Here is a 219552-nt window from a genome sequence, read left to right on the forward strand (position 1 = left end):
CCCCGGGGGGGGGGGGGGGGGCGCCCCCCCCCACACCAACGCGCCCCCCGGGCCGCCCCCCCCCCCCCCCCCCCCCCGGGCCCGACCCCGAGGACGACCTCGAAGCCGAACTCGCCTACCTCCGCAGCATCGCCCCGCCCGTCGCGCTCAACCCCACCGCCCCGTCCTGGGCTCGCCACCCCGACCCCCTGGTCCGCGGCGGCCAGTCCGACCTCCACGGCTGGGACCCCGCATGGGAGCGCCCGGGGTGATGGGCAAAACGAAAGGCCGCCCCCCTCAACACCTTCCCGCCCGCAGCGCAGCGGAGCGCCGGACCCAGGGGCCGCCCGGAAAACCTCTCCGCACGCAGCGCCCCCCCTGGTCCCGGACGCGGCGCTGGCGCGCCGCGTCCGGGAAAGTGCGGAAGGAGACGGCCCACACATTCGATCGAGAAAGGAGCCACCCCCCGCGGCCAAGCGCGCGCTGGACAGGCCCCGCGGTTCCGGCTTCATTGCCCTCGGCACCGGGCGGCCTCCCAGGCTCCCGGCCGAAGCAAGAACACGGAACCGAGGAGCAGACCCGCCATGACCGACGCCTATATCTGCGATTTCGCGCGCACGCCGATCGGCCGCTATGCGGGCGCCCTGAAGGACGTGCGGGCCGACGACCTGGCCGCCCACCCGCTGCGCGTGCTGCGCGAGCGCAACACCCAGGTCGACTGGGCCGCGCTGGACGACTGCTACATGGGCTGCGCCAACCAGGCGGGCGAGGACAACCGCAACGTGGCGCGCATGGCGACCCTGCTGGCCGGCTTTCCGGTCGAGGTGCCGGGGGCAACGGTCAACCGGCTCTGCGGCTCGGGCCTCGACGCGGTCGGCACCGCGGCGCGGGCGATCAGGACCGGCGAGGCCGACCTGATGCTGGCCGGCGGCGTGGAGAGCATGACGCGGGCCCCCTTCGTGATGGGCAAGGCGGACCAGGCCTTCGCGCGCCAGGCCGACATCTACGACACGACGATCGGCTGGCGCTTCGTCAACGGCCTGATGAAGGCGCAGTACGGCACGGACTCGATGCCGGAGACCGGCGAGAACGTCGCCGAGGCCTTCCAGGTGTCGCGCGCCGACCAGGACGCCTTCGCCTACCGCAGCCAGATGCGGGCCAAGGCGGCGCAGGAGAGCGGCTTCTTCGCCAAGGAGATCGCGCCGGTCACCATCAAGGGCCGCAAGGGCGACACGGTGGTCGACACCGACGAGCATCCGCGCGGCGACACGACGATGGAGATGCTGGCCAAGCTGAAGACGCCGTTCCGCAACCCGGGCACCGTGACCGCCGGCAACGCGTCGGGCGTCAACGACGGGGCCGCCGCCCTGCTGCTGGCGAGCGAGGCCGGCCTGAAGCGCCACGGGCTGACGCCGCGGGCGCGGGTCGTCGCGATGGCCACCGCCGGCGTCGAGCCGCGGCTGATGGGCATCGGCCCAGCCCCGGCGGTCCAGAAGCTGCTGGCCAAGACCGGCCTGACGCTGAAGGACGTCGACATCATCGAGCTGAACGAGGCCTTCGCCGCCCAGGGCATCGCGGTGCTCCGCCAGCTCGGCCTGCCCGAGGACGCCGATCACGTGAACCCGCACGGCGGCGCCATCGCCCTCGGCCACCCGCTCGGCGCCTCGGGCGCGCGGCTGGCACTCACGGCGGTCAGCGCGCTGGAGACGCACGGCGGCAAGCGCGCCATCGCCACCATGTGCATCGGCGTCGGCCAGGGCATCGCGGCCTTGATCGAACTGGTGTGAGACGGGGCGGGAGCCGGCGGGTCAGCCCGCCGGTTCTCCGCGCAGGAATTCCGCCGGCCGCGCCGCCAGCGCCCGGCGCGGCAGCCACAGGCCCGCGAGCGCCATGCCGGCGGTCGCCACGGCCGCCACCGTCAGCGGCACCGCCGGCCGGAACAGCCAGCCGTCCGGCGCGATGCGGACGACCACCGCATGCGCCGCCAGGGTGCCGAGCAGCGTTGCGACGGCGGCCGTGACCAGCCCGAGCAGCGCCAGCTCGAGCATGCCGGCGAGCATGAGCTGGCGCGGCCGGGCGCCGACGACCTTGAGCAGGACGAGCTCGCGCAGCCGCCGCCGGTGGGTCGCGGCGAGGCTGCCGGCGATCACCGCGACGGCGGCGGCGACCGCCGCACCGGCGATCAGCGCCAGCGGCCGCGAGGCGGCCAGCAGCGCGCCGCGCAGCCGCTCCAGCACGGGGCCGACGCGCACCGTCGCGACCGCGGGGAACGCCGCGCCGACCGCGGCCTCGAGCGCCGCGGTCTCCGCCGGGCCGCTGGTCCAGGCAGCGGCGATCTCGCGATGGTCGGGCGGCGCGGCCGGCGGCGAGAGCAGGAAGGGGAAATCGAGGCGCAGCCGCGACCAGTCGATGCGCCGCAGGTTGGCCACGGTGGCCGTCAGGCGCCGGCCGCGATGGTTCAGCGCGATCGTGTCGCCGACCGCGATGCCCAGCCGCCGCGCCACCGCCGCGTCGACCGAGACCAGCTGCGGCCCGGCATGGTCGGCCGGCCACCAGCCGCCCTCGACGATCGCGGCGCCCGGCGGCGGCGCGGCCGCCCAGGACACGCCGCGGTCGCCGCGCACCGCCCAGGCGACGTCGCGCGGCACCGCCTCGCGCAGCAGCGGCCGGGCACCGAGATGCGTGAGCCGGGCGTGCAGGAACGGCCGCCGCTCGACGCGGCTCCCCGGTGCGACCCGCCGCACCAGGGCCGCGAACGCCGGGCCTTCGTGCGGCGACAGGTTCAGGAAGGCGAGGTCGGGCGCGTCCTGCGGCACCGTCTCGTCCAGGTGGTGCAGCGCGTTGTCCTCGATGGTCTTCACCGCGACCAGGAGCGTGAGGCACAGGCCCAGCACGGTCACCACGGGCACCGTCACGGCCCCCGGCCGCGACAGGCCGTTCAGCGCCAGCCGCATCAGCGGCGGCCCCCGGCGCGCGCACCGCCCTGCCGCCCAGGCCACCAGCCGGCCGAGCAGCAGGAAGGCCGCCACCGCGAGGCCGGCCGCGGCGGCGAAGAGCGACGCGAGGAGCGGCATCGCGGTCGTCGCGAACAGCAGGCCGACGAGCAGGAGCGCCGCGGCCGCGACGAGGGCCGCCCGGCGCAGGCGCCCGCCCCGGACGGGCGCCGCCAGGTCGCGGAAGAGCCGCTGCGGCCCGATCCCGCGAACGCGGCCGAGCGAGCAGAGCGCGAACGCGGCGGCGGTGACGAGCCCGAACGCCGCCGCGGTCGCGAGCGCCGCGGGCTGCACCGAGGCACCGGCGACGAAGGGCAGCGCCGCCGGCCACAGCCGGCCGAGGACCGCGGGCGCCGCAGCGCCGACGACCAGTCCCACCGCCACGCCGAGGGCCGCTGCGAGCATCACCTGCGCGAAGTAGACGCCGGCGACCAGCCCCTCCGTGGCGCCGAGGCATTTGAGAACGGCCACCGTCTCGGTCCGGCGCGCCAGATGCGCGGTGACCGCCGCCGCCACGCCGGCGCCGCCGATCAGCAGCACCGACACGCCGCCGAGCAGCAGCAGCACCCGCCCGATCTGGACGACCCGCTCCAGGCCGGGCGGGCCGTCGGCCGCCTCGACGATCCGCCAGCCCGCGTCGGGGAAGCGCCGCTCGGCCTCCACGACCCAGGCGCCCGAATCGGCCCCGGGTGCCAGCCGGACGAGATTGTACCAGTAGACCGGCGACCCCGGTGCGGCGAGGTCGGTCCCGTCCAACGCCGCCCGCGCGACCAGCACCCGCGGACCGAGGGCGAAGCCCTGCACGCCCCGTCCCGGCTCGGCCACCAGCCGCGCCCGGACCGCCACCTTCAGCGGCCCGATCTGCAGCGGATCTCCCGGCGCCAGCCCGAGCGCCTCCAGCAGCGCCGGATCCGCCGCCGCCCCCCAGACGCCGCCGCGGCGCCCCAGGGCGGCATCGAGCGGCTGCGGCGGCTCCAGCACCACCGTACCGTACAGCGGATAGCGCTCGTCGACCGCTTTCAGTTCGACGAGCGTCGCGGCATTGCCGTCCACGCGGCGCGCCGGAACCCGCAGCTCCGCGACCTCGCTGTACGCCGCCGCCGTTTCGAGGAAGGCGCGCTGTTCGATGTCCGCCGGCTCGTGGAAGAGGCGGAGCGAGACGTCGCCACCGACCGCGGCGCGCGCCCCGTCGCGCACATCGTCGGATACTATCCCGGCCAGCGACCCGAACGCCGCGATGACCGCGACGCCCACGGCGATGCCCGCGACCAGCGTATACAGGCTGCCGGCGGCGCCGCGCAGATCGCGCAGCGCGACGGTGATGGCCAGACGAATGGACCTCGTGAGAATGCCGTCACTCCCTCGGCCGAACGCCGTCCGCCGTTACGGCGGTTGGCAACGCCGTCGCCGCAAGGGATAACACTGCGCGGCCGTCCCGTATCGGATCGGCTCGCCAATTTCCGTCAGCATCCACAGAAGCCACCGGAGAAGACGCCATGGCCCCGCGCATCGGTTACCTGCTGCCGACCCGCGAGAGCGTTATGGAGGGCCATCCGGCGGCGGCGCCGCTGCTGGCGCTGGCCGAGCGCGCCGAGACGCTCGGCTACGATTCGGTCTGGGTGGGCGACTCCCTCCTCGCCCGGCCACGGCACGAGCCGATCACCCTGCTCGCAGGCGTCGCCGGCCGAACGAAGCGGGTCGAGCTCGGCACGGCGGTGCTCCTCCCGGCGCTGCGCAACCCAGTGGTGTTGGCGCACCAGGTCGCAACCCTGGACCAGGTGGCCGAGGGCCGCGTCATCCTCGGCGTCGGCATCGCCACAGACGTGCCGAACATCCGCGACGAGTTCGAAGCCGCGGGCGTGCCGTTCGAGAAGCGCGTCGGCCGCATGCTGGAAGGCCTGCGCCTCTGTCGAGCCCTCTGGACCGGCGAGCCGGTCGATTGGCAGGGCCGCTGGACGGTCAAGCACGGCACCCTCGGGCCCGTCCCCCATCGGCCAGGTGGGCCGCCCATCTGGATCGGCGGTGCCGCAGAAGCCTCGGTCGAGCGGGTCGGCAAGCATTTCGACGGCTGGTTCCCGAACGGACCGGATCCGGCAAGGGTCGCCGACATGTGGCAGCGCATGCAGGCGGTCGCGCGCGAAAACGGCCGGGACCCGTCGGCCATGACCGCAGCCACCTATCTCACCATCGCCATCGACGACGATGCCGAGCGTGCGACTCGCCGGATCGACGCCTTCCTGGAAAGCTACTACGGCCAGCCCGCTGCCCTCATGCGCAAGCGCCAGCCGAGCTATGGCGGTCCGCTCGAAGGCGCGAGGCAGTGGCTCGCCGACTATGCCGCCGTCGGTGTCAGCCATTTCGTGCTGCGCTTCGCAGGCGATCATGAACGCCACCTCGAACTGCTCGCCGGCATCGGCGCGGATCTCGGCCGCTGAGCCGGGTTGGAGAAGGACACCCATGCGCATCGAGATCCTCTGCACCGGCGACGAGATCCTGACCGGCAAGACCATCAACACCAACTACAGCCACATCGCCCGGCGGCTGGTCGAGGTCGGGCTGAACGTCACCTGGGGTACCACCGTCGGCGACGACCGCGAGAGCCTGCTGACCGCCTTCCGTCAGGCGGCCGAACGGGCCGACGCCGTCATCGTCAACGGCGGCCTCGGCCCGACCGTCGACGACCTGTCGCAGGAAGTGGCGGCCCAGGCGGCCGGGGTCGAGCTGGTGCTGAACGAAGCCTGGTTCGCCCGGATGGAGGAGCGCTATCGCCAGCGCGGCCGCGTCATGCCGCCCAACAACGTGAAGCAGGCGATGCTGCCGGCGGGGGCCGAGTTGATCGACAACCCCATCGGCACGGCCTGCGGCTTCGCCGTCACGCTCGGCAAGGCACGCTTCATGTTCACGCCAGGCGTCCCGCGCGAGATGCGCCGCATGATCGATGAACAGGTGCTGCCGCGCCTGCTGAAGATGAGCGGCCTGCAGAGCGTGACGCGCCTGAAGCGCTTCCACTCCTTCGGCATCGGCGAGTCGCGGGCCGACGAGATGCTCAGCGGCATCCCAGCCTTCGCCGACGGCTCGGTGAAGCTCGGGTTCCAGTCGCATTATCCGCAGCTCGAGACGAAGCTCGCGGCGCGTGCCGCGACCGCCGCCGAACTCGACCGGATCCTCGCACCGGTCGAGGCGGAGGTGCGTAGCCGGCTCGGCGCCTTCATCCTGTGCGAGGACAACGAGACGCTGGAGGGCGTCGTCCTGGCGGCGCTGGCCGAGCGCGGCGGTTCGCTGGCGCTGGCCGAGACGTTCACCAGCGGCAATATCGCCTCGCGCCTCGCACCGCTGCCGGCCGCCGAAGGCGTCTTCCGCCGCGGCATCGTCTCGCGCGACACGCGCGAGATCGCCGCCGCCCTCGGCCTTGCCGGAGAGGCGGCCGTCTCTGTCGAGACGGCCGCAGCGGTTGCCCGCGCGCTCTGCGAAACGAGCGGCGCCAGCCACGGTCTCGCCGTCCTGATCACGGTCGATTCCGGCGATGACCGTACCGAACTCGGCGGCGACATCTGCATCGGCATCGCCGATGCCGATGGCACGGTCACGCGCCGGGCACGGCTGCTCGGCGGCCGCGACTGGGTGCGCATGGGAGCGGGCGAGATGGGCCTCGACTGCCTGCGCCGCCACCTGCTCGGCCTGCCGGTCGACGAGCGGATCGACTTTGAGAAGCGCTGACGGAAGATCGGCGGCGCTCCACCTTCGGCGCACCGGCGTTGAACAGGCGCGATGTCTCAGGCACATACCGCCGGAGCCGACGTGACGGTTCGGCACCCGAAGCAGTATTGCCGCATGGACGTCTGTACCCGTGACCGCAGCCGCCGCATCGAAGGCTACGTCTGTCTGGTCGGTTTCGGCCTCTGCGTACCGCTCGCCAACTGGCTGATCCAGAGCATCGGGACGGTCTGCGTGCCGCAGGGTCCCTGCCTGGTACCGGTTGCGCCAGGCGTCATGGCGCCCAGCGGGGTACTGGCCATCGGCCTCGCCCTCGTCCTGCGCGACCTCGTACAACGACGCCTCGGCGTCGCCTGGGCACTCGGAGCCATCGGCGCCGGCGCCGCGCTTTCCGCCGCCTTTGCGCCTGCCGCACTGGTCGTGGCGTCGACGGCCGCATTCCTGCTGTCGGAGATCGCCGATCTCGCCGTGTTCACACCGCTGCAGCGGCGCGGCCTCGTAAGAGCCGTGGCCGTCAGCAGCTTCGTCGGCCTCGTCGTCGACAGCCTCGTCTTCCTCTGGCTCGCCTTTGGCAGCCTCGCCTATCTGCCCGGCCAGGTGATCGGCAAGGCGTGGATGGTCGTGCTCGCGCTCCCGGTGATCTGGCTGCTTCGCCAGCGCGACGCCCGCGCTTCCTGAGAAGCGTCGGCTCCCATCGGCCTGATCCGTTCAGGGCGCGAAGCGCCCGCGCAACGGCGTGCCGGTAACGAGCGACACCAGGTGCGCGATCGCGACCAGCGCCACCAATGCCGCGACGAACATGATCGCCAGCCAGGGCGGTCCCCATCGCGCGCCCGGTTCCCACGGCTTCTCGTGAAAGTGCCGCGCCACCATGAATACCGTGGCGGCGGCGGCGAACAGGACGAGCGTCGGGACGAGGGTCATGAGGCCGTCTTCTAAGGCCGGACGCCGGGTAGCGGAAGTGACGATGCGATAGTGCGCGGTCCAGCGATGCGAATAGCTGTAGACGGTCGTCGTCCACGGCGCTTACACTTTCCTCCATAACGGCAAAAGCCGAATAAAGACGACCGTTTGCTCAGGCTGCCGACTGGCAGGAAGAGCTAAATTGACGCGGTTGCGGAGGAGGAAACGATCATGACTGGCCAGACAGGCGTATCCCGTCGTCGCTTCATCGCAAACACCGCCGCCCTGTCGGCGGTGGCGATTGCTGCACCTTACGTGCGCAGTGCAAGGGCTGCCGGTTCACTGTCGATCGGCTTCTGGGATCATTGGGTCCCAGGCGCCAACGACGCGACGCGTAAGATCGTCGAGGAATGGGCAGCGAAGGAGAAAGTCGACGTCACGATCGACTTCATCACCTCCCAGGGCCGCAAGATCCTCCTGACGACCGCCGCCGAGGCACAGGCGCGTTCCGGCCACGACATCCTCGCCTTCTCCACTTGGCTTCCGGCGGAGCACGCCGAACTGCTCGAGCCGGTCGACGACATCATGAAGCCGCTGATCGAGCAGAACGGCGCCGTCAACGCCACCGTCGAATATCTCGGCAAGATCGACGGCCGCTGGGTCGTCGTCCCCGCGACCGTCGGCAGCCAAGCCAAGGGGCCGTGCTCGCGGATTGACCTGCTGAAGCAGCATGCCGGTATCGACATTCAGGCCATGTATCCGGCCGGCGAGGCGCCGAAGGCCGACGACTGGAACCTGGAAACCTACCTCAAGGCCGCCGAAGCCTGCCACAAGGCGGGCTTCCCGTTCGGGATCGGCCTCGGCGGAACGTCGGACTCCGTCGATTCGGTCGGTGCCTTCTTCCATTCCTTCGGCGCCCAGCTCGTCGACGCAAAGGGCGACATCACCGTCAAGTCGGACCCGGTGCGGCAGGCGCTCGATTACATGAAGCGCCTCGGCCAGTTCCTGCCGCCCGACGCCCCGGCATGGGACGATGCGTCCAACAACAAGTGGCTCGTCAGCGGCAAGGGCGCGACGATCATGAACCCACCGAGCGCCTGGGCGGTGGCCAAGCGCGATGCGCCCGAGATCGCCAACCAGCTCTGGACACACGGGATGCCCAAGGGGCCGAACGGGCGCTTCGGGCCGTTCCTCCCCTACTTCTGGGGCATCTGGGAGTTCGGCAAGAACAAGTCCGCGGCCAAGAGTCTCCTCACCCACCTGTCCCAGCCGGAAGCCGTGAAGCGGATGGTCGAAGGCAGTTCCGGCTACGACATCCCCGCCTTCGCCAACCTAGCGAGCCTGGATGTCTGGGCGAACGCGGAGCCGCCGAAGGGAACGCTCTACCACTACCCCAATCCGCACAACCACCAGACACTGTCGATCGCCGCGGCACCGGCGCCGCACAAGATCGCCGTGCAGATCTACGTTCAGGCGATCCAGACCAAGATGGTCGTTCGTCACCTGCAGGGCGAGGACATGGAGAAGACGCTCGCCTGGGCCGAGAGCGAGGTCGAAGGCTTCATGCGCATCTGAGTTGAGGCTGTGGCGGCACCGTCCCGCTCGCGTGGTGAGCGGGACGGCGCCGGCTGATTTCGGTGCCCCTCCCATGCGACACGGATCCTGACATGGCCGAAGTGACGACATCTCCTGCTGTGGGGGGTACGCACCTCGCCTCCCCGACCCGCAAGACCGGCCGGCTGCGCGTCGTGATGCAGCGCAAGTCGACGGTCGCCTTCCTGATGACGCTACCGCTCATCCTGTTGATCGTCCTGCTGGTCCTCTACCCGGCTCTCTACGCCGTCCACCTCGCGACGCTGAACAAGTCGATGACCCGTTTCGTCGGCTTTGGGAACTTCCTGTTCCTGTTCAAGCGCGAGACCTTCTGGATGGTCGTCCAGCAGTCCTGCATCTTCGCGATCACCGCCGTGATCTTCAAAGCGATCATCGGCTTCATCGTCGCGCACTTCGTGCACAACGTACCGGCCAAGGGCCAGCGCAAGTGGCGCGGCATGCTGCTCGTGCCGTGGGTGATCCCGCCGGCGATGAGCACGCTGGCGTGGCTGTGGCTGTTCGATCCGTCCTACAGCGCATTCAACTGGGTGCTGGCGCTGTTCGACATCGGCCCGATCCCGTGGACGGGCGACGCGACCTGGGCACGCTTCTCGGTCATCCTGGTCAACGTCTGGATCGGCGCGCCGTTCTTCATGATCATGTATCTCGCGTCGCTGAAGTCGGTCCCGGACCAGCTCTACGAGGCCGCCGCCATCGACGGCGCCAACTGGTGGCAGCGGATCTGGTACGTCACGCTGCCGATGATGCGCAACATCATCGCGATCACTGCACTGTTCTCTCTGATCGTGACCTTCGCCAACTTCGATATCGTCCGCATCCTCACCGCCGGCGGTCCGCTCGACCAGACCCACATCTTCGGCACCTGGGCCTTCCTGGTCGGAATCGAGAGTGGCGACATCCCGCTCGGCGCCAGCGTCTCGCTCTTCATGGTCCCGATCCTGGCTGTCGCCGCCGTGTTCATCCTGCGCGACATCACAAAGCGGGGGAGTGAAGTCTGATGGCCACCGTATCTACCACGGCCAGTGGCACGCGGGCCCCCGCAGCCAAGCCCCGTTACGGCAGCATGAGCCGGGACAGGCGCTGGGCGCTGCGCTGGTCCTACTTCTTCCTCACGCTGTTCGCGATCTTCTTTTTGATCCCGCCCATCTACATGCTGATCACGTCGTTGAAGACCAGCGCGGAGATATCGGCGGCGTCCAACCCCTGGTGGGTCTTCTACCCGACGCTGGAGAACTACGCGGCGCTGCTGGGCTCCAGCGAGTATCTCGTCTTCTTCCGCAATTCGGCGGTCGTTTCGATCTTCGTCGTGACGATCACCATGCTGATCAGCGTCCCCGCCGCCTTCGCCCTCTCGCGGATGCGTTTCTGGGGCTCGGCGACGCTCGCGACCGGCGTCTTCCTGACCTACCTCATCCCGGAAACGCTGCTGTTCATCCCGCTGTTCAAGATATTCGCGATGGTGAACGAGTACACGGGCATACAGCTCATCAACAACTGGTGGGTGCTGCTGGTCCTCTATCCGACCCTGACCGTTCCCTTCTGCACCTGGATCATGATCGGCTACTTCGCCTCGATCCCGAAGGAGCTCGACGAGGCGGCGCTGATCGACGGCGCCACCTGGATGCAGACGCTGACCCGGATATTCATCCCGGTCGCACTGCCGGGCCTCATCGCGGCGACGATCTTCGCCTTCACCGTCTCCTGGGCGCAGTTTCTCTACCCGCTCGCCTTCACGACCTCGACGGATCAGCTCGTCCTGCCCGTCGGCATCGTCACGACGCTGATCAAGGGCGACGTCTTCAACTGGGGCCAGATCATGACGGGCGCGCTTCTGGGTGCCGCGCCGCCGCTGATCATCTACGCCTTCCTGATGGACTACTACATCGCCGGCCTGACCGCCGGAGCCACGAAGGGCTAGCGCCCGACAAGAACAAGAACCCGGGCGCCGATGTCCGGCGTCCCGCGACGAGATCGAACAGGGAGCGAAGTACCCGATGTCCGAGGTGACGCTGCGCAAGGTGGTCAAGCGCTACGATGAAGTCGAGGCCGTGCGCGGCATCGATCTCGAGATCGCCGACCAGGAATTCGTCGTCCTGGTCGGCCCGTCCGGCTGCGGCAAGTCCACGACGCTCCGCATGATCGCCGGCCTGGAGGAGATCAGCGGCGGCGACATCCTGATTGGCGACACCGTCGTCAACGACGTGCCGCCGAAGGACCGCGACATCGCGATGGTGTTCCAGAACTACGCGCTCTACCCGCATATGACGGTGCACGAGAACATGTCGTTCGGGCTGCGCCTGAAGCGCTTCCCGAAGGACGAGATCAAGCGCCGGGTCGATGAGGCCGCCCGCATCCTGAACATATCCGAATTGCTCGACCGCAAGCCGAAGCAGTTGTCCGGGGGCCAGCGCCAGCGCGTCGCCATGGGCCGCGCCATCGTGCGCAACCCGAAGGTCTTCCTCTTCGACGAGCCGCTGTCGAACCTCGACGCGAAGCTGCGCGTGCAGATGCGCACTGAGATCAAGCGGGTGCACCAGAAAGTGCCGGTGACGACGGTCTACGTTACCCACGACCAGATCGAGGCCATGACGCTGGCCGACCGGGTCGTGGTCATGAACCACGGCATCATCGAGCAGGTCGGCACGCCGAACGACCTGTACCACACGCCGCGCACCCGGTTCGTCGCCGGCTTCATCGGCTCTCCAGCGATGAACTTCGTTCCCTGCCGGCTGGAAACCCATGGCGATGCCCTGACGGTCCGGCTCTCGGCGGACATCCTCCTGCCCGTGCCGGCGGAGCGTACGGCGTGCTACCGGCCATACGCGGGCAAGTCGCTGCTGTTCGGCATCCGTCCCGAACATCTGACAGAGGTGCGCACGCTCGCCAACGATGCCTATGGCGCCAAGTTCAGCGCGCTGGCCGACGTGGTCGAGCCGATGGGCATGGAAACGCTGGTCTATTTTACAATCGACGGAACCGAGGTGTGCGCGCGCCTGGATCCGGCCATGGCGCCGGAAGCCGGGCAGCCCGTGACGCTCATGGCGGCGATGTCCCACATGCACCTACTCGATGCAGAGACCGACAAGGTACTGTAGCGGCTCTGCGGTCCTGGGCAGCAAGCCGGCCTCCCTCCTCTCGCAGCCGCGGCCGGCGGGCGCATCGTTGCCGCAGTATGTTACCGCGTAGAACTTCCTGCTGTTCGCCCTTAGCATAGCCGCGCGGCTCCGGCGGCCCGGCGGCGTGGGGGAGAACGGCGGCGCGATGGTACGCAGAAAGGCGCGGGTCACGAGGGACGGCACTCGGCGCATTGTCGGAATACCCCTTCGCCTCCAGATCGGGGCGTTGATCGTCGTCCTGTTCGGGGCGGTCGCCCTGGCGCTGGGCCTCACCGCGGACCGTGCCGCGCGAACGCTCGTCGAGGACAGCATCGCATCGGACTTCGCCGGCAGTGCGGATCTCTCACTGCAGGAACTGCGGCGACTTGAGGAGCACGCCCGGGCTGCCGCGGGCGCGCTGGCCCACGATCCGATCATGACCGCCCGAACCCGGGCGGAGCGGGTGGCGCGGATCCCTCTCCTGGCCACGGTACTGCGTGCGGCGCCCGAACTCTCCGCGGCCTATGTGGGCTGGGAAGACGGTGACTTCGTTCTGCTACGGCCCCTCGGCAGGCAGAGTGAGCGCCTCGCCGCGCCCGCACAGGCACGCTGGCTGGTGCAATGGGCGGGGCGCGACGGCGCACGCTTTGAATTTCTCGACCACTCGCTGGCGGTGATCGAACGGCGCACATCGGCGACCTTCGACTTCGATCCCCGCACGCGGCCCTGGTTCCGGGATGCCTGGGACTCCGACACCACGGTGATCACGGCTCCCTACATATTTTTTACCACGCGTGAACCCGGCATTACGGCTGCGCGCCGCGCCGCGCACGGCGGCGTAGCGGGCGTCGACCTGTCGCTCTGGGCCTTGTCGAGCGGCCTGCCTTTCGGGCGGCCAACCCCTTCGACCGAAGCAGCCCTGTTCGACGCACGGGGCGGCGTCGTCGGCTATTCGGACGTCGCCCGGCTCGCCGCCGCCGCCGCGACGGTCGCCGAGCACCAGGGCGCAGAGCAAGGGGATGCAGAAGACCGGGCCCCCGAGCCGATGACGGGCATCGCAACGCCCGAACCACCGCTGCCGGATATCAGTCTCATCGATTCGCCGGTGCTTTCCGCGCTGGCGGCGCGCTGGCGCGTGTCTCCGGTCGCCTTCTCCGGCACCATCGATGCCGAGGGTGGTGCATGGCGCGCGATGATCATGCCGCTCGCGGCCAGCGGCATGGCCTTCGCGATGGCGGCGCCGGTGCACGAACTGGCGGCGGGTCCGGACGCCGTTCGGGCCCGCATCCTGCAGATCCTCGGTTTCGCCATCCTGCTGGGTGTACCGATCGCCTGGGCCGCAGGAAATCTGATCGCGAGGCCGGTCGAACGCTTCGTGCAGGAGGTCGAGGCAATGGCGGAACTCGATTTCAGCGCCCCTCCGCCGAGTGTCACGCGCGTGGCGGAACTCGCAAAGCTCGACCGTGCCATCGTGGGCATGCGCACCTCGCTCGCCAGCTTCGCCGGCCTGTCGCGCGCCTGCATGGAAGAGGAGAAGCCAGAGCACATCCTCAGCGCAGCACTGGACGCGCTGATGACGGTGGCCGGCGCCGACCATGGCGCAGCTTGGCTGGTCGACGAACCTGACGGATTGCGGTGCGTCGCGCTGCGAGGAGACATGCAGGATTCGCGATCCGGCTCCGTTACCTTGAGGTCGGTGTTGACCGAACCCACTCTGGCGGCCCGGATCGCCGGCTCGCCCGACCCGCACATGCTCTCGATCACGCTCGACGCAGCCGGCAGCAGGCTGCTGGGCGTCGGCCTTCGCGCACCCGACGACACCTGCGTCGGTGCGCTCGCGGTCGGCCGGAAGGCAGGCACAGCGGACATGTTGTCGGCCTCGGTTGCCGCGTTTGCACAGAGCATCGCGCGGCCGGCCGCCATCGCCATCGATCGCCGGCGCCTGCTCGGGGCGGAGAAGACCGCACTCGAGCGGTTCCGGCTCCTGGCGCGCGCCACCAGCGATCTCGTGTGGGACTGGAACATTGATGCCGATACCGTCTGGTGGAACGACCGGCTCGCAGCCGACTACGGCCACGACCCCTCCGCGCTTCCACCCGGCTCGGCGGCACTGACGACGCTGATACACCCCGAGGATCGGGCGCGCGTAGCGGCGCGGCTGGAGGCGGCCCGTGCGCGAGGCGACGGCAGTTCATGGCTCGACGAATACCGACTGCGCCGGGCGGACGGCTCCTACGCGACCGTCGTCGGCCAGGGCTTCGTCATTCACGAAGAGACCTCACGCGCCACGCAGATGGTCGGCAACGCCACGGACGTGACGGCGTTACGCGACCTGGACGACCGCCTGCGCCAGGCGCAGAAGCTCGAGGCGATCGGCCAGCTGACCGGTGGCGTCGCGCATGATTTCAACAACCTTCTGACGGTGATCCTGGGAAGCGCTGAACTGCTGGAGGAACAACTGCCGCCCACTGGCGACGCCCACGATCTCGCAACCGCGATCCGGAGGTCGGCAGAGCGAGGCGCAGCCCTGACTCACCGGCTGCTCGCCTTCGCGCGGCGGCAGAGGCTCGATGCCAGGCCGATCGATGCGAACGCCCTGATTGCCGGCATGGGGGATCTGCTGCGACGCTCGCTCGGCGAGCATGTCGAAGTCGAGATCCACCTCGCCCCCGGCCTCCGGCTCGCGATGGTCGACCCCAGCCAGTTGGAGAATGCGGTCCTGAACCTCTGCCTCAATGCACGCGACGCCATGGCGTCCGGCGGCCGCCTCGTCATAGAGACCGCGAATGCCGATCCGGAGGATGTGATCGCCGCGCCGCAGGACGATCGCGTATCCGAAGGCTACATCGTCGTTACGGTATCGGACACCGGGATCGGCATGAACGCAGAGACCGTGGCGCGGGCCTTCGAGCCGTTCTTCACCACGAAGGACGTCGGCAAGGGAAGCGGCCTCGGCCTGAGCATGGTCTACGGCTTCGTCAAACAATCGGGCGGGCATGTGCACATTCGTTCCGAACCGGGTTCGGGAACGGCCGTGCTGCTCTATTTGCCGCAAGCGCCGGCGGCGGCGGAGAAGGACCAGCCGCAACGTCATGTCGTCCCGATCCACGGTTCGGCCGAGCGGATCCTGCTGGTGGAGGACGACGAACTCGTCCGAGCCCACGCGATGCGGCAGTTGCGCGACCTGGGCTACGTCGTGACGGCGGTGGAGAACGGCCGGCTCGCTCTCGCGCTGGTCGAGCGGGGTGAGGCCTTCGATCTGCTCTTGACCGATGTGGTGATGCCCGGCGGCCTCGACGGGCGGGCGTTGGCCGAGCAGGTGCGGGCGCTGCGGCCACAGCTTCCAGTCCTGTTCGCTTCCGGCTACGCCGAGGCCGCCTTCGCCGCAGCCGACGGCTCTGGACTGCCGGGACCGCTGCTCCCGAAGCCTTACCGCCGGCAGGATCTCGCTGCCAAGGTGCGCGAACTGCTCGCGCGGTCCAGTTCCAGCCCCCAGGCTGCGGCGGATTGAGCCCGGTCCCGAGGCGATAGAACACGCCGGACAGGGGCGGCCGCCGACAGAGCGACCCACACGTTTTGCGATCGCGAGGAAACCGGATGGGTTTCCCGCGTTTACATCCACGCGGGTAGCCTCAGCGGGAGAAGCGAAGTGCCAGATGGTAAAAGGTCGTGGCTACTCTTCACGATCGGCGGCCTGCTGATTGCCGCAGCGGTGGCGCTGGTCGGCGGTGGCGCGTGGCTGATCGCGCTCGGCGGGTCATGGTACTATGCGGCGGCCGGTGCGGGCCTTCTCCTGACGGGCATCCTGCTGCTGGCACGGCGCCCTTCGGCCCTCGGCGTCTACGCCCTGGTCGTCTTCGGGACGCTCGCCTGGGCGCTATGGGAAGCGGGCCTCGACTGGTGGCCTCTGGCGGCGCGGGGCGGCATCGTCTTCGTCATCGGTATCCTCCTCCTCTTGCCATGGGTTACGCGCGGCCTGACCGCCGGCGGCAATGTGCCGGCACGTCACCCGGCCTCGGCGTTGCGCGGAGGCGGGCTGCCGCTCGCAGCGGTATTGGCGCTCGCACTCGTGGTCGCCGTCTCCTCCTGGTTCACCGATCGGCATCGTGTCGCGGGTATGGTCGCCGCGCTCGGTCCCGATGCGCCACAGCCGGTGCTCGGGGCTCGCCCCGTCCCCGACGGCGAGTGGCACGCCTACGGTCGCACCGGATACGGTCAGCGCTATTCGCCCCTCGACCAGATCACGCCCCGCAACGTGGGGGACCTCGAGGTCGCCTGGACCTATCGGACGGGCGATATGCGCGGCCAGCCGGGCGACCCGGTGGAGACCACGTTCCAGGTCACGCCGCTGAAGATCGGCGACCGGTTGTTCCTGTGCACGCCGCACCAGTTCGTGATCGCGCTCGACGCAACAAACGGCGAGGAGATCTGGCGCTACAACCCCGAAATCCGCGGCGAACTGGCGCTCCAGCACCTCACCTGCCGCGGCCTGTCCTATCACGCGCCGGCCACCGCCGCGGCGACCGCTGCACCCACTGTCGCCGCGCCGGCTTCCCCCGGAGCATCGCCGGATGATGAGATTCGCACTTCCTCGATCACCCTGCCCGTCGCCGCGGACGGCCCGTCCGTGGTCGAAGACTGTCCGGCGAAGCTGTTCATGCCCACTGCCGACGGCCGCCTTATCGCCCTGGATCCGGAGAGCGGCGCTGTCTGCCGCAGTTTCGGCGGCGGGCGCGGCCAGATCGACCTCTGGGCGAACATGCCCCACGCCGACCCGGGCGGCTACTACTCCACCTCCCCGGTGGTCGTCACCGACCGGCTGATCATCGTCGGCGGCACCGTGCTGGACAATGTCTCCACGACCGAGCCGTCGGGGGTGATCCGGGCATTCGACGTCGACACAGGCGCGCTGGTCTGGAACTGGGATCCTGCCAAGCCGGAGGAAACGGCGCCCATCGATCCCGGCGAAACCTATACGGCCAATTCGCCGAACAGCTGGTCGATATCGAGCGTCGACGAAGATCTCGGACTGGTCTATGTGCCGCTCGGCAACCAGCCGCCGGATCAGTGGGGCGGCAATCGCGGCGAGGCGGTGGAGCGCTTCTCCTCGTCCGTGGTGGCCCTGGATCTCGAGACAGGGGCGGTGCGGTGGGTGTTCCAGACGGTGCACCACGACCTCTGGGACTATGACGTACCGTCGCAGCCGAGTCTTGTCGACCTGACGATGAACGGCGAGACGGTGCCGGCACTGGTCCAGCCGACCAAGCAGGGCGAGATCTACGTGCTCGACCGGCGTACCGGCGAGCCGATCCTGCCGGTAACGGAGGTGCCAGCGCCGCAGGGGGCGGCTGCGGGCGATTGGACGGCCGCCACGCAGCCCGTGTCCGAGCTGTCCTACAATCCGCCGCCGCTGCAGGGCAGCGACATGTGGGGCGCGACGCTGTTCGACCAACTCGCCTGCCGGATCGCCTTCCATCGCCTGCGGTATGATGGGCGGTACACGCCGCCCTCAACACAAGGGAGCTTGATCCACCCCGGAAATTTCGGCGTCTTCAACTGGGGTAGCGTCGCCGTCGATCCCGTCCGCCAGATCGCCTTCACGACGCCCGCCTATCTCGCCTTCGTCTCGCGTCTGGTGCCCCGCCAGGACGACACCACCCTCTATGTGCAGGGCGACGACCGTCCGGAGAACAGCCTTCCGGCACTGAACGAGAATTTTGGCGCGCCCTTCGCCGTTCAACTCAGCGCGTTCACCTCCGTCCTCGGACTTCCCTGCACGGCACCCCCTTGGGGCTACGTTTCGGCAGCGGACCTGACCACCGGCGAGATCGTCTGGCAGCACAAGAACGGCACGGTGCGCGACGCCGCGCCCATCCCGCTGCCCCTCCGCATGGGCGTGCCCAGCCTCGGCGGCCCCATCATGACCGCAGGCGGTGTCGCCTTCCTCTCCGGGACGATCGACTATTATGTCAGGGCGTACGACGTGACCGACGGCGAGCAGCTGTGGGAGGCACGGCTTCCGGCCGGCGGACAAGCCACGCCGATGACCTATCTCGGCGCCGACGGCCGCCAATACGTTCTGGTCGTCGCGGGTGGGCACGGGTCGCTCGGCACGAAGGCCGGGGACTATGTGATCGCCTACGCCCTGCCAGCCTCGTAGCGGCAGCGGAGCGCGAGGCTCGGCGGGTTGGGCAACCACCGGGGAGCCCGCTGGAGCCACGCTCCCTCCTTCATCAAAAGCCGCTAGCCCCGGAAACGCTCTCCTCCGGCGGCGCGCCGGTACGCCGCCCCTGCCGGCGCCGGTAGCCGTCCTGGACCGATCGAACGTAGCGGATCGTCTCCGCGTAAGGGGGGATTCCACCGTATTTCTTCACGGCGCCCTCGCCCGCGTTGTATCCGGCGAGCGCCAGTGACAGGTCGCCGCCGAAGTGATCGAGCAGCCATGCGAGATAGCGGGTACCGCCGGCCACGTTCTCTGCTGCGTCGAACACGTCGCGTACGCCGAACCGCCGCGCCGTGTCGGGCATGAGTTGCATCAGTCCGGCGGCCATTCGTGGCGAAACGGCTCTGGGACGAAAGCCGCTCTCCGCCGAAATGACCGCAAGGATCAGCTCCGGGTCGAGCCCATGACGGTCCGCTTGGTCGACGACGAGCCCGCGAATGGCCGCCGGCGCCGCACGAGTCTCAGCGTCCGGCTGGTCCTCGTCTTCCTCATGGCACAGCGGCGCGGCGCTCGGCTGCGGCAGTCGCCGGAGAATCGCAGCGGCCCCCATGTGGCCCAGGTCCGCCGCCGCCTGCATGATCGAAGCGGCTGCCGCGATCTGCCCGCCGTTGAGGAGCGTCCATCCGAGTTCGTAGGCGGCGTCGGCGTCTCGTCGGGCGCTGGTGCAGTATGTCTCCACGACGGCGCCGACCTCGGCAGAAGCGCCCAATGTCCCTTGGACCGGCGTCTCGGCGGCAACGGACGCAGCGGATGGCGTCGGAGACGCCGCTAAGAACGCAGCGAGAAGGGCTGCCGTCGGCTCGCGCGAAATCCGTCCCAAGGACATCAGCAGTCTGGCCTCGACATCGCCCGCCCGTTTGACGAGGTGCCACAGAATCAGCGGCGCCAGGAGAGCCGACTAGCCGACGGAAAGACTGAGTGAGAGCCGATCATCATGCGCCCGACATAGCGCGCATAAGCCATTTGTTGGTCCAACGTCGGAATGCGCAGAACATTACCAACAAAGGCCGAATGTCTCCGAGCTGCAATGGATGAGAGCGTATCGCCTCTATTTCGTTCGGGAGGACACGATGCGAAAGCTCGCCACCATGTTCGCCGTCGCGATGTTGGGCGCCGCCGCAGCGCCACCAGTGCTCGCCCAGTCGGTCTCGCTTCCGTCCGTGGCGAACGCGAATGCTCTCAGCGCAGTCTCGAGGCCGCGTCCGGAGAGGCCGAGGCCGAAGCCGAAGCCCATGCCGGGGCCGATAGCCGGGGCCGGACTCCCGCTCCTGCTGATCGGCGGGGCATACCTCCTGCTGCGCCGCCGGCGCCGCAATGCCACCGAGAGCCATGCCGAGGCTTCAGCGGAGTAGCGCGCCCGGAGCCCCGGGCACCGGGGCAACTGCCTATCACCACGAGGTTGTGGGAACCGGCGCAAATGGCCATTGGTCACTTGCGCCGGTTCCCGTTGCCAGGCAAGGGACGATGCATGCCACGACGCTTCCGCCGCGGGGCAAGCTGCTCGGCGGCCTCGCCGCCGCCGGTATCACGAACGGGCTACTGAACCGGGTGGTAGACACGGTGGCAACCGACGGCCTCGCCGGCGGGATAGCCGGAACCTTCGGAATCAGTGCACTCGTCTGGATCGCAGCCTGCATGTGCGTCACGCAGGCATGGACGGCGCAGCGGGAGCCCGCAGGGGCGTGGGACATCGCTTGCGGTTGGATCGCGGCCGCGATGCTGTGCATTCCTTCGGACGTCGTGAGCTGGGTGACGGTCAGCGGCGTCGCACTCTACTTCATCAAGCGGACAGCACCCTCGTCAGCACTACGGCGTGCCGCGGTCATTCTCTTCGCGATTACGATCCCATGCTTCTGGAGCAGGATCCTCTTCGCCCTGTTGAGCGATTCCATCCTCTCGGCGGACGCGTTTCTCGTCAGCGCCGTGATAGGGACAGAGCGAAACGGGAACGTCTTCGAGACCGCCGACGGGACCGGTGCGATCTGGATCGCGCCCGGCTGTTCCTCCCTCGCCAACGTATCCCTGGCCATCCTGTGCTGGACGCTCTTCGTGAACGTGGGGGCTGGCAACCAAGCCAACGCGACCAAAGCGCTGTTCTGGTGCAGCCTCTCCGCCGCCGCCGTCATAGCCATAAACGTCGGGCGCATGGCGCTCGTCGGGCTCGAACCGCAATTCTACGACGCGGTCCACGGTCGGGTCGGCAGCGCGATCGCGGGCTGGCTCACGCTCGGTGCAATGGTCGCGATCTCTTTCCAGGGTATTCGCCATGACCGCCGCGCGCATTCATGAAGCCGCGTTGCTGCTGCTTCTCTGCATCGGCTTGTCGTTGAAAATCCTGTTGCCGAGCAAGCCGCCCCCCTATCCCGTGCCGATCGTCTCGGAGACCTTCGCGGCATTCCTACAGTCCAGGGGCTTCACGGTCATTCCGTCGGCCTCACTGGCCGACCTCGGTGCCGTTCGTGCCATTTCCGGGCCGTGCGAACTACTGGCCCTGAACGTGGTGCCGCAAGGCTGGCAGCGGGACGTCGTTCGCAGCCAAGCGGAGCCGGAGGACACGATCCTCTTCATCTTCGACGGCACCGCCTATGCGGAACAGCCGGTCCTTCTGACATGGGTCGCCCATTATCATGCGCGGTTGACCCACTCGCTGCACATGAACGGCGTCCTGCGCCCCGTGATTGCGATCGTCGCATCGCCCGGTTGCGACCTTACCGGAATGAATTGGCCGAAGATGACGATCGCCAATTAACAGCACATCCGATCCGCCGAAAGACTGTATCCAATAGGCCGAAACGACGAAATCCCGCGCGCGTGTTAGCCAATTCCGACTGAATAGACAGTTGGTGGGGTCATATGCGAAGCGGATCGGTTTTGATCGTCGGCGGCGCTGGATATATCGGATCGCATGTTGCGAAAGCTGCGGCGATGTCCGGGTACGAGCCGGTGGTCCTGGACAATCTTTCCGCGGGGCATCGCTGGGCCGTCCGGTGGGGGCCCCTCGTTCAGGCGGACTGCCGCGACGAGGACGCGCTGGCCCGCACGATCCGCGTCCACCGACCGCACACCGTGGTCCACTTGGCCGGCCGCACGTCCGTTGCGGAATCGATGCAATCCCCTGATCGCTACTATGAAGAAAACCTCTGCGGGTCGCTCGCACTGCTGCGGGCCATGATCGAGAGCGACTGCCGCAACATCGTCTTCTCCTCGACGGCAGCGGTCTATGGCGAGCCTCTTGAACTGCCGGTCGCCGAAAGCCATCCGCTGCAGCCCTGCAACCCCTACGGCGAGACCAAACTGGCGGTCGAGCGCGCCATCGCCTGGCATGCACGGGCATACGGTATCCGCTATGCCATCCTGCGCTATTTCAATGCGGCTGGAGCGGATCCAGACGGCGAGATCGGCGAGGAGCATATGCCGGAAACACATCTGGTGCCGCTGGCTATCCTGGCGGCACTAGGCCGGGGCGACCGGCTGCGCATCTTCGGCCGCCACTATCCGACCGCCGACGGCACCGCAATCAGGGATTTCGTCCACGTCACCGACCTTGCCGCGGCGCATGTCGCCGGCATCCGCCACCTGCTCGCGGGCGGTTCCGACGTCTCCCTCAATGTCGGAACCGGCAGGGGAGCGTCGATCATGGATGTCCTCGGGGCCGTGCGTGATGTCGTGGGCAAGCCTGTGCCGTACGAGACTGCCGAGCCGCGCCGCGGCGACCCGGCCATCCTGATCGCGGGCGGCGACCTCATCAGGTCGCGCTTCGCATGGGTACCGCAGTTCTCCGGACTCTCGGAGATCGTCCAATCCGCCGCGGCGTGGCATAGTAGTCGCCTAGCGCAAGTCTTCACGCCATTGTGAAGCAGAATGGCGTGAAGCGTCGCACGCGGTAACGCGTGATAATCGGAAGCTGACGCATGACGAGGAGGCTATCTAGGGCGAAGATTCTCTTGGCTAAAGAGCTTTTTCGGCCTCTGCATGTGGCACCGCCGGGGAGCTATTTGCACCGTACGATGTTACGTCCGACCTGTGATCTCTATCACGATGGCTATTGCGTACGCCTATAAGATAATAGCGTTTAAATTCGCTCTAGTATTAATCTGTTATTAACAAATAGGCGTTTGAGGGAGTGAGGATCGCCTGGGGAAGCAAGGCAAGGTCGTCGGTACGGGAGTAAACGGAGGGGCGGCTAACATGTTGGATTCTCACAACACCAAGGGTGCATCGCCCGGGCCGGCCGCAGTGGTCGGGCTCGGTACACCGAACATGAACGGTACGGGCATGGGGGGCGAAGACGCGGCGCGAGCCACCTTCTCGGTGGTTCTGATCGACAACAACGCATTCAGCCGCGAATGCACTATCGGCGCACTGGGAACCGTCTACGGTGGGGCTTCCATCATCGGATGCGCCAGCGTCGCCGACCTACCGCGGCACGACTTGCGAAACGGAACCGTTCATATCGCGTTGCTCAACGCCCACGGAAAGCGGGCGAGCGATCCCGCCATCGAGGGCGCCCTGACCGAGTTGCGCGAGCGGCTCGGTTCCGTCGCCGTCGTGCTGATCGCGGACCAAGACAGCGGAGACCGGGTGATCGAGGCGCTGGGTCACGGCATCCGGGGCTACATCCCCGCCACGGCCAGCCTGAAGGTGGCAGTCGAGGCGATGCGGCTCGTGGAGGCCGGCGGAACCTACATCCCTGCTGACAGCCTGCTGAACTATTCGCTCACGCGGTCCAGCAATGGCACGGCGCTGAACGGCCACCAGTTTACCCCGCGACAGATGGCCGTGCTCCAGCGGATCCAGCAGGGCAAGGCGAACAAGATCATCGCGCACGAACTGTCGATGAGCGAAAGCACCGTCAAAGTTCATATCCGCAACATCATGCAGAAGCTGAAGGCGACCAATCGGACCGAGGTCGCCTTCAGGACACGCAATCTGTTCCGGCCGGAAGAATAGACCCACCCGCTGGAGTCCAGATCCATGATTTCGAGCGATGTCGGGGATGGCAACCCGCATGGGGGCACCGTCGGGGCATGGCTGAGGGTGGCCGCAAGACGCAAGCTTTCTCTTTTCCTGCCACTGGTGGTGGGGGCGGGGATCGCGGGCATCGTCGCGACCACCTCCCCGCCCGTCTTTCACGCGGAAGCCGTCGTCGCGCTGGATGCGCGAAAGATCCAGTTCGTCGACATCGGATCGGTAGTCTCACGCCTTCCGGACGAGAGTTCGGCGCTTAGGACCGAGTTGGATGCGATCGCGTCGCGATCGATGGCGGCGCTGGTCGCACGCCGGCTCGACTTCGGAAATCGGCCCGATCTTCTGGCCGCGATGCGCGAGCCTCGTCCGAAGGGATTGACGGACTGGTTCGACCTGCTTCAGAGCAGCGTCCGTCAACTCGCCGAATGGACCCGGGAAAGCGGAAACCCTCAAGTGGAAGTGGTCATGGATGCGGTCCGGCCTTCCTGGGTGGCTGGCCGTGACGCGATCACCCGGGCGCTCGTCTCGACCGCAGCCGGGGAACAGGACGGTGACAGCGGCGCCAGCGTGCGGCCGCCCCCCGAGGGGGATATTGTCGACTGGCTGCTCGGCGGGCTCCGCGTCAGCAACGACGGGCGATCCTTCACGATCTACGTGGCGTTCGCCGACCACGATCCGTTGATTGCAGCTGAGATCGCGAACGCCTACGCCACCACCTACCTCGACGATATGGTGGGCATGAAGGTCCGCGCCGCTCGCGACGCGAGTACATGGCTCAAGGGCCGCCTCGACGAGTTGCGGGCGGAACTCGAGGCGGCGGAGACGGCGGTGCTGCGCTTCCGGCGCGAAGCCGGCCTAACCGAATTTCGCGGCGACACCATCGGTGGGCAGCAGATCACCGAGCTCAATTCCCAGTTAGGTCTGGTCCGGGCGGAGCGCGCGCGGACCGATGCCAGAATCCAGGCTGCACGCGCTTCGAGCAGGCAGGACGCCGCAGCCAGCGGCCTCGGCGACATCGCTTCGTCGCCGCTCATCGACACCCTCCGCCGGGAGATTGCGGACATCGATGCGCGCCTCGCGGATCTGCGCGATCAGGGCGCGTTCCGGCACCCGGACACCCTGGCGCTGGACGCGCGGCGCGGCGCTCTCGCAAGGCGGCTGGACGCCGAGATCAAGCGAGCGATCGGCGTTCTCGAAACCGAGGGGGCAGCGCTGCACCGGCACGAGACCGAGATCGTGAACACGCTGCAGTCGATGACTTCCCGCTACGGCGAGGCAGGTGAAGCTTCCATTCGGCTGAACCAGCTCAAGCGCGAGGCAGACGCGAACCGCGCGATCTATGAGAGCTTTCTCACGCGCTACAAGGAGACGATCGAACAGGCTGGGCTGGCGACTCCGGAAGCACGGATTCTTTCTGCGGCGGAACCGCCGAGCCGGCCCTCCGGCTCTGGGCCGCTGCCGATGGTCGCACTCGGCGCCTTCGGCGGGTTGATGGCGGGCGCGGCGTTCGCTGGTCTGCGCGAGCGCTTCGATCAGAGGCTTCATGATGTTGCCGACGTGGAAGAACTCGTTGCCGCGCCGGTCGTCGGGCTCTTGCCGGCAGTCTCGCGCCTGCGCCTGGCGCCTCCGCTGCTCGTCGCGCGACGGCCGCATGCTCCCTACAGCCGGGCATTGAAGCGGACGCATGCGGCGCTCCGGCTGCGCCAGAAGGCGGCGCGCGCGAAAGTGGTGATGGTCACCTCGGCCACGGCCGGTGAGGGGAAGACGTCCTTCTGCGCCGCCCTGGCCCGCACCCTGGCGCTCTCGGACCTGAGGGTTCTGCTCGTCGATGCGGATATCCACCGGCCGTGCATCGCCCGTGCACTCGGCGTGGAGGGCAGGCCGGACATGCAGCAGGTCGTCCGGGGGGAGGCGACGCTGGAGCGGCGGCTTCAGGTCGATCCCGAGTCCGGTGCGCACGTGCTGACGGCAACCGTCGAGGACGGCTCGAATCTGATCGTCTCCAGTGCGGGCTGGGGAGTTCTGATGGACGCCGCGCGTGAGCAGTATGATGTCGTGATCGTCGACACGCCGCCGGTCACCGCGGTCCCGGATTCGGCGGCCGTCGGATCGCACGCCGACCTGAACCTCTTCCTCGTTCAGTGGGACGGTCCGTCCCGCCGGACGATAGCTGGCGCGGTTCGATTCCTGCGCCTGTGTGCCGTGCGTCTCGACGGTGTCGTGATCACCGGGGTCCGCTCCGGCTTCGCGCCCCGCTACAGCGACCCGTACGAACTCGCCATTCGGACCAATGCGCGCCTTCTCGAACAGTTGCGCGCTCTTCCCCCCTATCCGCGTCCCGGCCCGACAGGGCCGGTCGACGGCACCGTCTAGGGATGAGTCAGAGTTTGAAGCGCAACGCCACGGAGGTCGTGAAGCGATCATACTCGTCCGCTGCAATGTCGGCGGTGCGCTCGGTATAGCCGGCACTAAAGACGGCCGAGACATTGCGGTTGATGAGGTACTCCGCCGTTACCTGCCCGGAAACGGCGGAGAGCTGCCGGTCCCGCTCTTGGTAATCGTCCCGCAGGTAACCGACCTCCGCCGACGCGATCAGATTGTGGCGAATCTCCTGCTCCAGCCGAAGCGTCACGCGGCTCTCGATCAGGCCGGACGCGCCGGGAGTGACGGTGGGCATGTCCTCTCGCGCGAAGCCTGCGGTCACCGCGGTACGCGGCGTAATGCTCCAGGTGAGAGAGCCTCGCGTGCCGATGCCGGTGAAGTCCGGCAGCGCATCATCGTCGTTGTACGTCCTGAAGAGGCCGACCCCGACCTCGCCCGACCATTTGGACGCAATTGCAATCACGGTACCCAGGTAAAAGCCGGCCAGCACGGCATCCCGATCCAGCCCGCTCCTGTCGACGGCGTCGACGAAATCCCGTCGCTCGGCATACGCCTCGACGTAAGCATCGAACCGGGGCGTGATCGTGAGGGTCCCCCTCACGCTGCCGCTATAGTCGTAACGGTCCCGGTCGCTCTCGTCGTCGGACGCATAGTCGACCTGGCCCGCAGCGGCGCCGATGGAAACGCCGAGCCGGTTGCGCCTGTACGCGTAGGAGACCGAACTGCTCATGGTCTCGTACGTCGCCGGGCTTTCGTCCTGGCTGCGGGTCGATTCCGGATCGGCCCGGCTCTCGGTCAGGCGGGCATAGCTGATCGAGGCGCCGACCTGGCTGGCACGGTCGAGGGCGTAACGTGCATCCGCGTTCCCGGCGAACGTCGTACTTCCTTCTTGCTCATGGTCGGCAAACTCGGTGACCGTCGCCGACAGCCTGCCGCTCAGATCCAGCTTCCCGCGCCCGGCGCTCAAGTTCACCGTCGGCGACACGCTCGTGACGAAGTCGTCCTCCTTGCTCCGGGCCGTGGCGAAGACATTGTCGTCGTAAGACTCCGTCACGACCAGTTCGGGCTGAATGCTCACGGGCCCCAGCTGAAGGGGATGGGACTCGTAGCCCGGCCGCGGCAGCTGCAACGGAGAGAGCGATCGGATCTCCTGGGCCGACGCATGGTGCGTGACGCCGATGATGGCGCTCCCGACCGCGGCCGACTGGAGCGCGGTGCGGAATGCCAAGCGAGCCATCATTGGCGACGACACCTGCTGTACCTATGGAGTGGCTCGGGTCATCAGAACCAGCTCTCGTAGATATAGATGGTGTCGCCGGGAAGAATCGCCGTGGTGGGAAGGGCCCGTCCCTCGATCACACGGTCATCGACGCTTCGGGTTACGGCCGCATAATTTTCCTCGGCGCGGAAGGTATAGCCGCCGGCTATAGCGACAGCAGTCTTCAGGCTCATTCCCGGAACGTAGGGATACTGCCCGGGCCTCTGCACCTCGCCCAGCACGAAGAAAGGCCGATACTGCTCGATCTGCACGTTCGTGCTGGGATCGCGGCGCAGCTGTTCCCGGACGATCTGCGCGGAGATCCGTTCCTCGAGTTCCGACGCCGTCAGGCCACCCGCCTGAATTGCACCCAGTAGGGGCATCGATATGGCACCGGTGTCGCCGACGGAATAGACGTTCGAGATCGCGTCCATCCCGAAGACGATGACGCGGACCCGATCCCCCGGGCCGAGGTGGTACGACGGTGTCGTGGATATGTCGTCGATCGGTCGAAGGCCAGCCCCTGGAGACCCGCAGGCGGCCAGGGCAAGCGATAAGAAAAGAATCGATGCACGCCACCGCGACATACGCCACTCCCCCCGATCAGCGTGTGAATCATTGGCACCAATTCGGGAACGGCGCAAGGTAGAGAAGATGGGCCTGCAGGTTGCCTTTGGACCGCGGTGCCCTTGGTCAACAATCCATTTTGAAGTTCAGGGAACCTGTCCACTGTAAACTGACGTGAACCGTTCGCAGCAAGAATCAACGAACCTAGAGAGCTTTTGGCGGCATGGCGGACCGGCGGCCCTTTTCTCGGTGCCCCGGCGTAGCCGGTAGGCTCTGGGGGCCGCTGTGAGGGCGATGACGGATCGGTGTCGGAGAACAGACGGCGGGGAAGCTCGATCTCCAGGAACTCCGGTTCGATGCGGTACTTTGTTCGGGTGGGCGGCAGGCCTGAGGGGACGTCGAGCCCGAGCAGGGAGGCGTCGAGCACGATCTGCCCACTCGGATTCTTCCTCGCTTGCTGGCCGGCAATGCGGAAGCCTTCGCGGTCGCCGGCACTGCAGAGCCGGATCTTCCCGCTGTCTTCCGCCTCGCCCCTCAGCAGTTCGACTGAGATCCCCGGGCGAAGGCCGGCCTCGCGCATGACCACGGGATCGAGCTTGATCCGAAGCACGCTGAGCATTCGACCGTTGCGGAGCTTCTGCGTCGTAATGGACAAGAGGATGCCGTTGACGATCGCGCTCGGCTTATTTCTCCTGACGGCTACCCATGACATTCGCTTCTCCCACTACACCTTCCGAAGGCTGCGATGCTTGATCGGGGCACCGGCATGCGCCTCGTCAGCGCGAACGATCAGATCCCAGAACACGTAGGGGATAGTGAAAGCGGCCGCCGGTGTGGCGAGGTGCGAACCGAACCCACGACAAGCTCGTCAAGCCGGGCGGCGGGAGGCCGCCGCTTCGTCGAACCCCGGCGCCGGTAGGCGATGGGCTCGATCCTGCCCACCAAGCGCCTCGGCGTGCAGTGACGACGCTGTGCCGTCGGCCCCTTCCGACCGGTCTCGGAACCAGCGATATACAGTCCTGATCCCGTCTTGCAGCGACGTTCTGGGCGACCAGCCGAGACGTCTCATCCGGGAGCAATCGAGCAACTTGCGCGGCGCTCCGTCACCTCTGCTGATATCGAAGATCAGGTCGCCGCGATACTCGACGGCATTGGCGATCATTCGCGCCAGCGCAGCGATACTGATCTCCTGGCCGGAGCCGATGTTGATGGTGTCCTCTTCCGAATAATGCTTCAGGAGGAAGACGCAGGCATCCGCCAGGTCGTCCGCATGCAGGAACTCCCGCAGCGCCCGTCCGGTGCCGAGGACGACCAGCGCCGGCGCCCCGGCGATCTTCGCCGCATGCGCCTTCGCCATCAGGGCGGGCAGGACGTGCGCCTGCGCCGGATCGAAGCAATCGTCAGGCCCGTAGAGATTTGTCGGCTGTGCCGAGATGAAGTCGTCGCCCCACTGCCGCCGATAGGCAGCACATAGCTTGATCCCGGCGATCTTCGCCACTGCGTACCATTGATTGGACGGCTCGAGCGGGCCGTCCAACAGCGACGATTCCCGAATGGGCTGCGGCGCGTCGCGCGGGTAGATGCAGGAGGAGCCGAGATAGAGAAGCTTGCCGACCCGCGCGACATGCGCCGCTTCTATGACGTTGGCGGCGATCATCAGGTTGTCGTACAGGAAGTCCGCGGGCCGCTCGCTGTTCGCGAACATGCCGCCGACCGTGCCGGCGGCAACGATGACGACATCCGGTCGGTTCGAAGCGAACCAGCGCTCGGTGTCGTCCTGGCGCCGAAGGTCCACCTCCTGGCGCGGCGCGGTCAGGATGGTGCAGTCCTCCTGTTGCAGCCGCCGCAGCAGCGCCGAGCCGACCAGGCCGCGGTGACCCGCGATGAAGACGCGCTTTCCGTCCAGGGAGAAGTGCGCGGATCGATTGGACATTTGGGAAGCCTTCCTCGCCTCAGCTGGCCAGCGCCGCGCCGCGCGCGGCTATGAAGAAACCTGCGCCCTGCAGCGCGCGCTCCTGGCGCGCCAGGTCGAGATCGTGGCCGACCATCTGCGTCACCAGCGCATCGAAGCCGACCCGCGGCCGCCAGCCCAGCCGGTCCCGCGCCTTCGATGCATCGCCCAGCAGGTGATCGACTTCCGTCGGGCGCAGGTAGCGCTGGTCGAAGGCGACATGGTCGCGCCAGTCCAGCCCGACCTCGGCGAAAGCCGCCTCGCAGAAATCGCGGACGGAGTAGGATTCGCCCGTGGCGACCACATAGTCGTCCGGGGCGTCCTGCTGCAGCATCAGCCACATCGCCTCGACATAGTCGCCGGCGAAGCCCCAGTCGCGCCGGGCATCGAGGTTGCCGAGATAGAGTTTGCCCTGCAGCCCCTCGCTGATCCGGCCCACGGCCCGGGTGATCTTGCGCGTGACGAACGTCTCGCCCCGACGCGGGCTCTCGTGGTTGAAGAGAATTCCGTTGCAGATGAACATGCCGTAGGCCTCGCGGTAATTCACCGCGTACCAGTGGGCGGCAACCTTGCTGACGGCGTAGGGGCTGCGCGGGTAGAACGGCGTCGTTTCCGACTGCGGCGCCGGGGCGGCTCCGAACATCTCCGATGAGCCCGCCTGATAGTAGCGGACATGGCGGACGCTTCCCGCCCGATCGTAGTCGCGGAGCGCTTCCAGGAGGCGCAGCGTCCCCACCGCCACGACGTCGGCGGTGTACTCCGGGATGTCGAACGAGACCTTCACGTGGCTCTGGGCGGCGAGGTTGTACACCTCGTGCGGACGGACCTTCTCGATCGTTCGTCGCAGGGCCGTCCCGTCGGTCAGGTCGCCATAGTGCAGCGTGAGCGCCGGTCCAGTCTCGTGCGGATCTCGATAGACGTGGTCGAGGCGGTCGGTGTTGAACAGGCTCGACCGTCTCATCAGGCCGTGCACCTCGTAGCCCTTCGCGAGAAGGAACTCGGTCAGATACGCGCCGTCCTGCCCGGTGATGCCGGCGATCAGGGCCCTACGCATGCACCACTCCCTGGCTGGCAAGGCTCGCCGCGCGGCGGGCCGGGACGGTGATCGCTTCCGCGAGGCTCGCCACGACATGCTCCTGCTCCGCATCGGTCATCTGCGGGAAGAGGGGAAGAAGAAGGCAGCCGTCGCGGGCGCTTTCGGAATGCGGAAGCGCAAAGCGCCGCGGCTTCTCCGCATACGCCGCTTCCATGTGCGCGCACATGATGCCGCGGCGCGTGGCGATTCCGTCGTCGAGCATTGACTGCATCACCGCGACCTGATCGACCTCCGCCGGCAGCCGGACGCAGTAGCTCTGCCAGTTGGAGCGCGCCCAGGGCGGTTCGCGCGGCACGACCAGTCGCCCCAGACCCTTGAGCAGCGTGTCATATCGGTCGGCCAGTGTGCGGCGTCGCGCGACGATGGTCGGCAGCCGCTTGAGCTGCTCCCGCCCCACGGCAGCCTGTATGTCCGTCATGCGATAGTTGAAGCCCGCGATCGGATACCGCTCGAACATCACGACCGCCGACCCGTGCCGAACGGTGTCGGGGACGTCCATGCCATGCTGGCGCCAGAGCCGGAACAGCCTGTCCCATTCCCGATCGCCGGTCGTGATCATCCCTCCGTCGCCGGTGGTGATGACCTTGCGCGGGTGGAACGAGAAGCAGGCGATGTCGCCGCGCGGCCCGCCGATCTGCTCCCAACCCTGGTCGAGCATGATCTCCGACCCCAGGCCGCAGGCGGCATCCTCGATCAGCGGCACGCCGTGCGCCTGCGCGATCGCGCAGAGTGCACGAAGGTCGCAGGGCATGCCCATCTGGTGGACGCAGAGTATCGCCCGCGTCCGCGGCGTGATCGCCGCCTCCACCAGCTGCGGATCGATGTTGAAGCTCTGCGGGTCGATGTCGACGAAGACGGGGGTGGCACCGCACTGCGCGATGGCGTTCGCCGCCGCTATGAACGAGTGACTCACGGTGACGACCTCGTCGCCGGGTCCGGCACCGACCGCGAGCAGCGCGAGGTGAAGCGCGGCGGTACAGTTCGAGACGGCGCAGGCGTGCCGTGCGCCGACGAAGGCCGCGAACTCGGCTTCGAATGCGGCGACCTGGCTGCCCTGCGTCAGCCAGCCCGATAGCACGACCGCACGCGCGGCCTCGGCCTCGGGATCGCCGACGAGCGGCTTGGTGATCGGGATCATGCGTGAACGCTCCGTGTGGGGAGGACCGATCCGTCGTCCGAGCGCTTCTGGCGCCACCAGGAGACGAGACCCTGCAGGCCGAGGGCGAGCGGTACGCCAGCCTCGAAGCCGAGCAGGCGTTTCGCTTTGGTCGTATCCGCCAGCCGCCGCGGAACCGGGTTAATGGAGCGCTCTTCCGCATGCTGCGGCACCAGATCCGGCCGCCCCATGATCCGCGCCAAGAGGACCGCGAGTTCCGCCAGGCTGGTCTCCGTACCGGTCCCGACATTCAGCGCCACGTCGGTGACGGGCGCTTCCGCGGCCAGCAGATTGGCCCAGGCGATGTCGTTCACATGGACGAAGTCCATGGTCTGGCTGCCGTCGCCGAAGATGATCGGCGGCCGCCCTTCCTCGATCCGCTCCATCCAGCGAATCAGCACCTCCGTATATTTTCCGTAGATGTCCATCCGCGGGCCATAGGCGTTGAAGTAGCGGAGGGCGACATAGTCGAGGCCGTACTGATCGTTGAAAGAGCGCAACAGCCCCTCGCCAAAAGCCTTGGCCGCGCCGTAGAGCGTGCGGTTGGGCTGGCTCGAGCAGGTTTCCGGCGTCGGAAACACGTCGGCCATGCCGTAGACCGACGCGGACGACGCCACGACGACCTTCCGGACCCGCTCGTGCACGCAGTCCTCGAGCAGATCGAACGTGGCGCCGACCATGATCTCCATGGCCGCACGCGGCTCGTTGGCGCACTGCGTGATGCGGAGCGCCGCCTGGTGGAAGACCGTGTCGGCCCCGTCGATCAGTCCGCGCATCAGGCGTCGGTCGCGGATGTCGCCCTTCACCAGACGCACCGTGCCGCCCGCTATCGCGTCCGACAGGTTCTCCTCGGAACCGCGGATCAGGTTGTCGACCACGACGATCTCGGCACAGCCGGTCGCCGTCAGCAGGTCGACCAGGGCCGAGCCGACGAACCCGGCACCGCCGGTCACGAGAACCTTCCTGCCGGTGAGCCGCTCGGACTGCAAACCGTTCATTCTGCGCCCCCCGCTGAAGTGAAATGATGTGCGGTCGCGCTTCCGCCCGCCGCACCATGGGCCGCCGCGCCTTCGGCGTGGCGCCACCCGACGATCCGTGCCGGAGTCCCGGCAACCTTCGCGAAGGCGGGAACATCGCGTGTGACCACCGCGCCGGCGCCGACGATGGCGCCGCGTCCGACCGTGATCCCGGGCAGCAGGACGGCGTTCACGCCGATATCCGCCCAGGCCTCGACGCGTACGGGCGCGATCCGCAGGTCCGTCGCGATGATCGGCACGTCCAGCGGCTCGCCCGTATGCTCCGACCCGAGCACCTTCGCCCCGGGCCCCCACCCGACATGGTCGCCGAGGACAAGGTCGCGGGCGTCGAGAAAGGAATGCGCCCCGATCCAGACCTTGTCGCCGATGACGCAGCGTCCGTCGTACCGGCCGTGGATCACGACGCCCTCGCCGAAACAGACGCCGGCGCCGATCTCGAAGGTCTCCGGATGGCGCAGCGAGATGCCGGTGCCGAGCCGCAGACCGTCCCCGCAGGACCTCGCCATCGCCTGCAATGCCGCGGTGCGCATGATCCCGTCGACGAAGCCGTCGTCCGCGCCGAAGCGTCGGAACAACGACATGAGTTCCCCTGGGCTGCAGCGCTGCTTCAGTTCCAGAGCGAGTTCGCGCAGATAGTTCGGATCTGCCGGCGTGGCACTTCGGCCGAAGACGGCCGGCACCACCCGTGCCCCGTCGATCCGTCCTTCAGGCGACATCGGCAGGCTCTCCGACCACGGCATCTTCCAGCGCATCGCAGACGTACGCGATCTGCTCGGACCCGAGTTCCGGGTAGATCGGCAGAGAGAGGAACTCGCGCGCGAGACGCTCCGAAACCGGAAGATCTCCGGGTCCGTATCCGAGGTCCGAATAGGCGGGCTGAAGATGCACCGGCACCGGATAGTGGATGCCGGTGGCGACGCCCGCGTCGGCGAGTTTGCGACGGACGGCGTCCCGCTCCGCGGCCCGCACGGCATAGACGTGCCAGACATGCTCGCTGCCGGCCGCACGCGCCCGGACGATTCCGCGCACCGCCAGCCTCCGGTCGTAGGCTGCCGCGACCGCCCGCCGGCCGGCCGTCCAACCGTCGAGGTGGCGGAGCTTCACATCCAGAACCGCCGCCTGGACGGCGTCCATACGGTAGTTGAAGCCCCTGACGACGTGCCGGTAACGTTCCGACTGCCCCCAGTCGCGCAGCATGCGAAGCTTGGCGGCCAGTTCGTCGACGTCGGTGACGACGGCACCGCCTTCCCCGCAGGCGCCCAGATTCTTGCCGGGATAGAAGCTGAAGCAGCCCAAGTCTCCGAGCGACCCCGCGCGCTGGCCGCGATCGGAGGCGCCGTGCGCCTGCGCCGCGTCTTCGATGAGGACGGCGCCGCAGCGGCGGGCGATCTCGCGGATGGGCGCCATGTTCGCCAGGCGTCCATGCAGATGCACCGGAATGATCGCCTTGGTCCGCGGCGTGACGGCTGCCTCGAGTGCGACCGGATCCATGGTCCAGGTCACCGGGTCGACATCGACGAAGCGCGGCGTCGCCCCCGCATAGAGGATCGCGGCAGCCGTGGCGACGAACGTCATCGCGACCGTGACGACTTCGTCCCCCGGACCGACGCCCGCGGCGAGCAGGGCCAGATGCAGGGCCGACGTGCCCGTGTTGACCGCGACGGCGTGGCGCGTCCCGCAGTGAGCGGCGAAGCTGCGCTCGAAGGCGTCGACCGTCTCGCCCAGCACATACTGTCCGCTGTCGAGGACGTCCGTTACCGCCGCATGGAGCTCCGGCCGGATGCTGCGCTGCTGCGCGACCAGATCGAGGAAGGGGATCGAACTTCTCATGAGGCCCTCAGCACCTGCGCGAGTTGTACGGGATGGCCGCGGCGGCTCATCGACTGCGTGGCGCCTTCGAGCGCCTCCACGACGCGCAGCCCGACGCGCCCGCTGGTGATCGGCTCGCCGCCGCCGCGAATGCAGTCGAGGAAGTGCTCGGCCTCCGATGCCAGCGCCTCCTTGACCCCGATCTGCGGCGCCCACATGTCGCCGGTCCGGTAGGCGACACGCATGCGCTGTATGGCGTCGCTGGATTCCTCGGCCTGGATGCCGCGGTCGTAGACCTTGACCTTCTCGCTCGGCTCCAGGTCGTCGTAGACGATCATCTTCTTGCTGCCGCCGATCAGTGTCCGGCGCACCTTCACGGGCGCCAGCCAGTTGACGCTCAGATGCGCGACGGTGCCTCTGCCGAAGTACAGCGTGACATGCGCCATGTTCTCGGGGCTGCCGGCGAGATGCCGCGCGCCGTTGGCGGAGACGGCGATCGGCTCGTCGTCGAGGAGGAACTGCAGGATGGCCAGATCGTGCACCGCCAGGTCCCAGACGACGTTCACGTCGCTCTGGAAGATGCCGAGGTTCACCCGTGTGGAGTCGTAGTAATAGATGTCGCCGATTTCGCCGCGCTGGATCAGTTCGCGGATCTTCCGCACCGCCGGCGTATAGACGAAGGTGTGGTCCACCATCAGCGTGACGTTCCGCCGGGCTGCCATCTCGTTGAGGGTCTCGGCCTGGGTGACCGTCTCCGTCATCGGTTTCTCGACGAGGACGTGGCGCCCCGACAGGATGCCGGCGTGCGCGATCTCGTAGTGCGTGCGCACCGGCGTCGCGATGACGACGGCATCGACGTCCGGGTTCGCGAGCAGCAGCTTCCAGCTGTCGACGAGATCGGCGCCGGGGTGCCGCTTCGCCGCCCGCGCGAGCGCTGCCGGATTGGCGTCCGCGATCGCGACGAGGCGGCAGCCGTCCGTTTCGGAGAAGCACCGCGCCAGATTGGGGCCCCAGTAGCCGTAGCCGACGACGCCGATGCCGATCATCGTGCGGCTCCGATCCGGAGGCCCGCCTGCGGCGCATCGGGTACGCGCGACAGGACCCGGGCCGGGACCCCGGCGACGACGGCATGGTCGGGAACGTCGCGCGTGACGACGGCGCCAGCGCCGACCACCGCCCCCTCCCCGATCACGACTCCCGCGACGATGGTCGCATTCGAGCCGATGGACGCCCGGCGCTTGACCAGGGTCGGGACCAGGCACCAGTCCGCCGCCGTCTGCGGCTCTCCCGCCGTCGTGGTCGCACGTGGGAAGAGGTCGTTCGTGAACATGACGCCGTGCCCGACGAAGACCTCGTCCTCCAGCACCACGCCCTCACAGACGAAGCTGTGGGAGGAGATCTTGCAGCGCGCGCCGACGGTGACGCCCTTCTGGATCTCGACGAATGGTCCGACGGCAGTATGATCGCCGATCGTACAGCCGTAGAGATTCGTCAGTGCCGGCTGGTGGATCCGCACTCCACATCCGAGGCGGACATCGTCGGTGATCGGCATGCTTGCTCCCGTCTTTCATGCCGACTTGCGTCGACCTGCGATTGACCGAGAAAACGCTATTGCCGAATCGCCGCCGCGTGACGCTGGCAGTGTGAACGACTGCGGCAGGCTTAAAGCGGATAAGTCCAACGGCCGAAGCAGGAACACACCGCTTCCCGCGACACCGTCCCTTGTTCATAAGCCGGCATCGGGCTGACTTTCGGTCGATGCCTAGATCGCGCGAGGCACCGGTCTACGGAATTTGGTGAACTTGTGCGCTGCGCCGCCCGGTGTCCGAATCCGCCGGAGACTGCGGGGGCGGGCGATGAAGATCATTATTGCGAACCGATTCTATTTCCCGGACGAGTCCGCCACGAGCCGGATGGTGACGAGCCTCGCGCGTTCGCTCGTTCGCCAGGGCGCATGCGTGCACATCGTCGCCAGCGACGCGCACCACGACAGCCCGCGGCGAGAACCCACCGAAGCCGTCCAGGACGGTGTCGCCGTGCATCGCGTCCGGTCGACCGCGCTGGGCCGCCACCGGATCTGGCGTCGCGCGCTCGACTACCTCACCTTTCATTTCGGCGCCGCCCGGCGCGTGCGGGCGCTCGCCGAGCCCGGCGACGTCGTCATCGTCTGTACCGATCCGCCACTATTGTCCGTCAGCCTCCTTGGAGCGCTCTGGCACAGGGACGCGGTGATGGTGAACTGGCTCCACGACCTGTTTCCCGAAGCGGCGATCCAGCTCGGCGTCCTGCGGCGCGGGATCGCAGCCAAGCTGCTGGTGCGGCTGCGCAACCTGTCGCTTCGCGCCGCCCGGACGAGCGTCGCGCCGATGCCGCGCATGGCGGAATTCCTGGCCCAAAGCGGCATTCCCGGCGACCGCCTCGAGGTGATCCGGCACTGGTCGGACGGGCGCGAGATTCATCCCGTCGCCCGCGAGACGAACGCGCTGCGCCGCGACTGGGGTCTCGAGGGCAAGTTCGTGGTGGGCTATTCGGGAAACTTCGGGCGCGTCCACGAGTTCGGCACGATCCTCGATGCGGCGGAACGCCTGCGCGCCGATCCCAGGATCACGTTCCTGTTCATTGGCAGCGGTCACCGCCGCGCCTGGTTCGAGAGCGAGGTGAGCCGCCGCGGCTTGTCCAACGTGATCATGAAGCCTTTGCAGCCGCGCGACCGTCTCGCCGAATCCCTCGGCGCCGCAGACGTGCATCTCATCTCGCTGCTTCCCGATCTCGAGACGTGCAGTGTCCCCAGCAAGCTCTACGGCATCCTGGCCGCGGGCCGCCCGGTCCTGTTCGTGGGAGACCGTGACGGCGAGGTCGCCACCGTCGTGGGCAACGGCGGGTGCGGCGCCTCGGTAGCCGTCGGCGACCCGGCCGCACTCGCCGAGCGGATCCTCGCACTGGCCGGGGACGAGACGGTGCGACGCACGATGGGCGACGCCGCCCGCCACCTCTTCGAGACCGACTATGTCGAGGCTGCAGGCGTCGCCAACTGGCACCGGCTTCTGCGCCGGTTGGGCGTGACGGAAGCTGCAGCGGCAAGCCGGGCGGAAGGTGCGGATGCGCGTGTGTAAGGGCGGGCCGGCGGGTCCGATGCAGCCGAGCGCCATGAGCAGCGTCGTCGCCAGCCAGCTCGGCGCGCGGATGCACTATGCCGTGCCGCGTTTCCTGGAGCGGAGCGGCAGGCTCGAACGGTTCTACACCGACATCTGTGCCGGCGACGCCGTCGCGGACGTCCTGCGCCTGTGCCCGAAGTCGCTCCGGCCGCTCCCGCTGCGCCGCCTGATCGCCCGGACCCCGCACGGTGTCTCCCGGGACAGGATCACGACCTTTCCGGGCTTCGGCCTTCATCATGCCCTACGCCGCCTCCGGGCGCGCACTGCCGAAGATGTGGCCGAAATCGCCCTCTGGGCCGGTGCTCGGCTGTCCGCACGCGTCGCGGCGCGCGGCTTCGGCCGCGCAGGAGTGGTCTTCGGATACAATGGCGAATGCCTCGAACTGCTCCGTGCAGCGAGGTCCGCCGGCCTGGTCACGGTGATGGAACAGACGGTCGCCGCGCGGGACCTGCTGGAGCGCCTCCTCGATCAGGAACTCTCCGCCTTTCCGAATTGGCAGGTCAGGCCGGCGACCAATCGCTTCACACGGGCCACGGCAGAGCGCGAGAAAGCGGAATGGCAGTCGGCCGACCTGATCCTGTGCGGTTCGGACTTCGTCCGCGAGAGCATCGCCGGAAGCGGAGGGCCGCATGACCGGTGTGTCGTCGTTCCCTATGGCGTGGATGCTCGCTTCGCCATGCCGGCCAGGGCGCCGCACGACGGACCGCTGCGCGTTCTCACGGTCGGCGAGGTCGGGCTGCGCAAGGGATCGCCCTACGTGCTCGCGGCGGCGCGGCGGCTGGGCCGTCGCGCAACGTTTCGGATGGTAGGGACGCTGGGTATTCTGCCGGCACAGCGGAATGCCCTTGCCGAGCATGTGGAACTCACCGGACCTGTTCCTCGCAGCGAAATGGCCGCGCACTTCGCCTGGGCCGACGTCATGCTGCTTCCATCTATCTGCGAGGGTTCGGCGACCGCCGTATACGAGGCGCTGGCCGCCCGGCTGCCCGTCATCTGCACGCCGAACACGGGCAGCGTCGTCCGCGACGGAATCGAGGGGTTCATCGTGCCCATCCGCGACCCGGAGGCGATCGCCGACGGCATCGACGCGCTCGCCGCCAATCCGCAGCGTCGACGGGACATGGGTGAGAACGCGGGGGCGCGTGCCGCCGCCTTCACGGTCGATGCCTATGGCGCACGCTTCATGGCCGCGCTCGACGCGGCGCCCGCCGGTGGACGCCGCCCCGCACCGGCGGAGACGCAGCGATCATGAAAGTCTGCCACGTGACGGGCGTGCTGTCGTCGAACGGCGGCGGGGTCGTGGAGGCCGTGGCCGGGCTTTCCGAGGCCCTGCAGCGCGGGCAGCGCTGCGAGACCCGGCTTATCGGTATCGAGGATAAGAGGGGCGGAACGCCGCGCCCGGTACCCGGAGTCCGCACCGATGTCCTTCCCGTACGCGGACCGACAGCGTTCAGCTACGCTCCCGCGATGGCGGCCGTCCTGGACGAGGCCGACCTGGTCCACCTCCACGGCTTGTGGCTCTACGCCTCGCTCGCGGCGACACGGTGGACCCGCCGCACCGGGCGCCCCCGGATCATCAGCCCGCATGGCATGCTGGACGCATGGGCGATGCGTCGCGCCTTCTGGAAGAAGCGGCTGGCGCTGTTCTGCTACGAGAGCGCGAACCTGCGCGGGGCGACTTGCCTGCACGCGCTCTCCCGCGGGGAACGGGACGCGATACGCGCTTTCGGCCTGACAAATCCCGTCTGCGTCATTCCGAACGGTGTGCATGTTCCCGCACCCTGGACGGGGGCGCCGCCCGCATGGCGCACCGCGCTCCCGACGGATGCCAAAGTCCTCCTCTATCTCGGACGTCTGCACCCGAAGAAGGGTCTGCTCGATCTCCTGCAGGCATTTGCGATGACCGAGCGGGATCATGCGAAGCACGACGGATGGTACGTGGCGATCGCCGGATGGGACCAGGAAGGGCATCGCGCCGAGCTGGAGAGTTGCGCCGGCGCCTTCGGGATCACGCACCGGGTCCGCTTCATCGGCCCGCAGTTCGGCGCCGACAAGGAAGCGACCCTGAACGCTGCCGATGCCTTCGTACTGCCCTCGATGAGCGAAGGTCTGCCGATCGCCGTACTGGAAGCCTGGGCGAGCGGGCTCCCGGCGCTGATCACGCCGCAGTGCAACCTCCCCGAAGGCGAGGCTGCGGGCGCCGCCATCCCCATCGTCGTGGGCCCCGAAGGCGTCGCCGCCGGGCTGCGCCGCCTGTTCACCCTGTCCGACGACGAACGCAGGCAGGTCGGGGCACGCGGCCGAACGCTCGTCGCGGACCGCTTCACATGGGACAGCGTCGCCGAGCGAATGGCGTCCGTCTACGCCTGGATGCTGGGCGAAGCGCCCGCCCCCTCGGCCGTCGAAATGACCTGACGCCCAGCCGCCGGCTTTGCTGTCACGGCGCCGGCAGCGGTGACGCCGCCTGCCCGTGGCGCTCGATTTATGGTGCGGCCGCGGCGGCCTGCGCCACCGGGACGCACGCACGCCGCTTCGCCACCCGCGCGAGGAGCAGCCCGGGCAGGAGCAGGATCGCCAGATGGACCCAACCCGCAACGACCAGCTGGGTATAATGGGTGATCGCGGTCATGCCGGGCATGACGCCAAAGATGTAAAGAAGCTGCGGCAGGTACCATCCCAGGTTCGCGGTCGCGTAGAGGCGTCCCAGCACGTATGCGACGAGGAAGAACTTGATCGCGCCGAGGTACCAGAACGAGGCGAAGGCATCCGACATGCCCGTCTCTGTACTGCCCTGGACCGGGGCGTATTGCCGGTCGACCTGCCCTTCGACAATGATGTAGAGGCTATCCTTCAGGCCGCGCCCGACCAGCTGGCCCGGAACGAAGTCGTGTATGAGCAAATTCCAGTGGAAGATGCCGAAATCGAACACGCCGCCGATGCTGATATAGTGCATCCGCAAGGCCGCGTTTCGCACCTCCGGCCCACCCTCCTTGACCAGCGTCTCGAAGTTCTCGATGACGTCGATCTCCTTTACGCGCGACAGATCCATGCCGGCTGTGGATTTGGAGATGTTGCGATACTGCTCGGCGCTGTTGAGGCCTACCGTCGCCACCAGAACGCCGGCGAGCAGCAACACCCGGGGCAGGGTGAAGCGGCACTGGAACCAGAGTGCCAACAGGATCCCCAGCACCACCTCGGTGAGTTCACCGCGCTTTCCCGTGACCATGATCCGGTCGGCCACCAGCAGCATGTCGAACAGAACGATTGCACCGGCCATCCGCGACGGGCGCCGCACGAAACAGACGAGGGCGACCATCAGTCCGAAGGTCAGCATCTTCTGAAAGAAGATGTAGATGACCGAAATGCCGCTGTGCATGCTCGCGAGCCTCACCTCGTCCGGCAGTCGGCTGTACTTCCAAAAGAAGAAGGCGCCGGCGAGGGAAAGACCTGCCGCCAGCCACAGGAGCCGCTTCTCGTCGAAGGTCCAGCGCAGACCCTGCAGGGGCTTGCTGCCGGCCAGCCATCCAAACAGGCAGGCGCCGGCACAGAGCGTGGTGAACGCGACGGTCCGGTCGACCGCACCCGCCGGGAGGTACCTGTCCGCCATCAGCGCCGGCAGTTGCGGTGCCACGAAGCCCAGGAACGTGGCGCCCGCGAGAAACGGATAGGTCAGCGGGCGCTCGCGACTGCTCAGGCCGTAGGCGAGCAGTGTAAGGCACACCAGGCAGAACAGGATGATCAAAGACCAAGCCACCGGGATCTCCAGTCTGCCAGCAGCGCCCCCGTCCAATGGCGGGGCGCATACCAGGCGATCTTGAAATACTCCTTCAGGATCTGCCGGCCCTCGACGTCATGCATCAGCCGCGAAAGCGGTATGTCGCGCTCGGCCGGAGCGGTCATCCAGTCAATGGCTGGTGCGAGCAGATCGAAGCAGTAGAAGGCGCGCAGCGTGTGGAACCAGCTCGTCACGAGCACCGCCCGGCGCACGCCGCGCACCTCGAGAATGGGCTTGGAATACTCGGCGTTTTCCCAGGTCGTCCGCGAACCGCACTCGACGGCGATCGCCGATGGCGGCACCCCGTCGATGACGAGCAGCCGCTCGATGTCGCGGCAGTCGCCGTCTCCCGATACGAGGATGAACGGGGCGATGCCGGTCCGGTAGAGCGAAGCCGCCTGCGCCGCCCGGCGCGGTCCGTCGCCGCCCAGGACCACGATGGCGTCCGCGCGCGCGACGCCTGTCCGCAGCGCCAGCATCTTATCGGCGCCGGCGATCAGCAGAAAAGGCGCCAGCGCCCCGACGGCCAGCACGCCCAGGAACAGGCGGCGGATCCCCATCATCAGATCGGCAGGCCGCGGTCGCGCCGGCGGATCTCAGCCATCTTGATCACGATCATGTACTCGTACGCGGTGAGAAGCCGGCAGTAGACGTATCCGGGCCAGCCGTCGAGAAAGCCCCGCCGCAGGATGTACATGTAGAGGAACCGCAGCGCCGGCCTGAACGGCAGGTGGAACGACAGGTCCTTCAGTGCGGCGCGACGGCGCACCGGATCGCGGGCGAAGATGCCGCCGATGTCGATCCTGCCCCCGTCCAGGGTCTTCAGCGACTCGCGCGCTTCCTTCCAGGAATATTCGTTGTGCTTCTCGTACCAGGCGTTCAGCCCCTTGTTGAAGCTGAAGTGCAGGAAGTGACTGTGGAGCCTGCCCTCGGGTCCGGACAGGTTGCAGCGCAGATTGATGTCGCGCTCGAACTGCACGTATTCGGGCCGCACGAGCCGGACGACCCACGTCGGATAGAGGCTGCTGTGACGGATCCACTTGCCCATGAAAAGGACCTTGAAGCGCACCCTGAACGCCACCTCCGGCCGGCTGGGGTCGGCGGCGATCGCCAGCATCTCGTCGCGCAGTTCGCCGGGCGTCACCTCGTCGGCGTCGGGCAGGTATACCCAGGGGTGCTTGAAGGGGATCTCCTTGAGCCCGTACGATCGCTGACTCCGCTCGCCGTCGAAGCGCCGCTGGTAGACTCTCGCACCCCGCGCCTTCGCGATCTCGACGGTTCGGTCGGTGCTGAAGGAGTCGAGGACGACGATGTCGTCGCACCATGTCAACGAGTCGAGGCAGGCCGGGAGGTTCTGCTCTTCGTTCAGCGTCAGGATGAGGACGGAGATGCTCATGGATTCTCTCCTCGCAGGGCCGACGCCGCGGCGACCGCCCGCGAGCGCTGACGCAATGGGCGTGCGGGGTTGCCGACGACGATCAACCAGGGCGGCACGTCCCTGAAGACGCTGGCGCGCGTGCCCACCACGGCTCCCTCGCCGATGCACACGCCCGGTCCGACGAAGGCGTCCGCCGCCACCCATGCGTGATCTCCGATCGTGATGGGTGCGGTGATGAGGGTCATGTCGGCGGAGTCGGGATCGTGGCTCGCCGTGCAGAGAAAGCTGTACTGGCTGACGGTGGCGCGGGCGCCGATCATGACCTTGTCGACGGCGTAACAGTCGACGCCGGGGCTGAGGCAGCTGTGGTCGCCCATCTGGAGGTTCCACGGCGCCCAGACGCGGACGGAGGCGTGTACCGTCGCATGGCGTCCGAGCCGCGCCCCGAACGCCCGGAGCAGCAGCCGGCGCCACGCGTGCAGCGGCTTCGGGCTCGGCCGGAACAGCACGAGCCACGTGACGCCCCAGGCCGCCCGGCCCAGCTTGTTGCGGAAGCTGTGCGGGCTCGGGCGGTATCGCGCACGGTGCGCAGTCACATCGGGCAGTACGGCCGGCGCCCCCCTGTTCGCCGAGGAAGTCATGCCACGCGCTCCCGAACGACCCGCAGGGCGTTCTTCAACGAGGTTGGCAATGCCTGCCGGATCAGCGACTTCGGCATCGCCGCGAGCGGCGACGACGCAATGGCGGGCGGCGCCCGCAGCACGTCCTGCAGTACCGCACGATATCCGTCTGTCATCCTGTCGAGGCTGAAGCTCTCGACGGCGTGCGCCCGCGCCGCCCTGGACATCGCCCCCTTGAGCGCCGGGTCGCACAGGCGACGAAGCGCCGCCACGGCCGCGGCGACGTCGCCCACCGGAAACAGGATCCCGTCCCGACCGTGCCGGATCAGCGCATCGGTGACGCCGGCGATGTGCGAGGCTACCGGAATGCACCCCGCGGCCATGGCCTCGGCGATCGTCAGGCAGAAGCCTTCATATCGGGACGGCACGAGCAGGACATCGTGCGCCGCGTACAATGCAGGCACGTCGTCGGGGGCGACCATGCCGAGGAATGCGACACGGTCGGTCAGGTCGGCGGCCGCGCTGCGCAGCCGCGCCAGGTCTGGGCCGTCGCCCGCAACCGTAAGACTGTGCCCCTCCCCGAGACGCCGCATGATGCGGGGCAGCCACAGCACGCCCTTGGCCGCTTCGTCGATGCGTCCCAGGGACAGGATCCGCAGGTCCCGCGAGGCCGCTCGCGGCCGAGGCGGCGCACCGAGCGCAACCCCGTGTCCGATGACGACGCAGCGATCGCGCCGGAAGCCGTGCCGGCCGACGAGGTCCCGCTCGATCCGCGGCGATATGGCGACGGTGGCATGTACCGCATCGCGCAGCGCGCGGGCGGCTGCATAGGTGCCCGGCGTGATGTTGTGGACGATCATGATGCGCGCGACATGCGGCGGCAGCCGCGTTACCGCCAGCATCTCGGCCTCCCGCGTCAGCACACCGACGAGCACCCCGTCATAGTCGCCAGCGACAATGGCACTGGCGATATGGCCGGCGAGCTCGCCTTCCGCGACGGCGCCTCGCGGGCCAACCGGCGCGCCATATCGACAGTCGGCCTGCCAATGCGGATCCGTCCAGGCGTTCCACGCCCCCTCGCCGACGCCGATCCAGCGCAGATCCACCCCCAGCTCCACCAGACCCGCGCGCAGCGACCTGAAGAGCATGTACGTCCCGCCGTGATGCGGATGCGCGAGGTACGCCAGCGACAACCGCCGCGCGTCGTCGCGGCGGAGAGGTTGTGTCTGCGCCGTCGAATCCGGGGTCATGCGGCTCGGTCCTGCACCGCGGGATACGTATCCCCCCCGAACTGCGCCATGACCACCGGTGCGGCCTCGGGCAGCAGCAGCCGCTGCAGGTGTCTCCAGCCTCGGCAGACGAAGTAGCCGTGCAGCATCAGCGGTACGATCAGGGCCGCGGCCAAGGCTTCTCCCGGCAGGCCCAACTGCCACCCGGCGAAACCCACGCCGCCGAGGAACCCGTTCGCCGCAATTACGCCGGCCGTCGCCCGCTCCGGCGGGAGACCGGCCTCGAGCAGGAGGTGATGAAGATGCCGTCGGTCACCGACCAGCGGATTCTTGCCGTCCGCTAGGCGCCGCGCGATCAGGAGCAGGGTGTCGAAGGCCGGCAGGGCGAAGAACCAGAGGACGGCCGGCAGCGGGGCCACCGCCGGCGACGGCTGCGCTTCCGCGACCGGCAGCGCCAGGCGGATCGCGAAGAAGGCGATCGCGCCGCCGAGCATCATGCTGCCGGCATCGCCCATGAAGACCGAGGCTCGCGAGCGCCAGCGGTGGCGCAGGTTGAAAATCAGGAAGCCGAGGACGGCGAAGAGGATCAGCATGGGCTCCGCCGCGGCGTTGGGCGCGCCCGACAGCCAGGCTGCGAACACGATCCACGCCAGCGCAGTCGCCGCCGCACCGCCCGCCAGCCCGTCCAGTCCGTCGATCATGTTGAACGCGTTGATGATGCCGACGATGAAGAAGATCGTCAGTGGCAGCGCGAAAAGCGTCGGAGTTACGGCTTCAGAGCCGACCAGTTGACCCAGCTGCAGGAAGTTCGAATGAGGCACCACCATGATCGCCGCGGCAGCTGCTTGGCCGCAGAGCTTCATCCAGGGATTGATGTCGAACGCATCGTCGGCGACCCCGAGCGCAACCAGCAGACCCAGCCCCGCGATGAGCTCCCAACCCGCACCGAGCACGAGTTGCAGGTTCATTGCAGGCACGAGAAACGCAGCGAACATCGCGATCCCGCCCGTGAGGGGGATCGCGCCGTCGTGCATCTTGCGACCCTTCGGGAGGTCGACGAGCCCAAGGCGTGCAGCATTTCGCTGCAGCAGGGGGATGACAACGACGACGATCAGGAAGGCATTGAGCAGATACATCGCTAGCGGCGGCATGTTCATCCGTGCCTCCAACTCGCTGTTTCTCTGGTTTCGCCGGATCGCCGATTCCGGATATGCGCTTATCGTGTTCGAGAGACTGCAGGCTAAGCCGGGGGTGGAAGCGCCTCAACTCGACCCTTAGGCGGAGCGATGCGACTAGTACCTTAGGGAGAAGGTCGTCCTCGGTACGTCTTTTTCCTGTGGCGGCGTAGCTTTTCAGCGAGATCGCGTGCGCGACCAGGATCTGGCTGGATACGGCTAAGTAACACTGCTGCAACCACCGGCAGATTGGTGCGTTGCCAAATGTCCGGGTGCGGTCGAGGATGCAGATACGCCGATCTATGCTGCTGTCTGCCCTGGATCGCTACGCGGTCATGGCACTCAGCCTGACGACGACGGCCGTCGCCGCTCGGCTCCTCGCGCCCGCGGACATCGGAACGTTCGTCGTCGGCGGTGCGCTGTTCGTGATCGCCGACGGGCTGCGCGATTTCGGCGTCGGCGTCTATCTGATCCAGGAACGTGATCTGACGCCGATCAAGGTGCGTGCGGCGTTCACCGTGACCTTCGTCTCGTCCTGCGTCCTCGCCTGCCTCTTCTATGTCACCGCACCGACAATCGCGGCATTTTACGACGAGGCGAGACTGGTCAACGTGGTCTACATCGCCGCCGCGGGCCTTCTGATCGTGCCGTTCGGCGGCACGCTCGTCGTGCTGATGCGGCGCGACATGGCATTCGGCCGCGTCGCCCTGGTCAACGTGGCCGGTGCCGCATCCAATCTCGTGGCGGTCTCCCTCCTCGCGGTGCTCGGCTTCGGGTATCTCAGCCTCGTATGGGGCATGCTGGCCGCCAGCGTCGTCAGTTCGCTCGCCGCCTGTCTCCTGCGCCCGAGTTTCTGGGCGTTCCGACCGGCCTTTACCAACTGGGCGGCGATTCTGCGCTTCGGTGGCTATTCGAGCGCCACGACCCTGATCAACACCGCCTACCAACTCCTGCCGCAGATGGCGCTGGGACGCATTCTGGGCTTCGACGCCGTCGCCTTCTTCAGCCGGGCCGCGATGCTCTGTCAGCTTCCCGAGCGCGGCGTCGTCTCCGCCATACAGCCGGTCGTCCTGCCCGCCCTATCGACGCGCGCGCGCGCCGGCGCCGACATGCGGAAGCCGTATCTGCATGGCATCGCTCTGATGACGGTGGCGCACTGGCCGTTCCTGGGCGGACTGGCCGTCATGGCCGAGCCCGCCGTCCGCATACTGCTCGGCGACCAATGGCTGGCGGCGGTTCCGCTGGTGCAGATCCTGTCGATCGCCTATCTGGCGCTCGCGCCGGCGTTCCTAACGTATCCGCTGCTCGTATCGCTCGGCCGCGTTCGCGACACGCTCTGCCTCACCCTCGTCAGCGTACCGCTGTCGATGGTCGTCGTCATCGGCTCCGCCCAGTTCGGCCTGACCGCCATGTCCGCCAGCTTCCTCGTTCTGGCGCCGCTGCAGATGTACCTGGCCTTCCGGTTCATCAGACGCCAGGTGCCGTTCTCGTGGCCCGACCTCGCCCGCGCGATATGGCGCAGCGCGGTCGTGACCCTGGGCTCGACGTGCGCGTGCGCCTTCGGGGTGGCACTCGCAGGCGATGCGGCGCATCGTCCCGCGCTGACGCTCCTCGTCGGCAGCATCGCGGCCGCAGCCGGATGGGCGGGCTCCCTGGTGATCGTCCGCCATCCGATGCGAGAGGAGATCGGCGTCGTGTGGTCCGCCGCACGGGCGCTGCGCTTCGCAACAGGACGTGCCCCCGCATCCCGACTTCGAGTGGAGCCGGCGCCATGAACAGCACACGCCTGTCGGTGGTCATCCCGGCGTTCAATGCGGCACGCTTCGTCGCCATGGCGATCGAATCCGTCCTCGACCAGCACTATCCGGGAGAGCACGAGATCATCGTCGTCAACGACGGCTCGACGGACGGTACCGGCGAGATCGTCGAACGGTACGGCGGACGCGTCCGTCACATACGCCAGTCGAACCAGGGTCCCGCGACGGCCCGCAATACGGGCGTGATCGCCGCCCGCCATCCGCTCGTCCTGCTGCTGGATGCCGACGACATCGCCCTTCCCGGTCGCCTCGAACGTCAGGCCGCGTTCATGGGGAACCGGCCCGAGATCGACATCTGCTTCGGCAACTGGATCGTCGAGGGGGAAGAAGACGATTATCTCGCACGCTTCGGCCTGAGCGCTCCGATCGACGAGTTCGTCGAAGTCGAGGATCCGCTTTCGCGCCTTCTGGCCCGAGGAAGCTTCGTGCCCACCTCCACCGTGGCGATCCGACGAAGGACCTATCTCGAAAGCGGCATGCAGCCGAAAGGCGCCTTCTACGCCGAAGACTACGCCCTCTGGTGCGAGGTCGCCGGCAGGGGCGGCCGCTTCGCCTGCTGCGGCGCCCCGCTCGCCTGGTACCGGACCGCCTCGGACACGCGGCTCACGCGGTCTGGCCACACCTATTCCGGCTTGGTCGAGGTCCTGGGCAAGGCGCTGGTGAAACATGGGCACCGGCTCGATCCCGAATCGCATCGGGCAGCCTTGACCCGCTTCCACCGTGCGTCGGAGATCTTGCTGCGCCACGACTGGTGGACCGGAGGGCGGAAGCGCGTCCGACATCGCATGGCCAGCCTGGATCCGCCCCTGCCTGCCGCCATGCGGCGACGGTGGACTCTCGTTTCACTCGTCCCGGCCGTCATTCCGCGGATCGCCCGGCAGCTTCTGCGCGGCACGCCGCCGACGGCCGGACATGGCCGGATCGCGCTTCGGCGATCCGTGTAGGAGCGTGCGGATGGATCCGACGACCGACGCCCAGCGGCTCGAGGGGATACGCGCGATCGAACGCAACTTCGCATCGTTTCGCACCTTGACCGCCACCGCGCAACGGCACTTCGCCACGGGCCGGTTCGGCGCGGCCGCCGCCTATGTCGAGATGGCTGCGCTGTTCGCGCTGAGCAACCATTGCGGGCTCTTCGCCAGCGCCGACCTGGAGAATCTCGCGCTGCGGATCGGCCGCGCCACGGTGCCTGGACAGGACGAGCCACGCCGCACGGGTGCCTCACCGGCTCGGATTCTGCACGTCGCCACGGCCGTGACGTCGATCGGCGGACTGTCCCGAATGATCTGGCGATGGATCCGCCAGGACGCCACACGCTCCCACTCCGTCGCGCTCACCCGCCAGCGGCACCCCGTTCCCGCGGAGTTGCAGCAGGCGGTCGACGCCAGCGGCGGTCGGATACACCGCGTCAATGCGACCATCGGCAGCGTGATTGCGTGGGCGCGGCGGCTACGCGACCTAGCGGCCGACGCGGACATGGTCGTGCTGCACGTCGGCAACCGGGACGTCGTTCCCGTGCTCGCCTTCGCCGATCCGGTCGGACGCCCGAAGACCATCTACATCGATCATGCCGACCACCTCTTCTGGCTCGGCGTCGGAATTGCAGACATCGTCGCCGGTCTCCGCGGATCAGGCGCGCTTCTCGCCCGCCGGCGCCGCGGGATCGAGCCGGACCGGCAGGCACTGCTGCCCATCATCCTCGCGCCGCCGGCGCGGACGACCGGCCGCGCCGAGGCCAAGCGCCGGCTCGGCCTCGATCCGAGTGCCACGATGCTGCTGTCCGTGGCGCGGGCGGTGAAGTTCAGGACCATCGGCGGCACCAACTACGCCGAAGCGCATCTGCCGTTCCTGCGGCAGCGGCCCGACGCCTCGCTCGTGATCGTCGGCGCGGGACCGCGGCCCGACTGGGCCGACGCGATCGAAGCCGCCGGCGGCCGCATCGTCCTGCACGGCGAGCGGTCAGAGACGGCGCTGTTCTATCAGGCGGCCGACATCTATGTGGACTCCTTCCCCTTCGTGTCCACCACGTCGCTTCTGGAAGCCGGGAGCTACGAGACGCCCCTGGTCACCCGCTTCCCATATGGCGAGGCGAGCGGCATCCTCGGCGCCGACATGCCCGGCCTCGCAGGCACACTGATCCAGACGCGCAGCATCGAGGACTATACGGCGGCACTCCTGCGACTGGCCGAGGACCCCGCGCTGCGGCACGACCTCGGCGCGGCGACCCGCGCCGGCATCATTCGCCAGCACACCGGAGCGGGCTGGCAGGCCGAGGTCGAGCGGCTTTACGCCCAGGCCCTCGCACCGCGCGATCCGCCGCGCTGCACCGCCGCCGATCGCCCGGCTTACGGCGAACCCGACATCCTGATGCATCTCGTGCACGATCATCCGATCCCGGAGGATGCGCTGGTGCTGTCGCAGCTCTCTCTCATGCCGCCGGACCTGCGGCTGCGGCTTTGGCTGCGATTGCTCGGTCTGGGTGGGGGAACGGCCAATCGCATGCGCGATGCCGTGCGCTGCTGGCTCCCCGAGTGGCTTCTCGTCCACCTCAGATAGCTCGCCGAGCGGCCCGAGCGACGGCACCGTCACGGCTCGCGAATGCTCTCGTCGAAGCCACGGATCAGGGGATAGAGGAAGTAAGAGGCGACGCTGCGCCGCCCCGACATGATCTCGGCCGTCACGTTCATCCCGGGGATCAGGCGGATCGGCGCCGGGAGCTGCTTCAGGTCGACCGCGTCCAGGCTGACACGCGCGCGATAGAAGCTCGACGGCCGTTCGGCCTGCAATGGGCTATCCGGCCGGTCGCGCGCGAATGCGTCCTCGCTGATCGTCCGCAGCGAGCCGGACGCCGTGCCGTGCTTCTGAAACGGGTAGGCGTCGAACTTGATCCTGACCGACTGCCCCGCGTGGATGCGGCCGATATCGCGCGCGTCGATCGAGATCTCGCCCTCGAGCGGAACGTCGAGCGGTGTGAGTGAGAGCAGCGGTTCCGCCTCGCGCACCACCGATCCGACGGACCGATCCGCCAATTCCAGCACGACCGCATCGGACGGCGCGGTGAGCACGACGAGATCCCGCCGTCTCTCCATCTTCTTCAGTTCTTCGGCCGCAGCGGCCCGCTGCCGCTCGGCCTCGACCAGTTCCTCCATCGCGGCGCGTCGGAAGTCCTGGATGAACGCTTCCTGTTCCGCCTGCGCCTTGGCTACGCTCTGCTCGGCCGCGACCTTCGCGCCACGCACCTTGACGAGGTCGGCCTCGACGTTCAGCCGCGTGTCCTGGGCGAGCAGGTATCGCAGCCGCGACCCCGTCTGACGTTCCACCAGGGTCGCATGCATCGTCACGATCTCGCCGAGGTTTGCCGAACGCTTGACCAGCGCCCGCTCCTCGGCGCGTGTCTTCGCCACCTCCGCCTTGCCCATGTCCATCAGGCGGGCATAGTGCGCGAGCTGCGACGCCAGATAGGCGCGGCGCTGCAGCAGCAGGCGCGCCTGCAGCGATCCTTCCTCGCCGCGTTCCGCGAGGCCCGGCGCGTCGCGGTCGTTGAGTTCGGCGGTCAGCCGTCTGACCTGGGCATCGTAGGTGGCGTGGCGGGCACGGAGCTGATCGGCATCGGATTGGGCAAAGGTCGCGTCCAGCCGCGCCAGCGTCTGCCCGGCCCGGACCACTTCGCCCACCGTGACGTCGATCGACCGGATCACCGAGGTTTCCAGGGGCTGCACAACGATGGACGGCCGCGTCGTTATCAGCCGGCCTGGCGCCACGACCACCTCGTCGACCTGGGAGACCGTCGCCCACGTCACCGCGCCGACGATCAGCGCCGCGACCAGGTACAGCGTCACCCGCGCGACCCGGGGCGGCTCGCTCGCCTCCAGTTCCATCGCATCGGGCTGGAACGCCGCAATGAAGGAGCGTGTAGCCGATGCGGGCGCCGACTGGCTCCTGATCACGAGGGCGCGCGTCTGCGGGGCCTGGTCGCCGGTCATGCCGCATGCCTCGTCTGCTGCGTCCAGAGCTGGCGATAGACAGGATTCCGCGACAGCAGCTGATCGTGCCGGCCCAGGTCGGCGACCCGCCCGCGATCGATCACCAGGATCGCGTTCGCGTCGACCAGCGTCGACAGCCGGTGCGACACGATCACGACGGTCCGGCCGCTCGAGATCCGGCGAAGATTGTCGCGAACCAGCGCCTCGCTCTCCGGATCGAGGGCACTGGTGGCCTCGTCGAAGATGAGGATCCGCGGATCGGCCACCAGCGCACGGGCGATCGCCAGTCGCTGCTTCTGGCCGCCGGACAGGTTCTCCGCATTCTCCTCGAGAACGGTCTCGAAGCCGCGCGGCAGGCGTTCGATGAATTCGGTCGCCCCGGCCATCTCGGCGGCACGGGCGACTTCGTCGGGGGTAGCGTTCGGCTTTCCGGCGAGGATGTTGTCCCGCACCGTGCCCCGGAAGAGAAAGCTGTCCTGCAGCACCACGCCGATGCTGTTCCGCAGATGCACCAGGTCGATCTCGCGAATGTCGAAGCCGTCCAGACGGAGCAGCCCCTGCTGGATCGGGTAGAGACCCTGGATCAGTCGCGTGATCGTGGTCTTTCCGGACCCGCTCTTGCCCACGACGCCGAACAGGCTGCCGGCGGGGATCTTGAAGGAGATATCGTCCAGCGCCGGCCGTCCGTCCGCGCCATAGCGGAACGTGACGCCTTCGAACTCCAGCGCTCCGCCGAGGTCGGGGCGGAGGCCCGCCCCCTGCACCGCCTGCTCGGGGCGCTGGTTCATCAGCTGGCCCAGCATGCGCACCGAGAGCGCGACGTCCTGATACTCGTGAACCATGGTGACGATCTGCACCAGCGGCCCGGAGACCCGGTTGGCCAGCATGTTGAACGCGACCAGCGCACCGATCGTCATCGAACCGTCGAAGACCGCCATCGCGCCGAAGCCGATGATGGCCACCATCATCATCTTCTCGACCATCCCGGTGAGGGACTGGGCGGTGGTCGACACCGTCTCCACCCGCGCCCGGACCGCCACGGTCTGCGCCGAGCGATCGTCCCACAGCCGCCGCTGCCGCGGCTCCATCGCGAGCGATTTCACCGTCCGGATCCCGTGGACCGTTTCCACGAGAAGCGCCTGACGCTCGGCCTCCGCCTCGTACAGGTTCGCCAGCCGCCGCCGGAACGGCCCGACCAGCAGCGCCACGATACCGCCCACCAGCGCCGTGAAGGCCAGCACCACGCAGGTCAGCTCGACGCTGTACATCAGGAGGACGGGAATGAAGACGAACAGCGAGAGGCCGTCGAGCAGCGTCAGGAACAGGCGGCCGGTCAGAAACTCGCGTATCCGCCCGGTCTGCTGCATGTGTTTGACGAGCACGCCCGCCGAGGCGCGCTCGAAGAGGCTGATCGGCAGGCTGAGAAGGTGGCCGAATGTGCGCGTCGCCACACGGATGTCGATGCGATTGGACGCGAACAGCAGCAGATAGCGGCGCAGGAAGGAGAACGCGGCGTCGAAGGCCAGCGCGACCAGCACGCCTGCTGTCAGCACGTAGAGGGTCTGGTAGCTCTCGTGCACCAGGACCTTGTCGATCACCAGCTGGAAGAAGATCGGCGTGACCAGACCCAGCGCGTACAGAAGGACGGCTGCGACGGCGACATCCGCGAACAGCCGGCGCTGCCGGAGGATCTCCGGAACGAACCAGCGGAATCCGAAGGGCTGATCGGGATCCGCCAGCCGGTAGCTGCGCTTCAGCAGCAGGATGTCGCCGCTCCACCGTTCCCGGAAGCGGGCCTCTGTGACGTCCATCAACTCCGGACGCACCGCCAGCGGATCCAGCACGCGGACGACCCCCTCGCCCTGCGCGTCGCCGTCTGCTTCCGCCGCGATGATCCTTCCGATGCCGGCGACGAGGATCCAGTTGCCGTTCGTAAGGCGCGCCATCGCCGGATAGGCCTGGCCGAGTTCGGTCAGCTCGTTCCAGCCGACGCTGCGGGCCCGCGCCTTCAGGCCGAGGTCCCGGGCCATGCGCACCAGCATGGTGTCGTCCACGGCCTCCTCGCCGATCGCATAGTCGTGCACGAGGCGGTGGACGCTGACGTCGAGCCCGTGATGCCGCGCGACGAGTGCGAGGCAGTGGAGCCCCGTATCGCCGGAGATGGGAGCTGAACCGGGTGCCGGTGCCGGTGCCTCGCTCATCGTCACGCCCCGTCGCGGCGGCTGCGCCGGCGGCTCAGTTGAAGTTCGGCGAGGCGTTCCGGCCCACGGGCTCGGCTGCCGGCGATGCCGTGTCGCGTATCGGAAGGACGATCCGCCGATCGACCGGCTTGGTTTCGGCCAGTCCCGCCACCGCCTTCTGCATCAGCTTGACCGCCTCGGCGAACGCATCGCCCGGCATGATGACGCGCTGCCGGACCACGGGCTTCGGGTTGTTGTGGGCGTCGCGCTGGTCGTGCGACAGGCTGACGAAGTCGATCCGGACGATCGACCCGGTGACGGTGATCTCGCCGACGCCGTCGGCATACAGTTCTTCGCGCATGGCTCATGTCCTTTCGGTGATGCGGGTTAGGCGGAGCGTGCCGCCGCGGCGTGGCCGTGCGGGTGGTGGTGTGCGAGCGACGTCCAAAGCGAAAGCGAGTCCCGCAGGCCCTCGAAATGCCGCGGATCGAAACGGTCGGCCGGGCCGGTGAGGCAGGCGTCGAGGGCCGAGCGGATCGCGGCTTCGTCGATGCCCGTTCCGATGAAAACGAGTTCCTGCCGCCGGTCGCCCCAGACGGGCGACCAGTGCCGCCGCATCATCTCGTGGAACACACGATGGTTCGGCCAGAGAACGCGCGGCACGGTCGTCCACCACTGTCCGCGCGCCTCCATCCGGCGCTGCCGCCCCGTCCAGGACAGATGGCAGAGCTGGTCCGGACGCGTCGCCAGCCAGAAATGGCCTTTCGCGCGCAGGACGCCGTGCCATCGCCGCTGCGCGAACGCTGCCAGGGCAGCGGGGGCGAACGGCCGGCGGGCCCGATAGACGAAGCTCGATATCCCGTATTCCTCGGTTTCCGGGACATGGTCTTCCGGGGCGTGCAGCGCCTTGTGCCAGAGCGGCCGCCGCGCCGCGCGGCGCTCGTCGAACAGGCCGGTGCCCATCGCCTCGACGGCCGGCACGACGCCGTACGAGGTCTCGATCACACGCGCCTCGGGGTTGAGCGCTCTCAGGATCGCGCGTACGCGGCGGAGATGATCCGGCGTCACGTCGCGCGCCTTGTTCACGATCAGCACATCCGCGAACTCGATCTGGTCGGCCAGCAGATCGGCCAGTGTCCGGCCGTCGTCGGTGCCGGCGGCCAGCCCTCTGTCGCAAAGCGTATCGAGGCTGCCGTACAGGTCCGGGAGGTCGATCGCGTCGACCACGGCGACCACCGTATCGAGGCGGGCGATATCGGCCAGCGAGCGGCCCGCCTCGTCCCGGAACGAGAAGGAGGCGGCGATCGGCAGCGGTTCCGCGATGCCGGTACTTTCGATCACGAGATAATCGAAGCGCCCGGTGCCGGCCAGGCGCCGCACCTCCGTCAGCAGGTCGTCCCGTAGCGTGCAGCAGATGCACCCGTTGCTCAGCTCGACGAGCTGCTCCTCGGTGCGCGCGAAGCCCGGCGTTCCGCCGCGGATCAGGTCGGCGTCGATGTTGACTTCGCTCATGTCGTTCACGATCACCGCGATCCGGCGGCTCTCGCGGCTGTTCAGGATGTGGTTCAGGACGCTGGTCTTGCCTGCGCCCAGGAAACCGGTGAGCAGTGTCGCGGGCAGGCGCTCGGGGCGCGCCGTCATCGCCGGCTACGCCGTGAGGTGGGTGTCGAAGACGACATCCACCCAATAGTTGGTCTGGTTGTAGCTCTCGGTCGGAAACACCCCCGACGGCCCGTAGGCGTACACCCCGTTGCCGCCCGCCGTGGATGAGGCCAATGCGCGGAGCGGCCCATTGGAGAGTTCACCGCCGAAGAAGGCCGGCGTCGCGGAGTAGAAGCCGTTGGTGTGGTAGGAGGCGACGTAAGTGGTGTCCGCCGCGATCGCGACCGGGCTGGCGAAGCTCGCCGTCTGCCAGCCGCTCGCGGTCTCGGCGGTGAAGGTGGCGGTCGCGAGCAGCGACCCCGCCGCGGTCCAGATATGCGCTTCATGCGTCCCGACGTTTTCCGCAGCCTTGTAGAACCGCACGCCGGTGATGCTTCCGGCGACGTCGGCCTGGAACTTGATGCCCAGTTCCACGGGATCGGGATCGTTGGCGGCCAGGACCGCCGGCACGTCTCCGGACGAGAACAGGCTGAGGCCGATGCCCGGTTCGTTCACCGTCAGGCCGACCGTCGCCGACGCGCTGCCGCCGCGTCCGTCCGAGATCGTATAGTCGAAGCCGGCGGCGCCGCTGTAGCCGGCGTCTGGCGTGAAGGTGACGGTCTGCGCCACCGGGTCCAGGACGACGCTGCCGTTCGTCGCACTGCCGACCGCCGTGATCGTCAGCGGGTCGCCATTGCCGTCGGTGTCGTTCCCGGTCAGCGCCGCCGCCGCCAGGACCAGCGGCGTCTCGTGCGCGGTGCTGAAGCCCGCGTCCGCCACCGCCACCGGCGCCTGATTCTCCTCGACCGTCTCGTTATAGACGACGTCGACCCAATAGTTCGAGCCGTTGTAGCTGCCGGTCGGGAAGCTGCCCGGCGCGCCATAGGCGTAGACGCCGTTGCCGCCTCCCGCCGCCGAGGACGGCGCGCGCAGGGGCCCGTTCACCGTTTCGGCAGCGAAGTAGTTCGCGTCGACCGCATAATTGCCGTTGGTGTGATAGGAGGCGACGTAGGTGGTGTTCGCCGCGATCGCGACCGGGCTGGCGAAGCTCACCGTCTGCCAGCCGCTCGCCGTCTCGTTGGTGAAGGTGGCGGTCGCGAGGACGGTGCCGGAGGCCGTCCACAGCCGCCCCGTGTGCACGCCGGTATTCTCCGGCCCCTTGTAGAAGCGGATGCCGGAGATCGTGCCCGCACTGTCCGCGCGGAACTTGACGCCCAGTTCTACGGGATTGGGATCGCCGGAAGAGATCGTCCCGGGCACGTCTCCGGACGAGAACAGGCTGAGGCCGATGCCCGGTTCGTTCACCGTCAGGCCGACCGTCGCCGACGCGTTGCCGCCGCGTCCGTCCGAGATCGTATAGTCGAAGCCGGCGGCACCGCTGTAGCCGGCGTCCGGCGTGAAGGTGACGGTCTGCGCCACCGGGTCCAGGACGACGCTGCCGTTCGTCGCACTGCCGACCGCCGTGATCGTCAGCGGGTCGCCATTGCCGTCGGTGTCGTTCCCGGTCAGCGCTGCCGCCGCCAGGACCAGCGGCGTCTCATGCGCGGTCGTAAAGCCCGCGTCCGCCACAGCCACCGGCGGCTGGTTCTCCTCGACCGTCTCGTTGTAGACGACGTCGACCCAGTAGTTCGAGCTGTTGTAGCTGTTGTTCGGGAAGCTGCCGGGCGCGCCGTAGGCGAAGACGCCATTGCCCCCGACAGCAGCTGAAGATGGCGCGCGCAGCGGGCCGTTCACCGTCTCGGCGGTGAAAAAGTTCACATCCAGCGCGTAGTTGCCGTTGGTGTGGTAGGACGCGACATAGGTCGTGTTGGCAACGATCGCGACCGGGCTGGCGAAGCTCACCGTCTGCCAGCCGCTGGCCGTCTCGTTGGTGAAGGTGGCGGTCGCGAGGACGGTGCCGGAGGCGGTCCACAGCCGCCCCGTATGCACGCCGGTATTCTCCGGCCCCTTGTAGAAGCGGATGCCGGAGATCGTGCCGGCGCTGTCCGCCCGGAACTTGACACCCAACTCCACGGGATCTGGATCGCCGGAGGACAGGATCGCCGGAACGGCGGCGGGCGAGAACAGGCTGAGGCCGATCCCGGGCTCGGTCACCGTCAGGCCGACCGACGCCGATGCGCTGCCGCCGCGTCCGTCCGAGATCGTATAGTCGAAGCCGGCGGCACCGCTGTAGCCGGCGTCCGGCGTGAAGGTGACGGTCTGCGCCGCTTGGTTCAGCACGACGCTCCCGTTCGTGGCACTTCCGACCGCCGTGATCGTGAGGGGGTCGCCGTTGGCGTCCGTGTCGTTCGCCGTCAGCGCCGCCGCCGCGAGAACCAGAGGCGTCTCGTGCGCCGTCGTGAAGCCCGCGTCGGCCACTGCCACCGGCGGCTGGTTCGGCTCCTCCTGGAAGACGACGTCTACCCAATAGTTCTGATCGAGATAGGTCCCGTCCGGGAATGTGCCGACATCGCCGTAGCCGTACACGCCCGCACCGTTGGATGCGGTGAGCGGGCCGCTCTGGCGGGGCGCATCGAAGTAGCCGGTATCGACGGAATAGCGCCCCGCACTGTGGTAGGAGGCGACATAGGTGGTGCCGGCCGCAATGGCGACCGGCTGTGCGAAGCTCACCGACTGCCACCCGCTGGTCGTCTCGTTGGTGAACGGCGCCGCGGCGAGCAGCGTCCCGGAGGCGGTCCACAGGTGGGCCGTATGCTGGCCCTGGTTGAGAAAGCTCTTGTAGAAGCGGACGCCGGTAATGCTGCCGTTCGTCTGAGCCGTGAACCGCAGGCCGAGTTCGATCGGCATGTTGTCGTCGACATAGAGGTCGGCCGGCACGTCCGCATAAGTCCAGAAGCTCGACGTCTCGGGCAATGTCACGGTGACCGCCCGTCCCGGCCCCGGTGTCTCCAGGTTCAGGCTGTCGTCGACCGCGCGCGACAGGATCGGATAGCTGCCGACCGGCCCCACCTGCCCGGTGTAGCTCCACGTCTCACGACCGGTCGCCTTCCGCCACGAGTTGCCGCCGTCCAGCGACACCTCGATGCCCGCCACCTTTCCGCCGCCGCCGTCCGCAGCCGTCCCGGTTATGGTGACCGTCTGGCCGTCGACGAACGTCGCCCCTTCGAAAACCGCCGATATCTGCGAGGACGGCGCCAGTGCATCGGACGATGGTGCGGCGAGAACCAGGCTGGCTTCGAGCGTGTCCGGCTGGATGCCCATGTCCGCGAACAGGTTGACCATCGCCTGCTGCACGTTGGGATCGGTCGGGGTCGGCTCGTTGTCGTGGTTGTCGTCCAGTCCCCACGACCAGTAGACGGTGCCCGCCCCGAACACGATGGCGCCGCTCTCGGCGCGATACATCGTCAGGCTGTGCGTCGCCTCGCCCGGACCGACGGTCGACCCGAAGTCCATCAGGAACGTGTCGACTTCCACCGTCGTCAGCGACAGGTTGATCAGGCCGGCCGGCCGGAAGCCGTTGTCGACGTCGGAATCCCACTCGTAACCCAGCAGATTGCCGACCAGCGCGCCGGTCTCGCCGACCTGCAATGTCGACATCCCCGTGTTGCGCCAGAACCGGAACTGGGAGAAGTCGTAGGGTACGCTGATCGTGTCGAGCCGGTACGCGTCGACCTGGAACATTGTGCCGGTCAGGGAGTTCTCCGGCTCCTGCCCCTCGTCCCAGAAGCGTTCGTCGCGCCAGGTGCCCGTGCTGGTGCCACTGGGGTCGATGCTTGTTCCGGCCCAGGTCTCCTTGTAGCAGACGAGGGTGCGATAGGGCATGCCGTCGCCGTCTATGCTCGTCTCCCAGCGGGCCTTCCAGTAGACCTCGTTGCCGCTGAAGAAGGAGAGATTGACCCCGGCGTCGCGCGCCGCCTCCACGTTCGCACGCTGTTCGGCGGTCCAGTATTCGTCGTGGCCCACCGACAGGAACATCTGATGGTCCAGCAACTGCGCCCCGGCGCGCGCGGTATCGGCCCCGCCGATATAGGAGACGTCGTAGCCGTTCTGCTCGATCCAGCGGATCGCCGAATATTCGACGCCGAACAGATAGTTCTGCGGCCCCCAGGCGTAGATCTCGGAATGCAGGAACGGCCGGTTGTAGCTGACGGCGTAGGCGCGGCCGATCGCGTTCAGCCCGCAGCTGCAGTTGGGCGGGTTGTAGGAGATGATCTCCTCGGGATCGACCGGCACGTCGCCGCCATAGAAGTTGGCGCCGCCCCAGGGATTGTAGGCCTGCCAAGTCGTGTCCGACGTCTGGAAGACGATGTCGCTCGCGGTGCCGTCGCCGCGGACGACGAACGGAATCTCGTTGGCACCCTCGGTTCCATCCTGCCGGCGCATGACGGCCAGATAGACGCCCGAGACGGCATCCTCCGGGACCTCCCATTCGGCGGAGACACCCCAGTTGCCGCAGTCGATGAGGCCCCGCTCCATGTCCACGATCGGATGCGGCTGTACCTGCGGCGTCTCGCTCTGGCGCTCGATGGTCGCGACCTTCCGAGCGCCCATCCCGCCATAGTAACCGAGCCGGTAGATGTCGATGCGGTAGTCGGTGGAATCCGTGGCGATCTTGAAGCTGACCGTCTCGCCCTGGTCGACGCTGAATTCCGTCGCGAAGCCTTCGATGCTGCGGTCACGCTCCGTCAGGCGCCACTCGCTTTCCGGCGAACCCGGCAGGGCGTTTTCCAGCGCGATCCGTCCCAAGGTGGTAGGCGGCGCGATTTCATCGCTCGCGGCGGGATTGACCGACACCCGGACGAATTCCGACGGGGGCGGCAGCACCTCCTCGATCCCCGGCACGGCCCAACCCGGGAGCTTTTCGACGGCCGTGTTGGCCGGCTGGACACGCAACCCCTCGGAAGAGGGCTGGAGCGGCGCCGGCGCATCCGGGACGGTGGACGCGCCCGATCCATCAGCCGATGCCACGTCCCCGACGGCGGCGGCGACGTTCGCCTGCTCGTCGTCGGCGACCAATGCCGAACCGGCGGTCCTCGGCGCACCGGGCATGCCCTGCGGCCCGGCGGTCTCGTCCATCGCGGCGCCGCCTGCCTCGCTGCCGACCAAAGCCGTGGTGTCCGCCTCCGGCGCGCCGGCGGCGGTATCGGCCTGCAGCGGTTCACCGGTGACCGCCGACAGGGCGAGGAAGCCTCGGGCGTCCGGCGAGCCGGCGGCGATTGCAGTATGGTCGCGGAGCATCGGCGATTCCCGTTGCGATCTCCGCACACCCTCCCCGGAATGCAGCGTGCCGGGGTAGTCGGTTTTTCGGATTACCTCCCTTTCAACCACCCCCCGCAAGCTGGCGGAGACGGGTTGTTCACGACATGACGGCGCCGCGGGGCTTGGGGGAGCGAGATGACGGCGGAGAGCGTTACCGTGGACACTCGGTCGAGGCCGTTCCGCAGTCGGAACGTGCCGAGGGAGCCTATCTCGGCAGAATAGCGATTGCCGCCGGAACGTGCGCCGCAGGATACGCAGGAGCGGCTTTCGGCTAGACAGGGTGCGGGAGAGGAGAACCGCGATCCTGCAGCAGACGTCCACGTACGCAGACGCCGCGCGGCTCGCTCCCTCTCCCGGAACTCGATGACCGCTCGGAAATTTTCCAGGAGGATCAACCGACGCGCGCGCGGAGAGCTAGCCCCCTGCACCAGGACACTGTACTAGAAATTGGGCAACCCGCCCTTTAAGGGCTGAAACCGTTCGCTTTTTGAGTTTGGCTGGGGGACCTGGATTCGAACCAGGGCTGCTCGGGTCAGAGCCGAGAGTTCTACCGCTAAACTATCCCCCAAGCGGGCGAGGCCGACGGGCGGGTCGGGCAAGCGCCGCTGAACTTAATGATCGGGCGGCGCTATGGCAACCCGTCTCGCGCGGGGTTAGCATGTTCGCAACGATACGGGGCCGCGCGGCCTGGGGAGGCGGGCGCGAGCACCCGGGGAGACGTGAGGTGGCGACGTACGAGGAGTGGCGCTGCAGGCGCCGATGGCGAGGACGTGCCCGCGGGTCGGGACCGCCGGGGGACCCGGCCGAGCCGGTCTACGGCGCGCTCGATCTGGGCACCAACAACTGCCGCCTGCTCGTCGCCACACCCAACCGCTACGGCTTCGACGTCGTCGACTCCTTTTCCCGCATCGTGCGGCTCGGCGAAGGGCTGCAGGCCAGCGGCGAGCTCTCCGAGGCGGCCATCGAGCGCACCATCTCCGCCCTGAAGGTCTGCGCCGCGAAGCTGGAGCGGACCGGCACCAACCGCCTGCGCAGCGTCGCGACCGAGGCCTGCCGCCGGGCGCGCAACTGCGGGACCTTCGTCGAGCGGGTCGCCGAGGAGACCGGGGTCGAGCTGGAGATCATCGACACCGCCGAGGAGGCGCGCCTCGCCGCCGGCGGCTGCGCGCCGCTGCTCGACCAGCGCCGGGCGCGCGCGCTGATGTTCGACATCGGCGGCGGCTCGACCGAGGTGATGTGGGTCGCCGTGCCGGCGCGCGGCCAGCCGCAGGTCATCGACTGCATCTCCGTGCCGCTCGGCGTCGTCAACATGGCGGAGCGCTGGGGCGGCCACGAGGTTTCGGCCGGGGCGTACGAAGCGATGATCGCCGAAGTGCGCGCCGGACTGGAGCCGTTCGAGGCGCGTCACCATATCGCCGAGGAAGCCCGGGCGGGCCGGGTGCAGATGCTGGGATCGTCCGGCACCGTCACCACGGTCGTCGGCATCCGCCTCGACCTGCCGAAATACCAGCGGCGCGCCGTGGACGGCCAGTTTCTCGAGCGCACCGACATCGACAGGATCAGCGAGCAGTTGCGGACCATGACCTATGCCGAGCGCGCCGCGCACCCCTGCATCGGCGCCGACCGCGCCGACCTGGTGGTGGTCGGCTGCGCCATCCTGGCCGCCATCTGCCGGCTCTGGCCGGCGGAGCGGCTGCGCGTCGGCGACCGCGGCGTGCGCGAGGGCATCCTGCTGTCGCTGATGGCGGCGGACCGCGGCGCGACGCATGTCCGCGGCGCCGGCGCGTCGGGCGGATATTCCGCGTGACCGCCGGCCGCGGTTCCGGCTCGCGCGAGGTCACCGTCCGCCTGCGCACCGCGCGCAAGCGCAGCAACTCGTCGGCGCGCTGGCTCGAGCGCCAGCTGAACGACCCCTACGTCACCGAGGCGAAGCGCCTGGGCTGGCGCTCGCGCGCCGCCTTCAAGCTGATCGAGCTCGACGACCGCTTCCACATCCTCACCCCCGGCAAGCGCGTGCTCGACCTGGGCGCCGCCCCCGGCGGCTGGACCCAGGTCGCGGTCGCACGCTGCGGCGCGAGGAGCCGCGTCGTCGCCGTCGACATCCAGGCGATGGACGCGGTCGACGGTGCGGCGGTGCTGCAGCTCGACGCCACCCTGCCGGCCGCCGAGCCGGTCATCGCCGACGCGCTCGGTGGTGCCGCCGACATCGTGCTCAGCGACATGGCGCCCTCGACCATCGGCCATGCCGCGACCGACAAGATCCGCATCCTCGGCATGGCGGAGGCGGCCTACGACCTCGGCCGGGTCTTCCTGGCCCCAGGCGGCACCTTCGTCTGCAAGCTGTTCCAGGGCGGCGCGCACGCCTCGCTGCTGAACATGCTGAAGCGCGATTTCGCCCAGGTGCGCCACGCCAAGCCGCCGGCGAGCCGCAAGGACTCGTCCGAGATCTACCTGGTCGCGACCGGCTTCCGCGGCGAGCCGCAGTAACGACTCGGAGGAGGCGATGCGCGTCCTGATTACCGGCGGCGCCGGCTTCCTTGGGCGCAAGCTGACCCGGGCCCTGCTCGACCGCGGCAGCCTCGACGGCCGCACGATCGAGCGCATCGACGTCTTCGACGCGGTACCAGTGGAGACCGCCGACCCGCGCGTCCGCGCCACCACCGGCGACGTCGGCGATCCGGCCGTCGCAGCGGGGCTCGTGACACCCGAGACCGGCTTCGTCTTCCACCTCGCCGCCGTGGTCAGCGCCGGGGCGGAGGCCGACTTCGACCTCGGCATGCGGGTCAACCTGGACGGCACGCGCGCCCTGCTGGAGGCGGCGCGTGCCGCCGGTGGCCAAGCAGCGGGTGGCCAAGCAGCGGGTGGCCGGCCACGATTCCTCTTCGCCAGTTCCGTCGCCGTGTTCGGCGGGCCGATGCCCGACGTGATCGCCGACGGCACGATCACCACGCCGCAGAGTTCCTACGGCACGCAGAAGGCGATCGGCGAACTGCTGGTCGCCGACTATGGCCGCAAGGGCTTCGTCGACGGCCGCACCCTGCGCCTGCCGACCGTCGTCGTCCGCCCCGGCCGGCCGAACAAGGCGGCCTCGACCTTCGCCAGCTCGATCATCCGCGAGCCGCTGAACGGCGAGGAAGCCGTCTGCCCGGTGGCCCCCGAACAGCCGATGTGGCTGATCTCGCCGCGCCGCGTGATCGAGGGCCTGCTGCATGCGGCCGAGGTGCCCGCCGCCGACTGGGGCATCGGCGCCGCCGTCTCGCTGCCCGGCATCACCTGCACCGTCGGCGGGATGGTCGCCGCCATGACCGCCGTCGCCGGCCCCGCGCCCGCCGCCCGCATCCGCTGGCAGCCCGACCCGGCCATCCGCGCCATCGTCGCCTCCTGGCCCGCCCGCTTCGCCCCCGCCCGCGGCCTCGCCCTCGGCTTCCGCGCCGACGAGAGCATGGAGGCGATCGTGCGCGCCTTCATCGAGGACGAGATGGGCGGCGGTCCGGCCGGATAGCCCGCGGCCGGTAACACCCGGAGCGTCCGAACCCGATCGTGCCCGCCGCGTTGGCGAGGGGTCGGCCCGCCTATGGCGGGCATCGGAGCGACGACGAAAGGGCGGGGCGATGTGGGGCAGCCTCCCGACGGCGGCACTCGTCGCGGGATTCCTGGCGGCGGGCGGCGTCATCTTCATCTGCGGCCTGCGGATGACCGGGCTGGCGGACAAGCTGGCGGACCGGACGGGCCTCGGCGAGGCGATCGCCGGTGCCGTCCTCCTCGGTGCGGCGACGTCTCTCGGCGGAACCGTCGTGTCGATCACCGCGGCCCTCGACGGGCGCGCCTCGCTCGCCTTCTCCAACAGCGTCGGCGGGATTGCGGCGCAGACGGTGTTCCTGGCCGTGGCCGACATGTTCTACCGCAGGATCAACCTGGAGCATGCGGGCGCCGACCTGGGGAACGTGTTCCAAGGGCTCGTCCTCATCGTGCTGCTGACCCTGCCCTTCGTCGCCATGACGACGCCGGAGGTGACGATGTGGGCCATCCACCCGGTCTCGTTCGCGATCCTGCTGGTCTACGGCTCCGGCCTGCTCGCCGGCCGCACGGTCCGGAAAGCGCCGATGTGGACTCCCACCCGGACGAAGGAGACGCGGCCGGATCGGCCCGACGACGAAGATGCGGAAAGCCGCGCGGACAGCACCGGCCGGCTGTTCCTGACCTTCGGGCTGCTGATGCTGCTCATGGGAACGTCCGGCTACGCGATCGCGAAGATCGCATCGGAACTGTCCGACCGCATGCAGATCTCGGAAACCGTGGTCGGGGCGCTGGCAACGGCGGTGGTCACGTCCCTGCCGGAACTGGTGACCACGGTCGCGGCCGTGCGCCGCGGCGCCCTGCAACTGGCGATCGGCGGCATCATCGGCGGCAACACCTTCGACACGCTCTTCCTGGTGGCGTCGGACGTTGCCTATCGCGACGGCTCGCTCTACCACGCCGTCGGCGACCAGGACTATTTCTGGATCGTCGCGGCCCTGCTGATGACGGGCATCCTGACCGCCGGGCTGATCCTGCGGCAGCGCGAGGGGCCGGGTAAGATCGGGATCGAAAGCATCCTCCTCCTGCTCGTCTACGCCGGCGCCGTCGCGACCCAGTTCATCGTCGGCGGCGTGTAGGGGAAGAGGCGGCGCACGCGCGGCGGCGCCGGCACTTGCAATCTGAAATAGGAATACCATCTCCATCTCCAGCACGACCCGGACTCCGTCCCGAGGCCGCCTTCTCCCTGGAAGGCGGCCTTTTTCGTGCGCTCCTTCCCGATCGGAGATGAAGCCATGCCCTCCCCTCGTCCGGCGCGCCGCGGTACGCCGTATCCGTCGAGTCTCGATCTCGCCGATCTCATCCCCGGCGCTCCCCAGGCGCCGCTCACCGTGGAAGACCTCGAGGAACTCATGGGCGATCCGCGCTACTGGCGCGAGAACGATCCGGCGGTCCGCGAGGCGGTGGAGCGGGGCTTTGCGCTGCTCTTCCCGGGCGACGAGCGCTTCGACGCCGCCGGCCGCCGCGAGATCGCCGACAGTCCGGAGATCGTGCCGCGCAGCCGCTGGCTCGGCGCCCCGGTCGATACCGGCACCGCCCGCCCCTCCCTGCTCGAACGCGCCGCCCTGCCGGCCGTCGAGCGCGCGGCGGCCGATCCGCGAACCGACAGTGCCGTCACGCCGGCGATGGCCCCGGCCGGTGCCGTAGCGGCGCATGTCGCCCGGCAAGCCGCTGGCGCGCTGCCCGCTGCCGCCGCAGCGTCCTCCGCCGCCGGGACCACGGCGGCACACTTCGCACGGCAGGCGGCCGCCGCGGCCGCCAGAGCAGCAGCCGGTGCGGCAGCCGGTGCAGCCGCCGCAGCGCCGATCCTGCTGACGCCGGGCAACGGCCCCCTGCGCAGGGAACTGCCCGACGGCGGCGAGGTGATCTGGGCACCGGGCGACCTGGACGCCACGGTGCGCCGCCGCGGCGCCGACGGGTCGATGATGACGGAGCGCATGCCGCTGGTTCGGATGGTGCCGGGGGCCGACGGCTATCCCCGCGCCGAACCCACCGACATCGGCGCCATCTTCTTCCCCGGCCCGCCGGCCGAGCCCGTACCGCCGGCCCAGAACCCCGGCTTTCCCGCCGACCCGGCCCTCGACCCGCGCGCGCAGCAGGAAGGCTTCCCCGCCGAAGAGGCCGCCCCCGGGATCCACGTCCGCCTGCGCGACGACGAAGCCGGCCGCCCCGTCATCGAGATCTTCCCCGACCTGTCCGAAGAGAATGCCGGCCCGAACTGGCGCGAAAGCCGCGGCAGCGAGGACGGCCAGCAGAGGGATGTAGACTACGTAAGACGGCGCTTCTTCGAAAAACTGTATGAGGGGCGGATTCCCAACGAACACACCCATGGCGGCCGCAAGGACAACGGCGATGACGTAATCGAGCGCCACTTCAGGCCAGAGCACGGTGGCAGAACAGGATCGCGACGCTCCGACCTTACGATCAAAGTATATGGAGTGAACCACGACTTCAATGTATATACCGCAAACAAGGACGGCACGCCGATACGGCGCGAACGAAACGCGCTCGATAGTATCGAGAACGTACACAAGCCTTATTACAACTCGTATATTTCAAAAGAAGGCCGGATCATAGGCATTCCGAAATCCAAGGGATGGGACATCGAGCAGTGGAAAGCGATGGTCGACAAGAAGCTTGACGACCTGATCGCCGAGATCGAAAAACTTCACCGCTGATACATAATGCCAATGGCCCTCGCATAAGATGAGAAAGAAATCCCGATCCACCCAACTCCTGGTCACCGCAGAAGATGTTTTGCAAATATACAACTCTCTTCTGCGCGCCTTTCCCGCCTTACGATCTTATCGCAGCGTACAGGATATTCCTGGCAAGCGACGCCTTGAAGAAGAAGTTCGAAGAGAGGATATACCTGGATCGCTTCTTTCTTGCGGAGTGGTCGCACATTACGTACCCCCTGAGAACTGGTCTCCCCAGTTCGAACGTGACCATGACGGCGCGCCGCTGCGCCTGGTCAACGCACCCGATCGACGATTCGCCACATTGCTCGATCCGGAGCATCGTTTGGACCTGTCTCGAATACCGGAGCATTTAGCCTTACAGACGCGCCGGGATCCGGTCAGGCAGAGCGAACTCCGAGAGATGTACCGGCACGACCGTCTAATCGGTTTTCCAAGCCAGGAAGGACTGATCTACGGCTATTATCCGGTCGGTGACGAGCAGCAGAGGCTGTTCGTTTCGCGCATCACCGCCGTCGTCCGCCGCCCCATGACCAACCGCTACCGACAGCAGGACATGATCACCGGCGAGATCCTCGACGAGCGGACCGGAACAGACTACTGGGCCGGCGCGGACGTGCAGCGCCGGTGCAGGGAGGAGCGCGATTTCTATGCCCTGATCGGATGGTCGACGGAGCAGCGGCGCTGGATCGGCTGGAAGACGATGCCGCGCGAGCCCCGGCGGAAGGAGCGCAGCCGGTGATTTCCGCCCGTCCTCGTTCGCTGCCCCCGCCTCCTGCGATGTCGTCCTCGTGACCTCACGGTACGATCAGGAAGGGGAGAAAATCTCCGCCCGCTCGACCCATCTCGTCGTCACTGGGGTCGATGCCCACGCCCTTTACAGGCGCCTCGAAGACGTCTGGCCCGCTCTCCGCGCGTTCGAATGGACGTGGGACGAAGAACGTCGACGGACCGCGTTCCGTGAGGTGAGACCGACGTCGCTCCCGCCCGAGACCGGATCGCTCAGGACCATCGATCACTATCTGCCCGACCCCGGCAGCGCATTCGAGCCCGGTATCTGCGGGTGGCGCAACGCAGATCTTCCGAGCAGGCGTTTCCGCACGATGCTCGCCGCCGGCGGGGTCCTCGATCTCTCCCATCTGCCGGAAAACCAGCGCATCGTGGCATCGAAGAACCCGGAACTCCAGGCGCTGCTCGCGGAAGTGTACGGTCACGATCTCCGCATCCCCGTGGCCGGCAGCGGCGGCCAGGTCGACGCCTACTTCAAGGTCGGCGACGAAGATACGCGCCGCTTCGTACAGGAGGTCATGTCAACCGCCCGGCGCGGCATGTCCAATCGGTATCGGTGGCAGGATCTTCTCACCGGCGCCCTGCTCCAGGAAAGCGGCGGTGACGTACGCTGGGCGGGCGAAGACACGGTGCGCCAGTGCCTGGAACGGGACGATTTCTTCGCCTGGATCTTCTACGACCCCGACCGCAAACGCTGGACCGGGGTGAAGGCGCTGCCGCGCGAGCCACGGCGCAGGCGGAGCGCCCGCGCCGCATTGGGTCCGGCTTGACGGCGGTAGCTTTTTAACGGGCAGGTGCCGGCCGAACGCCCGACGACGCCGCGCCTACAGAATTTCCCTTTTTAAAACAATTACTTGCGCCGTTCCGCCGGCCCGGAAAACGGCATCGTCCGCGGCGGAATAGGCGCCGGGCGGCCGAAACTGTCCCCACTTGGCTCGAATAGGCCCGAATTGGCTCGAATAGGCCTGAATTCGCCGGAACGGACGCGGTCGCCACGCGCCGAGGCGAAGCCGTTCACACCGCCCCCGCCGCGCGCAGCGCCGCGATCTCCGCCGCGTCGTAGCCCGCCTCGCCCAGCACCTCGTCCGTGTGCTCGCCGAGGCGCGGCGGCGCGCGGTCGAGCCTGGGGCCGTCCGTGTCGGCGCCGAAGCCGGCGGTGACGATCGGCAGGTCGCCGTCGACCCCGGCCGCGGCACCCGGCACCGTCTGCATCAGCGTGCGGTGTGCCAGCTGCGGATGGTCAAGCACCTGCGGGATCGTGTTGATCGCCGACGCCGGCACGCCGTTGCGGCCCAGCCGCCCGGCCCACTCCGTGGCGGAGGCATCGGCCAGCGCCGCCTCGATCTCGGCCTTCAGCGCGGCGGCGTTCGCCTGGCGCGCGGCCGTGTCGGCGAAGCGCGGATCGGCGGCCAGCTCCTCACGGCCGATGGTGCGGCAGATGCCGGCGAACTGCGCCTGGGTCAGGGCGGTGATCAGCAGCCAGCCGTCGCCGGTGCGGAAACTGTCCGCCGTCGGCAACTTCGCCGGCCCCATGTTGCCGAGCAGTTCCGGCATCTGTCCGCCGATCTGCCACCCGGCGATCAGCGGCGTCAGCATGGTCAGCGCCGTGTCCAGCATCGAGGTGTCGATGCGCTGGCCCTCGCCGGTCACCTGGCGCCGGAACAGTGCCGAGGCCACGGCGAAGGCGGCCGTCACGCCGGTGCTCAGGTCGACCGCGGTGAAGCCGGCGCGCGTCGGCCCCGTCGCCTCGTGGCCGGTCACCGACATCATGCCCGAGGCCGCCTGGATCGCTCCGTCATAGGCCGCCGTGCCGGCATAGGGCCCCGCCTGGCCGTAGCCGGATATCGAGCAGTAGACCAGCTTCGGATTGACCGCCCGCAGTTCCTCCCAGCCCAGACCGGCGCGGTCCATGGTACCCGCCTTGAAGTTCTCCAGCACGACGTCGGCACCCGCCACCAGCCGGCGCACCACTTCGCCCGCCCGCGGATGCTTCAGGTCGAGCGTGATCGACCGCTTGCCGGCGTTCATCGCACAGAAGGCCGGGGCCATGCCGATGTCGGCAAAGCGCGCGTCGGTCATCATGCGCCGCATCTGGTCGCCGCCCTGCGGGTTCTCGACCTTGATCACGGTCGCCCCCAGCAGCCCGAGCTGGAACGCGCAGAACGGCCCCGCCAGCACCTGCGAAAAGTCGATCACGCGCACGCCGTCGAACGCCCTGGCCATTGCTCACCGTCTCCCGTGTCGTCCGCTGCGGACCCGAATGTCCAGGCATATTAGCGACAGGCGAAGGGGATGCCACCCTCGCCCGCCATCCGCCAGGAGGCTCCACAGGTTGCAGAGCCGGGCCGCCGACAACGTTTGCGTCTTGCATACTGTGTTACGGCGGCGCAAGATCGCGGCACAGCAGGAAGCTGGAGGAACGCCACGATGCCTCTCCACCGCTTGTGCACCGCACGCGCGCCGCTGCCCGCCCTCGTTGTCATCCCTGTGTTCTCTGCCCTGCTGCTGGCCGCCTGCAGCACGCCGGCGCCGCTGGCGGAGGGTCCCGCACAAACGACCCCGGACGTCCTGAAGGCGGACTACGATCGCTCGATCCGCAGCGCGGCCGTGAAGGAACCGGGCTTCTCCGTACCGCTGCGGGCGATCCCCGCCGGCCAGAAGATGGTCACGGTGGGGACGTTCACAGAGTGGGGCGCCCCGCCGAATCCGCTTAAGCGAGATGTCTGGGTGTCGTTGCCGGACCAGCTGCGCGAACTGTGCCGCGGCAAGCCGGACGCGGTGCTCGCCCTGCAACAGATCCTCGGGCTGCCGCCGCAGCCCGCTCCTTCGAAGCCGGAGAACCGGTTCGCCGTCGTCACCTTCGAGGTGCCGCGGGACGCCATGTTCCGGCCCTGTCCAGGCGGTACGGATGTCGGCGCTGCCCAGTGCACTGCCGGTGATCTGAGCGCGAAACTCGACCACGAGACGACGACCTTCCTGCTGAACCAGATCTGGACCTCCTACCGCACCGGCTTCACGCAAGCGGGCGGCGACGGCGAACTGCAGCCGCGATGGGGCTACCCTTTCACTGGCATGGGCTGGTCCTACAACTGGGATCCGGCCGCGTCGTCGCGGGTCGGCATCTCCGAATACGTGGTACGGAAGGGTGCGCCGGCGACCGTCCTGGAGATCAGCACCCCCGAGGCCTTCTGCGGCGCCGCCTGAACGCCCCCGCTCTACCGCCGCCGTTCCGCTCCCTCGAACAGCACTTGCTCGCGGCGCGCGCCGTCGGCGGCGACCGCCTCGAAATCGGCTGGGTCGAGGCGCGCGGTCGGCGGCGGCACCACGCGGAAATGGCCGAAGCGGTCCTCGCCCGCGACCAGCGCCACCTCGGTGTCGGGGCCGGATCGGCCCCGCATCGACGGCGCGATGTAGCGGATGGCCGCCCCGATGCGGCGGTCGCCCGTCTGGTTCGGGCCGGAGGCGTGGAACAGGTGGCCGTGGTGCAGCGACGCCTGCCCCGGCTTCAGCACCACGTCGACCGCGTCCCGCTCGTCGACCTCGACCGCGATCTCCTGGCCGCGCGTCAGCAGGTTGTCGGCGGCGAAGCTGTCCGCGTGCGGCACGATGTTCCGCCGGTGGCTGCCGGCGACGAAGCGCATGCAGCCGCTCTCCGGCGTCGCCGGCGACAGCGCCACCCACAGCGTGACCTCGTCCGCCTGGTCCAGGCCCCAATAGGTCAGGTCCTGGTGCCAGCTCACATAGTTCGGCGTGTTCGCCTCCTTGATGAACAGGCCGGAGCCCCAGACCATCAGGTCCGGCCCCAGCACGGCCGACGCCGCCGCCACCATCCTCGGATGCCGGATCAGCGCGTCGAAGGACGGCAGCAGCCGGGCGGGGTAGCCCCGGACCATTCCGAGCTTGCGCTTGTCGGCCCGTACCGCATCCTCGGCGGCCTCCAGGTCGGCGCGCAGGCCTGCCGCCTCGTCCGCGGACAGGATATCGAGCGGGAAGACGAAGCCGTCGCGCGCATAGGCCGCGCCGATGGTCGAAGCGGGTGTCGCAGCGGATGTCGGGGCGATCTTGTTCATCCTGGGTTCTCCCTCCGCACAGGGCGGGCCGATCGGCGGTTCGTGGCGGTTCTCGTGGCGACCGCGCTTGGCTCGGATGGTGCATCGGGCGCGCCTGATCGGCAACGGGCTCGGCAACCGGGGCTGCATCCGCCGGCGGCCTCGCTTCTTCGCGTCCGCCTGCGCCAGGGCGTTTCGTTGACACTCCCTTGCCTGCGGCTTATCTGTCCGGAGCGTCGCCCGAGGCCGGCTCGACGCGCCGGCCGACGCGTCCCAGCGCCTTTCCACCAGAGGAAAACTGCATGCTCGGCGCCCTCGCCAAGCGCATCTTCGGTTCATCGAACGACCGGTTCGTGAAACGACTGCAGCCGAACGTTGCAGCGATCAATGCGCTCGAGCCGGAAATCGCGGGCCTGACCGACGAGGAGCTGCGCGCGCGCACCCTCTGGTTCCGCGAGCGCCTCTCCAAGGGAGAGACGCTGGACGACCTGATGATCGAGGCCTTCGCCACCGTGCGCGAGGCCGCCAAGCGCGTCCTCGGCCAGAGGCATTTCGACGTGCAGCTGATGGGCGGCATGGTGCTGCACCAGGGCATGATCGCCGAGATGCGCACCGGCGAGGGCAAGACGCTGGTCGGCACGCTGCCGGTCTATCTCAACGCCCTGTCGGGCAAGGGCGTGCACGTCGTCACCGTGAACGACTATCTCGCCCGTCGCGACGCCGAGTGGATGGGCCAGATCTACGCCTTCCTCGGCCTCTCGGTCGGCTGCATCCTGCACGGCCTCTCCGACGAGCAGCGCCGCGCCCAGTACGCCGCCGACATCACCTACGGCACCAACAACGAGTTCGGCTTCGACTATCTGCGCGACAACATGAAGTTCCGCCTGGAGGATATGTGCCAGCGGCCCTTCAATTTCGCGATCGTCGACGAGGTCGACTCCATCCTGATCGACGAGGCGCGCACGCCGCTGATCATCTCCGGCGCCGCCGAGGCCTCGTCCGAGCTCTACAAGATCGTCGACGGCCTCGTCCGCCACCTCCAGCCGGAGCACTTCGAGAAGGACGAGAAGATCCGCGCCGTCACCCTCACGGACGCCGGCCAGGAGCGCGTCGAAGAGATGCTGCGCGAGCGCGGCCTGCTGCAGGGCGCCCTCTACGACGTGCACAACATCAGCCTCGTCCACCACGCCAACCAGGCGCTGCGCGCGAACGTCCTGTTCCACCGCGACACCGACTACATGCTGAAGGACGGCAAGGTCGTCATCATCGACGAGTTCACCGGCCGCGCGATGGAGGGTCGGCGCTATTCCGACGGCCTGCACCAGGCGCTGGAGGCGAAGGAAGGCGTCGAGGTCCAGACCGAGAATCAGACGCTCGCGTCGATCACCTTCCAGAACTACTTCCGGATGTACCCGAAGCTGGCCGGCATGACCGGCACGGCGATGACCGAGGCGAACGAGTTCGCCGAGATCTACAAGCTCGAGGTCATCGACATCCCGACCAACGTCCCGGTCATCCGCATCGACCATGACGACGAGGTCTACCGGACGACGGCGGAGAAGAACGAGGCGATCCTCGACCAGATCGAGGAGTGCTACAAACGCGGCCAGCCGATCCTGGTCGGCACCGTGTCGATCGACAAGTCGGAGCGGCTGTCCGAGCTGCTGAAGGCGCGCGGGATCCCCCATCACGTCCTGAACGCCCGCTATCACGAGCAGGAGGCGTTCATCGTCTCCCAGGCGGGGCGGCCCGGCGCGGTGACGATCGCCACCAACATGGCCGGCCGCGGCACCGACATCCAGCTCGGCGGCAACGCCGACATGCTGATCCGCCAGCAGCTCGCCGATGTCACGGACGAGGCCGAGTACTGGCGCCGCGCCGAGGAGATCCGCGCCGAGGTGGCCGAGGCGAAAAAGGCGGCGCTCGCCGCCGGCGGCCTCTTCGTGCTGGCGACCGAGCGGCACGAGAGCCGGCGCATCGACAACCAGCTGCGCGGCCGTTCCGGCCGCCAGGGCGACCCCGGCGCCTCGAAATTCTACCTCGGCCTCGAAGACGACCTGATGCGCATCTTCGGGTCGGAGCGGATGGACACCATGCTGCGCCGGCTCGGCCTGAAGCAGGGCGAGGCGATCATCCATCCCTGGATCAACAAGGCCCTGGAGAAGGCGCAGCAGAAGGTCGAGGCGCGCAACTTCGACATCCGCAAGAACCTGCTCAAGTTCGACGACGTGATGAACGACCAGCGCAAGGTCGTCTACGAGCAGCGCCGCGACATCATGCGCGCCCCCGACGTGCACGAGACCATCGTCGACATGCGCCGCGAGGTCGTCGACAACCTGGTCGGCCGCTTCATCCCCGAAAAGGCGCTGCCGGAGCAGTGGGAAGCGGCGAGCCTGCACGAGGAGCTGCTGCGCATCACCGGCATCGACTTCCCCGTCGTCGCATGGGCGGCCGAGGAAGGCATCGCCGACGACGAGATCCGCGAGCGCATCAACGGCGCCATCGACCGCCGCATGGCCGAGAAGTCGGCCAACTGGGGCCCGGAGATGATGCGCTTCGTCGAGAAGAGCGTCCTGCTCCAGCTGCTCGACCAGGTCTGGAAGGACCATCTGCTGGCGCTCGACCATCTGCGCCAGGGCATCGGCCTGCGCGCCTATGCCCAGAAGGATCCGCTGAACGAGTACAAGAGCGAGGCGTTCGAACTGTTCGACGCCATGCTGTCGCGCCTGCGCGAGCAGGTGACCGGCACGCTCTGCCACGTCGAGGTCCAGCAGGGCCCGGCCGAGGACGTGATGCCGCAGGAGCCGGACGACGCTACCTGGCGGGAAACGCGCCAGGACCCGGCCTTCGCCGACCAGCCGCAGGATGACGGCGACACCGCGGTCGCAACGCGCCCCGCCGCACGGCGGATGGTCGCCGCCGCTGCCGCGGACATCGACCCGGAGGACCCGTCGACCTGGGGCAAGGTGTCGCGCAACGCCCCCTGCCCCTGCGGCTCCGGCAAGAAGTTCAAGCAGTGCCACGGCCGCTTCGCCTGATGTCCGCGTAGGAACGTCCGCCTCCCGGGCCACCGCGGGGGCATAGCGACCACCTCCGCCCACTGGCGATTCTGCCGCGTCTCACGCAACATGGGACCGACCAGAAAAAACAGAGGGAACGGCGCGATGGATGGTACCCCGACCGATCTGACGCAGGAGACGGTCGCCACGACGTGGCTCGGCGACTTCAGGGCGGCCTTGGAGTCGGGCGACGCCGCGCGGGTCGCCGCGCTTTTCGCCGAAGACTGTCACTGGCGCGACCTCCTCGCCTTCGGCTGGGACCTGCGCACCACGTCCGGCGCCGACGCCATCGCGGCGCGGATCGTCCCCGCGTCCGCCGAGGTGGCGCCCGTCGGACTGGCGCTCGCCGAGCACCGGACGCCGCCGCGGCGGGTCCATCGCGCCGGCACCTCCTGCACCGAGGCCATCTTCGCTTTCGAGACCAACGTCGGCCCCTGCACCGGCGTCGTGCGCTTGGTGTCCGAAGGGAACGCGACGCGCGCCTGGACCCTGATGACCGGGCTGGACGAGATCCGCGGCCATGAGGATCCGGCGAACGGCAAGCGTTGGCAGAACGTCGACTGGAAGCGCAATTTCGGCGGCGAGAACTGGCTCGACCGCCGCAACAAGGCGCGCGCCTTTGCCGACCGCGACCCCGCCGTGCTGGTGGTCGGGGCGGCGCAGTCCGGCCTGACGATCGCGGCGCGGCTGGGCCTGCTCGGCGTCGACACACTGGTGGTGGACCGGGACGAGCGGATAGGCGACAGCTGGCGCCGCCGCTACCATGCCCTGACGCTGCACAACGAGACGCGCGTCAACCACCTGCCCTACATGCCGTTCCCGCCGTCCTGGCCGGTGTTCATCCCCAAGGACATGCTGGCCAACTGGTTCGAGATCTATGCCGAGGCGATGGAGCTCAACGTCTGGACCGGCACCGAACTGGTCTCGGGCAGCTGGGACGAGGCGGCCGGCTGCTGGGAGGCGGTACTGAAGCGCGCCGACGGCTCCGAGCGCCGCATGCGGCCACGCCACATCGTCTTCGCCAACGGCGTCAGCACCACGCCGATCATGCCGGACCTGCCCGGCCTGAAGGACTTCCGCGGGACGGTGCGCCATTCCGGCCGGTACGGCAGCGGCCTCGACTGGCAGGGCAAGCGCGCGCTGGTTATCGGCACCGGTACGTCCGGCCACGACGTGGCGCAGGATCTCGCGGTATCGGGTGCCGCGTCGGTGACCCTGGTTCAGCGCAGCCCGACCCTGGTCGTCAGCCTGAAGGAAGCACAGGCGCCCTATGCCCTCTACGACGAGGAGATCCCGTTCGAGGACAAGGACCTGCTCGCCGTCTCCTCGCCCTTCCCGGTCTATCGCCGTGCGCACCAGATGATCACCGAGAAGAACCGGATCGCCGACAAGGCGATGCTCGACGGCCTGGAGCGGCACGGCTTCCGCCTCACCTCAGGCGAGGACGGCTCGGGCTGGCAGATCATGTATCAGAGCCGGGGCGGCGGTTACTATTTCGACGCCGGCTGCTCCGAGATGATCGTCGACGGCCGCATCGGCCTCGTCCAGTACGACGACATAGAACGCTTCGGACCGGACGGCGCCGTCATGAAGGACGGCAGCACGCTTCCCGCCGACCTCATCGTGCTCGCCACCGGCTACGAGGGACAGGCGGCGTCGGCGCGACGGATCCTCGGCGACGCCGTGGGCGACCGCATCGGCAAGGTCTGGGGCTTCGACGAGGAGGGCGAACTCCACGGCATGTGGCGACCCACCGGCCAGAAGGGCGTCTGGTTCCACGCCGGCGGCCTCGCCCAGTGCCGCATCTTCTCCAAGGTGCTGGCATTGCAGATCAAGGCCCGCGAACTCGGTATGGTCTCCTGAGACGGCGGCCGTCCGCCCAGTAGCGGTGCCAACGACCAAGCTAGGCAGCAGGCCCTCTCCCTGAGGAGCCGCCAGAGGCGGCGTCTCGAAGGGCGAGGGCCGGTCCGAACGCCGCGTGCGCCCCCGCCTGTTCCACCTCCCGCGATCCGCGTTACCCTGTCGCGGACGGGCCGGCGACTGCCGGCCTTCGGCTCGACGGCCGCCAGACGCCGTCGCCGCGGCAGGAGACGCACCCGATGGATCAGCCCCCGCTTCCGCTTTCCCGCTTCAAGGTCATCGACCTCACCGCGCACCGCGCCGGCCCGACCTGCGTGCGCCATCTCGCCGACTGGGGTGCCCAGGTGGTGCGCATCGAGCCGCCGGCCGGTGGCGACCGGGACGCGGCGGCCGGCAACCGGCACGGCTCGGACTTCCAGAACCTGCACCGCAACAAGCGGGCGATCACCCTCGACCTGAAGTCGGAGGAGGGCCGCGCGGTCTTCATGAAGCTGGCGGCGCAGGCCGACGTGATCGTCGAGAACATGCGCTCCAACGTGAAGTTCAAGCTGGGCGTCGACTACGAGTCCGTCGCCAAGGTGAACCCGCGCATCGTCTACGGCAGCATCTCCGGCTTCGGCCAGGACGGCCCCTACGCCACCCGGCCCGGCGTCGACCAGATCGCCCAGGGCATGGGCGGCCTGATGTCGATCACCGGCCTGCCCGGCCAGGGACCGGTGCGCGTCGGCATCCCGATCGCCGACCTCACCTCCGGCGGCTTCCTGGCCCAGGGCATCCTGGTGGCCCTCCTGGACCGCGAGGTCACCGGCAAGGGGCGCTGGGTCCACACCTCCCTGCTCGAGGCGCAGATCGCCATGCTCGACTTCCAAGCGACGCGCTGGACGATGGACGGCGAGGTGCCGCAGCAGGCCGGCAACGACCATCCGACCGGCATCCCGACGGGCGTCTTCCCCACCGCGGACGGTCACATCAACATCGCCGCCTCGGGCCAGGTCCTGTGGGAGCGCTTCTGCCGCGCCGTCGGCCTCGACGAACTGATCGACGATCCCGACTACAAGTCGCGCGAGAGCCGCTCGAAGAACCGCAGGGCGCTCAACGCGCGCATCGCCGAATGGACGGCACGCCGCCCGGCCGCCGAATGGATCGACCTGCTGACCGAGGCGGGCGTGCCCTGCGGCCCCATCTACAGCATCGACCAGACCATGTCCGATCCCCAGGTCGAGCATCTCGGCATGGCGCGCCCGGTGGCACATCCCGTGCTGGGCGAGATCCGGCTGGTGGCGCAGCCCAACAACATTTCCGGCTTCTCCAAGGACATCCGGAGCGCCACCCCGGAGCTCGGCGAACACACCGACGAGGTGCTGCGCGAACTGGGCTATGATGACGCCGCCATCGCCGCCCTGCACCAACGCAAGGTCGTCTGAACGAGACCGCTGGAGACCATGATGAAGCTCGACACCGACAAGATGCTGGCCGAGAAGGACGGCGCCACCGGCTGGATCACCTTCAACAATCCCGAGCGGCGCAACGCCATGTCGCTGGAGATGTGGGCAGGCCTGGAGACGGCGCTGGCCGCCTTCGAGGAGGACCCCGAGGTCCGCGCCATCGTCATGAAGGGCGCGGGCGACAAGGCCTTCGTGTCCGGCGCCGACATCTCGCAGTTCGCCGAGAAGCGCGCCAATGCCGAGGCGGCGGCCGCCTATGCCGAGACGTCGGAGAGCGCACGCCGCAAGCTCTCCTCGGTCACCAAGCCGCTGATCGGCATGATCCGCGGCTTCTGCATGGGCGGCGGCCTCGGCATCGCCATGAAGGCCGACGTCCGCATCGCCTCGGCCGACTCGATCTTCGGCATCCCGGCGGCGCGGCTCAGCATCGCCTACAGCTTCGACAATGTCCGCGACCTGGTGAACCTTGTCGGCCCCTCCTTCGCCAAGGACATCCTGTTCTCGGCGCGCCGCCTGACCGCCGACGAGGCGCTGCGCATCGGTCTCGTCAACCGCGTCGTGCCGGCGGAGGAACTGGAGCAGACCGTGCGCGACTATGTCGGCGCGCTGGCCGACAACGCGCCCCTGTCGATGCGCGCCTCGAAGGCTACGGTGAACGAAGTGATCCGCGACGCCGCCGAACGCGACATGGCCCTGATCGAGAAGCTCGGCCGCGACTGCTTCGACAGCCAGGACTATGCCGAAGGCCGCAAGGCCTTCATGGAAAAGCGCCGCCCGGTCTTCAAGGGCGCCTGAGAAGCGCCGCCCGAGAGGCGACAGCCTGCACGGGGGCGGTTCCAGCGGCCGCCCCCGCTGCCTACATAAGAGCCGCACATTCTTACGAGCCCCGCAAACCGAGACGCTGGACGCTCATGGACGAAGACGCCGCCAGTCCCAATGTCGTGCCGCTGCGCCCGCGCAATCGCGCCCGCCCGTGCCCGATCTGCGGCGAGCCGGTGCAACCGGCATTCAAGCCCTTCTGTTCCAAGCACTGCGCCAACAAGGACCTGCTCAACTGGCTGCGCGGCGACTACCGCCACGAGACGAACGAGCAGCCGATCGACATGGATGAAGAAAGAGACGTCTGACCGTCTGGACAAGCCCGTCCACGCTGTCTATAAGGCACGTCGCTCGCGCGCGGGCCCAGGTAGCTCAGTTGGTAGAGCATGCGACTGAAAATCGCAGTGTCGGCGGTTCAAATCCGTCCCTGGGCACCATCGCCTCATTTCACCCTATAGTCATCGACTTAGGTGGCCTGGAGACGTGTACCGTCCGAGGGCGAGATGTGTTCTGTCGATATCGTTCACGGCGGAACGGTCCTGCTCCAGAAGCCAGCCATGTTGGCAGTGCGGACACGCTAGCGCTCCCACGCGGCACGCGCCCGCTACCTCGGAAAGCGGCCTGCCCGGACATTCTGTCCGTGCACTGCCGCCACCCTCTTAATTGTTCCTCCAACCGGACCAGTTAGACACGGCGTACCCGCAACAGAGTTCCGGTGCGCCGCACCATGGCCGATCTCAACCGCTTCACCATCAGGCTGCGCCTGTTGGCCCTCGTCGCATGCCTTCTGGCATTCAGCGCCGCGTTGGGGACCTTCGCCCTCGACCGGATGCACCGGGTGGACGATCTCTCGCAGGAGTTGGCCGACCGCTGGCTGGTCAGCACCAAGTCGATCGCCACGGCCGAGGTGGCAGTCGTAGATGCCCAGAAGCGCTTCCTGCGCCGCCTCCTGACGTCGGGCGTCGAGGGCACGGCCGAGGCGCGTGGCTTCGCGGATGCCGCCGGACATGCGGAAGCGGCACTGGCCGCCTACCGCACGCACATCGCCTCCGAGACGGAGCAGAAGCTCTTCGACGAGGTCATGCGACTCTGGCAGGCCTACCGCGCGGCGACCGCCGCCGCCTTCGGCCAGCATGACGCCGCGGAAGCGGGAAGGGGAAGCGCCCCGGACTTCCGCGAGGCGGAGCGGTTGAATCACCGAATCGAGGAGACGATCGACAGGTTGCTGGCCTTCGAGGTCGCCGGCGGCAAGGCAGCCGCCGAGCGGGCCGACGCGATCTTCACCAGGAGCCAGCGCTGGACGATCGGCGCCATCCTTTTCGCCGTCCTCGCCGGCTTCGCCGGCGCCACCCTGGTCGTTCGCAGCATCACCGCCGGCATCCGCGCCGTCTCCATGCCGATGAGCGACCTGGCCAGGGGCGACCTGGACGCCGAGATCCCCTATCGCGGCCGCAAAACCGAACTCGGGATCGTTGCCGACGCCCTGCACGCCTTCAAGCTGGCGTTGATCGACAAGCGCGCCGCCGACGAGGCCGCCGCGCGGGATGCCGAAGCCAAGCTGCTGCGCGCGAACCGGCTGGACGATTTGACCCGCCGCTTCGAGGACCAAGTCGGCCGGCTCTCGCAGCTCCTGTCTGCCTCGGCCACCGAGATGGAGGCGACGGCGCAGTCGATGTCCGCCATCGCGGAGGAGACCGACCGTCAGGCGGTGGCCGTCGCCGCCGCCTCCGAACAGGCGTCCACCAACGTCCATACTGTCGCCGGCGCCAGCGAGGAACTGGCGGCCTCGATCCACGAGATCGCCGGCCGGGTCGCGCAGTCGGCCGAGATGGCCGCCCGCGCTGTGGAGCAGGCGAACCGGACGGACGCCACCGTGCGCGACCTCGCCACCGCCGGGGAAAAGATCGGCAGCGTGCTCGAACTCATCACCTCCATCGCGCGCCAGACGAACCTGCTGGCGCTCAACGCGACCATCGAGGCGGCGCGTGCCGGCGACGCCGGCAAGGGCTTCGCCGTGGTCGCCACCGAGGTGAAGAACCTCGCGGGCCAGACCGCGACGGCGACCGAGGAGATCGCCGGCCAGATCGGCGCCATCCAGTCCACCACCAGGAGCGCCGTGGAGGCGATCCAGGGCATCGGCGCGACGATCGAGCAGATCAGCCAGATCGCCGCCGCGATCGCCTCTGCCGTCGAACAGCAGCGTGCCGCAACGGAGGAAATATCCCGCAACGTACAGGAGGCCGCGCGCGGCACCCAGGAGGTCACCAGCAACATTGCCGGCGTGAAACAGGCCTCGGCCGACGCCGGCGCGGCCGCGAGCCAGGTGCTGAGCGCGGCAGGCGGGCTGGCGGAACAGTCCGAGACGCTGAACGACGAGGTTCGCACCTTCATCGACGGCGTGAGAGCAGCCTGAGGCGGAGCGGCGCCCCTGGCGTCCGCGGCGGTCTCGCAACGGCACACGCACAGCCGGAACCTTCACCGCCTTCATCCGTTCAGCGCATGTTCGATGGTCGAAGGAAAGAGCATGTCTGAAGAGCAGGCGGTCGTGACGCTGTTGAACCGAATGAAGAGCGTGCACGGCGACCGTGCCGGGGCGGAGTGCTTCGCCACCGCCGCATGGTCCGAGCGCCTGGGATTCTCCGAGGTCGCGCGTCTGTGGCAGGCGGCGGGCGAGCGCGGCACAGGACCTGCCGCCTCAAGCACCGGCACCGCCTCAAGCACCGGCACCGCCTCAAGCACCGGCACCGCCCCAAGCACCGGCACCGCCCCAAGCACCGGCACCGAATAGGACTTGGCACGCCCCCGTCAGCCCGGCGGCCTTCCCGACGACAGCCCTGCGCTGCACGCATATCTGCCCTGCAACCAGCAGCTCCGGGCTGCCCCTGCGTTGACCCGCCGGGCCGCGCGTGTTGCAACCGCAGGAGGCCGGTCCATGGCCTGCGCGTCAGAACGTCCCAATCGAAAAAGCTGGAGGGTGGAAAAAGTGCTCACTCGAATTACGATCTCTGCTGGCCTCGCCGTCGTCGCCTCGATGCTGGCTGCCGGTCCGGCCGCGGCGGCAGCGGGCAAGTACTGCGCCATCTACAAGGGCGACACGCTCACCACCGCCGCCACCCTCTCCATGGCAAAGCCCGCCGACTGCCAGAAGCGCGCCAAGCGTTCCGGCGGTGACGGCTATGGCCTCGGCTGCCAGATCGACGCGGGCGCGGTCCTCGCCACGGCGAAGACCCCGATCGATTCCGACACCCCGGTCAATCCGACCGACTGGCAGACCAGCGACCAGAAGGCCGCCGATGCCTGCAACAAGGAGTGGGGCAACGCGAAGAGCGGCGGCTGAACCTCGTCCCGGCGGCGCGGCGCGCCTAGGGGCGCGCCCCGCCGCTATCCGCCGCCCCGCGCTCAATCCCACTACGCTCCGCCGCCCGGCGGAAATACAGCACGGCATAGACCCGGAGGGCGGACACGAGGCTGCGCTGGCCGCGCGTCGCGTCGACCCGCGTGCACAGTTCGCTCATCGTCACGCGCTCGTGAGCGCAGATCTCCTGGAGGGCGCGCCAGATCTCGTCGTCGAGGCGGATCGACGTACGGCGGTCGCCGATCCGCACGCTATGGGGCAACTCGCGGCTCATCGGTCCTCTACGTTCCTGCGGAAACATCCTCGCCCGCGGATCGCTTTCGCCCGGAGTGTCGGAAGCCGTCACGTCCAGCGCGCCGTGTCCTCGCGGTCGGTTGCCGTGATCAACGTCGACGTGCTGACGGAGGTCCACGCGCAAAGGTCGTAGCGCCGGCTCAATTTCTCGCGAACTGCGGCTTCCGCCGCACCCTGGGGGATCTTGGATCGCTCCCAGGCCGCCAGATCGGGACGCCGCGTCAGCAGCAGGCTGCGTACATCGCCCCCCTCCGCCGCATCCAGGCAGCGCCACAGGCCGACGACCTGCGAATCGTAGGCCGCCTCGAAGCCCGGCCAGGCCGCGGCGCACAGCGACAGGAACTCGTCCCAGTCGGCTTCGGGCGTCACGAACCAGCGAAAGGCGTAGTTCCCCTGCCGGTGCGGCGCCTCCGGTCCCACCGGGCGCAGCGTCGGCACCATGGCGACGCTCTCTTCCATCCGGCAGTCGGCGACGCCGTCCAGCAGCAGGGCATCCGCCCCCGCCGCCGCATCGGCATCAGGCCAGACCGACATCGCCGTCAGTTCGTCGCGCGGCCGGCCGATCTGGCTGCGCCAGACGCCGTAGAGCGCGCCGCCCGCCGCCGCCGCCCGAGGCGCGCCGGCAGCGACGACCCGCTCGGCGACGGCCTTCCACTGCCGCGGCGCCGCTTCGATCCGGTGATGCACATAGACATGGCTCATCGCATCGTGCCCCGTCAGTAGTTCCCGCCGGGCACGCTCTCGTGCAGCGGCTTCACCCGCGCGTCCACCTGGCGCAGGCTGTAATAGTCGATCGCCGGCCGGAACGCGTCGTAGACGCGGCGCAGTTCGCCGACCGGCTCGTCGTGGACGTCGACCCGCAGGTCGACACGCGGAAACGGCTTGTCGGCATAGACCAGCAGCGCCGCCGAATTCTGCCCACCATGCTGGCCGCCGGCATCGCGCCCCGCCTCGACCGCGCGCATCAGGCGGTCCTCCAGCGGTGCGTCGGGCTCGGACTCGTAGCCGCGCTCGATCGCGTCCAGCACCGCCTCGCCGACCAGGACGTTGCCGAGTGCTATGAAATTGTCGCGCACATGGTGCCCGGCCCAGTCGCGGTTGTGCGCACCGGTGCGCGCCGCGGCGAAGCCGTCATCGTCGATCACGGCGAGCTGGCGATACTCGGCATACGGGTCCGCCGCGACCAGCGCCTCCACCACCGCCGGTGCCTTGTAGCCCTGGCGCAGCAGGCGGATGGCCATGTGCCCCAGCCGCGGGTCGGCGATCGCCATGATGGCGACCGCGCCCAGGCGCATGCGGACGTGCGGAACGCGCGCGCCCACTGCCAGCGACCGCGTCGCGGTCGCGATGCCCAGCGCCCCGGTGCGCGGGCAGCGCGCCACGGCGGTGAAGGTGTGGAACTCGGGGCCGGGCGGCGGCCCCGGGGACGGTTCCACGGCGCGCGGCATCGTCATCGCCTCACTTCCGCTCGATCAGCTGATAGAGGACGCCGTGTCCGTCGGCGGGATGGATGAAGACTTGGCCCTGGGTCTCGATGACCCGCGCCCCGTTCCCCTTCATCTCCGCGGCCGCCACCTTCAGGTCGTCGACCGCCAGCGCCACCAGATGGACGCCCTCGCCGAACTTGGCGAGCGACTTGGCGATGGCACCGTCGCCCAGCGGCTCGACGAGCTCAATGAAGCGGCCTCCGTCGCCCAGCGGCAGGATCGCGGCGCGCAGGCCCAGATGCGGCTGGTCCTCCGGCCCCTTGCTCGCCTTCATCCCCAGCTTGGTCTCATAATCCTTCAGCGTCGCGTCCAGGTCCTTCACGCGGACGACGATGTGGTCGATCCATTTGGGCATTTGGGCGGTCCTCCCGTTATTCTCGGCGGCTCGTCGTCCTTGTGGTTGCGACGGCCTGCGGAACCTCGATCTTCCCCCGCCGGGCCGGGTCTGTCCACAGAGGCCCCGACCGATGACCCGGCGCCCGAAAACGGCGTCCGAAAACGGCGCCAGCGGATCCCGCCATGATCGACATCCTCATCGTCGCCGCCTTCGTCGCCTACGCCGTCGGCTCCGGCATGCGGGCGCGGCGCGAGGCGTCGCGCGGTCCGGCGGACTATTTCCTCGCGGGCCGCTCGCTGCGCGGCTGGCAGTCCGGCATGTCGATGGCGGCGACACAGTTTGCCGCGGACACGCCGCTGCTCGTCGTCGGCCTCGTCGCGACGGCCGGGATCTTCGGCCTGTGGCGCCTGTGGATCTACGCCCTCGCCTTTCTGCTCATGGCCTTCGTGCTGGCCGGATCGTGGCGCCGCAGCGGCGTCCTGACCGATGCCGAGCTTTCCGAATTCCGCTACGGCGGCCGTGGCGCGCTCACGCTGCGCGTGCTGAAGGCGGTCTATTACGGCACGGTGGTCAACTGCGCCGTGCTCGCCATGGTCATGGTCGCCGCCGTGCGCATCGCCGAGGTCTGCCTGCCCTGGCACCTGTGGCTGCCGGCGCCCGTCTACGGCGTCGTTCTCGCCGTCGTGGACGCCCTCGGCCTGAGCCTCGGCACGCCCGTCACCGGGATCCCGCCGGAGATCGCCACGGCGAACGGTCTCATCTCGATCGCGCTCATCCTGGTCTTCACCGCCGGCTATTCGCTGACGGGCGGCCTGCGCAGCGTCGTCGCGACCGACGTCGTGCAGCTGGCGATCGCCCTCGTGGGCACGGCGATCTATGCCTGGGTCGTCGCCGACGCCGCCGGAGGGCTGGCGGCCCTGCCGGCGCGGGTCGCCGAAATCTACGGTGCGGCACGTGCCGACCGCCTGCTCGCGTTCGGCCCCGCGTCCGTCGGCGACCTGCTGTCGCCCTTCCTGGTGATCATCGGCCTGCAATGGCTCTTCCAGATGAACGCCGACGGCACCGGCTATCTGGCGCAGCGGTCGATGGCCTGCCGGTCCGACGGCGACGCGCGCTGGGCCGGCATCCTCTTCACCTGGACTCAGATCCTGCTGCGCAGCCTGCTCTGGCTGGTGATCGCGGTGGGCCTCCTGGTGATCTATCCGTTCAGCGCCGCGGACGCGTCGGGCGACGGTTTCGCCGCCTCGCGCGAGATCCTCTACGTCACCGGCATCGACGACCTGCTGCCGCCCGGCATCCGCGGCCTCGTCCTCACCGGGCTGCTGGCCGCACTGGCCTCGACCGTCGACACGCACCTGAACTGGGGCGCGTCCTACTGGAGCAACGACGTCTACGACCGGCTGATCTGCCGCCACTGGCTGCGCCGCGAGCCGCAGCGGCGCGAACTGGTGCGCGTGGCCCGGATCTCCGGCATCGTCATCGTGACGATCGCCCTCGCCGTCATGGCGCGGCTCGACTCCATCCAGGCCGCATGGTCGGTGTCGCTGCTGTTCGGTGCCGGCATGGGCTCGGTGCTGGTGCTGCGCTGGCTCTGGGAGCGCATCAACCTGCAGGCCGAACTGGCGGCGATGACGGTGTCGCTGGTCGCGGCCCCCCTGCTCCTCGCGGTCTTCGGCACGGATCCGGCGACGGAATGGATCCGGCTCGGATCGATGGCGCTGGCGACCACGGCGGCGGCGCTCGTCGCCGCCCTGTTCGGCCCCCAGACCGACCGCGAGGTCCTGCGTACCTTCTATCGCACGGTGCGCCCGCTCGGCTTCTGGCGCCGCACCGCGGCACTGGCGGGTGACGCCCCGGAGGCCCCGGTCCGGGCGCTGCTGCGACGGCTCGCCGCCGTGGCCGTCAGCGCCGCCTCGCTGTTCCTGCTGCTGGTCGGCATCGGCCGCGCGGCCGTCGGGACGCCGGGCTTCGGTGGCCTCGCCGAGTGGACGATGATCGCCGCCGGCACCGCGCTCGTTCCCGTGTGGTGGCGGGAGGTGCATCGCGAAGATCCGCTTCCGGCACCCGCTTCCGACATCCTCCTGTACGCGAAACGGCCCGGCACATAGCTGCCGGGCCATTTCATCGTCGATGGTCGCCCCAAAAAATTCGGGCCAAAAATTCGGGCCAAAAATTCGGGCCGAAAAATCCGGCCAGAAGCTCAGCCCGCGGGGGCGGCCTTCGGTGGCCGGCCGCGGCGGCCGGGCGTCTTCGTGACGGCCGGCGCGACGGGTGCGCCACCACGGCCCTTCTGGCCGAGGCCGATCTGCTTCGCCATGTCGGAACGCGCCTGGGAATAGGCGGAGGCGACCATGGGATAGTCGGACGGCAGGCCAAATCGGGTCCGGTAGTCTGCCGGCGACAGGCCGTGCGCCGTGGCGAGGTGGCGCTTCAGGGTCTTCTGATGCTTGCCGCAGACGAGACAGACCAGATAATCCGCATTGACGGAGCGCCGAATCGGCACTGCCGGTGTAACCTCGGTCACTTCCGCGGGACCCTCGTCACGCTGAAACGAACCGGAGACGCTCCGAATGATGCCTGGAAGCTCTGCGGCCGGCAGGGAATTGTTGGTCACATAGGCCGAGACGATCTGTGCGGTCAATTCCGCCAGCTTAGCCTCGTTGAGTTTGCTTACCGGTGCCGGCTCGTCAGACATGAACTACTCCGCCTCTACTTCACTAGGGTGTGCGCGGAGCAATAGCGCATATGCCGGCAAAGGCAATAGTCGTTTACGGACGCGCGGCAAAAAATCTACAAGACCGTCCCGGATTGATGACATTCGATTCATCTCGCACCGATACGCGGCATCTTTTGGGTGTATTCGTAACAATCGCGAACTCGATTGCGGCGCCGCGCCTGCAGGTCGGCCGGATGCCGTCCAGCAGGTGGTAACGACCGGGGCCACAGCCGCGGCCAAGTCGCTTTGGGCGGCGGCGGCGCGCTTTTCTGGACGAGCCATGCCGGAGACACTACCATTCGGCCATTCTGCAGCCGAAGCAGCGCCCGGCGGAAAGGAGTGAAGACGGCGCCGACGGAGAATCGCAAACGGAACAGTGCGCACGGCCGCCCGAAAGGCGGACCAGCGTCACGCGAATGTTCCATAGAACAACGTCCGGCAATCATCAACGCCCGGCGATCAGTCCAGATAACAGGGAGACGACTATGCTGACCGTTCTTCGACAGCCGGCGCGTGCGCTGGCGACGTTCGCCATTGCGACGGGACTGGCGGCCACCGCGTCCGTCGCACCGTCGATGGCGCAGAAAATCGAACCGGTGACGATCCGGCTCGCCGGCGACCACAGCCCGCCGCCGCATCCCGCCGCCATCGCCCAGGAATTCTTCAAGGAGCGCCTCGAGAAGGTGATCCCGGGCAGCACCGTGCGCCTCTACGCCGCCGGCGCCCTCTACACCATTCCCGAGGCGGTCGAAGCCATGCTCGACGGCAATCTCGAAATGGCGTGGGGCCAGTTCGGCAAGACTGCGCAGATCGACCCGTACATGAACGTCGTCGTGGGCCCGATGCTCCTCACGACGCCGGGTGCGATGAACCAGCTCGACTCGTTCGACACCATGGAGATGATCCAGGACCGCTTCGCCAAGGTCCACGGCATCAAGATGTTCGGTACCGGCCATCTCAGCATGTTCATGGGCGCCGGCGCCGGTAAGCGCCTGCTCGAGCCCAAGGACTTCCAGGGCCAGAAGATTCGCAGCATGGGCCCCGCCGAGAACGCGGCGCTGGCCGCCTGGGGCGCCAACGCCACGACGATGTCCTTCGGCGACGTGCCCCCCGCCCTGCAGACCGGCGTGATCGACGGCCTGCTGACCAGTCTCGGCGGCTACAACCAGATCAAGGACCAGGCGCCCTACTTCACCGTCGCCGGCATCAACGGCATCGTCGGCGACTATTACTGGGTCGGCGCCAGCCAAGTCTGGTGGAACAAGCTGAGCGACAAGCAGCGCGAAGTCATCGAAAAGCTGATGGTCGAGGAGGTGCTTCCCTTCCAGAAGAAGGTGAACTGGTGCAACGACAAGCGCGTCATCGACCAGTTCGGCACCGAGGATCCGAGCAAGCCCGGCATCTACATCATGCAGGCCGCCGAGCAGAAGAAGCTCGCCGACGCCCTGGGCGACGCCACCACCAAATGGGTGAAGAGCAACACCCCCGCCGACGCCGACAAGTGGGTCGACCGCTTCCAGGAGGAGGCGAAGGCCGCTGTGGAGAAGAACCCGCTGGGCGAGAGCTGGATCGAGAAGACCGACTGCTCCGAGATCAAGCCCTGGTTCGACCGCTTCAAGCGGACCTGACGCGCGCCTCCGGCTAACGCGCCCCCACTAGCGCGCCAAGGTCAAGGCGTGTCCCCTGGCCGCGCACCTGCAAGAGGTGCGCGGCCTCTCTTCTCGTCTTGAAGGACGGTGAGAACCATGGAGCGTGTCATCGACCGCACCTACCGCGTCATCCGCTTCGTGCTCGACTGGTGCGTCGGCTACGCCGCAGCGGTCGTTCTGCTCGGCGCCACCTGCTTCGCCATCGCGGAGATCATCCGGCGCTATCTCTTCGGCGTCGTGTTTCACTGGGGACAGGACGTCGTGACCTATTCCATCGCGGGATCGGTCTTCCTGTTCTTCGCGGTCACCCAGGCGCGGCGGTCGCACCTGGCGATGACGGCGGCGCTCGAATATCTCCGGGCCAGGGGGTTCGTGAGAACCGTTCTGGCCCTCCGCGTCCTCGTCACCACGCTGTCCCTGGCGATGTTCTCGGCCATCGCCTGGTGGGGCATACCGACCGTGGAGCGGACCGCCATGATGGGGCGCACCACCCAGAGCATGATCCTGCCGCTCTGGCCCTTCCAGGCCACCCTCCTCGTCGGCTTCGCGCTGATGGCGCTGGTGACGCTCTTCCACCTCTATCAGGACGTACAGGCGCTGCGGGGCAGGAAAGTCTTTCCCTGGGCACCGGTCGAAGAAGGGCTGGAGGTCTGATCCCATGGGAATAGTCGGCTCAGCCCTCTTCGCCCTGCTCACCATCGGGGCACCGATCGGCGTCGCCCTCGCGGGCTCGGCGATCCTGATGATCCTCTACGATCCGATCCTCTCGCCCAACGCCGTCTTCCGCGCCTTCTTCAGCTTCCTCGGAAGCTACACGCTGATGGCGATCCCGTTCTTCATCCTCGCCGGCTTCCTGATGGAGCGGACGGGGCTGATCGACAAGCTGTTCCAGTTCGCCGACGCGATCATCGGCTGGGTGCCGGGCGGCTTCGCCTATGCCACCCTGATCGCCGCCGTGCTGTTCGGCGCGATCTCCGGCTCCAGCACCGCCATGGCGGCGGCGATGGGCATGATCGCCTATCCGGAGATGATCAAGCGCGGCTATCCCGTCTGGATGTCGGCCGGCATCATCGCCTGCGGCGGCGGCATCGCCATCCTGATCCCACCCAGCATCACGCTCATCCTGTTCGGCGTCCTGACCGAAGAGTCGATCGTGAAGCTGTTCTTCGCCGGCTTCATCCCCGGTGTCATGCTGGCGATCAGCAACGCCGTGGTCATCCTCGGCGTCTCCTTCTACCTGAAGCTGCCGTCGGGCACCTTCAGCTGGGCTCAGCTCGGCAAGGCGACGGTCGAGGCGATCCCGGCCATCCTGATGCCGATCCTGATCCTCGGCGGTCTCTATGGCGGCCTGTTCACGCCGACCGAGGCCGGTGCCGCCGCCTGCGCCTACGCCCTCGTCTACGGCTTCCTGGCGAAGCCCAAGGCGTTCGTCCGCGAGCTGGTGCCCGCCACCTTCCGGGCGATCAACCTCACCTCGATCGTCTTCTTCCTGGTCGGCTGCGTCGGCGTCTTCCAGTTCCTGCTCGCCAACAAGGGCTGGCCGCAGGACATCGCCGACTGGGTGATCTCCCTCGGCCTCTCGCCGCTGGGCTTCCTCCTCGTCCTGGTGCTGGTCCTGCTGCTGCTGTCGATGTTCCTGAACGGCATCGCCATCCTGGTGCTGACCGTGCCGATCTTCTTCCCCGTGGCGAACTCGCTCGGCATCGACCCCATTCACCTCGGCATCCTGTTCGCCATCGCGATCGAGATGGGCGGCGTTATCCCCCCGGTCGGCCTCAACCTGTTCGCCGTCAGCGGCACCACCGGCGTCCCCGTCACCAAGGTCATGCAGGGTGCCGTACCCTTCCTGCTGACCGACGGCATCGTGCTGATCCTGGTGCTGTTCTTCCCGATCCTGGCCCTGTGGGTGCCCAACCTGCTGGTCACCTCGGTCTTCGGGAACTGATGCGACCCGGCGCCCGGCCCGCTTCGGCGGTGCCGGGCGCCGTCCGCTCAGATGAAGCTCATGCCGCCGTTCAACTGGATCGTCTGGCCGGTCAGATAGTCGTTCGACACGACCATCACGACCGCCTGCGCCACCTCCTCCGCCCTGCCGGCGCGGCCGACGGGAATGCGGCGGGCGGCGTCCTCGAGGCTCACCGGCATCATCTCCGTCTCGATCAGCGACGGCGCCACGGCGTTCACCGTGATGCCGTGCCCGGCGAGGCGCGCAGCGTAGCCGCGGGTCAGCCCCTCCATGCCCGCCTTCGAGGCGTTGTAGTGCACGCCGATGCCGCCCGCGCCGCGCGCCGCGCCCGAGGTGACGTTGACGATCCGCCCCCAGCCGCGCGACCGCATGCCGGCATAGACCGCCTGGCTGCACAGGAAGGCCGACTTCAGGTTGACGGCGATCGTCTCGTCCCAGTCCGCCTCGGTCAGTTCGTCCAGCCCGCGCTTCGCGCCGATGCCGGCATTGTTGACCAGGATGTCGACCGGCCCGAGCGCCGCCTCCACCCCAACCAGCAGCGCCGCGACCTCCGCCGTGCGCGAGACGTCGGCCGCGATCGCCACGGCACGCCGCCCGAGCGCCTGCACCGCGCCGACGACCGCGGCCGCCTCCTGCCCGCGTGCGCGGAAGTTGACCGCCACGTCCGCCCCGGCCCCGGCCAGGGCGACCGCGACGGCGGCGCCGATGCCGCGCGACGCCCCGGTGACCAGCGCCACCCGTCCGTGCAGGTCCGCCACCGCCGCCATGCCCGTCTCCCTAGAAGGCCAGATAGCCGCCGTCGACGTGCAGTTCCGTGCCGGTGATGTAGGAGGCTTCGTCCGAGACCAGGAACAGCACCGCGTCCGCCACCTCGTTCACCTCTCCGGAACGGCCGAGCGGCACGCGCCGCATCATCTTTGCGCGCGTCGCCGGATCGGCCGTCGCACCGGAGGTGATCATCGGCGGCATCAGGCCCGGATGCACGCTGTTGACGCGGATGCCCGCCTCGGCCTGCTGCACCGCGACCGCCTTGGTCATGATGCGCACCGCCCCCTTCGAGGCGTTGTAGGCAGGATGGATCTGCTTCTGGCCGACCACGCCGGAGATCGAGGACATGTTCACGATCGCGCCGCCGCCGGCCTTGGCCATCGCGGGCACCGCGTACTTCATGCCGTAGAACACGCCGGTCGCGTTGATCGCCATGATCCGGTGCCACAGTTCGCTGTCGAACATGTCGGTCGCGGCACTGCCGCTGATGCCGGCATTGTTGACCAGCACGTTCAGCTTGCCGAACGTGGCCACGGTCGCCTCGACCGCCGCCGCCCACTGCGCCTCGTCGGTGACGTCCAGCCTCTGGAACAGGGCCTTGCCGCCCTTGCCCGCGATCTCGTCGGCGACGGCCTTGCCCGGCGCCTCCAGCACATCGCCGATGACGACCGCCGCCCCCTCCTCGGAGAAGCGGCGGGCCATGGCCGCCCCCATGCCCGAAGCGGCACCGCTGATCAGCGCGACCTTGTCCTTCAACCGCATCTCGTCCTCCAGCGCTTCTGATTGTTTTCGCCGCTACTGTGACTCGAACCGGCCGGTGTTGCACCTGCCCCCCGCGCGACCTTACGGCGGCGCATGGCGCCGTTCCCGCCGCTGCTCTACCATTCGGGTGCGAGGGCCGCGCAGACGGTCCCGGCACCACGGAGGAGGACCCGGCGATGGCGACCATCCTGTTGATCCACGGGGCGTATCAGGGCGGCTGGATCTGGCAGCGCGTCGCGCAGGCGCTGCGCGCCGGCGGGCACCGCGTGCTCACGCCCACCCTCGACGGCTGCGCCGAGCGCCGCCACCAGATCCGCCCCGGCATCACGACCGAGACGCACGCCGCCGAACTGGCGGAGCTGCTGTTCTTCGAGGATCTGCGCGACGTCGTCATGGTCGGCACCAGCACCGGCGGCATGGTCATGTGCCGCACGGCCGAACTGGCGCGCGAGCGCGTCGGCCGCCTCGTCTTCGCCGACGCGCTGGCGCTGATGAACCGCGAGGCGCTGCCCGACGTTGTGACCCGCCGCAACGTCGTGAGCACCGACGTCGCCACCGGCCCGTCGCCCGAGGATGCCGCGACGCGTCTCTTCGCCGACCTGGACGAGGCGACCAAGGCCTGGGCGCTGCAGCGCTACACCCTGCACCCGATCGCCGCCATGGAAGCGCCGGTGCATCTCGACTCCTTCTGGGACCAGACCTGGCGCACCACCGTGATCTGGTGCCGCCACAGCCCCAACCCCCCGGTCACCCACCAGCGCCGCACGGCCGCCCACCTGCACGGCCACTGGCTGGAACTCGACACCGGCCACTACCCGATGCTGACGAAAGCCGAGGAACTCGCCGGTATGATCACGGCGGGGTGAAGGCGCCTACTGGGCCGGCGTCGCGCCGCCCGACTGTGGCTGCACAGGTCCGCCGCTTCCCGGCACGACGGTTGGCCCCTGAACGTCGAACCCACCCTGCGCCGGCGGCGCTTCGCTCCCCGGCAGGGGCTGTAGTCCGGCCGCGATGCCGCCCACGATCTGCGAGGTCGCGTCCGACGCCGAACCTCTGCCGCCTTCCCCGATGCGGCGCGCCACCACCGCCGGATCGCGCGGATCGGCCGCCGGTGCGGGGATCAGCGCGGCGGCGCCCGCCGCGCCGCGCGCTCCGTCCGCGGGGCGCTCGAACGCCAGCGGCGTATCGGGAGAGGCGCGATGGCGCCGGCCGTCCACCTGTTCGCCGAGGACCGGAGCCTTGTCGTCCGGACCCGCCTGGAGGATGTAAGGGGACGAAGCATCGGCCGGAACGGCGATCGGCTCGGGAATGTCGAGCGGACGCGAGACCTCCGCATCGGCGCGTGCCGGCGTACGGCCCGCAGCGGCTTCCGACGCGGGCGAAGAACCGCTGCACGACGACAGCACGACAGCGAGGCCGGCCGCGACGAACAGGCTCTTGATCAGGGACCGATGCATCACGCTCTCGCTACGAACCAGCGCACTCCGAGCGCGAGTATGAAAGTTGCAGAGGCACCTGTCACGCCGCGCCTCGCGCGTCGCCGGCGAGGCCGCCATCCTACGGCTTGATCTGGGTGATCGTGATGCTCTGGTGGCCCGACTGTACGATGTCCGGCCCGACGATGCCGTTGCCGACCTGCGTGTGAACCAACGTGTTTCCGTCGCCGACCTGCGCGCCGCTCATCGTATTGCCGTTGCCGATCTGGGTCTGGATCGCGAGGTTCCCCTGCCCCGATTGCGACACCGACGCCGTATTGTCTGTGCCAGCCTGGACCTGAAGGGTGGCATTGGCGGAACCCAGGGCCATGCCCTGGATCTGGCTGGCGAGCCCGCTGCCGCCGAAATCGAGCCCGCGCGCCGCGGCGGCAAAGCCGGAAGCGCCCGTGGCGCCGCCCGCGGCGGACGGCGGCGCCGAATTGGACTGCTCGACCGTCGCACGATTGCGCCGTCCCGTCTGGACGAGCGCCGCGAGGTTGGCGCCGTCGCCGCCGCTCTGCTCGATGGAGAAATCGTTGCCGGATCCCGCCGAGAACGTCAGCGCCGTCTGGTGCGCGCCGCTCTGACTGATCGACCCCGCATCACCCGCAGCGGCTCCGCCGCCCGGATTTCCGCGCGCGTCGATCGCAGCGTAGTTGTCGCTGCCGTTGCGCTGCGCGATCCGGTGATCGTGAAATGCGCCGCGCTGCGCGATGAGCGCGCTGCTCGAGGGGCTGCTCTCCTGGACGATCTCCGCCCGGTGCTGCTGCCCGACCTGCTGGATGTAGGCGATGCTCTGCGCCTCTGCGGGCGTATTGACCGATCCGCCGAGAACGGCCAGCGCACAAAGTGCTGTGGGGACGCCCGCCGCACGCATGATCGCTCCTCGTGAAACCCGGAGGCACGGGAGGCGGCGATCGCCGCCTCCCCAAACCGCTCAGTTCTGCGTCACCGTCACGGAGTGACCGGAACCGATCTGGCTGACCATGCTGTCGTGGCCGTTGCCGATCTGCGTCACCTGCGCGAAGTGACCGACACCACCAGCGACGACGTCCTGCTGAACGGTCGAGCTGTTGCCACCGCCGGCCTGCGAGACGGAGGCGTAGCTGCCGTCACCGAGCTGCTGTGTGTCGGAGTTGTTGCCGCTGCCCAGGCCGTTCCCGATCGAGCCGGTCGGGTACTGCTCGGTGACGGCCTCGTTGTCATTGCCGTTCTGGAAGATCGAAGCGCGCGAGCTGGTCATCCGGCCAGCACCACCGACCGTGGCCGACTGGTAGATCGTCGCGAGGTTGGTGTTGCCGACCTGCTCGATCGTGCCGTTGTAACGCTCGAAGGTGGACGCGGTGCCCTGACGGATCAGCGCCTCGTTCGAGTCGCCAGTCTGGTCGACTTCGGCCCGGCTGGCATGGACGCCGATTTTCTTCACTTCACCCTGGATCACATCCGAGGTGTTCGCGCTGCCGCTCTGATTGACGGTGATGATGCCGTCACGAGCCGCCGCCTGCTGAATGGCGTCCGAGATGTTCCCGCTGCCGACCTGCTCGACGAAGACGGAACCCCGCTGGCCGCCCTGGTCCACGAGCGAGTCGTTGCCCGCGGCACCCGCCTGCGTCTGACTCACCGTCGCGGTGTTGCTGGTGTCGGCCTGAAAGACTTCGCTTTCGTTGCCTGCCATCGCGCTGCCCATGCCGAGGGCGAAGACGGAGGCGCCGACGAGAAAGATCTTCTTCATGGTTTCTGCCCAACCTTCGTTCGTTGATGGATCCCGGTGCGCCTGCTCCGCACCAAAGTCCATGTCGCGACCCCGGAAGCTCCCGCGGCGGACCTGGACGTCATCGCTGGGCTGTCTGGCCGCATCCCCCCGCTCCCGACGGTAGTGCGTTAACAGCCGCTTAACGTCCGGACAGATTGCCGAAAGATACAATTTTCGAGAATTGGGTTCTTCCCGTACGTGCTACTACTTATGCTAGTATCCTTCGATAGGTCGTCGGCCGCGCCAGGAAGGTTCGAGCGATGGCCATCCGGCACACCACCGTCCGGCATCTGCGGTTCTCGGGAGGAGGAAGCGGTGTGAGCGCCATCACGCCGAACGGCGTTAATCGGTTGAACATTGGGTCGACGCCACAATCATCCTGAATCTGCGCCCGCTCGAACGGCGACGTCGAGCGGGCAGGTCGGCAAAAGATCGGGGATGGGAAACGACCCGGGGGGAGAATGATGTTGGAGATGACCGGCCCGATCCGCGAGGATCGGGTTTCTGTCGGCGACCAGACGTTCCGAAACCTTATCGATCGATCGGCCCAGGGCATTCTCGTCGAATGCGGCTCGCGCCCGGTCTACGCCAACGACGCCTGCGCCCGAATCCTTGGATTCACGTGCGCCTCCATGCTTCTGGACCGGCCCGACGTGGCCGGCCTGTTCGCCGACCCGGCATTGGTGGGGCGCACGGCGACCGGGCTCGTCGACACGCCGGGCGGCCGGACGCACAGCCGCATCACGGTCCGTGCAGATCGTCCCGACGGGTCGACGGCCTGGGTCGACCTCCTGATCCAGCCTACCCAGTGGCACGGCATCACGGCACTTCAGTACACCATCACCGACGTTACGGAGCGGCGCAGATGTCATGAGCGCGCCAGACGACTGCAGATGCAACTGGTCGACAGTGCGCGGCTGAATGCGATGCGCGAGGTCGCGAACAGCCTTTCGCACAGGCTGAACCAGCCGCGCGGCGCCATGCTCAACTATCTGAATACGGCCCGACGGCTGCTCCACCGCGACGCCTGCCCGCACCAGGTGATGCAGGTCCTCGACCGTCTGGCGGGAGAAGCCGACCGCGCCTACCGCGTGATCGCCGAGGTGGAGTCGGTGTTCGATCACGATCCGGACGAGATGCGGGCGAGCGACCTGCGGGGCATCGTCGAGGAGGCCGTCGACGCGGCGCGCGTCGACGCTTTCACGCGCAACGTCGCCCTGGACCTGGACATCCCGGCCGACCTGCCGGAGGCGGCGCTGATCCGCCCGCAGTTCCAGCACGTCATCCTGACCCTCGTCCGGAGCGCCGTCGAAGCGTTCGAAGACGAGCCGGTGCGCCGGGTGACCGTGAGCGCGCGCAGTGTCGGATCCGAGAAGATCCGCATCGAGATCGCCGATACGGTCGACGCGGCGCCGGCCCGTGCCGGGCATGAGCCCGGCGAACTCGAACTGACCGTCTGCCGGTCCATCATCGCCGCGCACGGAGGCCGCCTGGACCGCGGCGGAACGGGGACCTTCGCATTCACGCTGCCGGCGGTTGCACCGGCGACGGTCGGGGTCGGCGCCAGGGCCACGGCCGATGCCTGATCTTCCCAGCGTGTGCATCGTCGACGACGATGCCGGCTTTGCCGACTCGCTGCGCTGCCTGCTGGAGGCGGAGAATTACCGGACGCGGATATACGACGGCGCATTGCCGTTCCTCGACGACCAGGGATGGGTCGATTGCGACTGCCTGATCGTCGACATCCAGATGCCCCGGATGTCGGGGCTGGAATTGCAGGACAGGCTCGCGAGCGCCGGGCACGACGTGCCGCTGATCGTGCTGACCGGTCACGCCGACGTGCCGACCGCCGTGCGCGCCCTCAAGGGCGGCGCGCTCGATTTCCTGCAGAAGCCGTTCTGCGACGCGGAGTTCCTGGCGGCGGTCGCGCGCGCGGTCGACAGCCGCCGCGACGTCACGCTTCGACAGGCGGAGCGGGCCGCCGCGGCCGAACGCTACGCAACCCTGACACCGCGGGAACGCGAAGTTCTCAGCGAAATGCTGACGGGCGAGCCCAACAAGGTCATCGCGCACCGGCTGGGCGCCAGCCCGCGGACCATCGAGGTGCATCGCAGTCGCGTATTCCAGAAGATGGCGGTGCCCAGCCTATCCCGCCTGATCCGGATCGCCATGGAAACCGGAATCGGTGCCGACAGCGACGCGGACGAGGGCCGCAGGTAACAAGACGGAGGCGACGCCTCCCGCCTCAGCCGTCCCAGGACGTATCCCGGGCGCTCGTCTGATAGGCCCCCTGCTGCACCGGCTTCGCCTCGGCACTGGAGTCGTCGGGCGCCTTCCGCTGATCGCGGACGACCGTCGTCGGCGTCTCCTCCAGTTCGCGCAGCCGCTCCGGGTCGGGAAGCGCGGCGCTCGCGATACGATACTCCTCGATCACGCGCTGGCGGTCGCCGGGGTTCTGAAAATCCCACAGGCCCGCCATCGCGCCCTCCACGATCATCGAATAGACTGCATGCTCGATCGCCTGCTGCAACGCCACGAAACCCGGCTCGTTCTGGGTCAGCCCGGCCTCAATCTCCAGCAACTCCTTGAAAGCGACGAAGCGAAACACGCTGGCCGACAGACCGTAGGACAGGATGGTCTTCTTCGCCGAGACCATCTTCAGGACCTCGCCGGACTGCGTGCTCACCGCCCGAAGGCTGACCGTGACCGTGTCCTCGCGATACTCGGTGCTGCCGCCGATCCCGAGGTAGCGAGCCCCGGCCCCGCCCGTCAGCGTGTTGCTGTCGTAGCCGACGATGCCGCCTTCGAAGATGATCCCGGAATAGAGAAGCGGCGGCGGTGGCGGCAACTGCCGCCCGTCGCCGGAGAGATACGCCGCACGCGTCTCGCGGATGATCGCGCGCTCCTTGAGGAGCGAGTCCAGCCCCTCGCGCTCGAGCACGGTGAACCACTGCCCGTTGCCCGCATCCATCAGCGCCTTGGCAAGGACGGCGAGGCCGCCCTGGCTGACGGCGCGCGAATAGGACTGCACTGTCTGGCTCGGCTTGTACTGGCCGGTGAGGTCCGGATATTTGAAGACGGTGACCGGCACCTTGCGCGCCGGCGGCGGCAGTGCGGTCAGCGTCATCTGCATCGGCGTGCTCTCCACCGGTGCCGGCGGTTTCGCCATCTGCTGGACGGTACAACCCGAGAGGGCAGCGGCGAACAGGCCGGCGGCCAGCCCGCGCCGCGCAAGCGCAGATTTCATCAGATCGTCTCCCGAAAAACGATTGCGGCGCGGCGCCGATTAGGGGGTGAGCGTCGGAACCTGGATCTGCGTGCTCTCGCCGGTGCGATCGTCGAAGATCGTCAGCACGATGGATTCAAGGCCGCGCACGAACGTGATCGTCTGCTCGCCGAACTGGACGGTTCCGCTGTCCTGCGGGTTCGGCCCGAAGATCGCGTCGGTCACCTGGCTGGCCAGACCGCTCAACAGACGGCTCTCCAGCTGCCGCGCGAACAGCTCGCCCTGGCTCAGGCCGGCCGTCGCGGAAGACGAGCTGCGTGCCGATGGGTCGGTGTAGTCGTTCTGGGCATTGGCGATGCCGAGCAGGTGGCTGGAATTGAACGGGTTGCCGCCGAACGAAGGGTTCGTGAACTGGTGGACCAGTTCCCCTGCCACGGCCGGGACCGTCGCGGTCATGCCCACAATAACTGCGGCCGCGATCCCGCCGAGAAATCGCCCCCCGAAACCCTTCATCTCGAACCCTTCCCGCCTCGCTTCTTCGATGCAGCATGCTGCATCACGATGATCGTTTGAATCCGCGATAACCCGTATAGGGGCAGACTTACTAAACCACTAAGATAGGTTCCGGACGAACACGAACCGTACCGTGCGCCGCGCGTCCGGATCTTCGGAACGCGGGCCGCGGTTGCGGCAGCATGGAGACGGGCAATGTGGAAGCGTCTCGCAGTCGGAGGCTTGATTCCCGTCACGCTCGCCGCCTCATTCGGTGCAGACGGTGCGACAGCGGTGCGGCCGGAGCGTGAATACGTGCTCGGCGTCACGGGCAGCGACGGCACGACCTTTCGTGCGTCCTGCGAGATCGAGACCGCCGCCGGCGTGTCGACGGTCGAGATCGAGTCGGCGGTCCCCGTGACACGCGCGTTCAACGGCCGGGGCCTCTCCTGCAAGCTGACCCAGACGAGCGCCGCGGGCGGGATCACCGTGACGCTTCAGTCGCCGGGCGGCTCCCGCACGCGGTCCAGTACGCAGGGCGAGGGCAGCACCGTCCGGCTCGTCGTCAAATAGACGCGCGCCCTAAATCACCCCCCGCCGCCCCAGAAAATCCACCACCGCCCCCGCGCATGCGTCCCCGTGGGAGCAGGCGATGCCGTGGCGGGTGCCGGGGAGGACCATCAGGTCGGCGTCCGGCAGGCCGCGCTTCAGCGCAACCGCCAGTTCCAGCGGGATGAACGGGCTGGCGTCCGGGTGCATCAGCAGCACGGGGCACGCGATCGAGGGCAGTCGCGGCGTCAGGTCCAGCCCGACCAGCAGGTCGGCCAGCGCCAGTATGGATTCCGCGTCGCTCGCCCGCTGTGCGGCGCCGAACCAGGCGCGGTGCGCCTCGTCCGTCTGGCCGGGGGCGAAGCGCTTCTCCAGCATGTCGTCCGACCAGGCACCGAGGCCGTCGGCGGCGATGCGCTCGCGCCATGGGCGGACATTCTCCAGGCGCCCGCCCAGATGCGCCGTCGAGCAGACGGCCACCGCCGCGACCAGCGGGTTGCCGGCCGCCGCGGCGAGGCAGGCCGTGCCGCCGACGGACTCGCCCACCAGGACGATGCGCCCGGCGCCCGCTTCGCGCATCGTCGCCGCCGCCGCATCGCGCACCAGGCCGGCGATGTCGTCGAAGGTCCAGGCGATCGGCCCCGCCGGCCGGAACGACCGCCCGTGACCCGGCAGGTCGAGCGCCGCGGTGGCGAACGCGCCGCCGAGCACGCCGCGCCAGTCGTTCCAGATCGCCGTGTCGGCCCCGACGCCGTGCACGAAGAGGATCGGCGGCGCGAGTGCCGGCGACGCTGCGCGTGCAGACGCGAAATCCAGATATATCCGCCCGCCCTGAAACGCGATGTCCGTCATGTCCTCGTCCGCTCCTGCCCAAGCACCGACTTCTTTACTTGCACGGCCGTCGCCGCGCCCTGTAGTCTTCATGGACACAGGGAGAAGAATACCCAACGTACCCGCAATAGAAAGCGGCCGGACCGGCGCATGTCGAAAGACACGCGACCTCGACCGGCTCATAACACGGGACGGAGGTAAGACGCCATGGGCGACCCGGTATTGGAGGTCGACGACCTCGCCGTGCGCTTTCGTTTGAAGCGCGGCGCATTGACCGCCGTCGACGGTGTTTCGTTTCGCGTCGACCGCCGCGAGACCTTCGGCCTGGTCGGCGAGTCCGGCTCCGGCAAGTCGGTCACGGCGCGGTCGATCATGCGCCTCATCCCGACGCCGCCCGGCGAGATCGCCCGCGGCAGCATCCGCTTCGAGGGCGACGATGTCCTCGACCTCTCCGACGCCGAAATGCGCAGCCTGCGCGGCCGCCGGATCGCGATGGTCTTCCAGGAACCGATGAGCGCCCTTAACCCGGTGTTCACCGTCCACGACCAGATTTCCGACGCGCTGCGCACAAATCTCGGCCTCACGCGGCGCGAGGCGCGCGAGCGCGTGGTCGATCTGCTGGGCCTGGTCGGCATCCCTTCGCCCGGGCAACGGCTCGACAGCTACGTCCACGAGTTCTCGGGCGGCATGCGCCAGCGCGTGATGCTCGCCATGGCGCTCAGCTGCAATCCGGACTTTCTCATCGCCGACGAGCCGACCACCGCCCTCGACGTCACCATCCAGGCGACCATCCTGGAGCTGATCACCGAGATGATCGGCCGGCTCGACATGTCGCTGGTCTTCATCACCCACAATCTCGGCGTGGTGGCGCACGCCTGCGACAGGATCGGCGTCATGTACGCCTCGCACATGGTGGAGATGGGGCCAAAGGCCGAGATCTTCCGCAACCCGCAGCACCCCTACACCGTGGGCCTGCTGAATTCGATCCCGCGCCTCGACGCCCGGTCGAAATACCTGACGCCGATCCGCGGCTCGGTGTGCAGCATGCTCGACCCGCCGAAGGGCTGCAAATTCCACCCGCGCTGCGACCGCGCCATGGATGTCTGCCGGCGCGAGGCGCCGCCGATCCGCGAGATCGCCCCCGGCCACCACGCCGCGTGCCACCTGCACGGCCATGCGTGACGCCATGGATGCCGCGCTCCCCCCAGCAGCTCCGCCCGACGCCCTGCTGCGTGTCGCGGGGCTGACCAAGCACTTCATGCTGAACGCCGACATCTTCTCGCGCATCGCCGGCGAGAAGGTCCGGACGCTGAAGGCCGTGGACGGCATCGACTTCCACATTCGCCGCGGCGAGACGCTGGGCCTCGTCGGCGAGAGCGGCTGCGGCAAGTCGACCACCGCGCGCCTGGTGACCCGGCTGGTGGAGCCGACCGCCGGCGCGGTCGAACTCGACGGCGAGGACCTGCTGGCCTTCTCCCCCGCACGCATGCGCTCCGTGCGCCGGCGCGTCCAGCTCGTCTTCCAGGACCCGTACAGTTCGCTCAACCCGCGCAAGACCGTCTCGCACATCCTGTCGCGGCCGATGGAACTCCACGGCATCGGCGCCGGCACGATGGAGCGCCGCGCGCGCGTGCTCGACCTGCTGCACCGCGTCGGCCTGAGCGCCGAGCATATCGACCGCTACCCGCACGAATTCTCCGGCGGACAGCGTCAGCGCATCGCCATCGCCCGCGCGCTGTCGGTCGGGCCGGAACTGGTCATCGGCGACGAGACGGTTTCCGCCCTCGACGTCTCGATCCAGGCGCAGATCCTGAATCTCTTCCGCGACCTGCAGGAGGAATTCGGGCTCACCTACCTGTTCATCGCCCACGACCTCAGCGTCATCCGCCACATCAGCGACCGCGTCGCGGTCATGTATGTCGGTAAGATCGTCGAGACCGGCCCCGCCGCCGACCTCTTCGCCGACCCGCTGCATCCCTATACGAAGGCGCTGCTCGCCGCCGTCCCCGAGGCCGACCCCGACCGGCCGCCGCCGAAGCTGACCCTGAAGGGCGAAGTGACCACGCCGATCGACCCGCCCCCCGGCTGCCGCCTGTGCAGCCGCTGCCCGCGCGAGACCGCGATCTGCAGCGAGATCGCCCCGGAACTGATCCCCGTCGGGACCGGCCGACAGGTCGCCTGCCACAACGTCTGAGCCACACAGTCGGCGCTGTGCCGTCCCGCTCTCCACCGCGAGGCCCTCGAGGGGCCGGTCCTCGGTACGGCGGCGCGAAGCCTAGCGTGCCGCCGGGACCGCCTACCGCTCCACCAGCCGCGGGTCCAGGATGTCGCGCAGGCCGTCGCCGAAGAGGTTGAAGGCCAGCACCGTGTAGCAGATGGCCAGCCCAGGCAGGATGGCGATCATCGGCGCCGTCTCCATGTAATCGCGCGCGGCGCTCAGGTCCGCTCCCCAGTCCGGTGTCGGCGGTGGCGTGCCGAGACCCAGGAACGAGAGGGCAGCGATGATCAGGATCACGTAGCCCAGGCGCACCGTGGCGTTGACGATCAAAGGGGAGACGATGTTGGGCAGGATCTCGCGCAGCGCGATGCGCAGCCCGCCCTCTCCCATCGAGCGCGCCGCCTCGACATACTCCCTTTGCTTCTCGACCAGGACCGAGCCGCGCGCCAGCCGCGCCACCTCCGGCATGAACGCGAACCCCAGCGCGAAGATTAGGATCAGGTCGTTGTAGAAGCCCTCCAGCTTCCATTCGCGCGCCAGAGTCACGATCAGCAGGTAGAGCAACAGTCCCGGGAAGGCGAGGAGGCCGTCGACGACGCGCATCGCCGCCGTGTCGACCCCGCCGCCGACATAGCCGGTCAGCACGCCGTAGGGAACGCCGATGGCGAGGCCGAACGCGACCGCGAGCAGGCTGATCGTCACGAGCCGCCGGCCACCCCAGAGCAGGCGGGAATAGATGTCCCGCCCCAGCCGGTCGGTGCCGAGATAATGTTCCTCGCTCGGCGGCACGAGCCGTTCGCGGTAGTTCTGGCGGACCGGGTCGTGCGTCGCGATCACCGGCGTGGCGATGCACGCGGTGAACAGCACCGCCAGCATCGCGAAGCCGATCAACCCGGTCTTGCTCTTGCGCAGTTCGTACCAGGCGTTGGACAGCGCCGCCGACAGACGCCGCAGCCGTGGCGGCGGCGCCGGCACCTGCGCGGGCACCTGTGCGAGGGCCGGTGCGGCCGCGCGGTCGTGGACAGCCAGATCGTCCATCCTCCAGCTCCTCAGCTCAGCTTCACGCGGGGGTTCAGGACGCTGTAGGTGAGGTCGACCAGCAGGTTGATGACCACGACGATGACGCCGAGGACCAGCACGCCGGCCTGGATCAGCGGATAGTCGCGCTGGATGATCGCCTCGAAGATCGCCCGTCCGATTCCGGGCCAGGCGAAGATGGATTCCAGCACCACCGTGCCGCCCAGCAGATTGGCGAGCTGCAGGCCGCTGATCGTCACCGTTGGGATCATCGCGTTGCGCAGCGTGTACTTGAAGATCACCTTGCGCTCGGAGAAGCCCATCGCGCGCGCCGTGTCGACATACTCCTTGTTCATCTCGTCGAGCATGCTGGAGCGGGTCAGGCGCGTGGTATAGGCCGCCTGCCGGACGGCGACTGCCATCGCGGGCAGGATCAGGTATTTCACGCTTTCGAATGGATCCTCGAACGGACTGACATAGCCCGACGACGGCAGCCAGCCGAGGTGCAGCGAGAAGAGCAGCACACAGAGGATGGCGAACCAGAATTCGGGGATCGAGATGCCGACCAGGGACGTGACTTGCGCGGCATAGTCTATCGGCGCATTGCGCTTCACCGCGGCGATCGTGCCCAGCGGAACCGCGATCAGCATCGATAGGCCGATGCCGACCAGGGCGAGGTAGACGGTCGCCGGAATGCCCGACATCAGCTCGACCGATACCGGCCGCCGGGTGATCAGCGAATAGCCGAAGTCGCCCTGCGCTGCCCGCCATACCCAGCGCCCGTATCGGACGTAGACCGGCTGGTCGAGGCCGAATTCCTCCTCCAGGGCCCGCCGCACCTCAGGGTCCTCGACGCCCTCGCTGCCGGCCAGCGTGTCGACGATGTTCCCTGGCAGCAGTTCGACGAAGGCGAAGACGACGACCGTCAGCACGAACACGACGGGCACGAGATAGACGATCCGGCGGAGCGTGTAAGCGAGCATCGGCACCCTGCCTTGCGCGGGGGATCGGGTCGGTGGGGTGGCGACGGCCGACCGAACGGCACGGCCGTCAGCCCTGCAACCACGTCAGCCTTCGAGCCAGGTCGTCCGCAGGCCGCCGCCGGCATATTGGAACGGCCCGGCGAACGCCGGCTGGTATCCCTGCACCCGTTTCGAACCGGCCTGCAGCAGCGGCACGTAGTGCGTGTAGAGCAGCGGCAGGTCCTTGTTCACCAGGCTGTCGACGTCCCGATAGATCTGTCGGCGCTTCTCCTGGTCGACCTCGACCTTCGCCGCGACCAGCATCTGGTCGATCTTCTCGCTCTCGTAGCCGTAGCGCAGCTTGTTGTCCGGCGAGGTCGACATCAGCGCCCGCGCGTACCAGGCATCCGGATCGAGGCGATAGCTGTTGGCCGACGAGTCGAGATGGAAATCGCCCTTCTGGTACTTCTCGCGCAGCACCGGCGAGGGATGGATCTCCAGGGAGATCTTGAAGCCCGCCTCCTGGAGCATCGCGTGGGCGATCTCGGCGGACTGGTGCATGTACGGATAGGAGTCCTGCGCGACGATCAGGAAGGTCGCATCGCCGCCGTTCGCCTTCTTCAGGATCGCGCGTGCCTTGTCCGGGTCGTATTCCGGCCAGGACTCGATGTCCTCGGCGTACCAGGGGCTCGACTTGCTGTAGAAGCCCTTCGCGATCGCGCCGCGCTCGTGGAAGATCGCCTGATGGATACCCTCATGGTCGATGGCGTGCGCCGCGGCCATGCGCAGCAGGTGCGCGTCGGGATTGTCCTTCGCCGAGAACGGCCCGTTCTTCTGGTTGAACGAGATGTAGGCCGTGCCGACGTGCGGGACTTCCCAGGTATTGAAGTCCTTGCCGTAATTGCTCTCGAACTCGGCGGCGTCGGCATAGGCCATGTTGTCGATCAGGTCGACCTCTCCGGTGCGCAGCGCCGTCAGCCGGACGCGATCCTCCTTCTTCGGATACCCGATCAATCCGTCGAGATAGGGCAGCGCATTGCCCTCGGCGTCGGTCTCCCAGAAATTTTCGAAACGCTCCAGTTCCGTGGTGTCGTGCCGTTTCCATGACTTGAACTTGAAAGGTCCGCAGCCGACGGGGTGGGTATCGGCCTGGTCCACCGAGCCCGGCGCCATCAGGTTGGCGGGATAGTAGATCAGGTTGGCGGCGAAGATGGCGCTCGGGTTCTTCAGGTGGCAGCGCACCGTATACTTGTCGTCGACCGACACCCGCTCCAGGTCGCCGAGCACGCCGCGGGTGAAGGAGTGGCCGATCTTCGGATCCATGATCCGTTCGTAGTTCCACTTCACCGCCTCGGCGTCGATGCTCTCGCCGTTGTGGAACTCCGCCCCGCGGCGCAGCTTGAACGTCCAGGTCTTCAGGTCCTTGGAAACGTCCCATTCGGTGGCGATCGCCGGGACCGGCTCCATTCTGCCGTTGAAGTCGAGGAGCCCGCCGGTCGTGCCGGCCATCGGGTGGGACACGTAGTAGACGAAGTTCCGGTGGCTATCGAGGCCGCGGGTGTCGTCGCGCGTCGCGAAGCGCAGGACCCCGCCGCGCTTCGGATGCCGCTGGGCCCCCCGCGCGAGGCGCGGCAGGCCGATGGCGGCCGCCCCGGCGAGAGCCGTGGTCGTCGCCATGAATGCGCGGCGCGTCTGCACGAACGCCGGTCGTTTCGCTTCGTCGGACATGGACGGTGCCTCCCAATTTTTTGGTTTTTCGCGTCCGAACGCGGCACGATGTAGTGGAAAATTATTCTCCCGGGACCTCCGCTGAATCCGGACACAAGATTAGCGCACCGGCGACTCGCGGACTTCGAGTCACCACTTCACGGTTCAAATCTTTGCACGCGGGCTCGACATCCATCAACCACGATTTTTGGCCATTTTTCATGGCGAGCCGCACGCGAATACACCGACTGACTTTGTCCGGACCAATATGAAACAGAAGGAGTGCGGCGAAGCGGCGGGCAGCATGCGGTCTGCATGCATCGCGAAGTGCCCCCGGAGCGACGCCGCATGCCAGCCCGGCCCCCCTCGCCATCCCGCCGAAAAGATGCTGCGATGCGCGCACCGGTCCGGCCCGACGCCGGACCCGCGTCCACCGAGGAGCACCCCGACCCCATGTCAGCGACCCGCTACGACCCGCGCGAATACCGCCCCCTCACCTTCCATGACGCCGCGGCGCGCTTCCGCGACGGCGGCGACGACCCGCGCGCCTATCTGGAGCGCTGCCTGGAGACGATCTCGGCGCGCGAGCCGGTGGTGAAGGCCATCGTGTCGATGAACGAGGCGGGAGCGCGCGAGGCCGCCGACGCCAGCCGGGCGCGCTGGAAGGCGGGAAAGCCGCTGTCGCCCATCGACGGCATGCCGATCGCGATCAAGGACCTGCTCGAGACGAAGGACATGCCCACCGAGATGGGCTGCGAGGCGTTCAAGGGGAACTTCCCGAAGCGCGACAACGCCGCCGTCTGGGCGCTGCGCCAGGCCGGCGCCATCGTCCTCGCCAAGGCGACGACGGCTGAACTCGGCGGCGCGCATCCGCCGGCGACGACCAACCCGTTCGACCCGGCGCGCACCGCCGGCGGCTCGTCGTCCGGCTCGGCCGCGGCGGTCGGCGCGCGCATGGTGCCGGCGGCGATCGGCACCCAGGTCGGCGGCTCGATCATCCGGCCCGCCGCCTACTGCGGCAACTTCGCCCTGAAGCCCACCCAGGGCGGCATCAACCGGGGCGAGCGGCAGGCGACCAGCCAGAGCACGCACGGCCCGCACGCCGGCTGCATCGAGGACATGTGGCAGGTCGCCATCGAGATCGCCAAGCGCGCCGGCGGCGACCGCGGCAGCGTCGGCCTGATGGGCCCCTCGGCGCCGCCCGCGGCGGTGAAGCCCGAGCGGCTGATCGTGCTGGAGAGCGAGGGCTGGCCGATGCTCGACGGCGCCACCCGCGGCGCCTTCGAGGCGCTGCTGGAGAAGCTGCGCAGCGCCGGCGTCACGCTCATCCGGCGCGGCGACCATCTCTGGGTCGAGGCGCTGGAACAGGCGGTGGCCAACGGCCGCGCCACCTGCAACCAGGTCACCAGCTGGGAGAACCGCTGGGGCCAGCGCGCCATCGTCGACGCCAATCCCGACGGCGTCAGCGAGCGCGCCAAGGCGACGCTGGCCAAGGCCGAGGCGATGACGCCGGAGGACTACCGCGCGGCCCTGCTCGTCCGCATGCAGGCGCAGCAGGTGCACGCGACGCTGGCGCCGCTCGCCGACGCGGTGATCTCGCTCTCCTGCCCCGGCCCCGCGCCGATCTGGTCCGGCGACGTCCCCGGCCAGCCGCTGGCGCCGCGCCCGACCGGCGACTTCGTCTTCAACGCACCCAGCTCGATGCTCTTCGCGCCGGTCGTGACCATGCCGATGATGGCGGTCGGCGGCATGCCCGTCGGCGTCCAGGTGATGGGCCAGCAGCACGAGGACGCCCGCATGACCGCCATCGCCCGCTGGATCAGCGGCACGATCGAGCCGGTCGTGGCTTGAATCGCCTCCCCCGGCGGCCTTCGGGCCGCCGGGTCTCGGTCGTCAGGCCGGGAACAGCCAGGGCCGCCGGGCGCGGTAGATCTGCTCGAAGGCGGCGATCTGGGCGTCGTGCTGCAGGGTCAGGTCGATGTCGTCCAGGCCCAGCCGCAGCCGGCGCTTGCGCGACGGCTCGATGTCGAAGCCGATCATCGCGCCCGCCGGCGTGGTGAAGATCTGCCGGTCCAGGTCGACCGTCATCGTCGCCCCCGGTGCCGCGTGCAGTTCCTCGCGGATGCGCTTGGCGTCCGCCGCGTCCTGACGGATCAGCAGCAGGCCGTGCTTCACCGAGTTGTTGTAGAAGATGTCGCCGAAGCTGACGGCGATGATGCAGCGGATGCCGTCGTCGACCAGCGCCCACACCGCCTGCTCGCGGCTCGACCCGCCGCCGAAATTGCGGTCGGCGACCAGGATTCCGGCGTTCGCGTATGCCGGCTTGTTCAGCACGAAGTCCGGCTTCAGCGCGCCATCGGGCGTCTTGCGCACGTCGTGGAACAGGATGTCCGCATAGCCCTCGTCGCGCGGCCGGCGCAGGAAGCGGGCGGGCGCGATCTGGTCCGTATCGACGTTCGGCAGGTCGATCGGCGCGGCGACGGCGGTGAGCTTGTCGAATGGTGCCATGGTCGTGCCTCCGGTCAGACGATGTCGCGGACGTCGGTGATGCGGCCGCGCAGGGCGGTTGCGGCGGCCATCGCCGGGCTCATCAGGTGGGTGCGGCTGCCGCGGCCCTGCCGTCCCTTGAAGTTGCGGTTCGAGGTCGAGGCGCAGCGTTTGCCCGAAGCAACCAGGTCGCCGTTCATGCCGACGCACATCGAGCAGCCGGACTCGCGCCACTCGAACCCCGCCGCCTTGAAGATCGCGTCCAGGCCCTCGGCCTCGGCCTGCTTCTTCACCAGCGACGAGCCGGGCGAGACCATGGCGGGAATGACCGCCCTGCCCTTGGCGGCGATCGCGGCGGCGGCGCGCAGGTCCTCGATGCGCGCGTTGGTGCAGGAGCCGATGAACACCTGGTCGACCGCCACGTCGGCGATCTTCATGCCCGGCGTCAGGCCCATATACTCCAGCGTCTCGCGCATCGCCGCCTGCTGCTTGGCGTCGGTTATGGCCGACGGATCGGGCACCACCGCGGTCACCGGCGCCGCCTCCTCGGGGCTGTTGCCCCAGGTCACCATCGGCGACAGGTCGGCGGCGTCGAGCTTCACCTCGACGTCGAACCGCGCGTCCGGATCGCTCGGCAGCGTTTTCCAGAAGGCGACCGCCTCGTCCCACTGCGCCCCTTTCGGCGCATAGGGCTTGCCCTTCAGATAGGCGAAGGTCGTCTCGTCCGGGGCGATCATGCCGGCGCGCGCGCCCGCCTCGATCGACATGTTGCAGACGGTCAGGCGCTCCTCGATGGTCATGCCGCGGATAACCGACCCGGCATATTCGATGACATGCCCGTTGCCGCCGTTGGCGCCGATCTTGGCGATGATCGCCAGGATCACGTCCTTCGCCGTCACATTCGCCGGGCGCTCGCCGTCGACGGTGATGCGCATGGTCTTCGGCTTGCGCTGCCACACGGTCTGCGTCGCCAGCACGTGGCAGACCTCCGACGCGCCGATGCCGAAGGCCAGCGCGCCCAGCGCGCCGTGGGTCGAGGTGTGGCTGTCGCCGCACACCAGGATCAGCCCGGGCTGCGTCAGCCCCTGCTCCGGCCCGACGACATGCACGATGCCCTGCCGCTCGTCGCCCAGGCCGAACAGGGTGAAGCCGAACTCGGCCGCATTGTTCTTCAGCCCGTCGACGACCCGGCGCTGGTCGGGATCGGTGATGTCCTCGAACCGGTGGCTGAGGGTCGAGATGCCGTGGTCGGGCGTCGCGAAGGTCTGGTCCGGGCGGCGCGGCCGCATGCCCCGCTTCTTCAGGAAGGAGAAGGCGTGGAACGATCCGTCGTGCGCGAGGTGGCGCGCGACCAGCAGCAGCGACTGGCCATCGTCGTCCTTCAGGATCTCGTGCTCGTCCCAGATCTTGTCGAGCATCGTCTTAGGGCTGGACACGGGTGACGCCTCCGTCGTTGGGGTCGCGGCCATCAGGCCGCACGCCTTTTGAAGAAACTGCCGCCGCGTGCCTGCAGCAGCGGATAGAGCAGCGAGACGAGGAGCAGCAGGAACAGCACCATCGCGATCGGCCGCGACAGGATGAAGGCGATGTCGCCGCCGCTGATCTGATAGGAGCGCAGCAGTTCCCCCTCGGCCATCCGCCCCAGCAGGATGCCGATCACAGTGGCCGCCACGGGGTAGGAGTGCCGCCGCATCATCCAGCCGATGATCGCGAAGACCAGCACCGTCACCGGCCCGACCATGTTGCCGACGAGCGAGAAGGAGCCGTAGATCGACAGCACGATCACCGACGGCACCAGATAGCGCACCGGCACGCGCACGATGCCCGTGGCGATGAACACGAAGCCCAGCCCGAGCACCACCAGCAGGGCCACCTGGGCGAAGTTGCCCAGGATGATCGCGTAGATCAGGTCCTTATTCTCGCCGATGAAGCGCGGGCCGCCGGTGATGTTGTGCATGGCGAAGGCGCCCAGCATCACCGCGGTGGCGCCGCCGCCCGGGATGCCGAGCGCCAGCAGCGTCGCCATCGACCCGCCCTCGGAACTGCTGTTGGCCGATTCCGAAGCGACCACGCCGCGCGGATCGCCCTTGCCGAACTGGCTGGAATCCTTGGCCCGGCGCTGCGTCTCGGAATAGGAGACCAGGTTGGCGACCGAGGAGCCCACGCCCGGAATGGCGCCGATGATGACGCCGATCAGCGACCCGCGGAGCAGGACGCCGGGGTAGCGGAAGGCCGCCCCCATGCCGCGGAGGATCGCGCCGAAGTCCAGCCGCCGGCTGCCCTCGTCCTCGACGATGTAGTTGGAGCGGATCAGGCGGAAAAGTTCGGAGGCCGCGAACAGGCCGATCAGCGCCGGGATCGCCGCGACGCCGTCGAGCAGCATCATCGACCCGCCGGTGCCGCGGACGTCGCCGCGCGCGCTCATGCCGATCGTGCCGATCAGCACGCCCAGCAGGCCCGCCAGCAGGCCCTTGGCGAAGCTGCCCTGGCCCAGCGCGGCGATCAGCGTCAGGCCCCAGGCGGCGATGACGAACATCTCCACCGGCCCCAGCATCAGCACCGCTTCGGCGATCGGGCTGACGAAGCAGAAGAGGATGATGTAGCCGATCCCCGTGCCGACCGTGGACGCCGCGAGCGCCAGGCCGAGGGCAGCGCTGTGCCGCCCCTGCCGCGCCATCGGATAGCCGTCGAACGCCGTCGCCACCGCGGACGCGGTGCCCGGCACGTTCATCAGGATCGCCGGGATGGCGCCGCCGAACGAGCCGCCGGTGAAGATCGCCGTCAGGAACAGCATCGCCGACAGGAAGTCCATGTAGGCTGTCAGCGGCAGGAAGACGGCCATGGCGACCGGCACGGACAGGCCCGGCACGGCACCGAAGACGAGGCCGATGATCAGGCCGGGCGGCACGGCGAGCCACGGCTGCCACGCACCGAACAGCAGGTCGGTCGCGCCGGCGAAGGCGGTGAAATCGATCATCGCGCGCTCACACCAGCAGCGACGGGAAGGGGAAGGGCAGCATCTCGCGCAGCGCCATGGTCGTCAGCCACGCGAACACCGCGGCGTAGCCCACCGCCAGCAGGCGGTTGCGCTCGCCAAGCAGCAGCAGCGAGATCGCGACGAACAGGAAGGTCGACAGGTCGAAGGCCACATAGGCGAGGCCGCCGACATAGGCCGCGAACAGCGCGATGAAGGTCAGCGTCCGGCGCTCGTCCCGCAGCGACGGCGGCAGGATCGTGTCCGCGCGGTGGCGCCCGACGACCGTGGTCGCCGCCAACAGCAGGCAGAGCCCGAGCGCCAGGACCGCGACGGGCGCGATCAGCATCAGGTTCTCGATGCTCGGCGACGCGCGCACGGCGTCGCGCAGGAACCAGGCGATCCATCCGGCGATCACCGCCAGGATGCAGAGATGTTCGAGGTCGGCGGGACGCCGAAGCAGAGGCGGACGCATGTCCTTCACTCCAGCCTGCGCGGCCCGGAACGCCTGGCGTCCGGACCGCACGGCCTTCTGGCGTCAGTTGGTCTTGGCGAGGTGGCTGTACTTCTTCAGGCCCTCATAGCCCTCGGTCGTCAGCCGCTTGCTCTCCTCGGGGCCGAGCCATTCGCCGCCGATCTGGTTCTGCTTCAGCCAGTCCTGATAGTCCTCGCGCTCCAGCGTGCGCTTGTAGGCGTCCACGAAGGTCTTGTAGCGCTCGGGATGCTTCTCCTTGAAGGTCTTGTGGGCGATCACCGACGTCGTGTAGCTGCTGAACAGCGGCATCGTGACGTCGTATTTCTCCTTCAGGACCTCGTTGAAGAGCGGCCCCTCCCACTCCTTGACCGGCTTCGCGTTGACGACGGCGATCGAGCGGATGCGGTCGCGGATCACCTCGGAGCCCTGGGCGGCGGCGAAGGTGAAGTCCAGGTGACCGCCGGCGATGGCGGTGCGCAGCGGCCCGCCGCCGTCATAGGTCACGAAGCGCACGTTCTCTTTCGGGATGTTCAGCAGCTCCAGCATGCCGAGCTGCTGCAGATAGGCGCCGCTGCCGACCATGGCGCCCGTGCTCGCCGCGCCGGGCCCGGAGCGCAGCTTGGTGACCAGGTCCTCGAAGGTCTTGACCGGGCTGTCCTTGGGCACCGCCACGATGGCGTAGTCGATCCACTGCGTGTTGATGACGTCGAAGTCTTCCCACTTCACCGGGATGTCGGTCTGCAGGATGGCGTTGGCGAGGAACGGCGTCGCCTGCATCACCAGGAAGGCGCTGCCGTCGTCGCGCTGCTGCTGGAACCACGCCGCACCCAGTGCGCCCGAGGCGCCGGGCCGGTTCACGACGGTGATCGACACGTCGTTCAGTTCCTTCGGCAGGAAGGTCGCGAGGCCGCGCGCCAGCCGGTCGGCGCTGCCGCCGGTGTTGAACGGCACGACGAACTGCATCCTGTGGCCCGACGGCGGCCAGTCGGCCGCGCGTGCGCCGGGTGCCGCCAGTGCGACGGCTGCGAGAGAGGCGAGCGACCACTTGATGAGTCGTCCGAGAGAAGCGTTGAAGGACATTTCCGTCTCCAGATTTTCTTGTTTCCGCCACGCTCCCGCGCGGCGGCTCTCGATCGGGCGGGGTCGTCCGGTCCGCGGGCCCGGCCTGCCGCCCGCCGTCGTCAGTACCCGGCGCGCGCCTTGTCGGAGACCTGGTAGCGCGCCTCCAGCTCCTTCACCTGGTCCATGCCCATCAGGTCGAAGAACTCGGTGAAGCTGGCCACCTCGTTCAGCATCCCCTTGATGGAGCCGGTCCGCTTCAGCTCGTGCAGCACCCGGGTCATCGCCGGGATCGCCGCCATCAGCATGAAGTTCGGATAGATGACGAGGCGGAAGCCGAGCTCCTGCATCTCGTCCGCCGTCAGGAAGGGCGTCTTGCCGGACGAGGCCATGTTGTAGAGCGTCGGCACGTTCAGCATCTTGGGGATCGCCTGGAGCTGCTCCATCGTGCGCGGCGCCTCGACGAAGATCACGTCGGCGCCCGCCTCCTCGTAGAGCTTCGCCCGCTCCATCGCCTTGTCGAAGCCTTCGACGGCGATCGCGTCGGTGCGCGCGATGATGACGAAGTCCTGGTCGAGCCGCGCGTCGCACGCCGCGCGCAGATGCGCCGCCATCTCCTCGGCCGGGATCAGCGTCTTGCCTTCCAGGTGGCCGCAGCGCTTCGGCCAGTTCTGGTCCTCGATGTGCAGCGCCGAGACGCCGGCGCGCTCGTAGGTGCGGATCGTCCGCTGCACGTTCAGCGGTCCGCCATAGCCGGTGTCGGCATCGGCGATCAGCGGCAGGCCCGAGGCCTCGGCGATGCGCTGCGCGTTGTCGGCCATCTCCGTCATGGTCAGCAGGCCGACGTCCGGCCAGCCGAGGCGCGACGCGGTGGTGCCGGCGCCGGTCATGTAGATCGCCTCGAAGCCCTCCTTGGCGACGATGCGGGCTCCGACGGAGTCCACCACGCCGGGTGCCTGGACGATCTTCGGGCCTTTCAGGAGTTCGCGCAGTCTCGTGGTCGGGCGTGTCACGGCGGGGTATCTCCTCGGATCGGAAAACGGTGGGCGGCCTCGGCGTCAGAGGCGCAGGAAGTTGCGGCCGTTGTCGACGAAAACCCGGCGGCGCGCCTCGGGCGACAGGCCGCGCAGGCTCTGCATCGGCATGTCGTTGTCCCAGTGCGGGTAGTCGGTGGCGAACAGCAGGTGCTCGTCGCCCAGCATCTCGATCATCCGGTACAGGTCCTTCGGATCCTGCGGTTCGTCGAGCGGCTGGGTGGCGAAGCGCACGCGCTCGCGCACATAGTCGATGGGGGAGCGCTTGACCCAGGGCGTGTCGAAGCGCACGCCGCGCCACGCCTTGTCCATCCGCCAGAGCAGCGGCACGGCCCAGCTGAAGCCGTACTCGACGAACAGCACGCGCAGGCCGGGGAAGCGCTCCAGCACCCCGCTGAAGACCAGGCTGACCAGGTTGGCCTCGCCGACCTGGGAAAGCGACACGTAGCGCTCGATGAAGGATTCCGGCCAGCCGCCGGCGACCACGGGCGCGCCGTGATAGACGTTCTCCGTCCCCGTCACGTGCAGCAGAATGGGAAGGTTATGCCGCTGCGCGGCCTCGTAGATCGGATGGTAGTGCCGGTTCCCCATCGGGATGTTCAGCAGCGGCATGAAGATCGCCGCGATGCCCTTCTGGTCGGCCAGCCGGTCGATCTCCTGCGCCGCCAGTTCCGGCATCTGCGTCGGCACGACCATCGCATAGCGCAGCGGGCCGCTGCCGTCGGCGAGCTGCCATTCCTCCAGGAAATAGTCGTTGAAGGCCGAGCACAGGATGGCGCTCTCGTCCGGTCCCGCCAGCGCCACCGCCAGCGCACCCGGCTGCAGGCAGTTGAGGACAGCGATGTCGATGCCGTGCGGCTCGATCAGCTGCTTCAGCATCCAGGAACGGCTGGACCCGCCCGGCCCGCCCTCCGGCGGCTCGGAATCGGCGCGCACCGCCGTCCCGCCGTGCGGCACCGCAGTGCGCGGCGACAGCGCGCTCATGCCGACCGAGGCGCCCTTGGTCTCGATCCGATGGCGCCATGCCGCCGGCATGTAGGGAAAGACCGTCTTCAGCCCGCCCTTCACGACCGGGTGGACGTCGCAGTCGACGATCTGGCCCGCCAGCGGATCCTTCGCTGCGACCGGTTTGCGCTCCATGTCGATGGTCGCCATCGCGCTACTCCGTGCTGACGTGCCGGCCCGCGGCGCGCGCGACTCGGGCCGGGACGCCTTCGACGTGGACGCGGCCGTCGCGCACGGCCGCCGGGAAGGTGTGCAGGCGGATGCCGCCGCCGATGAACAGGCACTCGCCGCTGCGCACGCTGAACTCGTAGCCGTGCCACGGGCAGCGGACGATCTCGCCCTCGTAGCCGATCGTCAGGTCGTCCGGGTCGGACGGCAGCAGCGTGCTCGTGACGGTGCCGCGGCAGACGGGGGCGCCGCGATGCGGACAGCGGTTCAGAACGGCGTGCACGCTGCCGTCCGCCAGCCGCACGACGCCGATCTCGCGCCGACCGACCTCGAACAGGCGGTACCGCCCGGTGGGAAAATCCTCGACGGGTCCCAGGTCCAGGGACGAGTCGCCGCTCATGGGCATCCTCCGACACGTCTTTTTCGGACCGGTTCCGGCCCGCCGAACCGCGGCGCTTTCACGCCTGCCGTTCGCTTGTTGTCATGATACCATTACAAGCGGACCGGGCGCTGTCAACGCGTCCCCGTCGCGGCGGCAAGCGCATCGCGGCTGGAATTGCAGGGCTTGCCCGGTACGATCGCCGCCCGCCCACGGGTCCCGCTCGGAAGGAAAGACGCATTGAAGGTCGAGAGACGGCTCGGCACGCCGCTGCATCATCAGATCTACCTGATCCTGCGCGAGGCGATTCTCTCCGGCCGGCATCCCGCCGGCGAGCCGCTGCCGCCGGAGGAGGCGCTGACGCGCATGTTCGACGTGTCGCGCATCACCGTGCGCCGCGCGCTGGAGAGTCTGGACAGGGCCGACCTGATCGAGCGGCGCCAGGGGCGCGGCACCTATGTGCGCGCCGACGCCCTGCCGGCGCCGCTGCGGATGCCGATCACCAGCGTCTTCAAGAGCATGGAGGCGTTCGGCAAGCACACCGAGGCGCGCGTGATCGAGTTCGGCTACGAGACCGCCTCGCCCCAGGTGCAGGAGATGCTGGGCGTCGGCGCCGTGCCGGTGCAGCGGGCCGTACGCGTGCGCTTCCGCAAGGATCGCCCGATCGCCCACCTGACCACGTGGGTGCCGGAGGAGGTCGGCCGCAGCTTCACCGAGAGCGACCTGGCGACGTTGCCGCTCTACCGGCTGATGCGGCGGGCGGGTCGCTTCTACGCACGCGGCGACCAGAGCATCTCGGCGACCCTCGCCGATCCGATCGTCGCGAAGCGCCTGGACACGAAGGTGGGCTCCCCGCTGATCGAGTTGCGCCGCCAGGTCTTCGACCAGGAGGACCGCGCGGTGGAATATCTGGAATTCCTCGCCAGCCCCGAGAACTTCCAGTTCCGCATGTCGCTCGACGGGCCGGACCTCTCCCCCGCCGAGGTCCAACCCGAATAGGTGCGGCCTACCCGACCGTACCCGGCTTGAAGCTCATCGCCGCGCCGTTCATGCAGTAGCGCAGGCCCGTCGGCGGCGGTCCGTCGGGAAAGACGTGGCCCAGATGGCCGCCGCAGTTGGCGCAGTGCACCTCGGTGCGCGACATGAACAGGCTGTTGTCCTCGGACTCACCGACTGCCCCTTCGAGCGGCCGCCAGAAGCTGGGCCAGCCGGTGCCGGAATCGAACTTCGTCGCCGAACTGAACAGCGCCTGGTCGCAGCCGGCGCAGTGGAACGTGCCCTGCCGCTTCTCGCGGTCGAGCGGGCTGGTGCCGGCGCGCTCGGTGCCGTGGCCGCGCAGGATGCGATACTGCTCGGCCGTCAGCCGCTGGCGCCATTCGGCGTCGGTCAGTTCGAACGGGAAGCTCCCGGCCGTCTTCGCCTCGGTCTTGCCGCCGAACAGCCTGGAGATGCCGAGGGCCGCGGCGGCGCCCGCACCACCCAGGACGAGATTGCGTCGTGACATCATGTCGTCCCCGCGCTTGAAGGTCCCGAGGCCCCTATATGGGCCCGGTCCCCCAGCGGCGGGATGCGACCTAGGCGGGTTATGGCATCACGAAATCGTCACTGCGCGTTCCCGCGCGACGGCAGCCACACCACGCCCGTCCCCAGCACCGACAGCTCGCCGTCCTGATTGTGCGCCTCCTGGGTCACCGCCACGGCGTGGCGGCCGTTCTCGACGAACTTGTCCGTTACCGTCCCCTTGATCAGCAGGGCGTCGCCCTCGGGATTGTGGCGGCGGATCTTGCAGCTCGCCTTGTGCAGGAAGCCGTCGTCGCCGGCCCAGTTGGTCAGGTGGTGCGTCAGCCACGAGCAGCGTTCCGGACCATAGTCGTATGCGCCCGGCGCGCCGACCTTGGTCGCGAACGCGTCCTCCCAGTGCACCCGTTCCGGGCAGTCGGGGATGCCGAAGCGGTTCTTGATCCCCAGGCCCGGATGGCGATGGATCTGCTTCCAGGCCAGCTTGTTGGCGCGGATGTAGAGCCCACCCCAGCCCTGGGCGTAGGCGATGAAGCCGGTCACCGTCATCGGCCCCTTCGCCATCGTCGGCAGGGCCTCGCCGACCGTCACGTCCTCCCAGTAGCGCGGCGTCGCCCCCCGCACCTCTTCCTCGGCATAGTGCCGGAAGAAGTCGGACAGTTCCTCGTCGCTGTAGCGCTTGAGCTCGCGTGCGCGGACCTCGGTGTATTTCGTGCCGCTCTCGCGCGCATGGTCGCGGTCGGTGCGGAAGCACCAGCTGTCGGCCTCGGCCACCAGGTCGCCGGTCTGGTTGTAGAAGGCGACGGTGTAGATCTGCTGGATCGCGCGGCCCGCGAACTTCGTGTCGTGCTCGATCAGGTCCTTCAGCTTCGCCTCGGTCGCGATCTCGTCGTTGCGCCGCACCGGCTTGTGCCAGGTCCAGTCGGCACCCGCCCACATCGCGTGCACCCCCGGCAGCCCGCCGACATACCCCGAGACGATGCGGCTGGTCGCGAACAGGAAGGACGGCAGCGCCAGAATGCCGCCGTGGCGCGTCTTCGCCGCATAGGCCGGGTCGCACCACAGCGGATTGTCGTCGCCGATGCCGTGGGCGTAGTGGCGGATGTTGTCGCGCGTCGCCTCGTAGCACCAGGACTCGGCCGTGTCGCCGATCGTCACGCCGATGCGCTGGCGCAGCGAATCCAGCGCCTCCTCGGTGATGCTCGGGAACTCGCGCGCCCCATCTTCTCGCCCGGCGTCTTCGCTCATGTCGTTTCCTCGCTGGCCTTGTCTTTCAGGGCGGCCGCCTCGCGGTCGCGCAGCACCTTGCGGTTGACCTTGCCCGCCGGCGTCTTCGGCAGTTCCGCCGCGAACGCCACGACGCGCGGATATTCGTGCTGGCTCAGGCGCGTCCGCGTGAAATCCTGAAGCTCGCGCACGAAACCCTCGTCGCCGGGCCGGTCGCTGACGATGAAGGCCTTCACCACCTGGCCGCGCGCCGCGTCGGCGACGCCGATCACCGCCGCCTCGCGCACGTCGGCGTGCTTCAGCAGCATGTCCTCGATCTCGTGCGCGCTCATCGTCCAGCCGGCGGAGATGATGACGTCGTCCGCCCGGCCGTCATGGTAGAAATAGCCGTCGGCGTCGGTGTGGCCGCGGTCCTTGGTCGGGTACCAGGCACCGTGCCGCCAGACCTTGATCTCGCCCGGCACGTCGGGCGGGCAGACGCTGCCGTCGGGCGCCTGCACCTCGACGCGGCAGCCCGGCACCGGCTTGCCCAGCGATCCCGGCTTCACCCGGAAGTCCTTCGCACCCGGATAGTTGGCGAGGATCACGCCCACCTCGGTCGTGCCGTACATGCTGCAGACGGCCACGCCGAACGTCGCCTCGGCCCAGTCGCGCGTGGCGCTGTCGATCGGCTCGCCGGTGAAGGACAGCTTCTCCATCGCGAAGCGGTAGCGGTCCGCGGCACCACTGTTCTTCATCAGGCGATAGTGCGTCGCGGCCGCCGACAGGTTTGTGATCCGGTACTCCGACAGCGCGCGCAGCAGGCGCTCCGCGTCGAAGCGCCCGACGAACGTGCCCGTCTGCACGCCCAGCGCCAGCGGCGCCAGCGTGCCGTGCCACAGCCCGTGCCCCCAGGCCGGCGAGGACGGGCAGAAATAGCGGTCGCCCGGCCGGATGCCGGTGCCGTAGAGCGCCGCGTTCATCAGCACCACCACGGCGCGGTGCGTGTGTTTCACCGCCTCCGGCATCTCGCGCGTCGTGCCGGACGTGTACTGGTAGACGGCCATGTCGCTCGCCGCCGTCTTCGTCTCGTAGCGATCGGGAAAGCCCGCGAGGCCGGCGAGGAAGCCATCGTCCGCGACCACGGTCTCCAGGTCCGCCAGCCCCGCCGCGATCGGCGCCTTCTCGGCCGAGGTCAGCAGCAGCTTCGGCCCGCAATCCTCGATGCGCAGGCGCAGCCCATCCGGCCCGAACAGGGTGAACAGCGGCACCGCGATGGCGCCCATCTTCGCCGCGCCGAAGAGGCCGGCATAGAAGGCCGGCGACGGCTCCAGCATCAGCGCCACCCGGTCGCCCGGCACCACGCCGCGCGCCTCCAGCCAGTGCGCGACCCGCGACGACGCGGCCGACAGGTCTTCGAACGTCAGGTCCTCGTCGCGACCGTCGGCGTGCGCCAGCCGGATCGCCAGCCGTCCGCCTCTCCCCGAAGAAGGACGGGCGTGCCGGTCGACGCATTCGTGCCCGATGTTGAACCCGCTCCGGTCGCCGTCGAACAGCTCCCATGCCGCCGACGACGACCAGAGCCTCTGGGCGTCTCCGTAACGCGTGGCATCCGTCAGGTTCGGCATGTCCGCCTGCTTCTCGTGACCCGCGAGGATCCAACAGCCGCGAGCGCTCATTGTCAATACGCGCTTATTATTGTACATAGACAACAATGAAGCAGCCCACCCTCCGCGACGTCCCCGCCGTCACCCGCGCCGTCGCCATCCTGCGCCTGCTCGGCCGCAGCGACGCGCCGCTGGGCGTCAACGCGATCGCGCGTGACCTCGGCCTCGTGCCCAGCACCTGCCTGCACATCCTGCGCGTCCTCGCCGACGAGGGATTGGTGGCATTCGACCCGCGCGCCAAGCGCTACACGCTCGCCGTCGGCATCCTGGCGCTGGCGCGCAGCGCCCTGTCGCGCAACGGCTTCGCCCGCGCCGTCCAGCCGGAGCTGGACCGTCTGGCCGCGCGTTTCGGCGTCACCGCCATCGGCGTCGAGGTGTTCGGGCTGCGGCACATGGTGGTCGTGGCCATCGCCCACGCGGCGCTGGGCGTGCGCCTGCACGTCGACATCGGCAGCCGCTTCCCGGCGCTGATCAGCGCCACCGGCCGCTGCCTCGCCGCCTTCGGCGGCCATCCCTGGGACGAGATCGAGGAGCGCTTCCGGCGCCTGCGCTGGCACGACGCGCCGTCCTTCGACGACTGGCGCGCCGAGGTCGAGACCGTCCGGCGCACCGGCTACAGCCTCGACGAGGGCCGCTACATCGAGGGAGTCACCATCCTGGGCGTTCCCGTGACCGACGAGGCGGGCCGCATGCCGCACGCCCTGGTCGCCATCGGCATCACCGAACAGATCCGCCGCCTCGGCCCCGAAACCCTCGCCGCCGCCCTGCGCGAACCCGCCGCCCAACTCTCCGGCACCGCCGTCCCTTGAGCGGGTACTGCGGCCATCGCCGTCCCGCCCTTTCATGCGGGCGCCGCCGCGTCTACCCTCCCCGGCAACCATAAACCCGACCGGGAGAGACGCTTGAGATCCCTGCACGCCACGGCGCTGGCCGCCGCGCTCCTCGCCCCCGCCCTGCTCGCCGCCCCGGCCGTGGCGCAGAAGTCCGGCGGCGTCCTCAAGGCCTATCATCGCGACAACCCCCCCAGCGCCTCGATCCACGAGGAGGCGACGATCTCGACCGACCAGCCCTTCATGGCGGTCTTCAACAACCTCGTCGTCTTCGACCAGCACGCAAAGACCAACAGCCTCGAGCATCTCCAGCCGGAGCTCGGCACCTCCTGGGCTTGGAGCGAGGACGGCACCAAGCTGACGTTCAAGCTGCGCGAGGGCGTGCAGTGGCACGACGGCAAGCCGTTCACGTCCGAGGACGTGAAGTGCACCTGGGACACGATCGCCGGCAAGCGCGAGGACGGCTGGCGCAAGAATCCGCGCAAGCCCTGGTACTTCAACCTCGAGGAGGTCACCACCAACGGCAAGTACGAGGTCACCTTCAACCTCAAGCGGCCGCAGCCCTCCTTCCTCGCCTTCCTCTCCGGCGGCTTCTCGCCCGTCTATCCCTGCCACGTCGACGGCCGGACGATGCGCGCCAAGCCCATCGGCACGGGCCCGTTCAAGGTGGCCGAGTTCAAGCAGAACGAGCGCATCCGCCTCGTGAAGAACGAGAACTACTGGAAGGAAGGCCGGCCCTATCTCGACGGCATCGACTGGACGATCATCACGGCGCGCTCGACCCGCGTGCTCGCCTTCATCGCCGGCGAGTTCGACCTGACCTTCGCGCAGGACGTCAGCATTCCGCTGCTCGCCGACGTCCAGTCGAAGGCGCCCGACGCCTATTGCGAGCTGCAGGCCTCCAACGTGCACGGCAACCTGCTGGTCAACCGCGAGGCGCCGCCCTTCGACAATGCCGAGATCCGGCGCGCGATGATGCTGGCGATCGACCGCAAGGCCTTCGTCACTGTGCTCAGCCAGGGCAAGGACACGATCGGCGGCGCCATGCTGCCCGTGCCGGCCGGGGTCTGGGGCGCGCCCGCGGAATATTTCGACAAGGTCCCCGGCTACGGCCCCGACATCGAGGCCAACCGCGCCGAGGGCCGCAAGATCATGGAGAGCCTCGGCTACGGCCCGGACAACCCGCTGCGCATCAAGGTCGCCACGCGCAACATCGCGATCTACCGCGATCCGGCCGTCATCCTGATGGACCAGCTCAGCCGCGTGCACATCGCCGGCGAGCTCGACACCATCGAGACCGGTAACTGGTACAGCCGCCTCGCCCGCAAGGACTATCAGGTCGGCCTCAACGTCACCGGCGTCGGCATCGACGATCCCGACGTGAACTTCTACGAGAACTATTCCTGCGGCTCGCAGCGCAACTATACCAACTACTGCAACCGCGAGATCCAGGACCTGTTCGACAAGCAGTCGGCGATGAGCGACTTCGAGGCACGGCGCAAGCTGGTCTGGGAGATCGACGCCAAGCTGCAGGCGGACGGCGCCCGGCCGATTATCTACCACAGCCACGCCGCCACCTGCTGGCAGCCCTACGTGAAGGGCATCACGCGCGCCACCAACAGCATCTACAACAACTGGCGTATGGAAGACGCCTGGCTCGACAAGTAGGCCTCGCTTCCCCGGGCGGAGCGAAACTCCGACCCGGGGTCCATTTCTTGCTCCGGACTGGCCCGCCCTATGCCGGGGTCGGGTGGTACTGGTACAGCCACGTCTCGCTCAGCACCCGGTCACCGCTGCGCAGGAAGCAGCGCAGCTCCACCGGCTCCCCGCCGGTCGTCGTCAGGTCGAACTGCGCGCGCCAGTGGCCCGGCACGTCGTTGGGCACCGCCTCGGTGAAGACGTAGGAGAAGCTGCCGCGCGAGGCCGTCAGCACCGCCTCGGGCAGCACGCCCATCGGCAGGTCGACGAGCGGCCCGCCCAGGAACTCCACCATGAACTTGCGCACGCCCTTCGGTCGCGGTTGGCCCGGCTGTCCGCCGTTGCCGAGCCGCGTCGCGACGCAGCGCGCGAGGTCGCCCGGATAGGGCTCGTCGGCCAGCCAGTGCAGGCGGTAGGCGATCTGGATGTGGCTGCCCGCCCCGTGCGGCGCCTCCGGCAACCACATGGCGCAGATATTGTCGTGGATCTCGTCGTCGGTCGGGATCTCGACCAGTTGCACCATGCCGCGCCCCCACGGGCCGATCGGCTCGACCCAGACGCTCGGCCGCTTGTCGTATCGCACCCCGTCCTCGTAGTTCTCGAACTTCCGGTCGCGCTGCGACAGGCCGAAGCCGCGCGGATTGTCGTCGACGAAGCTGGAGAAGCTGATCCGCGCCGGATTGTTCAGCGGCCGCCAGATCCGCTCGCCCGTGCCGGTCCACATGGCGAGCCCGTCCGAATCGTGGACCTCCGGCCGCCAGTCGACCATGGTCGGCTTGGCCGTCTCGGAAAACCAGTACATCGAGGTCAGCGGCGCCAGGCCGAGCCGCTCGATCGTGCGGCGCGGGTGGATCGCCGCCTCGATGTCCATGACGACGCCCTTGGTCCGGCGCAGCAGGAAGCGGTAGGCGCCGGCGACCGACGGCCCGTCCAGCAGTGCGTAGACCGTCACCGGCGCGTCCTCGCCCGCCGCGGGCTCGAACCAGAATTCCCGGAAGTCCGGAAACTCCTCGGCTCCGGCGCCGCCGGGGTTCAGGGCGATGCCGCGCGCCGACATGCCGACCTGCCCGAGTTCGCCGACGCCGCGGAAATAGGAGGCGCCCAGGAAGGTCGCCCAGGGCTCGACCTTGTCGAGGTCGCCCTTCCGCGCCGGCTCGTGCACCCAGAAGCCGGCGAACGCCGAAGGCTGCTGCGCGAGGCCGGCGGCCACATGGTCCGGCCCCGCCGGGAAGTAGCGCGGATCGTACAGCACCTCGCGCGCGGTCTCGCCGTCGACCGCGTTCATCCGCACGGTCTTGGGGAAGAACATGCCCACATGCTGGAACGAAATCGGGTAGGCACCGTCGCGATACAGCGAGAATTCCTTGCGGAAGCGCAGCTTGCCGTGCGCGTCGTAGTCGATGCGCGACACGATGGCCGGGTCCGGCCGCGGCGGCGGGACATAGGGCTTCGCCGCCATCGCCAGCGCCCGCCGCTTCAGCATGTCGTAGGAGAAGGGCTCCACCGGGCCGAAGGCCAGGCCTTTGGGCGCGTTCGCGCCCGTGGGCGTCTCGGCCGCCGCCGCGCCCCCCACACCGCCGATGGCGCGCGCCACCGCGGCCGCGCCCAGAACCTGAAGAAAGCTGCGTCGATCGAGCCCTGTCATGAGAGTCCTGTCGCCTGAAGTGCCTGCAAGGCCGGATCCGGCCCGCCCGTCGTGACGGCGGCCGCAAGAAGAGCGCCAACCCGAGGGCACGATCAAGCTCTGTCGAATCTTTGTGGCACGAAACGGGTCGATGCCACGCCGTCACCGGCTTTTGACGAAGTCCGCCAGCGCGCGCAGCTTGGGCGCGACGTTCCGCCGGCTGGAAAAATACAGGAAGAACCCCGGGAACGACGGGCAGAACGGCTCCAGCAGCGGCACCAGCGCGCCGCGCGCGAGCCACGGCCGGAAGCTCTCCTCCATCCCGAAGGTGATGCCGGCGCCGCTGACGGCCAGCCGGATCATCAGGCCCATGTCGTTCGTGGTGAACTCCGGCGCCACGGCCACGTCGAACTCCCGCCCGTTCTCCGCGAACTCCCAGCGGTACGGCGCCGAGCCGGGGGACGGCCGCCAGCCGATGCAGCGATGGCGCACCAGGTCGCGCGGGTGCCGCGGCGGGTCGACACCGTCGAGATAGGCCGGCGCGCAGACCGGCAGCTGGCGCTGGTCGCCGGACACCGGGATCGCGATCATGTCCTGCTCGATCACCTCGCCCAGCCGCACGCCGGCGTCGAAGCCCTCGGCGACGATGTCGCACTCCTCGTCGGTCACCAGGATGTCGATCTCGACGTCCGGAAAGCGCGCGGCGAAACCGGCGAGCAGCGGCCCCGACAGAAACCCCTCGGCGATCGACGAGACCGCCAGCCGGAGCTGACCCTTCGGACGGTCCTTCAGGTCGACCGTGTCGCGCAGCGCCGCATCGATCTCCGCCATCGCCGGTGCGACCGCCGCATGTAGCCGCCGCCCTGCCTCGGTCAGGTTCACGCTGCGCGTCGTGCGGTGGAACAGGGCGATCCCGAGCCGCATCTCCATCCCGTTGATCGCCTGGCTGACCGCCGAGCGCGTCACGCCCAGCCGGTCCGCCGCCGCCCGGAAGCTGCGCGTCTCCGCCACCGCGACGAACACCGCCATCGACTTGAGATCCGGATCCATTGGTTAGCCCTGCTTGCCGGCGCATGCACAGAATAGCGGATTATCGCGCCAGTCGCGCCTGACTAGGTTTCTCCCACCACCACGGTTCGGAGGAACTGGACAATGACAATGGACAAGGTCGTCGTCGTGACGGGCGCATCGAGCGGCATCGGCGAGGCGATCGCCCGCGATCTCGCCGCCCACGGCGCCAGGGTCATGCTGGGTGCCCGGCGCACCGACCGGCTGGACGCCATCGCCGCCGGGATCGAGGCCGCGGGCGGCACGGCGCGCAGCCGCCGGGTCGACGTGACCGACCGCACCGACGTTCGCGCCCTGGTCGAGGCCGCACTGGCCGAATGGGGACGCGTCGACGTCATCGTGAACAATGCCGGCATCATGCCGCTGTCCGCCATGGCCGCCCTGAAGGTGGACGAGTGGGACCGGATGGTCGACGTCAACATCAGGGGCGTTCTCCACGGCATCGCCGCCGTCCTGCCGGAGATGACGGCGCGCGGCTCCGGCCACGTGATCAACGTCGCCTCGATCGGCGCCCTCTCGGTCTTCCCGAGTGCCGCCGTCTACTGCGCCACCAAGTTCGCGGTGCGCGCCATCTCGGACGGGCTGCGGCAGGAACAGACGGCGCTGCGCGTCACCTGCATCCATCCCGGCGTGGTCGAGAGCGAACTGGCGTCGACCATCACCGACCCCGCCGCGGCCGAGGCGATGCGGATCTATCGCAGGATCGCCCTGACGCCCGACGCCATCGCCCGCGCCGTGCGCTTCGCCATCGAACAGCCCGCCGACGTCGACGTGAACGAGATCGTCGTCCGCCCCACCGCGGCCGCCTGAGCCCTCGGGAAAGGAACCTGCAATGCATGCGACCCGCCACCATTCGCCGCGCGCGGCCGGCATCCAGCCCTTCATGGCCGCGATCGCCCTCGCGGGCTTCGCCGCGACCGCCCATGCAGAGACCTCTCCGGCGCAGATATCGGAGGAGCGGCGCCAGCGCGGCGACGCCGTGATCCGGAGCCTGAACGACGGCCGGCCGCAGCCGAACCTGGAGCGGATGCGCGACGAGTTCCCGTTCCTCGCCGACGCGACCGAGGGCTATGCGCTCGGCGAAGTCTGGTCCCGCCCCGGCCTCGACGCCCGGACGCGCCAACTCGCCGCGGTCGCGGTGTTCGCCGCCATGGGCGAGACGGGCATCATGAAAGTCCATGCCGGCTACGCCCTCAACATCGGCGTCCCCGAGGCGGAGCTGAAGGAGATCGTCTACATGATCACGGTGCCCGCCGGCTTCCCGCGCGCCATCGCCGCCTCGCAGACCCTGTCGCACCTGTTCGCCGAACGCCGCGCCGCCGCGCCTGTACCTGCAGGAGGCGCCCGATGATCCGCATCCCCCTCGCCGCCGCCGTCATCGGCGGCACCGCCCTGCTGCTCGCCCAGCCGGCGCGCGCGCAGACCGACGCCACCGCACGGTCCACTGGCGAACGCACGGCCGAACAGCCCACCGCCGACCATCCCTATGCCGGACTCTGGGTCACGGCCGACGGCCGCGTCCGCCACCGCCTGCTGCCGAACGGCCGCTACGAGGAGGCACGCGGTCGCCGCGAATGCGCCTATACCGGCCGTTACGAAGTGACCGGCGATCACATCGAGTATTGGGACGACACCGGCTTCACCGCCGACGGCGACTTCATCGACGACGTGCTTCACCATGGCGGCATGATCCTGTACCGGAGGGACGACCCGTCCCGCCGCCCCTGCTGAGCATGGCGCCCAGCGCAATAGGCGGTTCGGGTCGGCCGTTGGTCTCCCGGAAGCTGCGGGCCTTCAGCTGCCTCCCCGGATCTGCCCGCTATGCGCTCCGTCCGGGAAAGCAGGAAGGGTGCAGGCTATTCCCGCCCCCACCGCGGCACGCGCAGGCAGAGTGATCCGCCGCCCCTCGCATGGACGTAGACCCTCGGGCGCACCACGGCGCAGGTGCCTTGCCGCGGCGCCCATGGCCAGCGCACTGTGCGGCCCAACGTGGGGCGCGGCGAAACCGGGACGGGAGGACAGGCATGAGCGGACGGCCCGCACACCCATCCGCCGCCCGGCGCACTACGCCACGGCTGCTTCTGCTGCTCGGCGTGACGGCGGCGCTGCTCTGGGCGGTGGCGCAGCGCGGCGCGTTCGACCCGGCGGCGGTGGATGCGGCCCTGGCCGCGGCGGTCGGCGGGTTGGGCGCCTGGGGTCCGGTCGCCTACGTCGCCGCCTTCGCGGCCGGGGTCGTCCTGTTCCTGCCGGGATCGCTGCTGGCGATGGCCGGCGGCGCGCTGTTCGGGCCGGCCTGGGGCGCGGTTCTGGCGCTCGCCGGCGCCACCATCGGCGCCACGGCCGGCTTCCTCGCCGCACGCCATCTCGCCGGCGACTGGACACGGCGCCGGATCGCGGGCCGGGGTGGCCGCATCGAGCGGCTCGCCGACGCCATCGACGCCGAGGGCTGGCGCGCCGTGGCGCTGCTCCGCCTCGTGCCCGTGCTGCCGCTCAGCCTCACCGACTGGGGCCTCGGCCTGACCCGCATCCCGCTCGGCACCTACGTCGCGACCTCGGCCGTCTTCATGGCGCCCGGTGCCATCGCCTATGCCTGGCTCGGCCACGCCGGCCGCGAGGCGGCGGCGGGCGATACGGCCGCCATCCGCTGGGGCCTCCTCGCCCTCTGCCTCCTCGCCGCCGCCGCCATCGCCGCCCACATCGCGGCGCGGCGGCGGGCTGGACGCGTCTAAACGCAGTGTCATCCTCGGGCGGAGCGCAGCGGAGACCCGAGGACCCAAGGCAAGCGCACAGGCCGCGACCCTGGATCACCGGATCGGCGCGCTACGCGCTTGTCGGGTGACGACACTCAAGAACACCGAACCTCACGTAAGCAGCCCCTACCCCCCGAACCGCGCATAGCGCAGCCCCGAGACGTCGGCGATCGGCGTCTCGCCCATCACCATCTGCGCCGTCACGAACCCTGTCCCCGGTCCGATGCCGAAGCCGTGGCCGGAGAAGCCCGTCGCCAAGAACAGGCCGGGCACCGCGTCGACCGGGCCCAGCACCGGCACCTCGTCGGGCGTCACGTCGATGATGCCGGCCCAGCGTTGGGCCGAGCGGGTGTCCTTCATCTGCGGGAACAGGTCGCGGGCGGCATTCAGCGTGTCGTCGAGCAGCGGGTCGTCCGGTGCCGGGTGCAGCATGCGCACCGCCTCGAACGGGCTCATCTGGTCCGGCTGCCACCTGCGCTGGCCGAGCGCGTCGAAGAAGGGCTTGCCGAAGCGCAGCGTCATGATGCGCCAGTTACGCTTCAGGATCGGCGTGAACGCCGCGAAATGCCTGAACGCCGCCGGGATGATGTCGAAGGTCGCCGCGCCGCTGCGCGCCACGGTGTAGCCGCCGTCCTCGCGCGGCCGGATCGAGGCGCCGAGCGCGCCGAAGGTGCTCTGCGACAGGGGCTTTGCCGCCGTCGTCCGCAGCACCGACGACTTCACGCCGAGCTGCGGCAGGTCGAGGCCGAGATTCTCCAGGAACGGCCGCGACCAGACGCCGCCGGCCAGCACCACCGAGGAACAGCGGATCGTGCCGTGCTCGGTCACCACGCCGGCCACCCGGCCGCCCTGGCGCTCGATGCTGCGCACCGCCGTGCCCTCGCGGATGTCCGCCCCCCAGCGCCGCGCCAGCCGGCCGATCGCCGGCACCGCCTTCCACGGCTCGGCGCGGCAGTCGCTCGGCGTGTGGATCGCCCCCAGGAAGCGCCGGTCGGTGCGGCCAAGCATGGCGTCGACCTCGGCCGGGTCGAGCAGCCGGCTGTCGAGCTGGTAGGCGCGCGCATGGTCGAGCCACGGCGTGCGCTTGGCCATCTCGGCCTCGTTCTCGATCAGGTAGGTGACGCCGCCGACCTTGAAGCCGATGTCCTCGTCCAGTTCGGGCACGATCTCGTGCCACAGGCGCTGCGCCTCGATCATCAGGGCGAGTTCGCGCGGGTCGCGGCTCTGCTTGCGGATCCAGCCCCAGTTGCGCGACGACTGCTCGCCCGCCACCGTCCCCTTCTCGCACACCACGACGCGCACGCCACGCTTGGCGAGAAACAGCGCCGTGCAGATGCCGGCGATGCCGCCGCCGATGACGACCACGTCCGCCTCCGTCGGGAACGGCTTGCCAGCGGTCTGGCCGCGGTCGCTCGCGGAGGTCAGGGGGATGGCGGTCTGGGGCGCTGCGGTCTGGGGTGCTGGCATGCGGCAGGTCTCCGGGTCGGTACCCGCGCGGCGAAGCAATCGCCGTGCCCGCCGATGTTCGACGCTTCCGATCCGCGGGTCCAGCGGATTGGGGCCAGCGGATTGGGGCCCGGACTGGCACATCGGGTTGGCACACCGGATTGCCGTGCGGCGCCGTCGGCCTTACGGTGCCGGCCTCTCGACCCTCACCGGAGCGCCCTCATGGACCTCGCCCGCTTCCCGCGCTTCCGCCTGTGCCACGCGCCGACGCCGCTGGAGCCGATGGACCGGCTGTCGGCACTGCTCGGCGGGCCACGCCTGTGGGTGAAGCGCGACGACTGCACCGGGTTGGCCACCGGCGGCAACAAGACGCGCAAGCTGGAATTCCTGATCGGCGCCGCGCTGGCCGAGGGCGCCGACACCGTGCTGACGGTCGGCGCCACCCAGTCCAACCATGTCCGCCAGACCGCCGCCGCGGCGGCCAAGGCCGGGCTCGCCTGCGAGGTGCTGCTGGAGCGGCGCATCACCGACGCCGGCGTCGAATACGACCGATCCGGCAACGTCCTGCTCGACGGCCTGCTCGGCGCGCGCATCCACTATGTGCCGAAGGGCACCGACATGGACGCGGCCCTGGAGACGCTGGCCGAGGAGATCCGCATCCGCAGCGGCCGGCCCTACGCCTTCCCGGCCGGCGGGTCGAACCCGGTCGGCGCGCTGGGCTATGCCTGGGTGGCGGGCGAGATCGAGGCGCAGGCGAACGACCGCGACCTGCGCTTTGCCGCCCTGGTGCACGCGACGGGCAGCGCCGGTACCCAGGCGGGGCTGGTCGCCGGCTTCGCGGCGAACAGCAACGCCACGCCGGTGCTCGGCATCTCGGTCGGCAAGCCGCGCGAGACGCTGGAGCAGACGGTGCGCGACCTGGCCGCGGAAACGGCGGAACTGCTCGGCATCACCAGCGGCGTCGAGGCCGGGGCGACGGCGGTCGACGACGGCTATTTCGGCACGGCCTACGGCGTGCCGACGCCCGGCATGATCGAGGCGGTCGAACTCACCGCCCGGCACGAGGGCCTGCTGCTCGACCCGGTCTACAGCGGCAAGGCGATGGCCGGCCTGATCGACCATGTCCGCAACGGCACTTGGCAGGCGGGCGAGGACGTTCTCTTCCTGCACACCGGCGGCATCGCCGGCCTGTTCGGCTACCGCTCGACCTTCGACCGGGACAACGGGGCCGACAGCGCGGACGATACGGACTGACGCGTCAACAGACGCGCCGGCCGCCGCGCAGATAGTGCAGTGCACCGTCGTCGACCTCGGCGACGGTGACCTCCTGGACATAGCCGCCTATGCCGGCGCGCAGCACGTGCTCGCGCCAGTCGACGGCCGCCGGGCCGCCGGCCAGCGTCTCGCGCAGCGGACGGCCGGCTACGGTGCCGGGCAGTTCGACCCCCAGGGCGCCCAGCATGGTCGGCACCAGGTCGGTCATCGCGCAGGGGCTCTCGACCACGCTCTCCGGCCGGAACAGGTCGCCGCCCAGGGTCAGCAGCGTGTTCAGCTCAGACCGGTGCAGGCCGCCGTGGATGCCGCCGCCCGCCGGGATGTCGGGATTGTCGCAGAGCGTCGTGCCCGGATAGCCGTGCGCGTTCGGCCCGTCGGTCGTGCGCAGCGCCACCCACAGGTCCGGCGCGCGGTCGCTCGCGACATTGAGCTCGGCCATCGGCAGGGCGCCGTCGCGGGGCGCGCGGCTCAGCACCATGCCACACCACTCCTGCTCGACCAGCCAGCGGAACACCCGGTCGACCAGCGCCGGGTCGCGGTCGCGCATGGTGAGGTTGCCGGCATAGCCGGGCTTCACCGCGATGTCGACGTCGGGGCCGATGGCCTTGCCGGCGGCGAACCCCGCCTCGCGCAGCTTCGCCAGCACCGACAGCTGCCCGGTCGCGGTGATCTGCCCGTGGTCGGAGGCGGTGACGATCTGCCAGCCCGCCGCCCGGCCCTCGGCCCGCCACCAGTCGGCGATCCGCCCGAAGGCGTCGTCGACGGCGGCGATCGCCTCCAGGCTCTCCGGCGTGCCGATGCCGCGGTAGTGGAAGGAGAGATCGGGCTCGTTCAGCCACAGCACCGCCACGTCCGGGTCGTGCCGGGCGAGAAAGTCGCCGAGCAGGATGTCGGCGGCATAGCGGATGACCGCGCTGTTCGGGAAGGCCCCTTCCGGCACCGGGCCGAAGCGCGCGACGACCGCGTCGTGTGCCGCCGCCGGGCTCGAAACGTCGGGGCCCCAGATCGAGAAGACCGGCTGGCCGCGCTCCGCCGCCGACCAGTTCAGCAGCCGGGCGTTGCCGATCTTGCCCGTCGTCAGCACGGCATAGCGCAGGTCGGCGCGATGCAGGATCGAGCCGAGGTCTTCCGCCGCCAGCAGCCGGCCGCCATAGGCCGCGTCCGCCCGGCGCATGCGCGCGAGGTCCGAGGTGTCCATCGGACCGTCGAAGCCGAGGGTCGGGTCGTAGAAGGCGTTGGCGATGATGCCGTGCCCCTCGCTGCGATTGTCGCCCGGCCGCGCCCGCGCCGGCCGGCCGGAGAAATTGCCGGTGACGAGGCTCGACACCTGGACGCGCGTCTCGCTCGGGAAGGTCGCCGCCGCGTTCGGCAGGGTGCACCAGGCGCGCCGGAAGGCGTGGATGTTCGGCGCGGTGTCGGGCCGGACCATGTCGGGCCGCAGCCCGTCGAACAGGACGATCAGGAATTTAGGCCGCGGCATCGCTCGCTCTCCCGTACGCAAGGCGGGCCAATCATGGCCCGCATTGCGGGAGGGGTGAAGGGGCGGAACGGTTACGTCTCGGTGACGGCACCCGTCGCGACACCGGCCACCGCACCCTTGTCCAGCCACCCTGCGTCGCGCAGTTCGGCGCGGTAGGTGCGGCCGACCGGCACGGCCCGCCCGTCGCTCAGGCGCAGCCGCAGCCGCGCCCCGTCGCGCTCGACGCCGGCGACCGCGTCGGCCGCGACCCACCAGGAGCGGTGCACGCGCCGTCCGAGGCTGCCCAGTTCGCGCGCCGCGTCCTCCATCCGGCACAGCACGAGGTCGCTGCCGCCCTCCGCATGCACGGCGAGGTAATGGTCCTGCATCTCCAGGCAGAGCAGCCGGCCGGCCGGCGGCCGCTGCAGCCGCGCGAAGAACAGCGAACCCTCGCCCGCCGGCGCTGCGGGGATTTCCGGTTCGGGCTTCGGTGCTTCCGGCTCCTTCTGGACCGGCGCCGCAGCCGCCTGGACCTCGCGCAAGTAGAACGGCAGCCCGATCGCCACGCAGAGCAGCAGCACCTTCCAGTAGAGGTCGAGCAGGCTGCCCCCGTCCATGCTTGCCGCGTCGTTCGCCAGCCGCACGATGCCCGTCGCCGGCAGCGAGGCGATCAGCGCCCCTGCGACCGGCACCGCCGTCTCGCGCAGCGCCAGGCCGGCGGGCAGCAGCCGTTCCATCCGGCGGATCGCCGCGTCGCACAGGATCCAGTTGGCCGAGACGACCGCAAGCCAGTAGGCGAGCCGCGGCCCCAAGGGCAGCGCGCCGAAGGTGCCGAACGGCCCCAGCAGCCCGAGCACCAGTCCCACCGCCAGCGGCGCGCCGTAGCGCCGCACGGGTTCTCGCCAGGAGGAGGAAGACATCGCACCGAGCCGTTCACGCATCGCGAACGGACGATAGCATGCCGTCTGCGAAGTTTCCGGGCCGTCGGCGCAGGCGCGTTTGCCGGTGCCGGCCATGCAGCCGACTGTCGTAGCGACACGGCAACGGATCGACCATGACCAGCGACGGCCTCTACCTCGCCCTCCTCGCCCTGCACATCGCCGCGGGCTGTACCGCCCTCGCCGCCGCCGCCGTCGCCCTGGCCGCGGCCAAGGGCGGCGCGCTGCACGGGCGCGCCGGCCGCATCTACGTCGCGGCGATGTTCGCCGTCGGCGCCACGACCCTGCTGCTGGTGGCGATCCGGCCGAACCTCTTCCTGCTGACGATCGGCCTGTTCAGCGTCTACCTGGTCTTCACCGGCTGGCGCGCCGGAGTCGTGCGCGACGGCCGGCCGCGGCCGCTCGACCGTCTCGCCACCGCCGCCATGCTGGCGGTCGGGCTCGGCATGCTCGCCCTGGGTGCGGCGCGGACGCTCGGCGGCCCGGACCACCAGGGGGGCGCCGGCCACCAGGGGCCGGTGCTGCTCGCCTTCGGTGCCATCGGCTTCGTCCTCGCCCTCGGCGACCTGCGCATCGGCGCCGCGCGCCCCGTGACCGGAAAGCGGCGCATCGCCCGCCACCTCACCCGCATGCTGGCCGGCACGATCGCGACGGTCACCGCGGCCGCCGTCGTCAACATCCACTTCCTGCCGTCGCTCGCCGTCTGGCTCGGCCCGACTGTGCTGATGACGCCGGTCATCTCCTGGTGGAACGTGAGGGTGCTGCGCGGCACGGCTGGCGGCCGACCGGGTGTCGGACTAGCATCGGCCGGCCGGTCCGGTGAGACCTGATCCGGGCCCTCGACCACAGGGAGAAGCCCATGAGCGTCGCAGATCCGAACCGCGTCATCGTCACCGGCGAAAACCCGTTCATCCGCCTCAGCCCGACCGACGGGGCGGAGAACACCACCGACGCCAGCTTCTGGCGCATCCTCTTCTCGCCCGCCGGCCCCGGCCACGTGCTCTACCTGAAGACCGACTTGGTCGGCGGCGAGCGGCGCATCTATTCCGACAACATCGCCATGGCGCGCTGGCTGCAGTCCACGGTCCAGGGAATGCTCAATCCGGAGACGGCGAACCTCGAAACGCCCGTGACCGAGGCGGAATTCGCGAAGTCCGGCGATCCGCGCTATTTCTGGACGGAGACCGTCACGACCGGCGACGAGGACATCTCGCTCACCTGGTACGACCTCGGCGACCCGCTGCTGATCCACACCCAGCCGAACGCCCAGCCCGGCCGGCCCTACGGCGTCTGCACCGTTCTGGTCCCGGCGATGGGCGCCCGCCTGACCGTCAACGGGATGCAGGCCGCCGGCAAGCCCTGGGCGCGCGAGCGCGAAGGCCGCCCCTTCAGCACCTGCGCCCTGGCCTTCTCGGAGAGTTGGACCGAGGCGCGCTGAGCCGCGGGGTCGCCCTCAGCGGTCCTTGGCGTAGAACTCGATCTTCAGGTCGACTTCGCGCGCCGTGTCGCTTTCGCCGCGGATCTCGGTGATCACCGTGCGGAAGTCGTGCCGCTTCAGGTGCAGCAGCAGATAGCCGGCGACGTCGATCGGCAGGTAGCCGAGACGCGCGCCCGACTTGGCGGAGTGGACCGACACGGCCTTCGGCTGCATGCGCGGGCGCGGCTCGATCGACAGCACGACCTCGTCGCCCGCGCTGCACTCGGCGATTTCGAGCTGGCGGTTGCGCCCGTCCTCGTTCGCCTCGGTCACCTCGACCAGTGGCGAGGTGATCGCCCGCTCCGGCTGGCGCTCGGCCAGCGGCACGACCTTCAGCCCGGGCGCCGACGCGCCGGCCGCTCCCCCCGCCTTGCCCCCCCGGCCGCCGCCGAAGACCCAGTCCAGCAATCCCATCCATCCATCCCGCGCGTCTTGCGGCGCGCTCCGTAAGCGTGCACCACCAGGGTTTCTGGTGGCCGGCGGGGCCGGAGTCAACGTCGGCGGCCGGTCTGTCGACGGCAAGTCACCGCCGGCCGATGGCGTTCCGCGCCGCCGCCGCTATCATGGCCGCGGGACAACGACCAGGGAGGACGCACCGCATGGCGTGGAAGCGCATGGTGCTCGAAATCGGCATGGGGACGGACATCCGCGGCGGCGACAGCACGAAGGCCGCGGTGCGCGCCCTGCGCGACGCGCTGTGGCACAACTCGCTCGGCATCGCCGACATACTCGGCCAGCCGGTGGACTCGATGCGGGTCGAGGTGACGATCGGCGCGCCCAATCCCGAAACCGTCGACAAGCAGCAGGTCCTGGCGGTTCTGCCGCACGGCACCGGCACGGTAACCTGCGTCGAGGGCGGCCTCACCATCCCGACTGGGCGCGACGACGGCAGCGTGACCCTGCTCGCCCATGCCGCGGCCGTCGTCTACATGGACATCCCCGAGGAGGCGCACCGATGACCCTGAAACGCGTCATCCTGGAGATGGGCGCCGGCAACGACCTGCACGGCGGCGACTACACCAAGGCCGCCGTCCGCGCCGTGCAGGACGCCCTGCATCACAGCTCGCTGACCTTCATCCGCAGCCTCGGCATCGACAAGAACGAACTCCATGTCGACGTCACGATCGGCGTGCAGAAGCCGGAGCAGGTGGATACCGAGAAGGTGAAGGCGACGCTGCCGGTCGGCCGGATCACCGTGAAGGCCGTGAAGGGCGGGCTGGACATCCCCGACGAGGTGGTCGGCGACGTCGCGGTCATCGCCAGCGCGGCGATCGAGGTGCGGATCGACCGCTGACCGCCAAGCCCTCCTTAACCATTTCCCCCTAGCGTCGGCGGTCTCGAAGCAAGAACACCGGAGACCCCGACGTGAGGACCCTTTTGGCACTGGCGAGCCTGCTCGTCCCCTCTCTGCTCTACCCGGCCCTCGCCGCCGAACCCGCCGGGGCGAACGCCTATCCGGGTTTCTCCGCCGGTCCGACGGCCGGCACGCTCGGCCTCGGTGGCGAAGTCGGCGTGCGGATCAACGACTATGTCGGCGTGCGCGCCGGCGGCAGCTGGTTCGACTACAGCTTCTCCGACAAGCCGGACGACCTGAAATACGACGTCGACCTCACCTAGTCGTCGTTCGGCGCCGTGGTCGACGTGCATCCCTGGGGCAACGGCTGGCGCGCCACGGCGGGCTTCCGCCTCAACGGCAACGACGCCGACCTGAAGGGCCGCTCGTCGGGGCCGGTCGACATCGGCGGAACGACGTACCAGCCGGCGGAGCTCGGCACGGTGCGCGGCGACCTCGAGCTCAACGAGTTCGCCCCCTATCTCGGCGTCGGGTACAGCACCCCGCTGTGGCGCGACCGACTGGAGCTCAGCTTCGACGCCGGCGTTCTGTTCCAGGGCAAGCCCAAGGCGAGCCTGAAGGCCAGCGGCCTCCTCGCGAACGATCCGCAGCTGATCGCCGACCTGAACGAGGAAGCGAACGACATCGAGAACGATCTGGACTGGCTCGAATTCTACCCGGTGGTCGGCGTCGCCCTGCGCTACCGTCTCAACTGACGAACCGACGCACGGCTCCCTCCGACGCTTCCGACGCTCGGCCGAAATCCACCCCATGTAGAGGTTACGGCGTAGTAATCTTTCGGATGTTGATTCCGCTTCCGGCTAAGCTCAATATCCTTTTGGACGTTTTGGCTCACCCGCTTTGATGTCCATTCAAGGCCGACCGGTGTTTCACCGGTCGGCCTCTTTTTATGCCGAGAGCGCCAGCGGCGGCGGCGACGATGGTACCTTCGCCCGGCTCGGGCGCAGGTGTTCGCGCGCCCAGACCGCCGCCTGGGTCCGGTTCGAAACCCCGATCTTGCTCAGGATGATCCGGACCTGGACCTTGACGGTGGCCTCCGACACGTTCAGCCGCCGGGCGATCTCCTTGTTGGGCAGACCGTCCGTGATCGCCGAGAGGATCTGGCTCTGACGCGGGCTCAGGCGCGGTTCGTCCCCGTTGCTCGGCTGCCGCAGAGCATGGACGTCGCTGCCGGCCGTGTCGCTGATGTCGAGCAGCTCCGCCGAGACGATCCGCCCGCCGAGCAGCACCACCCCCAGCGCGTGCGACAGACCGTTCACGCTCATGTCGAGCGACAGCACGGCGTCGATGGTGCCGTCGAAGACGGCCTTCATGTCGGACCGGGTCTGCTTGCTGCGCGTGAGCAGGATGACGCGCGTCAGCGGCCAGCGCAGCCGCAGGCGCGGGATCAGGTGGATTTCCGCATCCCGGTCGCCGTCCATGTCCAGCCAGAGCACCACATGCGGTGCCTCGCGAAGGTCCGTTCCCATGAATGCAGCAATCGACGGGCTTTCGCCGATGATCTGAAAATGGGAATCGAGCAGTTGCAGGAAGCACTGACGTAGCAGCCGGTCACCCCCCACGGCATAGGCTTTCAGTTCCGTCGCGATCACGATGAGCCCCCCTTGTTGCCTCAGTCGTTCGCCTCCCGATCGGCCCGAAGGTCAACGATCAAGTCTATTTGATCTAAATCCTACCCAGAAAGTCAATGCCTACATGCATTTGTTACTATATAATGAGGCATCGGATGCCAAAAGGCACAGAGTCGCCGTACCAAAGTACGTCCCAAAGATGCTCTTGCCTGGATTTGATCACACGCCACTTTCTAGGTCGAGTGAGGAGGGTCACATGCCTGCATTGCATCGTCCCGTTCGGCTGTTCCGCCCTGACCGGCGGTCGTCCTGCCGTACCGTCCTGGCCTTGGCGCTCGTTCCCCTCATCGCTTGCGGCTCCGCGGCAGCCGCTCGCGCGGACGATCCGGTCGTGATCAGCGTGGGCAACACGTTCGTGAATCGCGTTTCGGTCGGCACCGGCGCGCCCCGACTTGCACCGGCCGGCAGCGACGTCCGCCTGGGCGACGACCTATCGCTCGGCCGCGGCGTCATGATCGTTCTGCCCGAAACCAGTTCCGCCGATACGCCGTCGCGGGAGGTCGCCCTCCGGCCCACGGACCAGTCGCCGCAGGCCGCTGCCGGCTCCGACCTGGGCGTTCGCCCCGCCGGCCTCGCCAACAACTACCGGGGCACCGCCTTCGTGCCGTGGCTCGAGACGCTCTCGCTCGTGAGCGACGCCTTCGGCGGATATGCCGGATCGCCCGGCCTGCACTCGCAGTGGTCGAGCGAGATAGACCAGTGGGTAGCCATGGTGGGCGCCCCCGGCGCCCTCGGCCCGCACTGAGCAGCCTGCCGGACCGATATCCCCGCCCCGGCGACGCCCGCGTCGCCACGCCCGGCCGCGGCCGGTGCCCACCCTCGATCCGGCCAGCCGGAACCCAAACGCGTGCAATCGTTGGGTGCGCCGATTCCAACGGCGTCCGCGGGTAGCGCGGATATCCGGCCGGCATCCCCCGGTTGCAGCACCGCCCCAGCGATACTCATCGGCGTACCCCGCAAGATCGCTTTCCCTCCTGAATAACTTTAATCAAGATTGAATTGTCGCCGAACGTAGACGGCGTCAGCGCAGGTAAAGCGAAAAATAATCAGGCATTCGCGGCTCGATAGACCGCTGGTCGCGGCTGTTTGCCGGAGGGGGACTGGTGCAGACGAAACGCGCGAATTGGGGGGTGGCGTGCGCGCTGCTCGGAGCGATCGGCATTGCCGGCTGCAGTCCGCAGGAGTTCCACGGACGCAAAGGTGTCGAGCCACTCTATAGTTTCCCGGTCACCGACAATTCGACCCCGTATTCGCGCTGTCTCGCCGATCTCTCGGCGCTGCGCGGACCGGAGACGAAGCTGCCGACCTTCGCCGTCGGCGAAGTCGCCGACAAGACCGGGAAGATCGACTACGAGGACGAAGGTCACAAGATCTCCCAGGGCGTCAGCGAGATGGTGATGTCCGCGCTCGGACGCACCGGCATGGTCAACCTCGTCGAACGCTTCGACCTGCGGATTCCTTTGGCGGAAATGCGCATGGCCGAGCAGAAGTTCATTCCGGCGCGCCTCACGGACTTCAAGCTGCAGAGCTTCGACTTCCTTGTACTGGGTGCCGTCACGGAACTGAACTTCAACATCGTCAGCGGCGGGCTCGGCCTGGCGATCGCCGGCATCGGCGCCAACGCGCGCAACGTCGTGATCAACGTGGCGCTCGACATCCGCGTCATCGACCGCCGCACCTTCGGCGTGCGGTTCATCAGGAGCCTGCAGAAGCAGATTTACGGATACGAGGTCGAAGCCAACGTCTTCCGCTTTTTTGGCACGACCCTCGTCGAGTTCGAGGCCGGGAATATCAAGAACGAGCCAATACAGCTCGGCCTCAGGTCCGTCGTGGAAATGGCAGTGTACCAGATCATGACGGACTTCCTCGGCCTGCCGGCGAGTAGTGGGTGCTCGCTGGAAACGGGCTTCTTTCAGAACACACCCGCACCAAGCGAAAGGGTGAGTCAATGACGAGCAAGCTTTCCTTCCTGACGAGCGTCGCGGCCGGCGCCATGGTCCTCGGCATGGCCGCGACCCCCGCCAGCGCTTTCGACAAGCTGAACTGGGAGTGGAACCTGAAGGTCGACGAGAAGGTTACGAAGAACGTGAAGATCGACGTCGACGTCGATCCGAGCGGCCTCGTCCTTCTCGAGAACGTCCAGGTCCAGGTCGGCGACGTGAAGGCGGAGTCGATCGTTACCGGCATCGACAACAACCAGTACGATGCCAACGGCGGTTCGACGATCGTCGACCTCGGGACGCTCGGGTTCACGGGTACTTACAATGGCAACGGCGTCGTCTCGCCGTCCTCGTTCACGCCGCAGGGGGGACCGGCCGACTTCAATCCCACTTTCATGAGTGGCACGGTGTCCGGAGGCGGGACCCTACCCATCGTCGGCGGCGGCGGCCTGACCACGAACTACGACCTAGGTTCGATCGAAGTCACCGTCGACCCGACCGGCACCTTCGACGCCAGGACGGAATTGCCGGAAGTGATCAGCGCGGCCACCGCCGTGGGCAACAATTCGAGCATCGACAGCGAAGTGATGGTCGAGGTGCACGAGGGCCAGTTCCTGTTCGACACGGTCGACGGTGGCGTCGAAGCGGGTCTGCCGGAAGGTCTCGCGGCGCTCGCGATCTACGAGCTGTTCGACGACAACTACGGCGACATCAACACCAACCACCTGGTGGGTGCCGCCACGCTGGTCGGCGCGGTCGGCGGCCTGATCGACAAGGCGGAGATCTCCGCCGTGTCGCGGGTCTCGAACATCCTCAACGCCTCGGTCGACAGCGCGGCCACGGCGGTGGGCAACAACAAGTCCATCAACATCGAACCGCGCACCTTCGCCGATGCGGTCATGATGGGCGACGTGACCCAGGTCAGCGTCGCGAACGTCAGCGCCCTCTCCGACGTCCGCAACGTCAGCCTGAACAACTACACCAACCTCGGGAAGATCGGCGGGCCGGTCGTCAATTCGGTGGCCACCGCGGTCGGCAACAACCTCAGCGTCTCGGTCAAGGCGCCCGTGGTCGACTGATTTCTACCGGTACCCCTTGGTGGGAGCGGCATCCGCCGCTCCCACACCTTCTCCTTCCGCAGGAGACCGCCATGCGATCCACAACCAAACGCCGCCTCGGCCGCTGCATCCTCGGCATCGGCATGTCCATCGCCCTCGTCCCGACCGCCGAAGTGCCGGTCTCGTACGCCGGCGAGAAGGGCCAGTTCGACTCGCCATGGTCCTTTACGGTGCGCGATCGCCGCGTCGCCATCGCCGTCGCAATCAAACAGGTCGAGGATGGGCTTCTCGGCCCCAGCCGGTCGACCACCAACGTCGAGAATGTCGTCTGCAACGGCCCCTCCGGTGGCGCAAGCTCCAGCGCCAATTTCTTCTGCGAAGTGATACGCGGCGACAATAACCAGATCGGCGACCGCGAGCAGGGCAGCGCCGGGGACCAGACGGCGACGAACAACAACTCGACCAACGGCAACGTCAACCAATCGCAGAGCAGCGGGGTCGACAGCGTCGCCTCTGCGCTCAACGGCAACTTCTGAGACTGACATGCTCGGGAACGGGATCCGGGGGCAGCTGGAACGCCTCGAACGGAAACCTCCGCTCGCCCGCACGGACGAGCCTGCTGCGAGGTGTGACGCCATGGCCGCTTCAGCGCCGACCGTTTTGATCGTGGGAAGCGAGGGTCTCCTCGTCGAGGGTCTGGGGCAGTTCTTCGAAAGCGTCGGCTTTCGCGTCGAGCGGCACCTGGACCGCGGCCCGCCCGCAGATCCCCCTCCCAGGCCCGAGATCCTCATCGTGCTCGACGACCCGGCCCGGGCCAGCGAAGCCAGGGCCCTGGTCGACGCGATGCAGGAGCACCAGACCGAGACGAAGCTCGTGCTCCTTCGGCCGTCCTTCACCCCCGCCCAGGTCCGCGACGCGCTGCAGCTCGGCTTCCATGCCATCCTGCTGCGCAGCGTCTCCCAGGACGCCCTCGGGCATGCGATCCGCCTGCTGCTGCTCGACGAGACCATCGTGCCCGTCCCGCTCGCGGCGATGCTGGTCGATCTCGGAGAACAGATGGGGGACGCCGGGGCGCGCGACGACGGCGGCTTCTCCCGGCGCGAACTCCAGATCCTCGCCTGCCTGGTCCGGGGCCAGCCGAACAAGGCGATCGCCTACGACCTGGGCGTCAGCGAAGCGACCGTGAAGGTGCAGATCCGCCATCTCCTCAAGAAGATCGGCGTCGCGAACCGGACGCAGGCGGCGATATGGGCGATCGGCAGGGAAGTCGTCCCCGGCACCGCTCCCGTTCGCGACGGACTGGGCCTGCCGGAGCGCGTCGGCGCATCGGAAGACGGATTGGACCGCTGAGATGCACCGCCGTCCGACGCCCACCGCCTGCAGACACCTCGCCGCGACGGCCGCCATCGCCCTGCTCGTCATGGCCGGCGGCGCGGCGGCGCAGACCGATGCGCCGGGCCGGACCGCCACCTGGCAGACGAGCTGCCCGCCCGGCGCGCCCTGCATCGCCTATGCGCAGAGCGGCGGCCAGACGAGCGTCGGCACGGTGGCGGTCCGCCTGAGCGTCGGTCAGCGCAGCCCGACGGAGCCCATCGTCGTGGTGGACATCGGCACCCCGGTGGTCCAGGCGCGCGGCTTCGGCCTCGGCGTCGACGACAACCGTCCCCTGGTCGCGACGATCGCCCAGTGCGACCAGGTCGCCTGCCGCGCGGTCATTTCGGGAGCAGCCGCGGACGCTCTGGTCCAGCAGTTCCGCAAGGGCAAGGAAGCGGTCCTCCTCTATTTCGCGACGGAGCGCCAGCCGGTCAGGATCCACGTCACGCTCAAGGGTTTCACCGCCGCATACCGAAAGGTGAGCGCAGGAGGCGGATGAGGCTGCCCGCCGACGGGCAGGAGATCGGGGGGAAGCGCGCACATGTCGCCCACGCTTGGCAGGAAGACAGCGAGGCTCCGTTCGCCGGGCCGGATCCTGCTGGTGGAGGACGAGCCCTCCCTCGCCGCATTCGCCGTGCGGAGCCTCAATCACGCCGGCTATCACGTCGCCGGCCCGTTCGCCTGCGAGCACGACGCCCTGCTCGCCGCGGGTCACGACAAGCCGGATCTCGCGCTGCTCGACGTATGCCTCCAGGAAGGCGACGGCGTGCATCTCGCCGAACTGCTGCATCGTCACTGGCAGGTGCCGATTCTCTTCGTCAGCGGCAGCCCCCAGCACGCCGCCGAGGGCGCATCGGTCGCGATCGGCCTGCTGCAGAAGCCCTACACCCTGCAGGCGCTCGTCGACAGCGTCCGCTTCTGCGAGGCCTGCATCAGGGGCGAGGCGGCATCGCCGCCCAAGACGCTCATGCTGTTCCCCGGCGCCCGCCGCTACCGGCGCCCGCGCTGATCCGCGGCGTCAGCTCGTCCCCGCCGTCGGCGGCGGATCCGGCGCCGCAGGCGCGGTCCGCTCCGGGCGCCAGGCGCGCAGGAAGGTGCCGAATGCCCGGCCGGGCACGCCCATCGCCGTGGCATCCGCCACGTCCGGGCCGGTACGCATGAACCTGTAGGCCGCACCGCCCTCCGCGAACTCCAGCACGTCGCCGCCGAAGCGGCCGGAAACGGCGAAACCTGCACTGGCGCCGTCGGCGGCTGCGTCCGGCGCGGATGGCGCGTCGTCCCCCGGTGCCGTATAGACGAGACGGGCGCCCGACGCCGTGACGTCGTCGATCACGAGCGCCGCGCCGCGGCCGTCGTCCCATTGCCCGATCCAGATACCCGCATAGGCCTCGGCAAGAGGATCGTCGGCCGCGACGGGTCCCGGCAGGACCAGGTCCGGACGGAACGGCAGGTCGAGCCCCGGAATATCCGCGAGGATCTGCGGCCCCGGTGAGCTCTCGGGTGGCGTATCGGGCGGCGGCTCACGTCGCGCCTCCCGTTGCACCTCCGGCCGCGGCGCCTCCACGGCACTGCGTCGGGCCGGCGCGACCGGCACGGCCGGCGCAATCGTGACAACCTGTGCCGCCGGCGCGGCCGGCACGGGTGGCGCGGCCTGCACCGTCTCCGCGACCGCCGCTTCCTTCGTCAGGAGGGCCATCAGGACCGTGTCGCGCATCAGCAGGCGCAGGCGCAGCCCGTCGCCCGATCCGTGCGCCAGGACGAGATCCCGGCTCGGCCCCACCGGAAGGACGAGCCCCTCGGCGCGCAGCTGCCGCTCGCTGACCACCGCCGGCCCGGTGACCCCGGCGACGCCGGACACGTGCACCAGCCGCATCCCGTCGCCGGCATCCGCCACCTCGACACGGAGCGGCCCTCGGCCGGAGCCCGGCGAGCCCGGCTCGTGCCAACGCCCGCTCCAGACGCCGAGCCCCGACTCCGCTCGCCCGGGATCCGCGCGCGCCGCAGTGGGTCCGACCGGCGGCTGTGGGGCAGCCTCGGTCCGGCGAGGGCCGGGCTCCGGAGCCACGACCGGCGGCGGATCCGGCATCGCCGCCGCGGCGACGCTCGCGGGCCGGTCGCCCGGCGCCGGCCCCGGCGCTGGGACGGGATCGCGCTCCAGCAGCAGGCTCGTCGTGCTCCGGGGATTGACGATCCGCACCCGGAGCCGCCCCGACGCATCCGCCGTGCAGACCAGATACTGCTCGTCGCCCATGTCGAACCGGGCAGTGTTGCCGGCCTGGAAGCCCGTCAGCCGGCGCTCCAGGGACCGCCCCGACAGCAGGCGATAGGTGACCGTGGCCTCGGCCGCGCCGCCGCCGCCAAACGTGTCGATGGCGACGCTGATCGGCACCGGGGCGCCGTCGGAGAAGTCGGTCCAGGTCCCGCTCCACCGTCCCGCCAAACGGTCCGCCGGCCGGGCCCCCGCCTCCTGCCCGGCGGCCGGTATCGCCGCCAGTGCCAGGCTGCCGAGCGCGGCGACCGCCGCCAGCGCGGCCGCGACGCGTCTCGCGGCGGCGGTCCGGCTCATCGCGTCCGCTCCCCGGCCCGCGCCGCTCCGCCTACTCCGCCGCGATGCCGCGGCGGTAGGTGGACGGCTCCATCTCCTTCACCGCCGAGGCGCGCTTCGACAGCCAGTAGGACTGGGAATCCGGCATGGTCTCGAACGCCGTGTCGACGCCCAGCTTGCGCGCCGCGTCCATCGGCCAGTTCGGGTTGTACATGAGCTCCCGCGCAAGCGCGATCAGGTCCGCCTTGCCCTCCTGCAGGATCTGCTCCGCTTGGTCGGCGTGCACGATCAGGCCGACGGCCATGGTCATCACGCCGCCGTCGCGCTTCAGCCGGTCCGAATAGGGCACCTGGTAGCCGTAGCCGACGGGTCCGGTGCCGACCACCGGCGAGCCGCGCATGCCGCCCGAACTGCAGTCGATCACGTCGACGCCCTTCGGCCCCACAAGCTTCGCCAGTTCGACGCTCTGGTCCGGGCCCCAGCCCGCATCGTCCTCGACCGACAGCCGCATGAACAGCGGCTTGTGCGCTGGCCACACCGCCCGGACCGCCTCGGTGATCTCCACCGCGAGGCGCATCCGGTTCAGCTCCGACCCGCCATACTCGTCGTTGCGCACGTTCGCGGTCGGCGACAGGAACTGGTGCAGCAGATAGCCGTGCGCGGCGTGGATCTCGAGCACGTCGTAGCCGGCCTCGTTCGCCCGGCGCGCGGCCTGGGCCCACTTGTCGACGAGGTCGGGGATCTCGGCGGTGGTCAGCGCGCGCGGCGTCGGCTCCTTGTCGGAACTGCCGAGTGCGCTCGGCGCCACCAACTCCCAGGCGTCCCAGTCGTCGACGCCCTCGGCCAGCGCCGCCTCCTTGGTCAGCGGCGCACCGCCCTGCCAGGGCCGGAAGCGCCGCGCCTTGCGGCCGGAATGGCCGAGCTGCAGGCCCGGCACCGCGCCGTGCGCCCGGATGAACTCGACGCAGCGCGCGAGGCCCGGCACGTGCTCGTCGCGCCACAGGCCCAGGTCGCCGATCGTGCCGCAGCCGCGGCGGTCGACCTTGGTCGATTCCATGAAGACCAGCCCCGCCCCGCCGGCGGCATAGCGCCCGGCGTTGACCAGGTGCCAGTCCGTGGCGAAGCCCTTCTCCGCGGCATACTGGTGCATGGGTGCGACGACCACGCGGTTCTTCAGCGTGATGTCGCGCAGCTGGATCGGCGTAAACAGCAGTGGTTGCGTCACTCTCGTCGTCCCCTCGTTTGGTGCTCCCCTCCTCCTTCGAGACGGGCCTACGGCCCTCCCCGGGATGAGGACATCGCTAAGCATGACGAAACAGTGGCTGCGGCAGGGAGCCTCGTGCTGAGGAGCGCCCGCCGGGCGCGTCTCGAAGTGCGCGGCTCGTCCGCCCTATTCCTCGTCCGGTATCGGCCAGCCGAGCCACTCGCAGACGCCGCGGCCCATGATCCACTCCAGGTCCGCGTCGGACAGGAAGTCCATCTCCTCGGTGAAGAAGGTGATGGCCTCGCGATAGCTGCAGGTGAGGCGCGTGATGTCGGTGCCCCAGAAGACGCGCTCGGGGCCGAAGGCCTCGACCACCCGCTTCACGTGGCCCTGCAATGCCGGCCAGGGGTAGCTCTCGGTCGAATAGCCCATCAGGCCGGTCGCCTTGACCGCCACATTGTGCCGCTTCGCCAGCTTCAGCAGGTCGTCGAGGTCGCCGAACGCCGCCTCGTCCTTGGCGCCCATCGGCCGCGCCAGATGGTCGATGACCAGCCGCAGCTTCGGGTGCCGCTCGGCGATGCGGTCGACGGCGTCGAGCTGGCCCGGCGGCAGCAGCATGATCGGCACGCCGGCCTTCTCGGCCTCCGGCCACAGCCAGTCCGCCGTCCCGTCGGTCAGCCAGGCCTTGGACTGCGGCGTGTGGAAGGTGAAGCGCAGGCCCAGCATGCCGGTCTGCTGCTTCCAGGTCGGGATCTTCGTCCGGCTCGCCGGATCCTCGAGCGCCAGCCGGCCCATCACCCGGAAGCGGTCCGGGTGCAGCCGCGCCGCCTCGATGCCCAGGTCGTTGCGGTCGCCCTCCCAGGAGGGCGGCACGATGATCGCGCGGGCGACACCCGCCTCGTCCATCCGCCCCAGCAGCTCGTCCGTGCCGAAGGGCGTCGGCCGGTGAGCCTGCGCCGCCCGTCCGGGCGGCCAGGGCCGCTCCGGCGTATCGGCGCCCCAGACGTGCACCTGCGCGTCGGCGATGATCATGACGGCACTCCCTCTTCCCGGCGCGTCGCACCGACCGCGTCGGCCATGCGCGCGGCATAGTCCCAACTGGTCATCCGGTCGGGCGCGATGCGGATCGCCACCTCCCGCTCCGGATGCTTGGTCAGCATGCGCGCCAGACGGCTGTCCCGCGCGATGCCGTAGCGGTCGAGCAGCCGTGCCAGCACCGCCGCCCCCTGCGCCGGGTCGACGGTCGCGTCGCCGCGGCCGCGCACCCCGCGATAGGGCGGCGCGTCGGCCGCCACCTCGAAGGCGCAGCGCGGGCGGTGGCGCAGGCACGCGACCAGCCGCGACGTCGCCTTCGTGGCGCACCACAGCGCGCCGTCCTCCGGCAGGAACCAGACCGACAGCACCAGCGGATCGCCCGACGGCGCCACCACGCCCAACCGCACGGGAATCACCGCCGCGGCCAGGAAGGCTTCGATCTCCGCCGCCGACCAGGGGCCGTCGAGACGCATGGCGACCGCTCCGATCCGGATGGCGTTCAGTTCAGCCGCAGTTCGGTGATGTGCTTCGGGTCCGCCTTCAGTTCGCCGCGCTCGACCTTCTTCACCAGGTCGGTCAGGGTCGCGTTCGCCCGCGCCTGCAGGCCCACCTCGGCCCCCTTGCGCACGACGAAGCCGTTCAGGAACTCGATCTCGGTGCGCCGCCCCTTGACCATGTCCTGGCCCATCGACGGCCGCTGGCCGCCGGCGCGCTTGCCGGCCTCGGCGAGGCGCTGGGCGTCGACCGCCTTCGTCGCCTCGGCGTCGCCCTCGCCGGCGCGCGCCAGCACCTCCGGATCGATGTGCAGGATGTCCTCCAGCGCATAGCCCAGCGCCTGGCCGATGCGGATCGCCTCGCTGCCGAGCCGCGCCGAGAAGTGCCGGATCGCGTCGGTCTTCACCATCTCGTTGCCGCTCATCCCGGTGCAGGCCGACAGGCCGTTCTGCATGCAGTTCGCCACCAGCTTCGACCAGCGCTCGCCCCACAGATTGTCCGTCACCTTGGCGCTGTCGCCGTAGGCGACGAGGCGGCAGACCTCGCGGGCCCGGTCGGTGATCCGGCCGTGCACCTCGCCGACGCGGAAGACGGTATGCGCGGCACCCCCCTTCTTCACGCCGCGATGCACGTGCGCCGGCTCGTACAGTTCGACCGAGATCTGGCTGGCGATGCAGCCCAGCGTCTTGCCCCAGCCGACGACGCCGGCGATCGTCTCCTCGTTCATGCAGTTCTGCAGCGACACGACGAACCCGCCCGGCGCCAGATACTGGGCGATCATCATGGTCGACCACGCCGTGTCGTAGGATTTCGGGCAGACGAAGGCGATGTCGATCGGCGCCTCCTTCGACAGCTGCTGGACCTCGTTCAGGTGCAGCGCGCGCACCGGCACGGTGAACTCCTCCTCCGGCGTCGTGCCGGTGATGTGCAGCCCCTGGCGCATCTTCTCGACGTGCTCGGGCCACGCGTCGATGAAGGTCACGTCTTCGCCCTCGCGCACCATGTGCGCGCCGCAATAGGCACCGACCGCGCCGGCACCCATGATCGCGATCTTCCTGCCCATTCGTTCCTCCGGTCTTGCTCGTGCGGACGCGGGGCGACGACGGCGCCCGGCCCCGATGCTCGGCTCGACGCCGATGGTACGTCCGCCGCGCCGCGCTGCCAACGGAGGGACGCGCGGCACCACGTCCGGATTGCGGCGGCAATTCGGCGAAGATTTGTCGGAACAATGGTCGCCGCGTCTTGTTGGGAGAGGGTGAAGGCGCGGCGATGCGCCCCACAGAGACGACCGACCGATCCCGAAACGCTGAAAGAGGACGCTCATGCGCACCCCCCTGACCCTGGCGGCTTCGGCACTGGCCCTGGCTTTTGCTGCTGCGCCCGCCCTGTCCGCCCCGAACATCAAGGGCGACAAGGTCGACATCCGCACCTGGGACACCACCGCCTTCTCCAACGGCTGGAGCGTCGACCGGCTGATCGGTACCGACGTCCGCGGCCCGGGCGGCGAAGAAATCGGCGAGGTCGAGAACCTGATCCTCGGCCCGGACAACAGGGTCCGCAAGCTGGTCTTCTCGACCGGCGGCTTCTGGGACATCGGCGACAAGCATCTCGTCGTCGACTGGAAAGAGGTCACCGTGGCGCCGGGCCGCGAGTACGTCACGGTTCCGGTGACCGAGGAGACCGCCGAGCAGTACGGCATGTTCGACGACGCGCCGGAGACCGTCGCGACGAAGCAGCGCAACTGGCGCGCCACCGAGCTGATCGGCGACTATGTCCGCCTGCAGGACGATGTCGACTACGGCTACGTGCAGGACATCGTCGTCGACACGGAGGGCAAGCTGCAGGCCGTCGTCGTCGAGCCGGACGTCGGCTATGGCGTCCGCCCCGGCCCCTACGCCTATCCGTTCTACGGCTACGGCTACGGCTGGGATCCCGGCAGCGACTATTACGACATGCCCTATGCGGCCGACGAGGTCGGGGATCTCGACCCTTACGAGTGGCGGACCTGAGTTCGCTGCCGGCGGGCTTCGGCCCGCCGGCCCCCGTGCCGCCACGGCGCGCACGACCGACCTGACACTCACCGGGAGGACGACATGAAACGCCATCTTCTGACGGCGGCCACGGTCGCCGTCGCCACGCCCCTCATGCTCGGCGCCACCGCGCTGACCGGCACGCCGGCCTTCGCCGCGACGGGCGATTCCGCCACCAAGGCGCCGCGCGAAAAGATGGGCGCGTCCATGGCCGCCGGCGGGCGCGATTGCGCCCTGCGCTTCAAGAACATCGACGCGGACGGCGACGGCAAGGTTTCGGACGACGAGATGAAGAAGCTGCGGACCTCGCTGTTCGACAGGCTGGACACCGACAAGGACGGCGCCATCACGCAGCAGGAATACGAGGCCTGCCTGAATCAGGACGCAGCGGCCGACGCCGCCAGCAAGTCCGCCGGGAAGTCCGCCGACAAATCCTCCGGCAAACCCGCCGACACGTCCTCGGGCAAGGGCGGCGACGAGAAGGCGGCGTCCGCGGGCGAGCGCAGCCGGTCGGATTTCAAGAAGTCGGATTTCGAGAAGATGGACGCCGACGGCGACGGCACGGTGACGCGGCGCGAATATATCGAGCACGCGCGCGACAACTATCAGTCGCTCGGCGGTAGCGTCGCCGCCAAGGAAAAGGTCGCCGGCGTGAAGGCCGACGCCTACGCCGAGTCGCGCGGCCCGTTCGCCTTTTCCGACCGCAGCGCCGACCAGGACGGCAACGGCATTGTCTCCGAGGGCGAGGCGGCGTTCCACGCCTATCGCAACTTCGCGCTGCTCGACAGCGACGGCGACCAGAAGCTCACCGGCGACGAGTGGCGGCGCGGCAAGCCCGGCACGATGGCGCACCGCATGTTCGAGCTGATGGATCTCAACGACGACGGCCGCATCACGGCCGAAGAGAGCGCGGAGATCTGGACGCTCACCCGCAACGAGGCCGACGTGCAGTCCGGCCCCGTCCCGGTCTGGGTTTATCAGGTCTACTACGTCCGATGACCGACCGGGTTTACCTCCCCTGACTACCCTCGTCACTTCGGCCCGGCGCCTCCGCCGGGCCGCTTTTTGTGTTCCGACGGCCAATATCCAATATCCCCAGCGTGACGCAGATCACGCTTCAATCTCGCCGCAGACGATATTGTCTGGCAACTTACGGGAGAATCCATCTATCCTGTTCAGGCAGTCACCGTCGGCACGGAAGCCGGCTCTGCTTGGAATCCCTGAGTCCGGGAGGGATCAAATGAATCGTTTATCGATCGGAACGGCGCTGACGAGCTCTCTCTTCTTGCTCATGTCGGGCGGCGCGGCGCAGGCCGGCAGTGGCGGAAATGCCTTTATTGGCGGTGCATTGGGCGGCGTCGTCGGCAGCGTCATCGGCAGTGCCATCACGCGCCCGGCGCAGCCGGCCCCCCCGCCGCCGGAGCGCGAGATCATCTACATGGAGCGCGAGCCGGCCCCGCGGCCGACCTATCGAGAACCCACCTATCGCGCCCCGGTCCACAATCTCAGCCGCGCCGACATGGTCGACCTGCAGCAGATGCTGAACCGCTACGGTGCGGCCTACGGCTTCAGCGCCGGTGCACCCGACGGCGCCTACGGTCCGGCGACCCGCCGCGCCATCGTCGAGTTCCAGAGCCTGCGCGGCCTCCCCGTGAGCGGCCTGCCCACCTATGCGCTGCTCGCCGAGGCGCGCCGCGCGGTGCAGGAGATGGACGCGCAGCAGGCCTATCGCGCCCCGCCGCCAGTGCCCGCCGCACCGCCGCAGGCGCCGGCCAAGGTCGAGAGCCAGCGCATCGAGGTGAACGTGGTCGCGCCGCAGCCGCAGGCGCCCATCGTCATGATGCAGCCCGCGCAGCAGGCGGCCCCCGCCCCCGCTCAGCCTCCCATGGCCCAGGCGGCCATGCCCGGCGTCCAGCAGGTCGTCGCGCTGCAGCCGCAGGCGACGGGCCAACCCCTGCCGCAAACGATGCCGCAGCAGCAGGCGCCGCAGCATTCGGTGACCGCCGTCGAGACCAAGACGGCGTCGCTGACGCGGCCCGACGGCAGCCGCGCCACCGCCACCACCGAGCAGCGCGTCGTCCTCACCACCAGCGGGGCGCGCGCCGCACCGGCCGCCTTCGACGTCAGCGGCGTGCGCCTCGGCGCCAGCCGCGACGCGGCACGCGCGGCCGTCATCGCCTTCGCGCCCAACGCGCGGTTCGAGACGCTGTCCGACCCCGCGAACGGCGGCGACGCGCGCATGGTCGCGACCCTGGCCGACGAGGGCGGCCGTACCGACCGGACCGAGGTCTGGTTCGGCGGCGATGCGGCGTCGGCGGCGTCCGACTTCATCGTCCGGCGCATGCAGTTCCCCGAGAGCGCGCGTCCCTCGGTCGCCCAGATCGAGCAGAGCCTGACCGGCAAGTACGGCGCCCCGCACGCCGTGGGCGACGACGACCGGGGCCGCATCCTCGCCTGGGTCTTCGATCCCGCCGGCACGCCGGCGCCGCAGGCGGCCGACGTCTGCGTCCAGAATATCGGCGACGGACTGCTGCAGCAGCCGGGCGAGGCGGCGCGCGACAGCTGCGGCCTGGTCGCGGTGGCCGACATCGCCACTGCGGGCGGCGGCGTCTCCGACCTCACCCTGAGGGTCCGCGACATCGCCGGCTGGTTCGAGAACCAGGACCGGCACCTGAAGGTCCAGCAGGCGGGCGGCACAGCCCAGCCGGCGGCGACGCCGGGCGTGCAGCCGGTCAGGTTCTGACGCGCAGGCGGCCGGCGGCCTACTCCGCCACCGGCTGCTCCAGCCCCAGGAAGCCGCCCGACTGGCGCCGCCACAGGCCGGCATAGAGGCCGCCGCGGCGCAGCAGTTCGTCGTGGCTGCCGGTCTCGACGATGCGGCCCTCCTCCATCACCACCAGCCGGTCGAGCATCGCGATCGTCGACAGGCGGTGCGCGATGGCGATCACCGTCTTGTCCCGCATCAGTTCCAGCAGCTGTTCCTGGATCGCCGCCTCCACCTCGCTGTCGAGCGCCGAGGTCGCCTCGTCCAGCACCAGGATCGGCGCGTCCTTCAGCAGCACCCGGGCGATCGCGACGCGCTGGCGCTGCCCGCCCGACAGCTTCACGCCGCGCTCGCCGGCATGCGCGTCGTAGCCGGTGCGCCCCTCGGGGTCGCTCAGGTCGCCGATGAAGCCGTCCGCATGCGCCCGCCGCGCCGCCTCCGCGACCAGCGCATGCTCCGCGTCCGGCCGGCCGTAGCGGATGTTGTCGCGGATCGAGCGGTGCAGCAGCGAGGTGTCCTGCGTCACCACGCCGATCGCCCGGCGCAGCGATTCCTGCGTGACCCCCGATATGTCCTGCCCGTCGATCAGGATCCGCCCGCCCTCCAGGTCGTGGAAGCGCAGCAGCAGGTTGACCAGCGTCGACTTTCCCGCCCCCGACCGCCCGACCAGACCCACCTTCTCGCCCGGCCGGATGGTCAGCGACAGGTCGTCGATTACCCCGCCGCCCAGGCGCGCCACGTCGCGACCATAGTGGAAGCGGATCGCCTCGAATCGGATCTCGCCCTTCGGCACCGTCAGCTCGCGCGCATCCGGCCGGTCGGTCACGGCCGGCGTCCCGGCGATCGTGTTGATGCCGTCCTGCACGGTGCCGATATTCTCGAACAGGCTCGCCACCTCCCACAGCACCCGGTCCGACATGGCGCGGATGCGCATGACCAGCGCGATCGCCACCGCGATCGAGCCCAGCGAGATCGCCGCCGCCTGCCACGCCAGGATCGAGATCGCCGCCACGCCCGCCAGCAGCAGCGCGTTCACCGTCTGGAGGGCGACCGTCAGCACCGTCACCTGCCGCATCTGGCGGTGCACCGTGCCGATGAACTGGCCCATGGCGTCGCGCGCATAGTCCTGCTCGCGGCTGGTGTGCGCGAACAGCTTGATCGTCTGGATGTTGGTGTAGCTGTCGACGACGCGGCCGTTCATGCGCGCCCGCGCGTCCGCCTGGGCCATCGACACCCGCCGCAGGCGCGGCACGAACACCACCATGATCGCCAGGTAAGCCGCCAGCCACGCCGCCAGCGGCAGCATCAGCCACGGCTCGGCCTGCCCCAGAAGCACCATCGAGCCGGTGAAATAGACAATGACGTAGACCATGACGTCCATCAGCTTCGTCACGGTCTCGCGGATGGCGAGTGCCGTCTGCATCACCTTCTGCGCCACGCGCCCGGCGAACTCGTCCTGGAAGAAGGACATGCTCTGGCCCAGCAGCCAGCGGTGCGACAGCCAGCGCGCGATCATCGGATAGTTGCCGAAGATCGTCTGGTGCGTCACCAGCGACTGGACCAGCACCAGCAGCGGATAGACCACCACCACCAGCAGCCCCATCAGCGCCAGTTCCATGCCGTGGTCGGCGAAGAAGCTGGCCGGCTCGGATGTGCCCAGCCGGTCGACCAGCCGCCCCATGAACCCGACGAACACCACCTCGGCCACCGAAATGACCGCCGTCAGCACCGACATCAGCGCCAGATAGGGCAGCAGCGGCCGCGAGTAATAGAGCAGGAACCGGAACAGCCCCCGCGGCGGCTGAAGCGGCGGTGCGGCCGGAAACGGATCGACCAGGGTCTCGAAGAAGCGGAACATCGGAGCACCATCGACGCGGCGGGAGGCCGCGGAACCCTGCTAGATGGGGGCTCGGGTGCGGGGTTGGGAGTGGATGTCGAGCCGATACTGTAGAGTGCGCGGCCGCGGGCACTGCCTCTGGACCGGATTGGGTGAAGGCGCCGAATAAACGTCCGGGGAAGCGGGGAGAGTGCCCCTTTCGTCCCTTCCAGACCGCCCCGCCCGTTGTGCTCCCTTGACGGCACGCCCCCATTCGGGAGTCCCCGGACGGCTTCCCTTGTGATTCCCCGGACGGCGCGGAGCGCCGATCCGGGGTCCACCCTTCCGCCCGGATCACCCGACGACAGCGCGCCGTCGCGGGGGACCCCGGATCGCTGCGCGTCCGGGGAAGCAGGAAGGGCGCGTCCACTCGGTGCCTCCAGGGCACGCCTCTGTTCCAGTTCCGCAGCCCTTAATTCCTTCTTAGCGATCCCACCCGACCCTCCTGCGGAAAGACGCGCGCGGTATGGCGCGGCCGCGGCCGCCGCACTATCGTCGCGCCGCGAGCGACCTGGACCGAAGGAGATGTGCATGAACGACGACAGTCCGCGCCCCGGCGCGGAAGACGGTGCCACGTCCGACCGCAAGGTCTGGTCGACGCCGATGCTTACGGCCGTCGCGGCCGACGACGCGGCGGGGAGCTTCGCCGGGACCGGCCCCGACTCCGGCATCTACAGCTGACGCTGCCCCCCGTCCTGACTCCCCGGACGAAGCGAAGCGAAGATCCGGGGCCCACCGCGCCGCCTGCACCGCCTAAGCTAATGCAACTCGACCGTGGCCCCGGATCGCTTCGCGTCCGGGCAATCAGTGGGCGATCAGATCCAGCCGGTATACGGCGTCACGCCGTAAAAATTGTCGATCCGGTGGGTATAGTCGCGGTCGCGCCAGTCCGGCCGTTCACTGGAACTGTAGGCCGGCGCACCCTCCAGTCGGTCCTTGTCCAGGTCGACGACATAGCCGCCCATGCTCGTGTCGTAGTCAAGGATCTTCCACGGCAGCGGGTGATAGCGCTCGCCCATTCCCAGGAAGCCGCCGAACGACATGATCGCATAGGCGACCTGTCCCGACCGCTTATCGATCATCACGTCGTAGACGTGTCCCAGATTGTCGCCCTGCCGGTTGTAGACGGTGGTGCCCTCGACCTTGCTCGCCGCGATCAGGCTGCCGGTTTCGTCGGCCGCGACGTCGGTCGTACCCGTGGTGCTGGACATAGCCATGCTTGCCTCCTGTGGCTCCGTGCCGGGAGAACACGGAGCCCGCACCGGGCGTTCCCGGCGCACCGGGCGTTCCCGGCGGACGGGGCGTAGCCGGCGGACGGGGCGTTCCCGGCGGACGGGGCGTAGCCGGCGCAGCTAGGCCGGGCAGACGTCGAAGGCGAAACTGATCCGCCGGCGGTCCGAGACGAACGGGATCGTGCGGTGGTGATAGTGCGACGGGCAGAGCAGCAGCAGGCCCTCGCGCGGCGCGATGCGCAGCGGCGCGCCCGGCGGCTCACCGGTCGCCACGAGGGACGGCGGCGGCCCGAACTCGATACAGCCGGCGCCGTCGCCCGCCGTGCTGAACGGCTCCGGCACCTGGATATAATAGACGCCGCTCAGCCAGCCGCCGCGATGGGTGTGCCAGTCCTCATAATCGCCGCTCTTCTGGATCAGCCCCCAGGGCGCCAGCCGGGCGCGCGCCGGCCGCGCCGCCAGCCACGGGTCGGGCTCCTCGTCCGGAGCCGCCGCCGCCACCAGCGCCGCCATATGCCGGTCGACCGCCGCCTGGATCGCCGCCAGCAGCGCGCGCAGCAGGTCCGGCCGGTCGCCGTTCATCAGGTGGTGCACACGTGCCGCGCCGCGCATCGCCAGTTCGTCGGTCGGCACGTCGGTGATGGCGTGCCGGTTGCCGGTCAGGTCGGCCGCCACCGCCGCGTTGAAGGCGGCGAGGTCGCCGAACGCTTCGGGCGGCGCGATGGTCGTGGCATCCACCCGCGCCGGATCGAACAGCAGGCGCCGCGCCAGCTCCGCATCCCCGGCGAATGCCGCCGCCCGCCCGCGGTCCAGCAGCAGCTGCGCATGGCGCACGCCCCGCTCCCACAGGTCCGCAAGGAGCGCGTCCAGGTCGGCGCGGCGACCGCCCTCGCGCAGCAGCTTGCCGAGCTCGAAACAGGCGGTGCGATGGTGCGGGTCGCGCGCCAGCGTCCGCCGGAAGGCGGCCTCGGCCTCGGCCATCCGGCCGAGCGCCCGCGCCGCGACGCCCTGCTGGCAGGACAGGTCGGCCGCGAGCCCTTCCGGCGTGAGGGCTTCGGGGGCCGGCGCGTCGGCGAGAAGCGCCAGCACGTCCGCATGACGCCCCACTCGGTTCCAGCAGCGGGCGAGCCGCACCCGCACCTCGGCCGACGCCGGGTCGAGCCGCAACGCCGCCTCGAACGCCGCTGCGGCATTGCCGAAATCGAACCGGTCGAGATGGCAGTTGCCGAGCTTGGCGTGCAGGACCGCATTACCGGGCGCCGCCGCCACGGCGCGTTCGAGAAGCCGCACCGCCAGGGCGGGATCGGCGAGCCGCTCGGCCTTGGCCGGCTGCCAGGCGATCATCCGCGGGTCGTGCGCCCCCTTCGCTTCAGGAGAGCGGCCCGTGTCAGGAGAGGGTGTCGGCGCTGTCGGGGCCGGCGATGCCGCCGACTTCGCTCATGCTGACCGGCATGGAGGTGAGCATCGGCGTCGTCCACACGGCCTTCGGCGCCACGGCAGCCTCGCCGTCCACCGGAAGGGCAGACGAAATTCCGCTCGTTTCGATTGTCATGCCACCGCGCCCCGCCGGATTGTGAAGATCGCCCTTCATAACAGGGAACCCCCCTCGATGACAGCGCGCATGCCGCGGGCAGCACGCCCCTTCCTTCCGCTCCTGCGAGGCGCGCAGCACCCCCTTTGATTCCGTCTCGGCGGGGCGCGTAGCGCCCCATTCCTCCGTCACTGCGAGGCGCGCAGCGCCGAAGCAGCCCAGGGCAAGCGCTCAGGCCGCCGCGGCACCCTCTTTTGCTTCCCCGGCCGTAGCGCGCAGCGCGGAGAGCCGGAGTCCACCCCTCCGCCTGGACCGGCCCGCGACAGCGCCGTCGCAGTGGGCCCCGGCTCTCCGGGGCTGCGCCCCTGCGGCCGGGGAAGCACGGATGGAACTTGCATTCCTAGGACTATAAGCGCATGATGGCGCCTCCCCCCTGGGAGACCCGCTATGCCCGAAGCCTCACCCCCGCCCCTCACCGACCGCCAGGAAATCTTCTGCCGGCACGTCGCCCGCGGTGCCAGCGGCGCCGCCGCCGCGCGCTGGGCCGGCTACGCCCCCGACAGTGCCGCCAAGCAGGCGAGCGTCATGCTCGACCGCCCGCACATCCGCCGCCGCGTCGAGGACCTCCGCGTCCGCCGCGAGATCGCCCGCCAGACCGGCATCGCCGAGATGGTCGACCGGCTCCGGGCACTCGCGAAGCTCGCCACCGCCAAGGGCGACTACCGCACCGCCGTCCGCTGCATCGAGATCGAGGCGAAGGCCACCGGCCTGATCCCGGACAGGCACGCGGCGAGCCCCTGCGGCGGCTTCGCCGGCTCCGACCCGCTCCTCGACGGCATCGACCCGCGCTGGCCCGGCCACGCCGCAGCCGAGGCCGAGGGCTGGCTCGCCGAATGGCGCCGCGGCCTGGTGCCCGAGCCGGCGGAGAAGCCGGAGCCGGTGATCGTCCCCCACGTCTACGAGGGTTTCGAGGGCCGGCCGCTGGACGAGTTCACGCCCTTCACCGACCTGGAGCGGATGGGGCCGGCGGGGCCGGCGCCCCATGAAAACCAACGAAAGGGAATGGAAGGGAAGGAAAGGGAACCTTCCATCGACGAGGTCGAACCCGAGCCGGACGACCTCGAAGCCGAACTCGCCTACCTCCGCAGCATCGCCCCGCCCATCGCCCTCAACCCCGCCGCCCCCTCCTGGGCCCGCCACCCCGACCCGCTCGTCCGCGGCGGACAGTCCGACCTCTACGGCTGGGACCCGGCGTGGGAGCGGCCGGGGTGACGGGCCGCTCCTCTCTCCCACCTTCCCGGCCGCAGCGAAGCGGAGCGCCGGGACCCAGGCGCCGCCCGGAAAACCTCTCCGCACGCAGCGCCCGTAGCGCCCCCCGGGTCCCGGCGCGCGGCGCTGGCGCGCCGCGTCCGGGAAAGTGCGGGAGGGGGAGCGAGCCCCTCCGAATGGTGCGGCGCAGAAAGGAGGCGCCCCCGGGTGCGGTCGGGATGAACTGCAGAAGCCGCCCCCGATCAATTGGATAGCGTCGGCCGTCACTGCATCTTCAGCTTCATCAACAACAACGCGCGGACGTTCTTCCGCCTCTATTAGGACCAGATTTGGCCATTTTCCCGGAACCTTTCGATCCTGCCCCTGTTGGTTGGCGAAACACGGCGGCACGCGCTTGTGAATGCCGGCGGACCGCTTTCCCGAACCGAGAGAGGATTTTCATGACCAGGATCTTTGGAACCACGGCCATTGCGCTCGTCATCGGCGCCTTCGCCCTGCCGGCCGCCGCCCAGCAGAACCAGGCGGCCAAGGGCCGGACGATGCAGAACGCCTGCTGGCAGCAGCTGTCGCGCTTCGACGACGACAAGGACGGCTCGATCGGGCCGCAGGAGCTGGCGGCGAACAAGCGCGACATCTTCGCCGCGCTGAACCGCGACAACGACGACGAGATCAGCCGCGACGAATACATGCGCTGCTTCTCCGCCCAGGGCGGCCAGAACCGCATGCAGCAGACCTTCACCGACCTCGACCGCGACCGCAACCAGCGGATCAGCGAGGCCGAGTTCACCGAGGGCGACCGGCTCGAGCGGACCCAGGTGATGGTCGAGCAGCGCCGGCCGCAGGTGACCGTGCAGCAGTCGCAGCCGACGGTCACCGTCGACCAGAAGCGCCCGACGGTCCAGGTCGAGCAGGCGCAGCCGACCGTCACGGTCGACCAGAAGCGCCCGACGGTGAACGTGACCCAGCCGCAGCCGGAGGTGACGGTCCAGCAGGCCCAGCCGAAGGTCGAGGTGACCCAGCCGCAGCCGAAGGTGAGCGTGCAGCAGGCCGAGCCGAAGGTGCGGGTCGAGCAGGCTCAGCCCCGGGTGATGGTCGAGCAGGCCAAGCCGAAGGTCGAGATCGATCAGGCGAAGCCGAAGGTGCAGGTCGACCAGGCCGACCCGAAGGTGAAGGTCGAGCAGGCCGATCCGAAGGTGAACGTCGACCGCCAAGCCGGCGCCGACGTGAACCGGATCAACCCGGACCGCGAGCGCGGCACGCCGGTGGAGCGCGCCCAGAACGCCGGCGACCGCGGCCAGCCGGTGGTGGGCGTCGCCGTGGTGGACACCGACCGGACCTGGGCTGACGGGAAGCCGATCGAGATGAACCGCATGCGTGCGGATCAGATCCTCGGCCGTGACATCGTGAACCTGCGCGGCAACGAGGTCGGCGACGTCGAGGACATCGTGATGAGCCGCGACGGCGATGCGCTGTTCGCCGTGATCTCGGTCGGCGGCTTCCTCGGCATCGGCGACAAGGACGTGGTCGTTCCCTTCAGCGAGCTGCGGATGGGCGACGACAACATGATCCTGATGTCGCAGAAGTCGGAGGACGGCCTGCGCGATATGCCGGCCTACGACGAGAACCAGTACCAGCGCTACGAGCGCTGACACCGACACGGCGGCGGCCATCCCCCCCTTGTCGCCGCCGCGCCGCAGCGCGCCCGTCCGGGCGTCGCCGCGGATCTCGTCGCCGCGTCGGCTCCGCCGGCGCGGCGACTCCTCGTTACGGGGCGCGCAGCGGCCGGCAGTCGGGGGCGATGGCCAGCTTGGCCTCCGTCCGCGCCTGGAGCTCCTCGGCGGTCATGCCCTCCAGGATCTCGCGCACGACGAAGCCTTCCGGCGTCACGTCGACCACGGCGATGTCGGTGTAGACCCGCTTGACGCACGCGACCGCCGTCAGCGGCAGGGTGCAGCGGGTCAGCAGGCGCGAACCGCCGCTGCGGGTGTTGTGCTCCATGATGACCCAGACGGCCTTGGCGCCGACGGCGAGGTCCATGGCGCCACCGACCAGCGGGCCCTTGCCCGCGAGGCGCATGTCCCAGTTGGCGAGGTCGCCGTTCTCGGCCACCTCGAAGGCGCCCAGGATGGTCACGTCGATGTGGCCGCCGCGGATCATCGCGAAGGAGGCCGCGCTATCGACGATGGTGGCGCCGCGGCTGAGCGTGATGCGGCGGCTGCCGGCGTCGACCAAGTCGGGGTCCGCCGCCTCGGGGGCCGCCAGCGGGCCGACGCCGATGACGCCGTTCTCGGACTGGAAGATCACCTCGCGGCCGGCGGGAAGATAGTCGGCGGCCAGCACGGGGATGCCGAGGCCGAGATTGACCAGCCCGCCGTCGGGCAGGTCCTGCGCCGCGCGCCACGCCATCTGCTCGCGGCCCAGGGGCTTCATCGGGCGGCTCATCGGGCGTCTCCCACGGCGAGGATACGGTCGACATAGACGCCGGAGAGCTGGACACGCTCGGGCGCGATCGGTTCGTCGACGGTCTCGCGGACCTCTGCCACGGCGAGCCGGGCCGCCGTCGCCATCGCGGGGCCGAAATTCGCCTGGGCGTGGCGGAAGGTGAGGTTGCCGAAGCTGTCGGCCGTGTCGGCGCGGATCAGCGCGAGGTCGCCGGTGATCGCCTGCTCCAGCACGCAGTCCCAGTCGCCGAATCGGCGCACCTCCTTGCCGGCCGCGAGCTCGGTGCCGAAGCCCACCGGCGTATAGAAGGCGGGGATGCCGGCGCCGCCGGCGCGGATGCGCTCGGCGAAGGTGCCCTGGGGCAGGCATTCAAGCTCGATCTTGCCTTCGATCCAGAGCGTCTCGAAGGCCGACGGCTCCTTGCCGCGGCCGCGCGCGGCGCTGACGATGACCTTGGCGACCAGGCCATCCTCGATCAGCTCGTGGGTCAGCGAGTAGGGGTGCGTCGCCGAGTTGACCACCAGGGTGAGGCCCTTCGGCCCGGCCTCGCGCAGCGCGCGGATCAGCACGTTGGCGAAGCCCGCGCCGCCGAAGCCGGAGATGAGGACGGTGGCCCCGTCCCCGACGCCCGCCACCGCGGCGGCGGCGGAGGTCACCCACTTGTCGATCGGCATGCTGCTGTCCCGGCCCGTTTCCCGCACCGTCGTGGCGGCGCGGGCGAAGTCTCGGCGACTGGGCCGGACCGGTCAACCGGCAGGCGGAGGCGCTCTCAGGGGGCGACGGACGCGCGGCCGATCGAGTGGTAGGCGAAACCATGCGGGATGAGCTCCGACGGCTGGTAGACGTTGCGCAGGTCGACCATGATGCGCCGCTTCACCAAGCCGCCGATGCGCTTCAGGTCGAGGGCGCGGAACTCGTTCCACTCGGTCAGGATCACGACCGCGTCGGCGCCGGCCATCGTGGCGTAGGCGTCGTCGCAATAGGTGATCGTGTCGCCGAAATGCTTGCGCGCCTCGTCCATGCTCTCCGGGTCGAAGGCGGCGATGGTGGCGCCCGCCTCGATCAGGCGCGGCAGGATGTCCAGGCTGGGCGCGTCGCGCATGTCGTCGGTGTTCGGCTTGAAGGCGAGGCCGAGCACAGAGATCCTCGCACCCTGCACGCCGTTGCAGGCGGCAATAATGCGGTCCGCCATCGCCTGCTTGCGCGCCGCATTCGCGTCGACCACCGCCTGGACGATGGTGAAGGGCGCTCCGGCCTCGCGCGCCGTGTGGACCAGCGCCATCGTGTCCTTCGGGAAGCACGAGCCGCCATAGCCGGGACCGGCATGCAGGAACTTGGCGCCGATGCGACCGTCGAGGCCGATGCCGCGCGCCACCTGCTGCACGTCGGCGCCGACCTTCTCGCAGATGTCAGCGACCTCGTTGATGAAGGTGATCTTGGTCGCGAGGAACGCGTTGGCGGCGTACTTCGTCAGCTCCGCCGTCTCGCGCGAGGTGAAGACCATCGGCACCTCGTTCAGGCTGAGCGGCCTGTAGAGCTCGCGCATCACCTCCACGGCGCGCGGCGAGCTGGTGCCGACGACGACGCGGTCCGGCCGCTTAAAATCGTCGATCGCGGCACCTTCGCGCAGGAACTCGGGGTTGGAGGCGACGTCGAAGGCTGCGTCCGGCCGGCGCTCGCGGATGATGCGTTCGACCTCGGCGCCCGTGCCGACCGGCACCGTCGACTTGTTGACGACGACCGTGTAGCCGTCGAGCGCGTCGGCGATCTCGGCCGCGGCGGCATAGACATAGGTCAGATCGGCGAAGCCGTCGCCGCGGCGCGTCGGCGTGCCGACGGCGATGAAGATCGCATCCGCGCCGGCGATGCCCTCGACGAGATCGGTCGTGAACGAGAGGCGCCCGGCTTCGACGTTGCTGCCGACCAGCACGTCCAGCCCCGGCTCATAGATCGGCATCTTCCCCTGCTTCAGCCGCGCGATCTTGCCTTCGTCCTTGTCGACGCAGACGACGCCATGCCCGAAATCCGAGAAGCATGCACCGGAGACGAGCCCGACATAGCCGGTGCCGATCATCGCAATACGCATCAGTCGATCCGTTCCTGAAGTGACGCCGCGTGCAGAGACGGCGGGCCTGCCCAATGCGGCAGCGTCCCACGAGGGCGCGCTTTTATCGTATGTGCTCCGCGATGCGCTAACTTCATTATGGACCGCCTCTCAGCGCATGCACACCTATCTGCAGACAGGACGTGCGGCGGGAGCGGAATGGCGATGATAATGGTCGGCCACGGCATCGTGATCGACGACGCCGAAATTGAAGAGGCGTTCGTCCGCGCCTCGGGCCCAGGTGGGCAGAACGTGAACAAGGTGTCGACGGCGGTACAGTTGCGCTTCGACGTGCGCCGCTCGCCCAACCTGCCCGAAGCAGTCCGGGCGCGCCTGGAACGGCTGGCAGGCCAGCGGCTTACCCAGGACGGCGTGCTGATCATCGGCGCCCAGCGCTTCCGCAGCCTCGAACGTAACCGCGACGATGCCCGGGAGCGCCTCTTCGACCTCATCCGGCGCGCCGCGATCCCGCCGACGCCGCGCCGGCCGACCCGCCCGACACTCGGCTCGAAGAAGCGACGGCTCGAGGGCAAGGCGAAGCGCGCGACGGTCAAGGGGATGCGGCGGAACCCGCCGACCGACTGATTATCGGGCCGAGACGGCCCCACCGAGGAACCAGCGCAGGACCGGTCCGGTCTGATCCGTCGCGAAACAGTGCGGCAGGTCGGCGATCTCGCGATGCACGACGTCGGCGCCGGCGCGGCGGAGCGCCTCGGCGGCACCGTGCGCCACCTCCGGCGGAAACATCCAGTCCTGCGCCCCGTGCACGATATGCACCGGCAACCCACGCAGGCGCTGCGCATCGGCGAACTCGACCAGCAGCGGATGGAAGCTGGCGGAGAAGGGCGCCAGGTGCGTGAACGGCGTCCCGCCCTGCAACCCGGTCACCCAGCAGAAGGTGCCGCCGTCGCTCATGCCGGTCAGCAGCACGCGGCGCCCATCGAACGGCCGGCGGACGCGGACCTCGCCGAGGATGCGCAGCAGGTTCGGCGTGTCCGCGTCCGCCCCCTGCAGCGCCCAGGTGGCGCCGGTCGCTGTCGGCGCGACGAGGATGCACCCCGCCGCCCGCGCGGCCGGCAGCCAGTTCCACAGGAAGACGCTGCCGTGCCCCCGGCCGCCGTGCAGCGCCACCACCAACGGCGCCGGCGCCGCACCGTCCGCCACGGCCGGCAGGAACAGAGAATAGCCGCCGCGCGTGCCGCGGACATTGTCGACGTGCAGGACCTCGGCACCGCCGCCTGTCGCCTCCGCTCCATCGATCCGGTCGAGCAACGCCTCGTCGCCACGGCCGGCATCGTCGAGGAAGAACCGACTCACGACCGGGGAGACGCGAACGAGCGGCCAGAGCGCGTCGCAGGCTTCGGCGTAGTAGCGCAGGCTTCGCCACGCCGACCCGGTATCACCCGTCTCGCCCGCGACACGCAGCCCCTCAAGCCCGCGGACAGTCGCGCCCGCCGCACGCTCCAGGCCAGTACGCAGCCAGTGCAGCCGCGCCGGCCAGCGCGGGGCATGCAGTCCCGCGAGAGCATCGCGCACGGGGGCGTCCGTCCGCGCAACAGCTGCCGCAACGGACGCGAGATGCAGCGGATGGAGATGCCGCGCCGCGAAGCGGAGCGCATCCAGTGCATCCAGCAGCGGCGGCACCAGCGCCTCGATCGCCGACGCCAGTCCCTCGCCTCCGTCGGATTCCGCGTCGTCGCCGCTCATCCTCCGCTCCGTCCGCGTGCCTCGACGATGCAGAGTTGCAGCACCCTCGATCCTTCGCAAGGCGATGGCGGCGGAACCGGCTGCCCGTCCCCGGCGTTGCGCCGCGAGGACATAGACCAGCCGGATCCGCCAGTGACTATCGGGACGATCGCCAAACTGCTGCTCCTCGCCGGGAGCACCTACGTCTTCGCGGCGAGCCGCGGTGGCCGCCACGACCGCCCGCAGGACGGCGACGCTCTGCCTGCAGCAGCGCACGAGACAGGGCGCGGACGCCGGGCCGATGCGCCCAGCCAGATCAGCGCACGCGGCTGGCGGGACGTGGTCATGCGCGTCTACAACGAGACTTTCGACGACAATCTCTGGGTGCTCGCGGCCGGCGTCGCCTTCTATTGCCTGCTCTCGCTCTTCCCTGCGATCGCCGCCACCGTCTCGATCTATGGCATGGTGGCCGACGTCGGGACCATCGAGCAGCATCTGATCGCACTCGGATCGGTGATGCCCGGCGAAGCGCAGAGCATCGTCGAGGGCCAAGTGCGCGCCGTCGCGGAGAGTTCCAGCACGGCCCTCGGCTTCGGCGCCGCGCTCACGCTCGGCTTCGCGATCTGGAGTGCGGCGAGCGCGGTCAAGGCATTGATGGCCGGGCTGACCCTCGCCTACGACGAGACCGAGAGGCGCAGCTTCCTCTGGTACAACGTCGTGGCGCTCGCCCTGACGGTTGGTGCGATCCTCTTCCTGCTGGTCAGCCTGGGCGCGATCGTCGTGCTTCCCACCGTATTCGCCTTCGTCGGCCTGGGCGCGACGGCAGAGGCCGTGGTGGGCTTCCTGCGCTGGCCGGCACTCGCCGTCCTCGTCATGGTCGCGTTGGCTGCCTTCTATCGCTACGCCCCCTGCCGCAGCCGCCCCCGGTGGCGCTGGGTCAGCTGGGGCTCCGTGCTCGCCACCGCGACCTGGCTCGCCGCCTCGGCCGGCTTCTCCTGGTACGTCAGCAATTTCGGCAGCTACAACGAAACCTACGGCACGCTCGGTGCCGTGGTGATCCTGCTGATGTGGTTCTACCTCACCGCCTACATCGTGCTGATCGGCGCCGAGTTGAACGCCGAGATGGAGCATCAGACGGTCCGCGACACCACCGACCCGCCGGAGGAGGCGCTGGGCCGCCGCGGCGCCTATGTGGCGGACACCGTCGGCGAGCGCTCCTGACGCCAAGGCCTGGACCGCCTGCCGCATTGCGATAGTCTTGTGCAAAGGCAACCGCGATCACGGCGGAGACCAGCATGACGGACTCACCCGGCACGGCATTCCTGGACGCCGTCAACGGCCAGATCGCGAGCATGTCCGACGCCTGCACGCGATGCGGAAAATGTGTCGAGGCCTGTCCGATGGTCGAACCGGCAGGGCTGAACCCGGCCGACGGGCCGGCGATCGTGGAGGGGATGCTCGACCTCCTGGCCGGGGGCGAAGGGACGCCCGACGCGGAACGCTGGGCACAGGTCTGCACCAACAGCGGCCGCTGCATGACGGCCTGCGACTATGGCGTGAACCCGCGCCTGCTGGTCAACATGGCGCGCATCGCCTCGCGGGCAAAGCAGGGCGAGGCGGTCGTCCGACGCGACGCGCACGCGTTCTTCGGCACCATGAGCCGCAGCACGCGGGTTATCTCGCGTCTGCAGCTGGCGCCCGAGGTGATCGAGAAGATCAATCCGCCGGTAAAGCCGGCCGGAGAATATTCCGCCACGCCGCCCGACATTGTCTTCTACACGGGCTGCAATGTCATCAAGACCCCGCACATCGCGCTGCTCGTCCTCGACACGCTCGATGCCCTGAAGGTCAGTTACGAGGTGATGGGCGGCGTGCCGACCTGCTGCGGCATCCAGCAGTTCAAACAGGGCGACGGCAAGACGGCCGGTCGTGTCGGCTACAACACGATCGAACGCCTCAGCCGCCCCGGCGCGTCGAAGGTCGTGTCCTGGTGCCCGAGCTGCCAGATCCAGATCGGCGAAGTGGCGCTGCCCGCCTACAAGGACTCATATGGCGCGACGCCGTTCGACCTCAGCCCGATCACCGAGTTCTTCGCCGATCGCCTCGACGACCTGCGTCCGCTCCTGAAGCATCCGGTGCGCAAGCGGGTCGCGCTGCAGGAACGTGCCGCCCTGCCACGGGTGACCGCCGCGGTGAAGACACTGCTCGGCGCCATTCCGGAGCTCGAGGTGGTCGACCTCGACGTGCCCGTGGTCAGCACCCAGGCGAGCCACCTGTCGATCCTGCCCGCGTTCAAGGCCGATCTCCGCCGTCGCGAGTTCGAGGCCGCCGCCGCCGCCGGCGTCACGACCTTCGCCTCGATCTTCCACGGCTGCCACCGCGAGCTCGTTCAGTTCCAGCCCCAGGTGGAATTCGAGCTCCTGAACTTCATGGAGCTGATCGGCGAGAGCATGGGGCTGCACATCCCCGACCTCTACAAGCGCCTCGCGCTCATGAAGGACGTAGACGCCGTCATCGCCGACACGGCGGACCTGATCGCGGCACACCGCCTCGACCTGGACACCGTCCGCGAAGTGGTGGCACTCGACATGTTCAGCGGTTCACCAGCAAAACCGGCGCCGGTGGCAGGCGCCTGATCTCCAGGCGGCCGCCGACGACCGCCGTCAGTCGCAGCTGAACACGGCAACGTGCTGCCCGTCCTGCTTGCCCACATGCCGAAGCTGCGCCGCCCGTCCCTGGGAGGCGCAGTGGCGCGTGGCGGCATCGGTCGCCGTCTCCAGCTGGTCGCCCTCGTATATGTAGCTGATGCCGGTCGGTGTGGGCGTCAGCGCCTTGGGCGGCGCGCTGCTGCACCCCGCCAGCGCCAGCAGCGCAACCGTCAGAGCAGAAGCCGTTCGCATATCCTGTTCCTTGCGGGAGACGATCCTCGGACGCTAACCGCGCCCTGCGGCGGCAGCAAGGCAATCCGACGGGCAGACCCCGAGCGGAACGCAGTGGGGCCGCTCCGTCACGCTCCCGATGCCAGCGCCATCTCTACGGCCGCCCGGCAGTGGATCTCGGTCGTCGAGAAGGTCGGCAGGTCCGTGTCGCCGGGACGGACGAGGAGCGGGATCTCGGTACAGCCGAGGCGCTCCTGCGTCATCAGGTTCAGCCGGCGGTAATAGTCCGCCGTCGACACCTAGCTCAGCCTGCCGATCACGCCGATCTTGCGCATCTTTCCATCCGCCGTTCCGGGCTATGCTCGCACGCTCCCGATCTCTGGCACGGAAGATGCCGCGTGTCCGGCGGCTGGTCTACCGGATGGAGGAAGATGGATGGGACGACGGGGCTCGCGGCGCTGACGGCGCGGGTGCGGCACGACCTGGAACTCACGCGCCATCCGCACCTCGCCTGGATGAACTGGAGGTCGCTCGGCGCCTACGACGTGGCCCAGTTCGATCTCGCCGAGGTCGATCGCGGCAAGCGAGGTCGATCGCGGCAAGTAAGCGGCATTCCGCCCCGAAGTCTCAGGGCGAGATCGGCCGCCCCGCCGCCCGGAACGAGACCATCCGCTTCAGGTCCTCGTCCCACAGCGCGTAGCGCGAGCCGGCGACCGCCTCCCAGAAGCTCAGCTCCGGCGCGCGCTGCAGGTCCGCCAGCGTGTCGTGGCATTCCTGCAGGCGATAGTTCGGAATGCGCGGGTTCAGATGATGCACGTGGTGCAGCCCGATATTGCCCGTCAGCCAGCGCAGCAGGCGCGGCAGCCGGAGATGCGAGCTGCCGGCGATCGAGGCTTCGCCGTAGGACCAGTCCGTCGCCCGCGCCCACAGCGTGTGCTCGAAGCGATGCTGGACGGAGAACAGCCACACGCCGATGACCGCGGCGATGCAGATGATCGGCAGCTGAACCATGAGCACGCGCTCGAAACCGAGGAAGAATCCCAGAACGAGGATCAGAGCCGCCACCGCGAGGTCCGTCAGATAGACGCTGCGCCGCTCCTTGCGCCACGCCTTCGGCGTGTCGAACGGCACCCGGTAGAGCAGCAGGAAGACGAGCGGCGGAATCAGCAGCAGCGACACCGCCGGATGGCGCAGCAGCCGATACTTGAACCGTTCCATGCGCGACAGCGCGCGGTACTCGGTCACGGTCAGGCAGTCGGAGTAGATGTCGGCGCCGCTGGTCCGCCGGTCGAGATTGTTCCAGTTGGCGTGGTGCCCCGCATGCTGCCGCCGCCAGGCCGCATAGGGCGTGAAGGTGACGAGGCTGCACACCGCACCGGTCAGCCGGTTGGCGCGCGCCGAGGCGAAGAAGGAGCCGTGGCCGCAATCATGCTGGATGATGAAGATCCGTACAACGAAGGCCGCCGCGACGCCCCACAGCGGCGCCGCGACCCAGAGCGGCAGGTCCGGCATCGCATAGAGGAATGCGCAGATCGCGACGAACGGCCCGAACGAGGTTGCGAGCTGGCCTATGCTGCGCAGGGTGGATGCGCGCTGATACGGGCCGGTGGCCAGTTTCAGCGCGCGGAAGTCTGCGGCTTGGGGCGTTTGCATGAGGTAGAGATTGCTCTGCGGCGGACCGGCGGCAAATCACATTCGCCACGGCTCCCGACAGTTTCGCAAATCTGCAACAGGATATCTGAGGCTCCGTCTTCAGCTGTCGGGGCGGAGCTTCTTCGCTTCTTCCTCGGACGGCAGGTATTCCTTGCCGTCGTGATACTGCCAGTCGACCATCCGCGGCATGCCGTCGCCGACCGTCAGCGTGCCGACGAAGGTACCCATCGTGCTCTGCTGGTCGGCGGCACGCATCTCGATCGGGCCGAGCGGCGTGTCGAGTTCGAGCCCCCGCAGCGCGGCGGCGAGCTTTTCGGGGTCGGTACCGCCGGCCTTCTCGACCGCCTTGGCGATCAGCTTCAAGGTCGCGTAGCCGACCACCGAGCCGAGCCGCGGATAGTCGTCGAACTTGTCCATGTAGGCCTTGCGGAACACCTGGTGCTCCGGCGTCTCGAGGGCGTACCAGGGATAGCCCGTGACGATCCAGCCCTTCGGCGCCTCGTCCTTCAGCGGGTCGATCCATTCCGGTTCGCCGGACAGGACGCTGGCGACCGGGCGGCCCTCGAACAGGCCGCGCGTCTGGCCCTCGCGGACGAACTGCGCCAAGTCGCTGCCGAACAGGACGTTGAAGATCGCGTCCGGCTCCAGCCGCGCCAGCGCCTGGGTCGTGGCCCCGGCGTCGATCTTGAACAGCGCCGGCCACTGCTCGCCGATGAACTCGACGTCCGGCCGGCGCTCCTTGAGCAGCGCCTTGAAGGCCTCGACCGCCGACTTGCCGTACTCGTAGTTCGGCGCCACCGTCGCCCAGCGCTTCGCCGGCAGCTTCGCCGCCTGTTCGGCCAGCATCGCCGCCTGCACATAGGTGCCGGGCCGCAGGCGGAAGGTGTAGGGATTGCCCTTCGACCAGGCGAGCGCGTCGGTCAACGGCTCGGCGGCGATGAAGACGATCCGGCGCTGGTTGGCGAAGTCAGCGACCGCGAGGCCGACATGGCTCAGCAGCGTGCCGGCCAGCACCTCGACCCGCTCGCGCGACACCAGTTCGTTGGCCACCGTCACCGCGTCCGCCGGCTTGCCGCCGTCGTCGCGCGAGACGACCTCCATCGGCCGTCCGAGCACGCCGCCGGCGGCGTTGATCTCCTCCACGGCGAGTTGCCACCCCTTGCGATAGGGGATCGAGAAGGCCGGCAGGCTGGTGTAGCTGTTCATGTCGCCGATGCGGATCGGATCAGCCGCCATGGCAACGGGAACGGCGGCCGGAACGACCAGCGCCAGCGTGGCCATCGCCGCACCGCAGGCGGCCAGGATGCGCAACATGTGAATCTCCCCGAGGGCGCCCGGTCGGGCGCATATGCTCAGATGGAGCATAATACGGCATCCGGTACAACGGCCAGCCGCTGCGTGACCTATGCCGCATTTGCGTCGTTTATGATCCGAGCGAAGCCGCGCTTCGTATCAATAAGCTTGCGCGCATGCACCGTTACCTGCCCGCTCGCATGATATAGGTTATGGGTGTTCCGCTCCGTGTCGGGCGGCACCATTCGGGTCCGGAGACGCGGATGAGTACCAGCAGAAAGATCCTCCTCGTGGACGACGACGACGCGCTACGTGCGTCCCTCGCCGAGCAGTTGCAGCTGCACGAGGAGTTCATCACCGTCCAAGTCCCGACGGGAGCGGACGCCCTGGCGGCCGTGCGGAGCGATCATTTCGATGCGATCCTCCTCGACGTCGGCCTGCCGGACATGGACGGTCGCGAGGTCTGCCGGGTGATGCGCCGAAGCGGCGTCACCGCGCCCGTACTGATGCTGACCGGCGCCGCGGGCGACGCCGATACCATCCTCGGCCTCGATGCCGGCGCGAACGACTACATCACGAAGCCGTTTCGCATGAACATCCTGCTCGCCCGGCTGCGCGCCCATCTGCGCCAGCACGAGCAGAGCGAAGACGCCGTCTTCGCCATCGGCCCGTACAGCTTCCGGCCGAGCGCCAAGACGCTGTCACGCGGCGAGAACGGCGCGAAGATCCGCCTGACCGAGAAGGAGGCGGCGATCCTGAAATATCTCTACCGCGCGGGACGCCGCGTCGTGCCGCGCGAGACGCTGCTGCACGAGGTCTGGGGCTATCATCCCGAGGTCACGACCCACACGCTGGAGACGCACGTCTACCGCCTGCGCCAGAAGATCGAGCGCGATCCCGCCCGCGCCGAGATGCTGGTCACCGAGCAGGGCGGCTACAAGCTGCTGCCCTGACGCGCCGCAGCGGCGGGTTGTGCCCGCAGTTGCAGTGCCAGCGCCACGGCCGTCGCCGTCCCCGCCAGTCCGATCAGCGCGAACAGCGGCGCCGTCGCGCTCCACGAGCCCAGCTGCTTGAACGCCTCCGCCATCAGCACGGGCCCGACCAGCACGCCCAGCGACCGCCCCATGTGCAGCAGACCGAAGGCGCCGCCACCCGCCCGCGCCGTGCCCAGGATCGCCGCGGGCGCGCCGAACAGGCAGGTGGGCGTGACCCCGGCGACGAAGGCGTAGACGAGCAGGACTGCCATCGATCCCGGCCCATTCCCGGCGAAGGGCACCCACAGCCAGAACAGCGCCTGCACGAGCAGGACGACGAAGAGCAGCGTCGGCAACGGCACGCCGCGCCGCAGCGCCGATCCCCCGGCGAAATTGCCGCCGACCAGCACCAGCAGCGGCACCGCATAGACCAGCACCGCCACCGCCGGGGCCAGTCCCTCCTCGTCGACCAGGAACTGCGGCATCCACGTCAGGAAGGCGAACATTTCCGCCGACCAGAGCATGAAGGTGGCCGCGGCGAGACGCAGGCAGCGCGTCTCGCGCGGCGAGGGTGGCGCGGCCTCGGCGCCGCCGGTCTGCGGCCCCGGCCCGAACAGGCTCCGGCGTGTCCGGCCGAGGGCCAGGGCCCACGCCGCCGTCGCACCGGTGAGCGCGATGCCCAGCCACCACAGCGGCTCCCACAGGCCGCGCGCGAGGAAGACCGGCGCGCTCAGGCTGGCGAGCAGCTGCCCCAGGGGAATCCAGGTGGCGACCAGGGCGGCAGCGAGCGCCAGGTGTCGGGCGCCGACGCTGAGATTGGCGTAGAGCGAGCACAGGATCGCCAGCACGATGAAGCCGACGCCCTCGAGCGTACGCCCGGCCAGCACGAGCCAGCCGTTCTCCGGCCAGAGCAGCATCGCGAAGCTGCCGGCGCCGAACAGCAGAAAGGCGGCAGCGAGATAGCGGCCCGAGCCGTGGCGCTGCATCGAACGGCCGATCCGCAGCGAGAACAACAGGCCCGCGACCGCATAGACCGACATGAAGCCGCCCGCCAGCACATGGTCGTATTGGAACCGTTCCAGCAGCAGCGGCATTGCGGCAGGAACCTTGAACTGATGATAGGCGGCAAGGACGCCCAGCCAGACGCCGAATGCCACACCCGTCCAATCAGTTCGTGCACGCACCATGTTGTGATCTTTCCCCCTCGACATCGTGCCCATTTTTAATGCGTTGTATAGCTGTCGCCCGCTAAGCAGGTAGGGCGGCACGACTTGATGGGGTTCGCTTGACCGACGGTTCGGAGTTCCTCGTGCGATTCTGGGGTGTGCGCGGAAGCATCGCCTGCCCCGGTCCCGAGACGGCACGCTACGGCGGGAATACCGCGTGCGTCGAGATGCGCTGCGGCTCCCACGTGCTGACCTTCGACGGCGGCACGGGGTTGCGGCCGCACGGCAAGGCACTCGCGGCGGAGGGTCCGCTCGACGGCGACCTGTTCCTGACCCACACGCATTTCGACCACATCATCGGCATCCCATTCTTCGCGCCCGCCTTCGATGCGAAGTCGCGCTTCCGCGTGTGGGCCGGGCACCTCATGCCGCACGGGTCGAACGTGTGCGACGTGCTGCGGCTGATGATGCGCTCGCCGCTCTTCCCCGTCCCCGTCGAGATATTCAAGGCGCAGATCGACTATTGCGACTTCGGCGCCGGGGAGACCCTCACCCCGCGGCCGGGGATCACGGTGCGGACCGCGCCGCTCGACCATCCCGATGGTGCCACCGGCTACCGCGTCGAATTCGGCGGCCGGTCGGCCTGCTATGTCACGGACACCAACCACGTGCCAGGCAAGCCGAACGCCGAGATCCTCGACCTGATCCGCGGCGCGGACATCGTCATCTACGACGCGACCTTCACCGACGCCGAGCACGAGCGCTATGCCGGCTGGGGCCATTCCACCTGGCAGGAGGGCGTGCGACTCTGCAATGCCGCCGGGGTGGGGAAGCTGGTGACGTTCCACCACGACCCGGAGCGCACCGACGAGGCGCTCGACGCGCTCGCGGCGGAGATGGAAGCGATGCGGCCCGGCTCGCTGGTCGCGCGCGAGGGCATGGTCCTGAAGCTGTGAAGGCCCTGAAAACTGTGACGGGCCCGAAACTGTGACGGGCCCGAAACTGTGACGGGCCCGAAACTGTGACGGGCCCGAAACTGTGACGGGCCCGAAACTGTGACGGGCGACGGCGCGCGAGCGCGGCTGCGCACGCTGCGATTCGGGCTGGCCACGCTCCTCGGCCGCCGGCCGCGCGGCTTCTTCCTCCCCTACCGCTATGCAGCGTCGACCGTTCCGCCGCAGCACTATCCCGAACTGGAGTCGCTGTTCCGGGCGGCGGAGCCGGCGTTCCTCGGCCTGCTCGACGAGATCGACGCACACGCCGCGGCGCTGACCGCGATCGGCGTCGCGCCGCCACCCGCGCCCCGGTGGGACCAGGACTGGTTTCCGCGACTCGATGCGGCGGCCGCCTATGCACTGATCCGCCGCCACCTACCCGAGCGGATCGTGGAGGTAGGGAGCGGCCATTCCACCCGATTCATGGCCCGTGCCGTCGCAGACGCCGGCCTGCACACGCAGATCGTCGCCATCGACCCCGCGCCGCGCGCCGCGATCGACGGCCTGGGGCTGGACCTACGGCGCGGTACGCTGCAGCAGGCACTCGACGGCGCTGACGAGATCTTCCGGTTCGGCGCACGCGACGTGCTGTTCGTCGATTCCAGCCACCTTCTCGTGGCCGGCAGCGACGTCGACCTGCTTCTGAACCGCGTCGTCCCCCGTCTCCCCACCGGCGCCCTGCTGCACGTGCACGACGTCTTCCTGCCCGACGGCTATCCTGCAGCCTGGGGATGGCGCGGCTATAACGAGCAGAACGCGATCGGCCCGCTGCTGGCGCATGGCGCCTTCGAACTGCTGTTCGCCAGCCGCTGGACCGCGACGCGCCTCGCCGCGCGGATCGACCGCTCTATCCTGGCGCGCCTGCCGCTGCCCGACGGGGCCTGGGAAACGAGCCTTTGGCTGCGGCGGCGGTGAAAGCCGCGTGCAGCTTTGCCGCCGGTGAATGCCGTCACGCGAAAATGAGCCCTCGGTGCGGCGGAAACGGCTAGCCTGGGGACCATGACGAAGCTCAGACCGCTTCGCTTCCGCGCGCCGCCGGGCCGGCCTCGGCACCGGTTGCCGGCCCGCGTCCAGGCGGCAATCCAGGCGGAACAGGATCGGAGCGAGATCCTGATCGGCTGGGTGCAGTTCGGCGTCGTCGCAGCTTTCGGCCTCCTCTACTTCATCTCGCCGAAGACCTTCGCGCCGGATGCGCCCTTCCGCCCGGTCCCGTGGGTGCTCGGCGCCTATGCCGGATTCACCCTGCTCCGGCTGGCGACGGCCTATCGAACGCGGCTGGCCCCCTGGTTCCTGGCGCTCTCCGTGGCGGTCGACGTGGCCCTGCTGCTCGCCCTGATCTGGAGCTTCCACATCCAGTACATGCAGCCGGCGGCCTTCTATCTGAAGGTGCCGACGGTCCTGTACCTCTTCATCTTCATCGCCCTGCGCGCGCTCCGGTTCCAGGCGCTCTACGTCCTCCTGGCGGGCGGCCTCGCCGCCCTCGGCTGGGTCGGGATGGTGGCCTACGCGATCCTGCGCGCGCCGGAAGCGATCACCCGCGACTACGTCCACTACATGACCGCCAACGTCATCCTGCTCGGCGCCGAGTTCGACAAGATCGTGTCGATCCTCATGGTGGCCGGCATTCTGGCGCTCGCGATCAGGCGCGCCCGGCACATCCTCGAGCGTGCCGTTGCCGAGGAAACCGCGGCACGCGACCTCTCCCGCTTCTTCGCGCCCGAGGTGGTGGGTCGGATCCGGGGCGCCGAACGGACCGCCCGCGCCGGCCACGGCGAGCTGCGCGAGGCGACCATGGTGTTCTTCGACGTGCGCGGCTTCACCTCTCTCGCCGCCACGATGCCGCCGTCGGACGTGATGCGCCTCCTCGCCGACTATCAGGCGCGGCTCGTTCCGGTGCTGCAGGCGCACGGGGGGAGCATCGACAAGTTCCTGGGAGACGGCATCATGTCGACCTTCGGCGCCTCCCGGCCCAGCGCGACCCACGCCGCCGACGCCATGCGTGCCATGGATGCGGCCATGCGCGCCGCCGACGCCTGGAACGACGAGCGCGCCGCCGCAGGCCGGCCGGCGCTCGTCATCCATGCCGGCGCGGCGCACGGGACCATCATCTTCGGCGCCGTCGGCGATCAGTCGCGACTGGAGTACACGGTCATCGGCGACGCCGTGAATCTCGCCGCCAAGATCGAGCAGGCGAACAAGACCGAAGGGACCCGCGCCCTGGCGACCGCGGCGGCGCATGCCGAAGCCCTCCGCCAGGGTTACGCCCCCCGATCGCCCTGCGAGATCCGCCCCGGCCGCACCGTCGCCGGCGTCGCCACGCCCGTCGATCTCGCCGTCATTGTCGCCGCGCACGAAGCGCCGGCTTGAGAAGCAACGCGCGAACCGCTACTTGTCGCCGGAATTCCGCCACACCGGTCGTGCTAGACTCTGTGAAAAGGGGCGCACCGGCCACTACATGCGGTAGAATTCGCCAGCAATCGAAATCACCGGGACGATCATGGCCGGTCACTCACAGTTCAAGAACATTATGCACCGCAAGGGCGCGCAGGATGCGAAGCGCGCCAAGATCTTCACCCGGCTCGGTCGCGAGATCGAGGTGGCGGCGCGTCAGGGTGCGCCGGATCCCGCCGGCAACCCGCGCCTGCGCGCGGCCATCGCCGCCGCGAAGCAGGCGAACATGCCGCGCGACCGGATCGACCGGGCGATCAAGAAGGCCTCCGGCGCCGACGGCGACGCGGCCGACTATTCCGAGGTCCGCTACGAGGGCTACGGCCCGTCGGGCGTGGCCGTGATCGTCGAGGCGCTGACCGACAACCGCAACCGCACCGCCGCCGAAGTCCGTTCGGCCTTCAGCCGATTCGGCGGTGCGCTGGGCGAGACCAACTCGGTCGCCTTCATGTTCGACCGGGTCGGCGCCATCGCCTACCCGGCGGCGGCCGCCGGTGCGGACGACATCTTCGAGGCGGCCCTGGAGGCGGGGGCCCAGGACGTCGTCTCCTCCGAGGACGGCCACGAGATCACGACCGCGGTCGAGGACTTGCACCAGGTCGCCGACGCCCTGGAACAGAAGTTCGGCTCGCCCGAGAGCGCCAAGCTCGTCTGGCGGCCGCAGACCACCGTTCCCGTCGCGGACGAAACGGCGGAGACGCTGTTCAAGCTTCTCGAGATGCTCGACGACAACGACGACGTCCAGTCCGTCGTGGCGAACTTCGACATCTCGGAAGAGACGATGCAGCGGCTGGCGAGCTGACCGACGGAGCGGGGAGCCGACATCGCGGACGGAACGGCAAACGGGGGTCTGGTGCATGCGCATACTCGGCGTCGACCCGGGGCTGCAGAACACCGGCTGGGGCGTGATCGAGTCGGTGGGCAACCGCCTTCGGCACGTCGCCGACGGCGTGGTGCGCTCGGATCCGACCCTGCCGACGGCGGAGCGCCTGCGCCAGCTGTTCGACGGCCTGATGGCGGTGATCGAGCGGCATGCTCCCGACGAGGCCGCGGTCGAGGAGACCTTCGTCAACAAGAACCCCTCCTCCACGCTGAAGCTGGGATTGGCCCGCGGCATCGCCCTGCTCGCACCGGCCACGGCGAACCTGCCCGTCGCGGAATATGCGGCGAAGTTCGTGAAGAAGGCCCTCGTCGGCACCGGCAGCGCCGAGAAGCACCAGGTCGAGATGATGGTCGGCCGCCTGCTGCCCGGAATCGTGCCGGCGGGGGCCGATGCGGCGGACGCCCTGGCGGTCGCCATCTGCCACGCGCATCACGGCGGCACCACGCGCCGTTGGCAGGACTTCGCGGTCGTGCAGGCGGGCCGATGATCGGCAAGCTGACCGGCAGCTTCGACTCCGCCGGCGAGGACTGGGCGGTCATTGACTGTGCCGGCGTCGGCTGGCTCGTCCACTGCTCCGGCCGCACGCTGGGGCGCCTGCAGTCCTCCGCCGGCCCGGTCAGCCTCCTGGTCGAGACGCGCTTCCGCGAAGGCGAGATCACCCTCTACGGCTTCTGGGACGGCACCGAGCGCGACTGGTTCCGCCTGCTGACGACCGTCCAGGGCGTCGGCGGCCGCGTGGCGCAGGCGATCCTGACCGTGCTCTCCCCGGACGAACTCACCCTCGCCATCGCCGCCGAGGACAAGAAGCGCCTGACGATGGCGGACGGGGTCGGACCGAAGCTCGCCGGCCGCATCGTCTCCGAACTGCGCGACAGGGTGGGCGCCATAGCGGCGCCGGTGGCCCGGCCGACCGGCACCAAGGTGCGGCCGGCGACGCCGCCGCCCGCCAGCGAGGATGCCGTCTCCGCACTGGTCAACCTCGGCTTCGCCCGCGTCGAAGCGTTCGGCGCCGTGGCGCGCGCGTCGCAGTCGATCGGCGACGGCGCCACGGTCGAGGCGCTGGTGAAAGCCGGCCTGCGGGAGTTGGCCGGTTGAGCGACGACATCGATACCCGCCCGGTCGACGGCAACCTCGCCCCCGGCGACACCGCCGATGCGGCCCTTCGGCCCCAGACGCTCGACGAGTTCGTCGGCCAGGAACTCGTCCGCGACAACCTGAAGATCTTCATCGGCGCCGCCCGCGGCCGCGCCGAGGCGCTCGACCATGTCCTGCTCGTCGGCCCGCCCGGCCTGGGCAAGACGACGCTGGCGCAGATTGTCGCCCGGGAACTGGGCGTCGGCTTCCGCGCCACCTCCGGGCCGGTGATCCTGCGCGCCGGCGACCTCGCGGCGCTGCTGACGAACCTGCAGCCGCGCGACGTCCTGTTCATCGACGAGATACACCGCCTCAGTCCCGCCGTAGAGGAGGTGCTCTATCCCGCGATGGAGGACTTCCAGCTCGACCTGATCATCGGCGAGGGGCCGGCGGCGCGCGCCATCCGCATCGACCTCCCGCCCTTCACGCTCGTTGCGGCTACGACGCGCGCCGGCCTCGTCACGACGCCGCTGCGCGAGCGTTTCGGGATTCCGCTGCGTCTGCAGTTCTACACGGTGGAGGAACTGACCGGCATCGTCGCGCGCGGCGCGCGGATGCTCGGCATGGCGCTCACCCGCGACGGCGCCCGCGAGATCGCCCGTCGCGCCCGCGGCACGCCGCGCGTCGCCGGCCGCCTGCTGCGCCGCGTCCGCGACTTCGCCGCGATGGCCGAGCGCAGCGAGATCGACCGCGCCGTGGCCGACGCGGCGCTGCTGCGGCTGGAGGTGGACGACCGCGGCCTCGACGCGATGGACCGGCGCTACCTGCAATGCCTGGCGACCCACTATCTCGGCGGTCCCGTCGGCGTCGAGGCCCTCGCCGCCACCCTCGCCGAGCAGCGCGACGTACTGGAGGAAGTCATCGAGCCCTTCCTGATCCAGCAGGCGCTGGTCCAGCGCACGCCGCGCGGCCGCATGCTGTCGCCATCGGGCTACGGCTATCTCGGCCTGCCGATGCCCGAGGGCACCGGCCGCCAGGCCGAACTGTTCGGCACCGGGGACGAGCCGTGAGCGCGCCGCCACAGGAAGCGCCGGCGGCGCAGCATCCGCCGACCGGCCGTGTGGCCGGAAAGGTGCATGTCCTGCCCGTCCGGATCTACTACGAGGACACCGATGCCGGCGGGATCGTCTATCATGCCAACTATCTGCGGTTCGCCGAGCGGGCGCGGACCGAGATGATGCGGCTGGTGTCCGGCGGCGACGACGAACTGACCATGTCGCATTACGGGCTGGCCTTCGTTGCGCGCCGATGCACCGTCGACTATATCGCGCCGGCGCGCCTCGACGACGCGGTGGAGGTGCATTCGCGGATGCTCGACGTGCGGGCGGCGAGCCTGCTGGCCGAACAGACCGTGCGGCGCGACGGCACCGACATCGCTCGGATCGAGATCCTCCTGGCCGCCATCGGCGCGGACGGGCGGCCGGCGCGGCTGCCGCGGCCGATTCGGACGGCACTTGTCGCGCTCACGGAACGTTCAACCTGACCATTGCGACCGTCGGCGCCATCCGGCGGAGCGGAGCGGATTGTAGGTAGATGGAGAACAGGATCGTCGATTCGGTGGCGGCCGGCGCGAGCGCGATGCCGCATGACCTCACCCCGTGGGGCCTGTTTCTCCAGGCTGACCCGATCGTCAAGACCGTGATGCTGCTGCTCGTCCTCGCATCGATCTGGTGCTGGGCGATCATCATCGACAAGGTGCGCCGCCTGCGCCGCCTCAAGGCCCAGGCCGACGCGTTCGAGGACAGCTTCTGGTCCGGCGGCCCGCTCGACGATCTCTACGAGGAGGTCGGCAAGCGCCCGCAGGACCCGATGAGCGCCGTCTTCGCCGCCGGCATGCGCGAGTGGCGCCGTTCGGCGGGACGCCCCGGCGTCGTCGACTCCCGCGGCGGGCTGCAGCAGCGCATCGAACGCGTGATGGCGGTGACGGTCGGCCGCGAATTGGTCCAGATCGAGCGCTACATGACGTTCCTGGCGTCGGTCGGTTCGACGGCGCCATTCATCGGCCTGTTCGGCACGGTCTGGGGCATCATGAACAGCTTCGCGGCGATCGCCGGCACCAAATCCACCAATCTCGCGGTCGTGGCGCCGGGCATCGCCGAGGCGCTGTTCGCGACGGCGCTGGGCCTCGTGGCGGCCATTCCGGCCGTCCTCGCCTACAACAAGATTTCCAGCGACATCAACAAGTACGGCGCGCGCCTCGACGCCTTCTCGAGCGAGTTCGGCGCGATCCTCTCGCGGCAGCTCGAAGAGGCGGCCTGACGTGGCGGGTCCGATCCAGGTTCCGGGCGACCGGCCGCGCGGACGGCGTGGCCACCGGCCGATGGCCGAGATCAACGTGACCCCGTTCGTCGACGTGATGCTCGTGCTGCTGATCATCTTCATGGTGACGGCCCCGCTCCTCACGGTCGGCGTGCCGGTCGACCTGCCGCAGACCCAGGCCAACCAGCTGTCCGACCCGAAGGAGCCGCTGGTCGTCTCGATCGACGCCCGCGGCCAGGTCTTCGTCCAGGAGACGCCGGTTGAGCTCTCCGATCTCGGCCCGCGCCTCGTCGCCATCCGCGGTGCCAAGGCGGACACGGACATTTACGTCCGCGGCGACAAGGGCATCGACTATGGGCGCGTCATGGCGGTGATGGGCGCGCTCAACAGCGCCGGCTTCGCGCGCGTCTCGCTGGTCGCCGAGTTCCCGCAGGACGCTACGGCGCCGACGCCGACACCCCGCCCGAGAGGACGTTAGCCGATGCGGCGGGCGATCGTATGGTCGGTAGCGCTGCACGCCGCGGTCCTGCTGCTGGCGCTCGTCGGCGTGCCGCTGTTCCACACGCCGCGGGACATGTCCGCCGCCCCCATCGCCGTGTCGCTCGTCCGGATCTCGGACCGCACGAGCATGCCCCAGACCGACCCGTCCGAGGCCGACGACGCGCCCGCGAAGCCGGCGAGCCCGCCGGCCGCGCGCCGCGAGCCGCCCAAGGCCGAGCCGCCCAAGCCGGAACCGAAGCCCGAACCGCCCAAGGCCGAAACGCCGCCGCCGCCGAAGCCGGAACCGCCGCGCCAGGTGGCGCAGGTGCCCCCGAGGCCCGAACCGCCGCCGCCGCCGCCGCCGCCTCCCAAGCCGGAACCGCCGCTGCCGAAGCCCGAGCCGCCGAAGCCCGCTCCGAAGCCGGAACCCAAACCGGAGCCGAAGCCCGAGCCCCCGAAGCCGCCGGTGCAGACGAAGAAGGAGCCCGAGCCGCCAAAGCCGGAGCCGAAGCCCACGCCGCCGAAAGTGGCCGAGAAGCCGAAGCCCCAGCCGAAGCCGGAGCCCAAGCGGGACGAACTGGCAGACATCCAGAAGGCCCTGCGCGACGTGCGCAAGCCGGAGCCGCAGCGTCCACCCGCCAAGGAGCCGCCGAAGCCCGCACCGCCGAAGAAGGACGATTTCGCCGACCTCGCCAAGACGGTGAAGGATCTGGCGCCGTCGGCCGCGGCGCCGCAGCGGCAGTCGACCGCCTCGGCGCGGCCAAGTTCCACACGCTTCGCCGGCGAGCTGACGATGAGCGAGGAGGATGCGCTCCGGCGCCAGATCGAGCGCTGCTGGAACGTGCCGGCGGGCGCGCGCGACGGACAGGATCTTATCGTCGAGGTGCGCGTTAGCCTGAACCAGGACGGCAGCGTCCGGGATGTCCGTGCCGCCCCGTCGCCGCGGATGTCCGACCCATTCTACCGGGCGGCCGCGGAGAGCGCGGTCCGGGCAGTCCAGCGCTGCAGTCCGCTCAACGTGCCGCCGGACAAATATTCGTCGTGGAAAGAGATGACCCTCACCTTCAACCCGAAGGATCTTCTCGGCTGATGAACACCGCTCTCATCGAGACCGGCGCGCCGCGCCGCACGGGCACCCTCGGCCGGGCCCTCGGCCGGGCGGGGCTCGCCCTGATGCTCGTCTTCGCCGCCGCGGCGCCCGCCGCCGCCGAACTGCGCCTGGACATCACCCGCGGCCAGGTCGAGCCGATGCCCATAGCCATCGTGCCCTTCGGCGCCGAGGCAGGCGGCGAAGCCGGCGTCGGCCGCGACGTGGCCCAGGTGGTGACCTCCGACCTGGAGGGTTCGGGCCTCTTCGCGCCGATCGACCCGCGCGCCTTCATACAGGCACCTGAAACCCTCGCCGCCGGCCCGCGTTTCGCCGACTGGCGCGCCGTCAACGCCCAGGCGATGGTCCACGGCTCGGTGACGCGCCAGCCCGACGGGCGCCTGCGCGTCGAGTTCCGCCTCTGGGACGTCTATGGCGAACAGCAGATGGCCGGCTTCGCCTACCACACCCAGCCGCAGAACTGGCGCCGCGTCGCCCACATCATCGCCGACGCCATCTACAAGCGGATCACCGGCGAGCAGGGCTATTTCGATACGCGCATCGTCTATGTCGCCGAGAGCGGCCCGCCGCAACGCCGCGTCAAGCGCCTGGCGATCATGGATCAGGACGGCGCGAACCAGCGTTTCCTGACCAGCGGCGACAATCTCGTGCTGACGCCGCGATTCTCGCCGACCGCGCAGGAGATCACCTACCTCGCCTACGACGAGGCGGGCCCGCGCGTCCACATGTTGAACATCGACACCGGACAGCGCGAGGTGCTGGGTCGTTTCACCGGCATGACCTTCGCCCCGCGCTTTTCGCCCGACGGCGACGCGGTCATCCTCAGCCTGTCGCGGGACGGCAACGCCGACGTCTATTCGATGGACCTGCGGACCCGGCAGATCCGGCGCCTCACCGAGCATTCGGCGATCGACACCTCGCCGTCCTACTCGCCCGACGGCAAGCAGATCACATTTAACTCCGATCGCGGCGGCAGCCAGCAGATCTACGTGATGGACGCGACCGGCGGCAACGTGCGCCGCATCAGCTACGGCGAGGGCCGCTATGCCACGCCGGTGTGGTCGCCGCGCGGAGACCTCATCGCCTTCACCAAGATGCAGGGGGGCCGCTTCTATATCGGCGTGATGCGCCCCGACGGTTCGGGAGAGCGCCTGCTCAGCGAATCCTTCCAGGAGGAGGGTCCGACCTGGGCGCCGAACGGCCGCCTGCTGATGTTCTTCCGGAGCTACGCCTCCGACTCGCGCGGCGGTGGCGGCGGTTCGCGGCTCTATCGCGTCGACATCACCGGCAACGTGTTGCGCGAAGTCCCCACCGGGACGGATGCCTCGGATCCGGCCTGGTCGCCGCTGCCGCCGTGACCCTTTTCTTGCACGTGGAAACAGGCTATAGGCTCGCCTGTCCGACTTGCAGGGGTAATGCGCGTTCGACCGACCGTCACGAACGCAGATCCGCAGACGAGCAACCACACAACCGACGAAACTTGGGCGGGACCCTTAGGCGCTGGGTCCCGCCTTCGACTTTGGGAGTAACATGATGCAGCGCAGACTCGTTGCCGCCTTCTCTGGCCTACTCCTGCTCACCGCCTGCGGAACCTCCCAGGAGACGCAGCCGACGACGTCGACCGGTGCGGGCATGACCGCGCCGACGCAGTCGCGCGGCACGTCGACGGCCGTCGGCCAGTACCGCCCCGGCTCGCAGGAAGAACTGGCCCAGACCATCGGCGACCGCCTGTTCTTCGGCACCGATCAGCACAGCCTCGATTCCGAAGGCCGTGCGCGGGCCGAGGCGTGGGCCGGCTGGCTCCGCAAGTACCCGAACGTGTCCGCAACGATCGAAGGCCACGCCGACGAGCGCGGCACGCGCGAATACAACCTCGCCCTCGGCGAGCGGCGCGCCAACTCGATCCGCGACTATCTGTCGGCGCAGGGCATTGCCTCGGGCCGCCTGCGGACGATCAGCTACGGCAAGGAGCGCCCGGCCGTCCTCGGTTCGTCCGAGCAGGCCTGGTCGCAGAACCGTCGCGGCGTGCTGACGGTCAACTGATCGCTACTGACGTCCCGGCGGCTCTTCGCGGGTCTCCGGGACGTCGCCTACGCTGCGGCCGACAGGATCTCGCGCAGCGCCCGCGGCTCGTAGGGCTTGAAGAGACAGGCGATGGGACCGACGGTGGCCATCCTGCGTTTCGTGCCCTCGTCGCTGAAGCCCGTCACGAAGACGATCCCCGCCCCGAACCTCTCCTTCAGCATACGCGCGACGGATATCCCGTCGTCCCCGTGGCGCAGGTTGATGTCCACCAATGCGAGGTCGGGTCCCTGCGACAGCGCGATGTCCAGCGCTGCTTTCGCCGTGCCCGCGGTTCCTGCGATCCTGTAGCCCCAGTCTTCCAAATGCCCGAGCGTTTCGAGCGCAATGAGCGCCTCGTCTTCCACGACGAGGATCTTGGGACTATGGTCGGCGGCACTCGGGTCACGCGGCATTTCAGGAATTCCGATACTCTGTTCTCGTCGATTTCGCCTTGCGACGCGTCGAACGACTGCAAGTTCTCCCGGAACAACTGGGTCACGCCACATTTGTTCCCCATATCAAGATTCTGTCGGTCGGCGTTGTGACGCCGCGCACGCGCAGGGCGGCGCCTTCCTCAACATCGGGGCTGCGTCACGCGCCCATCGCGGTTACCGTGTCGATCGAAGCCGTGGCAGCCTGTCCGAGGATCGAGTGATGACCGTCTATCGCAAGTGTGGGGCCGGACGGGCGGCCGAAACCGTCATGGTGGGAGCCATGGTCATCGGCACCGCCGGGATGCTGGCGCTGTACTGGCTCGCGTCGGCGCCGCCGGCGGTGGCGCAGAGCCTGAACGGGCGTCCCGGCGTCGAATACTACCCGTCCTGGATGCTCGACGCGGATCCGCGCGTCACCGGCGGCGGACAGGATTATCGCATCTGGGACGACAAGCGCTTCGATCGCCGCGACGAGGAGTTCCTGGAGTTCCAGCGCCGGCAGCGCCAGGACCTCGGCGCCGGCTATCGCGACCGCCCGGAATATCAGCAGGAGCTGAGGCAGTTCGATGAGGAGCGCGCCGACCGCAATGCGGCCGGGACAGCGGATCCGGCGCCGATCATCGAACGCGGCACGTCCGCGCCGCCGCCGGCGCGCTGACCCCCCGGCCTCCCGAAGCTCAGGCGACCGGCGCCCAAAGCACCTGTTCGATGCTCGCGGCACCAGTCGCCAGCATCGCCAGGCGGTCGAACCCAAGCGCGATCCCGACGCTCGCCGGCATCCCGTGCGACAGCGCCGCCAGGAAATCCTCGTCGATCGGGTAGCGTTCGCCGTAGAGCGCCTGCTTGAGGTCCATGTCGGCCTCGAAACGCCGCCGCTGCTCGGCGGCATCGGTCAGTTCGGCGAAGGCGTTCGCCAGTTCCAGGCCGCAGACATACACCTCGAACCGCTGCGCGAAACGCGGATCGGCGGGATCGAGCCTCGACAGCGCGGCCATCTCCGCCGGATAGGCGTACAGCACCGTCGGCGCCCCGATTCCGAGCCGCGGCTCGATCCGGTCCAGGAAGATGCGGAAGAAGACGTCGTCCCACCGGTCGTGCGGCTGCGCCGCGACGCCGATGGCACGCGCCGCCGCGGCGAAAGCCGCCGCATCGCCGAGCAGCGGCACGATGTCGACGCCGGCATGCCGGTCGAAGGCTTCGGCGACGCTCAGCATTTCCCAGTCGGCGAGCGGATCCGCGACGGCTTCCCGCCATGCGAAGCCGCCTTTGCCGCGGAGCGCGGCCGGAACCGCCTCCCATGCGGCACCGAGGATCCGGCGGCAGTCGTCGACCAGCACCCGCCAGTCGGGTTCGGCGCGGTACCACTCCAGCATCGTGAACTCCGGATGATGGGTGGCGGAGCGCTCGCCGTTCCGGAAGACCCGCGCGAACTGGAAGAGCCGCGGCACCCCTGCCACCAGCAGCTTCTTCATCGCAAACTCCGGTGAGGTGTGCAGGTGCAGGGTGCGCGGTGCGCCGCCGAACGGGTCCTCGATGGCGGTGCGGAAGGCGCGAAGATGCGGCTCCAGGCCCGGCGAGACCTGCAGGGCCGGCGTCTCGACCTCCAGAAAGCCGTCCTGGCGGAACCCGTCGCGAATTGCGGCCAGCATGGCGGCGCGCGCCTCCAGGCGCGGGCGGCGCGCCGCGAAGCCGTCGGGGTGCCACCAGGGCATGCTGTTCGCCGTCATTTCGATCCCGGCTCCGTAGTCCGAGGGAGGGTGTGGTCCCGGGGAGGGTGCGGAACGCGCCGCGGGACATCACATAGTCCGCCGGACAGGGTTGATGCGAGACTGCCGTGCCGTTCGATCACAAGTCGCCCCCGGTCATACCGCGTTCCGGTGCCACGCTGCGTTCCGTCGCCGCGCTCGTCGAGGCGGGCGCGGTCGCGCCCGATGCCGCCGGCCTGCTCGAGGCGGTCTCCCGCAGCTTCGCCGTGGGGGTCAGCTCCACGATGCTGGCGGCGATGCGCCCGGGCGACCCGCTCGATCCGATCGCACGCCAGTTCGTGCCGGCCCCCGAGGAACTGGAGGAAGCCGCCGGGGAGCTGGCGGATCCGATCGGCGACGACGCTCACAGCCCCGTCGAGGGCATCGTCCATCGCTACCCCGACCGCGTGCTGCTGAAGCCGATCCACGTCTGCCCCGTCTACTGCCGCTTCTGCTTCCGCCGCGAGGTCGTCGGTCCGGGATCGGAGACGCTGTCCCCGGCGGCGCTCGCCGCCGCCATCGACTATATTCGGGCGGATGCCGGGATCGGGGAGGTCATCCTCTCCGGCGGCGACCCGCTCATGCTGTCGCCCCGGCGGCTGTCGGAGATCGTCGCGGCGCTGACCGCCATTCCCCATGTCGGCGTGATCCGCCTGCACACGCGCGTGCCCGTCGCCGCGCCGGAGCGGGTGACGGACGGGCTGGTCGCCGCACTGGACACGGAAAAGGCGGTCTACGTCGTCCTGCACTGCAACCATGCGGACGAGTTTGGCGAGGCGGCCGCGATGGCGTGCCGCCGGATCGTCCGCGCCGGCATCCCGATGCTGTCGCAGAGCGTCCTGCTGCGCGGCGTCAACGACGATGCCGAGACCATGGCGGCGCTGCTGCGCACGCTCGTGCGCCACCGGATCAAGCCCTACTATCTGCACCATGCCGACCTCGCGCGGGGCACCGCCCATTTCCGCACCACGATCGCGGAGGGCCAAGCACTGATGCGTGCGCTGCGCGGCGACGTCTCCGGCCTCTGCCAGCCGACCTACGTCCTCGATATCCCGGGTGGCCACGGGAAGGTGCCCATCGGGCCCGACTATCTGGCGCCCACCGACGGAGCGCTCATCGATATCGGTTCCTGCGACGGTCCCGAGAGCTGGATCGTGCGTGATCCTGCGGGCACCCCTCACGGCTACCCGCCGGCGCCCATCGCGAAAAAGTGAGCGGCACCGATCTTGCTGGGGCACTAAAAGGGGAAACGGCCGTTAGTAAAGCGGAAACCAAGATGCGTCGATACTGAGCGCGGATCAGGGGTAGTTTGAGGTCGCCATGAATTGGACTCCGGAGATGCGGCATACATCCGAGCCGCTCGACAGGCAGCGACTGGTGTTCGTCGCCTGGAATGCCCCGGTTCTCGACTTGCTCGGCACTGACGAAACCCACCGTTTCAACTGCGGCGGCTGCAATTCGGTGCTGGCCATTCGCATGTGGCCGGACGCCGGTGGGCGTTTGGCCTTCAAATGCCCGACCTGCGGCCACCTCACGGAGGCCGAGCGGCCCGCGGCGTCGGCCGAACCGGCGCCGCACCAGGCATAGCGCCTCTTCCGCCTGCCGACGTTGCCTCCGTGATCCCGACCTGATACGTTCCGCGCCCTCGCGATGCGCCCGGTTGCGCGCATCCAACGCATCCGGTCGAAATCATGAAGATCAACGCGAACACGATCCGCCCCGGGATGGTCATCGATCACGACGGTCGCCAGTGGGCCGTCATGAAGATTCAGCTCATCCAGCCCGGCAAGGGCGGCGCCTTCATCCAGGTCGAGATGCGCGACGTCCGCACCGGCACGAAGACCAACGAGCGCTGGCGGACCCAAGACACGGTCGAGAAGCTGACGACCGAGGATCGCGAGTGCCAGTTCCTGTTCGCCGACGGCGACAATCTGACCTTCATGGACAATGCCAGCTACGAGCAGTTCATGATCGGTCGCGACACGATCGGCGACGACGCGGACTTCCTCCAGGACGGCATGGCCGTGACGGTCGCGACCGTCGAGGGAACGCCGATCGGCATCACGCTCCCGTCCACCGTCACCCTCGAGGTGATGGAGGCCGAGCCCGTCGTGAAGGGCCAGACCGCCTCCTCGTCCTACAAGCCCGCCATCCTCTCGAACGGCGTCCGCGTCATGGTCCCGCCGCACATCGCGGTCGGTACCCGCATCGTCGTGAACCCGACCGAGCGTACCTATCTCGAGCGGGCGAAAGATTGATCGCCGTTAGAGACTGACCGTTAGCCAGGCGAACAGCATCATGGCCCGCCAGTCCCCGCACATCTACGTCATGGTCCGCGCAGCCCAGAGGGCGGCGCGTGGGCTGATCCGCGACTTCGGCGAAGTCGAGCGCCTGCAGGTCTCCGAGAAGGGGCCGGCGAACTTCGTCAGCATCGCCGACACGAAGGCCGAGCGGGTGATACGCGAGGAACTGGCCAAGGCGCGGCCGACCTTCGGCTTCCTCATGGAAGAGAGCGGCGAGTCCCCCGGGACGGAGCCCGGCGTGCGCTGGATCGTCGATCCGCTCGACGGCACGACGAACTTCCTGCACGGCATCCCCTACTTCGCCATCTCGATCGCGATCGAGCGCGACGGCGAGATCGTCGCCGGCGTCATTCACGATCCGATCCGCGACGAGACCTTCTGGGCCGACAAGGGCCAGGGCGCCTTCCTGAACGACGAGCGCATCCGCGTTTCGGGCCGCCGCCGGCTCACCGATGCCGTCGTCACCACCGGTATCCCGCATCGCGGCCGCGGCGACCATGCGGCCTATCTGCCACAGTTGCAGCGCGTCATGGCCACCGTCGCCGGCATCCGCCGCACGGGTGCCGCCGCCCTCGACCTCGCCTATGTCGCGGCCGGCCGCTACGACGGCTTCTGGGAAGAGGACCTCTCTCCCTGGGATCTCGCCGCCGGGCTGATCCTGATCAAGGAGGCGGGCGGCTTCGTCAGCGACCTCGCCGGCGGGCAGGACATGATCGGCACGGGCGGCGTCGTCGCCGGCAACCAGCACCTGCTGCCGCCGCTACGCGATCTGATCGGCGGACGATAGCGGGACGCCGCGGCCGGCGCGTCCAATCCAGTTGTTCCGGGTGTTGCGAAAATGTAGGGTGTCCGGCACTCGGTTGGGTGACGACCATACGTTTGGCGGCAACAGCGGGCCGATGGCAAGCTACGGATCTCTGCGACACCTTCGCGACGGCATGCTCGTCGGCTGCGCCCATGGCGCGCTGATTGCCGTCGCATGCGTGCTGTTCGCCACCGATGCCGGTGCCGCCGACCGGACGATCGTCATCGGCGGCGCCGCCGCGCGCCATCCCGGCACCATCGTCATCGGCGGCAGCGGCACGAGCCGGGCCTACGATCAGGTCGCGGGCCTGCCTTCGGGCGGCAGCGTCCAGGTCGATCTCGGCGCCATCGACGGCACGTCGCGCATCCGCCTCCGCCCGCCCGGCTCGACGTCCGGCTATGCGCCGCCCGCCGCGCGGAACAACCTCGCGTTGCGGCCGCCGTCCGCCTCGGTCTCTGCCGGCCGCGGCCCGATGCAACTCGCCCAGACGCCGCCGGCCGCCTCTTCCGGGCGGATCGTGCTGCGCCCGCCACTGCCGACCCCGCGCCCGGCCCAGGACATGGCCTATCGGGCGCCTGCCGGCGGAACCGACGCAGACACCGCGGCACTGAATCGGACGCAGCTGGCCGAAGTCGCAGCCGACGCGCCGCTGCGGGTTTCGATCCCGGCCCGCCGTCCCGATCTCCAGCCGCCGCCCCAGAGGCTTTCTCCGCCCCAGCGGCTTCCGGCGCCGATGTCGGACGAACGCGGTCCGGCGCGCCCGCAGTTCGCCGCTGCCCCCCGCACGCCGGAAAGCAGTGGATCGGACATCCGGGAGACCGGTGTCCGCGGGCAGGATGCGCGTGCCCTGAACCTCGCCGTCCTCGCCACGGTGGAAGCCTCGCCGGCGCCCGCCCGCCCACCGGCTCCGATGCCGGTCTCGGTGGCCCCGGCACCCGCGCCGATCCGCACCGAGACGAATACCGCCCGTCTCGCCGATGACCTGCGCCCCCGGACGGTCGCGGCCGACCCGGCGCCGATGCGGCCCGCCGAGCCCGAGCCCGAGGCGCCGCTGCCGGTCGCCACCATCGGCGTGGGCGTGCCGACCCGGCAGCCGCCGGCGCCCGTGACGCCGCACCAGCAGACCGCGGCACTGCCTCCGGATCCGACGATCGCCGCCCGCCCGACGATCTACTGGACCAGCCCGCGCGTCGACGCCCCGCCGCCCCCGGCGGATCTGCCCGCGGTCGAAGCACCGGCGGTCGAAGCACCGGCGGTCGAGGCACCGGCGGTCGAGGCGGCCGCGGCCGAAGAACGGCTGGCGGCAGCGCCCGCCCCCGAGCCGGCATCGCTCCCGCCCGCGCCGATACCCGCCGCCCCCCTACCGGCGGACGAGCCATCCGTCGGGCTTCTGCCGTCCGACCGCCACCGGCTCCCGGCACCCGCCGCCGCGGCGCCCACCGACACGCCGATCATAACCTGGGAGCCGCCCGCCGCGCCGGCCGAGGCCGCCACCGCAACGGCGGCGCTCGCACCCCTGCCCGACGCCCCGCCGGGGATCGTCAGCGTCGCCGACCGGTACGCCGGTCGCGCCGACAAGCGGCACGCCGACCGGGCTGCCGGACGATCCGAGGTGCGCGGAAACGACAGCGCCCGGTCGACCTTCGGCGATCGCAGCCTGCGCGATCGAGGCTTCGGTCCGGCCGGCCGCGAGGACCACCCGTCGATGCCGGGCGTCCCGTCTGCGGACGTCGAGCGCACGCCCGGCGGCGGACTGATCGAGAGCCTGATGGGCCGCGAGGCCGGCGCGCCCGTAGCGGCCGGTGCCCGGTTGCCGCTCCCGACGCGGGCGCCGCTTCGCGAGAGCACCTTCCTGCCGCCGCAGGCAGATGCTCGTGCGGACGACCGCGCCCCCGAGCCGGACCGGATCGCCGCTCCTGCCTTGCCTGCCCCGCAGCCGCCGGCCGGACCGCAGCGCCGCGCGCTCACTGCCGACGAGGAAGCATCGCTCGCAGCGGCGAGCAGTGAGCGGTCCCGCGGCCGACCGGCCCCATACCTGCCGCCGGTCGCCGCCGTTCCGGTCGATTCGGTGTCGGCAGGCCCGCGGATCGCCCCTCCGGAAGCGACCGAGCCGATGCCGCGCGAGGCGGCTCCGTCCGCGTCGGTACCGTCCGGCCCCGCACCGGTGAAGCCGTCGAGCATCACCTGGACGTCGCCGCCACAACCCGCCGCCCCGGCCGCCCGATCGGCAACGCCGGAAGCCGAAGCCGAGGCCGCTGTCCCCGCGCCCTCCACTCCGGCCGAGGTCTCCGCGCTGGGCGCCGCGAGCGGCGCGGCCCGCACGTCGGCCGCCGCAACGGAGATGCTGGCGCCCGAGCCCGACCGCGACCGGGCCCTCGCCACGCCGCAGCCGGTGCTGCCGGACCGGCCGCAGATGGCCGCCCTGCCGGCCCCTGCCCGCTACCCGGCCCTCCCGGCGCCGCCCCCGATGCTGGCCCTTCCGGCCCCGGCCGCAGAGGCCCCGGCCAGAGAGACCCCGGCCACAGAGACCCCGTCCACGCGCTCGGCGTCCGTCCGCACCCCCTCGGTTGCGGCGCTGCCCGAACCGCCGGCCGCCGACCTCGACCTCTTCGCCCGTGCCGGCGAGCCCGCCCCGCCGCAGCGCCGGGGCGAGATCGCGTCTCTGCCCCCGGCGCCGCGCGAACCCGCCGCACCGCTTCCCGCGCCCATCGCGGAAGCGCCGGTGATGGCAGCGCCGACACCGGCAGCGCCGACACCGGCAGCACCGGTGATGGCAGCGCCAGTGGCAGCGGCACCGACCGCGCCCGCGCCGGTTGCGGCAGCGCCGACACCGGCAGCGCCACCCGCCGCGGCCACCGCTCCGCGGGACTATCCGCTGCTGCCTCCTCCCCGCCGGCCCGTATCCGCCGACGGACGGGTTTCGTCCGTCGAGCCGGCACCCGGCCAGGGACATCTGGAGCTTCCGCCCGACTTCCTGCCAGGCCTGCGCGCCGACCGCGGCGTCCCGCCGTCGCGCGCAGTCGCCTCGGCCGATGCTGGCGTCGCCGCGCCGCGCGGTGCCGAAACGGCGCCGCCCGCCGACGGTCCCGCGGCCGCGTCGATCGTGTTCGGCGCCGGCGGCGCCGACCTGCCGCGCACCGCCGACGGTGATGTCGAAGAGGTTGCTCGCCGCCTCCTCCAGGATCCCGCCCTGCGTGTCCAGGTTCGGGCCTATGCCGACGGGGCCGACGACGCCAACAAGCGCCAGCTGTCGCTCTACCGGGCGCTGTCGGTGCGATCCGCCCTCATCGAAGAGGGCGTCCGCAGTACCCGCATCGCCGTCCAGGCGCTCGGCGGGAAGACCCAGATGAACCCGCGCGATCGGGTCGATCTCGTCGTCATGAGGTCTTGAGGCCTATGGGCCATTGCCTGACCGGGGGCGCGGTCGGATGACCCGCCCGACCCGCCATCTCATCCGGATGATCCTGTTTCTGGTGCTGGTAGCCGCTATCGCGGTCGCCTTCCACCAGCAGCTGGCCACGGCGTTCATGGCGAATTCCGCCATCAACGGCGTCATCGTCGCGGTCTTCTTCTTCGGCGTGATCTACGTGTTCCGCCAGGTCGGGATGCTGAACAGCGAGATCGCCTGGATGGAGATGTTCCGCCGGCGCCGGCCCGGGGTCTCCGTCCAGACGCAGCCCCGTCTTCTGGCGACCGTCGCGGCGGCATTTTCCGAGCGCGAGGGTCCGGTCCGCCTGTCGGCCATGTCGACTCGCGCCCTTCTCGACGGCGTCAGCGCCCGCCTGGACGAATCGGGCCAGATCGCCCGCTACCTGACCGGCCTGCTGATCTTCCTAGGCCTGCTCGGCACCTTCTGGGGCCTGATCCAGACCATCGGCGCGGTCAGCGACGTCATCGGCGGCCTGCGCGCCGGCGGTGGCGCCAACCCCGGTGTCTTCGAGGACCTGAAGGTCGGCCTGCGCGGCCCGCTCTCCGGCATGGGCACGGCCTTCAGTTCCTCGCTGTTCGGTCTCGCCGGCGCGCTCGTCCTCGGCTTCCTCGACCTGCAGGTCTCCCAGGCGCAGAACCGCTTCTTCCAGGAGTTGGAGGAGTGGATGTCGACTATCACCCGCCACGCCTCGGGCAGCATCGCATTCGACGGCGACCATTCCGTCCCCGCCTACATCCAGGCGCTGCTGGAGCAGACGGCCGAGAGCCTGGAAGGCCTGCAGAAGACGGTCGGCCGCGCCGAGGAGGGCCGCATGTCGGCCAACCGCAGCATGCAGTCGCTGGTCGAGCGGCTGACGCACCTGACCGACCAGATGCGCGCCGAACAGCAGCTGCTGGTCCGCATCGCCGAACAGCAGATCGAGATGCAGCCGATCATCCGGCGCCTCGCCGAGTCCGCGACCCAGTCGGGCATGGACGAGAGCAGCCGCACCCACATCCGCAACATCGACCTCTACCTCGCGCGGCTCATCGAGGACATCAACACCGGCCGCAGCGAGGCCGTCCAGGACGTCCGGAACGAGATCAAGCTGCTCGCCCGGACGATCGCTGCAGTTCGCGAAGACGAGCGGAGATAGTCCGCAGGCATGATCGGCTCCCGCCGAGGGCGCTCGCGCGCCGCCGCTTTCGACATCTGGCCCGGGTTCGTCGATGCCCTGGCCAGCCTGTTGATGGTCGTCATCTTCCTGCTGATGGTCTTCGTCGTCGCCCAGGTCTTCCTCAGCGAGGCGCTCACGGGACGCGACGAACAGCTTGCCCGGCTGAACAAGCAGCTCACCGAGCTCAGCGACATGCTGGCGCTGGAACGCCAGTCGAACAACGAGTTCCGCCAGACGGTCCAACAGCTCTCCCAGGAGGTGCAGACCACCGCCGCCGCCCGCGACGAGCTCCAGGAGCGGCTGAACGCCGCCATGGCGCAGGTGGAGTCGGCCACCGCCGCGGGCGACGCCCTGCGCACCCAACTCGCCGAGGCGACCCGCACGGCCGACGCCGACCGCGAGAAAATCGCCCTCCAGGTGGCGCAGCTCGAAGCGCTCCAGGCGCAGATCGCCGCCCTCACCAAGACCCGCGACGACCTGGAGACGCAGCTTGCCAGCGCGCGGCAGGACGCGTCGCAGGTCAGCGAGACGCTGACCAAAGAGCAGGCCGCACGCGCCGCCGCCGGCGAAGAGGTCACCCGGCTCCAGGCCGATCTGGCGCGCGCCCTCGCCACCCTGGAGGCCAACAAGGCCACCATCGAGCGCCAGCAGGCGGACCTCGCCGACGCCGGCCAGACGACCAAGGCCGACCGGGAGACGATCGCGACCCAGACCGACGACCTGCGCCGCCTGCGCGAGTCGATCGAGGGCCTGACCGCGGCGCGCCGCACGCTGGAGGACGAACTGGTCAAGGTCCGGCGCGAGCTCGAGGCGCGCGTTGCCGCCCTCCAGGCGGAGCGCGACGAACTCGCCCGCACGCTCGGCGCGGCAAAGGAGACGTCCCAGGCCGAGCAGGAGCGGCTGCGCGGCGAACTATCCCGGGCGCAGTCCGAGCAGGAGACCCTGCGCACCACGCTGACCGACGTCCAGGGCCGCGAGGCGACCCTGCGCACCTCGCTCGAAAAGGCCCAGGCCGAACTCGAGCGGCTGCGGGCGGAGCTCGAGGCCGCCAAGTCGTCGGCCGCCGACCAGACGCGGCGCCTCGCCGAGGACCGCGCGACCCTCGACACCCAGCTGGCCGAGATCGCGCGCCTGAACGAGGTCGTCGTCGCCGTGCGGCAGGCGCGCGAGAAGCTCGAAGCCGAGCTGGAAGCCGAGCGCGAGAAGATGCGCCAAGCCGGCGCGCGGCTCGCCCAGGAACAGGAATCCTCTACCGCCTCGCGTCGCGAGGTGGAGCAGTTGAGCCGCCAGATCGCCGCGCTGCGCGAGGAGATCGGCCGCCTCAACGCCGCTCTCGGCGCCGCCGAAGCCGACGCGAAGGCGAAGGACGCGCAGATCGTCGACCTCGGCACGCGCCTCAACCGGGCCCTCGCCTCGAAGGTCGAGGAACTGGCGCGCTACCGCTCCGAATTCTTCGGCCGCCTGCGCGAGGTCGTCGGCAACCGCTCCGACATCCGCATCGTCGGCGACCGTTTCGTCTTCCAGTCGGAGGTGCTGTTCCCCTCCGGCTCGGCCACCCTGGCCGACGCGGGCCGTCAACAGATCGCCCAGCTCGCCGACACGCTGAAGGGCCTGATGGCCCAGATTCCCGACGGCATCGATTGGGTGCTGCGCGTCGACGGGCACACCGACCGGGTGCCGGTCAACCCCGGCTCGCGCTTCTCATCGAACTGGGAGCTGTCCCAGGCGCGCGCGCTCGCCGTCGTCACGCAGCTGATCGACGAGGGCATCCCCCCGAACCGCCTCGTCGCCGCCGCCTTCGGCGAATACCAACCCATCGACCAGGGCGACGATGAGATCAGCTACCGCCGCAACCGCCGCATCGAGTTCAAGCTGACCGAGCGCTAGGCGCCCGTTGGGCGAATGGACGCGCCCCGTTGGGCGGCGGGCAACCTTTCGAACGCCACCCGGTTTCCCCGCGGCCCGTCCCCGTGACATTCTTGCCGGCAAAACACCGCGCGAGGGAACGTCAGCCATGTCCGATCCGTCCATGCCGCTCGCCGGGATCCGCGTGCTCGACCTGTCGCGGGTCCTCGCGGGGCCGATCTGCACGATGATCCTCGCCGACCTCGGTGCCGAGATCATCAAGGTCGAGAACCCCGACGGCGGCGACGAGACGCGCGGCATGAAGCCGCCCGAGGCCGGCGGCGAGGCGCATTTCTATCTCGGCGTGAACCGTACCAAGAAGAGCGTCGCCATCGACATCTCGACGCCCGAGGGCCGCGAGCTGATCCACAAGCTGGCCGCGGAATGCGACGTACTGGTCGAGAACTACCGCAAGGGCGTGATGGCGAAGCACGGCCTCGACTGGGAGGCGATGAGGGACCGCCACCCGCACCTCGTCTACTGCTCGATCTCCGCCTATGGCCGCGAGAGCCCGCTCGCCGACCTGCCCGGCTTCGACCCCATCATCCAGGCGGAGTCCGGCATGATGTCCCTGAACGGCGAGCCCGACGGCGAGCCGATGCGCCACGCGCTCGCCATCGTCGACACGATGACCGGCTACTATTCGACCATCGGCGTCATGGCCGCGATCATGACGCAGAAGGAGACCGGCCGCGGCCAGTTCGTCGACGTTGCCCTGTTCGACGTGGCGCTCAACACGCTGACCAATGTCGGCATGTATTACTTCACCTCGGGCAAGGTGCCGGAGCGGCGCGGCAACGGCCATCCGACCTCGGTGCCGAACGGCCTGTTCCAGGCGTCCGACGGCCCCTTCTACATAGCACTCGCCAACCAGCGCCTGTGGAAGCGCTTCTGCGAGGGCGTCATCGACCGGCCCGACATGGTCGACGACCCGCGCTACCGCACGCTCAGCGACCGCATCGCCCGCCGCGACGAGATCACCGCCTTCCTGCGCGACCTGTTCGCCACCCGCACCCGCGCGGAATGGCTCGCACGCTTCAACAAGGCGGGCGTGCCGGGCGGCGCCGTCCGCACCGTCGACCAGGCGCTGGAATCGCCGGAGGCCGCCGCCCGCGACATGGTCCGCACCGTCGCCCACCCGACCGCCGGCAGCATCCGCATGGTCGGATCGCCCCTGAAACTCTCCGCCACCCCCGTCACCGAACCGGTCGCCCCGCCCCTCCTTGGCCAGCATACCGACGAGGTCCTTGCCGAACTGCTCCACCTCGACGCCGACGCCCTCGCCACCCTCCGCAAGGCGGGCGCGATCGGATAAGGCCCGTCCCACCTTCCTCCGTCTCATTGCGAGGCGCGCAGCGCCGAAGCAATCCAGGGCAAGCGCTCGGGCCACCGAGGGATTGCTTCGCTCCGCTAGCAATGACGGGACCTGGAGTATGGAATCGCCCCCCGTCGCACTTTCCCGCCCGCAATGCTAAGCCAAGAGCCAAGCAGCACCCATTTCCCATAGGCTACCCCCGTGACCGACCCCGCCACCTCCCCCGCCGCGACCGCTCCCCTCGCCGGCGTGCGCGTGCTCGATTTCAGCCGTGTCCTCGCCGGTCCCTTCTGCACACTGCAGCTCGCCGACCTCGGCGCCGAGGTCATCAAGCTGGAGAATCCGGACGGCGGCGACGACACGCGCCAGTTCAAGCCGCCGGAGGCCGGCGGCGAGGCGCACTACTATCTCGCCATGAACCGCAGCAAGCGCAGCGTCGCCCTCGACATCCGCAAGCCCGAGGCGCAGGAGATCGTGCACGGCCTCGCGGCCAAGTGCGACGTACTGATCCAGAACTACCGGGTCGGCGTGATGGAGCGCGTCGGCTTCGGCTGGGAAACGATGCGCGAGCGCCATCCGCACCTGATCTACTGCTCGATCTCGGCCTACGGTGTCACCAGCCCCTGGGCGAAGCGACCGGGCTTCGACCCCGTTCTCCAGGCCGAATCCGGCATCATGTCCTACACCGGTCACCCGGAGGGGCCGCCGACACGCCACCCGCTCGCCATCATCGACACCTTCACCGCGATGTATGCCACCTCGGCCATTCTCGCCGCCTACATCGCGCGCCTGCGCACCGGCAAGGGGCAGTTCATCGACCTGGCACTGATGGACACCGCTGTCGCCGTGCAGACCAACGCCGCGCAGAGCTACCTCGTCTCCGGCCAGGACCCCGTACGCATGGGCAACAGCCACCCGGCCGCCGTGCCGGTCGGCCTGTTCGAGACGCAGACCGGCCCCTTCTACATGGCCGTCGGCACGCAGAAGCTGTTCGCCCTGGTCTGCGAGAAGGTGCTGGAGCGGCCCGACCTCCTGACCGACCCGCGCTTCGCCACCAACAGTGCCCGGCAGGCCAACCGCGACGCCGTCTTCGGCCTGCTGAACGAAACCTTCGCGGCGAATACGCGGGAGTACTGGCTGGACCGCATGGTCGCCGCCGGCGTCCCGGCCGGCGCCGTCCGCAGCGTCTCCGAGGCCATGGAATCCCCGGAGGTCGCCGCCCGCGGCATGGTCACCACGGTCGACCATCCCACCGCCGGCCCGCTCCGCCTGCTGGGATCGCCCTACCACTTCTCCGACACGCCGACCGCCACCCCGGAAGCCCCGCCCCTCCTCGGCCAGCACACCGAACAGGTCCTCCGCGACCTCCTCGGCGCGGACGACGCGATGCTCGGCCGCTGGCGTACCGGCGGCGCGATTCCGTGATCTTGATCGGCTTCGGACGGCGACCGCGACGCCCTTGTTGCGTATGCAGCTTTGTGCATATTGAATACAGGGCAACCGGAGGCAGCCATGGCCACGCGCACGACGACCCTGACGGTGCGCCTCGGCGGAGCGCTGAGCGATTTCGTCGCCGCCAACGTGGGCAACGACGGCTCCTATGAGAATGTCAGCGAGTACATCCGCGACCTGATCCGCCGCGACAAGGAGCGGCATGAGCAAGAGGCGTTCGAGCGGCTCAAAGCCGAACTGAACCGCGCCTTCGCCGCGCCGGAATCGTCCTACACCCACCTCAGCGCGGCCGACATCATCGCCCGGAACCGGAACTGACGCGGTGGCCAGAGGTCGCGTCCAGGAAGCCGCTTCCATCCAATTGGACGAGATCTACCGCTACACCCGGGACCGATGGGGCGCCGAACAGGCCGAGCGCTACGTCACCGGCCTCTTCGCCGCCTTCGATAGAATCCACACCCGAGGGATCGCGTCGAAGCCCGTCCCCGCCGAATTCGGCGTCGACGGCTTCTTCTTCCGTTACGAGCGTCATGTGGTCTATTGGCGGCGTCTGTCGAACGGCGACGTCGGCATCGTCGCCGTCCTGCACGAGCGCATGCACCAAATGGACCGTTTCCGCGACGCGTTCGGGCCGGGGCGACCGTCCGGCCCCGACGAGAACGACGGCCACTGAGCGCCTACCGCCCCGCGAACTTCTCCGCCGTCGCCAGCACGTGCCGCGCCTGCTTCAGGTGGGGCATGTCGAGCATCTTGCCGTCCATCCCGACCGTGCCGGTGGTCGCGTTGGCGAACGCCTCGACCACCCGCTTCGCATAGGCGACCTCGGCTTCGTCCGGCGTGAAGGCGCGGTTGATCGGCTCGACCTGATCCGGGTGGATGGCGATCTTGCCGGTGAAGCCCACCTTGCGCGCCTGCAGCGCCTCGGCCTCCAGGCCGGGCGTGTCGCGGAAGTTGGCGAGCAGCGTGTCGACCGGCTCGACGCCCGCCGCGCGCGCGCCGGCGAGGCACAGGGTGCGCGCCAGCTTGTACGGCCCCTCATACTCGCCGTCGGGCGTGCGGTTGGTCGTCGCGAACAGCGCCGCCGCCAGATCCTCCGCCCCCCAGGTCAAGCCGTAGATGCGCGGGCTGGACCCGGCATAGGAATCCAGGTGGAACAGGCTCTTCGCGGTCTCCGTCGCGACGACCAGGATCTGCGTCCGGCCGATCTCGATGCCCTCGCGCGCCTCGAGCGCCGAGAGATAGTGGCAGAGCTTCACCACGGCGCTGCCGTCGTCGGTCTTCGGCAGCACGATGCCGTCGGGCGCGCCCGCCATCACGCCGGCGAGGTCCGGCAGCGACAGCTTCGTATCGAGCGGGTTCACCCGTACCCAGAGCTGCTGGCGCGACCGGTCGGGGTGCGCCTTCAGATGCTCGCACACCATGGCGCGCGCCGTCGGCAGCCGCTCCTGCGCCACCGCATCCTCCAGGTCGAGGATCAGCGCGTCGGCCGGGCCGCCGGTCACCTTGGCGATCTTGCGTTCGCTATCGCCCGGCACGAACAGGAAGGATCGGATGGTCATGCCGTCGGCCTCTTCTTCATCAGGCCCGAGCGCTTGCAGTAGGCGACCTCCTCGCCGCGCTGGTTGAAGGCGCGATGCTCGAACAGGACGATGCCCGCGTCGGCGCGCGATTTGCTCTCGCGCTTCTCGGCGATCGTCGTCGTGCAGCGCAGCGTGTCGCCGTGGAACACGGGCTTCGGAAAGCGGCAGTCGGTCATGCCGAGGTTGGCGACCGTGGTGCCCAGCGTCGTGTCGCCCACCGACACGCCGATCATCAGGCCCAGCGTGAACAGGCTGTTCACCAGCCGCTGGCCGAACTCGGTGCCCTTGGAGAACTCCTCGTCGAGATGCAGCGGCTGCGGATTATGGGTCAGCGCGCTGAACAGCACGTTGTCCATCTCGGTCACGGTACGGGTGATCGGGTGCTCGAACACCTGGCCGATCTCGAAATCCTCGAAATAGAGCCCTGCCATGGGATGCGCTTCCTCCTGATGCCGCCCGCTGCGGGCCGGCCGACCGCGACTGGACGGCACCGCCGCCCGACGAATTGGCCGCAGTATCGGCACGAGCCGCGCAGGGGTTCAAGGGGCGGACGAAAGCGGGCGTGGGCTCTTCACCGACCGTGGGAGTCGAGGGAAATACCGCCCGCCCTCTCACGCGATCGTCAGCACCGCATTCCCCACCAGCTTGCCGCTCTCCACCGCCTCGTGCGCGGCGACGCAGTCGGCGAGGTCGAAGGTCTCGGCGATCAGGTGCTGCAGGCGACCGTGGCGCAGCATCTCCGTGATGTCGTGGCGGGCGGCGGCGAAATTCTCCGGCGACATGGCGTAGACGAAGACGCCGCGGATGACGCCGTTGCCGAACATGAAGGGGAAGAAGTCGAGCACCGGCTTGGGATTGGCGACCGAGCCGTAGGGCGCGATCGTGCCGCCCTTCGCCAGCGCCGCGGTGCTGGCGGCGAGATTGCCGCCGAACTCGACCTCGACGATCAGGTCGGCGCCGCGGCCGCCGGTCAGCGCCTTCACCCGCGCCGCCACGTCCTCGCTGCGGTAGTTCACGACGTGGTCGGCGCCCGCCCGGCGCGCCACCTCGGCCTTGGCGTCGCCGCTGACCGTCGCGATCACGTGGGCGCCGGCCCACTTGGCGATCTGGATGGCGTACCAGCCGACCGCCCCGGCACCGCCGGTCACCAGCACCGTCCGCCCGTGCACGGGTCCGCCGCCGAGCACGGCGAGATGCGCCGTCATCGCAGGCACGCCCAGGCACGCCGCCTCGGCGAAGCTCGTCCCGTCCGGCAGCGGCACGGCCTGAATCGCCGGGAGCGCCACTGTCTGCGCCGCCGTGCCGACCGTGCCCTGCGCCATCCCGTCCGGGCTGCGGTTCGCGTTGTAGAGCCAGACCCGCTCGCCGACGCGCTTCGGGTCGACGCCCGGCCCGACCGCCTCGATCACGCCGCCGCCGTCATTGTGCGGCACGACCAGCGGGCCGGGAATGGTGCCGCGACCGCCCATGCGGGTCTTCACGTCGGAGGGGTTGATGCCGGACGCGTGCACGCGCACCAGCACCTCGCCCGGGCCGGCCACGGGATCGGGCAGGTCGCCGATGCGGATCACGTCGCGGGCGGCGCCGTAGCGCTCGTAGAAGACGGCTTTCATGGCTCTCGCTCCGGTTAGCGCTTTTCGTACTGGGTCTTGCCGAACATCATCTCGCGCTGCCGGTCGCTGATCGGCCCCTCGCGGCGGCGCTCGGCCAGCACCTTCAGGCCGCGCTGCACGGCTGGCCGCGCCTCGATCTCCTCCATCCAGCGCTTCAGGTTCGGGTGGTCGTCGATCCGCTGGCCCTGCTTCTCCCAGGGACGGATCCACGGAAACGTCGCCATGTCGGCGATGGTGTAGTCGTCGCCGCCGAGATAGGGCGTCTCGCCCAGCCGCCGGTCGAGCACGTGATAGAGGCGCTTCGCCTCGTTCACGTAGCGGTCGATGGCGTAGGGGATCTTCTCCACGGCGTAGTTGCGGAAGTGGTGCACCTGGCCCAGCATCGGCCCGACATGCCCCATCTGCGTCATGAGCCATTGGATGCAGGTGTAGCGGGCGCGGGTCTCGGTTGGAAAGAACCGCCCGGTCTTGTCGCCGAGATACATCAGGATGGCGCCGGATTCGGCCAGCGCGAACGGCCTGCCGCCGGGCCCGTCACGGTCGACGATGGCCGGCATCTTGTTGTTCGGGCTGATCTTCAGGAAGTCCGGCTTGAACTGGTCGCCCTCGCCGATATTGACCGGCACCACGTTGTAGGGCAGTCCGGTCTCCTCCAGGAAGATGTGGACCTTGTGCCCGTTCGGCGTCGGCCACGTATAGAGGTCGATCATGCCCCGTTCCTCATGATGCCCGTTCCCCCACCGGCTGTCGGATGCGGCACGGCCGGAGTATGACCGCGATGCACCCGCCGGGCCAGAGCGGGCGCCGCCTCGCCGCCGCCTACGCCGCGACATCCTACGACGTGCTGGCGGACGGCCGCCGCGTCTGCGTGCGGCTCGGCCGGCCCGCCCCGGCGCTCGACGCGCTGCTCGCCCGGCTGGGCGCGGCCTCCGGCACCTTCGTCACCGCCTGGAACCCGCGCTCGCGGCCGCGGCCGTCTCCGGTGAACGCCCGCGCACACCGCCGCATGGCCGCCCGCCTCGACGCCGCCGGCCTGCGGCGGCTGCCGCACGAGGGCCGGTCGCTCGACGGCCGCTGGCGCGAGCGCGGCTTCCTCGTGCTCGACCTCGCCGACCGCGACGCCCTCGCCCTGGCCGAGGCGTTCGGCCAGAACGCCGTGGTCCGCATCGCCCGCGGCGGCAGCGCCGTGCTGCTGCCGACGCGCCTTATGGGAGCCTGACGGCCTAGGGCTTCTCCCGCCGGCGGCGCAGGAAGCGCGCGATGTTCGCCATGTGCACATGGCCCTGCCGCACTTCGTAGACGCCGAACATCACCGCGGCCAGCAGCAGCGGCAGCACGAAATAGACGGCGCGATAGGTGATGATCGCCGCGATCACGCCCTCGCGCGGCACGCCTTCGGGCAGCAGCAGGATCACCACGGACTCGAACACGCCGAGCCCGCCGGGCACGTGGCTGATCATCCCCGACAGGTAGGCGACGACGAAGATTCCGATGAAGTGCCAGTAGTCGATGCCGATGCCCGTCGGCAGCAGCCAGTAGAGGGCGGCGCTGGCGAAGCTCCACTCCATGCAGGCGACGGCCAACTGCGCGAACGGGATCCACAGCGGCGGCGGCGGCATGTTCATCCCCGCCATCCGGATCGACGGCCGTCCCGCCGCGCTCCATACGACGTAGAGGCAGCCAGCCACGATACACAGTACTCCGAACACCGTCAGCGCCCATGCCGGCAGGCCGGTGACGTGGCCGAACTCGCCCTCGTTCACCAGGACGAGGACGCCGGCCACTGCGAAGGCGCCGAGGAAATAGGCCGCACCGCCGAACACCACCACCTTGGCGATATCGATCGGCTTCACACCCCACGACGTGTAGAAGCGATAGCGCACCGCCCCGCCCGTCACGCCGCCGAAGCCCAGGCTGTGGCTGAAGGCGTAGCTGAGGAACGACACGAAGGCGACGCGCACATAGCTCAGATGCCGGCCGATATAGGCGAAGGCGGTCGTGTCGTAGACAGTCAGGATCAGGTAGGCCGCCACCGTGAAGATCAGCGACAGCGCCACATGGCTGCGCGGGATCTCCCCCAGCTGCCACATCAGCGCGTCCCACTTCAGGTCGCGCAGCGTGTGCTGCAGCACCCAGACCGCGGCGGCGAAGACCCCGAGCGCCACCAGGATCCCGAGATAGTGGAGGAGACGTTTGAGCATGCGGATCCGCTGGACGGGGCGGGCGCGACCCTACCCGACCGGACGGAACTTCGGAATGGTCAAACCGTCGGAAACCGCGTCGAAGATGACCTCGACCTTCTGCCCGATATGCACGCCGTCGGGGTCGTCGGTGACGATGTTGGTGAGGATGCGCGCGCCCTCCTCCAGGGTGATGCTGGCGACGACGTAGGGCGTGTCGCCCTTGAACGCCGCCCCGGCCGGCCGCCGCGCCACCGTCCAGGAATAGACCTCGCCGCGGCCGCTCGCCTCGATCCAGTCGGCCTCCCCCGCACCGGGCGCGAGGCGGCGCGAATAGAGGAAGGTCCGCCCCGTGTCGCGGCACTTCTGGATCATCAGCCTGCCCTGCTTCGCCCCCTCCCAATAGGGAGCGGAGTCGGTGTCGACCACCGGCACCGGCTTGTCGTAGCTCATGGTACTCAGTCCTTCTCGGTCGACAGGATGACGGTGGCGCCGCTCGAGAGCACGCCGCCGGTGCCGTGGCAGATCGCGGTCCTGATGCCCCCGCCCTTCGGGCCCGGCGCCTGCCGCTCGCCGCAGATGCCCCAGAGCTGCCGGCTGGCCTCGATCATCGTGAAGATGCCGTACATGCCGGGATGGCAGTAGCTGAGGCCGCCGCCGTTCGTGTTCAGCGGGAACTCGCCGCCCGGTGCGGTGCGCTGGCCTTTCACGAAGTCCTTGCCCTCGCCGCGCCCGCACAGGCCCACCGCCTCCAGCGTCAGCAGCACGGTGATCGTGAAGCTGTCGTAAAGCATGGCGAGGTCGATGTCGGCCGGCCTGCGTCCGGACATTTTGTACGCCGCCGCACTCGACCGCTCCGCCACCTCCAGGCGCGACATGTCGGGCATGTAGTTGATGTTGGAATGGGTGGCGCTCTCGCCGTGGCCGAGCACGAAGACCGGCTTGGTCTTGAGGTCCTTCGCCCGCTCCGCCGTCGTCATCACCACAGCCCCGGCGCCGTCGGTGACCAGGCAGCAGTCGAGCAGATGCAGCGGGTCGGTGATCATCGGCGATTCGAACACGCCGTCCACCGTCAGCGGGTCGCGATAGGTCGCCGCCGGGTTCAGCGCCGCCCAGGACCGCGTCGAGACCGCGATCTCGGCCAGCGTCTCCGGCGAACTGCCATAGTCGTGGAAGTGCCGGTGCGCCGCCATCGCATAGGCGCCGACCGGCGACGGCAGGCCCGCCACCATGTCGAACTGGTTGGAGAACAGCGCCGGCCGCCCGCCCAGTGCGCGGCTGGATTCGCTGCGCTGCAGGCTGCCGTAGAGGATCAGCACGGTGTCGCAGACGCCGGCGCGGATCATCTCCGCCGCGTGCCCCGCGTGCAGCACGAAGGCCGAGCCGCCGACATTGGTGCCGTCCAGGTATTTCGGGAACTCGATGCCCAGATATTCGGTCAGCAGGATCGGCTGCATCGCGCCCGGCCCCGGCATGCCCCACATGCCGGCGACGGCCAGCCCGTCGACGTCGCCCATCGTCAGTCCGGCCTGCTCCAGCGCCTCCACCGCGACGTGGCGCTGCATGGCGAGCAGCCCCGTTCCGGGTTTCGCCTTGCCGCCGGCGATGGGAAAGTCGGCGACACCGACGATGACGGGTTCTCGGCTCATGTGTGTCGTTCCCTGCGGCGACCGTCCAAGCTGCCGCACAATGTGTCAGCCGCCCCCGGGGGCGCAAGCGCCGGGGAGGGTCCTGACGGCCGCCGCCTGCCGCGCACCCGGCAACAAGCCCAGAAGCAAGCCCCAAGGCAGCCGCAATGACCCCCAGTACCCGCCAGCAGTTCCGCCTCCTGTCGCTGCTCGTGGCCGCCTCGGCCGCCGCCGGCGCCGTCTATACCGCGCTCCGGGTGCCCGACGCGCCCGAAGGCCTGCTGTTCGTCGCCTCCGGTGCGGTGATCGGCGCGGTCATCGCATCCTGCATCATCGGATTCGAGCTGTTCGCAGCCGACCGCCTGCTGGAGCGCGACGGCCGCCGGCTGCCGCTCGCCGGGGCGATGGCGGTGCGCGCCGCCGCCTACGGCGTGGCGGTGATGGCCGGCCTGCTGCTCGTGCCCTGGGTCCTGCTCGGCCGCGACCCGAACCCGTTCCGCCCCTACATCGCCGGTGACATCGCCTTCTCGCTGGCGGCGAGCTTCGCCTTCGTCGCCTTCATGTCCGTGGTGCGCCTGCTCGGCCCGGGTACGCTCGCCAGCCTGCTGACCGGCCGCTACTACCGCCCGCGCGAGGAGCAGCGCATCGTCCTCTTCCTCGACATCGTCGGCTCCACCGGCATCGCCGAGCGTATCGGCGACGTGCGCTTCCACGCCCTGCTGTCGGAGACCTTCACCATCCTGTCGCGGGTGGTGACGGACGCCGGCGGCGACGTCTACCGCTATGTCGGGGACGCGATGATCGCCACATGGCCGCTGGGCGGCCCCCCCGGGAAGAAAAGCCACGAGAACGCCCGCGCGCCCGCCTGCGTCCTCGCCTGCCGGGACGCCCTCGACGCGGCCGCCCCTGTCCTCCAGCGCCGGCACGGCCACGTCCCCGCCTTCCGCGCCGGCCTCCACGCCGGCCCCGTCGTCGCGGGCGAGGTCGGCGGCTTCAAGCGCGAGATCGCCTTGCTCGGCGACACGATGAACACCGCCGCCCGCATCGAATCCGCCTGCCGCGACACCGGCCGGCCGATCCTCGCGTCACGGACGCTGGTCGACGCCTGCATCCTGCCGCCGGACATCGCCGTCACCGGCGCGGGGACGCACCTGCTGCGGGGCAAGCGGGAGCCGATCGAGCTGGTCGCGCTGGAGCGGGTGGTCGACGGCGAGGAGCCCTGATGAGCGACGCCGGATGTTCGGACCGGCGAAAGCGGGACCGGGAACATCCGGGCACACCCGCGTTGGCGCGGCGAGTTCTTTGAACAGAGCCTCGACGTGCCAAGGCGGTGCCAACGGTGTAGCGGAGACTGGGGAACGTGCTCCCGACAGCGGCGTTACGAGATCCAGCACCGCGGAGGATGGTGACGCACGACGGTGGTGGCCCGCCAGACCGCCCGGCAGGAATGGATGCATCCCAAGATACTCGCCGTCATTCCCTCGGCACTGTCGCTCCTCACGAATGCGACGGCCCTCGCAGCCGAGCGTCGGGATGCACAGGATGCGAGCGACACGCTGACGACGAACCTGACCTTGGAGTTTCAGATCGACGTCGGCGCGGACGATGTCACCGACACATTCGGAAAGGCTGAAACCGCGAGCGAACTGCGGCTCAGCCCGAATCTCTCGTTCGAACTCGGGCTGGTCTTCGAATCGCTCGCTCCCGGCACCGCCGACCGGGAACACATCTTCGACGGTCACGGCCTGATCGTGGAGCAGGCCTTCCTCAGCTATTCGCGTGACGCTGTCGATATCTTCGCGGGCAAGTTCAACCCGTCTTTCGGTTTCGCCTGGAGCGAGATGCCCGGCATCTATGGCGACGGCTTCGCCAAGGACTACGAGTTCGTGGAAGCGCTCGGCGCCGGCGTCCGCTTCCGCCTTGGCGAAGGCGGGTTCGATGGTCATCCGCTTCCCGGACAACACGATGTCACCATGGCGGTCTACCGCAGCGATACCACCCCCGCCTCGGGTTCGTTGTTCTATTCGCGCGGCCGCGCCCGGCTGTCCGACGGCGGCGCCGCGAACACCGAGGGCCTTTCCTCCGTTGCCGTCGCATGGGAGGGGAAGGACCTGTCGCCGTTCGACCTCGACTACAATATCGGCCTGAGCTACCGCGCGGGGGGGCGCGGCGCCAGCCATGACGAATTCGCCCTGGTCGCCGGGGTCTTGGGCTCAGAGGCCCTTTCGCGGGATCTCGACCTCAGGGTCGTCGCGGAGATGGCGCATTTCTGGAACGCCGAGGCGCAGCGACAGGACCGCCGCAACACGTCGCTCGGGGCCACTTTCACTTTCGACGAGGCATGGCACATCGTCGTCGCCTATGCGGGCCGCACCGTGATTCCCCACAATGGCTCCGCCACGACGGACCATCTGCTGGAGGTGAGCGGCGGCTACCGGTTCGAGTCCGGCCTCGGCCTCGACCTGGGCTATGCCGCGCGTCGCAGTGAGGCCGTCTGGACGGGCCGCGCCGGCCTCCTCGTCTCATGGTCGGCCGATTTCTGAGGCGGAAGCCGATCGCGCAACGGACAGGCCTGGAAACGGCTCGGTTTCCGGAGGATCAGAAGATCAAAGCGAAAAGCCCTATGACAACGAGCAAGCCGATCAAGAATATGATGCCGATTGTGCCGCCGATGAATTTGAACATCTTTAACCTCCGGATCTATATGGCAGACCGCTTTCAAACCGAAATCTGAGATCGATTGGCCGATCGATCGGGAACACGATTGGCGGCCCTCTGTTCCCGCCGAGGGAGGATAAATGAGGTCCGGCTGCCGATTTCTGCTCGTATCGCCGTAGTAGCCGGAATGGCCGGGGTGATGACCGCCGGATTGCCGTTGATCCCGAGCGATAGGCACAAAGAGCCCCGCAACGAGGTCCCCGTCCTTCTTCATCATCCGCCCCCCAGCGCGAGCGGGGACCGCAAGACGAGCGCCGACCACGATGGCTCCACGCAACTTGTATTCCTAGGACTATAAGCGCATGATGCAGCCTCCCCCTGGAAGACCCGCCATGCCCGACACACCCCCGCCCCTCACCGACCGTCAGGAAATCTTCTGCCGCCACGTCGCCCGCGGCGCCAGCGGTGCCGCCGCCGCACGCTGGGCCGGCTACGCTCCCGACAGTGCCGCCAAGCAGGCGAGCGTCATGCTGGGCCGCCCGCACATCCGCCGCCGCGTCGAGGACCTCCGCGTCCGCCGCGAGATCGCCCGCCAGACCGGCATCGCCGAGATGGTCGACCGCCTCAGGGCCCTGGCGAAGCTCGCCACCGCCAAGGGCGACTACCGCACCGCCGTCCGCTGCATCGAGATCGAGGCCAAGGCCACCGGCCTGATCCCGGACAAGAATGCGGCGAGCCCCTGCGGCGGCTTCGCCGGATCCGACCCGCTGCTCGACGGCATCGACCCCCGCTGGCCCGGCCACGCCGCCGCCGAGGCCGAGGGCTGGCTCGCCGAATGGCGCCGCGGGCTGGCGCCGGAACCGGAGGAGAAGCCGGAGCCGATCATCGTGCCGCATGTGTATGAGGGTTTCGAAGGCCGGCCGCTGGACGAGTTCACCCCGTTCACGGACCTGGAGCGGATGAGGGCCGACCAACAAAAGGGAATGGAAGGGAAGGAAAGGGAACCTTCCATCGACGAAGTCGAAGAGGAAGACCCCGACCCCATCGCCTCCCGCGAGGCCCGCGCCGAAGCGGCGCTCGAAGCCGAACTCGCCTACCTCCGCAGCATCGCCCCGCCCGTCGCCCTCAACCCCGCCGCCCCCTCCTGGGCCCGCCACCCCGACCCCCTTGTCCGCGGCGGCCAGTCCGACCTCCACGGCTGGGATCCGGCGTGGGAGCGCCCGGGGTGATGGGCAAAACGAAAGGCCGCCCCCCTCAACACCTTCCCGGCCGCAGCGAAGCGGAGCGCCGGGACCCAGGCGCCGCCCGGAAAACCTCTCCGCACGCAGCGCCCGCCCTGGGTCCGGCGCGCGGCGCTGGCGCGCCGCGTCCGGGAAAGTGCGGAAAGGGGGCGGCAGAGCAAGGAGGCCGAAGGACCGGCCCCCCGCCGCCTACACCGCTCGCCAGGGCAGCGTCTCGCCGGCGCGGAAGGCGGCGACGCCGATGCCTTCACCGGTGGCGGCCTCCGGGCCGGTCCAGGCGGTGTGTTCCAGGGTGATCGTGCCTTCGTTGAGCGGGAGGCCATAGAAGCGGGCGCCGTTCTCCGCGGCGAAGGCTTCGAAATGCTCGATCGCCCCCTCCTCCTCGAACACCTGGAGGTAGGATTCCAGGGCGACGGGAGCGTTGAACACGCCGGCGCAGCCGCAGGCGCACTCCTTCAAGTCGACGGGGTGCGGCGCGGAGTCGGTGCCGAGGAAGAAGCGCGGATGGCCCGACGCCACGGCGCGACGCAGGGCCTGGCGGTGCGTCTCGCGCTTCAGGATCGGCAGGCAGTAGAGGTGCGGGCGGATGCCGCCCACCAGCATGGCGTTGCGGTTCACCATCAGGTGCTGCGGCGTCACCGTGGCGGCGGTGCGTTCGCCGCTCTCGCGCACGAAGTCCACCGCCTCGGCCGTGGTGACGTGCTCGCAGACGAGGCGCAGCTCGGGGAAGTCGCGGCGCAGGGGGACCGCCGTGCGCTCGATGAAGACCGCCTCGCGGTCGAAGATGTCGACGTCCGGGTCGGTGACCTCGCCGTGGACGAGCAGCGGCATGTCGATGCGCTGCATCCGCTCCAGGACCGGGCGGATGGCGGCGATGTCGGTGACGCCGTGCGCCGAGTTGGTGGTGGCGTGCGCCGGGTAGAGCTTGACCGCGGCGAACACGCCTTCGGCGAAGCCGCGCTCGATCTCGTCGGCGCTGGTCTCGTCGCCGAGATAGCAGGTCATCAGCGGCGTGAAGCCGGCATCGGGCGGAAGCGCCGCCAGGATGCGGTCGCGATAGGCCACGGCGGCGGCCACCGTGGTGATCGGCGGGACGAGGTTTGGCATGACGATGGCGCGGGCGAAGCGGCGCGCCGTCCAGGGCAGCACGGTCTGCATCATCGCGCCGTCGCGCAGGTGCAGGTGCCAGTCGTCGGGACGGCGGATCTCGATACGCTGCGGGCTGGCGGTCATCACGGTCCTCCGGCGGGGCTGGCCGGGGCGTTATACGGGAGGCGGCCGCGCGGCGGCAATTCAACTCGGGCGCGGCCGGCCCTATCTTCGTCGATACGGCTCCGCCGACCGGGAGCCGAGACGGAGACCGAGATGCCGCCTAGCCCGAAGTCGTCCTTCTGGACCCTGCTGCCGGCACGTGGCGTGCTGGCGGTGACCGACGCGGACCGGCGGAGCTTCCTGCAGGGGCTCGTGTCGAACGACGTGGAACGGGCGGGCTCGGACCGGGCGGTCTATGCGGCCTTCCTCACGGCGCAGGGCCGCTTCCTGCACGACTTCCTGATGGTCGGGCAGGACGAGATGCTGCTGCTCGACTGCGAGGCCGAGCGCCGCGACGACCTGCGCCAGCGCCTGTCGCGCTATCGCCTGCGCGCCAAGGTGGCGATCGAGGACCGGACCGCGGACCTCGCCGTCGGCGTACTGGCCGGGCCCGAGGCGGCGCGGCTGGCCGGGCCCGAGGCGGCGCGGCTGGCCGGGGTGGGCGCGGAGCCGGGTGCCGCCGGGCCGTTCGGCGGCGGCGTCGCCTTCGTCGATCCGCGGCTGGCGGGGCTCGGGGTGCGGGTGATCGCGCCGCGCGACGGCATCGAGGCGGCGCTGGCCGCGACCGGGCTGGCGGCCGGCGGGCCCGACGACTGGGACCGACTGCGCCTGTCGCTCGGCGTCCCCGACGGCAGCCGCGACATGCCGGCCGAGAAGGCGCTGCTGCTCGAGAGCAATCTCGACGAACTGCACGGAATCGACTGGCGGAAGGGCTGCTACATCGGGCAGGAGCTGACGGCCCGGACGAAGTATCGCGGCCTGCTGAAGCGGCGGCTGATGCCTGTCGCCTTCGACGGCCCGGCGCCCGAGGCGGGGGCCACCGTCAGCTTCGAGGGCAAGGACGCCGGCGAGATGCGCACGGCCCGCGACGGCATGGGCCTCGCATTGCTGCGTATCGAGCACGCCGAGGCCGCCGAACGCGGCGAGGGCGTGCTCGCGGCGGGCGACACGGCGCTGCGGGTGCTGCGGCCGGACTGGCTGCCCCAGCCCGAGCCGAAGGCGGGTTGACGGATCAGCGTCCCGCCCAGGCCTGGACCACGTCTACCCGGTCGGCGCGCAGCACTTGGTAGGTCTGGCAGGTCGACCAAGCCGCGGGCGGGCCGGTCAGCTCGACCCGGTCGCCCGGGCCGGCGCCGCCCAGGTCGCCGATCAGGGCGTAGATGCGGCCGTCGTCCAGGATGACGACCGGGCACTGGGGCACGGTTTCACGCGGCGCGTCCGGCTCGGCGAGCACGCCGGCGACGACGAGGCGCACGTCGTCGCGCCACACGGCCGCCGCGTCGGCCCCCGGCGCCCCCCGGCCGCCGCCGCCGCTGATCTGCGGCAGCAGCCCGCAGCCGGCCAGCGCCGCCGCGCTCCCTGCCAGCAGTGCGGCGCGCACCCGCTTGCGATGCAAAAGCAAAACGCCCCAGCCCCCGATCACGCTGGGCGGCCGGCGACCGTCCTTGCAGCCGCCGCCACCGCCGTAGAAACTGCGCGCGAGCTTAGGCCACTCGCGCCGACGGGACCATGCGTTTCGAGATGCCGCCCGCAACCGACAGGACAGAGGGAGGCGCGGCGGCCGCAGGGGCCGGCCGGCCGCCGATGACGGCCGTCTTCCGCTGCGACGCCGATCCGGCCATCGGCGCCGGCCACGTCTTCCGCTGCCTGAGCCTCGCCACGCGGCTCGCCGCCCTCGGCTGGTGCTGCACCTTCGCCGTCGGTGCGCAGACGCAAGCGACCGTGCCGGCCCTCGCGCGCGCCGGCTTCGCCGTCGTACCGCTCCCGCCGGACGAGGACGCCGAGCTGCGGGCCCTGACCGCGACGCCGGCCGACCTGCTCGTGCTCGACCATTACGGTCGCGACGCGCGGTTCGAAAGCGCCTGCCGCAGCGCCTTCGGCCGCATCCTCGTGATCGAAGACGCGCCGCGCCCGCACGATTGCGACCTGCTGCTCGACGCGACGCCTGGCCGGACGCCGGCCGACTATGCCGGCCTCGTCCCGGCGCAGGCCGGCCTGCTCTGCGGTCCCGCCTTCGCGGCGCTGCGGCCGGACTTTCTCGCACGCCGCCCGGTGGCACTCGCGCGGCGGCCCGGCCGGATCGACCGCGTCCTGGTGTCGATCGGCGGCAGCGACGCCGGCGGGGCCAGCGCCCTCGCCGCCGAAGCCGTCCGGCGGGCGCTGCCCGATGCGCACCTCGACATCGTCGCCGGCGGCGCGGCGCCCGGCCTGCCCGGCATCCGCCGCGCGGTCGCAGCGGTCGGCGGCACGCTGCATGTCGACACCGACGCGATGGCGGACTTGATGGCCGCGGCCGATCTCGCCATCGGCGCGCCCGGCAGTTCGAGCTGGGAGCGCTGCACGCTGGGCCTGCCGGCCCTGCTCTTCACGGTGGCCGCCAACCAGCGCGCCAACGCCGCCGCCCTGGCGGCCGCGGGTGCCGCCGACAACCTCGGCCCGCCGGCTGCATGGAGCGTCGAACGGCTGGCCGCTCGCATCGCCGTCCTCGCCGGCGACCCGCATCGGCTTCGGGCGATGGGCAGGGCCGCCGCGGCGCTGACCGACGGCAACGGCGCGCTGAGGATCGCCATGGCTCTGGCCGGAAGGGCGACCGCCGCCAATGGCGCGGTCACGCTGCGCCCCGCCATGGCGGAGGATGCGGACACGATCCTCGACTGGCAGCGCGAGCCCGACGCCCGCCGCTTCGCCCGCAATGCAGCAGTTCCGACCGAGGCGGAGCACGCCGCCTGGATGGCGGGCCGCCTCGCGGCCGCCGACAGGGTCACCGCCATCGTCGAACTGGCCGGCCAGCCCGCGGGCCTGCTGCGGCTCGATCCGCACGGCCAGGGGCTCGAAGTCTCGATCCTGATCGCGGTGGCCGCACAGGGCCGCGGCGTCGGCCGGGCCGCCCTGGCGCTGGCGCGGCGCCTCGCCCCCGGCCGCGATCTCTGGGCGGAGGTGCTTCCCGGCAACGACCGGTCGCGGGCGCTCTTCCGCGCGGCAGGCTACAGGCACGCCGACGGAAACTGGCTGGTCGCCGAGGTCCCGCGATGACCGCCCCCTTCGCCATCGCCGGCCGGCCGATCGGCGCCGGGCACCCGCCCTTCGTCATCGCCGAGCTGTCCGGCAACCACAATGGCGACATCGGCCGGGCGCTCGCCCTAGTCGATGCGGCCCACGCCGCTGGCGCCGACGCGGTGAAGCTGCAGACCTACACCGCCGACACGATCACCATCGACCATGACGGCCCCGGCTTCCGCATCGAGGGCGGCCTCTGGGCCGGCCGGACGCTGCACGACCTCTACCGCGAGGCGCACACGCCGTGGGCGTGGCACGCCGCGCTCTTCGAACGCGCCGCCACCCTCGGCCTACCGATCTTCAGCGCGCCGTTCGACCCGACGGCGGTCGACTTCCTCGAAGCGCTCGGCTGTCCGGCCTACAAGATCGCGTCCTTCGAGATCGTCGACCTGCCCCTGGTCGACCGCATGGCCGCCACGGGCAAGCCGATGATCGTCTCCACGGGCATGGCCGACCGCGGCGAGATCGCCGACGCCGTCGCGGCGGCCCGCACCGGCGGCTGCATGCAACTGGCGCTGCTCCACTGCGTCAGCGGCTATCCGACGCCGCCCGAAGAAGCGAACCTGCGCACCATTCCGGACCTCGCCACGACGTTCGGCGCGGTCGCCGGCCTCTCCGATCACACGCCGGGCATCGCGGTCGCCGTGGCGGCTGTCGCGATGGGTGCTGCGATCATCGAGAAGCATCTGACCCTGCGCCGTGCCGACGGCGGCCCGGATGCGGCCTTCTCGCTGGAGCCCGACGAGTTCGCCGCGATGACCGCCGCCTGCCGGATCGCCTGGAGTGCGCTCGGGCGGGTGACGTACGACCGCACCGAGAGCGAGCGTGGCAATTTGCAGTTCCGCCGCTCGCTCTACGCGGTGGCCGACATCGCGGCCGGGGAGGTGCTGACCGAGCGCAACGTCCGCTCGATCCGTCCCGGCTTCGGCCTGCCGCCGAAGCTTCTGCCCGCGCTGCTCGGCCGCCGTGCGCGGACGGCCATCGCGCGCGGCACGCCGTTGGCCCTCGACCTGATCGACGACGGTTAGCGCCGCGCCGACCGCAGCCAGTCGATCAGGCGGCTGAGGCCCTCTGCGCGGATGCCGGCGAGGCGCGCATGCGCGGCGACCGCGGCCTCGGTCGCTTCGGCCAGGGAGGCGGGATCGGCGACGGACGCGAGTGCGGCATCGATCGCCGCATCGGTCGGCGGCTCCGGCACCAGCCAGCCCGCCCCGCAGGCGAACCGCCAGCTGTCCGACTCCGCCGGCCCCAGGAACAGCACCGGCCGGCCGCGGCTGAAGGCGGACAGCGCCTTGGACGGCACGCACACATGCTCCCAGCCCGGCCGCAGCGACACGATGTGCGCATCGGCATGATCGAGCGCCGACGCATCGAGCCGTTCGCTCCATTGCACGTGCGGCGCCCCCTCGAGCCGCCGCCACAGGGCTTCGGCGCGCGAGCCGTGCGGCGCCAGCAGGAAGAGGAAGCGCTCGGGCGACGCCCGCTCGACCAGGCGTGCGACGGAGTCGGCGGAGTGCGCCTCGCCCAGGTTGCCGGCATAGGCCAGCACCCTGCGGCTCTCCGTGCGCCGCCAGTCGGGGGGATCCAGCGGCTCGCTGTCGAACAGGCCGGTCGGCAGCAGGAGCCCGGCACGGCCGTTCCCGCGGTCGCGGCGGACATGGTCGAGCTGCGCCGGTCCCAGGCAGATGTCGAGGTCCGGTGCGCGACGGCGCTGCGCGCCGGCGAGCGCGCCGACGATGGGGTTGCCGGCACCCGCGAGGCCGGCCGCGACGAACGCCTGCGGATAGAGGTCCATCGTCCATTCCGCCCAGCGCACCCGGCGGCGGCGGGTGGCACGGCCCATCCAGAAGCCCTGCAGCGGCGGGTCGGTGAGCGAGATCACCGTGTCGGCCCAGGCCGTCGCGCGGGCGGCCAGCCGGCGCCCGTCGATCAGGCTCGCGACGAGGCGGCCGACGCCGCGGGCACCGAAGCCGACCGGCGGAACGCGCGTCACGCCGACGCAGCCGTCGATATCGGTCGCAGCCACATCGCCGCCGTTGCGGTAGCTGCCGCCGGTGGTGAAGATCCGCACTTCCGCTTCGGGCATGGCGGCGGCCAGATCGGCCGCCAGTTCGGCCATGGCCAGCCCGGTCGGCGCGGGATCGGGCGGGCAGAAGCGGTTGACCAGGGCTATGCGCAACAGTCAGCCTCCGGCGAGGCCATAGAGCGCGGCGTAGGCATCGACGATCGTGTCCAACGCGTAACGGCGGCGCAGGTCGGCCGCGAGGGCCATATCGGGCGCCGAGGGCTCCTGTGCCAGTGCCGCATCGAGTGCCGCATCGAGCGCCGCCGTCCATGCCGCCGGCGCGTCGGGCGGCAGGTAGGTCGCGGCCTCGCCCGCCACCTCGCGGAAGACCGGCAGGTCGGAGCAGAGCAGGCGGCAGCCGTGCGCCAGGGCCTCGAGGTTCGTCATGCCGAAGCTCTCTCCGCGCGACGGGTTGAGGAACAGGTCGGCGGCGAGATAGGCCTCGGCCAGCGCCGCGCGGTCGAGGCCCTGCTCCACCAGGACAGTGCGGACCGGCAGCGACGCGATCCGCCGCCGCATCGCCTGGTCGGGACGGCCGAGCAGCACGAGGCACCAGCGCTCCGGCCGCGCCACCCGCGCCATCGCCGCCACCACCGTCGCCACGTTCTTGTTCGGATCGGCCAGCGCACCCGCCGCTACGAGGGCGACGCAGCGGTCGACCGGCCAGCCGGAGCGCTCGCGGGCGGCACGCCGGGCCGCGGCATCGAAGACCGGTGCGGCCCCCAGCAGCGGGTTGGGCACGACGTGCAGCCGGTCGGCCGGCAGGCCTGCGGCGATCATGCGGTCCGCCAGCCAGCGCGACGGCACGGCGAAGACCGTGCGGCCGGTCTGCATCAGCGCCCGGCGCCGCGCCTGCTCCGGGCCGCTGCGGTCGAGCCAGCCGCCCGGATAGCGGGCCGGATAGCGGCCGGGGTGCGGACACGGCGCGCAGCCCGTCTCCCAGCGCGTACAGCCCTGGGGTGCCGCGCAGCGCCCGGTCGCCAGCCAGAGGTCGTGCAGCGTCCAGACGCAGGGCCGGTCGAGCAGCGTCCGCAGCGCCGCGTCCGGCAGGTAGTAGCCGTGCGCATTGTGCAGGTGCACGACGTCGCACTGGGCCAGACGCGGCGGCAGGAGCCGGGCCCAGCGTGCCCGCTCGAAAGGCGCCTCGACGCTCGCCGCGCGGTGGGCGAGGACGTTGGCGCGGAAGCGCAGCGGCGACATGACCGCTGGCCCCTCGGCCGCCGCCCCCTCGGCTCCCCTCTCCGGGCGGCCGGAAAAAAAGTCCGCCGCCGTGCCGCGCGCCCGCTGCGCCTCGAACAGGGCGTGCGCGACCTGGGCGGCACCGCCGGTGCGGGCGGCGGTGTTGACGTGAAGGACGCGCATCGGGCGAGCGAAACCGCGGGACTTGTGGAAGGAGACGCCCGCCTCTCCTATCCTCCCGGCACCGGTCGGGTCCAGTACCGGGCCGGTTCGCAGCGCTGGCGGGACCGGCAGGGGCGCCGATCCGACGGCCAATCGGAGCCTATTGGAGCCAACGGGAGGCCAAGTGAGAGCCAAGTCGGAGCCAATTGAGGGCCAATTCGGGCTCCAATTGGAGGCCAAGTGATCGTCATCGTCGACTACGGCCTCGGCAACCTGCGCTCCGTGCTCAACGCCTGCGAAGCGCTGGGCGCCGATGCGCGGGTGAGCGGCGAGCCGCAGGCCGTGGCCGACGCGCGCGGGCTGATCCTGCCCGGCGTCGGCGCCTTCGGCGACGGCATGGCGGGCCTTCACGCGCGCGGCCTCGCCGAGCCGATCCGCCGCGCGGCGCGCGAGACGGGCAAGCCGCTGCTCGGCATCTGCCTCGGCATGCAGCTCCTCGCGGCGCGCGGCACCGAGCACGGCAGCCACGAGGGGCTCGGCCTGATCGGCGGCAGCGTCGAGCGGCTGCCGGCCGTGGCACCGGACGGAACGAAACTGCGCCTGCCGCATGTCGGCTGGAACGGCGTGCGCTTCGACCGCCGCGAGGGTCTTTTCGCCGGGTTCGGCGAGCAGGCCGACTTCTACTTCGTCCACGGCTACGCCCTGCGGCCGGAAGATCCCGGCATCGTCGCCGGCACCTGCGGCTATGGCGCGCCGTTCGCCGCGGCGGTCGAGGCGGACAATGTCTGGGCGGCGCAGTTCCACCCGGAGAAGAGCCAGAAGGCCGGCCTCGCCGTGCTGCGCAACTGGCTCACCCGTGTCGCCGCATGGTGAAGCCCCGCCTGATCCCCGTCCTGCTGCTGCAGAACGGCCTGCTGGTGCGCAGCGAGCGCTTCGCCCTGCACCAGATCATCGGCAATCCGATCCACGAGGTCGAGCGCTTCAACCAGTGGAATGTCGACGAGCTGATCTATCTCGACATCACCCGGGACGGCGCCTACGACATGCGCCGCGACGACGCCAAGGTGAAGGGCCTGACCGACCCGCTCGCCATCCTGGAGGCGGTCAGCCGCAGCTGCTTCATGCCGCTGACCTGGGGCGGGCGGATCCGCAGCCTCGCCGACATGGCCGACCGCTTCGCCCGCGGCGCCGACAAGATCACGATCAACACCGCCGCCCTCGCCGACCCCGGCCTGATCGAGGCGGCGGCGCGCCGTTTCGGCAGCCAAGCCGTCGTCGTCGGCATCGACGTGCGGCGCACGCCCGAGGGCGGGACCGAGGTGATGACCGACGGCGGCACCACCGCGACCGGCCGCACCGCCGCCGCCTGGGCGCGCGAGGCCGAGGCGCGCGGTGCCGGCGAGATCCTGCTGCAGAGCGTCGACCGCGACGGCGCCGGCCGCGGCTACGACCTGGAGATGATCGCCGAGGTCGCCGACGCCACCGGCCTGCCGGTCATCGCGCTGGGCGGCGTCGGCCGCTACGAGGACTATGCCAGGGGCCTCGCCGCCGGCGCCTCGGCCGTGGCTGCCGCCAACATCTGGCACTTCAGGGAAATGGCCGACCGCGGCGGGAAACGGGCGCTCGCCAAGGCGGGGTGGCCGGTGCGGCTGTGATGGGCAGATTTGAGGCGCCGGATGCCGGTGTGAAACATTGTGGAACACTTTTCGGGATGCGTTCCACGACGGGGCCAGGATGCGGGGGTCTCTCTCAGTGTCGTCCCCGGGCAAGGAGCGGAGACCCACCGACCCGGGGATCCAACGCGGCGGCACGAGCGCGCGTGACCTGGATCCCCGGATCTCCGCTTCGCTGCGTCCGGGGATGACAGTGAGAAGGCGGGGGACAGCTTTTCCTTCCCTTTCGTGGGGGTGAGGCCTGCCGTAGGGGCGGGGCTTGCCCCGCCCGCGGGCGCGTCGGCAGGGCCGGGCAAGCCCGGCCCCTACAAGGGCAGAGCCCCGGATAGGGCTACGGGGTTTAATACCGGCGTGGGGGGGGGGGGGGGGGGGGGGGGGGGGGGGGGGGGGGGGGGGGGGGGGGGGGGGGGGCCGCCGGGCCGGGCGCCCGGCGTGGGGCCGGGGGGGCCCGGATCATGGC

Annotated in this window: 206 protein-coding genes and 2 tRNA genes; 115 read left to right on the forward strand and 93 right to left on the reverse strand. The window is 69.4% G+C overall.

Annotation, left to right across the window (positions count from 1 at the left end):
* Window positions 1-563 precede the first annotated feature (563 nt).
* Window positions 564-1766: a 3-oxoadipyl-CoA thiolase gene (pcaF, locus tag ABIE65_RS16635; RefSeq protein WP_354079172.1), complete on the forward strand. Its 1203-nt coding sequence runs from the start codon at window positions 564-566 to the stop codon at window positions 1764-1766.
* A 21-nt stretch (window positions 1767-1787) separates the two neighbouring features.
* On the opposite strand, the gene ABIE65_RS16640 is transcribed toward pcaF, so the two are convergent.
* Entirely contained in the window at window positions 1788-4226 is a 2439-nt protein-coding gene (locus tag ABIE65_RS16640; RefSeq protein ID WP_354079174.1) for an ABC transporter permease, read from the reverse strand.
* A 242-nt stretch (window positions 4227-4468) separates the two neighbouring features.
* Here ABIE65_RS16640 and ABIE65_RS16645 point away from each other — a divergent pair, with 242 nt between their 5' ends.
* The 3 genes from ABIE65_RS16645 to ABIE65_RS16655 all read left to right on the forward strand — a co-directional run bounded on the left by ABIE65_RS16645 (window position 4469) and on the right by ABIE65_RS16655 (window position 7364).
* Window positions 4469-5407, forward strand: a complete 939-nt coding sequence (locus ABIE65_RS16645) for an LLM class flavin-dependent oxidoreductase (protein ID WP_354079176.1) — start codon at window positions 4469-4471, stop codon at window positions 5405-5407.
* A 22-nt stretch (window positions 5408-5429) separates the two neighbouring features.
* Window positions 5430-6689 (forward strand): CinA family nicotinamide mononucleotide deamidase-related protein, encoded by a 1260-nt coding sequence (locus tag ABIE65_RS16650; protein ID WP_354079177.1) that lies wholly within the window; start codon window positions 5430-5432, stop codon window positions 6687-6689.
* 81 nt (window positions 6690-6770) lie between these two features.
* Window positions 6771-7364, forward strand: coding sequence for a VUT family protein (locus ABIE65_RS16655; RefSeq protein ID WP_354079179.1), 594 nt, complete (start codon window positions 6771-6773; stop codon window positions 7362-7364).
* Window positions 7365-7394: 30 nt separating this feature from the next.
* On the opposite strand, the gene ABIE65_RS16660 is transcribed toward ABIE65_RS16655, so the two are convergent.
* On the reverse strand, window positions 7395-7610 hold the full coding sequence (locus ABIE65_RS16660) for a hypothetical protein (RefSeq protein ID WP_354079181.1): 216 nt from the start codon (window positions 7608-7610) through the stop codon (window positions 7395-7397).
* 210 nt (window positions 7611-7820) lie between these two features.
* Here ABIE65_RS16660 and ABIE65_RS16665 point away from each other — a divergent pair, with 210 nt between their 5' ends.
* The 6 genes from ABIE65_RS16665 to ABIE65_RS16690 all read left to right on the forward strand — a co-directional run bounded on the left by ABIE65_RS16665 (window position 7821) and on the right by ABIE65_RS16690 (window position 18458).
* A complete protein-coding gene (locus ABIE65_RS16665) occupies window positions 7821-9164 on the forward strand; it encodes an ABC transporter substrate-binding protein (protein ID WP_354079182.1) in 1344 nt (447 codons plus the stop codon).
* Window positions 9165-9256: 92 nt separating this feature from the next.
* Entirely contained in the window at window positions 9257-10201 is a 945-nt protein-coding gene (locus ABIE65_RS16670) for a carbohydrate ABC transporter permease (protein ID WP_354079184.1), read from the forward strand.
* Window positions 10201-11121, forward strand: a complete 921-nt coding sequence (locus ABIE65_RS16675) for a carbohydrate ABC transporter permease (protein ID WP_354079186.1) — start codon at window positions 10201-10203, stop codon at window positions 11119-11121. Before ABIE65_RS16670 ends, ABIE65_RS16675 begins: the two co-directional genes overlap by 1 nt.
* A gap of 76 nt (window positions 11122-11197) precedes the next feature.
* The gene (locus tag ABIE65_RS16680) at window positions 11198-12298 is read left to right on the forward strand and encodes an ABC transporter ATP-binding protein (protein WP_354079188.1); all 1101 of its coding nucleotides are present in this window, start codon (window positions 11198-11200) and stop codon (window positions 12296-12298) included.
* Window positions 12299-12545: 247 nt separating this feature from the next.
* The gene (locus ABIE65_RS16685; RefSeq protein WP_354079190.1) at window positions 12546-15809 is read left to right on the forward strand and encodes an ATP-binding protein; all 3264 of its coding nucleotides are present in this window, start codon (window positions 12546-12548) and stop codon (window positions 15807-15809) included.
* Between the two features lie 138 nt (window positions 15810-15947).
* Window positions 15948-18458, forward strand: coding sequence for a membrane-bound PQQ-dependent dehydrogenase, glucose/quinate/shikimate family (locus ABIE65_RS16690; protein WP_354079191.1), 2511 nt, complete (start codon window positions 15948-15950; stop codon window positions 18456-18458).
* 73 nt (window positions 18459-18531) lie between these two features.
* Here ABIE65_RS16690 and ABIE65_RS16695 read toward each other — a convergent pair whose 3' ends face one another.
* Window positions 18532-19230, reverse strand: a complete 699-nt coding sequence (locus ABIE65_RS16695; protein WP_354079193.1) for a lytic transglycosylase domain-containing protein — start codon at window positions 19228-19230, stop codon at window positions 18532-18534.
* Between the two features lie 361 nt (window positions 19231-19591).
* Between ABIE65_RS16695 and ABIE65_RS16700 the strand changes: the two genes are divergently transcribed.
* The 6 genes from ABIE65_RS16700 (at window position 19592) to ABIE65_RS16725 (ending at window position 25862) form a co-directional block, all read left to right on the forward strand.
* Window positions 19592-19873, forward strand: a complete 282-nt coding sequence (locus tag ABIE65_RS16700) for an LPXTG cell wall anchor domain-containing protein (RefSeq protein ID WP_354079195.1) — start codon at window positions 19592-19594, stop codon at window positions 19871-19873.
* Between the two features lie 112 nt (window positions 19874-19985).
* Window positions 19986-20810: a hypothetical protein gene (locus tag ABIE65_RS16705; protein WP_354079196.1), complete on the forward strand. Its 825-nt coding sequence runs from the start codon at window positions 19986-19988 to the stop codon at window positions 20808-20810.
* Window positions 20788-21270 carry a hypothetical protein gene (locus ABIE65_RS16710; RefSeq protein ID WP_354079198.1) on the forward strand — a complete coding sequence of 161 codons (483 nt, stop codon included), beginning with the start codon at window positions 20788-20790 and terminating at the stop codon, window positions 21268-21270. Before ABIE65_RS16705 ends, ABIE65_RS16710 begins: the two co-directional genes overlap by 23 nt.
* A 104-nt stretch (window positions 21271-21374) precedes the next feature.
* Window positions 21375-22376 carry a UDP-glucose 4-epimerase GalE gene (gene galE / locus ABIE65_RS16715; RefSeq protein WP_354079200.1) on the forward strand — a complete coding sequence of 334 codons (1002 nt, stop codon included), beginning with the start codon at window positions 21375-21377 and terminating at the stop codon, window positions 22374-22376.
* Between the two features lie 333 nt (window positions 22377-22709).
* Window positions 22710-23471, forward strand: coding sequence for a LuxR C-terminal-related transcriptional regulator (locus ABIE65_RS16720; RefSeq protein ID WP_354079201.1), 762 nt, complete (start codon window positions 22710-22712; stop codon window positions 23469-23471).
* Between the two features lie 24 nt (window positions 23472-23495).
* A complete protein-coding gene (locus ABIE65_RS16725) occupies window positions 23496-25862 on the forward strand; it encodes a GumC family protein (protein ID WP_354079202.1) in 2367 nt (788 codons plus the stop codon).
* Window positions 25863-25869: 7 nt separating this feature from the next.
* Here the strand turns inward: ABIE65_RS16725 and ABIE65_RS16730 are convergent, their stop codons facing one another.
* The 10 genes from ABIE65_RS16730 to ABIE65_RS16775 form a co-directional block, all read right to left on the reverse strand.
* Window positions 25870-27099, reverse strand: coding sequence for an outer membrane beta-barrel protein (locus ABIE65_RS16730; protein WP_354079204.1), 1230 nt, complete (start codon window positions 27097-27099; stop codon window positions 25870-25872).
* Between the two features lie 53 nt (window positions 27100-27152).
* Window positions 27153-27716 (reverse strand): polysaccharide biosynthesis/export family protein, encoded by a 564-nt coding sequence (locus ABIE65_RS16735; RefSeq protein WP_354079206.1) that lies wholly within the window; start codon window positions 27714-27716, stop codon window positions 27153-27155.
* An 848-nt stretch (window positions 27717-28564) separates the two neighbouring features.
* Window positions 28565-29629, reverse strand: coding sequence for a GDP-L-fucose synthase family protein (locus ABIE65_RS16740; RefSeq protein ID WP_354079208.1), 1065 nt, complete (start codon window positions 29627-29629; stop codon window positions 28565-28567).
* Window positions 29630-29648: 19 nt separating this feature from the next.
* Window positions 29649-30701 (reverse strand): GDP-mannose 4,6-dehydratase, encoded by a 1053-nt coding sequence (gmd, locus tag ABIE65_RS16745; protein ID WP_354079210.1) that lies wholly within the window; start codon window positions 30699-30701, stop codon window positions 29649-29651.
* Window positions 30694-31881, reverse strand: a complete 1188-nt coding sequence (locus ABIE65_RS16750; RefSeq protein WP_354079212.1) for a DegT/DnrJ/EryC1/StrS family aminotransferase — start codon at window positions 31879-31881, stop codon at window positions 30694-30696. The genes gmd and ABIE65_RS16750 overlap by 8 nt, the downstream gene beginning before the upstream one ends.
* On the reverse strand, window positions 31878-32897 hold the full coding sequence (locus ABIE65_RS16755; protein WP_354079214.1) for an NAD-dependent epimerase/dehydratase family protein: 1020 nt from the start codon (window positions 32895-32897) through the stop codon (window positions 31878-31880). The genes ABIE65_RS16750 and ABIE65_RS16755 overlap by 4 nt, the downstream gene beginning before the upstream one ends.
* Window positions 32894-33652, reverse strand: coding sequence for an acyltransferase (locus ABIE65_RS16760; RefSeq protein ID WP_354079216.1), 759 nt, complete (start codon window positions 33650-33652; stop codon window positions 32894-32896). Before ABIE65_RS16760 ends, ABIE65_RS16755 begins: the two co-directional genes overlap by 4 nt.
* The gene (locus tag ABIE65_RS16765) at window positions 33642-34766 is read right to left on the reverse strand and encodes a DegT/DnrJ/EryC1/StrS family aminotransferase (protein WP_354079218.1); all 1125 of its coding nucleotides are present in this window, start codon (window positions 34764-34766) and stop codon (window positions 33642-33644) included. Before ABIE65_RS16765 ends, ABIE65_RS16760 begins: the two co-directional genes overlap by 11 nt.
* Complete coding sequence (locus ABIE65_RS16770; RefSeq protein ID WP_354079220.1) at window positions 34763-35791, reverse strand: Gfo/Idh/MocA family protein; 1029 nt, start codon at window positions 35789-35791, stop codon at window positions 34763-34765. The genes ABIE65_RS16765 and ABIE65_RS16770 overlap by 4 nt, the downstream gene beginning before the upstream one ends.
* The gene (locus tag ABIE65_RS16775) at window positions 35788-36297 is read right to left on the reverse strand and encodes an acyltransferase (protein WP_354079222.1); all 510 of its coding nucleotides are present in this window, start codon (window positions 36295-36297) and stop codon (window positions 35788-35790) included. The genes ABIE65_RS16770 and ABIE65_RS16775 overlap by 4 nt, the downstream gene beginning before the upstream one ends.
* A 304-nt stretch (window positions 36298-36601) precedes the next feature.
* On the opposite strand from ABIE65_RS16775, the gene ABIE65_RS16780 reads away from it, so the two are divergent.
* The 3 genes from ABIE65_RS16780 to ABIE65_RS16790 are packed head-to-tail and all read left to right on the forward strand — an operon-like array spanning window position 36602 to window position 40315.
* A complete protein-coding gene (locus ABIE65_RS16780; RefSeq protein WP_354079224.1) occupies window positions 36602-37858 on the forward strand; it encodes a glycosyltransferase family 4 protein in 1257 nt (418 codons plus the stop codon).
* The gene (locus ABIE65_RS16785; protein WP_354079226.1) at window positions 37845-39152 is read left to right on the forward strand and encodes a glycosyltransferase family 4 protein; all 1308 of its coding nucleotides are present in this window, start codon (window positions 37845-37847) and stop codon (window positions 39150-39152) included. The genes ABIE65_RS16780 and ABIE65_RS16785 overlap by 14 nt, the downstream gene beginning before the upstream one ends.
* Window positions 39149-40315 (forward strand): glycosyltransferase, encoded by a 1167-nt coding sequence (locus tag ABIE65_RS16790; RefSeq protein ID WP_354079228.1) that lies wholly within the window; start codon window positions 39149-39151, stop codon window positions 40313-40315. The genes ABIE65_RS16785 and ABIE65_RS16790 overlap by 4 nt, the downstream gene beginning before the upstream one ends.
* 67 nt (window positions 40316-40382) lie before the next feature.
* Here ABIE65_RS16790 and ABIE65_RS16795 read toward each other — a convergent pair whose 3' ends face one another.
* From ABIE65_RS16795 to ABIE65_RS16820, 6 genes are read right to left on the reverse strand one after another with little or no spacing between them, the layout of a single operon-like run.
* Window positions 40383-41654: a hypothetical protein gene (locus ABIE65_RS16795; RefSeq protein ID WP_354079229.1), complete on the reverse strand. Its 1272-nt coding sequence runs from the start codon at window positions 41652-41654 to the stop codon at window positions 40383-40385.
* Window positions 41639-42235, reverse strand: a complete 597-nt coding sequence (locus tag ABIE65_RS16800; RefSeq protein WP_354079231.1) for a YdcF family protein — start codon at window positions 42233-42235, stop codon at window positions 41639-41641. The genes ABIE65_RS16795 and ABIE65_RS16800 overlap by 16 nt, the downstream gene beginning before the upstream one ends.
* Window positions 42236-42237: 2 nt before the next feature.
* Window positions 42238-43071: a glycosyltransferase family 2 protein gene (locus ABIE65_RS16805; protein ID WP_354079232.1), complete on the reverse strand. Its 834-nt coding sequence runs from the start codon at window positions 43069-43071 to the stop codon at window positions 42238-42240.
* Window positions 43068-43694, reverse strand: coding sequence for an LbetaH domain-containing protein (locus ABIE65_RS16810; protein ID WP_354079233.1), 627 nt, complete (start codon window positions 43692-43694; stop codon window positions 43068-43070). Before ABIE65_RS16810 ends, ABIE65_RS16805 begins: the two co-directional genes overlap by 4 nt.
* A complete protein-coding gene (locus ABIE65_RS16815; RefSeq protein WP_354079235.1) occupies window positions 43691-44923 on the reverse strand; it encodes a glycosyltransferase family 4 protein in 1233 nt (410 codons plus the stop codon). Before ABIE65_RS16815 ends, ABIE65_RS16810 begins: the two co-directional genes overlap by 4 nt.
* Window positions 44920-46059 carry an MraY family glycosyltransferase gene (locus ABIE65_RS16820; RefSeq protein WP_354079236.1) on the reverse strand — a complete coding sequence of 380 codons (1140 nt, stop codon included), beginning with the start codon at window positions 46057-46059 and terminating at the stop codon, window positions 44920-44922. The genes ABIE65_RS16815 and ABIE65_RS16820 overlap by 4 nt, the downstream gene beginning before the upstream one ends.
* A gap of 320 nt (window positions 46060-46379) precedes the next feature.
* Here ABIE65_RS16820 and ABIE65_RS16825 point away from each other — a divergent pair, with 320 nt between their 5' ends.
* From ABIE65_RS16825 to ABIE65_RS16835, 3 genes are read left to right on the forward strand one after another with little or no spacing between them, the layout of a single operon-like run.
* Complete coding sequence (locus ABIE65_RS16825) at window positions 46380-47852, forward strand: lipopolysaccharide biosynthesis protein (RefSeq protein ID WP_354079237.1); 1473 nt, start codon at window positions 46380-46382, stop codon at window positions 47850-47852.
* On the forward strand, window positions 47849-48838 hold the full coding sequence (locus tag ABIE65_RS16830) for a glycosyltransferase family 2 protein (protein WP_354079238.1): 990 nt from the start codon (window positions 47849-47851) through the stop codon (window positions 48836-48838). The genes ABIE65_RS16825 and ABIE65_RS16830 overlap by 4 nt, the downstream gene beginning before the upstream one ends.
* 10 nt (window positions 48839-48848) lie before the next feature.
* A complete protein-coding gene (locus tag ABIE65_RS16835; protein ID WP_354079240.1) occupies window positions 48849-50450 on the forward strand; it encodes a glycosyltransferase family 4 protein in 1602 nt (533 codons plus the stop codon).
* A gap of 29 nt (window positions 50451-50479) precedes the next feature.
* Here the strand turns inward: ABIE65_RS16835 and ABIE65_RS16840 are convergent, their stop codons facing one another.
* From ABIE65_RS16840 to ABIE65_RS16865, 6 genes are all read right to left on the reverse strand, one after another.
* The gene (locus tag ABIE65_RS16840) at window positions 50480-51877 is read right to left on the reverse strand and encodes an HlyD family type I secretion periplasmic adaptor subunit (RefSeq protein WP_354079242.1); all 1398 of its coding nucleotides are present in this window, start codon (window positions 51875-51877) and stop codon (window positions 50480-50482) included.
* Window positions 51874-54078: a peptidase domain-containing ABC transporter gene (locus tag ABIE65_RS16845; RefSeq protein WP_354079243.1), complete on the reverse strand. Its 2205-nt coding sequence runs from the start codon at window positions 54076-54078 to the stop codon at window positions 51874-51876. The genes ABIE65_RS16840 and ABIE65_RS16845 overlap by 4 nt, the downstream gene beginning before the upstream one ends.
* Window positions 54079-54112: 34 nt before the next feature.
* The gene (locus ABIE65_RS16850) at window positions 54113-54418 is read right to left on the reverse strand and encodes a hypothetical protein (protein ID WP_354079244.1); all 306 of its coding nucleotides are present in this window, start codon (window positions 54416-54418) and stop codon (window positions 54113-54115) included.
* Window positions 54419-54444: 26 nt separating this feature from the next.
* Window positions 54445-55698, reverse strand: a complete 1254-nt coding sequence (locus ABIE65_RS16855) for a GTP-binding protein (RefSeq protein WP_354079246.1) — start codon at window positions 55696-55698, stop codon at window positions 54445-54447.
* 6 nt (window positions 55699-55704) lie between these two features.
* Complete coding sequence (locus ABIE65_RS16860) at window positions 55705-60876, reverse strand: DUF4082 domain-containing protein (protein ID WP_354079248.1); 5172 nt, start codon at window positions 60874-60876, stop codon at window positions 55705-55707.
* 515 nt (window positions 60877-61391) lie between these two features.
* A tRNA-Gln gene (locus ABIE65_RS16865) sits at window positions 61392-61465 on the reverse strand.
* A gap of 156 nt (window positions 61466-61621) precedes the next feature.
* On the opposite strand from ABIE65_RS16865, the gene ABIE65_RS16870 reads away from it, so the two are divergent.
* From ABIE65_RS16870 to ABIE65_RS16900, 7 genes are all read left to right on the forward strand, one after another.
* Window positions 61622-62704, forward strand: coding sequence for a Ppx/GppA phosphatase family protein (locus ABIE65_RS16870; RefSeq protein WP_354079250.1), 1083 nt, complete (start codon window positions 61622-61624; stop codon window positions 62702-62704).
* A complete protein-coding gene (locus ABIE65_RS16875; protein ID WP_502918546.1) occupies window positions 62692-63384 on the forward strand; it encodes an RlmE family RNA methyltransferase in 693 nt (230 codons plus the stop codon). The genes ABIE65_RS16870 and ABIE65_RS16875 overlap by 13 nt, the downstream gene beginning before the upstream one ends.
* Before the next feature lie 16 nt (window positions 63385-63400).
* Window positions 63401-64399: a D-erythronate dehydrogenase gene (gene denD, locus ABIE65_RS16880; RefSeq protein WP_354079254.1), complete on the forward strand. Its 999-nt coding sequence runs from the start codon at window positions 63401-63403 to the stop codon at window positions 64397-64399.
* 109 nt (window positions 64400-64508) lie between these two features.
* Window positions 64509-65552 carry a sodium:calcium antiporter gene (locus tag ABIE65_RS16885; RefSeq protein WP_354079256.1) on the forward strand — a complete coding sequence of 348 codons (1044 nt, stop codon included), beginning with the start codon at window positions 64509-64511 and terminating at the stop codon, window positions 65550-65552.
* Between the two features lie 156 nt (window positions 65553-65708).
* On the forward strand, window positions 65709-67151 hold the full coding sequence (locus ABIE65_RS16890; RefSeq protein WP_354079258.1) for a hypothetical protein: 1443 nt from the start codon (window positions 65709-65711) through the stop codon (window positions 67149-67151).
* 28 nt (window positions 67152-67179) lie between these two features.
* Window positions 67180-67914 (forward strand): hypothetical protein, encoded by a 735-nt coding sequence (locus ABIE65_RS16895; protein WP_354079260.1) that lies wholly within the window; start codon window positions 67180-67182, stop codon window positions 67912-67914.
* 361 nt (window positions 67915-68275) lie between these two features.
* A complete protein-coding gene (locus ABIE65_RS16900; protein ID WP_354079262.1) occupies window positions 68276-68731 on the forward strand; it encodes a hypothetical protein in 456 nt (151 codons plus the stop codon).
* 244 nt (window positions 68732-68975) lie between these two features.
* On the opposite strand, the gene ABIE65_RS16905 is transcribed toward ABIE65_RS16900, so the two are convergent.
* Window positions 68976-70184: a CaiB/BaiF CoA transferase family protein gene (locus ABIE65_RS16905; protein ID WP_354079264.1), complete on the reverse strand. Its 1209-nt coding sequence runs from the start codon at window positions 70182-70184 to the stop codon at window positions 68976-68978.
* Window positions 70185-70388: 204 nt separating this feature from the next.
* On the opposite strand from ABIE65_RS16905, the gene ABIE65_RS16910 reads away from it, so the two are divergent.
* A complete protein-coding gene (locus tag ABIE65_RS16910; RefSeq protein ID WP_354079266.1) occupies window positions 70389-71165 on the forward strand; it encodes a hypothetical protein in 777 nt (258 codons plus the stop codon).
* An 11-nt stretch (window positions 71166-71176) separates the two neighbouring features.
* Here ABIE65_RS16910 and ABIE65_RS16915 read toward each other — a convergent pair whose 3' ends face one another.
* A complete protein-coding gene (locus ABIE65_RS16915) occupies window positions 71177-72031 on the reverse strand; it encodes a phytanoyl-CoA dioxygenase family protein (RefSeq protein WP_354079268.1) in 855 nt (284 codons plus the stop codon).
* 281 nt (window positions 72032-72312) lie between these two features.
* On the opposite strand from ABIE65_RS16915, the gene secA reads away from it, so the two are divergent.
* The 9 genes from secA to ABIE65_RS16960 all read left to right on the forward strand — a co-directional run bounded on the left by secA (window position 72313) and on the right by ABIE65_RS16960 (window position 82530).
* Complete coding sequence (gene secA / locus ABIE65_RS16920) at window positions 72313-75048, forward strand: preprotein translocase subunit SecA (RefSeq protein ID WP_354079270.1); 2736 nt, start codon at window positions 72313-72315, stop codon at window positions 75046-75048.
* A 126-nt stretch (window positions 75049-75174) separates the two neighbouring features.
* A complete protein-coding gene (locus ABIE65_RS16925) occupies window positions 75175-76932 on the forward strand; it encodes an FAD-dependent oxidoreductase (RefSeq protein WP_354079272.1) in 1758 nt (585 codons plus the stop codon).
* 236 nt (window positions 76933-77168) lie between these two features.
* On the forward strand, window positions 77169-78353 hold the full coding sequence (locus ABIE65_RS16930) for a CaiB/BaiF CoA transferase family protein (RefSeq protein ID WP_354079274.1): 1185 nt from the start codon (window positions 77169-77171) through the stop codon (window positions 78351-78353).
* Window positions 78354-78374: 21 nt separating this feature from the next.
* Window positions 78375-79169: an enoyl-CoA hydratase gene (locus tag ABIE65_RS16935; protein WP_354079276.1), complete on the forward strand. Its 795-nt coding sequence runs from the start codon at window positions 78375-78377 to the stop codon at window positions 79167-79169.
* Between the two features lie 116 nt (window positions 79170-79285).
* Complete coding sequence (gene yacG / locus ABIE65_RS16940; RefSeq protein ID WP_354079278.1) at window positions 79286-79501, forward strand: DNA gyrase inhibitor YacG; 216 nt, start codon at window positions 79286-79288, stop codon at window positions 79499-79501.
* A 53-nt stretch (window positions 79502-79554) separates the two neighbouring features.
* Window positions 79555-79630 (forward strand) — tRNA-Phe (locus tag ABIE65_RS16945).
* A 290-nt stretch (window positions 79631-79920) separates the two neighbouring features.
* Window positions 79921-81606 (forward strand): methyl-accepting chemotaxis protein, encoded by a 1686-nt coding sequence (locus ABIE65_RS16950; protein ID WP_354079279.1) that lies wholly within the window; start codon window positions 79921-79923, stop codon window positions 81604-81606.
* Between the two features lie 111 nt (window positions 81607-81717).
* Window positions 81718-81981, forward strand: a complete 264-nt coding sequence (locus ABIE65_RS16955; RefSeq protein WP_354079281.1) for a hypothetical protein — start codon at window positions 81718-81720, stop codon at window positions 81979-81981.
* 144 nt (window positions 81982-82125) lie between these two features.
* A complete protein-coding gene (locus ABIE65_RS16960) occupies window positions 82126-82530 on the forward strand; it encodes a hypothetical protein (protein ID WP_354079283.1) in 405 nt (134 codons plus the stop codon).
* A 25-nt stretch (window positions 82531-82555) separates the two neighbouring features.
* Here ABIE65_RS16960 and ABIE65_RS16965 read toward each other — a convergent pair whose 3' ends face one another.
* From ABIE65_RS16965 to ABIE65_RS16980, 4 genes are all read right to left on the reverse strand, one after another.
* Window positions 82556-82822 (reverse strand): ribbon-helix-helix domain-containing protein, encoded by a 267-nt coding sequence (locus tag ABIE65_RS16965; RefSeq protein ID WP_354079285.1) that lies wholly within the window; start codon window positions 82820-82822, stop codon window positions 82556-82558.
* Window positions 82823-82890: 68 nt separating this feature from the next.
* The gene (locus ABIE65_RS16970; RefSeq protein ID WP_354079286.1) at window positions 82891-83544 is read right to left on the reverse strand and encodes a hypothetical protein; all 654 of its coding nucleotides are present in this window, start codon (window positions 83542-83544) and stop codon (window positions 82891-82893) included.
* A 14-nt stretch (window positions 83545-83558) separates the two neighbouring features.
* Window positions 83559-84296: a DUF1028 domain-containing protein gene (locus ABIE65_RS16975; protein ID WP_354079287.1), complete on the reverse strand. Its 738-nt coding sequence runs from the start codon at window positions 84294-84296 to the stop codon at window positions 83559-83561.
* Window positions 84297-84300: 4 nt separating this feature from the next.
* Window positions 84301-84684: a VOC family protein gene (locus ABIE65_RS16980; RefSeq protein WP_354079288.1), complete on the reverse strand. Its 384-nt coding sequence runs from the start codon at window positions 84682-84684 to the stop codon at window positions 84301-84303.
* Between the two features lie 164 nt (window positions 84685-84848).
* On the opposite strand from ABIE65_RS16980, the gene ABIE65_RS16985 reads away from it, so the two are divergent.
* Window positions 84849-86774 carry a sodium:solute symporter family protein gene (locus ABIE65_RS16985; RefSeq protein WP_354079290.1) on the forward strand — a complete coding sequence of 642 codons (1926 nt, stop codon included), beginning with the start codon at window positions 84849-84851 and terminating at the stop codon, window positions 86772-86774.
* A gap of 92 nt (window positions 86775-86866) precedes the next feature.
* Here the strand turns inward: ABIE65_RS16985 and ABIE65_RS16990 are convergent, their stop codons facing one another.
* The gene (locus ABIE65_RS16990; RefSeq protein ID WP_354079291.1) at window positions 86867-87361 is read right to left on the reverse strand and encodes a Ros/MucR family transcriptional regulator; all 495 of its coding nucleotides are present in this window, start codon (window positions 87359-87361) and stop codon (window positions 86867-86869) included.
* Between the two features lie 506 nt (window positions 87362-87867).
* On the opposite strand from ABIE65_RS16990, the gene ABIE65_RS16995 reads away from it, so the two are divergent.
* The 3 genes from ABIE65_RS16995 to ABIE65_RS17005 all read left to right on the forward strand — a co-directional run bounded on the left by ABIE65_RS16995 (window position 87868) and on the right by ABIE65_RS17005 (window position 90976).
* Complete coding sequence (locus ABIE65_RS16995; RefSeq protein ID WP_354079292.1) at window positions 87868-89010, forward strand: TRAP transporter substrate-binding protein; 1143 nt, start codon at window positions 87868-87870, stop codon at window positions 89008-89010.
* Window positions 89011-89127: 117 nt separating this feature from the next.
* Window positions 89128-89685, forward strand: a complete 558-nt coding sequence (locus tag ABIE65_RS17000) for a TRAP transporter small permease (protein WP_354079294.1) — start codon at window positions 89128-89130, stop codon at window positions 89683-89685.
* 4 nt (window positions 89686-89689) lie between these two features.
* On the forward strand, window positions 89690-90976 hold the full coding sequence (locus ABIE65_RS17005; protein WP_354079295.1) for a TRAP transporter large permease: 1287 nt from the start codon (window positions 89690-89692) through the stop codon (window positions 90974-90976).
* Between the two features lie 47 nt (window positions 90977-91023).
* Here ABIE65_RS17005 and ABIE65_RS17010 read toward each other — a convergent pair whose 3' ends face one another.
* Both ABIE65_RS17010 and ABIE65_RS17015 read right to left on the reverse strand, forming a co-directional pair.
* Entirely contained in the window at window positions 91024-91764 is a 741-nt protein-coding gene (locus ABIE65_RS17010; RefSeq protein WP_354079297.1) for an SDR family NAD(P)-dependent oxidoreductase, read from the reverse strand.
* Between the two features lie 10 nt (window positions 91765-91774).
* Window positions 91775-92527 carry a glucose 1-dehydrogenase gene (locus tag ABIE65_RS17015; RefSeq protein WP_354079298.1) on the reverse strand — a complete coding sequence of 251 codons (753 nt, stop codon included), beginning with the start codon at window positions 92525-92527 and terminating at the stop codon, window positions 91775-91777.
* Between the two features lie 176 nt (window positions 92528-92703).
* Between ABIE65_RS17015 and ABIE65_RS17020 the strand changes: the two genes are divergently transcribed.
* Window positions 92704-93393, forward strand: a complete 690-nt coding sequence (locus ABIE65_RS17020; protein WP_354079300.1) for an alpha/beta fold hydrolase — start codon at window positions 92704-92706, stop codon at window positions 93391-93393.
* Between the two features lie 6 nt (window positions 93394-93399).
* On the opposite strand, the gene ABIE65_RS17025 is transcribed toward ABIE65_RS17020, so the two are convergent.
* The 3 genes from ABIE65_RS17025 to ABIE65_RS17035 all read right to left on the reverse strand — a co-directional run bounded on the left by ABIE65_RS17025 (window position 93400) and on the right by ABIE65_RS17035 (window position 95734).
* Complete coding sequence (locus ABIE65_RS17025; protein ID WP_354079301.1) at window positions 93400-93984, reverse strand: hypothetical protein; 585 nt, start codon at window positions 93982-93984, stop codon at window positions 93400-93402.
* A gap of 100 nt (window positions 93985-94084) precedes the next feature.
* A complete protein-coding gene (locus ABIE65_RS17030; protein WP_354079302.1) occupies window positions 94085-94879 on the reverse strand; it encodes a hypothetical protein in 795 nt (264 codons plus the stop codon).
* A gap of 60 nt (window positions 94880-94939) precedes the next feature.
* Window positions 94940-95734, reverse strand: coding sequence for a hypothetical protein (locus ABIE65_RS17035; protein ID WP_354079304.1), 795 nt, complete (start codon window positions 95732-95734; stop codon window positions 94940-94942).
* A gap of 494 nt (window positions 95735-96228) precedes the next feature.
* Here ABIE65_RS17035 and ABIE65_RS17040 point away from each other — a divergent pair, with 494 nt between their 5' ends.
* Window positions 96229-97341, forward strand: a complete 1113-nt coding sequence (locus ABIE65_RS17040) for a sensor histidine kinase (protein ID WP_354079305.1) — start codon at window positions 96229-96231, stop codon at window positions 97339-97341.
* Window positions 97334-97975, forward strand: coding sequence for a response regulator transcription factor (locus tag ABIE65_RS17045; protein WP_354079307.1), 642 nt, complete (start codon window positions 97334-97336; stop codon window positions 97973-97975). The genes ABIE65_RS17040 and ABIE65_RS17045 overlap by 8 nt, the downstream gene beginning before the upstream one ends.
* Window positions 97976-98000: 25 nt before the next feature.
* On the opposite strand, the gene ABIE65_RS17050 is transcribed toward ABIE65_RS17045, so the two are convergent.
* Together ABIE65_RS17050 and ABIE65_RS17055 are read right to left on the reverse strand one after the other, a co-directional pair.
* On the reverse strand, window positions 98001-99002 hold the full coding sequence (locus ABIE65_RS17050; protein WP_354079308.1) for a CsgG/HfaB family protein: 1002 nt from the start codon (window positions 99000-99002) through the stop codon (window positions 98001-98003).
* A gap of 39 nt (window positions 99003-99041) precedes the next feature.
* Entirely contained in the window at window positions 99042-99494 is a 453-nt protein-coding gene (locus ABIE65_RS17055; protein ID WP_354079309.1) for a curli assembly protein CsgF, read from the reverse strand.
* A gap of 195 nt (window positions 99495-99689) precedes the next feature.
* Here ABIE65_RS17055 and ABIE65_RS17060 point away from each other — a divergent pair, with 195 nt between their 5' ends.
* Complete coding sequence (locus ABIE65_RS17060) at window positions 99690-100046, forward strand: hypothetical protein (RefSeq protein WP_354079310.1); 357 nt, start codon at window positions 99690-99692, stop codon at window positions 100044-100046.
* A gap of 9 nt (window positions 100047-100055) precedes the next feature.
* Here the strand turns inward: ABIE65_RS17060 and ABIE65_RS17065 are convergent, their stop codons facing one another.
* Window positions 100056-100874: an alpha/beta fold hydrolase gene (locus ABIE65_RS17065; protein WP_354079311.1), complete on the reverse strand. Its 819-nt coding sequence runs from the start codon at window positions 100872-100874 to the stop codon at window positions 100056-100058.
* 186 nt (window positions 100875-101060) lie between these two features.
* Between ABIE65_RS17065 and ABIE65_RS17070 the strand changes: the two genes are divergently transcribed.
* Both ABIE65_RS17070 and ABIE65_RS17075 read left to right on the forward strand, forming a co-directional pair.
* A complete protein-coding gene (locus ABIE65_RS17070) occupies window positions 101061-102035 on the forward strand; it encodes an ABC transporter ATP-binding protein (RefSeq protein ID WP_354079313.1) in 975 nt (324 codons plus the stop codon).
* 4 nt (window positions 102036-102039) lie between these two features.
* The gene (locus tag ABIE65_RS17075; RefSeq protein ID WP_354079314.1) at window positions 102040-103047 is read left to right on the forward strand and encodes an ABC transporter ATP-binding protein; all 1008 of its coding nucleotides are present in this window, start codon (window positions 102040-102042) and stop codon (window positions 103045-103047) included.
* Window positions 103048-103149: 102 nt separating this feature from the next.
* Here the strand turns inward: ABIE65_RS17075 and ABIE65_RS17080 are convergent, their stop codons facing one another.
* The 3 genes from ABIE65_RS17080 to ABIE65_RS17090 all read right to left on the reverse strand — a co-directional run bounded on the left by ABIE65_RS17080 (window position 103150) and on the right by ABIE65_RS17090 (window position 106778).
* Entirely contained in the window at window positions 103150-104109 is a 960-nt protein-coding gene (locus tag ABIE65_RS17080) for an ABC transporter permease (protein WP_354079315.1), read from the reverse strand.
* An 11-nt stretch (window positions 104110-104120) separates the two neighbouring features.
* Window positions 104121-105071, reverse strand: coding sequence for an ABC transporter permease (locus ABIE65_RS17085; RefSeq protein WP_354079317.1), 951 nt, complete (start codon window positions 105069-105071; stop codon window positions 104121-104123).
* Window positions 105072-105155: 84 nt separating this feature from the next.
* Window positions 105156-106778: an ABC transporter substrate-binding protein gene (locus ABIE65_RS17090; protein WP_354079319.1), complete on the reverse strand. Its 1623-nt coding sequence runs from the start codon at window positions 106776-106778 to the stop codon at window positions 105156-105158.
* 432 nt (window positions 106779-107210) lie between these two features.
* On the opposite strand from ABIE65_RS17090, the gene ABIE65_RS17095 reads away from it, so the two are divergent.
* Window positions 107211-108608: an amidase gene (locus tag ABIE65_RS17095; protein ID WP_354079321.1), complete on the forward strand. Its 1398-nt coding sequence runs from the start codon at window positions 107211-107213 to the stop codon at window positions 108606-108608.
* 42 nt (window positions 108609-108650) lie between these two features.
* Here ABIE65_RS17095 and leuD read toward each other — a convergent pair whose 3' ends face one another.
* The 8 genes from leuD to ABIE65_RS17135 all read right to left on the reverse strand — a co-directional run bounded on the left by leuD (window position 108651) and on the right by ABIE65_RS17135 (window position 116359).
* Window positions 108651-109265, reverse strand: coding sequence for a 3-isopropylmalate dehydratase small subunit (gene leuD / locus ABIE65_RS17100; RefSeq protein ID WP_354079323.1), 615 nt, complete (start codon window positions 109263-109265; stop codon window positions 108651-108653).
* Window positions 109266-109279: 14 nt separating this feature from the next.
* Entirely contained in the window at window positions 109280-110680 is a 1401-nt protein-coding gene (gene leuC / locus ABIE65_RS17105; protein WP_354079325.1) for a 3-isopropylmalate dehydratase large subunit, read from the reverse strand.
* 32 nt (window positions 110681-110712) lie between these two features.
* Window positions 110713-112221, reverse strand: coding sequence for a tripartite tricarboxylate transporter permease (locus ABIE65_RS17110; RefSeq protein WP_354079326.1), 1509 nt, complete (start codon window positions 112219-112221; stop codon window positions 110713-110715).
* Between the two features lie 7 nt (window positions 112222-112228).
* A complete protein-coding gene (locus ABIE65_RS17115; RefSeq protein WP_354079328.1) occupies window positions 112229-112693 on the reverse strand; it encodes a tripartite tricarboxylate transporter TctB family protein in 465 nt (154 codons plus the stop codon).
* Between the two features lie 63 nt (window positions 112694-112756).
* A complete protein-coding gene (locus tag ABIE65_RS17120) occupies window positions 112757-113773 on the reverse strand; it encodes a tripartite tricarboxylate transporter substrate-binding protein (RefSeq protein WP_354079329.1) in 1017 nt (338 codons plus the stop codon).
* A 101-nt stretch (window positions 113774-113874) separates the two neighbouring features.
* Window positions 113875-114765 (reverse strand): isocitrate lyase/PEP mutase family protein, encoded by an 891-nt coding sequence (locus ABIE65_RS17125; protein ID WP_354079330.1) that lies wholly within the window; start codon window positions 114763-114765, stop codon window positions 113875-113877.
* A 45-nt stretch (window positions 114766-114810) separates the two neighbouring features.
* On the reverse strand, window positions 114811-115941 hold the full coding sequence (locus tag ABIE65_RS17130) for an amidohydrolase family protein (RefSeq protein ID WP_354079331.1): 1131 nt from the start codon (window positions 115939-115941) through the stop codon (window positions 114811-114813).
* A gap of 4 nt (window positions 115942-115945) precedes the next feature.
* A complete protein-coding gene (locus ABIE65_RS17135; RefSeq protein ID WP_354079332.1) occupies window positions 115946-116359 on the reverse strand; it encodes a Rieske (2Fe-2S) protein in 414 nt (137 codons plus the stop codon).
* Window positions 116360-116578: 219 nt separating this feature from the next.
* Here ABIE65_RS17135 and ABIE65_RS17140 point away from each other — a divergent pair, with 219 nt between their 5' ends.
* Complete coding sequence (locus ABIE65_RS17140; protein WP_354079333.1) at window positions 116579-117337, forward strand: GntR family transcriptional regulator; 759 nt, start codon at window positions 116579-116581, stop codon at window positions 117335-117337.
* A 7-nt stretch (window positions 117338-117344) separates the two neighbouring features.
* On the opposite strand, the gene msrB is transcribed toward ABIE65_RS17140, so the two are convergent.
* From msrB to ABIE65_RS17155, 3 genes are all read right to left on the reverse strand, one after another.
* Entirely contained in the window at window positions 117345-117842 is a 498-nt protein-coding gene (gene msrB, locus ABIE65_RS17145; RefSeq protein ID WP_354079334.1) for a peptide-methionine (R)-S-oxide reductase MsrB, read from the reverse strand.
* Window positions 117843-117940: 98 nt separating this feature from the next.
* On the reverse strand, window positions 117941-119104 hold the full coding sequence (locus ABIE65_RS17150) for an FAS1-like dehydratase domain-containing protein (protein ID WP_354079336.1): 1164 nt from the start codon (window positions 119102-119104) through the stop codon (window positions 117941-117943).
* Window positions 119101-120690, reverse strand: coding sequence for an acetate--CoA ligase (locus ABIE65_RS17155; RefSeq protein ID WP_354079337.1), 1590 nt, complete (start codon window positions 120688-120690; stop codon window positions 119101-119103). Before ABIE65_RS17155 ends, ABIE65_RS17150 begins: the two co-directional genes overlap by 4 nt.
* 86 nt (window positions 120691-120776) lie before the next feature.
* On the opposite strand from ABIE65_RS17155, the gene ABIE65_RS17160 reads away from it, so the two are divergent.
* Complete coding sequence (locus ABIE65_RS17160) at window positions 120777-121538, forward strand: IclR family transcriptional regulator (RefSeq protein WP_354079338.1); 762 nt, start codon at window positions 120777-120779, stop codon at window positions 121536-121538.
* A 93-nt stretch (window positions 121539-121631) separates the two neighbouring features.
* Entirely contained in the window at window positions 121632-123227 is a 1596-nt protein-coding gene (locus ABIE65_RS17165; RefSeq protein WP_354079339.1) for an ABC transporter substrate-binding protein, read from the forward strand.
* Between the two features lie 67 nt (window positions 123228-123294).
* Here ABIE65_RS17165 and ABIE65_RS17170 read toward each other — a convergent pair whose 3' ends face one another.
* Together ABIE65_RS17170 and ABIE65_RS17175 are read right to left on the reverse strand one after the other, a co-directional pair.
* Window positions 123295-124902, reverse strand: coding sequence for an OpgD/OpgG family glucan biosynthesis protein (locus ABIE65_RS17170; RefSeq protein WP_354079341.1), 1608 nt, complete (start codon window positions 124900-124902; stop codon window positions 123295-123297).
* 141 nt (window positions 124903-125043) lie between these two features.
* A complete protein-coding gene (locus tag ABIE65_RS17175) occupies window positions 125044-125931 on the reverse strand; it encodes a LysR family transcriptional regulator (protein ID WP_354079342.1) in 888 nt (295 codons plus the stop codon).
* 102 nt (window positions 125932-126033) lie between these two features.
* Between ABIE65_RS17175 and ABIE65_RS17180 the strand changes: the two genes are divergently transcribed.
* The 4 genes from ABIE65_RS17180 (at window position 126034) to ABIE65_RS17195 (ending at window position 128678) form a co-directional block, all read left to right on the forward strand.
* On the forward strand, window positions 126034-126759 hold the full coding sequence (locus ABIE65_RS17180; RefSeq protein ID WP_502918543.1) for an SDR family oxidoreductase: 726 nt from the start codon (window positions 126034-126036) through the stop codon (window positions 126757-126759).
* Between the two features lie 22 nt (window positions 126760-126781).
* Complete coding sequence (locus ABIE65_RS17185; protein WP_354079343.1) at window positions 126782-127300, forward strand: carboxymuconolactone decarboxylase family protein; 519 nt, start codon at window positions 126782-126784, stop codon at window positions 127298-127300.
* On the forward strand, window positions 127297-127680 hold the full coding sequence (locus ABIE65_RS17190; RefSeq protein ID WP_354079344.1) for an Atu4866 domain-containing protein: 384 nt from the start codon (window positions 127297-127299) through the stop codon (window positions 127678-127680). Before ABIE65_RS17185 ends, ABIE65_RS17190 begins: the two co-directional genes overlap by 4 nt.
* A 293-nt stretch (window positions 127681-127973) precedes the next feature.
* Window positions 127974-128678 (forward strand): TVP38/TMEM64 family protein, encoded by a 705-nt coding sequence (locus ABIE65_RS17195; protein WP_354079345.1) that lies wholly within the window; start codon window positions 127974-127976, stop codon window positions 128676-128678.
* Window positions 128679-128825: 147 nt separating this feature from the next.
* On the opposite strand, the gene ABIE65_RS17200 is transcribed toward ABIE65_RS17195, so the two are convergent.
* Window positions 128826-130166 (reverse strand): NAD(P)/FAD-dependent oxidoreductase, encoded by a 1341-nt coding sequence (locus ABIE65_RS17200; protein ID WP_354079346.1) that lies wholly within the window; start codon window positions 130164-130166, stop codon window positions 128826-128828.
* Window positions 130167-130367: 201 nt separating this feature from the next.
* On the opposite strand from ABIE65_RS17200, the gene cuyA reads away from it, so the two are divergent.
* Window positions 130368-131399, forward strand: a complete 1032-nt coding sequence (cuyA, locus tag ABIE65_RS17205; protein WP_354079347.1) for a D-cysteate sulfo-lyase — start codon at window positions 130368-130370, stop codon at window positions 131397-131399.
* 4 nt (window positions 131400-131403) lie between these two features.
* Here the strand turns inward: cuyA and ABIE65_RS17210 are convergent, their stop codons facing one another.
* Window positions 131404-132900 carry an alkaline phosphatase family protein gene (locus tag ABIE65_RS17210; protein WP_354079348.1) on the reverse strand — a complete coding sequence of 499 codons (1497 nt, stop codon included), beginning with the start codon at window positions 132898-132900 and terminating at the stop codon, window positions 131404-131406.
* 71 nt (window positions 132901-132971) lie between these two features.
* Window positions 132972-133772 carry a LytTR family DNA-binding domain-containing protein gene (locus ABIE65_RS17215; RefSeq protein ID WP_354079349.1) on the reverse strand — a complete coding sequence of 267 codons (801 nt, stop codon included), beginning with the start codon at window positions 133770-133772 and terminating at the stop codon, window positions 132972-132974.
* 161 nt (window positions 133773-133933) lie between these two features.
* On the opposite strand from ABIE65_RS17215, the gene ABIE65_RS17220 reads away from it, so the two are divergent.
* Window positions 133934-134647, forward strand: coding sequence for a hypothetical protein (locus tag ABIE65_RS17220; RefSeq protein ID WP_354079350.1), 714 nt, complete (start codon window positions 133934-133936; stop codon window positions 134645-134647).
* 29 nt (window positions 134648-134676) lie between these two features.
* Complete coding sequence (locus ABIE65_RS17225) at window positions 134677-135255, forward strand: hypothetical protein (RefSeq protein WP_354079351.1); 579 nt, start codon at window positions 134677-134679, stop codon at window positions 135253-135255.
* 15 nt (window positions 135256-135270) lie between these two features.
* Here ABIE65_RS17225 and ABIE65_RS17230 read toward each other — a convergent pair whose 3' ends face one another.
* Window positions 135271-135708, reverse strand: coding sequence for a hypothetical protein (locus ABIE65_RS17230; RefSeq protein WP_354079352.1), 438 nt, complete (start codon window positions 135706-135708; stop codon window positions 135271-135273).
* Between the two features lie 185 nt (window positions 135709-135893).
* Here ABIE65_RS17230 and ABIE65_RS17235 point away from each other — a divergent pair, with 185 nt between their 5' ends.
* The 4 genes from ABIE65_RS17235 (at window position 135894) to ABIE65_RS17250 (ending at window position 137343) form a co-directional block, all read left to right on the forward strand.
* A complete protein-coding gene (locus tag ABIE65_RS17235; protein WP_354079353.1) occupies window positions 135894-136253 on the forward strand; it encodes a Lin0512 family protein in 360 nt (119 codons plus the stop codon).
* On the forward strand, window positions 136250-136588 hold the full coding sequence (locus tag ABIE65_RS17240) for a Lin0512 family protein (RefSeq protein ID WP_354079354.1): 339 nt from the start codon (window positions 136250-136252) through the stop codon (window positions 136586-136588). The genes ABIE65_RS17235 and ABIE65_RS17240 overlap by 4 nt, the downstream gene beginning before the upstream one ends.
* Window positions 136589-136659: 71 nt before the next feature.
* A complete protein-coding gene (locus ABIE65_RS17245) occupies window positions 136660-136911 on the forward strand; it encodes a hypothetical protein (RefSeq protein ID WP_354079355.1) in 252 nt (83 codons plus the stop codon).
* Window positions 136912-136926: 15 nt separating this feature from the next.
* Window positions 136927-137343, forward strand: coding sequence for a hypothetical protein (locus ABIE65_RS17250; protein ID WP_354079356.1), 417 nt, complete (start codon window positions 136927-136929; stop codon window positions 137341-137343).
* A gap of 192 nt (window positions 137344-137535) precedes the next feature.
* Here ABIE65_RS17250 and ABIE65_RS17255 read toward each other — a convergent pair whose 3' ends face one another.
* Window positions 137536-138240, reverse strand: a complete 705-nt coding sequence (locus ABIE65_RS17255; protein WP_354079357.1) for a LuxR C-terminal-related transcriptional regulator — start codon at window positions 138238-138240, stop codon at window positions 137536-137538.
* A gap of 370 nt (window positions 138241-138610) precedes the next feature.
* Here ABIE65_RS17255 and ABIE65_RS17260 point away from each other — a divergent pair, with 370 nt between their 5' ends.
* The 7 genes from ABIE65_RS17260 (at window position 138611) to ABIE65_RS17290 (ending at window position 143660) form a co-directional block, all read left to right on the forward strand.
* Entirely contained in the window at window positions 138611-139024 is a 414-nt protein-coding gene (locus ABIE65_RS17260; RefSeq protein WP_354079358.1) for a hypothetical protein, read from the forward strand.
* Window positions 139025-139382: 358 nt separating this feature from the next.
* Window positions 139383-140231 carry a CsgG/HfaB family protein gene (locus tag ABIE65_RS17265; RefSeq protein ID WP_354079359.1) on the forward strand — a complete coding sequence of 283 codons (849 nt, stop codon included), beginning with the start codon at window positions 139383-139385 and terminating at the stop codon, window positions 140229-140231.
* Window positions 140228-141298 (forward strand): hypothetical protein, encoded by a 1071-nt coding sequence (locus tag ABIE65_RS17270; RefSeq protein WP_354079360.1) that lies wholly within the window; start codon window positions 140228-140230, stop codon window positions 141296-141298. Before ABIE65_RS17265 ends, ABIE65_RS17270 begins: the two co-directional genes overlap by 4 nt.
* Before the next feature lie 71 nt (window positions 141299-141369).
* On the forward strand, window positions 141370-141813 hold the full coding sequence (locus ABIE65_RS17275; RefSeq protein ID WP_354079361.1) for a hypothetical protein: 444 nt from the start codon (window positions 141370-141372) through the stop codon (window positions 141811-141813).
* Between the two features lie 100 nt (window positions 141814-141913).
* Window positions 141914-142627, forward strand: a complete 714-nt coding sequence (locus ABIE65_RS17280; protein WP_354079362.1) for a response regulator transcription factor — start codon at window positions 141914-141916, stop codon at window positions 142625-142627.
* A gap of 1 nt (window position 142628) precedes the next feature.
* Window positions 142629-143150, forward strand: coding sequence for an invasion associated locus B family protein (locus ABIE65_RS17285; RefSeq protein WP_354079363.1), 522 nt, complete (start codon window positions 142629-142631; stop codon window positions 143148-143150).
* Between the two features lie 42 nt (window positions 143151-143192).
* Complete coding sequence (locus ABIE65_RS17290) at window positions 143193-143660, forward strand: response regulator (protein WP_354079364.1); 468 nt, start codon at window positions 143193-143195, stop codon at window positions 143658-143660.
* A 9-nt stretch (window positions 143661-143669) separates the two neighbouring features.
* Here ABIE65_RS17290 and ABIE65_RS17295 read toward each other — a convergent pair whose 3' ends face one another.
* The 5 genes from ABIE65_RS17295 to ABIE65_RS17315 all read right to left on the reverse strand — a co-directional run bounded on the left by ABIE65_RS17295 (window position 143670) and on the right by ABIE65_RS17315 (window position 148993).
* Entirely contained in the window at window positions 143670-145217 is a 1548-nt protein-coding gene (locus ABIE65_RS17295; RefSeq protein ID WP_354079365.1) for a hypothetical protein, read from the reverse strand.
* A 31-nt stretch (window positions 145218-145248) separates the two neighbouring features.
* Complete coding sequence (locus ABIE65_RS17300) at window positions 145249-146421, reverse strand: NADH:flavin oxidoreductase/NADH oxidase (RefSeq protein ID WP_354079366.1); 1173 nt, start codon at window positions 146419-146421, stop codon at window positions 145249-145251.
* Between the two features lie 165 nt (window positions 146422-146586).
* Entirely contained in the window at window positions 146587-147432 is an 846-nt protein-coding gene (locus ABIE65_RS17305; protein ID WP_354079367.1) for an amidohydrolase family protein, read from the reverse strand.
* On the reverse strand, window positions 147429-147908 hold the full coding sequence (locus ABIE65_RS17310) for a pyridoxamine 5'-phosphate oxidase family protein (RefSeq protein WP_354079368.1): 480 nt from the start codon (window positions 147906-147908) through the stop codon (window positions 147429-147431). Before ABIE65_RS17310 ends, ABIE65_RS17305 begins: the two co-directional genes overlap by 4 nt.
* A 26-nt stretch (window positions 147909-147934) precedes the next feature.
* Window positions 147935-148993, reverse strand: coding sequence for a ketopantoate reductase family protein (locus tag ABIE65_RS17315; protein WP_354079369.1), 1059 nt, complete (start codon window positions 148991-148993; stop codon window positions 147935-147937).
* Between the two features lie 259 nt (window positions 148994-149252).
* Here ABIE65_RS17315 and ABIE65_RS17320 point away from each other — a divergent pair, with 259 nt between their 5' ends.
* From ABIE65_RS17320 to ABIE65_RS17330, 3 genes are all read left to right on the forward strand, one after another.
* Window positions 149253-149939, forward strand: a complete 687-nt coding sequence (locus ABIE65_RS17320) for a PRC-barrel domain-containing protein (protein WP_354079371.1) — start codon at window positions 149253-149255, stop codon at window positions 149937-149939.
* Window positions 149940-150023: 84 nt separating this feature from the next.
* Entirely contained in the window at window positions 150024-150959 is a 936-nt protein-coding gene (locus tag ABIE65_RS17325; protein ID WP_354079372.1) for a CREC-EF hand family protein, read from the forward strand.
* Between the two features lie 241 nt (window positions 150960-151200).
* Window positions 151201-152703 (forward strand): peptidoglycan-binding domain-containing protein, encoded by a 1503-nt coding sequence (locus ABIE65_RS17330; RefSeq protein WP_354079373.1) that lies wholly within the window; start codon window positions 151201-151203, stop codon window positions 152701-152703.
* A 19-nt stretch (window positions 152704-152722) separates the two neighbouring features.
* Here ABIE65_RS17330 and ABIE65_RS17335 read toward each other — a convergent pair whose 3' ends face one another.
* The gene (locus ABIE65_RS17335) at window positions 152723-154582 is read right to left on the reverse strand and encodes an ABC transporter ATP-binding protein (RefSeq protein WP_354079374.1); all 1860 of its coding nucleotides are present in this window, start codon (window positions 154580-154582) and stop codon (window positions 152723-152725) included.
* A gap of 549 nt (window positions 154583-155131) precedes the next feature.
* On the opposite strand from ABIE65_RS17335, the gene ABIE65_RS17340 reads away from it, so the two are divergent.
* Window positions 155132-155281, forward strand: a complete 150-nt coding sequence (locus ABIE65_RS17340; RefSeq protein ID WP_354079375.1) for a hypothetical protein — start codon at window positions 155132-155134, stop codon at window positions 155279-155281.
* Between the two features lie 134 nt (window positions 155282-155415).
* On the opposite strand, the gene ABIE65_RS17345 is transcribed toward ABIE65_RS17340, so the two are convergent.
* The 3 genes from ABIE65_RS17345 to ABIE65_RS17355 all read right to left on the reverse strand — a co-directional run bounded on the left by ABIE65_RS17345 (window position 155416) and on the right by ABIE65_RS17355 (window position 157384).
* A complete protein-coding gene (locus ABIE65_RS17345) occupies window positions 155416-155817 on the reverse strand; it encodes a PRC-barrel domain-containing protein (protein ID WP_354079377.1) in 402 nt (133 codons plus the stop codon).
* Between the two features lie 135 nt (window positions 155818-155952).
* A complete protein-coding gene (locus ABIE65_RS17350; protein WP_354079378.1) occupies window positions 155953-157176 on the reverse strand; it encodes a putative 2OG-Fe(II) oxygenase in 1224 nt (407 codons plus the stop codon).
* A gap of 43 nt (window positions 157177-157219) precedes the next feature.
* The gene (locus ABIE65_RS17355; RefSeq protein ID WP_354079380.1) at window positions 157220-157384 is read right to left on the reverse strand and encodes a hypothetical protein; all 165 of its coding nucleotides are present in this window, start codon (window positions 157382-157384) and stop codon (window positions 157220-157222) included.
* Between the two features lie 426 nt (window positions 157385-157810).
* On the opposite strand from ABIE65_RS17355, the gene ABIE65_RS17360 reads away from it, so the two are divergent.
* Both ABIE65_RS17360 and ABIE65_RS17365 read left to right on the forward strand, forming a co-directional pair.
* Window positions 157811-158635 carry a terminase small subunit gene (locus ABIE65_RS17360; RefSeq protein ID WP_354079381.1) on the forward strand — a complete coding sequence of 275 codons (825 nt, stop codon included), beginning with the start codon at window positions 157811-157813 and terminating at the stop codon, window positions 158633-158635.
* 437 nt (window positions 158636-159072) lie between these two features.
* Window positions 159073-160281: a PRC-barrel domain-containing protein gene (locus ABIE65_RS17365; protein ID WP_354079382.1), complete on the forward strand. Its 1209-nt coding sequence runs from the start codon at window positions 159073-159075 to the stop codon at window positions 160279-160281.
* 115 nt (window positions 160282-160396) lie between these two features.
* Here ABIE65_RS17365 and ABIE65_RS17370 read toward each other — a convergent pair whose 3' ends face one another.
* The 3 genes from ABIE65_RS17370 to ABIE65_RS17380 form a co-directional block, all read right to left on the reverse strand.
* On the reverse strand, window positions 160397-161074 hold the full coding sequence (locus ABIE65_RS17370; RefSeq protein ID WP_354079383.1) for a 3-oxoacid CoA-transferase subunit B: 678 nt from the start codon (window positions 161072-161074) through the stop codon (window positions 160397-160399).
* Window positions 161071-161748 (reverse strand): CoA transferase subunit A, encoded by a 678-nt coding sequence (locus ABIE65_RS17375; protein WP_354079384.1) that lies wholly within the window; start codon window positions 161746-161748, stop codon window positions 161071-161073. Before ABIE65_RS17375 ends, ABIE65_RS17370 begins: the two co-directional genes overlap by 4 nt.
* Before the next feature lie 95 nt (window positions 161749-161843).
* Window positions 161844-163160, reverse strand: coding sequence for a UDP-glucose dehydrogenase family protein (locus ABIE65_RS17380; protein ID WP_354079385.1), 1317 nt, complete (start codon window positions 163158-163160; stop codon window positions 161844-161846).
* Window positions 163161-163343: 183 nt separating this feature from the next.
* Here ABIE65_RS17380 and arfB point away from each other — a divergent pair, with 183 nt between their 5' ends.
* Window positions 163344-163763: an alternative ribosome rescue aminoacyl-tRNA hydrolase ArfB gene (gene arfB / locus ABIE65_RS17385; RefSeq protein WP_354079476.1), complete on the forward strand. Its 420-nt coding sequence runs from the start codon at window positions 163344-163346 to the stop codon at window positions 163761-163763.
* On the opposite strand, the gene ABIE65_RS17390 is transcribed toward arfB, so the two are convergent.
* A complete protein-coding gene (locus ABIE65_RS17390; protein ID WP_354079386.1) occupies window positions 163764-164885 on the reverse strand; it encodes a hypothetical protein in 1122 nt (373 codons plus the stop codon).
* Between the two features lie 132 nt (window positions 164886-165017).
* On the opposite strand from ABIE65_RS17390, the gene ABIE65_RS17395 reads away from it, so the two are divergent.
* Both ABIE65_RS17395 and ABIE65_RS17400 read left to right on the forward strand, forming a co-directional pair.
* A complete protein-coding gene (locus ABIE65_RS17395; protein WP_354079387.1) occupies window positions 165018-166085 on the forward strand; it encodes a YihY/virulence factor BrkB family protein in 1068 nt (355 codons plus the stop codon).
* A gap of 74 nt (window positions 166086-166159) precedes the next feature.
* Window positions 166160-167500, forward strand: coding sequence for a 4Fe-4S dicluster domain-containing protein (locus ABIE65_RS17400; RefSeq protein ID WP_354079388.1), 1341 nt, complete (start codon window positions 166160-166162; stop codon window positions 167498-167500).
* Window positions 167501-167527: 27 nt separating this feature from the next.
* Here the strand turns inward: ABIE65_RS17400 and ABIE65_RS17405 are convergent, their stop codons facing one another.
* From ABIE65_RS17405 to ABIE65_RS17420, 4 genes are all read right to left on the reverse strand, one after another.
* Window positions 167528-167764, reverse strand: coding sequence for a hypothetical protein (locus ABIE65_RS17405; protein ID WP_354079390.1), 237 nt, complete (start codon window positions 167762-167764; stop codon window positions 167528-167530).
* Between the two features lie 107 nt (window positions 167765-167871).
* Window positions 167872-168042: a hypothetical protein gene (locus ABIE65_RS17410; protein ID WP_354079391.1), complete on the reverse strand. Its 171-nt coding sequence runs from the start codon at window positions 168040-168042 to the stop codon at window positions 167872-167874.
* Window positions 168043-168370: 328 nt separating this feature from the next.
* Window positions 168371-169396, reverse strand: coding sequence for a fatty acid desaturase family protein (locus ABIE65_RS17415; protein ID WP_354079392.1), 1026 nt, complete (start codon window positions 169394-169396; stop codon window positions 168371-168373).
* Between the two features lie 99 nt (window positions 169397-169495).
* The gene (locus tag ABIE65_RS17420; RefSeq protein ID WP_502918544.1) at window positions 169496-170710 is read right to left on the reverse strand and encodes an ABC transporter substrate-binding protein; all 1215 of its coding nucleotides are present in this window, start codon (window positions 170708-170710) and stop codon (window positions 169496-169498) included.
* Between the two features lie 242 nt (window positions 170711-170952).
* Here ABIE65_RS17420 and ABIE65_RS17425 point away from each other — a divergent pair, with 242 nt between their 5' ends.
* Window positions 170953-171642, forward strand: coding sequence for a response regulator transcription factor (locus tag ABIE65_RS17425; RefSeq protein WP_354079393.1), 690 nt, complete (start codon window positions 170953-170955; stop codon window positions 171640-171642).
* Here ABIE65_RS17425 and ABIE65_RS17430 read toward each other — a convergent pair.
* Window positions 171624-172850, reverse strand: coding sequence for an MFS transporter (locus tag ABIE65_RS17430; RefSeq protein WP_354079394.1), 1227 nt, complete (start codon window positions 172848-172850; stop codon window positions 171624-171626). The two genes, ABIE65_RS17425 and ABIE65_RS17430, sit on opposite strands and share 19 nt — an antisense overlap.
* Window positions 172851-172948: 98 nt before the next feature.
* Here ABIE65_RS17430 and ABIE65_RS17435 point away from each other — a divergent pair, with 98 nt between their 5' ends.
* From ABIE65_RS17435 to pal, 13 genes are all read left to right on the forward strand, one after another.
* Window positions 172949-173785, forward strand: coding sequence for an MBL fold metallo-hydrolase (locus tag ABIE65_RS17435; protein ID WP_354079396.1), 837 nt, complete (start codon window positions 172949-172951; stop codon window positions 173783-173785).
* A 99-nt stretch (window positions 173786-173884) separates the two neighbouring features.
* Entirely contained in the window at window positions 173885-174739 is an 855-nt protein-coding gene (locus ABIE65_RS17440; RefSeq protein WP_354079397.1) for a class I SAM-dependent methyltransferase, read from the forward strand.
* A gap of 84 nt (window positions 174740-174823) precedes the next feature.
* Window positions 174824-176191, forward strand: a complete 1368-nt coding sequence (locus ABIE65_RS17445; protein WP_354079398.1) for an adenylate/guanylate cyclase domain-containing protein — start codon at window positions 174824-174826, stop codon at window positions 176189-176191.
* Between the two features lie 130 nt (window positions 176192-176321).
* Window positions 176322-177074: a YebC/PmpR family DNA-binding transcriptional regulator gene (locus ABIE65_RS17450; protein WP_354079399.1), complete on the forward strand. Its 753-nt coding sequence runs from the start codon at window positions 176322-176324 to the stop codon at window positions 177072-177074.
* Window positions 177075-177129: 55 nt separating this feature from the next.
* Entirely contained in the window at window positions 177130-177642 is a 513-nt protein-coding gene (gene ruvC / locus ABIE65_RS17455; protein ID WP_354079400.1) for a crossover junction endodeoxyribonuclease RuvC, read from the forward strand.
* Window positions 177639-178250, forward strand: coding sequence for a Holliday junction branch migration protein RuvA (gene ruvA / locus ABIE65_RS17460; protein ID WP_354079401.1), 612 nt, complete (start codon window positions 177639-177641; stop codon window positions 178248-178250). The genes ruvC and ruvA overlap by 4 nt, the downstream gene beginning before the upstream one ends.
* Window positions 178247-179299, forward strand: a complete 1053-nt coding sequence (gene ruvB / locus ABIE65_RS17465) for a Holliday junction branch migration DNA helicase RuvB (RefSeq protein ID WP_354079402.1) — start codon at window positions 178247-178249, stop codon at window positions 179297-179299. Before ruvA ends, ruvB begins: the two co-directional genes overlap by 4 nt.
* On the forward strand, window positions 179296-179772 hold the full coding sequence (locus tag ABIE65_RS17470) for a YbgC/FadM family acyl-CoA thioesterase (RefSeq protein WP_354079404.1): 477 nt from the start codon (window positions 179296-179298) through the stop codon (window positions 179770-179772). The genes ruvB and ABIE65_RS17470 overlap by 4 nt, the downstream gene beginning before the upstream one ends.
* Window positions 179773-179822: 50 nt before the next feature.
* Window positions 179823-180548, forward strand: a complete 726-nt coding sequence (gene tolQ, locus ABIE65_RS17475) for a protein TolQ (protein ID WP_354079405.1) — start codon at window positions 179823-179825, stop codon at window positions 180546-180548.
* Window position 180549: 1 nt separating this feature from the next.
* Complete coding sequence (tolR, locus tag ABIE65_RS17480; protein WP_502918545.1) at window positions 180550-181026, forward strand: protein TolR; 477 nt, start codon at window positions 180550-180552, stop codon at window positions 181024-181026.
* 3 nt (window positions 181027-181029) lie between these two features.
* On the forward strand, window positions 181030-182118 hold the full coding sequence (gene tolA, locus ABIE65_RS17485) for a cell envelope integrity protein TolA (protein WP_354079407.1): 1089 nt from the start codon (window positions 181030-181032) through the stop codon (window positions 182116-182118).
* A gap of 83 nt (window positions 182119-182201) precedes the next feature.
* On the forward strand, window positions 182202-183494 hold the full coding sequence (gene tolB / locus ABIE65_RS17490) for a Tol-Pal system beta propeller repeat protein TolB (RefSeq protein WP_354079481.1): 1293 nt from the start codon (window positions 182202-182204) through the stop codon (window positions 183492-183494).
* Between the two features lie 175 nt (window positions 183495-183669).
* Window positions 183670-184179: a peptidoglycan-associated lipoprotein Pal gene (gene pal / locus ABIE65_RS17495; RefSeq protein ID WP_354079408.1), complete on the forward strand. Its 510-nt coding sequence runs from the start codon at window positions 183670-183672 to the stop codon at window positions 184177-184179.
* Window positions 184180-184226: 47 nt separating this feature from the next.
* On the opposite strand, the gene ABIE65_RS17500 is transcribed toward pal, so the two are convergent.
* Window positions 184227-184613: a response regulator gene (locus ABIE65_RS17500; RefSeq protein WP_354079409.1), complete on the reverse strand. Its 387-nt coding sequence runs from the start codon at window positions 184611-184613 to the stop codon at window positions 184227-184229.
* Between the two features lie 241 nt (window positions 184614-184854).
* Between ABIE65_RS17500 and ABIE65_RS17505 the strand changes: the two genes are divergently transcribed.
* Window positions 184855-185292, forward strand: a complete 438-nt coding sequence (locus tag ABIE65_RS17505; protein ID WP_354079410.1) for a hypothetical protein — start codon at window positions 184855-184857, stop codon at window positions 185290-185292.
* A gap of 19 nt (window positions 185293-185311) precedes the next feature.
* Here ABIE65_RS17505 and epmA read toward each other — a convergent pair whose 3' ends face one another.
* Window positions 185312-186361, reverse strand: a complete 1050-nt coding sequence (epmA, locus tag ABIE65_RS17510; RefSeq protein ID WP_354079411.1) for an EF-P lysine aminoacylase EpmA — start codon at window positions 186359-186361, stop codon at window positions 185312-185314.
* Window positions 186362-186468: 107 nt separating this feature from the next.
* Here epmA and ABIE65_RS17515 point away from each other — a divergent pair, with 107 nt between their 5' ends.
* From ABIE65_RS17515 to ABIE65_RS17565, 11 genes are all read left to right on the forward strand, one after another.
* On the forward strand, window positions 186469-187593 hold the full coding sequence (locus tag ABIE65_RS17515; protein ID WP_354079413.1) for a lysine-2,3-aminomutase-like protein: 1125 nt from the start codon (window positions 186469-186471) through the stop codon (window positions 187591-187593).
* 163 nt (window positions 187594-187756) lie between these two features.
* Window positions 187757-187966: a hypothetical protein gene (locus ABIE65_RS17520; RefSeq protein ID WP_354079415.1), complete on the forward strand. Its 210-nt coding sequence runs from the start codon at window positions 187757-187759 to the stop codon at window positions 187964-187966.
* 104 nt (window positions 187967-188070) lie between these two features.
* Window positions 188071-188637 carry an elongation factor P gene (gene efp, locus ABIE65_RS17525; RefSeq protein WP_354079417.1) on the forward strand — a complete coding sequence of 189 codons (567 nt, stop codon included), beginning with the start codon at window positions 188071-188073 and terminating at the stop codon, window positions 188635-188637.
* Window positions 188638-188677: 40 nt separating this feature from the next.
* Window positions 188678-189469: an inositol monophosphatase family protein gene (locus ABIE65_RS17530; protein ID WP_354079419.1), complete on the forward strand. Its 792-nt coding sequence runs from the start codon at window positions 188678-188680 to the stop codon at window positions 189467-189469.
* Window positions 189470-189581: 112 nt separating this feature from the next.
* Entirely contained in the window at window positions 189582-192878 is a 3297-nt protein-coding gene (locus ABIE65_RS17535; RefSeq protein ID WP_354079421.1) for an OmpA family protein, read from the forward strand.
* A 37-nt stretch (window positions 192879-192915) separates the two neighbouring features.
* On the forward strand, window positions 192916-194052 hold the full coding sequence (locus ABIE65_RS17540) for a flagellar motor protein MotA (protein ID WP_354079423.1): 1137 nt from the start codon (window positions 192916-192918) through the stop codon (window positions 194050-194052).
* A gap of 9 nt (window positions 194053-194061) precedes the next feature.
* Complete coding sequence (locus ABIE65_RS17545) at window positions 194062-195960, forward strand: peptidoglycan -binding protein (protein WP_354079425.1); 1899 nt, start codon at window positions 194062-194064, stop codon at window positions 195958-195960.
* 127 nt (window positions 195961-196087) lie between these two features.
* On the forward strand, window positions 196088-197293 hold the full coding sequence (locus tag ABIE65_RS17550) for a CaiB/BaiF CoA transferase family protein (protein WP_354079427.1): 1206 nt from the start codon (window positions 196088-196090) through the stop codon (window positions 197291-197293).
* A gap of 201 nt (window positions 197294-197494) precedes the next feature.
* Window positions 197495-198718 carry a CaiB/BaiF CoA transferase family protein gene (locus tag ABIE65_RS17555; protein ID WP_354079429.1) on the forward strand — a complete coding sequence of 408 codons (1224 nt, stop codon included), beginning with the start codon at window positions 197495-197497 and terminating at the stop codon, window positions 198716-198718.
* Between the two features lie 87 nt (window positions 198719-198805).
* Window positions 198806-199063 (forward strand): ribbon-helix-helix domain-containing protein, encoded by a 258-nt coding sequence (locus tag ABIE65_RS17560; protein WP_354079431.1) that lies wholly within the window; start codon window positions 198806-198808, stop codon window positions 199061-199063.
* Window positions 199064-199067: 4 nt separating this feature from the next.
* Window positions 199068-199418 (forward strand): type II toxin-antitoxin system RelE/ParE family toxin, encoded by a 351-nt coding sequence (locus ABIE65_RS17565; protein WP_354079433.1) that lies wholly within the window; start codon window positions 199068-199070, stop codon window positions 199416-199418.
* A gap of 4 nt (window positions 199419-199422) precedes the next feature.
* Here ABIE65_RS17565 and ABIE65_RS17570 read toward each other — a convergent pair whose 3' ends face one another.
* The 4 genes from ABIE65_RS17570 to ABIE65_RS17585 form a co-directional block, all read right to left on the reverse strand.
* Window positions 199423-200304, reverse strand: coding sequence for an HpcH/HpaI aldolase/citrate lyase family protein (locus ABIE65_RS17570; RefSeq protein WP_354079435.1), 882 nt, complete (start codon window positions 200302-200304; stop codon window positions 199423-199425).
* Entirely contained in the window at window positions 200301-200756 is a 456-nt protein-coding gene (locus tag ABIE65_RS17575; protein ID WP_354079437.1) for a MaoC family dehydratase, read from the reverse strand. Before ABIE65_RS17575 ends, ABIE65_RS17570 begins: the two co-directional genes overlap by 4 nt.
* A gap of 180 nt (window positions 200757-200936) precedes the next feature.
* A complete protein-coding gene (locus tag ABIE65_RS17580; RefSeq protein WP_354079439.1) occupies window positions 200937-201938 on the reverse strand; it encodes an NADPH:quinone reductase in 1002 nt (333 codons plus the stop codon).
* Window positions 201939-201952: 14 nt separating this feature from the next.
* Entirely contained in the window at window positions 201953-202648 is a 696-nt protein-coding gene (locus ABIE65_RS17585; RefSeq protein ID WP_354079441.1) for a glutathione S-transferase N-terminal domain-containing protein, read from the reverse strand.
* A 68-nt stretch (window positions 202649-202716) separates the two neighbouring features.
* Between ABIE65_RS17585 and ABIE65_RS17590 the strand changes: the two genes are divergently transcribed.
* A complete protein-coding gene (locus tag ABIE65_RS17590; RefSeq protein ID WP_354079443.1) occupies window positions 202717-203157 on the forward strand; it encodes a DUF3293 domain-containing protein in 441 nt (146 codons plus the stop codon).
* A 4-nt stretch (window positions 203158-203161) separates the two neighbouring features.
* On the opposite strand, the gene ABIE65_RS17595 is transcribed toward ABIE65_RS17590, so the two are convergent.
* The 3 genes from ABIE65_RS17595 to ABIE65_RS17605 are packed head-to-tail and all read right to left on the reverse strand — an operon-like array spanning window position 203162 to window position 205767.
* Window positions 203162-204139: a lysylphosphatidylglycerol synthase domain-containing protein gene (locus ABIE65_RS17595; RefSeq protein ID WP_354079445.1), complete on the reverse strand. Its 978-nt coding sequence runs from the start codon at window positions 204137-204139 to the stop codon at window positions 203162-203164.
* Between the two features lie 30 nt (window positions 204140-204169).
* Window positions 204170-204571 carry a Zn-ribbon domain-containing OB-fold protein gene (locus tag ABIE65_RS17600; protein WP_354079447.1) on the reverse strand — a complete coding sequence of 134 codons (402 nt, stop codon included), beginning with the start codon at window positions 204569-204571 and terminating at the stop codon, window positions 204170-204172.
* 5 nt (window positions 204572-204576) lie between these two features.
* Complete coding sequence (locus ABIE65_RS17605; protein ID WP_354079449.1) at window positions 204577-205767, reverse strand: acetyl-CoA acetyltransferase; 1191 nt, start codon at window positions 205765-205767, stop codon at window positions 204577-204579.
* Between the two features lie 146 nt (window positions 205768-205913).
* Here ABIE65_RS17605 and ABIE65_RS17610 point away from each other — a divergent pair, with 146 nt between their 5' ends.
* Together ABIE65_RS17610 and ABIE65_RS17615 are read left to right on the forward strand one after the other, a co-directional pair.
* The gene (locus ABIE65_RS17610) at window positions 205914-206969 is read left to right on the forward strand and encodes an adenylate/guanylate cyclase domain-containing protein (RefSeq protein WP_354079451.1); all 1056 of its coding nucleotides are present in this window, start codon (window positions 205914-205916) and stop codon (window positions 206967-206969) included.
* Window positions 206970-207197: 228 nt separating this feature from the next.
* Window positions 207198-208289, forward strand: a complete 1092-nt coding sequence (locus ABIE65_RS17615; RefSeq protein ID WP_354079453.1) for a hypothetical protein — start codon at window positions 207198-207200, stop codon at window positions 208287-208289.
* Between the two features lie 55 nt (window positions 208290-208344).
* Here the strand turns inward: ABIE65_RS17615 and ABIE65_RS27880 are convergent, their stop codons facing one another.
* Entirely contained in the window at window positions 208345-208431 is an 87-nt protein-coding gene (locus ABIE65_RS27880; RefSeq protein ID WP_502918547.1) for a small membrane protein YohP, read from the reverse strand.
* Window positions 208432-208796: 365 nt separating this feature from the next.
* Between ABIE65_RS27880 and ABIE65_RS17620 the strand changes: the two genes are divergently transcribed.
* Window positions 208797-209633, forward strand: a complete 837-nt coding sequence (locus tag ABIE65_RS17620) for a terminase small subunit (protein WP_354079455.1) — start codon at window positions 208797-208799, stop codon at window positions 209631-209633.
* Window positions 209634-209834: 201 nt separating this feature from the next.
* On the opposite strand, the gene pyrC is transcribed toward ABIE65_RS17620, so the two are convergent.
* Window positions 209835-210878, reverse strand: coding sequence for a dihydroorotase (gene pyrC, locus ABIE65_RS17625; RefSeq protein WP_354079457.1), 1044 nt, complete (start codon window positions 210876-210878; stop codon window positions 209835-209837).
* A gap of 132 nt (window positions 210879-211010) precedes the next feature.
* Between pyrC and ygfZ the strand changes: the two genes are divergently transcribed.
* Complete coding sequence (ygfZ, locus tag ABIE65_RS17630; protein ID WP_354079459.1) at window positions 211011-211964, forward strand: CAF17-like 4Fe-4S cluster assembly/insertion protein YgfZ; 954 nt, start codon at window positions 211011-211013, stop codon at window positions 211962-211964.
* Window positions 211965-211968: 4 nt separating this feature from the next.
* On the opposite strand, the gene ABIE65_RS17635 is transcribed toward ygfZ, so the two are convergent.
* Window positions 211969-212337 carry a hypothetical protein gene (locus ABIE65_RS17635; protein ID WP_354079461.1) on the reverse strand — a complete coding sequence of 123 codons (369 nt, stop codon included), beginning with the start codon at window positions 212335-212337 and terminating at the stop codon, window positions 211969-211971.
* A 128-nt stretch (window positions 212338-212465) separates the two neighbouring features.
* Here ABIE65_RS17635 and pseG point away from each other — a divergent pair, with 128 nt between their 5' ends.
* Window positions 212466-213989: a UDP-2,4-diacetamido-2,4,6-trideoxy-beta-L-altropyranose hydrolase gene (gene pseG / locus ABIE65_RS17640; RefSeq protein WP_354079463.1), complete on the forward strand. Its 1524-nt coding sequence runs from the start codon at window positions 212466-212468 to the stop codon at window positions 213987-213989.
* Entirely contained in the window at window positions 213986-215041 is a 1056-nt protein-coding gene (gene pseI / locus ABIE65_RS17645; RefSeq protein WP_354079465.1) for a pseudaminic acid synthase, read from the forward strand. The genes pseG and pseI overlap by 4 nt, the downstream gene beginning before the upstream one ends.
* Here the strand turns inward: pseI and ABIE65_RS17650 are convergent.
* Window positions 215038-216192, reverse strand: a complete 1155-nt coding sequence (locus ABIE65_RS17650; protein WP_354079467.1) for a glycosyltransferase family protein — start codon at window positions 216190-216192, stop codon at window positions 215038-215040. The genes pseI and ABIE65_RS17650 overlap by 4 nt on opposite strands.
* A gap of 3 nt (window positions 216193-216195) precedes the next feature.
* The gene (locus tag ABIE65_RS17655) at window positions 216196-217440 is read right to left on the reverse strand and encodes a glycosyltransferase (protein WP_354079469.1); all 1245 of its coding nucleotides are present in this window, start codon (window positions 217438-217440) and stop codon (window positions 216196-216198) included.
* A gap of 219 nt (window positions 217441-217659) precedes the next feature.
* Between ABIE65_RS17655 and hisH the strand changes: the two genes are divergently transcribed.
* Window positions 217660-218292 (forward strand): imidazole glycerol phosphate synthase subunit HisH, encoded by a 633-nt coding sequence (gene hisH / locus ABIE65_RS17660; protein ID WP_354079471.1) that lies wholly within the window; start codon window positions 217660-217662, stop codon window positions 218290-218292.
* Window positions 218286-219074: an imidazole glycerol phosphate synthase subunit HisF gene (gene hisF, locus ABIE65_RS17665; RefSeq protein WP_354079472.1), complete on the forward strand. Its 789-nt coding sequence runs from the start codon at window positions 218286-218288 to the stop codon at window positions 219072-219074. The genes hisH and hisF overlap by 7 nt, the downstream gene beginning before the upstream one ends.
* Window positions 219075-219552 lie beyond the last annotated feature (478 nt).

This window comes from Constrictibacter sp. MBR-5, assembly GCF_040549485.1.
GTDB lineage: Bacteria > Pseudomonadota > Alphaproteobacteria > JAJUGE01 > JAJUGE01 > Constrictibacter.

Excerpts from the sequence above, each read along its gene's own strand:
- pcaF (WP_354079172.1), top strand. The coding sequence starts at position 564 with ATGACCGACGCCTATATCTGCGATTTCGCGCGCACGCCGATCGGCCGC.
- ABIE65_RS16645 (WP_354079176.1), top strand. The coding sequence starts at position 4,469 with ATGGCCCCGCGCATCGGTTACCTGCTGCCGACCCGCGAGAGCGTTATG.
- ABIE65_RS16650 (WP_354079177.1), top strand. The coding sequence starts at position 5,430 with ATGCGCATCGAGATCCTCTGCACCGGCGACGAGATCCTGACCGGCAAG.
- ABIE65_RS16660 (WP_354079181.1), bottom strand. The coding sequence starts at position 7,610 with ATGACCCTCGTCCCGACGCTCGTCCTGTTCGCCGCCGCCGCCACGGTA.
- ABIE65_RS16665 (WP_354079182.1), top strand. The coding sequence starts at position 7,821 with ATGACTGGCCAGACAGGCGTATCCCGTCGTCGCTTCATCGCAAACACC.
- ABIE65_RS16670 (WP_354079184.1), top strand. The coding sequence starts at position 9,257 with ATGGCCGAAGTGACGACATCTCCTGCTGTGGGGGGTACGCACCTCGCC.
- ABIE65_RS16675 (WP_354079186.1), top strand. The coding sequence starts at position 10,201 with ATGGCCACCGTATCTACCACGGCCAGTGGCACGCGGGCCCCCGCAGCC.
- ABIE65_RS16680 (WP_354079188.1), top strand. The coding sequence starts at position 11,198 with ATGTCCGAGGTGACGCTGCGCAAGGTGGTCAAGCGCTACGATGAAGTC.
- ABIE65_RS16700 (WP_354079195.1), top strand. The coding sequence starts at position 19,592 with ATGCGAAAGCTCGCCACCATGTTCGCCGTCGCGATGTTGGGCGCCGCC.
- ABIE65_RS16705 (WP_354079196.1), top strand. The coding sequence starts at position 19,986 with ATGCATGCCACGACGCTTCCGCCGCGGGGCAAGCTGCTCGGCGGCCTC.
- ABIE65_RS16710 (WP_354079198.1), top strand. The coding sequence starts at position 20,788 with ATGACCGCCGCGCGCATTCATGAAGCCGCGTTGCTGCTGCTTCTCTGC.
- galE (WP_354079200.1), top strand. The coding sequence starts at position 21,375 with ATGCGAAGCGGATCGGTTTTGATCGTCGGCGGCGCTGGATATATCGGA.
- ABIE65_RS16720 (WP_354079201.1), top strand. The coding sequence starts at position 22,710 with ATGTTGGATTCTCACAACACCAAGGGTGCATCGCCCGGGCCGGCCGCA.
- ABIE65_RS16725 (WP_354079202.1), top strand. The coding sequence starts at position 23,496 with ATGATTTCGAGCGATGTCGGGGATGGCAACCCGCATGGGGGCACCGTC.
- ABIE65_RS16735 (WP_354079206.1), bottom strand. The coding sequence starts at position 27,716 with ATGTCGCGGTGGCGTGCATCGATTCTTTTCTTATCGCTTGCCCTGGCC.
- ABIE65_RS16740 (WP_354079208.1), bottom strand. The coding sequence starts at position 29,629 with ATGTCCAATCGATCCGCGCACTTCTCCCTGGACGGAAAGCGCGTCTTC.
- gmd (WP_354079210.1), bottom strand. The coding sequence starts at position 30,701 with ATGCGTAGGGCCCTGATCGCCGGCATCACCGGGCAGGACGGCGCGTAT.
- ABIE65_RS16750 (WP_354079212.1), bottom strand. The coding sequence starts at position 31,881 with ATGATCCCGATCACCAAGCCGCTCGTCGGCGATCCCGAGGCCGAGGCC.
- ABIE65_RS16755 (WP_354079214.1), bottom strand. The coding sequence starts at position 32,897 with ATGAACGGTTTGCAGTCCGAGCGGCTCACCGGCAGGAAGGTTCTCGTG.
- ABIE65_RS16760 (WP_354079216.1), bottom strand. The coding sequence starts at position 33,652 with ATGTCGCCTGAAGGACGGATCGACGGGGCACGGGTGGTGCCGGCCGTC.
- ABIE65_RS16765 (WP_354079218.1), bottom strand. The coding sequence starts at position 34,766 with ATGAGAAGTTCGATCCCCTTCCTCGATCTGGTCGCGCAGCAGCGCAGC.
- ABIE65_RS16770 (WP_354079220.1), bottom strand. The coding sequence starts at position 35,791 with ATGATCGGCATCGGCGTCGTCGGCTACGGCTACTGGGGCCCCAATCTG.
- ABIE65_RS16775 (WP_354079222.1), bottom strand. The coding sequence starts at position 36,297 with ATGCCGATCACCGACGATGTCCGCCTCGGATGTGGAGTGCGGATCCAC.
- ABIE65_RS16780 (WP_354079224.1), top strand. The coding sequence starts at position 36,602 with ATGAAGATCATTATTGCGAACCGATTCTATTTCCCGGACGAGTCCGCC.
- ABIE65_RS16785 (WP_354079226.1), top strand. The coding sequence starts at position 37,845 with ATGCGCGTGTGTAAGGGCGGGCCGGCGGGTCCGATGCAGCCGAGCGCC.
- ABIE65_RS16790 (WP_354079228.1), top strand. The coding sequence starts at position 39,149 with ATGAAAGTCTGCCACGTGACGGGCGTGCTGTCGTCGAACGGCGGCGGG.
- ABIE65_RS16800 (WP_354079231.1), bottom strand. The coding sequence starts at position 42,235 with ATGGGGATCCGCCGCCTGTTCCTGGGCGTGCTGGCCGTCGGGGCGCTG.
- ABIE65_RS16805 (WP_354079232.1), bottom strand. The coding sequence starts at position 43,071 with ATGAGCATCTCCGTCCTCATCCTGACGCTGAACGAAGAGCAGAACCTC.
- ABIE65_RS16810 (WP_354079233.1), bottom strand. The coding sequence starts at position 43,694 with ATGACTTCCTCGGCGAACAGGGGGGCGCCGGCCGTACTGCCCGATGTG.
- ABIE65_RS16815 (WP_354079235.1), bottom strand. The coding sequence starts at position 44,923 with ATGACCCCGGATTCGACGGCGCAGACACAACCTCTCCGCCGCGACGAC.
- ABIE65_RS16820 (WP_354079236.1), bottom strand. The coding sequence starts at position 46,059 with ATGAACATGCCGCCGCTAGCGATGTATCTGCTCAATGCCTTCCTGATC.
- ABIE65_RS16825 (WP_354079237.1), top strand. The coding sequence starts at position 46,380 with ATGCTGCTGTCTGCCCTGGATCGCTACGCGGTCATGGCACTCAGCCTG.
- ABIE65_RS16830 (WP_354079238.1), top strand. The coding sequence starts at position 47,849 with ATGAACAGCACACGCCTGTCGGTGGTCATCCCGGCGTTCAATGCGGCA.
- ABIE65_RS16835 (WP_354079240.1), top strand. The coding sequence starts at position 48,849 with ATGGATCCGACGACCGACGCCCAGCGGCTCGAGGGGATACGCGCGATC.
- ABIE65_RS16840 (WP_354079242.1), bottom strand. The coding sequence starts at position 51,877 with ATGACCGGCGACCAGGCCCCGCAGACGCGCGCCCTCGTGATCAGGAGC.
- ABIE65_RS16845 (WP_354079243.1), bottom strand. The coding sequence starts at position 54,078 with ATGAGCGAGGCACCGGCACCGGCACCCGGTTCAGCTCCCATCTCCGGC.
- ABIE65_RS16850 (WP_354079244.1), bottom strand. The coding sequence starts at position 54,418 with ATGCGCGAAGAACTGTATGCCGACGGCGTCGGCGAGATCACCGTCACC.
- ABIE65_RS16855 (WP_354079246.1), bottom strand. The coding sequence starts at position 55,698 with ATGACGGCGCGCCCCGAGCGCCTGCCCGCGACACTGCTCACCGGTTTC.
- ABIE65_RS16860 (WP_354079248.1), bottom strand. The coding sequence starts at position 60,876 with ATGCTCCGCGACCATACTGCAATCGCCGCCGGCTCGCCGGACGCCCGA.
- denD (WP_354079254.1), top strand. The coding sequence starts at position 63,401 with ATGCGCGTCCTGATTACCGGCGGCGCCGGCTTCCTTGGGCGCAAGCTG.
- ABIE65_RS16885 (WP_354079256.1), top strand. The coding sequence starts at position 64,509 with ATGTGGGGCAGCCTCCCGACGGCGGCACTCGTCGCGGGATTCCTGGCG.
- ABIE65_RS16890 (WP_354079258.1), top strand. The coding sequence starts at position 65,709 with ATGCCCTCCCCTCGTCCGGCGCGCCGCGGTACGCCGTATCCGTCGAGT.
- ABIE65_RS16895 (WP_354079260.1), top strand. The coding sequence starts at position 67,180 with ATGAGAAAGAAATCCCGATCCACCCAACTCCTGGTCACCGCAGAAGAT.
- ABIE65_RS16900 (WP_354079262.1), top strand. The coding sequence starts at position 68,276 with ATGCTCGCCGCCGGCGGGGTCCTCGATCTCTCCCATCTGCCGGAAAAC.
- ABIE65_RS16905 (WP_354079264.1), bottom strand. The coding sequence starts at position 70,184 with ATGGCCAGGGCGTTCGACGGCGTGCGCGTGATCGACTTTTCGCAGGTG.
- ABIE65_RS16910 (WP_354079266.1), top strand. The coding sequence starts at position 70,389 with ATGCCTCTCCACCGCTTGTGCACCGCACGCGCGCCGCTGCCCGCCCTC.
- ABIE65_RS16915 (WP_354079268.1), bottom strand. The coding sequence starts at position 72,031 with ATGAACAAGATCGCCCCGACATCCGCTGCGACACCCGCTTCGACCATC.
- secA (WP_354079270.1), top strand. The coding sequence starts at position 72,313 with ATGCTCGGCGCCCTCGCCAAGCGCATCTTCGGTTCATCGAACGACCGG.
- ABIE65_RS16925 (WP_354079272.1), top strand. The coding sequence starts at position 75,175 with ATGGATGGTACCCCGACCGATCTGACGCAGGAGACGGTCGCCACGACG.
- ABIE65_RS16930 (WP_354079274.1), top strand. The coding sequence starts at position 77,169 with ATGGATCAGCCCCCGCTTCCGCTTTCCCGCTTCAAGGTCATCGACCTC.
- ABIE65_RS16935 (WP_354079276.1), top strand. The coding sequence starts at position 78,375 with ATGAAGCTCGACACCGACAAGATGCTGGCCGAGAAGGACGGCGCCACC.
- yacG (WP_354079278.1), top strand. The coding sequence starts at position 79,286 with ATGGACGAAGACGCCGCCAGTCCCAATGTCGTGCCGCTGCGCCCGCGC.
- ABIE65_RS16950 (WP_354079279.1), top strand. The coding sequence starts at position 79,921 with ATGGCCGATCTCAACCGCTTCACCATCAGGCTGCGCCTGTTGGCCCTC.
- ABIE65_RS16955 (WP_354079281.1), top strand. The coding sequence starts at position 81,718 with ATGTCTGAAGAGCAGGCGGTCGTGACGCTGTTGAACCGAATGAAGAGC.
- ABIE65_RS16960 (WP_354079283.1), top strand. The coding sequence starts at position 82,126 with ATGGCCTGCGCGTCAGAACGTCCCAATCGAAAAAGCTGGAGGGTGGAA.
- ABIE65_RS16965 (WP_354079285.1), bottom strand. The coding sequence starts at position 82,822 with ATGAGCCGCGAGTTGCCCCATAGCGTGCGGATCGGCGACCGCCGTACG.
- ABIE65_RS16970 (WP_354079286.1), bottom strand. The coding sequence starts at position 83,544 with ATGAGCCATGTCTATGTGCATCACCGGATCGAAGCGGCGCCGCGGCAG.
- ABIE65_RS16975 (WP_354079287.1), bottom strand. The coding sequence starts at position 84,296 with ATGACGATGCCGCGCGCCGTGGAACCGTCCCCGGGGCCGCCGCCCGGC.
- ABIE65_RS16980 (WP_354079288.1), bottom strand. The coding sequence starts at position 84,684 with ATGCCCAAATGGATCGACCACATCGTCGTCCGCGTGAAGGACCTGGAC.
- ABIE65_RS16985 (WP_354079290.1), top strand. The coding sequence starts at position 84,849 with ATGATCGACATCCTCATCGTCGCCGCCTTCGTCGCCTACGCCGTCGGC.
- ABIE65_RS16990 (WP_354079291.1), bottom strand. The coding sequence starts at position 87,361 with ATGTCTGACGAGCCGGCACCGGTAAGCAAACTCAACGAGGCTAAGCTG.
- ABIE65_RS16995 (WP_354079292.1), top strand. The coding sequence starts at position 87,868 with ATGCTGACCGTTCTTCGACAGCCGGCGCGTGCGCTGGCGACGTTCGCC.
- ABIE65_RS17000 (WP_354079294.1), top strand. The coding sequence starts at position 89,128 with ATGGAGCGTGTCATCGACCGCACCTACCGCGTCATCCGCTTCGTGCTC.
- ABIE65_RS17005 (WP_354079295.1), top strand. The coding sequence starts at position 89,690 with ATGGGAATAGTCGGCTCAGCCCTCTTCGCCCTGCTCACCATCGGGGCA.
- ABIE65_RS17010 (WP_354079297.1), bottom strand. The coding sequence starts at position 91,764 with ATGGCGGCGGTGGCGGACCTGCACGGACGGGTGGCGCTGGTCACCGGG.
- ABIE65_RS17015 (WP_354079298.1), bottom strand. The coding sequence starts at position 92,527 with ATGCGGTTGAAGGACAAGGTCGCGCTGATCAGCGGTGCCGCTTCGGGC.
- ABIE65_RS17020 (WP_354079300.1), top strand. The coding sequence starts at position 92,704 with ATGGCGACCATCCTGTTGATCCACGGGGCGTATCAGGGCGGCTGGATC.
- ABIE65_RS17025 (WP_354079301.1), bottom strand. The coding sequence starts at position 93,984 with ATGCATCGGTCCCTGATCAAGAGCCTGTTCGTCGCGGCCGGCCTCGCT.
- ABIE65_RS17030 (WP_354079302.1), bottom strand. The coding sequence starts at position 94,879 with ATGCGTGCGGCGGGCGTCCCCACAGCACTTTGTGCGCTGGCCGTTCTC.
- ABIE65_RS17035 (WP_354079304.1), bottom strand. The coding sequence starts at position 95,734 with ATGAAGAAGATCTTTCTCGTCGGCGCCTCCGTCTTCGCCCTCGGCATG.
- ABIE65_RS17040 (WP_354079305.1), top strand. The coding sequence starts at position 96,229 with ATGACCGGCCCGATCCGCGAGGATCGGGTTTCTGTCGGCGACCAGACG.
- ABIE65_RS17045 (WP_354079307.1), top strand. The coding sequence starts at position 97,334 with ATGCCTGATCTTCCCAGCGTGTGCATCGTCGACGACGATGCCGGCTTT.
- ABIE65_RS17050 (WP_354079308.1), bottom strand. The coding sequence starts at position 99,002 with ATGAAATCTGCGCTTGCGCGGCGCGGGCTGGCCGCCGGCCTGTTCGCC.
- ABIE65_RS17055 (WP_354079309.1), bottom strand. The coding sequence starts at position 99,494 with ATGAAGGGTTTCGGGGGGCGATTTCTCGGCGGGATCGCGGCCGCAGTT.
- ABIE65_RS17060 (WP_354079310.1), top strand. The coding sequence starts at position 99,690 with ATGTGGAAGCGTCTCGCAGTCGGAGGCTTGATTCCCGTCACGCTCGCC.
- ABIE65_RS17065 (WP_354079311.1), bottom strand. The coding sequence starts at position 100,874 with ATGACGGACATCGCGTTTCAGGGCGGGCGGATATATCTGGATTTCGCG.
- ABIE65_RS17070 (WP_354079313.1), top strand. The coding sequence starts at position 101,061 with ATGGGCGACCCGGTATTGGAGGTCGACGACCTCGCCGTGCGCTTTCGT.
- ABIE65_RS17075 (WP_354079314.1), top strand. The coding sequence starts at position 102,040 with ATGGATGCCGCGCTCCCCCCAGCAGCTCCGCCCGACGCCCTGCTGCGT.
- ABIE65_RS17080 (WP_354079315.1), bottom strand. The coding sequence starts at position 104,109 with ATGGACGATCTGGCTGTCCACGACCGCGCGGCCGCACCGGCCCTCGCA.
- ABIE65_RS17085 (WP_354079317.1), bottom strand. The coding sequence starts at position 105,071 with ATGCTCGCTTACACGCTCCGCCGGATCGTCTATCTCGTGCCCGTCGTG.
- ABIE65_RS17090 (WP_354079319.1), bottom strand. The coding sequence starts at position 106,778 with ATGTCCGACGAAGCGAAACGACCGGCGTTCGTGCAGACGCGCCGCGCA.
- ABIE65_RS17095 (WP_354079321.1), top strand. The coding sequence starts at position 107,211 with ATGTCAGCGACCCGCTACGACCCGCGCGAATACCGCCCCCTCACCTTC.
- leuD (WP_354079323.1), bottom strand. The coding sequence starts at position 109,265 with ATGGCACCATTCGACAAGCTCACCGCCGTCGCCGCGCCGATCGACCTG.
- ABIE65_RS17110 (WP_354079326.1), bottom strand. The coding sequence starts at position 112,221 with ATGATCGATTTCACCGCCTTCGCCGGCGCGACCGACCTGCTGTTCGGT.
- ABIE65_RS17115 (WP_354079328.1), bottom strand. The coding sequence starts at position 112,693 with ATGCGTCCGCCTCTGCTTCGGCGTCCCGCCGACCTCGAACATCTCTGC.
- ABIE65_RS17120 (WP_354079329.1), bottom strand. The coding sequence starts at position 113,773 with ATGTCCTTCAACGCTTCTCTCGGACGACTCATCAAGTGGTCGCTCGCC.
- ABIE65_RS17130 (WP_354079331.1), bottom strand. The coding sequence starts at position 115,941 with ATGGCGACCATCGACATGGAGCGCAAACCGGTCGCAGCGAAGGATCCG.
- ABIE65_RS17135 (WP_354079332.1), bottom strand. The coding sequence starts at position 116,359 with ATGAGCGGCGACTCGTCCCTGGACCTGGGACCCGTCGAGGATTTTCCC.
- msrB (WP_354079334.1), bottom strand. The coding sequence starts at position 117,842 with ATGTCACGACGCAATCTCGTCCTGGGTGGTGCGGGCGCCGCCGCGGCC.
- ABIE65_RS17150 (WP_354079336.1), bottom strand. The coding sequence starts at position 119,104 with ATGAGCGAAGACGCCGGGCGAGAAGATGGGGCGCGCGAGTTCCCGAGC.
- ABIE65_RS17155 (WP_354079337.1), bottom strand. The coding sequence starts at position 120,690 with ATGCCGAACCTGACGGATGCCACGCGTTACGGAGACGCCCAGAGGCTC.
- ABIE65_RS17160 (WP_354079338.1), top strand. The coding sequence starts at position 120,777 with ATGAAGCAGCCCACCCTCCGCGACGTCCCCGCCGTCACCCGCGCCGTC.
- ABIE65_RS17170 (WP_354079341.1), bottom strand. The coding sequence starts at position 124,902 with ATGACAGGGCTCGATCGACGCAGCTTTCTTCAGGTTCTGGGCGCGGCC.
- ABIE65_RS17175 (WP_354079342.1), bottom strand. The coding sequence starts at position 125,931 with ATGGATCCGGATCTCAAGTCGATGGCGGTGTTCGTCGCGGTGGCGGAG.
- ABIE65_RS17180 (WP_502918543.1), top strand. The coding sequence starts at position 126,034 with ATGACAATGGACAAGGTCGTCGTCGTGACGGGCGCATCGAGCGGCATC.
- ABIE65_RS17185 (WP_354079343.1), top strand. The coding sequence starts at position 126,782 with ATGCATGCGACCCGCCACCATTCGCCGCGCGCGGCCGGCATCCAGCCC.
- ABIE65_RS17190 (WP_354079344.1), top strand. The coding sequence starts at position 127,297 with ATGATCCGCATCCCCCTCGCCGCCGCCGTCATCGGCGGCACCGCCCTG.
- ABIE65_RS17195 (WP_354079345.1), top strand. The coding sequence starts at position 127,974 with ATGAGCGGACGGCCCGCACACCCATCCGCCGCCCGGCGCACTACGCCA.
- ABIE65_RS17200 (WP_354079346.1), bottom strand. The coding sequence starts at position 130,166 with ATGCCAGCACCCCAGACCGCAGCGCCCCAGACCGCCATCCCCCTGACC.
- cuyA (WP_354079347.1), top strand. The coding sequence starts at position 130,368 with ATGGACCTCGCCCGCTTCCCGCGCTTCCGCCTGTGCCACGCGCCGACG.
- ABIE65_RS17210 (WP_354079348.1), bottom strand. The coding sequence starts at position 132,900 with ATGCCGCGGCCTAAATTCCTGATCGTCCTGTTCGACGGGCTGCGGCCC.
- ABIE65_RS17220 (WP_354079350.1), top strand. The coding sequence starts at position 133,934 with ATGACCAGCGACGGCCTCTACCTCGCCCTCCTCGCCCTGCACATCGCC.
- ABIE65_RS17225 (WP_354079351.1), top strand. The coding sequence starts at position 134,677 with ATGAGCGTCGCAGATCCGAACCGCGTCATCGTCACCGGCGAAAACCCG.
- ABIE65_RS17230 (WP_354079352.1), bottom strand. The coding sequence starts at position 135,708 with ATGGGATTGCTGGACTGGGTCTTCGGCGGCGGCCGGGGGGGCAAGGCG.
- ABIE65_RS17235 (WP_354079353.1), top strand. The coding sequence starts at position 135,894 with ATGGCGTGGAAGCGCATGGTGCTCGAAATCGGCATGGGGACGGACATC.
- ABIE65_RS17240 (WP_354079354.1), top strand. The coding sequence starts at position 136,250 with ATGACCCTGAAACGCGTCATCCTGGAGATGGGCGCCGGCAACGACCTG.
- ABIE65_RS17270 (WP_354079360.1), top strand. The coding sequence starts at position 140,228 with ATGACGAGCAAGCTTTCCTTCCTGACGAGCGTCGCGGCCGGCGCCATG.
- ABIE65_RS17275 (WP_354079361.1), top strand. The coding sequence starts at position 141,370 with ATGCGATCCACAACCAAACGCCGCCTCGGCCGCTGCATCCTCGGCATC.
- ABIE65_RS17280 (WP_354079362.1), top strand. The coding sequence starts at position 141,914 with ATGGCCGCTTCAGCGCCGACCGTTTTGATCGTGGGAAGCGAGGGTCTC.
- ABIE65_RS17285 (WP_354079363.1), top strand. The coding sequence starts at position 142,629 with ATGCACCGCCGTCCGACGCCCACCGCCTGCAGACACCTCGCCGCGACG.
- ABIE65_RS17290 (WP_354079364.1), top strand. The coding sequence starts at position 143,193 with ATGTCGCCCACGCTTGGCAGGAAGACAGCGAGGCTCCGTTCGCCGGGC.
- ABIE65_RS17295 (WP_354079365.1), bottom strand. The coding sequence starts at position 145,217 with ATGAGCCGGACCGCCGCCGCGAGACGCGTCGCGGCCGCGCTGGCGGCG.
- ABIE65_RS17305 (WP_354079367.1), bottom strand. The coding sequence starts at position 147,432 with ATGATCATCGCCGACGCGCAGGTGCACGTCTGGGGCGCCGATACGCCG.
- ABIE65_RS17310 (WP_354079368.1), bottom strand. The coding sequence starts at position 147,908 with ATGCGTCTCGACGGCCCCTGGTCGGCGGCGGAGATCGAAGCCTTCCTG.
- ABIE65_RS17315 (WP_354079369.1), bottom strand. The coding sequence starts at position 148,993 with ATGGGCAGGAAGATCGCGATCATGGGTGCCGGCGCGGTCGGTGCCTAT.
- ABIE65_RS17320 (WP_354079371.1), top strand. The coding sequence starts at position 149,253 with ATGCGCACCCCCCTGACCCTGGCGGCTTCGGCACTGGCCCTGGCTTTT.
- ABIE65_RS17325 (WP_354079372.1), top strand. The coding sequence starts at position 150,024 with ATGAAACGCCATCTTCTGACGGCGGCCACGGTCGCCGTCGCCACGCCC.
- ABIE65_RS17330 (WP_354079373.1), top strand. The coding sequence starts at position 151,201 with ATGAATCGTTTATCGATCGGAACGGCGCTGACGAGCTCTCTCTTCTTG.
- ABIE65_RS17335 (WP_354079374.1), bottom strand. The coding sequence starts at position 154,582 with ATGTTCCGCTTCTTCGAGACCCTGGTCGATCCGTTTCCGGCCGCACCG.
- ABIE65_RS17340 (WP_354079375.1), top strand. The coding sequence starts at position 155,132 with ATGAACGACGACAGTCCGCGCCCCGGCGCGGAAGACGGTGCCACGTCC.
- ABIE65_RS17345 (WP_354079377.1), bottom strand. The coding sequence starts at position 155,817 with ATGGCTATGTCCAGCACCACGGGTACGACCGACGTCGCGGCCGACGAA.
- ABIE65_RS17350 (WP_354079378.1), bottom strand. The coding sequence starts at position 157,176 with ATGATCGCCTGGCAGCCGGCCAAGGCCGAGCGGCTCGCCGATCCCGCC.
- ABIE65_RS17355 (WP_354079380.1), bottom strand. The coding sequence starts at position 157,384 with ATGACAATCGAAACGAGCGGAATTTCGTCTGCCCTTCCGGTGGACGGC.
- ABIE65_RS17360 (WP_354079381.1), top strand. The coding sequence starts at position 157,811 with ATGCCCGAAGCCTCACCCCCGCCCCTCACCGACCGCCAGGAAATCTTC.
- ABIE65_RS17365 (WP_354079382.1), top strand. The coding sequence starts at position 159,073 with ATGACCAGGATCTTTGGAACCACGGCCATTGCGCTCGTCATCGGCGCC.
- ABIE65_RS17370 (WP_354079383.1), bottom strand. The coding sequence starts at position 161,074 with ATGAGCCGCCCGATGAAGCCCCTGGGCCGCGAGCAGATGGCGTGGCGC.
- ABIE65_RS17375 (WP_354079384.1), bottom strand. The coding sequence starts at position 161,748 with ATGCCGATCGACAAGTGGGTGACCTCCGCCGCCGCCGCGGTGGCGGGC.
- ABIE65_RS17380 (WP_354079385.1), bottom strand. The coding sequence starts at position 163,160 with ATGCGTATTGCGATGATCGGCACCGGCTATGTCGGGCTCGTCTCCGGT.
- arfB (WP_354079476.1), top strand. The coding sequence starts at position 163,344 with ATGATAATGGTCGGCCACGGCATCGTGATCGACGACGCCGAAATTGAA.
- ABIE65_RS17390 (WP_354079386.1), bottom strand. The coding sequence starts at position 164,885 with ATGAGCGGCGACGACGCGGAATCCGACGGAGGCGAGGGACTGGCGTCG.
- ABIE65_RS17400 (WP_354079388.1), top strand. The coding sequence starts at position 166,160 with ATGACGGACTCACCCGGCACGGCATTCCTGGACGCCGTCAACGGCCAG.
- ABIE65_RS17405 (WP_354079390.1), bottom strand. The coding sequence starts at position 167,764 with ATGCGAACGGCTTCTGCTCTGACGGTTGCGCTGCTGGCGCTGGCGGGG.
- ABIE65_RS17415 (WP_354079392.1), bottom strand. The coding sequence starts at position 169,396 with ATGCAAACGCCCCAAGCCGCAGACTTCCGCGCGCTGAAACTGGCCACC.
- ABIE65_RS17420 (WP_502918544.1), bottom strand. The coding sequence starts at position 170,710 with ATGTTGCGCATCCTGGCCGCCTGCGGTGCGGCGATGGCCACGCTGGCG.
- ABIE65_RS17425 (WP_354079393.1), top strand. The coding sequence starts at position 170,953 with ATGAGTACCAGCAGAAAGATCCTCCTCGTGGACGACGACGACGCGCTA.
- ABIE65_RS17430 (WP_354079394.1), bottom strand. The coding sequence starts at position 172,850 with ATGGTGCGTGCACGAACTGATTGGACGGGTGTGGCATTCGGCGTCTGG.
- ABIE65_RS17445 (WP_354079398.1), top strand. The coding sequence starts at position 174,824 with ATGACGAAGCTCAGACCGCTTCGCTTCCGCGCGCCGCCGGGCCGGCCT.
- ABIE65_RS17450 (WP_354079399.1), top strand. The coding sequence starts at position 176,322 with ATGGCCGGTCACTCACAGTTCAAGAACATTATGCACCGCAAGGGCGCG.
- ruvC (WP_354079400.1), top strand. The coding sequence starts at position 177,130 with ATGCGCATACTCGGCGTCGACCCGGGGCTGCAGAACACCGGCTGGGGC.
- ruvA (WP_354079401.1), top strand. The coding sequence starts at position 177,639 with ATGATCGGCAAGCTGACCGGCAGCTTCGACTCCGCCGGCGAGGACTGG.
- tolQ (WP_354079405.1), top strand. The coding sequence starts at position 179,823 with ATGGAGAACAGGATCGTCGATTCGGTGGCGGCCGGCGCGAGCGCGATG.
- tolA (WP_354079407.1), top strand. The coding sequence starts at position 181,030 with ATGCGGCGGGCGATCGTATGGTCGGTAGCGCTGCACGCCGCGGTCCTG.
- tolB (WP_354079481.1), top strand. The coding sequence starts at position 182,202 with ATGCTCGTCTTCGCCGCCGCGGCGCCCGCCGCCGCCGAACTGCGCCTG.
- pal (WP_354079408.1), top strand. The coding sequence starts at position 183,670 with ATGCAGCGCAGACTCGTTGCCGCCTTCTCTGGCCTACTCCTGCTCACC.
- ABIE65_RS17500 (WP_354079409.1), bottom strand. The coding sequence starts at position 184,613 with ATGCCGCGTGACCCGAGTGCCGCCGACCATAGTCCCAAGATCCTCGTC.
- ABIE65_RS17505 (WP_354079410.1), top strand. The coding sequence starts at position 184,855 with ATGACCGTCTATCGCAAGTGTGGGGCCGGACGGGCGGCCGAAACCGTC.
- epmA (WP_354079411.1), bottom strand. The coding sequence starts at position 186,361 with ATGACGGCGAACAGCATGCCCTGGTGGCACCCCGACGGCTTCGCGGCG.
- efp (WP_354079417.1), top strand. The coding sequence starts at position 188,071 with ATGAAGATCAACGCGAACACGATCCGCCCCGGGATGGTCATCGATCAC.
- ABIE65_RS17530 (WP_354079419.1), top strand. The coding sequence starts at position 188,678 with ATGGCCCGCCAGTCCCCGCACATCTACGTCATGGTCCGCGCAGCCCAG.
- ABIE65_RS17535 (WP_354079421.1), top strand. The coding sequence starts at position 189,582 with ATGGCAAGCTACGGATCTCTGCGACACCTTCGCGACGGCATGCTCGTC.
- ABIE65_RS17540 (WP_354079423.1), top strand. The coding sequence starts at position 192,916 with ATGACCCGCCCGACCCGCCATCTCATCCGGATGATCCTGTTTCTGGTG.
- ABIE65_RS17545 (WP_354079425.1), top strand. The coding sequence starts at position 194,062 with ATGATCGGCTCCCGCCGAGGGCGCTCGCGCGCCGCCGCTTTCGACATC.
- ABIE65_RS17550 (WP_354079427.1), top strand. The coding sequence starts at position 196,088 with ATGTCCGATCCGTCCATGCCGCTCGCCGGGATCCGCGTGCTCGACCTG.
- ABIE65_RS17560 (WP_354079431.1), top strand. The coding sequence starts at position 198,806 with ATGGCCACGCGCACGACGACCCTGACGGTGCGCCTCGGCGGAGCGCTG.
- ABIE65_RS17570 (WP_354079435.1), bottom strand. The coding sequence starts at position 200,304 with ATGACCATCCGATCCTTCCTGTTCGTGCCGGGCGATAGCGAACGCAAG.
- ABIE65_RS17575 (WP_354079437.1), bottom strand. The coding sequence starts at position 200,756 with ATGGCAGGGCTCTATTTCGAGGATTTCGAGATCGGCCAGGTGTTCGAG.
- ABIE65_RS17580 (WP_354079439.1), bottom strand. The coding sequence starts at position 201,938 with ATGAAAGCCGTCTTCTACGAGCGCTACGGCGCCGCCCGCGACGTGATC.
- ABIE65_RS17585 (WP_354079441.1), bottom strand. The coding sequence starts at position 202,648 with ATGATCGACCTCTATACGTGGCCGACGCCGAACGGGCACAAGGTCCAC.
- ABIE65_RS17590 (WP_354079443.1), top strand. The coding sequence starts at position 202,717 with ATGCACCCGCCGGGCCAGAGCGGGCGCCGCCTCGCCGCCGCCTACGCC.
- ABIE65_RS17595 (WP_354079445.1), bottom strand. The coding sequence starts at position 204,139 with ATGCTCAAACGTCTCCTCCACTATCTCGGGATCCTGGTGGCGCTCGGG.
- ABIE65_RS17600 (WP_354079447.1), bottom strand. The coding sequence starts at position 204,571 with ATGAGCTACGACAAGCCGGTGCCGGTGGTCGACACCGACTCCGCTCCC.
- ABIE65_RS17605 (WP_354079449.1), bottom strand. The coding sequence starts at position 205,767 with ATGAGCCGAGAACCCGTCATCGTCGGTGTCGCCGACTTTCCCATCGCC.
- ABIE65_RS17610 (WP_354079451.1), top strand. The coding sequence starts at position 205,914 with ATGACCCCCAGTACCCGCCAGCAGTTCCGCCTCCTGTCGCTGCTCGTG.
- ABIE65_RS17615 (WP_354079453.1), top strand. The coding sequence starts at position 207,198 with ATGCATCCCAAGATACTCGCCGTCATTCCCTCGGCACTGTCGCTCCTC.
- ABIE65_RS27880 (WP_502918547.1), bottom strand. The coding sequence starts at position 208,431 with ATGTTCAAATTCATCGGCGGCACAATCGGCATCATATTCTTGATCGGC.
- ABIE65_RS17620 (WP_354079455.1), top strand. The coding sequence starts at position 208,797 with ATGCCCGACACACCCCCGCCCCTCACCGACCGTCAGGAAATCTTCTGC.
- pyrC (WP_354079457.1), bottom strand. The coding sequence starts at position 210,878 with ATGACCGCCAGCCCGCAGCGTATCGAGATCCGCCGTCCCGACGACTGG.
- ygfZ (WP_354079459.1), top strand. The coding sequence starts at position 211,011 with ATGCCGCCTAGCCCGAAGTCGTCCTTCTGGACCCTGCTGCCGGCACGT.
- pseG (WP_354079463.1), top strand. The coding sequence starts at position 212,466 with ATGCGTTTCGAGATGCCGCCCGCAACCGACAGGACAGAGGGAGGCGCG.
- pseI (WP_354079465.1), top strand. The coding sequence starts at position 213,986 with ATGACCGCCCCCTTCGCCATCGCCGGCCGGCCGATCGGCGCCGGGCAC.
- ABIE65_RS17655 (WP_354079469.1), bottom strand. The coding sequence starts at position 217,440 with ATGCGCGTCCTTCACGTCAACACCGCCGCCCGCACCGGCGGTGCCGCC.
- hisF (WP_354079472.1), top strand. The coding sequence starts at position 218,286 with ATGGTGAAGCCCCGCCTGATCCCCGTCCTGCTGCTGCAGAACGGCCTG.